The 230,686-nt window shown below is 27.4% G+C and carries 187 protein-coding genes, 3 tRNA genes, 2 rRNA genes and 1 pseudogene (2 of these 193 only partly in view); 98 read left to right on the top strand and 95 right to left on the bottom strand.

Going from position 1 to position 230,686, the window contains the following annotated elements; genetic code table 11:
• Positions 1-179: the 3' portion of a Trp family transcriptional regulator gene (locus BHYOB78_RS10640; RefSeq protein WP_020064513.1), read on the top strand. It extends 121 nt beyond the left edge of the window; only the last 179 of its 300 coding nucleotides appear in the window; its start codon lies off the left edge, out of view; it ends in the stop codon at positions 177-179.
• Here the strand turns inward: BHYOB78_RS10640 and hemW are convergent.
• The 4 genes from hemW to lpxC all read right to left on the bottom strand — a co-directional run bounded on the left by hemW (position 171) and on the right by lpxC (position 4,880).
• The gene (hemW, locus tag BHYOB78_RS10645; RefSeq protein WP_028331332.1) at positions 171-1,307 is read right to left on the bottom strand and encodes a radical SAM family heme chaperone HemW; all 1,137 of its coding nucleotides are present in this window, start codon (positions 1,305-1,307) and stop codon (positions 171-173) included. The two genes, BHYOB78_RS10640 and hemW, sit on opposite strands and share 9 nt — an antisense overlap.
• Positions 1,308-1,312: 5 nt before the next feature.
• Positions 1,313-2,602: a PD-(D/E)XK nuclease family protein gene (locus tag BHYOB78_RS10650; protein WP_020064514.1), complete on the bottom strand. Its 1,290-nt coding sequence runs from the start codon at positions 2,600-2,602 to the stop codon at positions 1,313-1,315.
• 76 nt (positions 2,603-2,678) lie between these two features.
• Positions 2,679-3,533, bottom strand: a complete 855-nt coding sequence (locus BHYOB78_RS10655) for a sigma-70 family RNA polymerase sigma factor (protein ID WP_020064515.1) — start codon at positions 3,531-3,533, stop codon at positions 2,679-2,681.
• Between the two features lie 57 nt (positions 3,534-3,590).
• Positions 3,591-4,880 (bottom strand): UDP-3-O-acyl-N-acetylglucosamine deacetylase, encoded by a 1,290-nt coding sequence (lpxC, locus tag BHYOB78_RS10660; RefSeq protein WP_020064516.1) that lies wholly within the window; start codon positions 4,878-4,880, stop codon positions 3,591-3,593.
• 239 nt (positions 4,881-5,119) lie between these two features.
• On the opposite strand from lpxC, the gene glyS reads away from it, so the two are divergent.
• The 3 genes from glyS (at position 5,120) to BHYOB78_RS10675 (ending at position 10,045) form a co-directional block, all read left to right on the top strand.
• Positions 5,120-7,213: a glycine--tRNA ligase subunit beta gene (glyS, locus tag BHYOB78_RS10665; RefSeq protein WP_012670790.1), complete on the top strand. Its 2,094-nt coding sequence runs from the start codon at positions 5,120-5,122 to the stop codon at positions 7,211-7,213.
• Positions 7,214-7,448: 235 nt separating this feature from the next.
• Positions 7,449-8,210, top strand: coding sequence for a hypothetical protein (locus BHYOB78_RS10670; RefSeq protein WP_012670791.1), 762 nt, complete (start codon positions 7,449-7,451; stop codon positions 8,208-8,210).
• A gap of 242 nt (positions 8,211-8,452) precedes the next feature.
• Positions 8,453-10,045, top strand: coding sequence for an alkaline phosphatase (locus tag BHYOB78_RS10675; RefSeq protein WP_028331333.1), 1,593 nt, complete (start codon positions 8,453-8,455; stop codon positions 10,043-10,045).
• A gap of 407 nt (positions 10,046-10,452) precedes the next feature.
• On the opposite strand, the gene thiD is transcribed toward BHYOB78_RS10675, so the two are convergent.
• On the bottom strand, positions 10,453-11,262 hold the full coding sequence (thiD, locus tag BHYOB78_RS10680; protein ID WP_012670793.1) for a bifunctional hydroxymethylpyrimidine kinase/phosphomethylpyrimidine kinase: 810 nt from the start codon (positions 11,260-11,262) through the stop codon (positions 10,453-10,455).
• 35 nt (positions 11,263-11,297) lie between these two features.
• Positions 11,298-12,005 (bottom strand): PleD family two-component system response regulator, encoded by a 708-nt coding sequence (locus BHYOB78_RS10685; protein ID WP_012670794.1) that lies wholly within the window; start codon positions 12,003-12,005, stop codon positions 11,298-11,300.
• A gap of 234 nt (positions 12,006-12,239) precedes the next feature.
• On the opposite strand from BHYOB78_RS10685, the gene BHYOB78_RS10690 reads away from it, so the two are divergent.
• The 7 genes from BHYOB78_RS10690 to BHYOB78_RS10715 all read left to right on the top strand — a co-directional run bounded on the left by BHYOB78_RS10690 (position 12,240) and on the right by BHYOB78_RS10715 (position 19,562).
• Positions 12,240-13,670 carry an alpha-amylase family glycosyl hydrolase gene (locus BHYOB78_RS10690; protein WP_012670795.1) on the top strand — a complete coding sequence of 477 codons (1,431 nt, stop codon included), beginning with the start codon at positions 12,240-12,242 and terminating at the stop codon, positions 13,668-13,670.
• 42 nt (positions 13,671-13,712) lie between these two features.
• A complete protein-coding gene (locus BHYOB78_RS10695) occupies positions 13,713-16,109 on the top strand; it encodes a sensor histidine kinase (protein WP_012670796.1) in 2,397 nt (798 codons plus the stop codon).
• 38 nt (positions 16,110-16,147) lie between these two features.
• Positions 16,148-16,951, top strand: coding sequence for a TP0443 family flagellar-associated protein (locus BHYOB78_RS10700; RefSeq protein WP_012670797.1), 804 nt, complete (start codon positions 16,148-16,150; stop codon positions 16,949-16,951).
• 47 nt (positions 16,952-16,998) lie between these two features.
• Positions 16,999-18,069: a DUF3810 domain-containing protein gene (locus BHYOB78_RS10705; protein WP_012670798.1), complete on the top strand. Its 1,071-nt coding sequence runs from the start codon at positions 16,999-17,001 to the stop codon at positions 18,067-18,069.
• A 65-nt stretch (positions 18,070-18,134) separates the two neighbouring features.
• Positions 18,135-18,311, top strand: coding sequence for an FmdB family zinc ribbon protein (locus tag BHYOB78_RS13630; protein WP_012670799.1), 177 nt, complete (start codon positions 18,135-18,137; stop codon positions 18,309-18,311).
• 138 nt (positions 18,312-18,449) lie between these two features.
• A complete protein-coding gene (locus BHYOB78_RS10710; protein ID WP_020064517.1) occupies positions 18,450-18,974 on the top strand; it encodes an STM3941 family protein in 525 nt (174 codons plus the stop codon).
• Positions 18,975-18,989: 15 nt separating this feature from the next.
• The gene (locus BHYOB78_RS10715) at positions 18,990-19,562 is read left to right on the top strand and encodes a hypothetical protein (protein WP_020064518.1); all 573 of its coding nucleotides are present in this window, start codon (positions 18,990-18,992) and stop codon (positions 19,560-19,562) included.
• 52 nt (positions 19,563-19,614) lie between these two features.
• Here BHYOB78_RS10715 and BHYOB78_RS10720 read toward each other — a convergent pair whose 3' ends face one another.
• The 5 genes from BHYOB78_RS10720 to BHYOB78_RS10740 all read right to left on the bottom strand — a co-directional run bounded on the left by BHYOB78_RS10720 (position 19,615) and on the right by BHYOB78_RS10740 (position 24,131).
• Positions 19,615-20,082, bottom strand: coding sequence for a hypothetical protein (locus tag BHYOB78_RS10720; RefSeq protein WP_020064519.1), 468 nt, complete (start codon positions 20,080-20,082; stop codon positions 19,615-19,617).
• Positions 20,083-20,203: 121 nt separating this feature from the next.
• Positions 20,204-20,716: a Spy/CpxP family protein refolding chaperone gene (locus BHYOB78_RS10725; RefSeq protein ID WP_020064520.1), complete on the bottom strand. Its 513-nt coding sequence runs from the start codon at positions 20,714-20,716 to the stop codon at positions 20,204-20,206.
• Positions 20,717-20,764: 48 nt separating this feature from the next.
• Positions 20,765-20,956, bottom strand: a complete 192-nt coding sequence (locus BHYOB78_RS10730) for a hypothetical protein (protein WP_020064521.1) — start codon at positions 20,954-20,956, stop codon at positions 20,765-20,767.
• A 144-nt stretch (positions 20,957-21,100) separates the two neighbouring features.
• Entirely contained in the window at positions 21,101-21,955 is an 855-nt protein-coding gene (locus tag BHYOB78_RS10735; RefSeq protein ID WP_012670805.1) for a DUF4349 domain-containing protein, read from the bottom strand.
• Between the two features lie 334 nt (positions 21,956-22,289).
• Positions 22,290-24,131 carry a methyl-accepting chemotaxis protein gene (locus BHYOB78_RS10740; protein WP_020064522.1) on the bottom strand — a complete coding sequence of 614 codons (1,842 nt, stop codon included), beginning with the start codon at positions 24,129-24,131 and terminating at the stop codon, positions 22,290-22,292.
• A 224-nt stretch (positions 24,132-24,355) separates the two neighbouring features.
• Here BHYOB78_RS10740 and BHYOB78_RS10745 point away from each other — a divergent pair, with 224 nt between their 5' ends.
• The 8 genes from BHYOB78_RS10745 (at position 24,356) to BHYOB78_RS10775 (ending at position 33,660) form a co-directional block, all read left to right on the top strand.
• The gene (locus BHYOB78_RS10745; protein ID WP_012670807.1) at positions 24,356-24,760 is read left to right on the top strand and encodes a hypothetical protein; all 405 of its coding nucleotides are present in this window, start codon (positions 24,356-24,358) and stop codon (positions 24,758-24,760) included.
• A 117-nt stretch (positions 24,761-24,877) separates the two neighbouring features.
• Positions 24,878-26,719 (top strand): methyl-accepting chemotaxis protein, encoded by a 1,842-nt coding sequence (locus tag BHYOB78_RS10750; protein ID WP_020064523.1) that lies wholly within the window; start codon positions 24,878-24,880, stop codon positions 26,717-26,719.
• A 285-nt stretch (positions 26,720-27,004) separates the two neighbouring features.
• Positions 27,005-27,133 carry a hypothetical protein gene (locus BHYOB78_RS13855; RefSeq protein WP_260846938.1) on the top strand — a complete coding sequence of 43 codons (129 nt, stop codon included), beginning with the start codon at positions 27,005-27,007 and terminating at the stop codon, positions 27,131-27,133.
• 101 nt (positions 27,134-27,234) lie between these two features.
• The gene (locus BHYOB78_RS10755) at positions 27,235-28,851 is read left to right on the top strand and encodes a methyl-accepting chemotaxis protein (RefSeq protein ID WP_496196051.1); all 1,617 of its coding nucleotides are present in this window, start codon (positions 27,235-27,237) and stop codon (positions 28,849-28,851) included.
• Between the two features lie 113 nt (positions 28,852-28,964).
• Positions 28,965-30,083, top strand: a complete 1,119-nt coding sequence (tgt, locus tag BHYOB78_RS10760) for a tRNA guanosine(34) transglycosylase Tgt (protein WP_012670810.1) — start codon at positions 28,965-28,967, stop codon at positions 30,081-30,083.
• 73 nt (positions 30,084-30,156) lie between these two features.
• A complete protein-coding gene (locus BHYOB78_RS10765; RefSeq protein WP_020064524.1) occupies positions 30,157-30,978 on the top strand; it encodes a tetratricopeptide repeat protein in 822 nt (273 codons plus the stop codon).
• Between the two features lie 101 nt (positions 30,979-31,079).
• The gene (locus BHYOB78_RS10770; RefSeq protein WP_012670812.1) at positions 31,080-32,597 is read left to right on the top strand and encodes a DUF5312 family protein; all 1,518 of its coding nucleotides are present in this window, start codon (positions 31,080-31,082) and stop codon (positions 32,595-32,597) included.
• A 28-nt stretch (positions 32,598-32,625) separates the two neighbouring features.
• On the top strand, positions 32,626-33,660 hold the full coding sequence (locus BHYOB78_RS10775; protein ID WP_020064525.1) for a lysylphosphatidylglycerol synthase transmembrane domain-containing protein: 1,035 nt from the start codon (positions 32,626-32,628) through the stop codon (positions 33,658-33,660).
• Position 33,661: 1 nt separating this feature from the next.
• Here the strand turns inward: BHYOB78_RS10775 and rsmG are convergent, their stop codons facing one another.
• From rsmG to ispF, 5 genes are all read right to left on the bottom strand, one after another.
• Positions 33,662-34,276 (bottom strand): 16S rRNA (guanine(527)-N(7))-methyltransferase RsmG, encoded by a 615-nt coding sequence (gene rsmG / locus BHYOB78_RS10780; protein WP_012670814.1) that lies wholly within the window; start codon positions 34,274-34,276, stop codon positions 33,662-33,664.
• Positions 34,277-34,283: 7 nt separating this feature from the next.
• On the bottom strand, positions 34,284-35,003 hold the full coding sequence (locus tag BHYOB78_RS10785; protein WP_012670815.1) for a hypothetical protein: 720 nt from the start codon (positions 35,001-35,003) through the stop codon (positions 34,284-34,286).
• A gap of 49 nt (positions 35,004-35,052) precedes the next feature.
• Positions 35,053-36,990, bottom strand: a complete 1,938-nt coding sequence (locus BHYOB78_RS10790) for a tetratricopeptide repeat protein (protein WP_020064526.1) — start codon at positions 36,988-36,990, stop codon at positions 35,053-35,055.
• A 92-nt stretch (positions 36,991-37,082) separates the two neighbouring features.
• Positions 37,083-38,084, bottom strand: a complete 1,002-nt coding sequence (locus tag BHYOB78_RS10795) for a squalene/phytoene synthase family protein (RefSeq protein WP_020064527.1) — start codon at positions 38,082-38,084, stop codon at positions 37,083-37,085.
• A complete protein-coding gene (ispF, locus tag BHYOB78_RS10800) occupies positions 38,068-38,577 on the bottom strand; it encodes a 2-C-methyl-D-erythritol 2,4-cyclodiphosphate synthase (RefSeq protein ID WP_020064528.1) in 510 nt (169 codons plus the stop codon). The genes BHYOB78_RS10795 and ispF overlap by 17 nt, the downstream gene beginning before the upstream one ends.
• 264 nt (positions 38,578-38,841) lie before the next feature.
• Between ispF and BHYOB78_RS10805 the strand changes: the two genes are divergently transcribed.
• From BHYOB78_RS10805 to BHYOB78_RS10815, 3 genes are all read left to right on the top strand, one after another.
• Positions 38,842-40,023: a cation:dicarboxylate symporter family transporter gene (locus tag BHYOB78_RS10805; protein WP_020064529.1), complete on the top strand. Its 1,182-nt coding sequence runs from the start codon at positions 38,842-38,844 to the stop codon at positions 40,021-40,023.
• 495 nt (positions 40,024-40,518) lie between these two features.
• A complete protein-coding gene (locus BHYOB78_RS10810) occupies positions 40,519-41,850 on the top strand; it encodes a PstS family phosphate ABC transporter substrate-binding protein (RefSeq protein ID WP_020064530.1) in 1,332 nt (443 codons plus the stop codon).
• A gap of 425 nt (positions 41,851-42,275) precedes the next feature.
• Complete coding sequence (locus BHYOB78_RS10815) at positions 42,276-43,247, top strand: leucine-rich repeat domain-containing protein (RefSeq protein ID WP_020064531.1); 972 nt, start codon at positions 42,276-42,278, stop codon at positions 43,245-43,247.
• Positions 43,248-43,331: 84 nt separating this feature from the next.
• Here BHYOB78_RS10815 and purD read toward each other — a convergent pair whose 3' ends face one another.
• Complete coding sequence (gene purD, locus BHYOB78_RS10820) at positions 43,332-44,585, bottom strand: phosphoribosylamine--glycine ligase (protein WP_012670822.1); 1,254 nt, start codon at positions 44,583-44,585, stop codon at positions 43,332-43,334.
• A 47-nt stretch (positions 44,586-44,632) separates the two neighbouring features.
• Complete coding sequence (locus tag BHYOB78_RS10825; RefSeq protein ID WP_020064532.1) at positions 44,633-45,553, bottom strand: Rpn family recombination-promoting nuclease/putative transposase; 921 nt, start codon at positions 45,551-45,553, stop codon at positions 44,633-44,635.
• A 158-nt stretch (positions 45,554-45,711) separates the two neighbouring features.
• Here BHYOB78_RS10825 and BHYOB78_RS10830 point away from each other — a divergent pair, with 158 nt between their 5' ends.
• The 6 genes from BHYOB78_RS10830 to BHYOB78_RS10855 all read left to right on the top strand — a co-directional run bounded on the left by BHYOB78_RS10830 (position 45,712) and on the right by BHYOB78_RS10855 (position 53,570).
• Positions 45,712-46,602: a polyprenyl synthetase family protein gene (locus tag BHYOB78_RS10830; RefSeq protein WP_012670824.1), complete on the top strand. Its 891-nt coding sequence runs from the start codon at positions 45,712-45,714 to the stop codon at positions 46,600-46,602.
• 89 nt (positions 46,603-46,691) lie between these two features.
• Entirely contained in the window at positions 46,692-48,545 is a 1,854-nt protein-coding gene (locus tag BHYOB78_RS10835) for a motility associated factor glycosyltransferase family protein (protein WP_020064533.1), read from the top strand.
• A 200-nt stretch (positions 48,546-48,745) separates the two neighbouring features.
• The gene (locus BHYOB78_RS10840) at positions 48,746-50,149 is read left to right on the top strand and encodes a hypothetical protein (protein WP_012670826.1); all 1,404 of its coding nucleotides are present in this window, start codon (positions 48,746-48,748) and stop codon (positions 50,147-50,149) included.
• 96 nt (positions 50,150-50,245) lie between these two features.
• Positions 50,246-52,072, top strand: a complete 1,827-nt coding sequence (locus BHYOB78_RS10845; protein WP_020064534.1) for a methyl-accepting chemotaxis protein — start codon at positions 50,246-50,248, stop codon at positions 52,070-52,072.
• Between the two features lie 442 nt (positions 52,073-52,514).
• Complete coding sequence (rpmE, locus tag BHYOB78_RS10850; RefSeq protein ID WP_020004042.1) at positions 52,515-52,718, top strand: 50S ribosomal protein L31; 204 nt, start codon at positions 52,515-52,517, stop codon at positions 52,716-52,718.
• Between the two features lie 147 nt (positions 52,719-52,865).
• Complete coding sequence (locus tag BHYOB78_RS10855; RefSeq protein ID WP_020064535.1) at positions 52,866-53,570, top strand: B3/B4 domain-containing protein; 705 nt, start codon at positions 52,866-52,868, stop codon at positions 53,568-53,570.
• Positions 53,571-54,056: 486 nt separating this feature from the next.
• On the opposite strand, the gene BHYOB78_RS10860 is transcribed toward BHYOB78_RS10855, so the two are convergent.
• Both BHYOB78_RS10860 and BHYOB78_RS10865 read right to left on the bottom strand, forming a co-directional pair.
• Positions 54,057-57,182 carry an efflux RND transporter permease subunit gene (locus BHYOB78_RS10860; protein ID WP_020064536.1) on the bottom strand — a complete coding sequence of 1,042 codons (3,126 nt, stop codon included), beginning with the start codon at positions 57,180-57,182 and terminating at the stop codon, positions 54,057-54,059.
• Between the two features lie 507 nt (positions 57,183-57,689).
• Entirely contained in the window at positions 57,690-57,953 is a 264-nt protein-coding gene (locus tag BHYOB78_RS10865; RefSeq protein ID WP_012670831.1) for a hypothetical protein, read from the bottom strand.
• A 123-nt stretch (positions 57,954-58,076) separates the two neighbouring features.
• Here BHYOB78_RS10865 and BHYOB78_RS10870 point away from each other — a divergent pair, with 123 nt between their 5' ends.
• Positions 58,077-58,694 carry an HD domain-containing protein gene (locus tag BHYOB78_RS10870; protein WP_012670832.1) on the top strand — a complete coding sequence of 206 codons (618 nt, stop codon included), beginning with the start codon at positions 58,077-58,079 and terminating at the stop codon, positions 58,692-58,694.
• Here BHYOB78_RS10870 and BHYOB78_RS10875 read toward each other — a convergent pair.
• Positions 58,689-58,865, bottom strand: coding sequence for a type II toxin-antitoxin system HicB family antitoxin (locus tag BHYOB78_RS10875; protein ID WP_012670833.1), 177 nt, complete (start codon positions 58,863-58,865; stop codon positions 58,689-58,691). The two genes, BHYOB78_RS10870 and BHYOB78_RS10875, sit on opposite strands and share 6 nt — an antisense overlap.
• A 458-nt stretch (positions 58,866-59,323) precedes the next feature.
• Here BHYOB78_RS10875 and BHYOB78_RS10880 point away from each other — a divergent pair, with 458 nt between their 5' ends.
• Together BHYOB78_RS10880 and BHYOB78_RS10885 are read left to right on the top strand one after the other, a co-directional pair.
• Complete coding sequence (locus BHYOB78_RS10880; protein ID WP_008722843.1) at positions 59,324-59,578, top strand: DUF4160 domain-containing protein; 255 nt, start codon at positions 59,324-59,326, stop codon at positions 59,576-59,578.
• Between the two features lie 2 nt (positions 59,579-59,580).
• On the top strand, positions 59,581-59,820 hold the full coding sequence (locus tag BHYOB78_RS10885; protein ID WP_020064537.1) for a DUF2442 domain-containing protein: 240 nt from the start codon (positions 59,581-59,583) through the stop codon (positions 59,818-59,820).
• Between the two features lie 822 nt (positions 59,821-60,642).
• Here the strand turns inward: BHYOB78_RS10885 and BHYOB78_RS10890 are convergent.
• The 13 genes and pseudogenes from BHYOB78_RS10890 to ileS all read right to left on the bottom strand — a co-directional run bounded on the left by BHYOB78_RS10890 (position 60,643) and on the right by ileS (position 81,871).
• Positions 60,643-61,950 (bottom strand): hypothetical protein, encoded by a 1,308-nt coding sequence (locus BHYOB78_RS10890; protein ID WP_065203233.1) that lies wholly within the window; start codon positions 61,948-61,950, stop codon positions 60,643-60,645.
• Positions 61,951-62,269: 319 nt separating this feature from the next.
• On the bottom strand, positions 62,270-62,719 hold the full coding sequence (locus BHYOB78_RS10895) for a hypothetical protein (RefSeq protein ID WP_070085562.1): 450 nt from the start codon (positions 62,717-62,719) through the stop codon (positions 62,270-62,272).
• Positions 62,719-63,189: pseudogene (locus BHYOB78_RS10900) on the bottom strand (TaqI-like C-terminal specificity domain-containing protein); the annotation flags it as partial. The gene BHYOB78_RS10895 and the pseudogene BHYOB78_RS10900, both read right to left, overlap by 1 nt.
• A gap of 21 nt (positions 63,190-63,210) precedes the next feature.
• Positions 63,211-64,041: an Eco57I restriction-modification methylase domain-containing protein gene (locus tag BHYOB78_RS10905; protein WP_167541833.1), complete on the bottom strand. Its 831-nt coding sequence runs from the start codon at positions 64,039-64,041 to the stop codon at positions 63,211-63,213.
• Between the two features lie 1,091 nt (positions 64,042-65,132).
• Positions 65,133-65,954, bottom strand: a complete 822-nt coding sequence (locus BHYOB78_RS10910) for a hypothetical protein (protein WP_020064940.1) — start codon at positions 65,952-65,954, stop codon at positions 65,133-65,135.
• Between the two features lie 76 nt (positions 65,955-66,030).
• Positions 66,031-66,987 carry a reverse transcriptase family protein gene (locus BHYOB78_RS10915; protein WP_020064939.1) on the bottom strand — a complete coding sequence of 319 codons (957 nt, stop codon included), beginning with the start codon at positions 66,985-66,987 and terminating at the stop codon, positions 66,031-66,033.
• A gap of 604 nt (positions 66,988-67,591) precedes the next feature.
• Complete coding sequence (locus tag BHYOB78_RS10920) at positions 67,592-68,881, bottom strand: Eco57I restriction-modification methylase domain-containing protein (RefSeq protein ID WP_144157056.1); 1,290 nt, start codon at positions 68,879-68,881, stop codon at positions 67,592-67,594.
• 1,393 nt (positions 68,882-70,274) lie between these two features.
• A complete protein-coding gene (locus BHYOB78_RS10925) occupies positions 70,275-71,231 on the bottom strand; it encodes an LAPAL motif-containing putative phage structural protein (RefSeq protein ID WP_020064937.1) in 957 nt (318 codons plus the stop codon).
• A gap of 41 nt (positions 71,232-71,272) precedes the next feature.
• On the bottom strand, positions 71,273-72,055 hold the full coding sequence (locus tag BHYOB78_RS10930; RefSeq protein ID WP_020064936.1) for an RES family NAD+ phosphorylase: 783 nt from the start codon (positions 72,053-72,055) through the stop codon (positions 71,273-71,275).
• A 441-nt stretch (positions 72,056-72,496) separates the two neighbouring features.
• Positions 72,497-75,511, bottom strand: a complete 3,015-nt coding sequence (locus tag BHYOB78_RS10935) for an Eco57I restriction-modification methylase domain-containing protein (protein ID WP_020064935.1) — start codon at positions 75,509-75,511, stop codon at positions 72,497-72,499.
• 921 nt (positions 75,512-76,432) lie between these two features.
• On the bottom strand, positions 76,433-77,281 hold the full coding sequence (locus BHYOB78_RS10940) for a DNA adenine methylase (RefSeq protein ID WP_020064934.1): 849 nt from the start codon (positions 77,279-77,281) through the stop codon (positions 76,433-76,435).
• Between the two features lie 2 nt (positions 77,282-77,283).
• Positions 77,284-78,969, bottom strand: coding sequence for an AAA family ATPase (locus tag BHYOB78_RS10945; protein ID WP_020064933.1), 1,686 nt, complete (start codon positions 78,967-78,969; stop codon positions 77,284-77,286).
• Between the two features lie 130 nt (positions 78,970-79,099).
• Positions 79,100-81,871, bottom strand: a complete 2,772-nt coding sequence (gene ileS / locus BHYOB78_RS10950) for an isoleucine--tRNA ligase (protein WP_020064932.1) — start codon at positions 81,869-81,871, stop codon at positions 79,100-79,102.
• A 411-nt stretch (positions 81,872-82,282) separates the two neighbouring features.
• Here ileS and BHYOB78_RS10955 point away from each other — a divergent pair, with 411 nt between their 5' ends.
• Entirely contained in the window at positions 82,283-83,374 is a 1,092-nt protein-coding gene (locus BHYOB78_RS10955) for an FkbM family methyltransferase (protein WP_020064600.1), read from the top strand.
• Positions 83,375-83,376: 2 nt separating this feature from the next.
• Here BHYOB78_RS10955 and BHYOB78_RS10960 read toward each other — a convergent pair whose 3' ends face one another.
• From BHYOB78_RS10960 to BHYOB78_RS10990, 9 genes are all read right to left on the bottom strand, one after another.
• Entirely contained in the window at positions 83,377-84,738 is a 1,362-nt protein-coding gene (locus BHYOB78_RS10960) for an MATE family efflux transporter (protein WP_020064601.1), read from the bottom strand.
• A gap of 446 nt (positions 84,739-85,184) precedes the next feature.
• Entirely contained in the window at positions 85,185-87,314 is a 2,130-nt protein-coding gene (locus BHYOB78_RS10965) for a YeeR family protein (protein ID WP_239650863.1), read from the bottom strand.
• 11 nt (positions 87,315-87,325) lie between these two features.
• Positions 87,326-87,493, bottom strand: coding sequence for a hypothetical protein (locus BHYOB78_RS13635; RefSeq protein ID WP_020064603.1), 168 nt, complete (start codon positions 87,491-87,493; stop codon positions 87,326-87,328).
• A gap of 633 nt (positions 87,494-88,126) precedes the next feature.
• The gene (locus tag BHYOB78_RS13640) at positions 88,127-88,282 is read right to left on the bottom strand and encodes a hypothetical protein (protein ID WP_020064605.1); all 156 of its coding nucleotides are present in this window, start codon (positions 88,280-88,282) and stop codon (positions 88,127-88,129) included.
• Between the two features lie 150 nt (positions 88,283-88,432).
• On the bottom strand, positions 88,433-89,167 hold the full coding sequence (locus tag BHYOB78_RS10970; RefSeq protein WP_020064606.1) for a Bax inhibitor-1/YccA family protein: 735 nt from the start codon (positions 89,165-89,167) through the stop codon (positions 88,433-88,435).
• Positions 89,168-89,302: 135 nt separating this feature from the next.
• On the bottom strand, positions 89,303-89,590 hold the full coding sequence (locus BHYOB78_RS10975; RefSeq protein WP_020064607.1) for a hypothetical protein: 288 nt from the start codon (positions 89,588-89,590) through the stop codon (positions 89,303-89,305).
• Between the two features lie 460 nt (positions 89,591-90,050).
• Positions 90,051-90,281 carry a hypothetical protein gene (locus BHYOB78_RS10980; RefSeq protein ID WP_020064608.1) on the bottom strand — a complete coding sequence of 77 codons (231 nt, stop codon included), beginning with the start codon at positions 90,279-90,281 and terminating at the stop codon, positions 90,051-90,053.
• 99 nt (positions 90,282-90,380) lie between these two features.
• Positions 90,381-90,497, bottom strand: a 5S ribosomal RNA gene (gene rrf / locus BHYOB78_RS10985).
• A 112-nt stretch (positions 90,498-90,609) separates the two neighbouring features.
• A 23S ribosomal RNA gene (locus BHYOB78_RS10990) occupies positions 90,610-93,599 on the bottom strand.
• A 660-nt stretch (positions 93,600-94,259) separates the two neighbouring features.
• Between BHYOB78_RS10990 and BHYOB78_RS10995 the strand changes: the two genes are divergently transcribed.
• From BHYOB78_RS10995 to ftsH, 15 genes are all read left to right on the top strand, one after another.
• Positions 94,260-96,767 carry a DUF8509 domain-containing protein gene (locus BHYOB78_RS10995; RefSeq protein ID WP_012670854.1) on the top strand — a complete coding sequence of 836 codons (2,508 nt, stop codon included), beginning with the start codon at positions 94,260-94,262 and terminating at the stop codon, positions 96,765-96,767.
• A 1,587-nt stretch (positions 96,768-98,354) separates the two neighbouring features.
• Positions 98,355-98,822 (top strand): chemotaxis protein CheX, encoded by a 468-nt coding sequence (locus tag BHYOB78_RS11005; protein ID WP_012670855.1) that lies wholly within the window; start codon positions 98,355-98,357, stop codon positions 98,820-98,822.
• A 6-nt stretch (positions 98,823-98,828) separates the two neighbouring features.
• On the top strand, positions 98,829-99,248 hold the full coding sequence (locus BHYOB78_RS11010) for a response regulator (RefSeq protein ID WP_012670856.1): 420 nt from the start codon (positions 98,829-98,831) through the stop codon (positions 99,246-99,248).
• Positions 99,249-99,282: 34 nt separating this feature from the next.
• The gene (locus BHYOB78_RS11015; RefSeq protein ID WP_012670857.1) at positions 99,283-100,098 is read left to right on the top strand and encodes a CheR family methyltransferase; all 816 of its coding nucleotides are present in this window, start codon (positions 99,283-99,285) and stop codon (positions 100,096-100,098) included.
• 11 nt (positions 100,099-100,109) lie between these two features.
• Complete coding sequence (locus tag BHYOB78_RS11020) at positions 100,110-100,520, top strand: bactofilin family protein (RefSeq protein WP_012670858.1); 411 nt, start codon at positions 100,110-100,112, stop codon at positions 100,518-100,520.
• A 24-nt stretch (positions 100,521-100,544) separates the two neighbouring features.
• Entirely contained in the window at positions 100,545-101,486 is a 942-nt protein-coding gene (locus BHYOB78_RS11025; protein WP_012670859.1) for a tetratricopeptide repeat protein, read from the top strand.
• A 3-nt stretch (positions 101,487-101,489) separates the two neighbouring features.
• Complete coding sequence (locus tag BHYOB78_RS11030) at positions 101,490-102,515, top strand: rod shape-determining protein (RefSeq protein WP_008726738.1); 1,026 nt, start codon at positions 101,490-101,492, stop codon at positions 102,513-102,515.
• A 59-nt stretch (positions 102,516-102,574) separates the two neighbouring features.
• The gene (gene mreC / locus BHYOB78_RS11035; RefSeq protein WP_080513333.1) at positions 102,575-103,453 is read left to right on the top strand and encodes a rod shape-determining protein MreC; all 879 of its coding nucleotides are present in this window, start codon (positions 102,575-102,577) and stop codon (positions 103,451-103,453) included.
• Complete coding sequence (gene mreD / locus BHYOB78_RS11040) at positions 103,450-103,989, top strand: rod shape-determining protein MreD (RefSeq protein WP_012670862.1); 540 nt, start codon at positions 103,450-103,452, stop codon at positions 103,987-103,989. Before mreC ends, mreD begins: the two co-directional genes overlap by 4 nt.
• 3 nt (positions 103,990-103,992) lie before the next feature.
• Entirely contained in the window at positions 103,993-104,538 is a 546-nt protein-coding gene (gene cyaB, locus BHYOB78_RS11045; RefSeq protein ID WP_012670863.1) for a class IV adenylate cyclase, read from the top strand.
• 142 nt (positions 104,539-104,680) lie between these two features.
• The gene (locus BHYOB78_RS11050; RefSeq protein ID WP_020064611.1) at positions 104,681-105,697 is read left to right on the top strand and encodes a hypothetical protein; all 1,017 of its coding nucleotides are present in this window, start codon (positions 104,681-104,683) and stop codon (positions 105,695-105,697) included.
• 102 nt (positions 105,698-105,799) lie between these two features.
• Positions 105,800-106,378 (top strand): DUF4390 domain-containing protein, encoded by a 579-nt coding sequence (locus tag BHYOB78_RS11055; protein WP_012670865.1) that lies wholly within the window; start codon positions 105,800-105,802, stop codon positions 106,376-106,378.
• A gap of 106 nt (positions 106,379-106,484) precedes the next feature.
• Positions 106,485-107,081 (top strand): NlpC/P60 family protein, encoded by a 597-nt coding sequence (locus tag BHYOB78_RS11060; RefSeq protein WP_020064612.1) that lies wholly within the window; start codon positions 106,485-106,487, stop codon positions 107,079-107,081.
• Positions 107,082-107,163: 82 nt separating this feature from the next.
• The gene (locus tag BHYOB78_RS11065) at positions 107,164-107,853 is read left to right on the top strand and encodes an NlpC/P60 family protein (RefSeq protein ID WP_020064613.1); all 690 of its coding nucleotides are present in this window, start codon (positions 107,164-107,166) and stop codon (positions 107,851-107,853) included.
• A gap of 71 nt (positions 107,854-107,924) precedes the next feature.
• Entirely contained in the window at positions 107,925-110,021 is a 2,097-nt protein-coding gene (gene ftsH / locus BHYOB78_RS11070) for an ATP-dependent zinc metalloprotease FtsH (protein WP_012670868.1), read from the top strand.
• Positions 110,022-110,214: 193 nt separating this feature from the next.
• Here ftsH and BHYOB78_RS11075 read toward each other — a convergent pair whose 3' ends face one another.
• On the bottom strand, positions 110,215-110,571 hold the full coding sequence (locus tag BHYOB78_RS11075) for a winged helix-turn-helix transcriptional regulator (protein ID WP_020064614.1): 357 nt from the start codon (positions 110,569-110,571) through the stop codon (positions 110,215-110,217).
• A gap of 137 nt (positions 110,572-110,708) precedes the next feature.
• Between BHYOB78_RS11075 and BHYOB78_RS11080 the strand changes: the two genes are divergently transcribed.
• Positions 110,709-111,428 carry an SDR family oxidoreductase gene (locus tag BHYOB78_RS11080; protein WP_012670870.1) on the top strand — a complete coding sequence of 240 codons (720 nt, stop codon included), beginning with the start codon at positions 110,709-110,711 and terminating at the stop codon, positions 111,426-111,428.
• 152 nt (positions 111,429-111,580) lie between these two features.
• On the opposite strand, the gene BHYOB78_RS11085 is transcribed toward BHYOB78_RS11080, so the two are convergent.
• The 4 genes from BHYOB78_RS11085 to BHYOB78_RS11100 form a co-directional block, all read right to left on the bottom strand.
• Complete coding sequence (locus BHYOB78_RS11085) at positions 111,581-112,561, bottom strand: P1 family peptidase (protein WP_020064615.1); 981 nt, start codon at positions 112,559-112,561, stop codon at positions 111,581-111,583.
• Between the two features lie 182 nt (positions 112,562-112,743).
• The gene (locus BHYOB78_RS11090) at positions 112,744-113,505 is read right to left on the bottom strand and encodes a hypothetical protein (RefSeq protein WP_020064616.1); all 762 of its coding nucleotides are present in this window, start codon (positions 113,503-113,505) and stop codon (positions 112,744-112,746) included.
• Positions 113,506-113,619: 114 nt separating this feature from the next.
• Positions 113,620-115,455 (bottom strand): methyl-accepting chemotaxis protein, encoded by a 1,836-nt coding sequence (locus BHYOB78_RS11095; protein WP_012670873.1) that lies wholly within the window; start codon positions 115,453-115,455, stop codon positions 113,620-113,622.
• A 326-nt stretch (positions 115,456-115,781) separates the two neighbouring features.
• Positions 115,782-118,178 carry a sodium-translocating pyrophosphatase gene (locus BHYOB78_RS11100; protein WP_020064617.1) on the bottom strand — a complete coding sequence of 799 codons (2,397 nt, stop codon included), beginning with the start codon at positions 118,176-118,178 and terminating at the stop codon, positions 115,782-115,784.
• Between the two features lie 248 nt (positions 118,179-118,426).
• On the opposite strand from BHYOB78_RS11100, the gene BHYOB78_RS11105 reads away from it, so the two are divergent.
• Positions 118,427-119,011, top strand: a complete 585-nt coding sequence (locus BHYOB78_RS11105) for a histidine phosphatase family protein (protein WP_012670876.1) — start codon at positions 118,427-118,429, stop codon at positions 119,009-119,011.
• 43 nt (positions 119,012-119,054) lie between these two features.
• Complete coding sequence (locus tag BHYOB78_RS11110; protein WP_012670877.1) at positions 119,055-120,029, top strand: cobalamin biosynthesis protein CobD/CbiB; 975 nt, start codon at positions 119,055-119,057, stop codon at positions 120,027-120,029.
• An 81-nt stretch (positions 120,030-120,110) separates the two neighbouring features.
• Here the strand turns inward: BHYOB78_RS11110 and BHYOB78_RS11115 are convergent, their stop codons facing one another.
• On the bottom strand, positions 120,111-121,457 hold the full coding sequence (locus BHYOB78_RS11115) for an MATE family efflux transporter (protein ID WP_020064618.1): 1,347 nt from the start codon (positions 121,455-121,457) through the stop codon (positions 120,111-120,113).
• 171 nt (positions 121,458-121,628) lie between these two features.
• Between BHYOB78_RS11115 and BHYOB78_RS11120 the strand changes: the two genes are divergently transcribed.
• From BHYOB78_RS11120 to BHYOB78_RS11150, 8 genes are all read left to right on the top strand, one after another.
• Complete coding sequence (locus BHYOB78_RS11120; RefSeq protein ID WP_020064619.1) at positions 121,629-122,084, top strand: PepSY-like domain-containing protein; 456 nt, start codon at positions 121,629-121,631, stop codon at positions 122,082-122,084.
• A gap of 142 nt (positions 122,085-122,226) precedes the next feature.
• On the top strand, positions 122,227-122,370 hold the full coding sequence (locus tag BHYOB78_RS13645; RefSeq protein ID WP_012670880.1) for a hypothetical protein: 144 nt from the start codon (positions 122,227-122,229) through the stop codon (positions 122,368-122,370).
• 26 nt (positions 122,371-122,396) lie between these two features.
• Positions 122,397-122,780 (top strand): PepSY-like domain-containing protein, encoded by a 384-nt coding sequence (locus BHYOB78_RS11125; RefSeq protein WP_020064620.1) that lies wholly within the window; start codon positions 122,397-122,399, stop codon positions 122,778-122,780.
• 42 nt (positions 122,781-122,822) lie between these two features.
• A complete protein-coding gene (locus tag BHYOB78_RS11130) occupies positions 122,823-123,578 on the top strand; it encodes a lipocalin/fatty acid-binding family protein (protein WP_012670882.1) in 756 nt (251 codons plus the stop codon).
• Positions 123,579-123,603: 25 nt separating this feature from the next.
• Positions 123,604-124,227 (top strand): MBL fold metallo-hydrolase, encoded by a 624-nt coding sequence (locus BHYOB78_RS11135; protein WP_028331340.1) that lies wholly within the window; start codon positions 123,604-123,606, stop codon positions 124,225-124,227.
• 12 nt (positions 124,228-124,239) lie between these two features.
• Entirely contained in the window at positions 124,240-125,154 is a 915-nt protein-coding gene (locus BHYOB78_RS11140; RefSeq protein WP_020064621.1) for a DUF1848 domain-containing protein, read from the top strand.
• 9 nt (positions 125,155-125,163) lie between these two features.
• Positions 125,164-126,522 (top strand): tRNA lysidine(34) synthetase TilS, encoded by a 1,359-nt coding sequence (tilS, locus tag BHYOB78_RS11145; protein ID WP_020064622.1) that lies wholly within the window; start codon positions 125,164-125,166, stop codon positions 126,520-126,522.
• A gap of 21 nt (positions 126,523-126,543) precedes the next feature.
• The gene (locus BHYOB78_RS11150; protein ID WP_020064623.1) at positions 126,544-127,032 is read left to right on the top strand and encodes an NUDIX domain-containing protein; all 489 of its coding nucleotides are present in this window, start codon (positions 126,544-126,546) and stop codon (positions 127,030-127,032) included.
• Positions 127,033-127,441: 409 nt separating this feature from the next.
• On the opposite strand, the gene BHYOB78_RS11155 is transcribed toward BHYOB78_RS11150, so the two are convergent.
• Positions 127,442-128,374: an alpha/beta fold hydrolase gene (locus BHYOB78_RS11155; RefSeq protein ID WP_012670887.1), complete on the bottom strand. Its 933-nt coding sequence runs from the start codon at positions 128,372-128,374 to the stop codon at positions 127,442-127,444.
• Positions 128,375-128,599: 225 nt separating this feature from the next.
• On the opposite strand from BHYOB78_RS11155, the gene BHYOB78_RS11160 reads away from it, so the two are divergent.
• Together BHYOB78_RS11160 and BHYOB78_RS11165 are read left to right on the top strand one after the other, a co-directional pair.
• Positions 128,600-129,391 (top strand): prohibitin family protein, encoded by a 792-nt coding sequence (locus BHYOB78_RS11160; protein ID WP_012670888.1) that lies wholly within the window; start codon positions 128,600-128,602, stop codon positions 129,389-129,391.
• 11 nt (positions 129,392-129,402) lie between these two features.
• Positions 129,403-130,134, top strand: coding sequence for a ComF family protein (locus BHYOB78_RS11165; RefSeq protein WP_012670889.1), 732 nt, complete (start codon positions 129,403-129,405; stop codon positions 130,132-130,134).
• Here BHYOB78_RS11165 and BHYOB78_RS11170 read toward each other — a convergent pair.
• From BHYOB78_RS11170 to BHYOB78_RS11185, 4 genes are all read right to left on the bottom strand, one after another.
• Positions 130,131-131,171, bottom strand: a complete 1,041-nt coding sequence (locus BHYOB78_RS11170) for a hypothetical protein (protein ID WP_020064624.1) — start codon at positions 131,169-131,171, stop codon at positions 130,131-130,133. The genes BHYOB78_RS11165 and BHYOB78_RS11170 overlap by 4 nt on opposite strands.
• A gap of 87 nt (positions 131,172-131,258) precedes the next feature.
• Positions 131,259-132,062 carry a Cof-type HAD-IIB family hydrolase gene (locus BHYOB78_RS11175; protein ID WP_020064625.1) on the bottom strand — a complete coding sequence of 268 codons (804 nt, stop codon included), beginning with the start codon at positions 132,060-132,062 and terminating at the stop codon, positions 131,259-131,261.
• Positions 132,063-132,099: 37 nt separating this feature from the next.
• Positions 132,100-132,531, bottom strand: coding sequence for a PTS sugar transporter subunit IIA (locus BHYOB78_RS11180; protein ID WP_012670892.1), 432 nt, complete (start codon positions 132,529-132,531; stop codon positions 132,100-132,102).
• 102 nt (positions 132,532-132,633) lie between these two features.
• Positions 132,634-133,068, bottom strand: a complete 435-nt coding sequence (locus tag BHYOB78_RS11185) for a PTS sugar transporter subunit IIA (RefSeq protein ID WP_012670893.1) — start codon at positions 133,066-133,068, stop codon at positions 132,634-132,636.
• Between the two features lie 294 nt (positions 133,069-133,362).
• Here BHYOB78_RS11185 and BHYOB78_RS11190 point away from each other — a divergent pair, with 294 nt between their 5' ends.
• The 6 genes from BHYOB78_RS11190 (at position 133,363) to BHYOB78_RS11215 (ending at position 144,565) form a co-directional block, all read left to right on the top strand.
• Positions 133,363-137,745 (top strand): translocation/assembly module TamB domain-containing protein, encoded by a 4,383-nt coding sequence (locus tag BHYOB78_RS11190; RefSeq protein WP_020064626.1) that lies wholly within the window; start codon positions 133,363-133,365, stop codon positions 137,743-137,745.
• The gene (gene bamA / locus BHYOB78_RS11195; protein ID WP_020064627.1) at positions 137,745-140,381 is read left to right on the top strand and encodes an outer membrane protein assembly factor BamA; all 2,637 of its coding nucleotides are present in this window, start codon (positions 137,745-137,747) and stop codon (positions 140,379-140,381) included. The genes BHYOB78_RS11190 and bamA overlap by 1 nt, the downstream gene beginning before the upstream one ends.
• Before the next feature lie 44 nt (positions 140,382-140,425).
• The gene (locus BHYOB78_RS11200) at positions 140,426-140,851 is read left to right on the top strand and encodes an OmpH family outer membrane protein (protein WP_020064628.1); all 426 of its coding nucleotides are present in this window, start codon (positions 140,426-140,428) and stop codon (positions 140,849-140,851) included.
• Positions 140,852-140,959: 108 nt separating this feature from the next.
• A complete protein-coding gene (lpxD, locus tag BHYOB78_RS11205) occupies positions 140,960-142,000 on the top strand; it encodes a UDP-3-O-(3-hydroxymyristoyl)glucosamine N-acyltransferase (protein ID WP_012670897.1) in 1,041 nt (346 codons plus the stop codon).
• Positions 142,001-142,116: 116 nt separating this feature from the next.
• Positions 142,117-144,081 carry a methyl-accepting chemotaxis protein gene (locus BHYOB78_RS11210; RefSeq protein ID WP_020064629.1) on the top strand — a complete coding sequence of 655 codons (1,965 nt, stop codon included), beginning with the start codon at positions 142,117-142,119 and terminating at the stop codon, positions 144,079-144,081.
• Between the two features lie 190 nt (positions 144,082-144,271).
• Positions 144,272-144,565 carry a DUF6506 family protein gene (locus BHYOB78_RS11215; protein ID WP_020064630.1) on the top strand — a complete coding sequence of 98 codons (294 nt, stop codon included), beginning with the start codon at positions 144,272-144,274 and terminating at the stop codon, positions 144,563-144,565.
• Here the strand turns inward: BHYOB78_RS11215 and BHYOB78_RS11220 are convergent.
• The gene (locus BHYOB78_RS11220) at positions 144,562-144,762 is read right to left on the bottom strand and encodes a hypothetical protein (RefSeq protein WP_020064631.1); all 201 of its coding nucleotides are present in this window, start codon (positions 144,760-144,762) and stop codon (positions 144,562-144,564) included. The genes BHYOB78_RS11215 and BHYOB78_RS11220 overlap by 4 nt on opposite strands.
• A 76-nt stretch (positions 144,763-144,838) precedes the next feature.
• A tRNA-Leu gene (locus BHYOB78_RS11225) sits at positions 144,839-144,923 on the bottom strand.
• 203 nt (positions 144,924-145,126) lie between these two features.
• Here BHYOB78_RS11225 and yajC point away from each other — a divergent pair.
• The 4 genes from yajC (at position 145,127) to BHYOB78_RS11245 (ending at position 150,312) form a co-directional block, all read left to right on the top strand.
• On the top strand, positions 145,127-145,558 hold the full coding sequence (gene yajC / locus BHYOB78_RS11230) for a preprotein translocase subunit YajC (protein WP_012670901.1): 432 nt from the start codon (positions 145,127-145,129) through the stop codon (positions 145,556-145,558).
• A 39-nt stretch (positions 145,559-145,597) separates the two neighbouring features.
• Entirely contained in the window at positions 145,598-147,109 is a 1,512-nt protein-coding gene (gene secD, locus BHYOB78_RS11235; RefSeq protein ID WP_012670902.1) for a protein translocase subunit SecD, read from the top strand.
• 33 nt (positions 147,110-147,142) lie between these two features.
• On the top strand, positions 147,143-148,066 hold the full coding sequence (gene secF, locus BHYOB78_RS11240) for a protein translocase subunit SecF (RefSeq protein WP_012670903.1): 924 nt from the start codon (positions 147,143-147,145) through the stop codon (positions 148,064-148,066).
• Between the two features lie 497 nt (positions 148,067-148,563).
• The gene (locus BHYOB78_RS11245; RefSeq protein ID WP_020064632.1) at positions 148,564-150,312 is read left to right on the top strand and encodes an SWIM zinc finger family protein; all 1,749 of its coding nucleotides are present in this window, start codon (positions 148,564-148,566) and stop codon (positions 150,310-150,312) included.
• Positions 150,313-150,368: 56 nt separating this feature from the next.
• On the opposite strand, the gene BHYOB78_RS11250 is transcribed toward BHYOB78_RS11245, so the two are convergent.
• The 9 genes from BHYOB78_RS11250 to BHYOB78_RS11295 form a co-directional block, all read right to left on the bottom strand.
• A complete protein-coding gene (locus tag BHYOB78_RS11250) occupies positions 150,369-151,502 on the bottom strand; it encodes a pyridoxal phosphate-dependent aminotransferase (RefSeq protein ID WP_020064633.1) in 1,134 nt (377 codons plus the stop codon).
• 270 nt (positions 151,503-151,772) lie between these two features.
• Positions 151,773-152,477 carry a 2,3,4,5-tetrahydropyridine-2,6-dicarboxylate N-acetyltransferase gene (gene dapD / locus BHYOB78_RS11255; RefSeq protein ID WP_020064634.1) on the bottom strand — a complete coding sequence of 235 codons (705 nt, stop codon included), beginning with the start codon at positions 152,475-152,477 and terminating at the stop codon, positions 151,773-151,775.
• A 49-nt stretch (positions 152,478-152,526) separates the two neighbouring features.
• Positions 152,527-153,222 carry a 4-hydroxy-tetrahydrodipicolinate reductase gene (gene dapB, locus BHYOB78_RS11260; RefSeq protein ID WP_012670908.1) on the bottom strand — a complete coding sequence of 232 codons (696 nt, stop codon included), beginning with the start codon at positions 153,220-153,222 and terminating at the stop codon, positions 152,527-152,529.
• Between the two features lie 19 nt (positions 153,223-153,241).
• Positions 153,242-154,123, bottom strand: a complete 882-nt coding sequence (gene dapA / locus BHYOB78_RS11265; protein WP_012670909.1) for a 4-hydroxy-tetrahydrodipicolinate synthase — start codon at positions 154,121-154,123, stop codon at positions 153,242-153,244.
• 66 nt (positions 154,124-154,189) lie between these two features.
• Positions 154,190-155,371: a M20 metallopeptidase family protein gene (locus BHYOB78_RS11270; RefSeq protein WP_020064635.1), complete on the bottom strand. Its 1,182-nt coding sequence runs from the start codon at positions 155,369-155,371 to the stop codon at positions 154,190-154,192.
• A gap of 391 nt (positions 155,372-155,762) precedes the next feature.
• A complete protein-coding gene (gene fliN, locus BHYOB78_RS11280; RefSeq protein WP_020064637.1) occupies positions 155,763-156,077 on the bottom strand; it encodes a flagellar motor switch protein FliN in 315 nt (104 codons plus the stop codon).
• 136 nt (positions 156,078-156,213) lie between these two features.
• Positions 156,214-157,296 (bottom strand): flagellar motor switch protein FliN, encoded by a 1,083-nt coding sequence (fliN, locus tag BHYOB78_RS11285; RefSeq protein ID WP_020064638.1) that lies wholly within the window; start codon positions 157,294-157,296, stop codon positions 156,214-156,216.
• 4 nt (positions 157,297-157,300) lie between these two features.
• A complete protein-coding gene (gene fliM, locus BHYOB78_RS11290) occupies positions 157,301-158,332 on the bottom strand; it encodes a flagellar motor switch protein FliM (protein WP_008722421.1) in 1,032 nt (343 codons plus the stop codon).
• A 46-nt stretch (positions 158,333-158,378) separates the two neighbouring features.
• Positions 158,379-158,924 carry a flagellar basal body-associated FliL family protein gene (locus BHYOB78_RS11295; RefSeq protein ID WP_012670913.1) on the bottom strand — a complete coding sequence of 182 codons (546 nt, stop codon included), beginning with the start codon at positions 158,922-158,924 and terminating at the stop codon, positions 158,379-158,381.
• Between the two features lie 260 nt (positions 158,925-159,184).
• Between BHYOB78_RS11295 and pyrR the strand changes: the two genes are divergently transcribed.
• A complete protein-coding gene (gene pyrR / locus BHYOB78_RS11300) occupies positions 159,185-159,712 on the top strand; it encodes a bifunctional pyr operon transcriptional regulator/uracil phosphoribosyltransferase PyrR (protein ID WP_012670914.1) in 528 nt (175 codons plus the stop codon).
• Between the two features lie 71 nt (positions 159,713-159,783).
• Here pyrR and BHYOB78_RS13540 read toward each other — a convergent pair whose 3' ends face one another.
• Both BHYOB78_RS13540 and BHYOB78_RS11310 read right to left on the bottom strand, forming a co-directional pair.
• Positions 159,784-168,366 (bottom strand): midas domain-containing protein, encoded by an 8,583-nt coding sequence (locus tag BHYOB78_RS13540; protein WP_065203232.1) that lies wholly within the window; start codon positions 168,364-168,366, stop codon positions 159,784-159,786.
• 2 nt (positions 168,367-168,368) lie between these two features.
• On the bottom strand, positions 168,369-168,686 hold the full coding sequence (locus BHYOB78_RS11310; protein WP_012670916.1) for a hypothetical protein: 318 nt from the start codon (positions 168,684-168,686) through the stop codon (positions 168,369-168,371).
• Between the two features lie 203 nt (positions 168,687-168,889).
• On the opposite strand from BHYOB78_RS11310, the gene BHYOB78_RS11315 reads away from it, so the two are divergent.
• Both BHYOB78_RS11315 and BHYOB78_RS11320 read left to right on the top strand, forming a co-directional pair.
• Positions 168,890-169,363, top strand: a complete 474-nt coding sequence (locus BHYOB78_RS11315) for a chemotaxis protein CheX (RefSeq protein WP_012670917.1) — start codon at positions 168,890-168,892, stop codon at positions 169,361-169,363.
• A 4-nt stretch (positions 169,364-169,367) separates the two neighbouring features.
• Positions 169,368-169,700 carry a hypothetical protein gene (locus BHYOB78_RS11320; protein WP_012670918.1) on the top strand — a complete coding sequence of 111 codons (333 nt, stop codon included), beginning with the start codon at positions 169,368-169,370 and terminating at the stop codon, positions 169,698-169,700.
• A gap of 1 nt (position 169,701) precedes the next feature.
• Here BHYOB78_RS11320 and BHYOB78_RS11325 read toward each other — a convergent pair whose 3' ends face one another.
• Together BHYOB78_RS11325 and BHYOB78_RS11330 are read right to left on the bottom strand one after the other, a co-directional pair.
• Positions 169,702-170,841, bottom strand: coding sequence for an HD-GYP domain-containing protein (locus BHYOB78_RS11325; RefSeq protein WP_012670919.1), 1,140 nt, complete (start codon positions 170,839-170,841; stop codon positions 169,702-169,704).
• Positions 170,842-170,957: 116 nt separating this feature from the next.
• A complete protein-coding gene (locus BHYOB78_RS11330; protein ID WP_012670920.1) occupies positions 170,958-171,971 on the bottom strand; it encodes a hypothetical protein in 1,014 nt (337 codons plus the stop codon).
• Positions 171,972-172,140: 169 nt separating this feature from the next.
• Between BHYOB78_RS11330 and BHYOB78_RS11335 the strand changes: the two genes are divergently transcribed.
• Positions 172,141-172,224, top strand: a tRNA-Leu gene (locus tag BHYOB78_RS11335).
• Positions 172,225-172,252: 28 nt separating this feature from the next.
• A complete protein-coding gene (locus BHYOB78_RS11340; RefSeq protein WP_020064972.1) occupies positions 172,253-172,609 on the top strand; it encodes a response regulator in 357 nt (118 codons plus the stop codon).
• Here the strand turns inward: BHYOB78_RS11340 and BHYOB78_RS11345 are convergent.
• Positions 172,604-174,394 (bottom strand): sensor histidine kinase, encoded by a 1,791-nt coding sequence (locus BHYOB78_RS11345; RefSeq protein WP_012670922.1) that lies wholly within the window; start codon positions 174,392-174,394, stop codon positions 172,604-172,606. The genes BHYOB78_RS11340 and BHYOB78_RS11345 overlap by 6 nt on opposite strands.
• 10 nt (positions 174,395-174,404) lie before the next feature.
• Complete coding sequence (locus BHYOB78_RS11350) at positions 174,405-175,007, bottom strand: HAD-IA family hydrolase (RefSeq protein WP_012670923.1); 603 nt, start codon at positions 175,005-175,007, stop codon at positions 174,405-174,407.
• Positions 175,008-175,519: 512 nt separating this feature from the next.
• On the opposite strand from BHYOB78_RS11350, the gene BHYOB78_RS11355 reads away from it, so the two are divergent.
• From BHYOB78_RS11355 to ptsP, 9 genes are all read left to right on the top strand, one after another.
• On the top strand, positions 175,520-177,622 hold the full coding sequence (locus BHYOB78_RS11355; protein WP_020064971.1) for a hypothetical protein: 2,103 nt from the start codon (positions 175,520-175,522) through the stop codon (positions 177,620-177,622).
• Between the two features lie 21 nt (positions 177,623-177,643).
• Positions 177,644-181,084, top strand: a complete 3,441-nt coding sequence (locus BHYOB78_RS11360) for an AAA family ATPase (RefSeq protein ID WP_244269314.1) — start codon at positions 177,644-177,646, stop codon at positions 181,082-181,084.
• Between the two features lie 26 nt (positions 181,085-181,110).
• On the top strand, positions 181,111-181,374 hold the full coding sequence (locus BHYOB78_RS11365) for a hypothetical protein (RefSeq protein ID WP_020064802.1): 264 nt from the start codon (positions 181,111-181,113) through the stop codon (positions 181,372-181,374).
• A gap of 12 nt (positions 181,375-181,386) precedes the next feature.
• A complete protein-coding gene (gene map, locus BHYOB78_RS11370) occupies positions 181,387-182,184 on the top strand; it encodes a type I methionyl aminopeptidase (protein ID WP_012670927.1) in 798 nt (265 codons plus the stop codon).
• A 121-nt stretch (positions 182,185-182,305) separates the two neighbouring features.
• Positions 182,306-183,415 carry a chorismate synthase gene (aroC, locus tag BHYOB78_RS11375; protein ID WP_020064801.1) on the top strand — a complete coding sequence of 370 codons (1,110 nt, stop codon included), beginning with the start codon at positions 182,306-182,308 and terminating at the stop codon, positions 183,413-183,415.
• Positions 183,416-183,499: 84 nt separating this feature from the next.
• A complete protein-coding gene (locus BHYOB78_RS11380; protein WP_012670929.1) occupies positions 183,500-184,894 on the top strand; it encodes a CCA tRNA nucleotidyltransferase in 1,395 nt (464 codons plus the stop codon).
• Positions 184,895-184,896: 2 nt separating this feature from the next.
• On the top strand, positions 184,897-185,679 hold the full coding sequence (locus BHYOB78_RS11385) for a type III pantothenate kinase (protein WP_012670930.1): 783 nt from the start codon (positions 184,897-184,899) through the stop codon (positions 185,677-185,679).
• Positions 185,680-185,870: 191 nt separating this feature from the next.
• On the top strand, positions 185,871-186,137 hold the full coding sequence (locus BHYOB78_RS11390) for an HPr family phosphocarrier protein (RefSeq protein ID WP_020064800.1): 267 nt from the start codon (positions 185,871-185,873) through the stop codon (positions 186,135-186,137).
• A 31-nt stretch (positions 186,138-186,168) separates the two neighbouring features.
• Positions 186,169-187,914: a phosphoenolpyruvate--protein phosphotransferase gene (gene ptsP / locus BHYOB78_RS11395; protein ID WP_012670932.1), complete on the top strand. Its 1,746-nt coding sequence runs from the start codon at positions 186,169-186,171 to the stop codon at positions 187,912-187,914.
• A 67-nt stretch (positions 187,915-187,981) separates the two neighbouring features.
• Here ptsP and BHYOB78_RS11400 read toward each other — a convergent pair whose 3' ends face one another.
• From BHYOB78_RS11400 to flgE, 5 genes are all read right to left on the bottom strand, one after another.
• Positions 187,982-188,854, bottom strand: coding sequence for a class I SAM-dependent methyltransferase (locus BHYOB78_RS11400; protein ID WP_020064799.1), 873 nt, complete (start codon positions 188,852-188,854; stop codon positions 187,982-187,984).
• A gap of 15 nt (positions 188,855-188,869) precedes the next feature.
• Entirely contained in the window at positions 188,870-189,670 is an 801-nt protein-coding gene (locus BHYOB78_RS11405) for a flagellar motor protein MotB (RefSeq protein ID WP_008730641.1), read from the bottom strand.
• Between the two features lie 18 nt (positions 189,671-189,688).
• Positions 189,689-190,480 (bottom strand): motility protein A, encoded by a 792-nt coding sequence (locus BHYOB78_RS11410; protein ID WP_012670934.1) that lies wholly within the window; start codon positions 190,478-190,480, stop codon positions 189,689-189,691.
• Between the two features lie 40 nt (positions 190,481-190,520).
• A complete protein-coding gene (locus BHYOB78_RS11415; protein WP_020064798.1) occupies positions 190,521-190,745 on the bottom strand; it encodes a flagellar FlbD family protein in 225 nt (74 codons plus the stop codon).
• Between the two features lie 66 nt (positions 190,746-190,811).
• Positions 190,812-192,137: a flagellar hook protein FlgE gene (gene flgE / locus BHYOB78_RS11420; RefSeq protein WP_020064797.1), complete on the bottom strand. Its 1,326-nt coding sequence runs from the start codon at positions 192,135-192,137 to the stop codon at positions 190,812-190,814.
• 253 nt (positions 192,138-192,390) lie between these two features.
• Between flgE and BHYOB78_RS11425 the strand changes: the two genes are divergently transcribed.
• The gene (locus BHYOB78_RS11425) at positions 192,391-193,881 is read left to right on the top strand and encodes a tetratricopeptide repeat protein (RefSeq protein ID WP_020064796.1); all 1,491 of its coding nucleotides are present in this window, start codon (positions 192,391-192,393) and stop codon (positions 193,879-193,881) included.
• Between the two features lie 523 nt (positions 193,882-194,404).
• On the opposite strand, the gene pncB is transcribed toward BHYOB78_RS11425, so the two are convergent.
• From pncB to BHYOB78_RS11450, 5 genes are all read right to left on the bottom strand, one after another.
• Entirely contained in the window at positions 194,405-195,604 is a 1,200-nt protein-coding gene (gene pncB / locus BHYOB78_RS11430) for a nicotinate phosphoribosyltransferase (RefSeq protein WP_012670938.1), read from the bottom strand.
• A 13-nt stretch (positions 195,605-195,617) separates the two neighbouring features.
• Positions 195,618-195,842 carry an AtpZ/AtpI family protein gene (locus BHYOB78_RS11435; protein WP_012670939.1) on the bottom strand — a complete coding sequence of 75 codons (225 nt, stop codon included), beginning with the start codon at positions 195,840-195,842 and terminating at the stop codon, positions 195,618-195,620.
• On the bottom strand, positions 195,839-196,738 hold the full coding sequence (locus BHYOB78_RS11440; RefSeq protein WP_012670940.1) for a M23 family metallopeptidase: 900 nt from the start codon (positions 196,736-196,738) through the stop codon (positions 195,839-195,841). Before BHYOB78_RS11440 ends, BHYOB78_RS11435 begins: the two co-directional genes overlap by 4 nt.
• A gap of 79 nt (positions 196,739-196,817) precedes the next feature.
• Positions 196,818-197,762 carry an N-acetylmuramoyl-L-alanine amidase family protein gene (locus BHYOB78_RS11445; RefSeq protein ID WP_020064795.1) on the bottom strand — a complete coding sequence of 315 codons (945 nt, stop codon included), beginning with the start codon at positions 197,760-197,762 and terminating at the stop codon, positions 196,818-196,820.
• 101 nt (positions 197,763-197,863) lie between these two features.
• Positions 197,864-198,553 carry an ankyrin repeat domain-containing protein gene (locus tag BHYOB78_RS11450; RefSeq protein ID WP_012670942.1) on the bottom strand — a complete coding sequence of 230 codons (690 nt, stop codon included), beginning with the start codon at positions 198,551-198,553 and terminating at the stop codon, positions 197,864-197,866.
• 167 nt (positions 198,554-198,720) lie between these two features.
• Here BHYOB78_RS11450 and BHYOB78_RS11455 point away from each other — a divergent pair, with 167 nt between their 5' ends.
• On the top strand, positions 198,721-200,325 hold the full coding sequence (locus BHYOB78_RS11455; protein ID WP_020064794.1) for a peptide ABC transporter substrate-binding protein: 1,605 nt from the start codon (positions 198,721-198,723) through the stop codon (positions 200,323-200,325).
• Positions 200,326-200,454: 129 nt separating this feature from the next.
• Here the strand turns inward: BHYOB78_RS11455 and tlyC are convergent, their stop codons facing one another.
• From tlyC to BHYOB78_RS11475, 4 genes are read right to left on the bottom strand one after another with little or no spacing between them, the layout of a single operon-like run.
• Entirely contained in the window at positions 200,455-201,261 is an 807-nt protein-coding gene (gene tlyC, locus BHYOB78_RS11460; RefSeq protein WP_012670944.1) for a hemolysin C, read from the bottom strand.
• 18 nt (positions 201,262-201,279) lie between these two features.
• On the bottom strand, positions 201,280-201,705 hold the full coding sequence (gene ybeY / locus BHYOB78_RS11465; RefSeq protein ID WP_012670945.1) for an rRNA maturation RNase YbeY: 426 nt from the start codon (positions 201,703-201,705) through the stop codon (positions 201,280-201,282).
• A 6-nt stretch (positions 201,706-201,711) separates the two neighbouring features.
• Complete coding sequence (locus BHYOB78_RS11470) at positions 201,712-204,198, bottom strand: HD family phosphohydrolase (protein WP_020064793.1); 2,487 nt, start codon at positions 204,196-204,198, stop codon at positions 201,712-201,714.
• Between the two features lie 37 nt (positions 204,199-204,235).
• Complete coding sequence (locus tag BHYOB78_RS11475) at positions 204,236-204,856, bottom strand: PhoH family protein (protein WP_239650243.1); 621 nt, start codon at positions 204,854-204,856, stop codon at positions 204,236-204,238.
• 728 nt (positions 204,857-205,584) lie between these two features.
• On the opposite strand from BHYOB78_RS11475, the gene coaBC reads away from it, so the two are divergent.
• From coaBC to BHYOB78_RS11505, 6 genes are all read left to right on the top strand, one after another.
• Positions 205,585-206,793, top strand: a complete 1,209-nt coding sequence (gene coaBC, locus BHYOB78_RS11480) for a bifunctional phosphopantothenoylcysteine decarboxylase/phosphopantothenate--cysteine ligase CoaBC (RefSeq protein WP_020064791.1) — start codon at positions 205,585-205,587, stop codon at positions 206,791-206,793.
• A gap of 3 nt (positions 206,794-206,796) precedes the next feature.
• Complete coding sequence (locus BHYOB78_RS11485; protein ID WP_012670949.1) at positions 206,797-207,504, top strand: ABC transporter ATP-binding protein; 708 nt, start codon at positions 206,797-206,799, stop codon at positions 207,502-207,504.
• A gap of 7 nt (positions 207,505-207,511) precedes the next feature.
• Positions 207,512-209,833 (top strand): ABC transporter permease, encoded by a 2,322-nt coding sequence (locus tag BHYOB78_RS11490; RefSeq protein WP_012670950.1) that lies wholly within the window; start codon positions 207,512-207,514, stop codon positions 209,831-209,833.
• Between the two features lie 78 nt (positions 209,834-209,911).
• A tRNA-Thr gene (locus BHYOB78_RS11495) sits at positions 209,912-209,984 on the top strand.
• A 114-nt stretch (positions 209,985-210,098) separates the two neighbouring features.
• Positions 210,099-211,133: an N-acetylneuraminate synthase family protein gene (locus BHYOB78_RS11500; RefSeq protein WP_020064790.1), complete on the top strand. Its 1,035-nt coding sequence runs from the start codon at positions 210,099-210,101 to the stop codon at positions 211,131-211,133.
• A 301-nt stretch (positions 211,134-211,434) separates the two neighbouring features.
• Entirely contained in the window at positions 211,435-212,625 is a 1,191-nt protein-coding gene (locus BHYOB78_RS11505) for a cation:proton antiporter (protein ID WP_020064789.1), read from the top strand.
• Between the two features lie 375 nt (positions 212,626-213,000).
• Here BHYOB78_RS11505 and BHYOB78_RS11510 read toward each other — a convergent pair whose 3' ends face one another.
• Together BHYOB78_RS11510 and BHYOB78_RS11515 are read right to left on the bottom strand one after the other, a co-directional pair.
• Positions 213,001-216,153, bottom strand: coding sequence for an efflux RND transporter permease subunit (locus tag BHYOB78_RS11510; protein WP_020064788.1), 3,153 nt, complete (start codon positions 216,151-216,153; stop codon positions 213,001-213,003).
• Between the two features lie 113 nt (positions 216,154-216,266).
• The gene (locus tag BHYOB78_RS11515; protein WP_020064787.1) at positions 216,267-217,346 is read right to left on the bottom strand and encodes a hypothetical protein; all 1,080 of its coding nucleotides are present in this window, start codon (positions 217,344-217,346) and stop codon (positions 216,267-216,269) included.
• 148 nt (positions 217,347-217,494) lie between these two features.
• Here BHYOB78_RS11515 and BHYOB78_RS11520 point away from each other — a divergent pair, with 148 nt between their 5' ends.
• The 4 genes from BHYOB78_RS11520 (at position 217,495) to BHYOB78_RS11535 (ending at position 219,517) form a co-directional block, all read left to right on the top strand.
• The gene (locus BHYOB78_RS11520; RefSeq protein WP_012670955.1) at positions 217,495-217,893 is read left to right on the top strand and encodes a hypothetical protein; all 399 of its coding nucleotides are present in this window, start codon (positions 217,495-217,497) and stop codon (positions 217,891-217,893) included.
• Between the two features lie 82 nt (positions 217,894-217,975).
• Positions 217,976-218,434: a Spy/CpxP family protein refolding chaperone gene (locus BHYOB78_RS11525; RefSeq protein WP_012670956.1), complete on the top strand. Its 459-nt coding sequence runs from the start codon at positions 217,976-217,978 to the stop codon at positions 218,432-218,434.
• Positions 218,435-218,453: 19 nt separating this feature from the next.
• Entirely contained in the window at positions 218,454-218,999 is a 546-nt protein-coding gene (locus BHYOB78_RS11530) for an RNA polymerase sigma factor (RefSeq protein ID WP_008727808.1), read from the top strand.
• Positions 218,996-219,517, top strand: coding sequence for a zf-HC2 domain-containing protein (locus BHYOB78_RS11535; RefSeq protein ID WP_020064786.1), 522 nt, complete (start codon positions 218,996-218,998; stop codon positions 219,515-219,517). The genes BHYOB78_RS11530 and BHYOB78_RS11535 overlap by 4 nt, the downstream gene beginning before the upstream one ends.
• A 217-nt stretch (positions 219,518-219,734) precedes the next feature.
• Here BHYOB78_RS11535 and purN read toward each other — a convergent pair whose 3' ends face one another.
• The 5 genes from purN to BHYOB78_RS11560 form a co-directional block, all read right to left on the bottom strand.
• Positions 219,735-220,295 (bottom strand): phosphoribosylglycinamide formyltransferase, encoded by a 561-nt coding sequence (gene purN / locus BHYOB78_RS11540; protein WP_020064785.1) that lies wholly within the window; start codon positions 220,293-220,295, stop codon positions 219,735-219,737.
• Positions 220,283-221,296, bottom strand: a complete 1,014-nt coding sequence (gene purM, locus BHYOB78_RS11545) for a phosphoribosylformylglycinamidine cyclo-ligase (protein WP_012670959.1) — start codon at positions 221,294-221,296, stop codon at positions 220,283-220,285. Before purM ends, purN begins: the two co-directional genes overlap by 13 nt.
• A gap of 237 nt (positions 221,297-221,533) precedes the next feature.
• A complete protein-coding gene (gene infB, locus BHYOB78_RS11550) occupies positions 221,534-223,867 on the bottom strand; it encodes a translation initiation factor IF-2 (protein WP_012670960.1) in 2,334 nt (777 codons plus the stop codon).
• A 28-nt stretch (positions 223,868-223,895) separates the two neighbouring features.
• Positions 223,896-224,666 carry a hypothetical protein gene (locus BHYOB78_RS11555; RefSeq protein ID WP_020064784.1) on the bottom strand — a complete coding sequence of 257 codons (771 nt, stop codon included), beginning with the start codon at positions 224,664-224,666 and terminating at the stop codon, positions 223,896-223,898.
• 133 nt (positions 224,667-224,799) lie between these two features.
• Positions 224,800-226,293 carry a hypothetical protein gene (locus BHYOB78_RS11560; RefSeq protein ID WP_012670962.1) on the bottom strand — a complete coding sequence of 498 codons (1,494 nt, stop codon included), beginning with the start codon at positions 226,291-226,293 and terminating at the stop codon, positions 224,800-224,802.
• A 153-nt stretch (positions 226,294-226,446) separates the two neighbouring features.
• Between BHYOB78_RS11560 and BHYOB78_RS11565 the strand changes: the two genes are divergently transcribed.
• Complete coding sequence (locus tag BHYOB78_RS11565; RefSeq protein WP_012670963.1) at positions 226,447-226,941, top strand: tRNA (cytidine(34)-2'-O)-methyltransferase; 495 nt, start codon at positions 226,447-226,449, stop codon at positions 226,939-226,941.
• Between the two features lie 358 nt (positions 226,942-227,299).
• Here BHYOB78_RS11565 and BHYOB78_RS11570 read toward each other — a convergent pair whose 3' ends face one another.
• The 3 genes from BHYOB78_RS11570 to BHYOB78_RS11580 form a co-directional block, all read right to left on the bottom strand.
• On the bottom strand, positions 227,300-227,830 hold the full coding sequence (locus BHYOB78_RS11570; RefSeq protein WP_012670964.1) for a Fe-S-containing hydro-lyase: 531 nt from the start codon (positions 227,828-227,830) through the stop codon (positions 227,300-227,302).
• A gap of 45 nt (positions 227,831-227,875) precedes the next feature.
• Positions 227,876-228,718, bottom strand: coding sequence for a fumarate hydratase (locus tag BHYOB78_RS11575; RefSeq protein ID WP_012670965.1), 843 nt, complete (start codon positions 228,716-228,718; stop codon positions 227,876-227,878).
• A 103-nt stretch (positions 228,719-228,821) separates the two neighbouring features.
• Positions 228,822-229,658: a flagellin N-terminal helical domain-containing protein gene (locus BHYOB78_RS11580; RefSeq protein ID WP_020064783.1), complete on the bottom strand. Its 837-nt coding sequence runs from the start codon at positions 229,656-229,658 to the stop codon at positions 228,822-228,824.
• A gap of 301 nt (positions 229,659-229,959) precedes the next feature.
• On the opposite strand from BHYOB78_RS11580, the gene BHYOB78_RS11585 reads away from it, so the two are divergent.
• Positions 229,960-230,686, top strand: partial view of a M28 family peptidase gene (locus BHYOB78_RS11585; protein ID WP_020064782.1) — the 5' portion only. 263 nt of this gene lie beyond the right edge of the window; 727 of the gene's 990 nt are visible here — the first part of the coding sequence; it begins with the start codon at positions 229,960-229,962; its stop codon lies off the right edge, out of view.

Below are 230,686 nucleotides of genomic sequence, written 5' to 3' on the forward strand. Positions count from 1 at the left end.
CCTTATTGAGGAAAAAGATGCCACAATATGAAATTGCCAAACATCTAAATGCAAGCCTTTGTTCCATAACAAGAGGTGCGAAGGAATTAAAGAAGGAAGACAGTGCTTTAGCATTAATAGTAGACAAATATCTTATAAACGATAAAAACTTTCAAGAATCATTAAATAAATCAAAATAATAATATACTAATCTCATCAACATAATCAAAATAGGACTTTTTTATAGATAAATAATTATTAGATATATCAAAATATTTATTGTTATTATTTATAATGTTATAATACTTATCATAAAATACTTCATTAAAGTAATTATTGTATTTATCAATATTTATTCCTTTTACTGTTCTTAGTGAAAGGAATATAAATTCTTTTTTTCTAATATCTATATCTAAATATTCATTTTCATATATAGGAAGTTTATTTTTATCAATAAAATCAAAATAATCTCTAATCATTTTTACATTACTGTATCTATTATCATTATAACATCCTACAGCAGATACTCCTATTCCAATATAATCTTTCAAAAGCCAATAATTACTGTTATGAATAGAATTATAGTTAGGCAAAGAATAATTTGAAACTTCATACCTTTTAAAACCAAGCCCTTCCAATGTATCAGAGGCTTTTTTATAATAGATAATAGATTCTTCTTCACTAGGCAAAATATCTTTCCATTTTTTCTGTAATGATTCTGTTAATTCTAAATAATAAAGAGAGAAATGCTTGAGTTTAGGAAGCAAATCATAAGAAAATAATATATCATCTACTATTTGATTTTCACTATTTAAAGGAAGTCCGCATATAAAATCAAGAGATATATTTTCTAAAGATGATTTATTTATTAATTTGAGTGCTTTTATAATATCTTTCTTGTCAATATGTCTGTTTATAACGTATAAACTTTTTTCATTGAATGTCTGTATGCCTAAAGAAAGCCTTATATTTGGTATATTCTCTAAGAATTTAATATATTCATTATTTATATCATTTATATTTGATTCAATGGTTATTTCTTTTATAAAATTTGTATTTAAATCTTTATTATGAATATGTACAATATTTAATATATTATCTAATAAATATTTTAATAAATCAGCACCCAATACAGAAGGAGTACCTCCTCCTAAATATATTGTTTCTATTTCTGATTTATAGTCTGATATTCTTAATTTTAATTCTAATATTAATGCTTCTATATACCTTTTATATATTTCTATTTTATTCATATTAACAATAGAATAAAAATTGCAGTAACTGCATTTATATGTACAAAAGGGTATATGTATATAAAGCCCTGACATAATAATTAGAAATTTTGTGATTGCAAATAATTATAAAGATTAATTATAATGCTGCCTATTTCTTTATAATCATCATTTTTTCCTATTAGAAAATAATAAACATATAAATAATCATCAGGTTCAGGATCATTCTTTCCTTCTCTAAGTTCATACTTTCCAAATATTTTTCTTATTTCATCTTTCATTTTTAATTCATTTAATTTATTTATAATATTACCGCTATTTGAAAATATGCTAAGGTAGCATGTTTTTTTGCTTATAAATAATTTAATTGTAAGATTATTATTTATATTTATAATAATAGGTGTTGAATTTGCATCTTTGTTATTTATAATATTTCCTTTAAATATTTCCTCATCTAAATATCTGCAGTTTTCATTTTGCAAGCCATTATCTTTTAAATATTTGATAGTCTTATTAATAATTTCTATTTGTTCTTTTATAGGAGTTAATTCCAATTTTCTTGATTTAATCAAATAAGCAGCATCTGAAAACAATTTAGAGCATTCTTCAATATCATCTATATTATTAAATGATTCATAAATACCATTTTCATTAAAGAATTTTTCTATTACAGCATTTTTTTCCATATTATTCTCCTCTATTTTATTATTGCTTATACTTTTTTCATTGTCTCTCATTTGAATTAATGCAGAATAAAGAGATATATATTTTTCATATTTTTTTAAAAAATCATACTTATTTAAAATATTATCATCTATAAAAGCGGAAATATCATTATGAGATAAATAACAAATTCTATTATTTTTTTCTAATTCAGATGTTAATTTTTCGCTTAATGAATATGATTCTTTACCATATTTAGTTAAAAATACAATAAATAATTTATTTTCATTTACATATTTTTTTTCAAGTCTGTCATTATAATAATCTTCTAATTGATATTCTAATTCATTTGCATTAATCTTATTTTCCAAAATAATTTCAAAATCATTATTATATATTAGTAAATCAATTCTTCTTCCATTTTTTGTCATTATTTCTGTATCAACATTAATATCATTATTTATACTAATATCATTATGTTTTAATGTATCTTTAATAATGTAATTAGAAAAATCTTTTGCTAAATTAATTTCTATATCATTAAAAATAAAATCAATTTTTAGCATCTCTGCTAATAATTTACTATTATAAACTTCATTGTTAGACCATGGCTCTATAACATTAAATTTAGGTATTCTTTTTTTTCTTTCTTCTTTAAAGTTATTGATTATATTATTTTTTTCTTTTAAAAAAAGATTAAATATATTTAAGAGTTCTGTATTTTCCAAGATAACCTCCGCAAAAACTTTTAATTATAAAGAAAAATTATAATAGATTAATTTATCGGATTTTTATAAAAAAATTCTATTTTAAGAAGTCTTTTAATGAACTGTATTTTTGAGAATGCATCTTTCTTAATGCTTTTTTTTCTATCTGTCTTATACGCTCTTTAGTGAAAGAGAACATCTCCCCTACTTCTTTAAGAGTCTTTCTTTCCTGATCTATTCCATATCTTGCATTAATGATTTGCTTTTCTATATCTGATAAACTTTCGATGGCTGTTTTTAATTCTTCCATAAGTTCTTTATTTATAGCAGTTTCTTCAACATTTTTGGAAGTTTTATCTTCTATCGTATCTATAAGCCTATCTTTCATACCATCATAATTATATTCGCCCTCAAGAGAAATATGTTCTGTACTCATAGACATAATATGAAGTATATCATTAGGGTCTTTATTTAAAATGGTTGCAAGTTCATTAACATCAGGAGTATATCCGCTTTTATAATAGTATTGATGCACGGCTCTTTCTAAATCTACAAAATCCATAGCTTTATTTAAAGGAAGTCTTATAAGTCTTGATTTTTCATTTATAGCCCTAAGAATGCTCTGCCTTATCCAATATACAGCATAGGATATAAAGTGATAGCCTTTATCCGGATCAAATCTGTCAGCTGCTATTATAAGGCCTAAATTTCCCTCACTTATTAAATCTTCTAATAAAAGTCCGCTGTTTTTATACTGTTTTGCTATTGTGATAACAAATCTCAAATTACTTCTAATTAGTTTGGATCTAGCTTCTGCATCCCCTTCTTTTAATCTCTTAGTGAGCTCTATTTCTTCTTCTCTAGTTAAAAGCTTTTCTTTTTTAGCATCTGCAAAATATAATGATATATTGTTCTGTTCTTCCGTATTAGTTCTTAACCTGCTTTCTGACATATTTCTCATACTCTTAAATTAGTTATTAATTATATCATTTTTAATCATTAAATCAAATTATAAATATCTATTTGCAAGATCATGTACAACGGAATGATTGAAAGAATGCGAAGACTTATTAGCGACAACTTTGCCTCTTATAGGTCTGGCTAATATATATAAATCTCCAATTATATCCAAAATTTTATGCCTTACAAACTCATTATCAAAATGTAATTTAGTATTTATTACTTTTCCATCGCAAAGAAGTATATGGCTTCCTATCATACCGCTTCCAGCCATACCCATTTTTTGGGCATAATCAATATTATCTATAGTATTAAATGATCTGGCTCTTCCTACCTCTTCTGTAAACTGATCAAAATTATTAAAATTATATGTATATTCCTGTACGCCTATACTTCCTGAAAAATCTATACGAAGACTTACCTCAAGTCCGTCATAAGGAGAAAGTATTATGTAAGTTTCATTATCATTAACATTTCCATAAGTTAAAGTCTGATCTATTACTATAGGCTCTATATAATCATCCTGCTCTACAAAACCAGCTTCTTTTAAAGCATCGCAGAATACCAAAGCTGAACCATCAACATTAGGTACTTCTCCATCACATTTTACTATTAAATTAGTAATACCCATCATATGAAGTGCTGCTAAAAAATGCTCTGTAGTTTTTATATATCTATTGCCTGATATTAATGCTGTAGAGTTTACTGCACCTGATTTATCTTTAGAAAGTATATTATTATGAGATAATTTTATATGAGTATTTGTATTAATATCTATAAATACTATACCTGTATTAACTTCTGCCGGAAGCAAAGTCAATGCAGTTTTTCTTCCTTCCATTAAAGCAAAGCCGCTTACTACTATACTTTTAGCTATTGTTCTCTGTTTAACTTTATAGCCTGTATTATGATGATGATGTGATTCACTTTCTTTATTTTCTACTAATTCTACTTTATCCGCATCTTCTTTGAATACATCTTCACAGCTTGAAAGAAGTTTTGATATACTAATAGGCTTCTCTAAAAAGTCATAAGCTCCCATTTTAGTAGCTCTTACAGCTGTTTCAACACCAGCATGTCCGCTCATCATTATTACAACAGTATTAGGATGTTTTTCTTTTATATTAGCAAGTATATCAAGCCCATCAACATCCGGAAGCCATACATCTAAAAATACTAAATTTACATTTTTACTATTAAGTATATCTTCAGCTTCTTTATAATTTTTTGCTATATCTACTCCATAGCCTTCATCTTCTAAAATATTCTGACAGGTAGTCAGTATATCTTCTTCATCATCTATTATTAATATATTTTGTTTAGTTGTTACTGTCTGCATATTAAAATCTTCCAATTTATAAATATAGTATATTAATGATATAAAATCAATATCTTATTATAGATTATCGTAAAATAATAATTATTTTCTTTAAATATTCTGATTCTTTATTAATATAACCTTACAAATAAACAAATAGTTAACAAAATTGCAAATTAATATGCAAAAAATATTGTTTTTTTTATACTATAAATGTACAATATAGGACATTAATAATTATTATTTTAAGGAATATTAAAGTGAAAGATTTGCTTATTGAAATATTAGTAGAAGAAATACCTGCAGATTTTGCATATCCTGCCAGCGTAAGTTTTAAAAAAATAATAGAAAATACTTTAAAAAATAATGGTATTAATTTTAGTACTGTTAACTCATACACTACACCAAGAAGATTAGCAGTTTTAGCAGAAAATATAGAAGAAAAATCAAAAGATGAAGTTATAGAATTCAGAGGTCCTTTATTTGAAAGTGCTTTTAAAGACGGTGCTCCTACAAAAGCTGGAGAAGGATTTTTAAAATCTCATAATATAGATGCAAATTCAATAAAAAATATAGATGAAAATGAATCATTTGATAAACCATATATAAAAGAAGTAAATGGAAAAAAATATATATTTGTAAAAAAAGAAAAAAAAGGCATAGAAACTAAAAAACTATTTGAAGAAAAACTAGAAAGTATTGTTTCAAGCATAGATTTCAAAAAGAAAATGAGATGGGGAAATAAAGATTTTGCTTTTGTACGCCCTATAAGAAATGTACTTGCCTTATTTGGAAATGAAATCATTAAAACATCTGTTGCAGGAATAGAAACTAATAATAAAGTAACAGGACACAGACTTCTTTCACCTGAATTTAAAGAAATTAATAATCCTAAAGACTATGAAAAAACATTAGCTGAAAAGCATGTTGTAGTATCAAGAGAAAAAAGATTAGAAAATATTATAAATCAATTAGAAAATATTGAAAAAGAACATGGATATGAGGCTGTTTCAAAGAAAAAAGTATCTGAAATAGTTGTGGATTTGGTAGAAGAGCCTTACTTACTCACTGCTGAATTCGATTCTAAATTCTTAGAAGTACCTAAAGAAGTTTTAACAAGCGAAATGATTGAACATCAAAAATACTTCCCATTATGTAAAAAAGACGGTACTTTAACTAATTTATTTGTAATAACAGCAAATCAGCCTAAAACTCCTCAAATAATAGCAGGAAATATAAGAGTTTTAACTGCAAGACTTTCAGACGGAAGATTCTTATACCAAGAAGATATAAGAAAAGGCATGGACGAGATGAATGAAAGACTTGAAATGCTTATGTTTAGAAAAGAGCTTGGAAGCGTTGCTGATAAAGTAAAAAGACTCGAGAAAAACTCAGAACTTTTAATAAAGCTTTTAGGCTATGAAAAAGATAAAGAAAATATACTAAAAGCTATTAAATATATGAAATCAGATTTAGTAAGTAATATGGTATATAATTTTCCAGAGCTTCAAGGTATAATGGGAGGATATTTTGCTAAATCTATGAATCTTAATGATGATGTTGCTTTAGCTATTAATGAACAATATAGACCTTTATTCGCTGCTGATGAAATACCTTCTAATGATACAGGTAAGGCTATAGCTATACTTGATAAAATGGATAATATAGCAGCAGGTTTCTATGTTGGAGATATACCAACAGGTTCTCAAGACCCTAATGCTCTAAGAAGACAGGCTTTAGGTATTATTAATATACTTACAAAGTCTAAAAAGCATATTAATCTTAAAAAATTAATAGAAGATGCTATCAACTCTATGCCTAAAGATGCTAGAAATAATAAAAGCGAAGATTTAGTAAAAGATATATTCGAGTTCTTTAAATCCCGTTTTGAAAATGATATTGACTTTGCTAAAGATTCTGTTGCTGGAGTTCTTTCTACTGGTATAGATGATATGTATGATGCTTATTTAAAAATAGAAGCTATTGATGCATTTAGAAAGAAAAATGAAGAGCTATTCTCTAATCTTTTATTAGTATTTAAAAGAATTAAGAATATGATTAAATCAGCTAAAGATGTTAATTTAGATGAATCATTATTAAAAGAAGAAGCTGAAAAATCTCTATACAATACATATAAAGAAAAATTGAATGAAGTTAATAAGCTTATGGAAAATAGAGAATATGAAAAAACATTCGCTCTACTTGCAAGTTTATACGAACCATTGGATAAATTCTTCAAAGATATTATGGTAAATGTAGATGATGAGAAAATCAAAAATAATCGTATAGCTTTGCTTTCTTCAGTTGATAAAATCTTCAAGAATATGCTTGATTTCTCTAGTTTGGTAAAATAATAAATTAATAATATTTAATATTTATAAAAGCACTTTCATTTTAATATGAGGGTGCTTTTTTATTATAAAAACTTTTCAAACAGTAATACAAAATGTAAAAAACGTGTTACAAACGAAATATAACTATATTATATACTATGCTATTTATAGAATAATTTCACAAAAACACGAATTACATAATTGTAAAATTTATATAACTTTATATTATATAATTAATACAAAAAAAGGAGAAAAAATGAAAAAAATTATACCTATAGTATTATTTATATCTGTTTTAGTATTTTCATGTAATAAAACAGAAACAACATCAAATCAACAGGGAACATCAAACACTACTACATCCAGTGAAGCAGGAACTATGGACATAGATTTCCAAGCTGTATTTGGTGAAAAAGCTAATGATGATAATAATTTAATGCAAAACTCATATTTAAAAGTTTCAGGAAGTTACGGCAATATTGATGCTAAAGTAGATGCCACTACAGGAGCTTCAACACCAAAAGGAGCTACTAAATCTTGGGACTCATACAGATATGAGAATAATCAATATGCAAACAATAAAATAGAAAGAGGATTAGGTTTCTTTGTACTTTACGGAGTATCTCCTTCTAAAACTTATAATTTTGACGGTATGACAGGAACAGGAACATCTCAAAAAGTATTAAATGGAACTAACGGCCCTATAATCACAGGAACAGGCGTTACTAAAGATGAAACAGGAGTAATCACTATAAGATATGCTCATGCTGGAGGACCTACAGTTTATCCTTGGGTTTATGAATTAAAATCTGATACTAACGGAATATTTAAAATAGGATATGGTTCAGATAATAACAAAGTAAGTACTTCACAAATTTCTAATGATATGAACTTTGCAGATATTCAAATGGCTACAGATAAAGCAAAAGACGGAATACCTTATTGGCAGGGAGATTTACAAGGTACTTTTGAAAATGATACTTTAACTTTGAAAGGTACTTTAAAAGAAGTTAAATAAAAAAAATTAAATATGTTTTATAAGAGGCTTATAATAAAGCCTCTTTTTTTATAAAAAAAATAATTTAAAATTATTGCGGTATTGAATTAAAAAATCATATAGTCTAAAATGGTAATATATAATTTTTTAATAAAAAATATATAAAATATTTTTTTACAGTTAATTTTTATTTTATTATACTATTAGTTTGGAAAAATTTGATATCAGATTTTTACCAAATTATAAAGATTGGAGAAAAATCTATGATTCGATTATTACCTATCCTTCTTTTAGCCGTATTTTTTATCGGATGCGGTCAGCCATCTTACAATAATTCAGAAAATGATATAAAAGCAAAAAATGTTATAATTTTAATTGCTGATGGACAAAGCACTGATGTAATTACATATTCAAGATGGATTAATGGCGGAGAGTCATTAGCCATAGATGAAATGTTAAGCGGAGCAGTTAGAACTCATAATGCTGATTCTCCTATAGCTGATTCTGCACCTGCCGGTACAGCTTTAGCTACTGGATATAAATCATCTTATAAGCAGTTTATAGGTCTTCTTCCAGATGAGGCTATACTTCCTAATTCATCAATACCTACAGAAGCCAGAAGTCCTATAGCAAATGTATTAGAGGCAGCACAACTTCTTGATAAAGCTACAGGAGTTGTTGCTACTGCAGAAATTATGCATGCAACTCCTGCAGCATTTTCTGCTCATGATATCACTAGAAAAGACTATGATGATTTAAGCGAACAGCAAATATTTCAGGATATAGATGTTATACTTGGAGGCGGATATAAGTTTTTTACTAAAGAAGGAAGAAAAGACGGAAAGGATTTGATATCTGAAATTACTAATTTAGGTTATTCTATAATCAGAACTTCTGATGAATTAAATTCTTTCACAGGCGATAAAGTTGTAGGACTTTTTGCAGATGCAGATTTAGCATATGATATAGACAGAAATGAAACATCTCAGCCTTCATTGGCTCAAATGACTTCAAAGGCTATAGAAATACTTTCTAAAAATAAAAATGGATTCTTTTTAATGGTAGAAGCTTCAAAAGTAGATTGGGCTGCTCATGCCAATGATCCGGTAGGATTAGTATCCGATACTTTAGCTTATGATGCTGCTGTAAAAGCTGCATTGGATTTTGCCAAAAAAGATAATAATACTATGGTTATAGCTGTAACAGATCATGGAAACAGTGGTTTTTCTATGGGAAATTATGACACATCTTCAGATTATCAACAAGTACAATTAGCAAGCCTTATAGATCCTATAAAAAAAGCTTCACGTTCTGCTGAATATATAGCTAGAAAAATAGAAGCTGGCGAAGATATAAGAGAAACTATGTCTAAATATTATTCTATTAATGATATGACAGCGGCAGAAGTAAATTCTCTTACAGGAAAAACAGGTGAGGATTTACATTATGCTATAGGTCCAATATTAGCAAAAAGAGCATATTTAGGATTCACTTCTCATGGACATACTGGAGAAGATGTTCCTCTATATACTTATTTACCTAATAATAAAAGAATCACAGGTCTTATAGATAATACTGATATAGCTAAAAATATTGCTAAAGCTATGGGAATAAATTTAGATGAAGCTTCCAAAAAATTATTTATGAGTGAAGATGAAATAAAAAAAGCAGGTGCTGAGCTAACATCTGACGGTCAAATTCTTACTATACGTATGAAAGATAAAACTGCTCAAATGATGAAAAACAGAAATATAATTACTGTAGATGGAGAGAAAAAAACTTTAGCAGGAGTTGTGGTTTATAATGAGTCTAAATGGTATTTCCCTGCTGAGGTATTAGATATATTAAATAAGTAATTTTATTTTTTATATTTATAAGCGGAGCTATTTTTTGCAGCTTCGCTTTTTATTTTTAACAATTTTTATTAAAAGGCATTCTAGTATATACTAAAAATTTTTAAGTTTGTCAATTTTTTGTTGTTCTTTTTCCCGCCGCACATCACAGGCACTTCCTTCAGTCGCAAAAGAAGTGGGGTTGCCGTAGGCACGCACCGCGGAGGCAAAGCCCTGCAAATATTTTAAATTTAAAAAATTTATTTTTGACAAAATGTAGTTGTTTAGGTATATAATTAAATAAATTATATATTTAAATAATTTTAATTATTATAAATAAAAATTGTTAGTAAAATATCCCTGTTAAATAAACTTAACAGATGCTCGCAATTTTTATTTTAAATGCCAAATAATATATCTATAATCATTAATTATATATTTAAATGCTTCCATGCCTCATAAAAATGATGAACAGGGCCATGGCCTTTACCTACACTGTCAACTTTGGCAGCCTGTAATGCATTAAATAAATACTGTTTTCCTAATTTTGAAGCCTCAAGAGGTGTTTTACCATGTGCTATATAACTGCATATTGCGGCAGAAAGCGTACATCCTGTACCATGTGTATTTTTAGTATCTATTCTTAAAGCATCTAAAAACTCTTTGCTTTCTTTATTAATAAATAAATCCCTTGACAATTCACCTTCTAAATGTCCGCCTTTAAGCATAACATTTTTTGCACCCATATTGAGTATATCATTAGCGGCATCTATCATATCATCATCGGTTTTTATTTTTTTTGAAGTTAAATCCTCAGCTTCAGGTATATTCGGAGTTACAACAGTAGAAATAGGAAGTATATATTTTTTTAAACTGTCAACTGCCTCTTCAAGAAGAAGTCTGTCTCCGCTCTTTGCAACCATTACAGGATCAACTATTATAGGTATATTCTTAGCATTATTACTCAAAAAATCGGCAACTAATTTTATTATATCGCTATTAAAAAGCATTCCTATCTTTATAGCATCAGGTATAATATCATCAAATATGCATTCCAACTGTTCTTTTATAGCTTTTAATTCTATTTCATAACAGCTTCTTACACCTTGAGTATTCTGCACAGGTAATGCAGTAAGTACGCACATTCCATAACATCCCAAAGCAGAAAAAGTTTTCAAATCTGCCTGTATGCCGGCACCTCCGGAACCATCAAATCCGGCTATTGTTAAAGCCTTTACCATTATCAAAAACTCCTATAATTTATTATGAATTAAGATTATTTTAATTTTTCTATATATTTATCATATATAAATTTACATATTAATTTAGAATTAAATACTGATAAATCGACAAACTCTCCTATATACTCATTTCCTATTTTTTCAAGTATATTAATAGAAAAACTTATTTTATAAGAACTAATTGACATAGAAGCATTTTTTATAACATGCCCTACTTCTAAACTAGCTTCCTCAGGAGGCATAATAAATTTTAATCCTATAGGAGACATTTCTATTATCATACCATGAAGAATCTGCCTTACACCATCATGTCTAAATACCAATTTAAAATTATCTAAATTATTTATCACTATATGTTTTAATTTCTTAGGCTTAACTCCAGCCTTATCTATTAAAACATTAAATCTATTCAAAAAATCTTTTTCATTGAATGGCTTTAATAAAAATCCTGAAACCCCAATTCTCATCATCTTAGTGAAGAACTCTCTGCTAGGATCAGCAACATGAACTATAACATGAACACCATGATATCTGTCATCTAAATAAATCTTTTCAAGTATACTCTCCATTTCCGTATCATTTTCCTCAACCTCTATAATAGCAATAGAAAAAGGAAGTTTACCAAACATACTTAAAATGTTGTTTTTATCCTTCACAGCCACAACTTCATATCCTGCCGTAATAAGAATACTGATAAAACTGTCCCTTATTTGTAAAGATGAATCATAAACTAATACTCTCATAATATATACCTGAAAATTAATTATATTGTTTTTACATTATATAATAGAAAAAATTAAAATCAATAATATATATAAACTTAATCATAAACTGTAATAGTAAATAATTTTTATAATGTAGTTATTAATATATTACATTTAGTATATTATACATTTAATAAAAATATATTATTATATTTCATTAACAAAAATATAGTAAAAAGTTGTTTTTTTTTATTTATTATATATAATAAAGAGATGAAAACATCTGGATATAATTTATTTCCGCCGCTTCTAGGGCATATAAAAAATTGGTATAGCCATATTGATAGGATTAAAAATATGGGTTTTGAATGGGTGTATATTAATCCTATAACATATCCCGGATTCAGCGGAAGTCTGTACGCTACAAAATATTATTATCAATATAACCCTGCTTTTTTCACTAGCTGTGAACAAGAAATTGCTGAAAAAGAGATTAAGGATTTCATTGCATATTGTAATAATAAAAATATAAAAGTAATGATAGATTTGGTTATTAATCATTCATCAAAGGACTGTAATTTGACTAATGAACATCTTGAATGGTATAAAACCAAAGATGGAGCTTTACAGTCTCCTGGAGCTTGGGATAATGGTAAGTGGATTGAATGGGGTGATTTAGCAATGTTCAATAATAAAAGAGATCCCAATGAAAAAGATGAAGAAGAAAATGCTGATAATCAAAATGACCAAAACAGCAATAAAGAAAATAATCAAAACATAAATAATAATGAAATATTAAATCCTATATGGTATTATTGGAATGATTTAATAAAACATAATATTGATTTAGGATTCAGCGGATTCAGATGCGATGCTGCTTATAAAGTGCCTAAAGAATTATGGAAATATTTGATAGATAATGCTAAACAGATAAATAATGAAGTTATATTCTTTGCAGAAAGTTTAGGCTGCTCTATGGAAGATACTAAAAAACTTATAGATGCCGGTTTTGACTATGTGGCAAGCAGTGCTAAATGGTGGGATTATGATGGAGAATGGTTTATAGAACAGTATGATCTTGCAAGAGAAAAATGCAAACAAATAGCTTTTCCAAGTAATCATGATACTAGAAGACTTATTGAAGAATATGATGGAAACATTTGGAGAGTAAAACAGACTTTCTTTTTTACAGCAATAGTATGCGATATGTGGATGATCACTTTGGGTGATGAGTTCGGATTCTTTAAAAGATGTAATGTTGTAGGCGGAAATGAAAAAGATTATGAAAATATAAATTATGATTTAGGCGAATATATAAAAGATATCACTAATTATATAAAAAATAATCCTATACTTGCTGAATGCGGAAAAATAGTTTCTATAGATATAGAAGAAAAAAAGAAACTAGATGAATTAAAAAAAGAAGCCGATACTCATAACGAGTATCATCAAAATAATGAATATTATGAAAAAGAAAAAATCTATAAGGAAAAAAAAGAAAAAGATCCTTTTAGAAAGTTTTATAAGTATAATTTAGATGGAAGTGATAAACTTTTAATTATAGTTAATATAACTTCCAAAACTCAACAATTAGACACAAAAGAATACGGTATAAAAAAAGATATATCATTTGAAAATAAAATAGAAAATATTACAGAAACTATAGATATATTGCCGTATCAGCTAAAAATATTCACTTTATAGGGAAAAAACGTATTGGTTATAAAATTATAGGAAGTTTATTTTATGGAAGAGAGAAAATCTATAGACAGTTTTTTTTCAGATTTATCTATGGGACTGCTTTTTGCTGAAAACACAAATGAAATAGACAGAGTAGTTGATTTATTCTTAGAAAAAACTTGTCAGTACTACGGTTTTGATTGCGGAGAAGTGTATTTTCCTAAAGGGGATTATCTTATACTTAGAGGAGTATACGGAATAGACAGATATTATGTATGTAAAGTTGATTTTCCAATATCTGCAAATCATTGTAAAGATGTATTGTATGAACAGAAAATTTTTATAGGAGACAATATTAATCATACGAATATGGAAGTATTTTCAAACTATTCATCAATGTTTGTGCTTCCTATATTTTTCTATGCCCATCCTATTGGAGTTGTACTCTTTAGAAACAGAGAAAATAAAACAGAATTCTACAATTCTATAGTTGATGAAATAAAAAATGTTATAGGACACTTTGCTGTATATGCTAATAATGTACTTCAGAGCGTAACATATAAAGAAAGAGATAAACAATTAAAATTGCTTAGAGAATTATATTTGAAATTAAGCGAAGTTGATGATTTTGAAAACAATTTAAATCAATTAGCAAATGATATTGCAAATATTTTCACAGCCAATAAAGCATTTATAAGGCTCAGAAGAGAAAATGGAGAATTATATACAAGATCTAGTTATGGTTTTCCTGACAATTTTGATTATTCAATATTTGAATATAATACATATATAAATGAATTTTGGGATAAAGGCATATTCTATATAAATAATGCAGCAAACAATAAATATTATGAAAGATTCAAAGGCATTATAAATAGATCTGTACTATTCAATAGAATACCTGTGAAAAATGATTGCATAGGCTATATAATGGTTATAGATAAAATACCAGATGCTGTAAATCCGCTTGGAGATTTTGATTTAAATGACCTTAATTTATTCAATCCGCTTTTAGCTAATATAGCGAGTAGAATTTCAGAGCATTACAATATAGTAGAATTAAGCAAGGCAAATGAAAAAAACACAAGGCATATGTCCCGTTTGAATACACTATATGATATAAGTAATATTTTATTAGAACGTTCAAAAACAGAAGACATATTATTTTTACTCTTAACAATTGCTACAATAGGAGATGTATTTGCTTTTAATAGAGCTTTTGCTTTTCTTTATGATAAAGAATTCAATGTATTTAGAGGAAGAATGTGTGTTGCTCCTACAAATGCTCAAGAAGCTGCTATGATATGGAATAATATGCAAAAGCTAGATAAATATGCCCTTAGAGAAAAATTAATGCTTTCCTTTGATAAAAGGAGTATGGAAGATTCTTGGGATTTAAATCAGAAGTTTTTAAACACTGTTATACCAAACAATGAAAATTGTAAATTGTTCTTCGATGTATTTAATAATAAAAACAGCATCAATATAACAAATACAAATACAGAAGAAGTAGAACAAATAAAACAATATACTGATATATTCGGATATTGTCCTTTTGCTATTATACCTATAATGAATGCTACAAATTGTATAGGTATGGTAGTTGTTGATAATTCTTACAATGGAAAACCAATACCGGAAGATGATTTGGATTATTTAAAAATGTTCGGAAGACAGGCCGCTGTTGCTTTGGAATATTCTTATCTTTATAATGAAATAGAAAAAAATAATAATGCATTAAAAGCTGCTGAAAAAAGTTTATTAGATTTAAAAAGCTTGGCTATAATAGGAGAAATGAGTTCTTCTATGGCTCATAATCTTAGGAATTTCATAGTACCTATTGCTGGATTTGCTAACAGGCTTGTAAAGGTAAGTAAAGAGGAAAATATCAAAAACTATGCTCAAATAATAGCTAATGAAGTTGAGAATTTAGAAAATTATTTGAGAAGAAATTTATCATTTGCTAAAAGTATTAATCTGGAAGTGGACAATATAAAAATAGACGATATGATTAAATACCTCACTATTTTAGCAAAAGAATATATTAAAAAAAGCGGCAAAAATATTAAATTCTATGCCATTAAAATCACTAAAGAAGATGTAGTAAAATGGGATTATGATAGAATGAATGAAGTTATATTCAATCTCATAATCAATGCTATAGATGCTATAAATGATGGCGATGAAGATTCAATTATAAGCGTAATATTTGATGATAATGCATACAGAGAATCAATAATAGATATTATAGTAGAAAACACTAATTCATATATAGAACCTGAATTAGCTGAAAAAGTATTTACTCCATTTTTTACTACAAAAAGTCATGGAGTTGGTATAGGACTAGCCATTTCCAAAAGAATAGTAGAAGCTCATGGCGGAAGTATGGTAATAAAAAGTGTTAATAGCCCATCAAAAATAACAACTTTTTTTGTTTCTATACCTGTTAATTTAAATAATTAAAAATCATTTTCCGATAATGAATTTTGGGGAGATGAAATATGGCTAAAATAAGCGAAGCAGCAAAAGCTGATTGTACTAGAATGCAAAATAAATATAAAAATTTGCTTGCAGGAATAGAATCAAAACTAGTAAAAGTAGAAAAAGATTTGCTTACTTTGGAAGATAGTTTTGAAATAGCTGCTAAAAAAATAGAGGCTGCTGTATTATATATTCAGGCATCTTCTTTTATAGCAACTACTTGTTATATAGCTATAGAATTTATAGATGTTCGTTCTGATAATCAGCTTAACGATGGAAGAAGATATATTAACAAAGCAATCATGCTTTTAGAAGAAGTATTCGGAAATCATACTGATGATTCTCTCTCTTTAAATGAAGAAATACATGAATATTTTAAAGGTAAATTATCCGATGAATGGAAATATAAATTTATTTGTTCATTCGGATATATTATAGATTATTTCAAATATTGCTATGGTGAAAACTCCAAATGGCTTCAAAATTTTATAGAAATAGAAGGCAGATTTGCTACAATATGCAAAAATATGATAGACTTCAAAAGCTATATTAAAGAATTAAGTCCTGAACTAGAGGGATATAGATTCAGAGTAAAAATGATGGATCTAGTAAAAAAATTATTAGCTTCTGCCGCTGAACAATATAGAACCAAATATGAACTTCAGGATAAAAGATTAGATGATATGAAAATGGCTTTGAATATCATAGCATCTCTAAGAAGAATACATGTCTATTTAAATGAAAATGAAGAATCCGAAGAGAAAAAGAAAATGTATGATCTTTGGAAAAAGAAAATGGACGCTGATATCAAAAAAATGAAATAAAATCATATCTTTACAATTTTTTACTTTTTAGTATAATAATAATACCTATGAAAATAAAAATTACTTTAATATTATCTCTTATATTTGTTGTTATTATATTAAAAATAGTAACATTTTCTAGAAACTTTGTAGAAAATTATTATTCCAGATTAGTTTATAAAAAAATAGCAGGTACAATAAATAGAATATCTTCGAATTTTAATTTTTCATTAGGAGAACTTCTGCTTTTCTTATTTATAATAGCAGTAATAGTATTTATTGTAATAGCTTTTAAAAAATCTTTATTCAATGCAAATATAAAATCATTAGCAGATAAAACAAGAACAGCTTTAAATTTTTTATATATATTAGTCTGCTCTATGATTGTAATATATATATTATTTCTTTTAGTATGGGGACTAAATTATCATAGAGTACCTTTAATAGAGAATTATCCTCCAAAGGAAATAAATAATGATGATATATATTTATTAGCTGATACTCTTGTAAAAAATATCAATAGTCTAAAAGATGAAATGAAGTATAAAGAAGTGAATACTAATTATCAAGCTTTAAATAGAATGATAGAATCTGAATATAATAAAGTATTTGAAGAATTTGAGTTTTTAAATATGCATTATTCAAAAACAAAACCAATAATGATATCAAAATTATTTTTACATCTTCAAATAACAGGTATATATTCCCCTTTTACTTCTGAGGCAAATGTAAATATACTAATTCCAAGCATATCAATACCTTTTACAATAGCCCATGAAATGGCTCATCAAATAGGAATAGCTTATGAAGATGAGGCTAATTTTATATCATATATAGCCTGCTCAAAACATACAGATCCATTTGTAAGATATTCAGGTAATTTTGAGGCACTTCTTTATGTATTAGGAGAATTAAAAAGAGATGAAAACTATGCACATTTAATGTCTAATTTAAATAGTGATACCAAAGAAGAAATAAAAAAATATTATGAGTTCTGGCAGCAGTATATGGGAAATCTTTCCAAAGTAAGTCAGAAAGTAAATGATACTTATCTTAAAGCAAATAGTCAGGATGATGGAATAAAAAGCTACTCAAGGGTTGTTAAGCTTTTAGTATTATACCATAATATTAACCCTTAATAAAATTTAAACTATTACGATAATAAAATTAACTATAAATTTATAACTATAATAGGATATATTACATGCGTTTAGATGAACCGCCTTATTTTTATCAATGCAAAAAATGCAAAAGAAGATTTACTGTAAGAAGAAAAAAATTTACTATAAATTTATTAATAATAAAACTTAATAAGCAGAAATGTCCTTACTGCAAAAGCTCAAGAACAAGAAATATTGATGATATCGTAAAAGCAATATAATATTTTTTATTGTTTATTTTTAATCTATATATCTTAATTTTTTTATATTTTTACTCTTAATATAATATTATATAAATAATTGCCTATTGAATTATTATAATATTTGATATATAAATCATTATAGGAGGAATTATTTTTATGAATGAAGAATTTAATAATAAAGAATTAAATAACAATGAAACACTAATCAATGATGATAACTCTTTTCCAAAAATTGAAATATATGTCAATAAAATAAAATTATCCATACTCATATTCGTATCTTTAATTTTTGTTTCAATGGGTATATTTATATTTATCAATAAAAAAGAGTTTAAAGAAGAAATTATAAGTATTTTTATATTAATATTTTTTAGCATATGTCTTTTAACTTTTATTTTTCAATGGTTCAAATCTCAAAAACCTTTAATTACATTAGATGAAAACGGCATAGCTTATTATGTTTTATTAAAAAATCAAAATATATTTATTAAATGGTCAGATATCAGAGAAATACTTTTTTCAAAAACATTTATATATATTTATTTGAAAGAAGAAATAACTTTACTTGAGAATAAAAAAAATAATGATGAACCTATTGTTATATATATATCAGAAATAAATATGAAAAGAAATACTTTAATATATCTCATAACATATTATTTTGAAAATAAAAAATCATGAAGGAGATATTTAATTATGAAAGAGGATAATAAATTATATTCAGATAGTAAATTTTCTATTAAAATTTATATCAATAATATAAGATTCTTTGCTGTAATGATGATAGGATTGATTGTTGCCATACTTTTAATAGATGTACTTTTTACAAAAAATCCTGATCAAGACATGAAAGCCGCAATCATATTTGTAGTGTCTTTTTTTATGTTTGGGGTGATTATACTTTCTATCATATTAATAAGAAGTGTAATTTTTAAAAAAGCAAGTTTCATATTAGATGATAAAGGAATATATTATAATAACTTACTTGTAAAAAGTTATATATATGTTCTTTGGAAAGAAATAAAAGATTTAGACATAATAGGAAGCTATCTATTTATATATTTGAAAGATCCTCAAACTTATTATTTTAGAAAATTCAATGGAAGAATTATATCCGAAGATCCGCTATATATATATTTGGGTGATTTGGATATAAGCAATAAATTTATAAATAGTATGTTCAAATTTTTTGATGACAATTATAGAAATATGGCTGATGATAATGATGAAGAGGATGACTATAAAAAATATTATAGAGACTATTATTGATAATATAAAAGGTGCATTAATAAAATGCACCTTTAAAAAATTCAATACTAAATTATTTAAAACTTCTATTTATATCAAGCTCTCTTAAAGTTCTAATCATCTGCATTTCCATCTCTATTCTAAAATTATCATTAACAGCACTATTTATAACATTATTATTAGGATTTCTTTGATATATTTGAGATTTAATAGTTGAATTATTTACTCTCATTTGATTTTCAAGCATTCTGTATCTAGGAGAATATCTGCCGTCTATATCTCTTAATTTTTGTCTATCCCAATAACTCATATAACCGCTTCCGAACTGGTAAAATCTTCCATTTCTGTAATAGCTTTTAGTATATCCAGGATTTGAATATCTTGGCTTTGATAAATCATTTTTATACGGATAAAGAGGTATAGCATTCTTTGCTGTAGATGGTATAAAAGGCCTAACATTCCCCACTCTAGGAGTCGGAGAATAACGATATTGTGAAAAAGCCAAGCTTGCAACAGTTAAAAATATTAAAAATATTTTCATATATACCCTCCTAATTATTTTATATGATTATTATATAACTATTATACAATAAAGCAATATCAAAAAATAATCCCCGCATAATAAATATCATGCGGGGTATAAAGTTGAGCGATTAAAAAAATTATTTATTTTGGTATACTTTGTCTATTTCTAAAAAACACTGACTTCTTAATTTTTGTAAGTCTGCTGAAGCTTTACTTCTAGCATCTATTGCAGCATTAACTGCATTTTGATCTGGAGTTTCTTTTCTCATTTCAGCATTTATGTTTTGTGTTTGATTATATATTTCCATTCTTAAGCTATCCATTTGAGGGAAATATTTATCTTGTATGCTTCTTACTTGATCAATTTGTTCTTGAGTAAGTGCTGCACCATAATATCCGTAACCTCTTCCATATCCTCTTGCATAACCAGCACCATATCCACATGCACCTCTTCCATATCCTCTGCCGTAACCAGCGCCATATCCGCATCCTCTTCCGTAACCTCTGCCATAACCATCACCGTATCCGTATCCTCTTCCGTAACCTGCGCCATATCCTCTGCCGTATTGAGCGAATAATGATACTGAACCTAAAACCATAATTGCTATTGAAATTAATATTACAGCTTTTTTACTTATTTTGTTTTTCATAATGTTTTCTCCTTTTAATTAATATATTTTATTAAATTATTATGCTGATTAATTATAGTAATAACATCCGTTATTATTGCCTCTATTATAATTATTATTATAACCGCAATAATCTCCTCTATTTCTTCCATTTCCATAACCTCTGCCATTACCGTATCCTCTGCCATACTGACCGAATAAAGATACTGAAGCAAAAATCATTATTAATGCTGAAATAAAAATTATAATACCTTTTCTCATATTGTTTTCTCCTGTTTTTTATTTTTTATCATTTTGTTTTCTTATGCCTTATTAGACGACGATAAAAATAAAAAGTTCCCGAAAAAATATAATTTTATTAAAAAAAACGATTTTTTTTATATACTAAGGGCATGTATATGTAATTTACTTGATTTTTTTATATAATTTCTTTATTAATCCTATTTTGCCAAAGCATATATAATAGAATAATGCCAATATTAATACTATAGGAATGGCAACTGCAATAAATCCTATTAAAAAGAATATTATACTTGAGAAAAATTCTTTCAAAAATGAAATCAAATTCAAATATTTATTATATATATTTGTATTACTTTTTATTGCTTCAGGATTTGATATATTTAAAGTTACTCTTGAATAATCAACAGATGACTGCAAATTCTTTAAATTTCCTTTCATACTTTCTATTTCATATGTTAAAGTATTGATTCTGTCTTCTACTTTTAGTATTTCATCAATATTTTTAGCTTCTCTTAAATAATTTCTTAATTTTTCTAAAAGCACTTCCCTATTTTTTATTCTATTTTCTGTATCATAATAAGTCTCTGTAACGTCCTGAGTATTTATATTTTTATTTTCAACTTTTTCATTTTGTTCTATAAAATCTATAAAAGTATAAAGATTTTCTTTAGGTATTCTTATAGTAAGATAATATCTATTTTTAGAAGATTCAACATTATCAAAATATCCATTATATTCTTTTAATTTTTTCTCTATTGATTTATAGCTTTTTTCTACATCTTTTGAATTTACTCTTATATCAACAGATACTATCAATTTTCTTTCTACAGTTTCAGAAGTTGAAGCAGCATAGTCCGATACAGTACTTTCTTCATCCATTCTAGCCTGAGGTACTGGAGGAGGTGCAGGTACTGCTGATGTTGTGGCTAAAAAATTAACATTTTGCTGAGAAGAACCGCCATTGCCACATGATAATAATAATAAAAATATAGATATTATAAATATAAATTTTTTCATACAATTACCCCCAAAAAATCATTAATATAAATGATATTATAACAAATTATTTTTTCAAGCTGTATTTGTATAAAAAGTATATTATTTATAATGTATTTTATATGGTTTTTATAGATAATTAAGATTTAATTCTAATAACTATATTATAATCTTCTATAGTACTTTCATCAAACTTTAAATTATTATGAACAAATATATTTAACTGCAAGCTCTATAAAACTCATTTAGAAAATTATTGATTATATTTGAAGTATATCTATAGAGAGAAAGATTAAATTTTTATTTTGCTAATTTTTTTGTCTATTAAATATTATTATAAATAACAATAATAATATTATGAAATATTAAAGAATTTTATACTTTCTTCTAAAAATTTAGCCTTATCAAATAATCTCTTAGACAATTCACTTGATTCCTCAGCCAAAGCAGCATTCTGAGTAGTAGCACTTTCTATACTGTTTATGGCAATACTTATTTGAGAAACTCCTGCCTGTTGTTCTAATGATGTGGAAGTTATACTTTGCATTAATTCAGAAGTACCGGACACTTTTTCCTGCAATTGAACAAATATTTCCTGAGATTCTCTTGCAGTATTTGTAGCAGTATCTATCTTTTCAGCTGTATTATCAACAAGAGATGTAATATCTTTAACAGATGACTGAGTAGTTTGAGCCAAATTTCTAACTTCGCTTGCTACAACAGCAAAACCTTTACCTTGAGTACCAGCACGTGCCGCCTCTACAGAAGCATTAAGAGCAAGTATATTAGTTTGGAATGCTATATCTTCAATAATCTTTGTAATATCTTTAATCTTATCACTAGCTTGATGTACTTCTTCTATATTAGAAACTGTTTGTGCTATTATATTAGCAGCTCCTTCAATATTTTCCATAGATTGAGACATCATATTTTTACCTGATACAGAATTATCAGCAGATGCTTTAATAGTAGAAACTATTTCCTCCAAACTTGAAGCTGTTTCTTCAAGACTAGATGCCTGAGAATCAGTTCGGCTAGAAAGCTCAACACTGCTTTCCATCATTCTTTGAGAAGCTAAAACTATTTCATTTGAAGCATCATTAACATTGCTTACAACCTCAGCTAATTTCTGACTCATAACATTAAATGCCTTTTCTAATTCACCAAATTCATCTTTTCTATAATTAGTAGAAGATTTTAGTTCGATATTTCCTTCAGATATTCTATTCGCCTTTTTCATTAAAACACTTAAAGGACTCATAGTTTTTGTAATATATGAAACGGAAAATAAATTAACGAATATTACAGATAATATACAAACTATAATTGCTATTCTAATCATACTTATATTTTCAGCATATATAATATTGTCATCAGCAGCCATAGATAATATCCAAGGCATAGTTTTCATTTTTGCATAAACTGCTGTTCTTTTTTCACCACTAGTATCTGAAATATATATTAATGTACCACTATCTTTATTCTCCTTTATAACATTATCATAACTCTGATTTGCTGAAGTGTTTATCTGATTTCTAGTATCAAGAAGAATATTTCTTTGAGCGTCAATTGCAAATACCCTTCCTGTTTCTGGAAGCTGCAATTCACTCAATTTTGTTCCCAAAACATCCCAATTAAGAATCATATATACAGCACCAACCAGAACATTATTTGTTCTTACACCTGATATAATAGCTAAAGTCATATTATCGCTTATAGTAGATTTCAATACTTTTGTATCATAAGCAAAATCATAATTATTTTTTACAAAATTATCCCAAATACCAGGTCTTAAATCTTTTATATTAATTCCTAAATTTATATTTTTAGTATTTTGCAAAGTAATACCATTTATATCAGTTACGCCAATATCCAAAGAATATTTATTTATGGCTTCAAACTGCTTTAATGTATCTATTAATACTGAAGCTTCTTCAGGCGTTTGAGTACCAGACAAATAATTAATAATAGAAGGTGTAATAGAATATGTTTTTATTAAAGTATTATTTTCTTCAAACCATGTATCTAACATAGCTTTATAACCTTCTATAGTATTATTATATCCTGCATAAGTGGATTTCGTTATACCTATGTAAGACTTATATGATAATATTATAATAGTTATGATTAAAAGTATTGTTGTGATTATACTTATAGTTAATGGCATCTTAAATCTTATAGAACTAGTCTTTTTCATAGCATTAGACCCTCTAAAATTTAATATTTATAAAAATAGTTTAACACTTATTAAAGAATTTATATACAAAATTTATCGTTTTTTTAGATAAAAAATTCAATTAACATACAAATTTATTTGCTTTTTAAATAGTATTTATATATTTTCATAATATTCTTCTATTTAATTAAGAATTTATTTAATAAGGCATTTACAATTAGCAAATACTATATTATTATATTTTCATGAAAAAAAAATTAAAAAAATTACTAAGCTTTATACCATTATTCATAATAATAATTTTAATATTATGGTATAAATCTCCAATTAACGGAATAAAATGCTATCCTGAAAGCGTATCAAAAATAGATATAGATTATAATGGGATACCTATAGCCGTAACAAATACTAATGATATAAATTTTATAATAAAAAGTTTAAATAGTATATCTCTAAATAAATCAATATTAAAGATAAATAAATCAAAAACAGGATATATACTAAATATACATTCAACTAATAAAAATATGATTAGCAGTTTAACTATATATTCATCGGAAACTGCCTCTATAGGTAATTTTTATTATACCGATAAAAATATAATGTTACCATATGAATATATAAAAAAGTTACATGCTAATGTAAATTAAATTGCAAATATATGTAAAAGTATGTCAAAAAAAGTATAACACTTTTTTTTAAAATTAGGTATAATTAATATAAATGTATTTAAACAAAATATTTTTTGAATCTGGAGAATATAAGTTATGAAAAAACTTCAAAGTTTAAGGGTAAAGATGCCTCTTATCATTATTTCTATGGTTACTTTCTTTATAGTAGCCTTAATAATTATAACAGAAATAAAAGCATCTGATGCCATAAAAAATGCAACGTATACAGGGTATAATAACACTGTTATGGGATATGCTTCTCTTATAGATACTTGGTTTGATGATCAATTGGCTATAGCAAGTATATATGGAACTTCAGAAGAATTAATAAGATTCTTACAATTAAGAACAGAAGATTTAAGAAATATAGCTTTAAACAATCTTAAAAAATTTAAATCATTAAATGAATATGCAATAAATATAGGTTTATCAGATTCATCTGGAAACATATTAATAGATTCAGATAATCCTGACTTAGTAAATCAAAATGTTTTTAATATACACCCAGATTTAAAAAATAAAGTGAACGGCAACTCTAAAGGAGTATTTGGAGAAAATATAACTCACTCTCTTACTACAGGAGGATGGTCATTAATTCTTTTAGAAAAAGTAACAGATAACAATAATCAGATCATTGGATATTTACATGTTATGCTTGACTGGTCTACTTTAAATAAAAATCATATAGAACCTCTTGTAATAGGTAAAACAGGAAGTATGTATGCCGTTGATAAAGATTCAATAATCAAAATACATAGCCAGACAGCAAATATCAACGAAACTGCCCCTCCTCAATTTAAAGATGCTTTCAATATAGGAAAAGGTATATTAAACTATGTATTCAATAATGAAAAAAGAGTTTCATCAGTTATCACATTAAAATCACAGCCTTGGATATTAGGTATATCTGTAACAGAAGCTGAAATATATGAAGCTAATAGAATGCTTATGATGATAATAATATCACTTATAGCTATAGTTATAATATCAGTATTCATATCAATGTTCATAATGTCTATAACTAAACCATTACATTTATTGGTTGGTGTTGCTAAAGAAATAGCTGAAGGAGATTTAAGAACTACAAAACAAAAAATCAAAAGAAAAGATGAACTTGGAGAATTATCAGATGCATTTGTTGCTATGAGAAAGAAATTAGTAGATACTATAATAACTGTTGAAGAATCTGCAAATAATATCACAATGGCTGCAAAAGAATTATCTGAACAAAATACTGATTTGGCCCATAGAACAGAAAGCCAGGCTGCAAGCATAGAACAAACATCCGCTTCTATGACTGAAATTTCATCAACAATAAGGGATTCTGCTGAACATTCTATAAATGGAAGTAAAATGATATTAGATTCCAAATCATCTGTAGAAAATGCCGGAAATATAATATCTGAAACAACTACAAATATAGAAGAAGTTCATGATGCAAGCAGTAAAATTAAAGATATTACAAAAATAATTGAAGATATAGCATTCCAAACTAATATACTTGCTCTTAATGCTTCAGTAGAGGCAGCACGTGCCGGAGAACAAGGTAAAGGATTCGCTGTTGTAGCTGCTGAAGTAAGAAACTTGGCGCAAACCACTCAAACTTCAGTAAAAAGCATCACAGATTTGATTGAAAATGTTTATGATAAAATAGATAAAGCTACAGGAACAGCTAGAGAATCACAAGAAATATTTATAGAAATACAAAATAAAATAGACGATGCTTCTAAAATTATGGAAGGAATAAGCAATAGTGCCATTGAACAGCAAAATGGAATAGATCAGGTAAAAATTGCAATAGCCGAAATGGATTCTACAACTCAGAAAAATGCTGCTTTAGTAGAAGAAGCAACTGCATCTGCTGAATTATTGTTCGCTCAGTCTAAGGAATTAATGGATGCTATACATTTATTCAAACTTCCTAATGGAACTAAATAAATAAATCATAAGATATAAAAAATACCCAATGCTTTTATTTAGGGCATGGGGTATTTTTATTTTAAATATATTTTAATTAAATATTATCAAAATAAAATATATATTGAAATAAATAATAACAATATATGTGTTATATGTATAATACTATATACTAAAATCCTAAATATTACAATAACTTTACTATTTTTTACTAATTTTTACATAAAAACATAATATAGTTTATTATTCAATCTCATTTGTATAGTTATATAACTAAATAAATTAAAATTATGAGGTTAATATTTTATGAACAAACTCAAAAGCTTGAAAGTGAAAATACCCCTAACAATCATTTCTGTAGTAGTAGTATTTATAGTAGCATTGATAGTAATAACCGATATAAAAGCTTCAGAAAGTCTTAAAAAACAGCATTAGAGGGATATAACAATATTGTATTTGGATATGCTTCTTTAATAGATACTTGGTTTGACGAACAATTAATTATAGCAGAAACTTACGGATCAAATAAAGAATTAATAGATTATTTAAAAAATGGTACTGAAGCAGAAAAAGAAGCAGCTTATAATAGACTAAAAAAAATACAATCAATAAATAAATATGCTCTTAATATAGGATTAACTGATATTGAAGGTAATATAGTATTAGATTCAACTGATGTGAATAATATTAGTAAAAGCATATTTGATTTCAATACTGATTTAAAAAATAAATTAAATTCTGAAAATAATGCTGTATTCTCAGAGGAAATAACAAAATCTCCTATAACAGATAATTGGTCTTTAACTTTAATTGAAAAAGTATTTGATAATGATAATCAATTAATAGGAAATCTTTATATTATTTTCGACTGGGCTAAATTTAATATACAGCATGTAGAACCTTTAGTTGTTGGAAAAACTGGTAATATGTTTATGATAGATAATAATTTAATTTGTAAGATACATAGCAAAACCCAATATATAAATATTTCAGCACCTTCTGAATTAAAAGGAGGATTCGAGTTAGGAAAAGGAATTTTTAATTATGTATGGGAAAATGAAAAAAGAGTATCATCTGTAACTACATTGAAAACTTTACCTTGGGTGCTTGGAATATCTGTAACTGAAAAAGAAATTTATGAACAAAATAAAATACTCCGCATTATAATAATTGTAATATCATCTATAGCTATATTAATATTATCAGCATTCATATTCTTATTTATAAAATCAATAACAAAACCATTAGATATATTGGTTAATGCAGCAAAAGATATAGCAGATGGAGATTTAAGAAACACAAAAGAAGCTATAAACCGTGAAGATGAATTAGGAGAATTATCAAATGCATTTACATATATGAGAAATAAACTAGTTAATACTATAAAAGAAGTGGAATTTTCAGCAAACAACATAAGTACAGTTGCTAAAGGTTTATCTGAACAAAATAATAATTTATCCAATAGAACAGAAAGCCAAGCAGCAAGTATAGAAGAAACTTCAGCTTCTATGAATGAAATAACATCTACTATAAGAGATTCAGCAGATAATTCTATAAATGGAAACAAAATGATATTAGATGCCAAATCTTCCATAGAAAATGCAGGAAATATAATATTAGAAACAACTTCCAACATAGAAGAAGTAAATGAAGCAAGCGGTAAAATAAAAGATATTACAAAAATTATTGAAGATATAGCATTCCAAACTAATATACTTGCTCTTAATGCTTCAGTAGAGGCTGCACGTGCAGGAGAACAGGGAAAAGGCTTTTCTGTGGTGGCAAGCGAAGTAAGAAATCTTGCCCAAACAACACAAACTTCAGTAAAAAGTATATCAGAATTGATTGAAAATGTATACGATAAAATAGATAAAGCCACAGGAACAGCTAGAGAATCACAAAAAATATTCGTAGATGTACAAAAGAAAATAAATAAAGCTTCAAAAATTATGGAAGACATAAGTCAGAATGCAATAGAACAGCAGAATGGTGTCGATCAGGTGAAAATAGCTATTTCTCAAATGGATTCAGCAACTCAGCAAAATGCTTCATTAGTAGAAGATGCAGCATCTTCAGCTAAAACATTGTTTAATCAATCAGAAAAGCTTATGGAAACTGTACATTTATTTAAACTTCCTGTAAATAATGCTTAATATTCAAAAAATATATATTTATAGAATTTTATATATTATTTTTACATATAGAATTTGATATTTATTTGTTTTCGTATAAAATAGCATTGAATATTTTTAATATAAGGTATAATATGTCGTTTACATTTAATGTATTAAAAAACAGTAGTCAAACTTCAGCAAGACTTGGAAAAATAAATATTAATGGAATAGAAATAGATACTCCTGTTTTTATGCCTGTAGGCACCAAAGCAACTGTAAAAGCATTAACTCCTCTTATGATAGAAGAAACTGAAAGCAAAATAATACTAGCCAATACATATCATTTAGTATTAAAACCTGGACTTGAAGTATTAAAAAAGTTTGGCGGAGTTAAAAAGTTTATGAACTGGAAAGGAGCTATGCTTACAGATTCAGGAGGATTTCAGGTATTTTCACTAGCTAAATTAAGGAAAATAAATGATGATGGTGTGGAATTCAGTTCTCATATAGATGGTTCTAAATACTTTTTTACACCTAGAAGCGTAATGGAAGCTGAACATATTATAGGTGCTGACTTTATAATGTGTCTTGATGAATGTTCAAAGCATGATGCATCTTATGATTATGTTAAAGAGGCTATGTTTAGAACACATAAATGGGCTAAAGAATGCAAAGAATATCATGACAGCACTCCAAATAGTGAATATCAGTATCTTGGAGGAATTATACAGGGCGGAATGTTTGATGATTTGAGAAAAGAAAGTGCTGAAACATTAGTAAATATGGATTTCCCTTTCTACTCTATAGGAGGACTTTCTGTAGGAGAAACACCTGAACAAATGCATGAAGTGCTTTCTAAAGTTATGCTATACACTAATAAGCAAAAACCGCGTTATTTAATGGGGGTAAGCGAGCCTAGAGACATACTTAATGCTGTTATGGAAGGAATAGATATGTTTGACTGCGTTATGCCTACAAGAAATGCAAGAAATGGGGAAGCATTCACTATGAATGGTATTGTTAGAATAAGGAATTCTAAGTATAGAATGGATGATACTGTTCTTGAAGAGGATTGCGATTGCTATACTTGTAAGAATTTCTCTAAAGCCTATCTTAATCATTTGGATAAAACACATGAAATACTATTTCCTATACTTATGACTATACATAATGTAAGATTTATGCAAAGATTTATGAAAGATTTAAGAAATTCTATTGAAAATGATGTATTTTCCGATTATAGAAAGGATATGATGAATAAATTTTATTAAAAAATATTTATTAGTTTACATATTTTTTAAAAAGTTGTATTATATAAAACAAAATAATTAAGCGAGTTTATTTATGGCAGGTAAATATGATAAGCAATTAGCTAAATATAACAGTATTTTATCTAAAAAACCAAATGATCCTCATGCTTTAGCAATACTGGCTAGGATAGCAATTAAAGAAAATAAAATTGAGGATGCAGAAAACTATTATACTGCTATTTTACTTAAAAATCCTAATCATCCGGAATCATTATATATGATGGGATTCATAAATATGAAAAGAAATAAATATAATACTGCTATAAATTATTTCAAAAAACTTTTGGAAGAAGGCAAAGAAAATGCTTTTATATATGAATATTTATCTACTATGGATAAGAATAATAGAAGAGAATATTTAGAAAAAGCATTAGAATTATCAAAAAACATAAAAATAAGATCAAAAGATTATAAAAGATGTTCATATATAGCATTTCAATCTTATGCTTGGAAAGAATATGATATATCTTTTGAATATGCCAATTTAGCTTATGAGGCAAAGCCTACAAATGATATTATTAACCTATTAGGATGTATATATCATCATAATGAAGATTATGACAAGGCTCTTTCGCTTTTCCATGAAGTTAATGCCAATTATGAAAGCAAAAATCCTTATGTATTATGTAATATATCTTCCTGCTATAATAAAAAAAATAGTAATAAAATGGCTATAAGATATTTAGAAAAAGCCTTAGAAGTTAATAATAATGATAAAGTAATATATTATACTATAGGTTCCATATATGCTTCAAGTGGAAATAAAAAATTAGCAATTGAAAATTTTGAACAAGCTTTAAAAATTAATAATAATTATGAAGAGGCTAGAAAGGCTTTGGAGGCTATTAGAGAATAATATTTTTTATGTAAAAAAATAAATAAAAAACTTTCAATATTAGTCAATTTAGTATATTATAAATAACTAAAATATATAGTAATGAATGGGGTATTGCAACTGTGAATTTTTTCGATTATATAAAATACAATTTATTTAACATAAGAACTCCTGAACTAGTAGAAAAAATGCGTATGGAGGAGTATTCTGACAGAATATCCAAACATAAATATAATTTTGTAGATTTAAAAACTAAAGCATTAACAGTTACATGTGCAAAATTCATGTTTGAAATGTATAAGGTAATAGGACCTTTACTTAATCCTTTGAAAGAAGAGTTTATAGTTAAAGACGGAAAACAATTTTCATATTATTTAATAGAGGTATCTTTTAATAATGAAATGAAAGAATTGTATTCTACATTAAATAGAGATTATATGATGTCCAAAATAAAGGAAGGTAAAAATCCTAATGCTGTATTTAATGAAGTAAAAAATAACTTCGTAAAATTCAAGAAATTTATAAGCGGAGAAAGCGGAAAAGAAATTAATTTAACTTTCAACTTATTAAAAGATTTTGCACAGCTATCAAATTTTGATTTCTTTTTATTTTTAAGAGCTTTTTGTCCTTCATTTGTAGACGGTGCTTATAATTCTAATCCGCAATTCAAACCTAGTTCAAATATACAGATAGTTGATGATTTGGTAAAATTAGATTATGCTGTTAATTCAATAGTAATAAGAAAGGAATTACTATCTGCTTTAAATGTTTTTCAGCAATATTTAGGAATGCCTCCTATACCTGAAAAAAACATTAAATCATTTTTAGCTAGAGTTAAATATCTTCAAACTCCTGATATAATGCATGATATTATAGTTTATTTGCTCAAAGATTTCACTTATAAATGCAGTATTAATCCATCAAATGTTAATATATTTGTAAATTATATAACAGACTTTACAAATAATTTGAAAAAAGATATGGATAGTATAGTTTCTGAAATTAAGAGCAGTAAAATTGCCGGAATGAGAAATAAAATATTTAACGGCATAGAAATATTAAAAATGTCAAATGTAAATGAAGAAAAAAATGAGCAGCTTGAAAAATTTGACTGTCCTATATTTACATGTGTAGAACCATTACAATATATAAAAACATTCATTATAGAGATGTTTGATATAAATTATAAAGATCCGCTTAATGATATGTTCTTGGGTGCTGAATTTGTAAGTAAAGACAGAAATTCTCAAGGATTAGATGCTTTCTATATCTTGAATGATGTAAGAGAAGCTATACAGAGATTTGATACAATGTTAAGTCCTGAATCTGAAAACTTCAAACGCTTAAAAACTTGGATAATATCAAAAAATAAAGCAAATGCCAATAAAGATTTAATAGAATCTATGGTAAATAAAATAGATTCAGAGGGAAATAAAATAGTTCTAAGTGTTTATAATTCTGTGATAGATTTAACTACTATAGTAAAAAATATATTTGAGGATTGTAAAAACAATACTAAATTAGAAATCAGCAATGCAAACAAAGTGCAGTATTTAGCTAAATTCAATCTTGATATAGCTAAAAAAATGCTTGATGATTTTGATAATTTTATTGCACTTATGAAAAACTTTGTAAGATAAATATATTTAATAATTTGGAAAATTCATAATGAATAAAAATCATAAAACTATTATACAGGTAATAATAGGAGTCGCTGTAAGCATAATTTGTTTATATTTTGCTTTCAGAGGAATTAATATAAAAGAATCTATAGAAATAGTTAAAAATATTAATGTTAAATATTTTTTAATTTCATTAGTATTAAGTATACTAATTATAGCATTAAGAGGCTTAAGATGGGAATGTTTTATTCCTTTAAAAAAGCCTATTAAAAAAAGAACCGTAGTTATGGCAACTTATATAGGATATATGGGAAATAATATACTTCCTGCAAAACTTGGAGAGGTTGCGAGAGCATATATTTTGGGAATGAAAGAGAATGTAAGCAAATCTGCATTGATTGCTTCAGTTGTTACAGAAAGACTTTTCGATGTTATAACAGGTGGCATAATACTAACGATATCAGTAGTATTCATACCTGATTTACCTCAAACTGTTACCTATGCTGCTATTGCTTTATTTGTTTTATCAATAATTGGTTTTTTGGTATTAATGTTTTTAGTATGGCAGAGAGAATTTGCTCATAAAGTTTTTCATAAAATTTTTGGAATACTTCCTAAAAATATAGGTGATAAATTAATTGAGTTTTCATGCAATTTTATAGATGGAATAGGTTTTAAGAATGACCCTAAGCATATATTTTTAATATTTTTCTATACTTTTCTTTATCTTATAGGTCAAGTATGCACTATAGAATTGTTAATGACTTCTTTTAACATAAAAGCTACTCCTATAATAGCATTATTTATGTTTGCTATAGGAGGATTTGGTTTTGCTGTGCCTTCTGCCCCTTCTGGAATAGGACCTTTTGAATGGGCTATAATATTTGGGCTTTCACTTATAGGTGTTGAAAAAAGTATAGCAGCTCCTTATGCTTTAGTATATCATATTATGGGAATTGTACCTATAGTAATAATTGGATTTGTATTTCTATTTATGCTAGGTATAGATTTAAAGACTGCTACTAAAGGTGATAATCAAATAGAAGGCAAAGAAGAAAATGATAATGCCAAAATATCATAAACTATGATATTATAACTATATGACGCTCTTTATCTTTTGATTCAAGTTTTTTTATTTCTATATTATATTTATTTTTTTGAATATTTGCTTCTTTTAATTCTTCTTCTATCTTTTCTATTTTACCTTTATACAAAATCAATTTAGACTTTTTTGTTTTTAATTTGTTAAAGATTTTTAAAAGTGTAGATATATCTGAGAATGCTCTTGATGTTATAGTATCATATTTTTCTTTTATTTCATAAGCATTTATACATTTCACTTCTATATTATCTAATCCCAATTTATCTTTAGCTAATCTTAAAAATTCAGCCTTTTTATTTTTAGATTCGCATAATGTGAATTTCTTATCATTAAATATAATAGCAAGAGGTATAGAAGGAAGTCCTGAACCTGAGCCTATATCTATTATATTATCATAATCATAAAATATATCCAAAGCAAGAAGACAATCAGCAATATGATCATTAAAAAAATCTTCTTCAGTTTTTGCCCCTGTTATATTAACATTTTTATTATAATCTATTACTAAAGAAGCATACTGAATAAGTTTTTCTTTTTTATTTTCATCAATTTTTATTATATTGCTGATATTGTCTAATATAGAATCATAATTCATAAATTATTTACCAGCCCAATTTCTTAGCATCTTGTTTTGCCTTATCTCCAGCTGATACATTTGTAACATTATAGCGAAGTTCTCTTTTATCAGTTTTACTTTTCATTATAAACTCTTTAGGATAAGGTATATTATTAACTGTAGTATAAGAGCCTAATTCTACATTAACAACATTATCCATAAAAGCAGTAGAAAAACTTCTTACTCTATAAGTAGATGCTGAGAAAACTATAGTATCTACCCTATCATTATAGCCTATTTTCAATGTATGCCAATTCTTTCCTAAAGTAATATTACTGCTTATTATTTTTTTAGATAAATCTATAAATTTATAGTCTAATATATCAGCATAAACTTTAGGGAAACGCATAATAGGAGCTTCTAATGCAAATTCATCAAAATTTCTTTTTAAAGGAGTTTCTGCCTCAGGCAAATCTAATGTAAGGCTATTATTATTAACTTTAGCATCAAATATAAGACTGCCTAAAAGTCCATCAACAACATTCATATATTTATTATTGCTGTTTTTATAATAATTAACAAGCATAGGCATCTGATCTAAATCATCTCCGCTGTAAAAAGCGCCGCCTGATGAGTATATACTTGTGAAAGGAGATTTTGAAAATCTATTGAAAGCCTCTTTCATCACTTCGTTTTCATTTTGACTAAATGCCAAACTAGAAATTAATAAAAATATAATAAATATAATAATATTCTTTTTCATCATAATAATTTATAAACCTCTTCAAAAATTAGATATAGAATATAAAACCTATTTATTGTTGCTCTGTTAAACTTTCTATTCTATCTTTTACTCTGTTTTCATCATAATCAAATTCTTTTTTATATGATGATATTGATTTTCTATAATACTTAAGAGCATTTTTATAATCATTTTTTGCATAGTAGGCATCAGCAATATGAGCATATATCTCAGCTTTAGAATCATCATCTACATATAAAGCTGCTTTTAATAATGTTTTTAAAGCATTATCATAATCGCCTTTCTTATAGTAAGCAAAACCTAAAGTATCTATATAATGAGGAGACTCAGGTTCTAATTTAACAGCATTCTTAGAAAGAGATATAGCTTTATCCAAATCACTTCCTAATGAAACTAATGCCCAAGATAAACTATTAATATTTTCAGCAGAACTTGGATCTTGAGAATATTTATAATTAGCATATAGCAATGCTGAGTTTGTATTATTCAATGCTAATGATGTTATATAAGGAATATTTATTCTATAATCATTAGTGTTTGATTTATTATTACTAAAATATTCAAAGTCCTCATCTAAATATTTATTAGCATTAACTTCATCATTATTTATTAATGCAGCATAAGCTTTTAAATAACTGTAAGAATATTTTTCTTTTTCATATTTTTCAATAGCACTTATAGCAAGTTCGCTTTCACCTATATCGCTTGCTGTTAATACTAATGATACTAATTCATTTTCTTTTATACTTTTATTATTCAAAGATAAATACTTATTTAGCATCTCTTTTGATGAATTGAAATCATTTTGATTTTTAAACTCCAAAGCAGCCTGCAAATATAAATTATTAAATTTTCCGCTATTATCATAGCTAATTAAATTATCTATATGTTTAGGTAAGGCATCTATATTTTTAATCATTAAATAAAATGATATTATATCCATCTCTGAATTCATTTTATTTTCTTCATTTCCTACCTCAGAAATCATTTTATAATAAGCCTGTATAATATCCAAATCTATTTCTCTTCTGTCTAAATCAGTTTCAATGATGTTAAGAGCATTGCTGTATCCTGAAGTTTTTGCTTCTGAAATGATAGACAATATCTTAGGAGTATTAGGATTTGAACTGTCTATTTCATTAAATAAACCATCATCATATTTATCAGACATAAAACTTAAATACGCACTCAAAAATAAGCCGTCTTCTATATTTATACTATTAGAATAAGCTTCATTATATTTTTCTAAAGCCTGATAACTTTTTACTATTCCATAAGAAGCTGTATATTTATCTGCCGGAGATAATTGAACATTCTCTAATTTTTTAAATCTATTTACAGCACTAGAAAATCTGCTTAAATAAAATTCACTCATACCATAATAAAAATTATAATAGCTTAAATAATTGTTATTATTACTTGGCTTTTTAGTTTCATCTACTTTAGAAAAATAATGTATAGCTTTATTAAGTTCTTTGCTTTGATAGTATGTATAACCTAATAATATCAAAACTTCATTATTGGAATTATCTATTTCATAAGCAGCTTCTAAATAATATCTTGCTTTATCAATATTATTCATAATAAAAATATTTCTTTCAGCAGCTTTAAACAATATATCAATATCTTCAGGAGAATCAAAAACTAATGAATCATAAATTTTTGAACTCTCATAATATTCTCCCAAAGCCTCATGTGTTTCAGCTAATGTTATATATATCTCTTTATTTTGTACATATTTTACAATTTCCTGAAGTATTACTTTGGCACTTTCCAAATCTTTTACTGTTTGTTCTGTTACAGTTTTACTAGCTAATGCACGTTCTTTATAATATAAAGCCAAGCTATAAGCAGCTTTTGCCTCTTCTTCATTTTTTATATACTGAGAATCCTTAAATACATCTTCATTTTCTTTATTTGACTGCGGAAATAAATTAAAGGCACCGAATATAAAAATTGCTAATACAATACAAATTTTTCTGATAAACATATTAAATACAGCTCCGTACTTTAAAGTTTACATAATTTTAATATATATCAATACAAAAAACAAGACTTTAAATTTGAAATATGATATTTTATTTACTCATTATTTGAAGGAGTTTCAGATTCATTTTGTCCCAGATCTTTTGTAAATGCTTTTTCTAATAAGTCTTCCAATTTCTTATTAGTATAAAAATCAGCCTTCACTTTTGCAACTATTTCTAAAGTATTTTTTCTAGGAATTTTTACAGTTTCACCCATAAATATATTATAATTGCTTTTCATAAGCTTGATAGTTTCATAGCCCATAAGTACAGCAACCAAACAAAAATGTCTGTAGCCTGATGCTTTTTTATCTATATCCATAATATATTCTATAGAATTTCTAAACTCGCTCATTGCTGATTCTACCATTTTTATTAAAATTTCCATAGATTTATCCATATAAGCACCATCTTCAAAATATGGAGCAGGATTTTCATTTTCAAATAAACTTATAGGCCAAAAAACTCTTTTCTCCCCATAATCTAATTTTGCATCTTTAATAATATTGACTTTTTGCAAAAATCTTCCCAAGCTCTTAGCCTTCTCTCTATCCAACTCTATATTATCTAAAATCTTTGCAAGTTCAGTAAGATAAAGTCCTACAGTACCAGCTACATAATAACAATAATCATCTAAATCCTCAAAGGTTGATATAGTATGATCCTGATAATAAATCATACCATAACCCATTTCTCTTAAATATGATATAGATATATTCTTTATTTCTGGTTTGAAGGTGAAAAAAGATTTTACTACAACATCTATATTTTCTATTAAAACCTTATCATTTTCATTTATAGAATGCTGTATAACTACATTTTTAAAATTTTCTAAATTATCAAGATTTTCTGTTTTTAAAATATTTATAAAAGCTGTTATTAATGTATCTTTATCCTCTGCATTATGACTTGAATCTTCTATAGTATCTATTATCCTTGCAAGCAAATACTGAACTTCTACCTTATTTTTTTTATTCTTATCAAGTAATGGTATAGTTAAAGCAAAACTTCTTGAAACTAAATCTAGTAAATATTTCGTATTAATTTTTGTTGCCATATATTTTCCCTAAGTTTTTATTTTGTTTTTTTAGTAAAGATACACAATGAACTGCTATGCCTTCTCCTCTGCCTATAGAATCCATTTTTTCATTAGTTTTAGCTTTTATAGAAACATTTTCTATATCAGTTTTAAGAATTTTGGATAGATTTTCTCTCATAGTGTCTATATAATTTCTTAATTTTGGTTTTTCTAATATAATTGTAATATCAGTATTTGATATTTCATAATTTTTTTCTTCCATAATTGAAACTGTTTTTTCCAACAATACTATAGAAGAAATATCCTTATATTTTGAATCATTATCAGGAAAATGACTTCCTATATCTCCCAATGCTAAAGCTCCTAATATAGAATCTATTAAGGCATGTATAACAGCATCTGCATCTGAATGCCCTTTTAATCCCAATTCATAAGGAATCTCTATTCCTGACAATATCAATTTACGATTCTCAGCAAATGCATGTGAATCGTATCCATAACCTATTCTCATTTAATAATATCCTAAATTATACTATTTAAATTATACTAAAATAGATTAATTTGTCAAATTATTTTATACAGTACTATTATAATACTTATTCATTAAATGTACAGAAATTTTAAATAAATAATAAGTATTATTTGTATAATAAAATATATTCTATACCTATATGTAAAACAAAAAGAATTAAAATTTACATATACTGGTTGAATGAACAGAAAAAATTTATATAATACTATACATAGAAAAATATAAAATATATGGAGAAAGAAAATGAAAAAAATAGGTCTCTTACCCAGAATTATTATAGGTATCATTTTGGGTATATTAGTTGGTATGTTTCTTCCTGCTCCTGTAGTAAGAATTTTTGTAACTATAAGCAGCATATTCAGTTTATTCTTAAATTTCATTATACCGCTTATGATAGTGGCTTTTATTGGTTATGGTATTGCAAATCTAACAGAAGGCGCAACTAAATTAATAGGAATTACAGTTGTTATATCTTACGGATCTACTTTACTCGCTGGAAGTATAGCATTTTTAGTAGCTTCTAATCTTTTCCCTACACTTTTAGGTGCTTCAGCTTTAAGCAGTGTAAAAATTGAATCTGGTTTGGATAGTTATTTCACTATACCACTTAAACCATTATTTGATGTTACATCAGCTGTAGTATTTGCTTTCATTTTGGGTATTGGTATAACAATGTTAAGACCAAAAAAGCAAGGTGAGGAATTATTTTCTATAGTAAGAGACTCTGAAGAAGTTATACAGGCAATTTTAAAAAATATAATAATTCCAATACTTCCTTTACATATTTTAGGTACATTTGCTAATTTAGCTTATGCAGGAAGCATACAGCATATACTTATAATATTTGGTAAAGTATTTGCTGTTGTTATTACTCTTCATATACTTTATATTACTGCTTTATTTATAATATCTGGAGTTATAGCTAAGAAGTCTCCTATAATGCTTATTAAAAATCAGATCCCTCCATACTTTACTGCTGTAGGTACTCAAAGCAGTGCAGCAACTATACCTGTTAGCTTAATAGCTGCTGAAAGAAATGGAGTATCTGAACAAATAAGAAAATTTGTAATACCTCTTTGTGCTACTATACACTTAGCAGGTTCTATGATTACATTAACTTGCTGTTCTACTGCTGTTATATTAATTTTAGGACAAAATCCTACTTACAGCTCTATACTTCCTTTCATACTTATGTTGGGAATAGCTATGGTGGCTGCTCCTGGTGCTCCTGGCGGTGCTGTTATGAGTGCTTTGCCTTTCTTCTATATGATTGGAATAACAGGAGAAGAATTACAAGGTTTAATGATAGCATTATACTTAACTCAAGACTCTTTCGGTACTGCTGCTAATGTATCTGGAGATAATGCTATAGCTGTATTTGTTGATTGGTTCTATCAAACTAGAATAAAAAAAGATGCTGCTTGATTTTATTAAATTAAAATGAGAATATAAAAAAGGATAGTTCTTTATTGAGAAGCTATCCTTTTTTTATGGATTTAATTACATATACCCGCCCTTTTTCTTTACTGCTTAAATATAAATTTTAATTATTATTTTTTCTTATATCTAAATTAGAAATTTTAACACCCGCCCAAGCTTAAATTAAATTTTTAACCTATTCAACGCACGATGAATAAAATTTATTATATAGTTTACATGTTATTATTAATTCATTTATATTTATAACGCCTCTCTGCGTGCGGTTAAAAGACTATAAATCTTAATAAAATTTTGGGTGGGTGCTATAATTACAAATAAAAATAAAAAAGAAATATAATACAAAAATATCAGATGATTTAAAAAAACCTAAAGGGTGGGATTTAAAATAAAACAAAAAAAAAATTATTTTTTATTAATACCCTATTGATGTATAATTTATTTTATAGTATTATTCTCAAAGATTATTATGAGATAAATTTTATGAATATAAAAACATCAATCAATGCACTTGCAATTATCTTTATACCTATTTCTATTTTATTTATTTTGATTTCTTTAATAATGATGATAATTTCAGACTCTTCTATCATTACATTTTATCTTATGATTTTAGCTTCTATAGTTTTGATAATTAATTCTATAATGTTATTCATAAAAAATAATTATAAAATATTTATTATAATATTCTCATTAACATTTGTATTTTCATTAATAATTATATTTAGTAATATTATGTTTATTTATAATAATAGAGATGCAAATTTTAAAGAAGTTAATAATTATGTAATAGCTGATTCATATTATCCTTTTGCTGATATAAGAAACACTAATTCAAAAGTAGTAAAACTCACAAATGAATCAATTTTAATAATAACAAATAATTTTCCAAGACTTGATGGTGAAATTGAATTTTTTCCGATTTATTCAGCATTTGCAGATGCAGTTTATAAAATCACAGTTACAAATAATAAATATACTAATATGTTTTTAAAGCAAGTTCCATTTGAGGAGTATATAATAATTAATGATAATGGAAGAATAGAAACTAATTATGACAGAGCAACAAACAGCAGCCATGATACAGCTTATGTTTTATGCTCAACAATTTATTACAACACTTATGAAAGCTTTTTATATGACAATGCTTATAAAAATCTTATAAATGGTAAAGTTGATATAGTATTTGGAAATGCCCCTTCTAATAAAGATATAGAAATGGCTAAAACTAATAATATAGATTTTATATTAATACCTATAGGAAAAGAAGCATTTGTATTTTTTGTGAACTCCCAAAACAAAGTAGATAATCTTTCAAAATATAATATAAAAGATATATACACAGGAAAAATAAAAAATTGGAGAGAAGTTGGAGGAGATAATATTAAAATAAAAGCTCATCAAATGGATAATATTGGAAAATGGCAAATTACATTTACAAACTTTATGGCTTCAATGAATGCTGAAAATAATATAATAAAGCCCGATACAAAAATAGGATTTGATATTAATTCTGGATTTACAGAAAATGTAAAAGAATACCGTAATAGAAAAAATGCTATAGGATATTCATTTTTATTTAATGTTCATGAAATGATAAACAACAATGAAATAAAAACTCTTTCTATAGATAATATAAAACCAAATAAAGAAAATATACAAAATGGTTCTTATACTTTATCAAGCACATTTTATGCGGCAACAACTAAAAAAGCTTTGGAAGAAAATTCTAATGTGCAGAAATTAATAGATTTTATACTTTCAGAACAAGGTCAGTATTTAGTTGAAAAAGCAGGATACACTCCTATTAAATAAATTTTTATTAATACCCCGCCCTTTTTCCTTACTAATTCAATATAAATTTTAATTATTATTTTTCATTATTGCTAAAACTAGAAATTTCATACCCACCCAAGCTTTTTTTAAATTTAAAATATATTTAACGCACGGTGAACAAAATTTTTTTAGGTAGTTTGTATGTTATTATTAATCCATTTATATTTATAGTCGGTTCTGCGTGCGGTTGAGATATTATAAATCTTAATAAAATTTTTTGTAGTACTATAATACAATTATAAATAAAAAAATATCTTAACTTTATTTACATAAATAATACTTTATTAAAATTTTAATACACATATATTAACAAAGTAAATTTTGTTTATAAACAATGGAATTACATTAAGAATTAAATAATTTTTTATTAACAACAATGATAAATAATTGTTATAATATTTAATATGAAAAAAATTATTTTATTAATATTTATATTATTAAATATATCATGCAGAAATACCATTACAATAGCAGAAAATAAAAAAAATATAGATAATGTAAATAATGTACATATAGAAGAAAATGAATACTTATATGCTCTTGAAATAGATAAAGCCAATCCTCAAAATATGGAAGAAGCATTAAAAAGATATGCAGCAGATCATAATGGAAAATATAAATTAATATTCACAGGTACATCAACAAAAAAATATGATGTTTGGACTTCAATAAGTCAAATGCTTGAAGATATTTCTTTAAAAAACATAAAAATAGAAATATCGATTGTAAATGTAATTTTTCCAAATGGTAAAATACCTGATTTTTTATTTGGAGGAAATGCTGTAAATAAATCAATAGTAAAAATAACATTTCCAAATAGCATAACTGAAATAGGCGAATACAGTATTTTTTGTCCAGAATTAACGGAAATAACACTTCCAAGTAATTTAAGAACAATAGGCAGAAGAGGATTAATAGGATGCGAAAGTTTAAAAATACTGAAACTTCCTAATTCATTAAAAACAATAGGAGAATTATCATTAAATGGATGCGGATTTGCCAGTATTGTAATTCCTGATTCTGTAACTTCTATAGGTAAAAGTGCTTTTGCCGATTGTGAGAATTTAGTAAATATAAAATTACCAAATAATTTAGAAACAATACCTGATAGTATGCTTGAAAGCTGCGGATCCATTAATACAATAACTATACCAGCATCTGTAAAAAAAATAGAAAATTCTGTATTTTTTTACTGCAAAAACTTTGAAAACATTAGATTTTTAAATGGTAATCTTCAATCAATGACAGTAGGAAAAGATATATTTGCAGGCTGTCCTTTAAAAAATGTTTATATACCTAAAAACAGCAGTGCATCAGATGAAGAATGGAGAAATACTTTAGGCATTAAATCAACTGTAAAGATTATAAGAGAATAATAAATTTTAGGTTTATATTAAATATCATATCTCTTAATACAAACCTAAAATTATAATATATAAATTAGCAGTTCTAAAATATATTTATTTTATTAAACCTATATCTTTTCTATAGTATTTATCTTTAAAATCTATCTTTTCAATATCACTGTAGCTAAGTTTTCTTGCCTCTTCTAAACTGTCAGCAATATTAACAACATTGAGCACCCGTCCGCCGTCTGTAATTATATTTCCATTTTCATCTAATTTTGCACCTGCTATGAAACATTGGCCATTTATTTTATCTATGCCTTCTATCTTATATCCTTTATTATAGCTAGCAGGATATCCGCCTGAAGCCATTACAACACAACATGCATGTTTATCTTTCCATTTAATATTTAAATTTGATAATTCTCTTTTCATTGCTGATTCTATAATAGATAAATAATCAGTTTCTAATAGCTGAAGAACCGCTTGAGTTTCAGGATCTCCCATTCTAACATTATACTCAAGTAAATATACGCCTTTTTTTGTTATCATAAGTCCAAAGAATATAATACCCGCAAAAGACATTTTCTCAGCTTTTATACCTTTAAGTGTAGGCTCTAATATATCTTTAATAAATAACTCTTCTACCTCTTTTGTATAATAAGGATTTGGAGAAATTACTCCCATTCCGCCTGTATTATTTCCAGTATCATTATCACCTACTTTTTTATGATCCTTAGCTGATATAAATGGTATTATCACATTGCTGTCAGTTACTGAAAGTATAGAAGCCTCAACACCTTCTAAAAACTCCTCAATTACAACCTCATCTCCAGCATCTTTAAAAATCTTCTTAACCATTATATCTTCTAATGCATTTTTGGCTTCTTGTTTATCCTGACATATTAAAACACCTTTTCCTAAAGCAAGACCGCTAGCCTTTATTACTATAGGATAACCGCATTTATCTAAATATTCATTGGCTTTATTATAATCAGTGAATAATTCATATTCAGCAGTTTTTACTCCGTACTTCTTCATAAAATCTTTAGCATATGCTTTGGAGCCTTCAAGTATTGCAGCCTGCTTATTAGGTCCGAATATTTTAAGTCCATTCTCTTCAAACTTATCAACTATTCCATGCACAAGCATCTCTTCACTTCCTACAATAGTTAAATCAATGCTTTCTTTTTTAGCAAAATTTAAAATCTCATCTATAGTAGAAATTTTTACATTTTCACAATTTTTTTCTCTTGCTGTGCCTGCATTTCCCGGAGCACAATAAACTTTTGAAACTCTTTCATTTTTGAGTAAATTATTACAAATGGCATGCTCTCTGGCACCAGAACCTATAACTAATATTTTCATGTTTTTTTCCTTTTTAATTTATACAAAATTAATATCTATAATTTTTATTATAATTTTTCTACTTCATCTATACTTAAACCTGTATTATCACTAATGAACTTAATATCTAAACCAGATTTTTTAAGACTTTTAGCTATACTTAAAGCTTTATTTTTTTCCCCTTGTTCTATACCTTGTTCTATACCTTGTTCTATACCTTGTTCTATACCTTGTTCTATACCCTCTTTTATACCTTCCTCTCTCTCTTTTTTTAGCATCAAAGTTTGTCCATATAAAAATGCATCTCTAGCATTATAAACTTCCATTTCTTTTTCGCTTGATATAAATCTCTCATATTTATCTATTACTTTAGGCATAATATCATTAACCTCCTTTAATTTTTCTTTAACTTTGTCTAAATCCTTAACTGTAAAAAACTCTATCCAAGATAATATCTTACTTTTCTTGATATCATTTATATTTGAATTATTTAATATCTTTATAAATCTTGGTACTTCTATTATATGCATTTGCATCATATCCAATGAAACATTATGATTTTCAGTATCTATTAATTTAAAACATCTATGAGCTTTACCATCATCATTAAAGTCCATATTAAAATTTACAAAGTTAATGCTTATAACCTGACTAATAATATCATAAGATTCATTTTCATTTAATTCGCTTACTATATTTTTTGATATATAATAATATATTCTTTTAACAAAATCTATATTTCCTGATAATTGTACTTCTATAATAATTTTTTTATTATCTTTAGTAATTGCTTTAACATCAAGAACTGACTCTTTTAAATTAATGTTTTCTGGTAAATTATGAGGATTTATTATTTCTAAATTATGTACTTCTTCAAAACCTGAATCTATGAGAACACAATTAACTATATTTTCAAGTATATCTTCATTTCCAAGAGAACCTAAAAGATAGCGTACAAAGTAATCATTCATTCTGTTAATATTTCTCATGCGAAAATTATAACAAAAAGGTTAATAAAAGTAAATATTTCTAAAATTTAATAAAATATCAGTGAGATAAAACTATATTATTTTTATTCTTTACATTTTTACTTCTTATTATATACTATGCATCAGCAAATAAAAATCATCAAATATAGGATTAAATTATGAATCTTAAAGAATATATGAATATAAGACTTGAAGAAATTAATAAAACTATTGATAATGTATTTGACAAAAGCGATATAGAATTAGAAAATAGTTTTATAGAAATGCTTAAATATCCATTGGATGCGGGCGGAAAGAGATTAAGACCTATACTCACATGTTTGGCATGCGAGCTTTTCAATGGCGATTATAAAAAATCTATAATACCGGCTGTGGCATTAGAGCTTATACATACATATTCTTTAGTTCATGATGATTTGCCTGCTATGGATAATGATGATTTAAGAAGAGGAAAACCTACAACACATGTAAAATACGGCGAAGCTAATGCTATACTTGTAGGAGACGGACTTTTAACTCATGCTTTTCAATTACTTTCAAAAACAGATGTTAAAGACAGCACTTTAAGAAAGCTTTTATTTGAATTGAGTTATGCTGCTGGAATAAATGGAATGGTTATGGGGCAATTTATAGACTTATATTATGAAGAGAAAGAAATTAACTTTGATATGCTTAAAATTCTTCATGCTAAAAAAACAGGTGCTATGATAAGAGGTGCTATAAGACTCGGAGCAATTTCATCAGAAAACATAAACGATAATGATATAGAAAATATAACAAAATACGGAGAAGCTATAGGACTAGCATTCCAAATTCAGGACGATATACTTGATGTTATTTCAGACAATGAAACTTTAGGAAAAACTGTTGGTAAAGATGAAAAAGAAGGTAAACTTACTTATGTTAAACAGTTCGGACTTGAAGGAGCAAAAGAAGAAGCCAAAAAAGTAATTGAAAAATCTATTGAATATCTAAAACCTTATAAAGAAAGCGAAGCTAAAAATATATTAATAGAATTAGCAAATTACATAATAGAAAGAAAATCATAACTATATACATTATTACAAATGGTTAAACTCTTTTTATAACTCGCCGATAACAAAATAAAAAATAAATAATAAGAAATTTATAATATATTATGAATGAAATAAAAAAAATAAATTTAGAAGCAATAAATAAAAATATAAAGGCATATCCATATGATTTCATTAATATGCTTGAAAATGCCAAAGAATCAGATATAACTTTACAGGTAATAGAAACAAAATCTCAAAAACCTTCCGGTAAAGCCACAAAAAACGGAAAACAAATACTTCTTCATAGTGCTTATGACCCAGTAAAAGAGGCTAATACTTTAATAAAAGAAATTGAAAATGATGAAGATTTGGATTTAGTCTTTGTATTTGGAATAGGCGGAGGATATTTAATTAATGCCGTTAGAAAATTGAATGTTTCTGTTGCGGTAATTGAACCTGATATAAATTTTTTTAATACTTTAATAGATAATTTCAAATTAGATAAAATACTTGAAGATAATAAAATAACTTTCTTTATAGGCGGAAATGATGATGAGGATATAGAGAAGTTTATATCATTAACAACAACAAAGAAAGTAAAATTTTTCATTACAAGATCATACTCTACCCTATTTGCTGAAGAAGCTTTGCATTATCAAAGCAAAGTACTTTCAGTAGTTGATAAAAAAATAATAAATATAAACACTATTTCAAGATTTGATAAACTCTGGGCCTATAATATAGCTTCTAATGCAGTTGAAATTGCTACGCATTATGGAGTTAATAGATTTTTTGATAAATACAAAAACATTCCAGCAGTTATAGTATCAGCAGGCCCTTCTCTTGAAAAAAACATAAAAAAATTAAAAGAGATGAAAAATAAAGCTATTATAATAGCGGTTGATACTGCAATGAAGCCATTATCATCGCATGGCATATCTCCTCATTTTGTAATTACAATAGATCCTCAAAAGAAAAACTCTAAATATTTCAGAAATATTCATTTTGAAGATACTGTATTAATATCCGAATCTTCTGTCGATCATGAGGCTGTAGAATCATTTAATGGATCAATATTCTTTATAGATTCTATATTCCCACTTGCAAAATATTTTATGAAGCCTTTAGGACATAGAGGCGATATCACCATGGGAGGAAGCGTCTCCACTGCTGCTTATGATTTTGCTGTAAAAATAGGTGCTAATCCCATAATAATGATTGGTTTGGATTTATCTTTCCCTAATCATCAGACTCATATAAAAGGAAGCTATCATGAAGAGAATTTCTTTACTGAAATAGGAAAGTTAGACTCATATGACAGCAGAATATACAAAGTGCTTGTTTCAGGAAATCTAAGAGAAGAGAAAAACATTTACGGCGAAAGTGTATTCACAGATTCAAGATTCGATATGTACAGAAATTGGTATGAAGCTCAATGTACTAATAACAGAAAAATAAAATTCTACAATGCCACAGAAGGCGGTGTAATAATAAAAGCAATGGAAAATATTACACTTCAGGAACTCATAGATAAATTTGAAGACATAAACATACAAATAGATAAAAATGACAGAAATACAGCAGACAAAACAAAAATACTAGAGAATCTAAATAATGGATTAATAAAAATAGATAAAGAAATTATATCATTAAAGCCTTATGTTGAAGAGGCTATTAATTTATGCTATACGATAAATGACGAATTATCAAGACATAGAAAAGTAGATAAACTTATTGCCAAATTAGATGAATCTGATGCTAAAATACTCACTATAAGCAAAGTTAATGAGTTTTTAGGTATTACAATGCAGAAAACTATCAAAACTATCACAGAAGGTTTTGAGTTTAAAGATGAAACTATGCATAAATCAATAATAAGTTCTTTCAAACTATACGAAGCTATGAAAGACAGTATTGATTTTAACCATTATATAATAGAGCGAGCATTAATAAAAATAAACAAAGAATTAGAATAAAAGTTCTTCATACACACTATTATATAAATTTTCAATATAATAAAAATTAGAAATCAAAATAATATTGTAAATTGAGTAAATAACTGCTATAATATGTATATACATATATAAATAGTATTTGAAAACCATATTTTTTCTTATGGTATTTTATATTTTTTCCGATAAAGATTGATAGTAGTATTTTTTTAAGGTAATTAGTTATGAAATATAGAATATTATTACTTTTATTAATTGTATCAAATCTATCATTCGCAAATGACAATTTTTTGGATACAATTACACTGGATCAAATAAAAAGAATTTATCCTAATGATAATGTAGTTTCCCCTTCAAGCTACACTATAAGTATGAATTTTGATTTAAATAGGTATAGATTAAATGAACCTATAACTATGGAAATAAAAATACATGCTAAAAAGGGAACTATAAGCTTTACAAATTCAGTTAATCCATTTAATAATTACAGCTTTACAGTTTATGATAACTATAATAATCCTGTAGTGTCATCAGATAATTATACTATTTGGAAATATAAAAATGAAAGAACTTTAGATAATTCTCAAGATAGAATAGTAACACTTAATGAGGGTGAAAGTTTTTCATATTATATAGATTTAAATAATTGGTTCCATTTTGATAAAATAGGAAGATATAGAATAGAATGCAGTTTCAACCCTATGCCTGAAATAAGCGATAATTTTTCTATGCATGCTGATACTGCATATTTCCTATTAGAAAATGCTAGAGTATATCAAACTCAAACAAATAGTGCACCTGTTTATATTACTAATAATAACAACAATAGTAATATACCTCAAAATCAGGGTGTATTGTATGATTATGCTCCGTCAAGCATTATATCTAATACTTTATTTTCTATGAAAAATAAAGATTGGACTAATTATTATACTTATATGCATATGCCTTCTATAATTAGCATAAGCCAAAGGTACTATGAAACATATAGAAGTAATTACAGCAATGCATATTTAGAAGATTTTACAGATACAGGTATTCAGCAAAAGGCAAGACAATTAAGTTTTGAGAATTTCTTAAGAACTCAATTCTCAGATACTGTAAGTGCTGAAATGTTGAGAACTAATTTTGGAAATAATTTCTTAAATAATTTAGAAATGGCTTATAAATCAAGTAATATAAGAGAACTTGCTATAAGATTTGATATTCTTTACAGAACTTCTTTACCTGAAGATAGAAAAGTTTTATTTGAAGAGTTTAAAAAATATTTAACTTCTGCTTATGACAGACAGGTAAGAAATACATTTATAGCAGAACTTCAAAGAGATATAATTTCCACTAAAGATGCTAAATTGAGAGGACATTATACTGCTGTACTAGATATGATAAAAAAAGAATATGATCCTGCTGTAACTTATACGCTTTTAAATTACACAATAGACAAAACAACTGTTACTCAGGAATATGGCTTGCAAAAAGCTGAAGTAGAAGCTACACTTTATCATAGATACTTTAATGCCGATACAGGAGATATTTATGATCCTGTTGTAAAAAGAACTTTCGTTTTGAGAAGAATGGGAGAATATTGGTATATAGTTAATTACTATGATACAGTTGTAAACAATTAAAAAATATAAATTATTATAAATAATAATATAAAGTGAGAAAATTATAATTATTTATATTTTCTCACTTTTTTTATACTATATTATTGGAGCACTGATATGTCAAAAAATAAAAAAATACACCTAATGATAAAATTCATTTTACCATTTGCAATATTTTTAACTATTATGTATTTCATAATATTATTTGTTTATAGGAATATTTATATTAATTCTTTTTTTAATAATAAAACATTTAAAGCAATGAGTATACATGATTTAATAGAATCAAAATTAAATAATGTAAATGAGGTTATAGATGTTTTAGACTCTTATCTTAAAATAGATGATCTGCCTTATGAATATTTTGGAGATGCTATAACAAATATATCACAGCTTAGCGATGATTATATGAATATATATTTTGGAGATACTGTGCCGTATCCTACAGGAGGTATTTTTATAAACTCTTTAGAGCCTTTCCCTACCGATTATGATCAAACATCTAGAGGTTGGTATAAATCTGCAGTGGCTAATAATAAGAAAATTTATATAACAGATCCTTATGTTGATTTTGCTACAAAAAAAATATGTATAACTTTTGCTAAGGCAATATATACAAATAATACTCAGTTAAAAGGTGTAGTTGCTATAGACTTTGGTAAGATGGATGATATAGTTCAAAATACTATATACGAAGAAAATGTTAATTTAGTTACTAAAAATGGTATGTTTATTAACAATACAGATAAAAATAAAGTATTAAGTGAAAATTATAAAATATTTAATGATATTAATTTCCCTAACATTCAGCAATATATTATTGATGGTAAAAATTATACAAATACATATAAAGATAATTGGTATATGGTACAAAAATTAGAAACAGTTCCTTGGAGTATAGTATTAAGCGGAAATTTATCTCAGGTACAAAATCAAATCAAAGCACTTATGTTTATATTATTACTAGTTCTTCTAATAATAATTTTATTGGAAAGTATTTTAGTTGTTATAATAGTTAATCCTATAACTGCTTCTTTAGATCAGGCTATAGCAAATATAAAACTTATGAATGATGGTTACTTCAATAGTACTTTCAATGAAAAAATGCTATCTAAAAAAGATCAGACAGCTGAATTATATAAAAATATAAAAAGCATGCAGGACAATATAGGAAGAATTGTTTATAATTTAAAAGAAAACATAAACAATATAAATTCATCTATTGATACAATACAATATGGAAGTAAAAATTTATCAGATAGAACAACATCTCAGGCAGCATCATTGGAAGAATTATCTGCTTCAACAGAAAGTTTATCAAACTCTTTAAGAAATACTTCTGTTAATACGGAACATGCTAAGAATATGAGTTTGGAAGTAGCTAATTCTACATTAACCGGAGTAGAAGCTGTTAATGTTATATCTAATAATATGGCTGAAATATCAGAATCTAGTAAGCAAATATCGGATATAACAAAACTTATTCAGTCAATAGCCTTTCAAACTAATATATTAGCACTTAATGCCTCAGTAGAAGCTGCAAGAGCAGGAGAACAAGGAAGAGGATTTGCTGTAGTAGCAAGCGAGGTTCGTTCTTTGGCACAAACAGTTAATGAAGCGGCTAATAATATTACAAAGATAGTAAATGATACTGTTGCTAAAATAGAACATGGTAATGAGTCAGTAGCACACTCTACAGATATTCTTCAAAAAATTTCATCTTCTGCTAAAGAAGTAGTAGATGTACTAACTGAAATAAGCACAACTGCTATTAATGAACAAAATAGTATAATGCAGATTAATCAAACTATAATATCTTTAAATAGTATTACTCAGGAAAATTCATCAATAGCTGAAGACAGTGCTAATTCAAGCAATGAGGTGAAAAATATGACTGAATATATAGTTAATGATATAAATTACTTCAAATTTAGTGAGAGGTAGTAAATATTTTTAATTAAATTTATTATTTTTTATTATTGCTAATAAAAATTGTTAGCTCTCGCTACGCGTGCCTACGGCAAAGGCCCTGTCAAGTAAACTTGCCAGAGGCTCACAATTTTTATAATTAGCTTTACAACACTAAATTAAATATTATTATGATATAAGTTTTTAAAGCGATAAACGAGCAGCTGATAACTTTAGTTGTCAGCTAGATTTTAGCGAGTTTATCGCTAGCAATAATAAAAAATTATTATTTTCTATTATTGTTATGCTCTCCTACTCCTAAAGGCTTAACTTAATAAATTAAGTTAAGGGCTTCGGCTCGTTTTTATATTTCAATTCCAATATTTAAAAAATTATTATTTTACAGTATTGCAAAAAGAAAGATTTTATAATATAATATATACTTACTTATATTTTACTTTTAATGGGAGAAGCAAAAATGAAAAAAGATATACATCCTCAATATTTTGAAACAGATGTAAACTGTGCTTGCGGTGCTAACTTTAAAATTCACTCAGTACAAAAAAGTTTACACGTAGATATTTGTCATAACTGCCACCCTTTCTTTACAGGAAAACAAAAAATTCTTGATACAGCAGGAAGAGTTGATAAATTTAAAAAACGTTATGGCTTAAAAAAATAATGCATGAAAGTAAATTGTATAAAAAATAATTAGTTTAAGTTATTTATTTACTTAGACTAATTATTTTTTTATTAAGAACATATTATCTTTATTAATCAAATAAAAAATAATCTCAATCTAAATAATAATTAAATATTAGGATTCATCATGAAATTTATAATAGAAGATAGAGTATTCGAAACTCTAAACGATATGTGTGTTGCTGTGATAATTGCAAAAGGAATTAATAACCAAAATAAAATAAATGATATATCAATAATGCTTAAAGAAAGTATTTCAAATGCTGAAAAAGAATTTGAGAATATAAAGGTAAAAGAAAGCGAATATATAAAATGTTATAGAGATGCTTTTCAAAAACTAAATATCAATCCTAATAAATTCATGTGTTCTATAGAAGCATTACTCACAAGAATATCAAAAAAGAAAGGAATGCCTGAAATAAATTCTGTAGTAGATTTAGTTAATGCTGTTTCTATTAAATATAAACTTCCTATGGGTGCTCATGATTTAGATTCTATGAATAATGAAGATTTTTATATTAGATATTCTGTAGATGCTGATACATTCCTTCCATTTGGTGAAACTGAAACAGAAAAAGTTGATAATAATGAATTAGTTTATGCTGTTGCTCATGATATAAGAACTAGAAGATGGATATGGAGACAAAGCGAATATGGAAAAATTACTGAAAACTCTTCAAATATAATATTTCCTATAGATGCTTTTATAGGTATCAATGATGACAAAGCTATCAAGGCTAGAGATGAGCTTGCTGAATTATTAGCAAAATTTTTTAACTGCGATATAAAAACAGGAATTATAGATTCTAAAAATAATTATATAGAATTTTAACTTTATTCTAATACCCGCCCTTTTAAATTTATTGTTTTATTAAAAATAAAAATTTAAATTGGATTTATTGCGTACATTGAAAAAGCACACCCACCCAAGTGTTAATTAGATTTATAATTTTTATTAACGCACGGTGAACTAAATTTATAATATAATAAAAATCTGAATTAAAAACAAATCTATATTTTTTATCTTATTCTGCGTGCGATAAGAATATTACAAATTTAAAAACTTTTGGGTGGGCAGCTAAAATATCAGTTAAATTTAATTAAGAAAAATAGTGTAAAAATTACAGAATAGTATTGTAAGGCTAAAGGGCGGGCAAATATAATTATATTATAATTAAATAGTAATACCACTCATTGAATAAAATACTATGTCTTTTTGCAACTTTGGCGAAGCCCGCAGAACGTGTGTGGCAAAAAAAAGTTGATAATATATTTATAAAATATAGAAATTGACAAAATATAATTGTTTGGGTATATATTAATCTTCACGTATTTTTATATTGAATCTGTTTCTGAAGCTAGAATAAACAGAAGGTATTATTATAAGAGTAAACATCGTAGAAAATATAAGCCCTCCGCAAACTGCTATAGCTAAAGGTCTGTACATTTCGCTTCCGCTTCCTATTTCAAAAATCATGGGTAATAATCCTAATATTGTAGTCAATGATGTCATAAGTACAGGTCTTAATCTTCTTTTGCATGACTCTAATGCTGCATTATCCCACCTTATCTTTCTCTCTATTACAACCCTATTCATATAATCTATTAAAACTATCCCGTTATTAACAACTATTCCTACAAGCATTATAATACCTATTCCGCTGTAAACATTTAAAGTATTTCCTGAAAAGTACAAGAATATTAAAGCACCGAATAATGCAAAAGGAACAGCCAAAGATATAACAAAAGGCGTAATATAAGATTCAAATTGTCCTGCTATTATGGCATATACAAATACTAAAGCCATTATTAAAGATACTATTAATTGAACGAATGCTTCCTGCATATCTTCATAATCTCCTGAAAAATTAACAGAAAATCCGCTTGGTATATATATTTTATTAAGCTCTTTTCTAATATCTGTAATTATTTCATTTATAGGTCTTCCATAAGCACTTGCATTTATCTCTATTATTCTTTTATCATTCTTTCTGTTAATTTCTATAGGTCCTGTAGATTTATGTATATCTACAAGTGATGATATAGGTACTATACCATTTGAAGTTGGTATCATAATTTTTTGAATGCTTGAAATATCATCTCTATTTATATCTTCTAAACGAACTATTATATCAGTATCAACATATATAGAATTATTTAAAGTCATCTTACTTGCTGTTGTACCGCTGAAAGAAGTTCTTATAATATTTGCAATAGTATTAATATTGATACCCATTTTTGATACTAAATCTCTATCCACATCAAAAATAAGCTCATGATTAGAATCATCTTCTTTTATCAAAACATTTCTAACACCCTCAACATTATTAACTGCAGCTATAACATTGCTTGCCACATCATATCCCCTGTCAAGATCATCTCCTACAAGCTCTATAATGATTGCACTGTAATTTTTGGGTTTTCCCATAGCTGTATTTTCAGAATTAAGTTCTATTCTTCCTGGATATCCATCAACTTTATTTCTTATGCTCTCTATATAATGACTAATATCAAATTTCCTTCCATTTTCTCTATCTATTAATTTTACCCTAACCTCTCCATGATGTTCATTTCTTCCGGTTCTTACTCTGGTTTCATAGTACGCCATATTATTACTAACAGCACTTTCTATATCATGCTCCATCTTATTTATAAACATGTCAGTAAACTCTACCCTAGCTCCAACAGGAAGTCTTAATCTCGATATAATAGTGCCTTCATCTGATACAGGATATCCTTCTTTACCTATATTAGTCAATAATAAAAATAATGATAAACTTAGTAAAATAGATATTAAAGCGAATGATTTCTTTTTATTTTTTATCACTACTGCTAATGTGCTTACATAAAATTTTTCTATATTATTATGAAGATTTTTATTAAAAAAATTTTCTAATCTTATTAACAACAAATTCAATTTACTGTCAGGATTTAGCTTATTTAATCTTGAAGCTAATAATGGTACTATAGTCAAAGCCACAAAAAGAGAAGTTAATAATGATATAGAAACAGTAATACATAAATCACTAAACATCTGCCCCATTTGTCCTTTAACAAAGAGAAATGGAAGAAACACACAGACACTTGTTAAAGTTGAAGCTGTTATTGCTATAGATACTTCGCTTGTACCTATTATAGAAGATTTTATATTATTTATTTTAATAGTTCTTTTATCATTTTTATTAATATTATATTTAGAATAATAATTGCTGTAATAAAAAATATTTTCTAACACTACTATAGAATTATCAACCATCATTCCTACACCAAGCACAAGCCCTGAAAGAGATATTACATTAATAGTGATATTGAAAAAATACATCAATATAAAAGTAGTTATTACAGATACAGGTATTGAAATACTTATTATAAATACGCTTCTTATATCCCATAAATATATCATAAGAACTAGCACAGCAAATAAAGCTCCCTGCCACACTGTATTCAAAACATTATGAATAGAATTCTTTATTGTATCCGAGCTATTGAAAAGTATTTGATAATAAACACCTGAAGGTAAATTAATAGTACTGAGCCTTTTCTCTACATCTCTTGCTATCTGTATAATATTTCCTCCGGATTCTTTTGTTACAGCAATAGTTAAAGCTTTTTGTCCGTTTATACGAACGATTTCTGAATCATCTTCATAATCTTCATGTACATAGGCTATATCTCTCACCTTTACAGGATAAACTTGATTTTTAAGCATTATAACTACATCTTCAATATCATTAACTTCTTTGAACTCTCCTGTTGTTCTTATATTATATTTATATACGCCTTCATAAGTTTCACCGCCTGCCACATTCTGATTCTCCAAAGATAATGTATGTACTATATCATTAATATTTATAGAATATGCATTAAGTCTATTTAAATCTATATCAACACAAATTATCTTTTTTAATCCGCCTCTTATTTCTGTCTGGGCTACTCCTTCAACCTGCTCTAATCTAGTAAGTATTTGACTATCAACTAAATCATATAAAGATGCTAAATTATCCGTACCAAAAAAAGCTATATTCATTATAGGTTCTGAATCTGTTGAAAATTTAGATATATTTGGATTATCTGCATCATCAGGCAAAGAAGATCTAATCATATCAATAGCTTCTCTTATATCATCAGCAGCAGTTTGTAAATCCGTTCCCCAATTAAATTCTATTTCAACATTAGATTCCGATTCTTTTGACTTTGATTTAATAGTTTTTACATTATTAACAGATGATACAGCACTTTCAATTACTCTTGTAACAGATTTCTCTACTTCCTCAGCTCCTGCATTATCATAAGTTGTTTTTATACTGATAATAGGAACTTCCATATTTGGAAGATAATTGATACTGAGTCTTGATATACTGATAAATCCAATTATGAACATGGACACCAATGTAACAAATACTGTTGTAGGTCTATTTACTATGAAAGTAATAAATTTTTTCATTTTTTCGTAAATTTAAAACATAAAAATATTACGGAAATATGATATTAAATTCTAAAAAATATTCAATAGTTTTTATAATAAATTTTTATTCCTTTTAAACTAGTAATAAATCATATTTGAAATTTATATTATTCATATAATTGCATAACAAAATATATATTTTTATTCTAATAAAAAACATTATAAAAAGTATATATACCTAAACAAATATATTTTGTCAAAAATAATTTTTTAAAATTTTAAATATATGCAGGGCTTTGCCCACTGCTCTGCGTGCTTACGCAGCACCCCACTTCTTTTGTTGCCACAAAGAAGCAAAAAGGATGCATTTTGACTTTAATTTAATAAATTATCTTATATGTAATACTATTTTAGTATGATTTGGTACTAATTTTATACTTGCACTTTCGCCGCAAGCAGACTTCGTCTGGTTCTTTTTGCGGCGGGAAAAAGAACAACAAAAAATTGACAAACTTAAAAAATTTTTAGTTTTTTATATAAAATTAACTATTCTTTTTTATTGTTTTTATCCTTATTATAAAGCATTTTTACTAGGAAAACTAAGGCAACAATTATTAATATTTTTATTATAATACTAAGTATGCCATGAATACCCAAATGCGGTCCGAACAACATTGGAAAGTCAAAATAATGTCTTGCATGAGGAGGAGGCGGAGCCATATGAAACATTCTGTCAAATGCCGGAGAACATGAACTCAATAAAAAAAGTGATAATATAGATGAAATTATAAAAGTGATTTTTTTTAACATATTAGTTACCCATCGTTTTATTTGCTTTATTAGACGAAAAAATTATAATAAAAGTTCCCAATAAATATTTATTTTTCATAAAAAAGTTGTATTATTATAATTACTATAAAATAGGAAATAATTATGGAAATATTAGATTTAGAAAGAGCCGAATACGAATTAAACAAAGCATACAAATCAAACCCTACTCCTTGGGTAGAACATTCAAGATATGTTGCTAAAGCTGCAAGGATAATAGCTTCTGAATACAATAAAAAATCAACAGATAAAAAATTAGACGAAGACAATTCATATATATTCGGACTTTTGCATGATATAGGAAGATACACAGGAATAAGTGCTGAAAGGCATTTAATAGACGGATATAAATACTGCATTAATTATGGCTGGGAAAAGATGGCTCAAATATGCATCACTCATGCTTTTATGATACAAGATGTAAATACTGCAATAGGAAAATTCGACATGCCTGAAGAAGATTTCAACTTCATAAAAAATTTTGTTGAGAATGCTGTATATGACGATTATGATTTACTTATTCAATTATGCGATTGTCTTGCTTTGCCTTCTGGATTTTGTTTGCTTGAAAAAAGGTTCGTTGATGCTGCATTAAGATATGGAACATTTCCTCAAAGTGCATTGAGATGGAAAAGAGTATTTGAAATAAAAGAATATTTTGAAAGTGTTATAGGCACTTCAATTTACAATTTACTTCCGAACATAAAAGATAATATTTCATGATCTTTTTAATGGTATATTTTTTTCTTCAAAATAAAGTGATATAACATTTTTTATTTCTTTCAAGGCTTCTTCTTCTGTTGCTCCGAAAGCACTTATATTATCTAACTCTTCTGATAAAGCTATATACCCCTCATCTTCTTCACTATAAAAAATTTTAATACTATATTTCATATCATTCCTCCAAATTATATTTATTAACTAGATATAAAAATTGTTTAACTTGATAGGGTTTTACCTCTCCATTAACATTTTGTATATTAATTAACTCAGAAATACCAATTCTAGAATATATTCTATGGCCCCTCTTTGTCTTTTACACACAAAACCAAAAGATTCTACAATACTACAAAAATAAGAATATTTAATATTTTTATTATTATTTGTAAGTTTATTAATAATCTCTTTCTTGTCCATATTTTAATTATAATATTATTCAATATAAAATCAACTACTCGCCTAGCTAACGAATCCATACGGTCGGCACATTCCGCACAGTAACGCTCACCCTTACAGACAGGCAACTATACGTGAACGAAGGAAGGCTGATTAGACAATCATCAAACAAATAAACTAATTGTAAAAACATAATCTACATGTTAAAATTAATAATAAAAAAATAAGGAATAAAAATGCCTGTTATATCAAGATTTTATGGTATCATTATCAAAATGTATTTTCAGCAAAAAGAGCATAATCCTCCGCATTTTCATGCTATATATGGTGAGTATGTTGGTGTTATTGATATCAATGAATTAAAGATGATAGAAGGCGATTTACCTAATAAAGCATGTTCGCTTGTATTGGAATGGGCTAAGAATAATCAAGACGAACTTTTAAATATATGGAATACTCAAAACTTTAAACAATTAGAACCTTTGGAGTAATTATGACTTTCCATAAAATAAAAAACGTTAAAGCTTTGGATAATCTCATTTTAGAAATAATATTTGAAAATGAAGAAATAAAATATTATGATATAAAAAAATTAATCCCTGAACATAAAGAGTTTGAAATTTTGAATGATAGGACTTTATTTAATCTTGTAAAAGTAGATGTCGGCGGATACGGCATTTCTTGGAACGATGATTTGGATATATCATGCAACACTTTATACTACGAGCTGTAGCACCACCCCGCACGGTAACTCTTTACCTTATCAAACGTCCACTATACGTGCGGCTGAATATCCAAACATTACCATAAAAGATTTTTTTAAAATTTTCATTATTACCCACCCAAACCCACCCTTTAAAGTTAAACAGAATTTTTTTAAAGAATAAGCCCGAAAATCTGATTTTTTTTAAAGACTACGAAAAAAAGTGGACTTTCCCAACCCCAACAAGCTAGCCATTTGAACCACTCGCCTAGCTAACACACTACTCGCCGTAGGGGCTTCCCGCACTGTATATCTTAATATTAAGGATAGTACAATGTACGTGCGGCTGATTACCCAACATCAAACAAAAAGAAACCGACTAAAAAGCCAACCCAGAAATAATTTTTTGAAAATTTACCTTATTACCCACCCGAACCCGCCCTTATAGTTAAACAAACATTTTTAACAAAACAAGCCTACAAATTAAATTTTTTTAGAAAAAATTAGAAAAAATATTGTACTTTTTTCATAGGAAAAAAGTACCAAAAAACTACTTCTTTTGTGGCACAGGCGAAGCCCGCCTACGGCGAGAAGCAAAAAGCATTTACATCATGTAGGATAATCCAAACATTCTAACAATATACCCAAAACGCTAACGCGAATTTTTATTAAATATTGAACGCAGGCTAAAGCCTTTCTCTCTGAACTACTCGCCTAGCTTACGCACTCCCTACGGTCGGGGGCTTTCCGCACGGTATAGCTCACCCTTACAGACAGTCAACTGTACGCGACCGAAGGAAGTACCCGAGACAAAGTCCCCTATGGTGAGGGTATGCGGCTGATTACCCAACATTATTTTTGAACAGTTTTATTTGATTTTAAATGATTATATTTTCTTTTACTAACATAACCCTTAATAATATTACCTTCATTATCTTTAGTTTCTACTTCATAATAATATTTAACATCACCAATGATAGTTATATTATTAACTGTAGTTTGATATATAACGTTTGATTTTGAATTATTTTTATCCATTATATTTATAATTAAAGCAGTAAAAATTGCAATCAATAATCCATAAATAATTAATATTATTCTATTATATATAGGATTTTTTTTACTCCATTTTTCCCAATAATCCATCAATTTTAATTGCCAATTATTAGTATTATTAATTGAATATAAATCGTTTTTTAACTCTTCAATCTCATTCTTATCAATAGCTTTTAAATTTAGATTTTCATCTTCTTCTAATTTCAAGAATACTTTATTAATAGAATCAGAAAAACATTTTTTATAATTTAATTCTATAAAATTTGCATAATCTTTTTTTAATAATTCTTGAGAATGTTTTAATGTTTCATATAAACTATTAATTGTAATTGAACCTGCAATATCTACATATTCTTTTTTGCGTAATTCTTCAGCATTCTTAATGGCATCAGATAAAGAATTATTTAAACTTAAATTAGAATGTTTTAATGTTTCATATAAACTATTAATTGTAATTGAACCTGCAATATCTACATATTCTTTTTTACGTAATTCTTCAGCATTCTTAATGGCATCAGATAAAGAATTATTTAAACTTAAATTAGAATGTTTTAAAGCTTCATATAAACTATTAATTGTAATTGAACCTGCAATATCTACATATTCTTTTTTACGTAATTCTTCGGCATTCTTAATGGCATCAGATAAAGAATTATTTAAACTTAAATTAGAATGTTTTAATGTTTCATATAAACTATTAATTGTAATTGAACCTGCAATATCTACATATTCTTTTTTGCGTAATTCTTCAGCATTTTTAATAGCATCAGATAAAAAATTATTTATACTAGAATTAGAAACAATATTTTTATTTTCTTTATTGAATTCTTCAATATCTTTAAAAGTGTTATATAAACTATTAACTGCGAGTTGAGAAGCTTCGTATAAAGTATTGTTAATATCAATTTTTTTTGTATCTATATTAAAACTCTTTTCTTCTTCAAGAATTTTTCTTATACTAGAATGAATATCTAATTCTGGAATACTCCTATTAAATTTATTTTCTTCTTCAACTATTTTTTTTATAGCACTAGAATGAATATCTAAATTTTTTGTACATATATCAAATTTATCAGATAATAAACTTGAAGTAGAATTTTTCATAAATTACTCCAATAAACCAAATTATATTTATAGTATATATTATAGCAGTATATATTTCAATATTTTTTTAATTATCACCATCAAGAATCTTTATCAAACCAAATAAATTAACCAATTAAATTTTTCAAATTATTTAAAATATTTGTAATAAATGGAATTGCATTAATGACTATTGGTGATGTAGTAATAGCTATCTGTAATATTTGTAATAATTTTAAAGTATTATCTATATAATCTTTATAATTATTATTTCGTTCAGAATTCCTTATTTGCTCTATAACATCTAAAATATCATTTTTATTTTCAATAGAATTATCTTCTATATATTTTTTAGTTCATCTAAATTTGAAATATTATTATTATTATTATTATTATTATTATTATTATTGTTATTATTATTTATACTAGGACTAAAATTAATAATATTACTAGGATTAAAATTAATATTTTCTTCTTTTTGCATATTTAAATATCCCTCTAAATATTTATGATGATTATCTATTTCTATTTTTAGTGTATCTCTTTTAGCTTCAGCTCTATTAATGCTTACTTGAATATCCAATAATTTACCTTTTAATATCGTTATTCCATCTTGAAGCTTATATATTTGAGATTCATTAGTTTCTCTACTAATTTGATTTTCTATATATAAAATATCTTTTTCTATTCTAGCTTTTTGACTTTTTATAGCATTTAATTGATTACAAGCTCTAGTATACTCATCTGTTTTTTGATTAATTAATAGTACAATTTTTTGTGCCTTATTCATCACTCTTCCTCTATAATCCTCACTTCCTCATCACTCAAATTATACAACTTATACACCAAAGCATCAATCTGCTTGTCAACAGCATTAATCTGCCTGTTAATCATAGTAACAGCATTCGGATTTTTCTCAACGGCTAACTTTTTGTTTAACGCAATGATACTGTCAACTAAAGCAACAATTTTGTCATGCATTTCCTTGTCTTGTTTATCATCTAAATTTATATTTGGCATAGGAAAAGAATTTAATACATTAATTTTTAATTCAGCAAATAATTTTCCTTTTCTAGGTTGTATAGTTCTATAATACCAAGTAAGAAATTTTGAATTTAAAATACCTAAAAAATACAATAAGCTAATATCTGTAAATTTAGGAATGCATACAAAAACATTATTACTGAAATAATAATTATCATTATCTACATTAGCCAATATAAAATCACCTGTTCTTCTAACAACTAATTTATTATTTTCAAAATATTTAGAATTACCTAATCATGCATACTCCTTATTTTTCTTATCAATAATATTTGGAGAATAATTAACCCATTTACCATTCCAAGTTAAATTATACCTCTTTACTTCATCTCCTCCTAATATAAGTTTCTTACAATAATTATTTAGACATTCATCTATAAATAATTTTTTTCTTATATTACCTGAGTGTATACCTTCATGTGATTCAAAATAATCAGAAAATTTATTATAATTTTTAAATTTATTAAGAATATTAATAATATCATCTGTCAAATATAAATTAAATTTATAACCTGTATTATCATTATAAACCTTTTGAGAAATTCTATTTGATATTATTTTATCTTTATCATGTATAAATATATTAATAATATTATCTTTTACTGTTCTATTATCAATATTTCCTATAATAGTACAGCTATCTAAATTGACCTTTTTAAATGCCATTCCCCAATGAGATATATCACTAATGCATAATTTATCTAAAATTAATTTTCTAGTTGAATCATAATTTTTTAACAATATAATATCAGGCAATACAAGACCAAACAAACCATTATCTTTTATTAAATTAAAAGATTTCTCTATAAAAAATCTAAATAAATCTAATATACCTATTGTAGAGACTGGATATTTTTCTTTAAAATAATATTCTTCTTCTTTTAAGATATTAATTTCTTTTTGACCCCAAGGCGGATTGCCTATCACCACATCGAAACCGCCCCCTTTAAAAATATTTTTAAACTCGTCCTCCCAATCAAAACAATTTATTTTATATTGCGTCTCCTCGTCAAAATCAAGCACCGACTGGCTCTCGTAAAAATCATTGCCTACTACGAGCTGTAGCACCTTCCCGCACGGCAACGCTCACCCTTACAGAAAGTACAATGTACGTGCGGCTGATTACCCAACATCAAACAAAAAACTAACTAAAAAGCTAACCCAGAAATATAAAATCGAACCCACAAACAGATACTAACACAGAAATAATTTTTTTGAAAATTTATCTTATTACCCACCCAAACCCGCCCTTATAGTTAAACAAACATTTTTAACAAAACAAGCCCGAAAATATAAATTTTTTTAAAGACTACGAAAAAAAATCGACTTTCCCCACCCCAACAAGCTAGCCATTTGAACCACTCGCCGTAGCTTCCGCACTACTCGCCGTAGGGGCATTCCGCACGGTAACGCTCACCATTACAGCAAGTACAATGTAAGTGCGGCTGATTACCCAACATCAAACAAAAACAAACTAACTAAAAAGCTAACCCAGAAATATAAAATCGAACCCACAAACAGATACTAACACAGAAATAATTTTTTGAAAATTTACCTTATAAACCACCCCCTAACCGAGCGAAACGAAAAATAAAAGGCTATGAAATTTTTAATTTTTACTTATATAATACCCACCCAAACCCGCCCTTATAGTTAAACAAACATTTTTAACAAAACAAGCCTACAAACAGTAACTTTTTTAGAAAAAACACGAAAAAAATCGACTTTCCCACCCCAACAAGCTAGCCATTTGAACCACTCCCCTAGCTTACGCACTACTCGCCGTAGGGGCTTCCCGCACGGCAACGCTCCCATTACAGATAGTACAATGTAAGTGCGGCTCATTACCCAACATCAAACAAAAAATAAAATAACTAAAAAGCCAACCCAGAAATATAAAATCGAACCCACAAACAGAAACTAACCCAGAAATAATTTTTTGAAAATTTACCTTATAACCCACCCCCTGACTGAGCGTAGCGAGGAAATACCCGGACGAAGTCCACCGGAGGTGAGGGTACGCCCTTATAGTTAAACAAACATTTTTAACAAAACAAGCCTACAAACATAAACTTTTTTGTGCGAGCCGCACCACCACCCCGCACGGCACTGCTCGCTCTTACAGAAAGTACAATGTATGTGCGGTTTATTACTCAATATTATTTTTGAAAAGTTTTATTTGACTTTAATTGATTATATTTTCTTTTACTAACATAACCATTAATAATATTACCTTCATTATCTTTAGTTTCTACTTCATAATAATATTTAACATCATTAATAATAGTTATATTATTAATAATAGTTTTATTTATTATTTGAGAATTAGAACTAGCATCTTTTCTTACAGGCAATAAAAGACCTATATAAAAACTAATAATAGCTGGAACAACTACAGATAATATTAGTGCTATAATAGGATTTTTTTTAGCCCATTTTTTATAAACATCAAATATCTTTTGCTGCCAATTAAGTGATATGACATTTTCTTTGTGTATTTCTTCTAAGTCGTTTTTTAACTCTTCAATCTCATTTTTATCAATATTTTCTAAATTTATATCTTTATTCTCTTCTAATTTTAATAATGCTTCATTAATAGAATTAGAAATAATTTCTTTGTATTGCAACATTGGAATATTAATATTCCTAAATGTAAAAACATTAGTTAGCATTGAAATAGTACGCTGAAATTCATTAGATAATCCTAAAATATTAATATCTCTAAATGTAAGAACATCTACTAATTTTGAAATAGTCGATTGAATTTCATCAGAAAATCTAGGAATTAAAATCTTTTCAAAATTAATTTTATTAAATACATTATCAAAATTTGCTATTGGTAAATTTTTATACGCTTCCAAATATTGTATTTGAGTTTTATGCATATTATTAATAATATCTGGAACAAGTCTAATTTTACTAATTTGTTCTATACGAGAATTTAATAAATTTTCTATTAAAATAAAATCTTTATTTTCCATTTACTACCTCTCAATAATATTTATTACTACTTTATAAAACAATATAATAATACCAAACATTTAATAAAAAATTAAATTACTTAGGTATTAATTTATATAATTTTCTTATTCTATTTCTATTAGCTAAAAAATGATCTTCTTCTATTTGTTTAGTATAATTAAGTAAGCCATTTAATTTTGATATTGTTTTAATAATTTCAATATTATTATTTTCTATCTCTTTTTTAATAATATCATTAGATTTATTTAATAATTTTAAATTTTCAATAATATCTTTTCTTTTTGAATTTTTTATATATAGTTTATTATTTTTTAATATTACTCCTGTTATTTTAGCATAACCTTTATTATATCGCTTAGTTTTTTCAGGTTTTATCTTTAAATTATTTTTTTCAAAAATATCTATTATCTTATTAGGCAATTTATTTGTAAACTTTATATCTGAAGAAAATGTCATATCATCTACATATAAAGAAAATCTTATTCCTTTTTTTAAACATAGATTATAAATATTATCAAAAACATCACTATAACATAAATATGCTAATATTTGACTTGATGGACTTCCTGTAGATAAAAAAGTTTCTTTCCCATTATCATAAACTGTTAATTTTGTAATAAATAATGCTATATCACTATTTAATTTAAACTTATTAAAAAACAAATCATATATTGTATTCCCTTTAATACTATTATAAAAACTTGATATATCCATAGTCAAAAAATATTTTTTTCCTAAATGATATCTAGCATTTTCAATATTATTTTTATTAGTATTTTTTATACTTGGAGCAAATAAATATTTAGGTAATACTTTTGGTAATAAACATTTTAATAATTTTTTTTGAGTTTTTTTAAGAAAAAATATAGGTTTGTGTATTTCTCTACCATTATCATTAATTTCTGTTATATAACATTCTTTTATATTATTATTAATAATGTTATATTTTAATACTTTATTAACACAAAGAAATTCACAAGTTTTTTCTATAGAAGTAAAATTTTTAAATATATCTAAATTGTATTTTATCATCAAAAATAATAAGCTGGTTACCTAAACAGGTAATCCATAATGGAAGATACAACCTTAATAATAAAGTGTATCAACTTATGATATTTTACATAATAAAATATCATATTTAGGAATAGTGATATAATTTTATTTTTGATAAAATTTATCATAATATCTCCTTTATATAGTGCTTTGGATTTCTTACACAATGTAAGAAGCACTATGCCACCCATAAAGGAGTGAAAAAATTATATCCCTGTTTAAGACCATTAGCTCGTAAACGAGCAATAAATTATTGCAATATTCTAACAAATTACTCGCTTTGCGAGTCTATTGTTAGTTAATGCAATATATGATGCTAATAACGAGCGATAAATCATCGCCACCCAAAACATATTTTAAATGAATAAATGAAATACAAACAATAGCAATTCATAATTAATATAAAATACATTTAAGTAAATAGGCAATGAACACAATAATCAAACAATTCAATTAATTGTGAAATTTTTCAAAGAGCAATATTTATTGCTTGGTGGCAATTCATATATAATGATACTATATATTATTTTTTTGTCAATTTAATATAAAATTATTCAATCAATATATAATACCTATTTTCTATTTATTCACCTTCTATAATTCTCACTTCCTCATCGCTCAAATTATATAACTTGTACACCAAAGCATCAATCTGCTTGTTAACAGCATTAATCTGCCTGTTAATCATAGTAACAGCATTAGGATTTTTTTCAACGGCTAACTTTTTGTTTAACGCAATAATGTTGTCAACAAGATTAACTATTTTATCATGCATTTCTTTATGTTGTTTATTTTTTAAATCTAATTGTGGAATAGGAATTTTAGCAGTAACAACTGAATCAAAATGCATAGTCCTTATAGATTTACCAAATATAAAAATATATGTATACCAAGATAACAATTTTGAATTAAGAACTCCAAGTATAAACTTTATATCAAAATCACTTTTATTGTATAATTGATTAACAGTATCCAATATTAAATAATCATTTATATTTTCTAACATACTAGAATGTATAGCTATTATTTTAATATGTGGTACTGGGTTCATTATATGAGCTACTATATTTTGTACTAAAATAGAATTATTATTAATCATTGCTTTATCTTCAATATTATTATCACCTGAAATATATTTAATATAATTATCATTATAAAAATATCTTGAAATATTTTTACCACCCAAAACCTTATAATATTTTTTATTTTCAGGAATTTCATCTATACATATCTTTTGATAACCTGCTCCACGTTTATTAATAATAATATCATTAAAATAAAGATTAGATGATTTCATTTTCACAGCTATATTTAAATCTTCATTAGAAATACCATTTAAATAAAAATCAAATTCATTAAATGTTTTTTTATCAATATTTCCTATCCTTTTAATTTCAGTATCTTCTCGTACAGAAGTTATATAATTATCTTGATTTAAATCTTTTTTAAATAAAGTTATAACTTGTTCTAATTTTACATCTTTCCAAACTTTACCACAATCAACCAATTCAAACAAATGATCAATCATTAATTCTCTTGATACTTGCCAATTTGAAGCATATATAAAAGATTTTGGAATAATATATCCATTTATACCATTTCCTTTTAGTAATTTTTGCAATAAACCTAAAAATAAAGCTGCTGTATTTGTGTTACCCAAACCATATTTTCTCTCTAAATAAATTCTTTCAACATCTAAAAGTTCAGCTCCATATGGCGGATTACCTATCACCACATCGAAACCGCCCCCTTTAAAAATATTTTTAAATTCGTCCTCCCAATCAAAACAATTTATTTTATATTGCGTCTCCTCGTCAAAATCAAGCACCGACTGGCTCTCGTAAAAATCATTGCCTACTACGAGCTGTAGCACCACCCCGCACGGTATCGCTTACCATTACAGATAGTACAATGTAAGTGCGGCTGATTACCCAACATCAAACAAAAACAAACTAACTAAAAAGCTAACCCAGAAATATAAAAACTAACACACAAACGGAAACTAACCCAGAAATAATTTTTTTGAAAATTTACCTTATTACCTACCCCCTGACCGAGCGTAGCGAGGAAATACAGAAAAGCAGAAAAAGAATTTTTTTTTAAATTTTCATTATTACCCACCCAAACCCGCCCTTTAAAGTTAAACAGAATTTTTTTAAACAATAAGCCCGAAAATATAAATTTTTTTAAAGACTACGAAAAAAAATCGACTTTCCCCACCCCAACAAGCTAGCCATTTGAACCACTCGCCGTAGCTTACGCACTCCTTACGGTCTGGGGCATTCCGCACAGCACTGCAACCCCTTACAGACAGTCAACTGTACGCGACCGAAGGAAGTACCCGAAGGGTATGCGGCTGATTACCCAACATCAAAAAACAAACTAACTAAAAAGCTAACCCAGAAATATAAAAGCTAACCCACAAACAGAAACTAACAAAGAAATAATTTTTTTGAAAATTTACCTTATTACCCACACCCCTAACTGAGCGTAGCGAGGAAATACAGAAAAGCAGAAAAAGAAATTTTTTTAAATTTTCATTATTACCCACCCAAACCCGCCCTTTAAAGTTAAACAGAATTTTTTTAAACAATAAGCCCGAAAATATAAATTTTTTTAAAGACTACGAAAAAAGTTGACTTTCCCAACCCCAACAATCTAGCCATTTGAACCACTCACCTAGCTAACGCACTACTCGCCATACGGGCATCCCGCACGGTACTGCAACCCATTACGGATAGACCTCTGTAAGTGCGGCTGATTACCCACTACTCGCCTAGCTAACGCACTCCCTACGGTCGGGGGCTTTCCGCACGGTAACACTCACCATTACAGCAAGTACAATATATGTGCGGTTTATTACCCAACATCAAACAAATAACTAAAAAGCTAACCCAGAAATAATTTTTTTGAAATTTACCTTATTACCTACCCCCTGACCGAGCGTAGCGAGGAAATACAGAAAAGCAGAAAAAGAAATTTTTTTAAATTTTCATTATTACCCACCCAAACCCGCCCTTTAAAGTTAAACAGAATTTTTTTAAACAATAAGCCCGAAAATATAAATTTTTTTAAAGACTACGAAAAAAGTTGACTTTCCCAACCCCAACAATCTAGCCATTTGAACCACTCGCCGTAGCTTCCGCACTACTCGCCGTAGGGGCATTCCGCACGGTAACGCTCACCATTACAGCAAGTACAATGTAAGCGACCGAAGGAAGTACCCGAAGGGTATGCGGCTGATTACCCAACATCAAAAAAATAATTTATAAATCATCAAAAGGTAATAATTTTTCTTTATTCTTTATATGCTTAATAACTTTTTCTATAAAATAAACGGATCTTTCTTTATTATTTTTTGTTACTATCTTTTCTATACGCAATCTTACTTTTAATTGATCTTCTTTTGAAAATTTTTCTATATTACTATCAATATTTTTTAAAAAACTTTCATCTTCAACTTTTATATTAATTGAACCCAATGTATCATTATGTAATTTCCATTTATATTTATTTTCAAATGATAAAGTTTTTATATCAAAAATAGCTTCTATTCTATTATCAGAAATGATATCAATATTAACTTTTGGAGGTGCTTTAAAAAAATCAATATTATTTTTATCTGCTATATCTTTAATAACATTATTATATTCCATTTGTAATGTATCTATACCTTTTCTATTAATAATAGATATCATATTTTCTACATCTTTTCTTATAGAATTATTTGTATATAATTTATATGTTTTTTTTATTTTTGTTTCCTTTTCTTTAGCAGTTTCTATTTTTTCTTCATCATACTCAAACCAGATATTTGAATTTTCTAAATTATTAATACATAACTTTCCATTTTCAAATATAAAATTATCTTCTTGAACTTTTTTTCCTTTTGTATATTTTATAAAATTAAATAAATTTTGTAAAAAAACTATCATATCTTTTGCATTAATAAACGCAGATACAATATCATTATTGAATAAATCAAGAATAATTTTTACAATTATTATAATTTCTATACCAAAACAACCTTTATGAAAATTAGCCTTAATTTTTACATCTACATCGGTATTATCTTCATTTATTTCTGAATTAATTTCTTTAAATAAATTATTTATTGATTTAAGTATTAAAATTAAATCATCAGCTAACATTTCATTATTATTTAATGCTTCACCATCATATATAAGTTTTAAACAACTAGTACTAATATCACTATTATCCATTTTAATCCTCTTCACTATAATATATTAACAATAAAAAATTATTATATTTTTAAATCATTTACAAATTCTTCAATATTACTAGAATATTTTACATCAATATCAGATATAAAATATAATTTAGATTTTATAAACTTACAAGTATCTTGATGATTAAATAAAGTAATATTTATACCTCCTTTATTTAAAGAACTTTCAAATTTAATGCCATCAAATCCAAGATTTTTTAATAATTCTGCAATATATTGAGTTGGTATATAATCAATATCATTTCCATGATTTATAGCTGAAAATCCATAATTAAGAGAAAAAAATTCATTAACTTTTACATTATCATTGTTAGTTGATTTAAAATTTGAAATATCAAATAATGTTAAATCACATAAAGTTTTTATTTCAGCTACACTTACAAAACTGCATATCATTGGTCTAACTTCTTTTATACTTGTATTTATATCTTCAGATGTGTATAAGTAACTAATTTTTTCAGGATTTGCCCTACCTGCTTTTGCTATTTCTGGATTTGGTGCCATAGAATTTTTTTCATCATAACCAACTATTTCATCTCCATTAACTTCTTGTTTACTAAAATCATCTTTGAATATTCTACTACGATATAATTCAGCATCTTTTTTTAAGATAAATTTATAATTTAAAGCTTGTTTTTTGACAACATCTATTATGTTATGTTTTGGAAAAAACCTATTATTATAAATTATTTCTTTTTTAAAATCTTCAAAATCAACTATTCTTTCATATCTAAAATATAATAAAACAATAGCAATTGCCCATATTTCATTAATATTATTTTTATTGTCTTCTTCCATATTTAGATTTAATCCTTTAAAAATCTTTACTTAATTTATATAATTCAAATTATAAATTTATATATAAAATTATCAACCCACTATATATACCCTTAACTTCTAAACAAGGGGCTAACAGCCCGAGCCATAAACTTAATAAAATTTTTTTTGCTTCTTTTGACGAAGTCCGCCTATGGCGTAAGAAAAAAGAAGTATAACTCAATACCAGAAATAAAGAGTTATACCTCAAGATTGTAAATGTTTTTTGTTTCTTTTTCTTATTACAAATAAAAATTGTTCGCTTTGAAGCTCTGTCAAGTAAACTTGCCAGACGCTCACAATTTTTATTAAAAAGAAATGCTTTTTCGCGTAGCGTGTCCGAGCAAAGCGAGGACATAAGGTTCTTTTTTTGAGAAAGCAAAAAAAGAACATGGAAAAAAGTTTGCTTTCTTTTACAAAGAACTAACCCTCAATAATCTTTATCTCCTCATCATTAAGCCCATACAAAGCATACACAATCTTATCAATAGCCTTGTCCACCGCCTGAATACGCGTGTTAAGCATCTCAATAGTGTTAGGGTTCTTCTCGGAGGAAAGTTTTTTGTTTAAGTCAATGATGTTGTCAACGAGCTTAATTAAATTTTCTTCTGTATTTTTATCAATATCTGGAATAGGAAAATCATTTATATATTGAGGTTTAAACCTTGTTGTATTACCTCTTAATATAGTACCTGTTTTCTTAACATAATAAGTAAATAACTTACTATTAAAAATTCCCATATAAACATTGATGTTATATATAGCCTTTTCATTAAATACAATACTGTAAATTGTAGTTGTATGATATAAATTTTTATCATCAATCACAGCCTGCATTCTCATATTAATATCAGGAAAAGAAATTTTTTTATGCTCAAATTCATTTAAACTTTTCGGGTATATATAAGCATAAAATTTATCATTTTTCATTCTTCCCCTTTCTCTATTTTCTAATTCTTTTCTATTTTCTTGCAAATATTCCCAAGCCTTTGGAAACTGCTCTTTTATTTCTTTTTGAGAATATAATACAGCAGGATTTAAATTTATATTATACGGAAAAATTACCCAACGAATTGGTTGTACATCAGTATACCTTTTTAAATCTTTACCCAATAGAAATGGTTTTATAAATCCTCTTTCTATTTCAATTTCTTTATCTAATGACTTTGAATAAGTTTTTACAATTCCATTATTTTCTTCCCCGCCTTGTAAAACATAAATATCGTCTGCACTTGTAGCTATACCTTGAAATATTTTTTTTGTTATATCTTTTAAAACTATTTTATAATTTTTTAATTTCTCTATTATAGACAAAGTATCATTATCATAAAAATTCCAATTATCTTTTGTTATTATACTAATAGGAAAAGTTTCAAAAGTAGATTCAAACAATTTTTCTTTTATATCTACATTTTCATCAAATCTTAATAATTTAAAATCATTTTGTTCTTCATTAGATAAAAATAATAAACAAGTATATGTAGTAGCATTATTAAATATTTGATTCTCACCAAAATACACAACTTTTTTTAATGCCTTTCTATTAGATATTATTTCTCTTAAATTCTCTCCCATATCTACTTTAAAAAACTTATGAGGTAAAATATATCCCATTTCACCTGTAGGCTTTAATAACTGAAAAGCTTTTTCAACAAAACATAAATAAATATCTATATTACCACTGTTTGCACTTTTATAAGTTTGTTTTAATGCATCTACAGTTAATGGGCTTGATTCTGCCATTGTCTGAATTTTTACATAAGGAGGGTTTCCAATTACTACATCAAAGCCCCCTGCTTTCATTATATCCCTAAACTTAGAATTCCAATCGAAACAGTTAATTTTATATAAAGTGTCATCATCCAAATCGAGATGGCTCTCGTAAAAATCATTGCCTATTAAACTATTACCGCATTTGATATTGTCCTCCAATGACGGTAAAGCTCGCTCATTAAATAAATCCTGATTGTTCTGTATTGACGCTGGACTCTCCCCCTCCAAACATTTCATAAGTAATGATAATTTCGTTACCTCTACCGCATTGCTGTCTATGTCCACTCCAAATATATTGTTGCGTAATATCTGCTTCTTTATCCAAATTGTTAAATCCCCATTCTCTTTTATTACATCTTCTTTTGATCCCTTAAACTTCGCCCTGTCCTTTATCTTGTTGTAATATTCAATATGATAATTAAGTAAATATTTATACGCCCCAAGTAAAAAACTTCCGCTGCCGCAAGCTGGATCCAATATTTTTATATTCGCTATCTCCTCAGGCTTCTTCCCCTTTATAGCCTCCCCAACTGTATTCGCTACTATATAATCAACTATATACTCAGGTGTATAATAAACCCCTCCTGCCTTACGCACCTCTGGTTTTAATTCTATCTTCGCACTATGATTCTTCCCTATAGTGATAGTCTTACCCAAAAACTGCTCATAAGCATTCCCTATTATCTCAACCGATATCACAGAAAACTCATAAGGACTCAAAGGATAATAAAGCTCATTAATAATCTCTTTTATTACTTTATTATCAATCTCAATACTGCTGCTAATACTGTCTTTAGAAAAATCAAACAGCCCCGAATTATACCTGCCGTCAGCTTTCTCAAAAATTTTTAAAAGATTACCATAAAAACTCTCATCCTTATTTTCACAAGTCTTTTTTAAATCCCCATACTCCTCAATGCCTCTGTCTTCAGCCGCCCTCAAAAATATAATCCTGTCAATAATCTGCTGAACCGCATAATTCAAATCGCGTACAGATAAATTTTTATTAAGCTTCGCAATATTAGATGCAAGCTTAGTCCTTAAACTATCAAGTGAATTAAGAAAATCAATATCAACACTTTCAGTACCTTTTTTGTTTGAAGTACCTGCAATATATTTTTCAAGCGAACCCTGTTCAATTCTCTCTTTATTAAGTATCTCATAAAGAAAATCAAATCTATTAAGATAATCCTCAAAATGAATATACTCAATCCTAGCAGTAGAAGCCTTATCATTAACATTTGGCTTTCTAGTGCAGTCATAAACAGCAAGCTCCTCAAAATCAGTAAGAAAACTTATACCAAGCTTGGCACTCCAACCATACCTCCTAAGCTGAAAAGCAGGCAAACTGTCCTCTTTAAGATTAACACCGGGCTTTTTCGCCTCCACAAAGAAAACCCTATTCCCCCCAATACGAAATGCATAATCAGGAGCTTTAGTTTCCTTTCCAACTTTCACCTTATCTTCATGAATTACATCACGATAAGTCTGCGATTTACCTGCCCTATTAGAAACGTCCCAACCGAACGCCTCAAAGAACGGATCCAAAAAATCCCTTCTAGTCTCCGTTTCATTATAATTTTTATTTGTATACTGATCCTTGTTATTCCTAAACTTAATAACTAACTCTTCAACTTTTTTATAAACTTCTTCTTTACTATACATAATGTCCCCCATTACTTTTAATAATTTTATTTATAAATTTACTTTTATTATATAATTTTTAATCCATATAAACCAACAAAACCATATAATAAAACCTTCATATTTTTATATATACCTAAACAATTATATTTTATCAACTTATGCACTTTATATAAATGTTATCTACTTTTTTGTTGCACACGCTCTGCGGACTTCGTCAAAGTAGCAAAAAACGCAAATACTACAGTTTAATATTTTAAAAATATGCATTAAATGTGGGTAATACCCTAGTTTTAACTTCAAAATGCAATATTTCTCCGTAGGCGGACAGTGGACACTACAAAGGCAGATAGCATCCAGCCACCACCACTTTTAATAATTTTATTTTTGTAACGTTCAAATATAAAAAATAAACTTTAAACGCAATACTCTCATTAAACTATAAAATAAATATACACTTTTATATAGTATACAAAATTTTACTTAAATATTCAATGAAAGATACCATTTTTTATAGCACAACATTTGAGAAATATAATTGATTAACTATCGACTTTTATAATATAAAATACCTACATTATAACTTTATACTGCAATACACCCAAACCACACATTTTGCAACTAAATATAAGTAGAAAATCAACCCCAACATCAAATAAACTACTAGCTTTACCATACGGGTACACTTTGTGCCCCCCGCACTACTAGCCTAGCTAACGCACTCCCTACAGTCGGCACCATTCCCGCATGGCACTGCAACTCCTTACAAACAGTCAATTATACGCAACCGAAGGAAGTACCGTCAGGTATGCGGCTGATTACACAACATCAAACAATAAAACTAACTAAAAAGCTAACCCATAAATAATTTTTTAAATTTACTTTATTAACCACTAGAAATACAGATTTTACAACTAGATACAAGTAAGAAATATATTGACGTTAAATTAATGTAATATTATCTGGTAAATATAAATTGTCACTAAAAAAAATATATTCTTTTGATTTAACTTTTTTATTTATATTATAGAATAAATCTAAATAACTTTTTCTATATTTATTATATAATGAAAATATAAAATCAGATACATCATAAGTGACTATCCATTTATAATTTATAGAATCTATGACATTATTTAAATTAATATGATCCTTATCTTTATAAAAATTTTTATATAATTCTTTACCTTTCAAAAAATATGGCGGATCAAAATTAATAAAAATATTTTTATATCTTTTTATATTTCTATTTTTTAATAAATCTATAGCATCCAAATTATATAATATAATTCTATTCTTTTCTTTTGATATATTCTGTATTTTATCAATAAGTTTATCTTTATTAAATCTAGAATCAATTTTATAATTACCAAGTTGTTTTTTACCTCCAATAATTCCTGCCTTAATAATTCCAGAAACATTAGTTCTATTCAAAAAAAATGTTGCAAATCCTAAGTCAAATAAATTATTAGCATTCTGATTATTATAAATTTCTTTTTGCTTATTCCATTCTTTAATATCAATTTTAGTATGATAAATTTTATCACACATAGCATCTGAATAATTAATAACGCTATACCAAAAAGCATATATAGATATATCAAAATCATTAATAATAATTTTTTCAACATCATTATTTAGTAAAAGTTTTAAAGCAATTCCAGCTCCACCTGCAAAAGGTTCTAAATAAGTTTTTCCTATTAAATTATTATGTAATATAAGTTTTTTTACATAATCATAAAAAAAACTTTTTCCACCTGGATATCTTAAAGGAGATACTATTTCTGGCATAATTAATCTCCTTTATTATCTTCTATATTCCACTCATTTCTATCTATACCAAAAAAATGAGCAACTTTTTTAAATAATACATTTAATTCTTTATAAAATTTATTAACTTCTTCTTCGTTTTCTTTTATCCATAACTCAAAAAAATATTTATAATGTTTTTCATATCTATTAAAATGTTTTTTTAATTCTTCTCTCTCTACACCTTTAGATGAATTATTTTTAGATTTTTCTTCTACTTTTTTTAATTGTATATTTTTATATGAATTAAAAATTTCTTTTAAATCATCTTTAGAATATTCTTGTGATATATTACACTTTGTACTATATGATTCATAATTATTTATTATCACTTCAATATATTCAAAAAATAGTTTTTCAGGAGATTTACCACCTGGCAAACATAATATACAATTTCCACGCTTATCTTTTATATCATTTTCTTGATCACCATCAAGTATGCATATACCCAAATAATGTTCATTTTGAAAATTTTCTTTATTAAAAAGTTTTGCTAGATTACTTGAACCTATTGACATTTCTAATAAAAAAAATTTATCTCTTATATAGGAAAATGAATCTCCGTATTTTTTCTCAAAAAAATCAAATAAAATATTTAAAAATATTCTAGCTTCTTCATCTTCAGTAAAAATATTAATTCTAACATTTTCAAACATTTTCTTTCTACCAATATTCAAAAGATGCTGTTTCATTTTATAAATATTTGAATTATCTAATTTATCAACTTTATTATTTTTATCTTGTAGATAAATTATATTAATTTGTTCTTTTTTATCTAAAGAATATTCTATTAATGATAAACTATGAGTAGTAAATATTACTTTAATTTTATATTTCTTAGAATATTCCTCTAATTTATCTAATAATTTATTCTGATAATTTGGGTGTAATGTTGCATCTAGTTCGTCTATCAAAAATATAGATACAAATTCTTCTTTATCTATATAATCTTTATTTAAACTATCATAGTAATACTCAAATGATACTAAAGACTGAAGTACTATAAATAAATTATCTTCTCCAGCAGATATTGTATTAGAATCAATACCTTCAATATTTGTATAAAAATCTCCTCTATTTTTTATATTAGAAACGACTTCATTATATTGATAATCTATATCAAAATTTGTAAATTCTTTATATAATTCTTTTATAGAATTTTTATATTTTTCTGGTAAATCAACATTAATTTTACTTATTAAACTATCATCATAGTATTCACCATAAGGTAATAACCTAGATAAACCAAGATAAATTATAAATTTATATTCTAAGGATTCCTTATTTTTTATTTTATAATATGGCTTTACTGCATATCTATTTGCTTTTTTAGAATTATGTTTTCTAAATCCTAATTTATTATTAGATATAATATTGTATAAAATACCTTTTGTATTTTTAGCAGGATCATTATAATATTTAGAATTTTTAACTAGCTTTTCTAATTTAGGGTTTATCTCTTTAGTAATTTTATTTGTTATTGTAATAAATTGTTTATCTTTTAAATATTCAAAATTTTTATCTATTTTTTTAAATGAATTACTAATAACATATAATAATGATGATTTGCAGGTTCCATTAACACCAGCTATTATATTTATGTTTTTATTAAATTCAAAAGTTATATTTTCAAATTTTCGATATTTTATAAATTCTAATTTTAGCCCCATAATCTATACCTACTAAAAATATATTCAATATTATATACTTTCAAAATACAGTTGTCAATAAAACAAAAAAGGCAGCCATTATTCATAGCTGCCCTTTTGTAATATTTAAATATTAATTATTTTTGTATTTTTATCTCACTGCCTCAGCACATCTAGTACATAACTCTTTATGCTCGCTGTCTGTTCCTACACTGTCATAATGTCCCCAACAGCGTACGCATTTTTCATGACTAGCTTTCTCTGTCTTAACGAAAGAAACGCCGCCCTCTATAAATGTATCGTCCTTGCTGTCAGAAAGTGTTACTTTACTTACAATGAATATCTCGTTTAAATATTTTTCATATTTAGTAAGCAATTCTTTAGTTGCTGGCTCTTTAGTGCATATTGTTACATAAGCCTCTAAAGATTTACCTATTGTGCTATTATCTCTAGCTCTTTCAAGTGATAATAATACATCATCGCGTACTTTAAGAATTGAAGCCCATTCTTTTTCTAACTCTAAATCAATTAAATTGTCATCAGCTTTAGGATATAACTCTAAATGTACAGAAGAAGCATTTTCTCCTTTGTAGTATCCCCAAACCTCATCAGTTGTAAAAGGAAGTACTGGAGCTATTATTTTTACTAATACATCTAATATTTCAACAAGTACAGTCTGAGCACTTCTTCTTGAAATAGAATCTTTTCTATCACAGTATAATCTGTCTTTGATAATGTCAAAATAAGTAGCAGAAAGCTCAACAACACAGTAATTTATAAGTCTTTGATAGAATAAATGGAACTCATAACCATCGCAAGCCTTCTCAGCAACTTTTATAAAACTATGAAGTCTTGATAAAGCATATCTGTCTACAGGAAGTAAATCTTTAACTTCAATCTTTTCTTTAGTGAAATCAAAATCAGAAATATTTCCTAACAAATACCTGAAAGTGTTTCTTATTTTTCTATAATTGTCAGCAATAGCCTTCATCATGTTATCGCCAACACGTGCATTGTGAGTGAAGTCCTCACTTATACACCAAAGTCTTAATATATCAGCACCATATTTGTCAATAACTTCTAAAGGTGAAACAACATTGCCTGCACTCTTATGCATAGCTCTGCCCTGTTCGTCTAAAGTCCAACCATGAGTTACAAGCTCTTTGTATGGAGGTATTCCTCTTATAGCCATAGAAGGCCAAATTGCAGCTTGGAACCAACCTCTGTATTGGTCGCCTCCCTCTAAATATATATCAACAGGGAAAACTCCGTCTAAATCTTTATTAGTTTTCTGTGCAGCAAAAGATGATACACCAGAATCGAACCAAACGTCCAAAATATCTTGCTCTTTATCAAAATCACAGCTTCCGCATTCACATTTAGTGCCTTCAGGAAGTAAGTCTTTAGCCTCTAATTCAAACCAAACATCCATTCCTTTAGTTTTTACTATTTCAGCAAAATGTCTTGTAGATTCAGCAGTTAATAAAGTTTTTCCGCAGTTCTTACAATAGAATGCAGGTATAGGAACTCCCCAAGAACGCTGTCTTGATAAACACCAGTCAGGACGATTTTCAAGCATTTTCTGCATTCTATCATGTCCCCAAGTTGGATACCATTTAATATTATCTAAAGCTTTAACTGTTCTTTTATCTATATTATCATGTGTCATATTCATAAACCACTGAGAAGTAGCTCTGAATATCAATGGATTTTTACATCTCCAACAAATAGGATAACTGTGAGTAACTTTTTCTTTATGGTATAATGAACCATTATTTTCAAGTATCTCTACTACTTTAGGATTTGCATCTCTTACTTTCATTCCCTGCATTTCTGGGAAATCGCTTGTATATCTTCCAGCTTTATCTACAGGACAATATATTTCAAGTCCGTAATTCATACCAGTTTGATAGTCTTCCATACCATGACCAGGTGCTGTGTGAACAATACCAGTACCTGCAGTAGCCTCAACATAATCAGCAAATACAACAGCAGATTTTCTATCTTTTATGAATGGGTGAGCTATTTCAAGTTTTTCAATTTCTTCCATAGATACAGGAATCATTTCTCTGCCTTCTGCTTTCATGTCTTTTTTAGATAGAACAGTATCAACTAAAGAAGTTGTCATTATTGCATATCTTCCGTCTATTTCAACAGCAACATATTCTAAGTCTCTATTGAAAGCACAAGCCATATTTGAAGGCAATGTCCAAGGAGTAGTAGTCCATATCATAACATCAACATTACCATCTAATTTATCATTGATTTTATTTAATACAGGGAATCTTACATAAACGCTTGTAGAAGTATGATTGTCGTCATATTCTATTTCAGCAGCAGCCAATGCAGTTTCACAATCCATACACCAGTGAATAGTTCTTAAGCCTTTATATATGTAACCCTTCTCTACTAATTGTGCAAATACTTCAACTATTTCAGATTCATATTCAGGAGACATAGTAAGATAAGGATTTTCCCAATCTCCCATTACACCAAGTCTTTTAAACTCTTTTCTTTGAATATCAATATATTTCTGAGCATAAGCACGGCATTTTTTTCTCATTATAAATTTAGAAGTTTCTTTATATTTATCTCCTAAACTCTCCTGCACCTTTAATTCTATAGGCATACCATGACAATCCCAACCAGGAACATAAGGAGAATCAAAACCTTTAGCAGATTTATATCTTACAATAATATCTTTAATAATTTTATTCAATGATGTTCCAATATGAATGTCTCCATTCGCATAAGGCGGTCCATCATGTAAAATACATTTAGGAGCACCTTTTCTTAATTCTCTAAGTTGTTGATAAAGTTTTTCTTCTTCCCATTTTTTTATTATTTTGGGCTCTTTTTCCTTTAAACCAGCTTTCATAGGAAAAGCAGTTTTAGGCAAATTGATAGTAGAACTATAATCCATCTTATTTTTGCTCCATTTTTAATTTTTATAAAGATATTCAATTCTATACTATAAGTAGGAATTTTACAAGTTGTTATTATGCAAAAATATTTAAACTATTTCTAATTAATAAAATATTGACATAAAAATACAATAGTGATAATATTAATTATATGAGAAATATAAAATTCACACAGCTCACAGCTCACAGCTCACAGCTCACAGCTCACAGCTCACAGCTCACAGCTCACAGCTCACAGCTCACAGCTCACAGCTCACAGCTCACAGCTCACAGCTCACAGCTCACAGCTCACAGCTCACAGCTCACAGCTCACATACTTTCTTAAGTATTCTATATATCAATATATTTTTTCTATTAAAAAATATCTTTTACCTAAAAAGATGATACAAATTTATTTAGGATATTAATATATGAGTGACAAACCATTTTATAAAATATTAAAATATATTCCATATAAAAAAATGAGAAATTACGCTATAGAAATTATAGATTTCATAGAAACACCAAATATATATAAAGACATTAATAAAATAAAAGATACTGTAAACAAATTAGTTTGGTATATTCCATTCAGAAATCTTAGAGATGCTATAAGGGAAATTATTTTATACATACTAGAAACAAAAAAAAGATATACTGATAACTATTTCATAAACCATTTCGATTTTAAAAATATATATGATAAATTAACAAATGGATTGAATAATGACGATATAAAATTAATAGATAATTTAATTTATAAATCTTTTTATAATAAAACTTATATTGATGAAGAAGAATTTAATAAACTAACCAAAGTAGAAAATGAACATAATAAAAAAATAAAATCTATGGATAATGATAAATATATTTATGATGATAAATACATATTAATAGGATCAAAGTTTTTTGAAATTATTAATTTCTATGATAGAATGTTCATAGATACTCTAAAAAACCATACTTATTTTAAAAGTAAGGCAATAATAGATGCTGGAGCTTGGATTGGAGATACAGCATTAGTATTATCTGAATATACCAATGATAAGGTTTATGCGTTTGAACCTGTTATAGAAAATATTAATATAATGAATGAAGTCATAAAAATTAATAAAAAAGATAATATAGTACCTGTATGTTTAGCTTTAGGAGATGAAAATAAATCTGTAATGGCTTCTATATCTGGAACTTATTCCTTCTTTAATGACAAAATACTGGATAATGATAATAAATTAGAATTTGATATGGTTACATTGGATAAATTTGTTGAAGATAATAATATAGAAGTTGGATTAATAAAAACTGATTTAGAAGGATTTGAGCAGCCTTTTTTAAAAGGTGCAATTAATACCATAAAAAAACAAAAACCCACATTAATTATTAGTATTTATCATAGCTATGAAGATTTCTTTGAAATAAAACCTATGATAGAAAGTTGGAATTTGGGATATAAATTTTCAATAAAAAAAGGAAGCGAATTCCATTCCATTACTGGAACACTACTTATAGCTGAAGTTATATAATCTTATAAAGTAATATTAGCATTTTTCTGCCATTTGTTGGATTTTAAATAAAACATACTGAAGAAAGTATTTATTATATAGCATATACCCATAGAAAGCCAGATACCTATAAGCTCAAAATGAGGAGATAATGCATAAGCTAAAATAGTTCTTAAAATTAAAGTTGTTGATGTTGCAAAAGCCATAATAACTATAGTCTTGCCTGCTCCGTTTATAACTCCGTTACATACAAACATCATAGAATAAAAAATAAATATAGGCATTATAGTATAAATATAGCTTCTTGCATATTCAAAAACCTGAGTATCTTTTGTAAACATTCTTATAAGAAGATAAGGATTAGTTATTGAAAATATACTCATAATAGAAGAAATTATAATTCCTATAACGATTCCGCTTTTTAGAATTTCTTTTACCCTTTCTAATTTTTTAGCCCCGATATTCTGTGCCGACATTGTCATAACAGCATTTCCCAAAGCACCCATAGGCATTATAAAAAGCGACTCTACCCTATTAACAATAGCCACAGTTGCACTTGCAGCTTCTCCGAAACTGCTTATTAATCTTGTAATTACTAACCATCCGAAAGCTACTATAAACTGATTGAATGAAATTGGTATTCCCAATTTAAGTATTTTTTTAGTCATATTCAAATCGAATGTAAATATAAAAGGATTGATTCTTATAAAACTGTTTTTTATTCTAAGATATGTTGTGCTTATCAATACAGAAGTAAATTGAGAAATTACCGTAGCAATAGCTGCCCCTTGAAGTCCCATTGCCGGTATTATCCAAAAACCTTTTATAAGTATAGGATCTAATATTATATTAATTATAGATGATACAATCAAAAATATTAATGGCCTTACAGTATCACCTACAGCTCTTAATATAGAAGAAATAAAAAAGTAAGTATAGGCAAATGGCATGCCTAAAATAGATATCCTTAAATATATTAATGCCATATCCATAGCATTCTCTGGAGTTTTCATCATTACAAGTATAGTTCTTGAGAATATGAGCATTAAAGCTCCAACAGTAACTAATATTATAACTCCCAAAGTAGTAGATACTTTTATAACATGGCTTACAGTATCATAATCTTTAGCTCCGTAATACTGCGAAACTATAACACCATTAGCCATATTAACACCGAAAGCAAAAGAACCCATTATAAGCATTATTGGAAAGCTTACTGCAACTGCTGAAAGTCCAAGAGGTCCTATAATATTACCTATCCAAATACTATCTACTATATTATATACAACATTAAGCATATTAGAAAGCAATATTGGTATAAGCAGTTTTAATAATGTTGGAACAACTTTTGCTTCTGTGAGATCTGTTCCTATATGATTAGCCATTTATATTTTTAACACCTATTATTTAATTAAACTTATCATCATATTATAAACCAAATAACAATTAATTGAATAGTAAAAACAAAATTATTTTTTATATTAACTTACATATTTATAAAATTAAACGCACGGTAAATAGATTTCTTATTTAATGTAAATTATATTATTCAATAATCTTATATAAAAAATGCACTCATCGTGCGGTATAAATATTAAAAATTTAAATAACTCTTGGGTGGGCGTTATAATCGCAGTCTAAATAAAAAGAAAATTAATACAAAAGTGACAAATGAGATTAAAAAATATAAAGGGCGGGCAAATGTAATTAAATTTTAAAACTTTATTACATACCCAGCCATTTATTATTTTTTATTTTGAAAATATAATTCTTATTATTTTACAATACCGTTATGAAAGTAAAGTACTACCAAATTTTTATTAAATTAATATTATGATATTGCTTCTACAATATTATCTATTTTTAATACTTCATAAGGTATTTTTTCTCTATTTTTTATTATATTAACAACTATAGGCTTTAACTTACAATTTATAACCGCTCTTTTATTAGTATTTTCAAATACATCTTCTAAAAATTCCTGATCACTGCTTATTTGATTATCAACTATAGATGTTAATTCTTGCATTTCATCATCAGACAATAAAAAATTTATAGCTAAATATTCTAAATGTTTATTAACCATTTCCATAATTTTTACGCTATCATCCTCAATAAAGCTATCTACTGTTTTTCCTACAATTTTATCAGCTACCACTCCTCCAACTACAGAGCCTGCAACAGTTCCTACAGGACCAAAAACTGCTGTGCCTATAGCTCCTCCTATAAGTGCTCCTGTAGCATTTCCTGCTGTTTTTATTATATTCTTAGTACATTGCATCTTAGATATTCTTCCTCTTGACATCTTCATCAGCGATACAGTAGAAGTTATAGCAGCTGTTATTGAAGCAGTAACAACTTTATTAGAAAATACAGATTTTTGTGTTATTTTTGATAACCCTATTAAAGCCAAATTTGTAGCATTTTTAGTTAATGCTTCTGATTGTAATTGAGAATCCACAGTTTTATTTATAAATGTTTCTATTTTATCCTCATTTTCTTTACTTAATAAAGATGTAGGCATGTTAGAATTACTGCCGTATTCATTTATACTAATAATAGCAGATGATTGTATTGATAAGTTAATATCATTAGTTCTCCAATATGTCATAGCTGTATTAACAGCAAAATATGTACCTGCTGAAGAAACTGATAAAACTTCCTGCTTATCATTATTGTATAATACACTTTCTATATTTCCAAATTTAACTGTATTTATAATTTGATTTCTAGTCAAATGGCTTTTTACTATAATATTTTTTGCTTCTTCTGGATTATTAATATTATTTATAGAACCATTTAGTATTTTTTCTTTCATTTTTTCTATAGAAGCTTCATAAAAATCCTTTGGGACTTCAAAACTTAATGCTTTACCTTCTTCATCATAATATTTATATTGTTCTTTTCCTATTTCTTCATCTATTATAAACATACTATTAATAGTTTCTTCTACATTTTTATATATTTTATTTTTTATAGGTACATATTTTTCCAATTCCAAGAAAATATTATCATTTTCTAATACAGCATCATTATTTGGATCAATCTTATTAATTAAAAATTCTGTTTTATTTTTATTATAATTATAATTTTCATTAAATATCAATTGGTTTCCATCTGAATCTACTACAATATCAGGTTCTGTATAATTGTTAGGGAAATCTTTTTGACTTGCTATTTTGTAGCATTTATCCTCAGTACTTACACATATAAGAGAGCAGAACCATTCTTCATTTGGATTATAATTTTCTAATGAGCTTATTAATCCAGCTTTTCCGCATGAAGCACATATTACTATTTTATCATTATTTATGTTATGTACAAAAAACTCACCGTCATCAAATTCTAATAAATTTATATCATCATTTTTAACTATAAAAAAATCATATAAACATTCATCAGATAATGGTAAAGTTTCTTTTAATGAAGAAACAGCAAATTCTTTATCTACCCTTGTATCTAATTTAATTATTTCATTTGCTTTATCTGAACATTTATTAAAGAAGTTTATATTGAAATAATAATCTTTATCAAATAAATATATCTTTTTTATTTTTCCTTTTACTTCAAAATCTTCTAATATGGCATCCAATATATCAAATAAACCAAAATCTTCATTATCTGAATGAGAACCTATATTTACTTCTGATGATAATTGATTATAATTTATACAATTGATACTGCCTAGTTTTCTTACCACATTATTTGCAAAATATGCAATATCAAATGATACTTTTACTGTAAATATTACAGGTATCATCACTATAATTTTCATAAATATTGTATCTAATATTTCATTTGATTGTGCTGCTTCATAATTAAAAAATAAGAAAAATAAAAGTAAATTTGTAAAGTATAATCTTTTATAATATCTTCCATTTGAATATTCTGCACCCTCTAATCTTACAAGATTTTTTTTAGTAAAATATTGTATTGCTCTTATAATTAAACTTATTTGCAAAATAGCAAGCACTATAATATAAAAAAATGATCATATTTAGATATAACATAAAAATTATAATATAATGCCAAAAAACCAACAAATAATCTTATTTTTATAAATGAAAATAATTTATTTGCTATTATTGATATTAATATAAATACTCCTAAAAGACATATAAAAAATAAGATTACTCCCATATACAACTCCAACTAATATATATTTTAACATTTTATTATAAATATAAAATACTAATTTGTCAATATTTATTAAATATTTAAGTAATAATAAATATTAATAATATATTTTTATTATTAATATTTATTATAAAATAGTATTAATTAATATTATTATTATTCATTTTATAATAAAGATATATAACTACTAGAATATGTATAAAAAATATTCCAAAACAAGTTAAATAAATTTATAACTTAATGATATTATATATAAATTAATTAAAATACATTTTGAATACAAAAGATATTAAATTTCACAACTCTGTTACATATTACACTCTATATTTTTTATGTTTACTTCTTAATAATAATTTAAATACATCAATGGTTAATTATAAAATAAATTACTCACCCAAAATTTAATTAGACTTAAAATTTTATCTAACGCATGATTAATCTTTTATAATTTTATAGATTGAATAAAAATAGCATTTAACTTTATTTTTTAGTTTTACTTACCATGCGTTTTAATAAAAAAATTAATCTCTAGCATTAGGAGCATGCCTTAGTATACCATTTACAGTATAAAAATTTTTATATAGTAATAGTTCACTTATGTAAAGAGAGGATTTTTCATATCTAAAAGTAGATGTTTTAAATATTATAAGATTTATCAAAATTGTCAGCACTTAATATTGAATGTATTGAAAATTCAGAAGATTTAATTTCAAATATATGTTTTGACGGTATTTCACTCTCAATATCCAAATATTCTAAATATAATATTATTGATAAAGTTACCCTATCCATGCAAGTATTTATTGAACCCAAAACTTTTATCTGAGTTTCATATAATAAAGCTACATGTTTAATTGAGATAAAAATTATAATGCAAATAAAAAGGCATACATAAATTAATATGCATGCCTTTAATTTATTTAATTATATACTATATAATTTTTAATCTCTGCTTCTTATTTTAGATAAAAGTTTTAATATCTCTAAATAAAGCCATACCAAAGTAACAAGAAGTCCGAAAGCAGCATACCATTCAAAGTATTTAGGCATATTATACTGCTCGCCTTTTTCCATAAAGTCAAAATCCAAAAGTAAATTAAATGAAGCAACAAGAACTATTACAATACTTATTCCAATACTTAAAGGGCTTGAACCATATAAGAAAGGAATTCTAGCACCAAAGAATGACATTACAAAATTAACCAAATATACAAGACCTATACATAATGTAGATACAGTTACCACACTTCTAAATTTTTCAGTTACTCTTATTATTCTAAATTTGTATAATAATAACATTATAAATAAATCTAAAAAAGTAAGAAATACTGCTTGTACAACTATACCGTCATAAGCAGCATTAAAAATGTAAGAAACAGCACCTATAGCAACACCTTCAAGTATGGCATAAAGTATAGAAAATACTTGAGACAATTCTTTTTTGAAAATCATTATTAAAGCTAAAACAAAAGCAGCCATAGATGAAACTAAAGCAGCCGGATAAAGAAGACCAGGATTAGCAGCTAAAACAAAAAATACACTTACCATAGCTGAAAGTATTAATACTAATGTAAGTATTATTGATTTGTTAATTGCCCCATTAACAGTCATTGTGTTATCATTTTCATAACTTGATGCATAATTAAATGCTTTATTTGATAAAACAGGATTTGCCATAATTTTAAACCTCCAAAATTCTTTTTATTTAGTTATTTATTATATATTACTTAAACAAAAATACTAGTGTAAAGTATAACTAATAATTTTAAATAAAGTAATATTATTATTTTAATTGATATATGTGCATAAAAATTAAATTCGTTTATTTTCTTCATCTTCTGCTATTTTTTTTACAACAGCTACACCAATTAAAGTTAAAACAAGCAATATAAGCTTATGAATAATTGCAGTTATTAACTGAGTTATTATAAATGCTATTAAAAAAGATACTGCATATTTAGAAAAAGTATTAGGAAGGAAAGAAGCATTTTCTAATTTAAAATTATAAATAATAAAAGTAAGTGGTATAGCAATTATAATAGTAAATATAGAAACTGATATTATAGAAGCCGACATAATTTTTTTATTTTCTTTTTCCATTTTTCAAAAACCTCATAAATTATTTTTATTTAATTATTATCGTATTTTAATTTTAATAAAATACCTATATAAAGTATATATAACTAATTATTTTAAATAAAGTAATATTTGTAATGATATAATGGAATATAATACTAAATTGCTTCTAAGCTAAAAAATAAAATCTTTTGAAAACTATATATTATTTATTAGAAAAAATACTCTCTCATTTCTTCCAATAAGTTTTTTGTTAATTGATAACTATAATAGTTTTGTATAACAGAATCAATGCCTCAGTATGAATAAATAGCAGTTAAATCATTTTCATCTTTAATACAATCAGTTATAAGTTTAGTATTAAAAATACTTATGAATAAAAACAGCCGCAAATATTTTCTTTAATTAATAATTCTTTATGTTAGAAAATAATTTATGTATTTTTAATAGTTCTTCAACTGTCATTTTTTTATTAAATAAATTGTCAATCTTTCATTTTTTTACTTATAACTTTTATTAAAACAACACATACTAATATAGCAATAATAAAAGGCACTGCGAAAATAAAAGAAATACTAGCAGGAGCTGAAGCACCGTCAAATTTAATAGCATAATACATATAACCATAATTGAAAGCAACTACAGTAACCATCATATAAGAAAATAAATAGGCTATGATTTTAATAGTTTTTATAATTCTTTGTTTATTATTCATTTATAAATCTCTTTTATTTATCTTTTAAATAAAGAATAAAAATTTAAATATAAAAAATCCCAACAGAAATCAATCTATTGGGATAAATATATAATATATACCCGGCAACGTTCTACTCTCCCGTAAAGCTACCCTTACAGTACCATCGACGATGAAAGGCTTAACTGCCGTGTTCGGAATGGGAACGGGTGTATCACTTTCTCTATGGTCACCGAAATAATATTAGCAAATTAAAAGAACAATTTTTAGTATCTTTGCCAGATATATAAGAGCGTAGATGTCTCATTCTTTTATTATAATTTCCTTATTTTAAGAAGAAAACGATAATATGGTCAAGTCATTGGTCTGATTAGTGCTGCTCAGCTGAACAGGTATTTCTTCCCTGCTTACACTTGCAGTCTATCAACGTCGTAGTCTCCAACGAAACTCATAGGGAAAGTTAATCTTGAAGGAGGCTTCCCACTTAGATGCTTTCAGCGGTTATCCCGTCCGCACATAGCTACTCTGCGATGCTCTTGGCAGAACAACAGATACACCAGCGGTGCGTTCATTCCGGTCCTCTCGTACTAAGAATGACTCTTCTCAACTTTCCAACGCCCACAACGGATAGGGACCAAACTGTCTCACGACGTTCTGAACCCAGCTCGCGTACCGCTTTAATTGGCGAACAGCCAAACCCTTGGGACCTGCTCCAGCCCCAGGATGCGATGAGCCGACATCGAGGTGCCAAACCTCCCCGTCGATATGAACTCTTGGGGGAGATAAGCCTGTTATCCCCGGAGTACCTTTTGTCCGTTTAGCGATGGCCCTTCCACTCGGGACCACCGGATCACTAAAACCTACTTTCGTACCTGCTCGAGATGTCTCTCTCGCAGTCAAGCCACCTTATGCCTTTATACTCTACTACCGATTTCTATTCGGTTTGAGGTGACCTTTGCACGCCTCCGTTACTCTTTAGGAGGCGACCGCCCCAGTCAAACTACCCGCCTGACAATGTCCGACTGCCGGATAACGGCTAATCGTTAGAATCCCATTTTGCGAAGGATGGTATTTCAACGATGGCTCCATGAAAGCTGGCGCTCCCACTTCAAAGCCTCCCATCTATCCTACACATCACAAAACAAAACTCAATGTCAAGTTATAGTAAAGGTTCACGGGGTCTTTCCGTCCTGTTGCGGGTAATCAGCATCTTCACTGATAATTCAATTTCACCGAGTTCTTCCCCGAGACAGTGCCCGGATCGTTACACCATTCGTGCAGGTCGGAACTTACCCGACAAGGAATTTCGCTACCTTAGGACCGTCATAGTTACGGCCGCCGTTTACTGGGGCTTCAATTCGAAGCTTCGCTTACGCTAACCTCTCCTTTTAACCTTCCAGCACTGGGCAGGTGTCAATCCCTATACATCCATTTACATGTTTGCAGAGATCTGTGTTTTTGTTAAACAGTCGGCCAGGCCTTTTCACTGCGACTCTCCTCTCAATATTGCTACCAAGATTCAAGCGTCTCTTTTTCCGAAGTTACAAGACTAATTTGCAGAGTTCCTTAGGGAAGATTATCTCGAGCGCCTTAGAATACTCATCTCACCCACCTGTGTCGGTTTGCGGTACGATTATGACATGCCTAACCTTAGAAATTATTTCTCGACAGCCTAGCTCATGCAACTTCCTGAACCCGAAAGCCCAGTCACTATCCAGCCTCAACCTTAAAGAAGCAAGCATTTGACTCACCTCAAGTCTAAACTGTTTGACGTTATCTACCAATCTAACGCGTACATAAACAATCTGTGTCATTCCATCGAAACATATCATAGTACAGGAATATTTACCTGTTTCCCATCGACTACGCTTTTCAGCCTCATCTTAGGGGTCGACTAACCCTAGGCAGATTAGCTTTACCTAGGAAACCTTGGGTTTGCGGCGAACGGGTTTCTCACCCGTTTTCTCGTTACTCATGCCTGCATCCTCACTTCTTATACCTCCAGCCCACCTCACGATGAACCTTCGACGGCTTAAAGAACGCTCTCCTACCAATTATAGATTAACTCTATAATTCCCTAGCTTCGGTACTATGTTTGAGCCCCGTTACATTTTCGGCGCAAGAACACTCGACCAGTGAGCTGTTACGCACTCTTTAAAGGAATGGCTGCTTCTAAGCCAACCTCCTGGCTGTTTAAGTATTCTCACATCCTTTCCCACTTAACATAGATTTTGGGACCTTAGCTGAGGATCTGGGCTGTTTCCCTTTTGACAATGACGCTTATCCGCCGCTGTCTAACTGCCATGTTCTTAACTTACGGTATTCGGAGTTTAGTTGGGTTTGGTACTCGGTTAGGAGCCCTAGTCCATTTAGTGCTCTACCCCCGCAAGTAAACACATAACGCTGCCCCTAAAGACATTTCGGAGAGAACCAGCTATCTCCAAGTTTGATTAGCCTTTCACTCCTACCCACAAGTCATCCAAAGCCTTTTCACGGCCACTGGTTCGCACCTCCATTCGATGTTACTCGAGTTTCGCGCTGCTCATAGGTAGATCACTTGGCTTCGGGTCGTATAGCATGCAACTAATTTCGCCCTATTAAGGCTCGCTTTCACTACGACTACAAGGCTATTACCTCTTAATCTTGCTACATACTATAAGTCGCAGGCTCATTCTACAAAAGGCACGCCATCAGGCCATCTACTATTGCTAGCAGGGTACCCTCTGACTACTTGTAAGCTTAAGGTTTCAGGTTCTATTTAATAACCCTCAACGGGAGACTTTTCACCTTTCCCTCACGGTACTCTACACTATTGGTCACTGGTTAGTATTTTGCCTTGGATAGTGGTCTACCCAGATTCAAACAGGGTTTCACGTGCCCCGCCCTACTCAGGAACGATAAAACCTTGTCTATATGATTTCGTGTACAGGACTATCACCCACTATGGTCTGCTTTTCCAAAACAGTTCCACTATCATATAAAGCAAAGTCGATGCATGCAAGTACATCGCTTACCGCCCTACAACACCATAATAACAACGCCTTGCAGCTTGACATTATTAAGGTTTAGGCTCTTCCCCTTTCGCTCGCCACTACTTAGGGAATCTCAATTTTGATTACTCTTCCTCCAGGTACTTAGATGTTTCAGTTCCCTGGGTGTCGCCTCATACACCTATGGATTCAGTGTATGATATAGAAGGTTTACTTCTATAGGTTTTCCCATTCGGTGATCTACGGATCATAGAATATTTGCTTCTCCCCGTAGCTTATCGCAGCTTGTCACGACCTTCATCGCCTTCCAGTGCCTAGGCATCCACCTTAAGCCCTTACTTACTTGACCATATTATCCTTTTCTTCTTTTATATAGAAGCAAAAGCTAATATATCAAATTGAATGAGACTTTTAGCTAATTAAAGCTGTTTCTTATCTAATTCTTTAGTAACGCTCCGCTTAATTGTTTCTACTCTAAGACACACAATCTAATTGTGTTTTCTTTATCTAGTGAAGATTTTTATAATCGCTGATTTCCGTTTTATGTTGGAAAAAACTTTCTAAAAATCTACGCTCTCATATATCTGTCAAAGAACCTTAAGTTTCCAGCTGATGTTTCGTTTCTTTCGTTTTGTTTTTTGTTTCTCATCAACTGTTTTATTATTATAGCATACAGTCAAAAAAACGCAATACTTAAAAACCTTTATTTCACCTAAAAAAAGCAAATATTTTTAAAATATTTAGTTATATAATACATTTTATACAAAAAATAGCCTTGAAAAAATCAAAAGCCATAAAAAGCCTTTTTTGATACCTGATTTTTTTCAAAAATTCTGGAATTATATTGAAATTCTGACTGAAATTTGGAAATTTTTTATTAAAAAAAAGAAATTCTGTATGAATTTGTGAATTTCTTTATTAAAAATCCAAAAAACTAGCATATTTTAAAAAAATAATATATAATTTTTTTTAAAGTTACTAATAAACATTTGAAAAGAGAGTTATTAATATGAGTGTAAACATTGAAGAAAATGGAAATTTAAAATTAAGTGCAGGAAATATTGTTTTTTATGAAGGAGAAAATGTAAAAAACATATCAATAGTTACAAAAGGAGAAATAGATGTTTATATTTCTTCTAAGGAAATTCTAGGTATAGAAGATGAAAATGAAGTTATGAGATATAGCTGCAGATTATTTTCAATTCCTAAAAATATTATGCTTGGTATTGGAAGTTATAAATCAAATTCTAAATATATGTTTTCTTTTAAATCAAAAGATAATACTGAAATATATGCTGTAAAAACACCAAATCAAGAATATGTAAAAAGCTTTTTTAAAGTTAATAAACCATATCTTACAAGCATGTATCATTCTATTGCATATTTAATACTTAAATCTTATGAAGAATATATTAAAATTAAAAAAATAAATTCTGATATAAAAATAATATCTTCAAATCTTGCTGTTATATATTTTAATTTGCAGCAAAATAAATCAAAAAATATAAAATCAGAAATTTTTAAAGGATATAAAGAAATTTATGATGATTCTATAAACTCTGGTTTTAATTTTCCTGCTTCTTTTGATGTTGACTTCATAAGAGCAGACCATTCTGAAATATATATGCATAATAAAAATCAGCTAATAGAAAATACAGAAAAATTAGATTTTGAAATTGACTATGTAAGAAGATTTTTAACTATGCCTAAAGAAATAAAAAATCAATTCTTCACTTATGATGAAAATATGAGTTTAGATGCATCTCATATGTTATATGAAAATTTAAGAAAGATATCATCATTACTAAAAAATGAAATAGTTGAGGCTATAGAAAACATACTATTCTTATCTTCTAATGAAGATGAATCTTTATTTGGAGAGTATACTAAAACTGCTCTTGATTTAGATAAGCAAGGAAAAGATAATGAAGTATGGGTTAAATACATAAGATTTATGTCTAGTATAATAAAAGACATTTACAATAAAATTAAAACAGAATATGATTATGATCTTCATATAGACATCGATGAAATAGATTCAATAATCAGAAGAATATCTGCAAACTCTGCAAATCCATCTGAAGATAATATAGCTGCCGGAATAGATGATATTGATAATGTTAAAGTTACATTAGGATTTGAAGAATTACCTGAAGAAGTAAAAAATCCTACTAAAAAATTAATAGAAATGTCTGGAATAGATGAAAATAAAGCTAAAAACTTCATGAAATCTTTACAGGCATTTAGAAAATTAAGAGATAAATTCAGTACAGACGATGATGTAAGAAAAATAAGAAGAGGTGTTTCAAGCGTATTCTTTGAAATATACAGAGAAATTGCTAAAAGATCAATAATAAACGGAGATAACAGCAGACTTATAAAAATGTTTTTAAACTTCGGATATATGGATGATCAGCTTCTTACTCCTAATCAAATAATGGATCTTTATGAAATAAAAGACAAAAGTAAAACTAAAAGAATTAATGTATTTTATATAGATGAATGGCTACAAAAAATTTATGATAAAGATGAGCCTCCTTCTGTTAATGGATTCGGTCAGGATTATAGAGAAGCTTTGAGAGAATTGAAAAAACGCGGTACTATAAGTGATAAAGAATTAGAAGATCATTGGGAAAGTTCATCAAAAAGACTTGAATATGAAGTTGATAACATGATTGAAACTACTCATAGATTATGTTATGGTCAGGTTAGTGTATATTTCCCTATACTTCATAAAGATATGATAACCAAAGATTTTGAAAAAGCATTAATCAGAAGAGATGTAATGGAAAAATCTATAAAAGATATAACTGATATAGATTTCTCAGCATTCTACAGAGAGGTATTATATAAAAATAAAGAATTAAACATAGAAAAAGAATTAGTTATGCAGGAAGTTTTGCCTAATATAATACTTATGCCTACATTCGGTTCAAGAGCAATAATGTGGGAAGAACTTTCAAGCAGACAAAAAAATAGTACAGGAAGATTCTTATTCCCAATATTTACTTCTGAAGAAATAGATTCTTTATTAATACCTACTATAGGAGCATTTAGATGGGAATTATGTAAAACTATGCTCGGACCTGCTTGGAATGATATTACCCAAATGTCAATTACTTCTGAGTACAGCGATTATGTTCAGTTCTATAAGAAAAATAGAGGACTTTCTGATGAAGCTAAAGAAAAATTAAAAGTACAAATTAAAAAATGCAGAAACAATCTAAGAGAAGTATTTGTAACTGACTATAATCTATGGATAAGATATGAAAGTAAAGGTATTATGAGACTTAACAGAGTAGCAAGAGGTATATTATATAGACAAGTACCATTTGCTAAAGATATAAGAGTTGAACTTGAAAAACAGCCTATGTATACAGAAATAGCAAACAGATTCAAAAACATAAGAAACAAAAAAGCTACTGAGTTAGAAAACAGATACTTTAAATTCACAAAATCAGGAAATCCTTTACCTGATGAATTACAGCATCATATAGATTTCTACAAAAATATGTAAAAATTCAGACTGTAAAAAATATTACTAAAAAATAAAGGGCTTGAATAAATAATTTTCAAAGCCCTTTTTTATTTTTAATATCCTTAAGCAGCTAATAAATATAAATTATACAAATCTTTAGTAGGATTATCTATTATTTCAGGTTCTGCATTAATTTCTAAAACATAAACTATCGTCTAATATTTTAAATTGTACCAAAACAGACTCTTAGGAAACTGTTCATGTTATTTCAGATAATGAATATATAAGCTTTTCTGTAAAATTTATTTTTTACATCACTAATGCATTTGATTTGTATTTGATTCATTTATTTTTTATTTTTGAATCATTTTATTTAGCATTATCATCATAAATTTAATTTTATTAATTTATGCTAATGACTCTATTTTGCCACGAAATTAGTACTAACATAATTAAACTCATTCATCAAATTACTTTTGTATAATTATTTTTATTTATAATATAAAATTTATATACCTATGATACCTATACAAGACAAAACTCTATTATACTATATAACGGTATATATATTTTCATTTAATAAGATCAAAAATTCCACATTTTACAACAATAACTATTTTTGAAGTAAAAATTACAAGAATAAAATCATCTCAGAAAACATCAAAAGCTAAAATATATTCATCATATTTAATTATTTAAGAAAGTTTATTTATATTATCATTTGACAATAATGTATATGCATGATTTTTATATAATAAATTTGCAATTTAATTTTTATAAAATTATCAGAATATATAAAAAATTTTATCTTCATTTTTTGAAGAAACATTTTTAATTAAACCTACTCAATTAAAACAAAATTTCACATTATATCATTTCCACTGACGCAATTATGACAAAACATAATTAAACTCCAAGTTAAGCATTATTTTTGATTCAAATGTTTTGCCCTCAATATGAAGATATAAATTTTTGATAATAATCTAATGTATATAAACTGCCTTCTTGAAACAAACATACCATTATATAAAAATATGATTATAGTATTATTATTACTTTATTAAACCGCATGTGAAATACAATACATCTTCATAATAAAGTTTGGAAGTTCATCTAATTCTTTATTTGTAAACCAAGTATCTGTCTTTTATAGCCTATAACTGCTTTCTTACTCTTTCAATATATTTATAATGTGATTGATCATTTTTCTTAGCATTATTACTATTTTCTAAAGCAGCATTAATAGTACTTTCTCAATTAGGATAAAATTTTATATTATCATAATTTTTAGTGCCGTAATTTTGGAAAACATAATTAAACTTCTTGTTTATATAAATAATCATTATACTAAGATAATAATTTATGCCTATTACATTTTTTATCGTAGTAATTATTTTTATGATTTTTTTACAAAAAAGTGATTTTTTAGGAGAATATATAGTAAATAAATATAAGATACAAAAATATATTATGAAAAATATAATTTATATTTTAAAATATTTTCAAGCAAATTATTTTTTTTTCGATATTTATGGAAGCATAATGCTATATTTTACAACTATACTTGCAATAAAATTCATATATTGTTAAAATAAGCGTAAGTATTAGTATGTAAAGAGTGTTATAATGAGATTAGACTATATAAGACCATTTACAGATGCGTCCAATGAAATATTACAAAATTATATTAAAGATGGAATAAAAATTGGAGATATAACTTTAAAAGGTGATTTTGTAAATGCTTCTGGTATTATAGCTATAGTAGCATTATCAAATGATATAGTCGGTCATTTTATAATAGATATGAAATTAGAAACTGCTAAAAAAATAGTTTCTATAATGAATGACAGAGAAATAAAAGATATTGATAAATTATCATTATCTACACTGCAAGAACTTGTTAATTTAATAGCAGGACTTGCTGTAACAAAATTAGAAACAGACGGATATGATGTTGATATATCACCGCCTGTTATTATGAAAAGCAAAAATTTGGAAGTTTCGATAAGCGATTCGGAATTTCTGCATATAAAATTAGATACCTCTATTGGCGATTTTAATATATTAGTTGCCGTAGAATCAGAAAAGGAGTAAAGAAATATGTCTGACATTAATACAAAAGAAGCTGATGGTATAAATGAATTTGGAAAACCATACAAAGTTCTAATCGTAGATGACTCTGCATTTGTTGTTAAACAATTACAGCAAATCTTTGTATCTGAACAATACAACGTAGTCGGCACTGCAGAAAACGGAGAAGAAGGCGTCCTTATGTATAAAGAATACAAGCCAGACTTAGTAACTATGGATATTACAATGCCTAAAATGGATGGTATTACTGCATTGACTAAAATAATAGAATACGATAAAAATGCTAAAGTTGTTATGGTTAGTGCTTTAGGTAAAGAAGATATGGTAAAAAAAGCACTTCTAGCTGGTGCTAAAAACTATATTACTAAACCTTTGGACAGAAAAAAAGTTCTTGAACGTATAAAAATGGTTCTTACAAAAAAACAATAATAATTTATTGCCTATTTGCTTGGAATAATTTATTTTGAATGAGCTAAAATTAACCGACAAACAATTTGATCTGTTTAAAGATTTTGTATATAGAGAAAGCGGTATATGTTTTAATGTTATCAATAAAATTATTTTAGAATCAAGAATAGCTTCTTCTATGAAAGATAGAAATCTTGATGTAGTGGAAGATTACTATAAACTTGTTTCTTCTGACAAAGAAGAATTAAAAAAATTTTTAGATAACATTACTACAAATCTTACTAAATTTTTTAGGAATGAGCCGAACTTTAAATTGTTAAAAAATTATGTTCTGCCAAAAATAATGACATATAAAAAACCTGGAGAACAAATAAGAATTTGGAGTGCCGGCTGTTCTACAGGTGAAGAGCCCTACTCTATAGCAATAACTTGTTTGGAAACACCTGGTATAAAAGACAAAGATATTAAGATATTTGCTAGTGATTTGTCTCTTAACTCCTTGGTAGCTGCCAAGGAAGGAAGATATGAAGGGCATAAAGTTGAAAATGTGCCAAAAGAATATTTAAATAAATATTTTGATAAATTATCTTCCGGAGAATATTCTATAAAAAATGATATAAAAAAATTAATAACTTTTGATTATCATAATTTAAGACATAGAGGCAGCCAGTCAAATATGGATGTCATTTTTTGCAGGAATGTTCTCATATACTTTGATAATGAGTCTGTTAAACTTACAGTTAATAGATTTTATGATATACTAAATGAACATGGATTTTTATTTATAGGACATAGCGAATCACTATTCGGACTCGATACTAAATTTAAATTTAATAATATAGATAATTCCATAGTATATACTAAAAATTAGGAGTTTTATTAATGTTTTCAAAAAGAAATGATAATACAGAATCTAATTCTATTATAGGTGAAGGATCTTTCTTCAAAGGTGAATTTACATTAAACGGTACATTGAGAATAGACGGATGTTATGAAGGCGAAAAATTAGAAGTAGATAATGTTTTTGTAGGCGCCACAGGAAAAGTGAAATCAAATATAAAAGCTGTTTCTGCAGTTATAGAAGGTATAATCATCGGAAATATAGAGGCAAAGAACAGAGTGATGCTTATGCCTACAAGCAGAGTACTTGGGGAAATAAGAACTCCTGAATTAATAATACAAAATGGAGTTATATTAGAAGGATTATGTATAGTATCCCAAGATCCGCTTACTAATCCTAAAGAAACAATTTTAGAATTATATAATAATGGTAATACAGATAATCAAAATTAATTTATTGGATTATATTAAATAATAATGCCTTACCTATATAACGTTGAAAAAAAGATTAGCATACATATCATAGTAATAACTTTAATTGCTGCAATAACTGTAATAGGAACTGCATATTTATTCACTTCTAACTATATAGAAAAGAAAAGATTAAAATCCATATATAATTATATGGAATCAGAAGATTATAATAATGCTTCATTCCTATTCAATGATCTTTACAGTAAAAGACCTTTAAATAAAAATATATTAATAACAGGAATAGATTTATACTATGATATTCTTATAAGATCTGATAAAAAAGAAATAATAGTAAATGCAAGTGAAAATATTATAAGATATGCTAATCAGCTATTATTATCTTTTAAATTTATAAAAAATAAAAATATCATACATCAAAGATTGGCTTATAGTTATCAAAGATTGGGGCAAGCATATTATATTGATTCATATAATTCATATATAGATGCAATAAATGAAGGAGATAATAGAACTTCAACAGCTATAGAGTTATCTAAAATTTGCTATGAAATAGGATTATTTAAAGATGCTGTAAAATATTTAGAAAATGCTATTGACAGAGAATTAAGAATAAATACTGATAAATTTATAAATATGGAATTATATTATGAACTTGCAAATGCCTATGAGGGTGATAAAGATTATACAAAAGCTATACAAATATTATCTTCTATGGACGGTAAATTTAATAATAATATCATCTTAGAATCAAAAACTTATTTCAAATTAGGAAATTTATATTACAGACAAGGATTATATAAAGAAAGTGAATTTTTTTACAAAAAGGCATTAGAGATAGATGAAAAAAATCCTGATTTATATTATAGTATAGGAACATTATATTTAGAAACTAAAAGAAGAAATGAAGCTGTAAAAATGTTTAGAGAAGCTATAAAAATAGATAATTCGTATAAGCCCGCTAGGGATACTTTAAGGAGATTGTAATAAATGTTTAACTGGTTATACAATATGTTCTCAAGTGATATGGGAATAGACTTAGGTACTGCTAATACTCTTGTATATGTTAAAGGAGAAGGAATTGTTTTGGCTGAACCTTCAGTGGTAGCTATAGAAAAAAGTACAGGAAATGTAATAGCAGTTGGAAATGAAGCTAAGCAAATGTTGGGTAAAGTACCTAACTCTATAGCAGCAATAAGACCTATGAGAGATGGAGTTATTGCTGACTTTGAAACTGTTGAAAAGATGATAAGATACTTTATCAATAAAGTACATAATAAAAGAACTTTGGTAAAGCCTAGAATAGCTATAGGTATACCTACAGGAATTACTGAGGTAGAAAGAAGAGCTGTAAGAGAAAGCTGCGAACAGGCTGGAGCTAGAACTATATTCTTAATAGAACAGGCAAGAGCTGCTGCTATTGGAGCTGATATGCCTATAAATGAACCTCATGGAAACATGATCATAGAGATAGGCGGAGGTACTACTGAAGTTGCTGTTCTTTCACTTGGAAGTATGGTAAGAAGTGCTTCTATAAGGGTTGGAGGAGATGAGCTTGATGATGCTATTATCAAATACATGCAAAGAACTCATAACCTATATATCGGTGAAAAAACTGCTGAAGAAATTAAAATCAATATAGGACATGCTTATAAAGGCGATATATCAAAAACTATGGATATTAGAGGAAGAGATTCCGTATCAGGACTTCCTAAAACTCTTACTATAAATAGTGCAGAAATTAAAGATGCTATAGCTGATATATTAATAGAAATATTAGAAGCTGTAAAATCTGTACTTAATCAAACACCTCCTGAAATTTCTGCAGATATTGTAGAAAGAGGTATAGTTATGAGCGGCGGTACTTCCCTACTTCCTGGTTTTACTGATTTAATTTCTATGGAAACAGGAGTACCTGTAATTCTTGCTGAGAGTCCTCTTACTTGCGTTGCTATAGGATGCGGTAAATTTATAGAGGAAACTAAGAATTTAAAGAATTATAGAAGATACTCATAACCGGAAAAATTATAAAAGTTTTATTAATATAGCCGATATTCATATACGTGAAACTTTTTATAAAACATAAATTATTAACTTTATATATACTGCTAAACCTTGTAGCAGGAATGCTGATGGTACTGAATAGAAGTAATTTCGTATTTAATTTACAGTCTATTTATGCACTTGGTGTATACCCTATTCAAAGTGCAACAAAAAGTGTATCAAGAGCTTTTGTATATCTCTATACCAGCATAACAGATATATTTACACTTCAAAGTCAAGTGCAGATATTAAGAGACAGAATAGCTGAATTAAGCGGTGCTGCTTTAGAATATGAACAGTTAAGTGCTGAAAATGAAAGACTTAGAGGATTATTAAATGAAGCTCCTACAGATGAATATCCTTTGGAATATGCTGAAATAGTTTCTAAAGACCCTCAGAACTTCTACACTACAATAGTTATAAATAAAGGCAGTGCTCATGGAATAGTAGTAGGAATGCCTGTTATATCTTATCAAAACGGATATAAAGGTTTAGTAGGAAAAGTTGTTGAGGTTAGAAGATACAACAGTAGAATATTATCTTTAGTTGACCAAAGATCACAAATATCTGTAATGCTTGAAAGCTCAAGAACTACAGGTATAATGGTAGGACAAAGCCCTAAATCCACTCAAACACATTTGCAGTATATAGATTTACAAATGGATGTTGAAGAAGGTGAAAGAGTTGTTACTAGCGGTATGGGCGGAGTATTTCCAAAAGGTATATTAGTAGGTACTATATTTAAAGTTGAAAAGAAAAATTACGGACTTTTCCATGATCTTTATGTTGAGCCTGCTGTCAATTTCTCTACTTTAGAAAATGTTTATGTTATAAAGAAAATTCCAGATCAGGAAATTATTATGCTTGCCAATGAAGAAGATACAGAAGCAAATGGAGATGCAGTAAAATGAAAAGAATAATAACTGTAATCATTACTACTCTGATTTTACTTCTTATACAATCATCTCCTGCTTATGATTTGATAAGAGTAGCACTTGGAGCTAAACCTGATTTACTTCTAATTTTTTTAACATTCATAGCATTCCGATATGGACCTTTTGACGGAATAATATACGGATTTATAATAGGACTTTTACAAGATATCGTATCAAGCGGTACATTCGGTTCTTATGCCATAATATTTCTTAATATTGGTTTCTTTGTAGGATTCTTTAACACAAGAATATTCATCAAGCAAATAGCAGCAGGAATATTCGTAACTTTAGTAGGTTATTTAATAAAAATTATTGCATTATTTTTAGTAACTTCTATATATTCAGATCTTTCAAATGTTGCTGTCTTAATAAGATCAGAACTTCTTGTAGGACTTCCTCTCACAGTTATATTATCCTCTCCTGCATTTATCTTATTTGAAAAAGTTGCTCCTCTAATATATGATAAGCAGAAAATACATGTTGATGACAGTACTAAGGAATATACAGAATAAAACATGGCAAACTCTGAAATTGAAATAAAAGCATATATAAGAGATTTTGACTCTGTTCTAAATTTTCTAAAAAGCAATGCAAAATTCAAAAAAAAATATTTCAAAAAAGATATTTACTATGCCAAAGAAGGAAGTATTAAAACAGGAAATATAAAAACAAGCGACTGCATAAGACTTAGAATAGAGCATGGAGGATATACTTTCTGCACAAAAGAAAGAACATTGATTGATGGTGTAGAAGTCAATGAAGAAATAGAAGTAAAAGTAAGTAAGAGAAAAGCAAAATTCATTATTAACTTTTTATCAAAACTGCAGAAATATAAAGAATATGTAAAAAAAGAAAAAAAAGGTTATGCTTTTATATATAAAAATGCTTTAGTAGAAATATCAAAAATAAAAAATTTAGATGACTTTATAGAAATAGAATTTTTAAACTCAGATGAAACTATAGAAAATCAAATACTTCAATTAAAATCTATATTAAATGAAATAGGTATTGAAGAAAAAGATATAGAAACCAAACCTTATATTGTTCTACTTTCAAAATAAAATATACAACAAAAAAACATAATATTTTTCAACATTTACACTCAATTTACATAAAAAATATTGAAAACTTCATTATTTTCAGTATAATAATGATATAAAACAATAATTTACTAAAAAATAAATAAAACATATTAGGTAAAAAATGAATAAAACACACTATAGTATACTTTTTATAATTTTATTATCAGCTTTATTATATAGTCAAAATACTAATGATAATTCATTAGAAAATAAAATGAATAAATACAAAGAAAAAGTAAGTGTACAATGGAAATATAATCCTCTTAGGATATATGAAACCGATAAATATTTTTCTCCATGGCTTGATCCGGATAACTATAATACAAGTTTTTGGTTCGGAGATGTTTTAAATGCAAATCATTTATATCCTAATAAAAATTTTAATGTAGATAATATCGTAATGTTTTTTAGTCCGAAATTGGCTGTAGATTTGGCACCAATTGCATTTAATATAAATGGAGATAAACATAGATTCAGAATAGGCGTAGGATATTTATTAAAATTATTCTTCAGCAGCTATAAAAAAGGAGAAGATCAATTATATGGTGCTACTTTTTTGTACGGAAATTATATGCAGGTAGAAGCTTATTTTGAATATATATTTGATAATAAATTGAAAGTGAGATTCGCTCCTTTAAGACATATATGTATTCATATGGGAGGAGATATACTTGGAGATGAAACATTATATGATAAAAGCAAGGAAGAATTCAGAGATGTTGGTTTTGAACAGATGCATTTATCAGCGAATTATAGATGGGGATGGTTTTCATTCTATGGAGGAACATCGTTTGCCATATCTAGCTTTGATATATCTAATTTAGTTAATTTATTTAATATTTATGGCGGTGCTGATGTAAGAATACCGTTATGGGGTGAAATAAGTTTAATTACGGGAATTCATCTAGGAGCATATTTAGATAGAATCAATTTAATAAATAGGACTGCTGGAAGAGGACAAGGATATCCTATTATTGGCAGATATGAAGAATGGACGCCTTCTATAGCTACTGGTGTAGGTTTTGAAGTATACAGATTTGTAATAGGCGTAAAATATGAATATGCAAGATCAAAACAATTATACGCTTATAAAAAAATGGAAAGCAGAATAGGTTTAGATGCTAGTTTATTCTTCTAATTATATTTTAATTAGAAATTAATTTATATAATAATTATTCAGCATATATACTTTATTTTATAATATTTACTTTTAATAAAAACAATATAAAATATATATATTATGAAACATATTTTTATTATACTATTATTAATAATATCTATATCAGAAATATCATACTCTTATGAATTAAGATTAAATTTTTCAAGAAGTTATATATATGATGATAAATTATATGTAGATGTTAAAACTTTTTATGAGGATCAAATTTATCAAAATATAAAAAAATATATAGATAATGGAATCGTAGTATTTATTAATTATAGAGTAGATTTAATAAAAAAGAATTTACTATTTGATGATAATATAAGAGAAATATATTTATACAGAAAATTATATTATGATTTTTTTACTAAGGAATATGTAGTTTTAAACTCAGAAACTATGAGAGAAATAAGAAATACAGACTTAGAAATTTTAATTAAAAATATTTATCAAATAAATAGAATAGAAGTAATAAATGTAAATAAACTAAATAAAAACAATAAGTATCTATTCAAAACTAGATTGTCAATACAATTTCAAAATGCATATCCATATTTATCAGTATTTTTCAATATAATAACCCCTATACAATATAGAATAAAATGGTTAAAATCTAATGAATTCAGTATTAAAGAGTTATATTATAATAACATGTAACTATTATTTATAATGAAAAATCCGATTTATAAATATAAAAAATCGTTTTAGGAAAAAAACAATAAAACAATTTTTTTAAAATATTTAAATATTACCAGAGGATAATATGCGTTTTTATATTAATATTTTAATTATCTCATTATTATTTACTATGCAGGCATTTAATCAGGAAAATACAAGACTTGAAATAGTAAAATGGGCTAATTTTTATATGAATAAAAAATATAAATATAATCAAAGCGATACTATAACAAATCCTTTTTCAAAAGAAAAGAAGAAAGTAAATTTTGACTGCTCTGGATTTGTTAACGCTGTATATTGGACTGCCATTGAAAATCCTACTATCAAACTTCAAGGATCAACAGAAAATATACATTTTATTCTATCCAAAGAAAATAAAATATATAAAAATGTTAAGCCTAATATAGGAGATATAATATTTTTTGATGGAACTACAAATCCTAATAAAAAACTTACACATTCAGGAATTGTTGTAAATATAGATGAAGATGAAACTATAACTTATATTCATTCATCTACAAGTAAAGGACCTATTTTGGGATATATTAATTTAAAATATCCTGACTTAGCAAGAAAAGACGGAAAACAAATAAACAGCTATCTTAGAAGAGGTGATGCACCTTATTCATTAGCTTCGCATTGTTTTAACAGTTATGGCACTGTATTAGAAAAACCAAATTAATCTAAAATATAATAATATTGTAAATTGCCTTGACTTTTTACTAATATTTTATAAAATAATTTACTATGTATAAGAGTGTATTATGCGTTTTTATATTGTTATACTATCATTATTTATGATATTGTTTAATTCAGTATCATTTACTCAAACTTACGGATATGATAAGGAATATCAAAAGAAGTTAGAAGAAAGCGGAGTTGAAATAAATGATACGCAAAAGCAAAAAGTTAGAAATGATATAAACAAATGGGCTAACTTTTATTTAGATAAGCATTATCAATATAATGAAAAAGCTACATTAACACACCCTACTTCTAAAGAGAAGAAAACATTTAGATTTGACTGTTCGGGATATGTAGCTGCAGTTTATTGGGCTTCTAATATAGCGGTATTTGAAAAACAAGCGATTTTAGATTCTGGCGGAGTAAAGACTATATATGCTACTTTGTCAAAATATAAAAAAATTTATAAAGATGTTTTGCCTAATGTTGGTGATATAATAATGTTTGACAAAACTACTTCTAATGATAAAAAGCTTACACATGCCGGTATAGTAATAGAAGTTGATAAAGAGGATGAAACTGTAACATATATTCATGCTTCTACAAGCAAAGGACTTATTATTGGATATATGAATTTGAAATACCCTGATTTAGCAAGAAAAGATGGGAAAATAATAAACAGTGCTCTTAAGAGAGGCGGAGGAGTAGATTCTTTAGCATCTCATTGCTTTAATAGCTATGGTACTATCTTGGATATACCTGAAGAATAATAATTTGTAAATATTTGATATTTTATTAATATTTATTTATATATAAAAGTTAAAATAAGTTTGGAGAATACATGAGTAGTAAAAAAAATAATAGAAGACAATCTATGCCGCAATCCGGAGGGGGCGGAAATCAAATTATAATCATACTTCTTCTCACAATGGTTGTAGTAATGGCTATAATGTACTTTCAAAAAACACCGCAGGTAAAAGCTCAGGAATGGGATTATTCTACTGTGGTACAAAAAGTCAAAGAAGGAGTTGTTAAAGAAGTTACTATAGTAGATCAGAACATCAGAAATGGTAAAGCTATAGAAACAGTTAATGGAAAAATTACTGAGATAAACTTTTACTCTTATATACCATTTACTGCAAGCGGATTCGTTAACTTACTTATAGATAATAATGTTAAAGTTAGAGGAGAAGCTGAAAAACCTAGTTATTTAAGTCTTATACTTGTAAACTTACTTCCTATACTCTTAATAGGATTTCTGCTTTGGTTCTTTATGTTCAGGCAGGTTCAGGGTTCTAATAACAGAGCTATGAGCTTCGGTAAAAGCAGAGCAAGACTTCTCACTAAAGAAGATGTAAAAGTAACTTTTAAAGATGTTGAAGGATGTAAAGAGGCTAAAGAGGAATTACAGGAAGTTGTACAATTCTTAAAAGATGCAAGCAAATTTACAAAACTTGGTGCTAAAATACCTAAAGGAGTACTATTAGTAGGCCCTCCTGGTACTGGTAAAACTTTACTTGCAAAAGCTGTTGCAGGAGAAGCTAATGTACCTTTCTTTAGTATGTCTGGTTCTGAATTTGTTGAGATGTTTGTAGGTGTTGGTGCTTCAAGAGTTAGAGATTTATTTGAACAGGGAAAAAGATCTGCTCCTTGTATAATATTTATAGATGAGCTTGATGCTGTAGGTAGAACTAGAGGTGCTGGATACGGCGGCGGTCATGATGAAAGAGAACAAACATTAAACCAAATGCTTGTTGAAATGGACGGTTTTAATACTGATACTAGAATCATAATATTTGCTGCTACTAACAGACCTGATGTACTTGACCCTGCTTTGCTTCGTCCTGGAAGATTTGACAGACAGGTTGTTGTTGATTTGCCTGACGTTAAAGGAAGAGAGGGAATATTTAAAGTGCATGTTGCTAAAATACAGCATGATCCTTCTATAGATTTGTATCATTTAGCTAGAGCAACTCCTGGTTTTTCAGGTGCTGATATTGCTAATATGGTTAATGAAGCTGCATTAATAGCTGCTAGAAATGATAAACCAAGAGTAGAACTTTCTGACTTTGAAGAAGCCCGCGATAAAGTTATGATGGGTCCTGAAAGAAGAAGCATATTAATAAGCGAAAAAGAAAAATTAAATACTGCTTATCATGAGGCAGGACACACTTTAATGGCTGTACTTCTTCAAAATACAGATGCTTTGCATAAAGTTACTATTGTTCCTAGAGGAAGAAGTTTAGGTGCTACTTGGACTTTACCTGCTGATGGAAGATATACACTTCAAAGAAAAAAGGCTATTGATGAAATGTCTTTACTTCTTGGAGGACGTGTTGCTGAAGAGTTCAAATTCGGTGAAGATTCTGTAACTACAGGTGCTTCTAATGATATAGAGAGAGTTACTGAACTTGCTAGAAGAATGGTATGCGAATGGGGTATGAGCAGACTTGGTCCTATATCATTCGGACAAAAAGAACAGCCTATTTTCTTAGGAAAAGAGATTGCAAGACATAAAGATTATAGTGAAGAAACAGCTCAGAAAATAGATGAAGAAGTTCATAAATTTGTAATGAGAGCTTATGAAAGAACTAAAAAATTAATAGCTGAAAATGCTGATAAATTTGAATCTTTATCCAGAGAGTTATTTGAAAAAGAATCTCTTGATATAGAAGATATAGAAAGAATATGCGAAGTAAAATTAGACAGAGTTAAAGATAAGCTAGTTTATGCTGGTAAAGATCCAAAAAGAGGTACTGATGAGCTTGAAGATCCTTCAGCATATCAGGAAGGTGAAGTAAAAAGCGTAAAGGAAGAAGTTTTTAATACTCCTATAAAACCTCTTAAAAAATCTGATAAAGAAGAAGTAAAATCTATAAAAAAATCAAGTGTGAAAAAAGTTTCTTCTTCTACTAAAAAGAAAAAAACAGAAGAATAAAAAAATGTTTTTCTGATAATATCATAAATGCCGTTAGTATATTTATTATGCTGCGGCATTTTTATTTATTAACTTATTTTATAATAAAATCAATAAACCTAATAAAAACTTGGGTTGCTTTTTCAAATTCAAACAAAAAACAAAAAAAATTGTATTTAAACATAAATTTTAAATGCTGGTGTATAAAAAGTTATTAATCATCTTCTAAACATTGAGGATTAGTAATTTCAAATCTCTCATCAATATTTTTCTCTCCCCATTCGCACATAGCTTCTAATATTTTATATAATGATTTGCCTTTCTTAGTAATTGAATATTCTACCTTTGGAGGAACTTCTGGATATATTTTTCTGCTTATGAGTCCATCTTCTTCCAACTCTCTAAGCTGATTAGTTAATGTTCTTTGAGATATAGGCTTCATATAACGCATCATCTCATTAAATCTTTTTGTTTTATTTTCTATAAGATAATTAAGTATTATTGGCTTATATTTACCGCCTATCATATAAAGTGTAACACCTATCTCTGATGATACTTTAATCTTTTTCATAAATACTATTTCCTTTAATAAAAATTAATAATGCAGTGAAATTCATGTTACTTAATAACAAATATTTCCGTTCTTGTTTTACTCTATCTATACTGTATTATAAATCATAAATTATTTTTATAAAGGAGTTTTTTACAATGAAAAAATTAGTTGTAATTACAGGAGCAAGCTCAGGTATAGGAATGGAAACTGCTAAAAAATTTTCTGAAAATGGATATCCTACTCTATTAATATCAAGAAGAAAAGAAATAATGGAAAAATTAAATTTAAAAAATTCTATAAGTGTTTCTGCTGATGTTACAAATTTAGAAGAAATAAAAAATGCAGTAAAAATAGCTGAAGAAAAATATGGAAAAACAGATTTGCTTATAAATTGTGCAGGAGTTATGCTTTTAGGAAATATTGATAAACAAAGTTATGAAGAATGGAAAAACATGATTAATGTAAATGTTAATGGCATACTTACAACTACAAATGTTATACTTCCTGATATGATAAAAAGAAATGAAGGAACTATTATTAATATAAGTTCAATAGCTGGAAAAAAAACTTTCACAAATCATGGAATATACTGCGGAAGTAAATTTGCTGTACATGCTATTACAGAAAGTATAAGAGAAGAAGTTGCTGATAAAAATGTAAGGATAATAGTTATAGCTCCCGGAGTAGTAGAAACTAATCTTTTAAGCCATACTACAGATGAAAATATAAAATCTGATTATATTGAATGGAAAAGAAGTATAGGAAATGGACTTAATGCTTCTGATATTGTTAATTGTATAGAGTTTGCCTATAATATGCCTCAGGATATATGTGTAAGAGAAATTGTAATAGCAAAAACTAAACAAGTAGATTAATTTATATATTCTTAAAAAATAAAATCATTTAAATTTTTTATTAATTTATTAACCCTACCAACACAAAAATATATTCTTTTATAAAAAACTAGAAGTACATATTTAATCAGTACTTCTAGTTTATTTTTATAAAAACAATATTTTAATAATAATTAATTTTTCATTATGTCATTTAAGCATTTAAAACCATGAGAAGTTTCAGCATTTCTAACAGCATTATTTATAGCCTTACCCATTACAATAGCTGCAATTGTACCTACAGCATCCAAATTTGCATTAACTTCTCCCACACTCATAGCATAAATACTGTCTCCGTCTAATGTGGTATGAACAGGTTTTATAGTTCTTGCAAATCCATTATGTGCCATTGAAGCTATTTTTCCCATTTGTGATTTTGTGAATTTAGCATTCGTTATAATAGCACCTATTGTTGTATTCTCTTTAGTGTTTGAAGTAAAAGATAAATTATTATTCTGTGTGATTTTTATTAACTCTTCTTCTGAACTTCTAAATCCATTTTTATTTTCATTAAGAAGACCTGCAATCATTTTACCGCTGTCATAATCATATACATCACCAAAAGCATTCACAGAAACTACAGCCCCAATCTTAACATCATCAACTTGTACAGCGTAAAAACCAAGACCTGACTTCATAGCATAATCAGCACCTAGTATCTTTCCTACACTTGCACCTGTTCCAGCTCCATAATTACCCATTTTAGGATTATTATTTTGAGCATTAACACAAGCATCATAGCCCATGTTAATATCAGGACGAACTTTATAATCTCCAATTCTCAAATCAAATATACAAGACTGACATACTAAAGGCACCTTTGTAATGCCAACATCAAAACCAATATTTCTCTCCTCTAAATATTTCATAACTCCGCCTGAAGCATCTAATCCGAATGCACTTCCACCGCTAAGAAGAACAGCATGAACTACATCAGTAGAAGCCTGTGCCTTTGTTAGTTCACTTTCTCTTGAAGCTGGTCCCCCTCCCCTAACATCTAAACCTATAACTGCTCCCCTTTCGCATATTATAACTGTACAGCCTGTTGCCGCCTCTTTGTTCTCAGCATTTCCTATTTTTATATTTTCTATATCTGTTATTTTTATCTCTTTCATAATCTTATCCTAATTTATTTATTTGTTTGCATATTATATTTATAAAACAAAATAAAAAGAAATGCAAACTATTTTTTATAATACACATATTAGAAAATAAGGTTTGTGTGGTCAGGATTAAGTAAATTAATTTATGATAATTTTTATATGTAAATAATTATATTTTTAATAATAATTATATATTAATTATATCCATCACTTCTTCCTAAAGATATACCTAAAACTAAACCTATAGATAAATCAGAAAAATTATATTTTTTATATATATCATTACCTAAATTATTATTAACAACATCAGTTTTGTACTGCATACCGAAATTATACATCATATATCCTCCTACGCTAATAGCAAAATTAGGAACTAAATATATAAATCCTTCAACAGTAAGTTTTATATAAGGCATTATAGGAGCTTTAAATAGATTTCTCATATCATTAACATTCCAATTATTTAAATTAGGTGCTGACATAAGTCCTATATACCTACTTGATGCTACCATAGCATATACAGGTGCTAATATTCCTGTACCAAATCCTATAGACATTTTACTGAAATTTAATTTAACTGTAGCTCCAACCATAATAGAATAAAATGCCATAAGTTCTGTATATTTTTTATTGTTTTCTTTATAATCAGACATCAAAGCATTAACGCTAAAACCAATATCTCCAAATAAACTTACTCCTTTAACAATACTTGTATAATCATCTTCAAATAACTTAAAATAATTTCCAATTTGGAAAAATAACAGACCCTCAAAACCTAAAGTACCGTCAACACTGTCATAAATAGTATTTTTATATTTATCATTTACTTTTATAGAATTAAATGGAAAAGCAATTCCATAATGTCCATTGAAATTTATCTCTAAACTAGCAAATGCACTATATGTAATAGTTATAATTAAAATGTTTACAAATAAAAAATATTTAACTATTTTCATAGTATAACCTCTAATATTTAATAATTTATATTATATAAATTATTTAAAATAAAAAAAGCTGTCTAACTAAAATTAAGTAAGACAGCTAATATTTATTATATATGAAAAAATCAATTATCTATTATGCGAAATCTTAAAAAACTCAATACTTCTTTCCAAAAACTCTGCTTTTTCAACTAAATTTCTTGAAATTTCATTTGAATTTTCAGCTAAAGCAGCATTCTGAGTTGTAGCAGTTTCCATATTATTCACTTCTATACTTATTTGATTAGTACCTGATTCCTGCTCTAAGGCATTTGAAGTGATTGTCTCCATTAATTTTGAAGTATCTGATACTTTATTCTGTAAGTCCACAAATATTTCCTGAGATTGTTTTGCTGTTTGAGTGGCTGTATCTATTTTTTGAGAAGTATTATCTACCAATTCTGTTATATCTTTAACTGAAGCCTGGGTAGTTTGAGCAAGATTTCTTACCTCAGAAGCAACAACAGCAAATCCCTTTCCCTGATCTCCGGCACGTGCTGCCTCTACTGAAGCATTAAGAGCCAATATATTAGTTTGAAAAGCAATATCCTCAATAATCTTTGTAATATCTTTTATTTTCTCGCTAGCCTGATAAACTTCTTCTATATTTGAGGCTGTTTGTGCAATTATGCTTGCAGCATTTTCTATATACTGCATAGATTCTGACATCATATCCTTTCCAAGTAAAGATTTTTCAGTAGAAGTTTTTATATTAGAAACCATTTCCTCTATACTAGCAGCTGTTTCCTCTAGACTAGATGACTGCGAATCAGTTCTTACAGATAATTCATTACTGCTTTCCATCATACTTTGTGCTGCTGTCATTATCTCCCTTGAAGCATTATTAACATTAGAAACAACTTCAGCTAATCTGCTGCTCATAACATCAAATACTTTTTCCAATTGTCCAAATTCATCTTTTCCATAATTATCTTTAATATAAGCATTTATATTTCCTTCTGATATACTAGTAGCATGCTGCATTAAAACTTTAAGAGGATGAGTAACTTTTTTAATATAAAGAAAAGCAAATACATTAATAAAAATGATAGATAAAATACATATTATAATAGATATTATTATAGAGTCATTATTAGCCTTATAAATAACTTTATCATCCATAGCCATAATTAAATACCAATCTAAATTCTCAAGTCTGCTGTAAACTGCTGTTCTAGGATCATGACTTACAGAAGATATATAATTCATAACACCAGAAGACATACCTCCTTTTATTATTGAACCGTATGCATCATTAGCCTTGGTATTAATCTCATTTTTTGTATCTAATACAACGGTATTATCATCATCAATAGCAAATATTCTAGTTCTTTCAGGCAATTTCAATTCCTGAAGTTTAGCAGCCAAATCCTCCCAATCCATGATCATATATACATTTCCAACATATTCCCCATTATATTTTACTCCACAAATAACTGCTAATGACCATTTTTTATCAGCACTTGATTTTTGTATACTGTCATCAAAAGATGCTTCATTATTGTTCTTCTTTAGAATATTTAAAATATTAGGTCTTACTGTTGTTATATTTTCACCTATTTTTACACTATTAACATTGTCTAAAATTATACCATTAGTATCTGTTATGCCTATATCAAGTACATATTCATTAATTGCTTCAAATTCAGTAAGTGTACTTCTTATATCAATCTCTCTGTTTACTAAATAATTTCTTACTATAGGAGATACAGCATAAGTTTTTATTAAATTCCTGCTGTCATCAAGCCAAACATCAAGCATATCTTTGTAACCATTAACTGTATTATCAAAACCAGATAATGTTGAATTTTTCACTATTGCATGCGATCTGTATGATAATATCGCCACTATCAAGACTAAAAAAATTGTACTTAAAATGCTTATGGCTATAGGCATTTTAACCCTTATAGAATGTATTTTTCTCATATATTTTCCTTTTATAAAACTATTTTATATAAATATATAATATTGATAATAAAAAAATTTTTAACAAAGGTTATAATTAGTAAAAATGCAGTATCTGCTATTATAATAGTTTCATTATTAAAACAAAAAATTGATATATTTAAACTCTTGAATAAAAGATGATTATAAATTAAAAACTGATAAAGTCAATAAAAATCTAAAATATTTTTTTACTTTTACACATTTTTCTAAAAATTTTTTTTACAACAAATATTATAAAAAATAAAAAAGCTGCCCAACTTTTTATTGAAGTCAGACAGCTTATAATTTATATTAAATAAAATTGATTACTTAATAATTTGATCAGCAATACCTAATATTGCTTGAATTTTTGGTGAGAAAGCAACTATAGCACCAGCAAATACAACACTTATCAAGCTCATTAATTTGATAAGGATGTTGATTGAAGGTCCAGAAGTATCTTTGAATGGGTCACCAACTGTATCACCTATAACAGCAGCAGCATGGTTAGGGTTAGTAATTTTTTCACCTGTTTTTTCATCGATGATTTTTTTACCGCCTAAATTACCAGCTTCGATGTATTTTTTAGCATTATCCCAAGCACCGCCGGCATTAGACATCATAACAGCCATAGCAAATCCAGCAGTTAATCCTCCTACTAACATACCTATAACAGCAGGTACTCCGAATAAGAAACCAACTACAACAGGTACGATAATAGCTAATACAGAAGGAACAATCATTTCTTTCTGAGCAGATTTAGTACAGATTTGAACAGCTTTTTCATAATCAGCTTTTACGCCTTTTTCACCAGCTAATAAACCTTTAATCTCTCTGAATTGTCTTCTAACTTCTTCTACAACACCTGCAGCAGCACGTCCAACAGCTTTCATAGTTAAAGCACAGAAGAAGAATACTAACATAGCACCAATAAATATACCTATTAATACTTTAGGGTTCATTAAGTGAATATTGAAAGCATTCATAAACTCATTCATACCTAAACTATAAACAACTTTGTCATATAATTCTTTAGCACTGTTAGCAGTATATTGAACAGTACCTATATCTATAGAAGTAAGATTACCAGTATTTATCATTCTTCCTAAAGAAGTTTTAATTTCCTCAATATAAGCAGCAATCAAAGCCATAGCAGTTAAAGCAGCAGAACAAATAGCGAAACCTTTACCAGTAGCAGCAGTAGTGTTACCTAAAGAGTCTAAAGCATCAGTTCTTTCTCTAACGCTTTCAGGAAGTCCAGACATTTCAGCGTTACCACCAGCATTGTCAGCTATAGGACCATAAGCATCTGTAGCTAATGTGATACCTAAAGTAGATAACATACCAACAGAAGCCAAAGCAATACCATATAAACCTTGAGAGAATGCAGAAGCTTCAGCACCGAAACCGCCTGCGAAACCGAATGCTAATATTATAGATATAACTACTGTAACAACAGGTATTAAAGTAGATTGCATACCTACAGCAAGTCCGCCGATTATAACTGTAGCAGGACCTGTTTTAGATTGTTCAGCTACCCATTGAGTAGGTCTGTATTCAGCAGCAGTATAATATTCAGTGAAGAAACCAACTACGTTACCAGCTATAAGTCCTACAATTATAGAAACGAATAATCCTAAATTGTTTGGAAGTAAAGCTTTTACAAGTAAGAAAGCAACTACAATGATTATAGCACTGCTCACATAAACACCAACTCTTAAAGACTTTAATAATTCTCCCATAGTAGCACCTTCTTTAGTTTTAACGAAGAATACTCCTATAATAGAAGAAAGAGTACCAATAGCAGCAAGTATCATAGGAAGAGATACAGCAAATATTGGACTTACATCAGGATTAATATATCCAAAAGCAGCAGAACCTAAACTCATAGCAGCAAGTATAGAACCTGCATAAGATTCATAAAGGTCAGCACCCATACCAGCAACGTCACCTACGTTATCACCTACGTTGTCAGCTATAACAGCAGGGTTTCTTGGGTCATCTTCAGGTATTCCAGCTTCAACTTTACCTACTAAGTCAGCACCAACGTCAGCAGCTTTAGTAAATATACCGCCTCCAACACGAGCAAATAAAGCTTGGAAAGAAGCACCTACACCAAAGCTAAGCATTGTAGTAGTTACAAAGTGCATTTTAGCAGCAGTATATTCGGCAGTACCTTTAGCTATGCCTGTAGCAGCTAAATTAAGGAAGTCTGTACCAAATAAACTATTATCAAGCCATACATTTAATACTATAAACCATAATGAAATGTCAAATAAAGCAAGACCTACAACAGTAAGTCCCATAACAGCACCAGAACGGAAAGCTATTGTTAAACCTTCATTTAAAGACTTGCTAGCAGCATTTGCAGTTCTAGCAGATGCATAAGTAGCAGTTTTCATACCTAAGAAACCAGACAAAGTAGAGAAGAAACCGCCTGTTAAGAAACCTATAGGAATGAAAGGGTTTTGCACTTTTAATGCATAAGAAAGAATAGCAAAAATAATGAAAGCTCCAGCAAAGAAGAAAGCTATAACTTTATACTGTTGTTTAAGATAAGCTATAGCACCTGAGCGTACATGTGAAGCTATTTCTTTCATAGTTTCATTACCTTCATCTTGTTTACGCATCCATTTATAGAAATAGAAGGCAAACGCTAGTGTCAAAATTGCCGCTGATATTGTAAAAAAGCGGGCGTTTTCAGCTAATATTTCATAATTCATACACATACCCTATTTTTTTGAATTTTGTTAGATTTTGTACAGTTATTGATTATAACCCAAATTGTATAAATTGTCAATTGATTTTTACGGTATTTTTAATACATACTAGACCTATATTGTATTTTTTTCACACTATTAATTTATACATTATATACTAAAAAATTACATTATATTATTGAAAAAAAATAAACTATTATTATAATGTTAACATTATCTAATAAAATAAAATATTATATTCGGAGTATCATATGAAAATATTGTTCATACGCCATGGTCAAACTCAATTAAATGCTGAAGGAAGATGGCTTGGTTCTACCGATGCTCCATTATCTGAAGCTGGTAAAGAAGTATTAATTAATAAAAAAAATATAATAGAAAAATATAAGCCTGTTCAAAAACTATATTGTAGCCCTATGAAAAGATGCCTAGAAACAGCTGATATATATTTTAATGATATGGATAAAAAAGTTATAGACGATTTGAGAGAAAGATGTTTCGGGGATTTTGAGGGCAAAAACCATGATGAATTAAAAAATAATCCTTACTATAAAGAATTTTTCAGAACTAATTGGAAAAGCAATGTACCAAATGGTGAAACTTCTGAAAATTTCTTTAATAGAACAGAAAATGCTTACTTCTATATAATAGAAGATATGAAAAAAAATAATTTAGATTATACCGCTATTGTAACCCATGGTGGTGTTATTATGTCTATATTCAGCAGATATGATAATCAAAAATTAAATTTTTATGATTATCTTTTACAAAATGGAAGCGGATATTATGCAGAAATAGATGATAAAAATAATATAAATATTATAGAAAAGTTATAATTTTACGATGATTATTAGTAATAACTTTTTTGGAATAAACAACATGAAAATATTATTAATACTTCCTATATCTTTTCTTTTAAATATATTTATAAAAAACATTAAATTTGATCCTTTTGTTTTTATATCAAGGCTTCATTTTATAGCTGAAGATTTATTCAGAAAAAAAGGAAATGCTGAAAATAAAATATTAGCTTCTATAATAGGAATATTATCATCTTTGATACTCATAGCAATATGTTTTTTAATTCCTTTCTTTCTTTTAATGCTTTTATACAAAGTACATTTTATATTAGGATTAATAATAGAACTTGCACTATGTTATATAACATTAGGTATTAGAAAGCCTTTGGAAATAAGTTCATATATATATCATAGTTTAATAATAGGCGATATAAAAAAAGCTAAGTCTCTTTTGAAAGAAAATGCTGAAGTGGATGCTGATGATATTGAAGATGAACAAATGATAAAAAATACAATAGAATATACTATAATAAGCATTGCTGAAGATTATATATACCCTGCTATATTTTTACTATTAGGAGGAGCTCCTTTATGTATAGCATATAAAGTTATTTATGTGCTTTCTGAAAGTTCTTCTGATACTATATATTTAGATGAAAATAAAACTGATGATATATTTGGAATATTTAATATTAAATTATGCTATATATTAAATATAATACCCTCATTCTTTACTGCTTTAATTTGTATTATCACATCTATATTCTTCAAATATGAATATAAAAATGCAATTTCTGTTTTGAAAAAAGACGGTAAAACTAATAAGGCAAGATTAGAAGCAGGAATTGCGGGACCTATGAATATAGAACTTGGAGGTGAATATATAAAAGATGGGGAAATATTCGACAGACCATTGGTTGGTGAATATTTAGAAGATTTAAATCCTAATCATATAGAAAAAGCTAATAAATTTATATTAACTTCTGCTATATTTGCTTTAGCAGCATTGATAATCATCAAGCTTATTTCTATGCTCATATCTTCAATATTTTAAAATGATAAATAAAAAATATAATTATAGGCTTTAAATAATATAATATTGATTATTATTTAAAGCCTATATTTTTTATACTAACTATTCATTTTGATAAACTGCTTTACTTACTAAATTATCATTCTTTAAATTCGTATTATAAAATATAAATAAAAACAAAATAGCTAATATTAACTGTGATGCAGGTACAGCAAACCAAACACCATTAAGTTTCAAGAATAAAGGAAGTATCAATATACATAAAGGACTTACAAGAAAAGGATCTATATATGTTAAAAGCGTAGAATATATGCTTTCTCCTGATGAATAAAAATATGCAGTTCCAAGTCTTACTATAGGCTGAAATATAAAACCTGATGATATTATAGGAAGCCCCAAACTTATTATAGCATTAGTTTCTATAGATGCCCCAAATAATATTCCAAGTTTATTTCTAAAAATCAATACTATTATTATAAGAAAAGCTCCAAGTATAATATCAAATAATATACCTTTTTTAAATACTTTTCTCATAAGATCATTTCTGCATGCACCTTTAAAATAACTTATCATAGGCTGACAGCCCTCTGCAACTCCCTCAAATAAATGCAAAATAGAGCCGTATATATAATTCATTACAGAGTATGCAGTAGTTCCTAAATATCCGCCGTATTTGATGCATTGAAGATTATTAAATATCACTATAAGAGAAGGAGCCATAACCAAACCAAATGGAGATAATCCTATTTGCAAAGCTCTCTTTGTCATAGATAAATCAAAATCTGATAATCTTATTTTTGTTCTGTTTTTCTTTCTTATAAATAAATAATAAACAGCTATCAAAGCAACTAATCCTTGAGCTATTATTGTAGCTAAAGCAGCACCAAACATTTCTAATCTAAACACCATTAAAAATAAATAATCAAGAATAATATTTGTTATAAGTCCAACTCCCATAAAACTCATGGCATGAATAGTTTTTCCTGAATTTCTTATTATAGGCATGCTTCCAAATGATATTATTTGAAAACTGCCTCCTAAAATTATAGTAGTAATATATGAATCAGCCTGTTTAAATACCTCATCTCTTGCACCAAGTAAATATATAAGACTGTTTTTTAATAAAAGAAGAACAATAGTTAATATTATACTAGCTAATATTAAAGAAATAAAAGTATTTACTTTAGCCCTATTAAATCCTTCTATATTACCCTCTCCAAGATATGTTGACATTATAACAGAGCCTCCCATACCAAGCATAATAGCTACTGCCATAAGCAAAGTACCTATAGGATAAACTAAATTAATCGCAGTAAGCCCAATATCTCCCATAGAATTGCCAACGAAAAAACCGTCTACAACTATATAAAATCCTCCAAGCATAGTTGATACTATAGCAGGTAAAACATATTTGAAAAAAGACTTATCCATTTTTTGAATATTCATCATAATAAACTCCTTTAAAATATAGTCTTATTTCGTACTATTAGTAATAGAGTATTATATACATGTTTATTTGTTTGTCAATAGAAAAAGTACGATTTTTTACTTTTTTATTAATATTGAAATATTTAACTTTTAATATATATTTAAAATTATTAATATAAAGAGGAAAGAATTATGACTAAATATAATATAAAATTTTACTTTCTAATATTAATATTATATATAGTATCTTCTTCTTTCATATTTTTTGATGATGGAGGAAATATAAAATTTATACCATATACTTCACTGCCAGATAATATTCAGGAATTTGTAAATACATACTTTAGCGAATATGAAGTACATAGTGCTGCTGTTTCATCTCATTATATAGTTATTTTCAAAGGCGGTTCATCAATAAATTTTAATATAAAAGGCGAATGGACTTCAATAATAGGAAATAGAAAAATTATACCAATTAATATAGCTTCAAAATTTATTGATGCTAAAATAATGAATATTATAAAAAATAAATATACAACTATAAATAATATAAATAAAAAAAGTAAAGGATATGAATTCAAAGTAGATGATGCATATTATATTTATATAGATTATGAAGGAAATATTTTAAAAACCAAGAAAGCCTAAAATAATCAATTAATAAAAATTATAGTTTTCAATTTATTTATACACAGCATAACTGATAACTTATGGATTGACATACTCTAAATAATATTATATTGTTTAACCCAAAAAATTATTACTTTAATTATTAAAGGAGTTTATATATATGAAAACAAAAGAAGAATTAGTGGAATTTCTAAATAGAAAAATTGAAAATAATCAAAATCTCGATGATGCTCATAATTATATCTTTTTAAAGGCATACTTAGAAGATATGATAGAAAAAGAAAAGAATGAAGAACATAAATAATTTCTATAGCTGCAATAAGGATAATTATGGATATTCTTTCATTAAAAAGCCTGCCTCAAAAAGCAAGAGAATTTATAGAGACATACTTTTCTGATTATTATGTATTTAAAGTAACATTTAATTCATCATATAGTGCAGTATTTAAAGGCGGTTCATCAATAAATTTTAATACAAAAGGAGAATGGATTTCTGTAATAGGAAACGGAAATGAAATACCATTTAATATAATAGAAAAACTTTCTGAAGATAATAATATAGAAAAAGAAATAATAAAAACTATAAAAAATAAATATACAGATTTTAATATATACAGAATCATTAAAAGAAAAAATAAATATGAAATAGAAATCAACAGCAATATAATCATAATAGATATTGAAGGGAATATATTAAAAATAAAAAATGTATGAAATATATATTGAAATTTGTATTTTTAAGGTTATTATATTGAAATGAAAAACATATTGATAATTTTTTTTATATTAAATTCATTTTTATTTGCACAATATTATTCTTATACTAATATTCCATCTTTTCAAAAAAATGAGTATTTTGTTCATAAAGGAGTATCAGGAAAGAAAAATAATGCTGTAATAATATATACAGAAACATCTATAGATAATAACGGATACTGGAATATTAAAGAAACATCTATAAAAGGTTATGTAACAAATAAATTAAAAGATCCGTTCTTACTTGAAGAAAGTATGATGACGAATATTAGAAAGTCAGAAATGTATTCTAAAATAGATCTTGTAAATATGAGAACTGTTTATAATAAAACTATAGATTATTATGATTTCGGTACTATGGAGCATACATTCGATATAAGAGGCAAGGTAAATTATACAAATGCAGAAGGTTCTTTGGCCATATTCTCTATGTACGGAGCCTATCAAATAGCTAGAACTTTCCCTCTTGAGGCAACAAATGAAATGAATATTATTATGCCTATGACTTCTAAAGATAATAAAATAAGAGTGTCCATACTTAATAACGGAATAAAAAAAATAAAAATACAAAATGAAGAAAAAGAATGCTATGAAATGGAAATAAAAATAGAAGGAATTCCATTCTCAATATTTCTTCCTAAAATAGCAGCCTATATTGAAAAAGATGATAAAACAAGAAAAATAATCAAATATAATACTATGTCTGGAATGCTTGATACTATGGATATTTTCCTTACAGAGACAGAAAAAAAATAATTTACAAAATACAGGAGAAATAATAATGAGCGAATTACAAATATATTGCATAAATAATAATATGTACGGTATGAATTCTTATGTAGTAATAGCTGATGATGAAGCTATGATTATAGATGCAGCACAATTAAATAATTATAATGCTTATAAAAAAATATTAGAAGGAAAAAAGCTAGTAAGAGTAATATATACTCATGGACATTTTGACCATATATCTGGTGCAGATGACATAAGAAACGAATTTCCAGATGTTCCTCATTGCGTACACAGTATGGATTATGATTTCTTTCAGGACGGAGGATTAAATGTAAGTTCATATTTGGGAAGCGTAATAAAATGCCAAAGCCCTGAAATACAATTCAATGACGGCGATACTTTCAAATTAAAAGATATAGAGTTCAAAGTTATACATACTCCAGGACATACAAGAGGAGGCGTATGCTTTTATACTAAAGGACATTTATTCTGCGGCGATACAATATTTGCTTACGGAATAGGAAGAACAGATTTTCCTACAGGCGATTTTCCTACATTAGAAGAAAGCATATCCAAAAAAGTATTTGCTTTAGATGATGATACTCTATTATATCCTGGACATGATGCTTATGGAGTAAAATTATCCCAAAGAAAGAAAATGGGTGTCTTTTAATCTAAATACAAAATGATAATAAGTGCAAGCAGAAGAACCGATATACCTTCTTTACATACTAAATGGTTTTTGAATAGATTAAAAGAAGAATATGTTATTACACAAAATCCTATAAGCAAAAATAATTTCTACAAAATACCATTAAATAAAAATATAGTTGATATAATAGTATTTTGGTCAAAGAATCCTAATATAGATTTTTTAAAAGAAGTTAGAGATTTAGGGTACGAGTTCTATCTGCATTTCACTATCACACCTTATGACAAGAATATAGAAATAAATATACCTGATAAAAATTTATTAATAAAAAACTTTCAAACTATAAGCAAATTATTCGGTAAAGAAAAAATTATATGGAGATATGATCCTATTATTTTGAATGATGATTTTGATACTCATTATCATATAAATAATTTCAAAAACTTTGCTGATAGTTTAAATGGTTATACAGATGAATGCATATTCAGTTTTGTGCAAATATATTCAAAGATAAAAAATAATATTAAAAATATAAATGATAATGATAAACTTTTATTAATAGAAAATATGAAAGAAATATCTGAAAAAAATAATATAAAATTAAAATCCTGCTCTCAAGATTTTGATAATATAACAAATATAAGAGTGGAAAAATCAGCCTGCATAGATAAAGAAAGAATACAAAAAATATTAGGATATTCTATAAAAGAAAAAAAGGATAAATCTCAAAGAAAATTATGCAATTGTATAGAAAGTATTGATATAGGAATGTATAATACATGTACTAACGGATGTATATACTGCTATGCCAATTCAAAAAATATATTAAAAGATTATGATGCAAACAATGAAATATTATCAGATAAAAATTTAATTGATAATAAAAATATAAATATACAAGAAAGAAAAATAATAATTAATGAAAAAAATGCCGTATTTAAACTTTAGGATATTTTTATGTTAAAAGAAACTTATAATTTTCTGATTTCAAATATAGATGATATAAAAAATAAAACTTTAGCCGTAGCATATTCAGGCGGAATAGATTCTCAAGTTTTGCTTAATATTGCGTACAGATTAAAAGATGAGTTATCATTCAATTTAATAATAATACATGTTAATTATAATCTTAGAGGAGAAGATTCTACAAATGATGAATTATTCGCAAGAGATATGGCCAAGAAATATAATATAGAAATATATGTCAAAGAAATAAAACCTAACAGCTATAACGGAAAAAATATTCAGCTTGAAGCTAGAAATGACAGATATAATTTTTTTGAAGAACTTCATAATAAAAAAATATACGACTATTTATTAATAGCACATAATAAAGATGATTTAGCTGAAACTATAATTTACAGAATGATTAAAGGGGCTGGAACTAATGTCTATAAAAGTTTAAGAGATAAAAAAGGATACATCTTAAGACCTATTTTAAATTTCTATAGAAAAGATATTGAAGCGTATGCTAGAAATAATAATCTTGAACATAGAGAAGATGTTTCAAATAAAAAAAATTATTATTCTAGAAACAAGATAAGAAATTTGATAATACCAATGCTTGAAGAAATAAATACAAATGCTAAAAACAATATTATAAGATTTGCAAAAAGAAGCTATGAAGAAACATATATATTAAGAAAAAAAATTAATAAATTATACAAAAAAAATATATATAAAAAAAATACTAAACTTAATATAGAAAAAATAAAAAATACTAATGAACTTTTTATAAAAAAAATCATAGTTAAATTTTTAGCCAAAAATAATATAGAGATAACGGAGAAAAGAGTTTCAGAAATATTAAAAGTGATAAAATCAGATAAACCGAATATAAAATTAAGACTAGATAATTTTTATTTGATAAAAGAATATAATTATATTAATATAAAAGCTATAGAAAAAAAACTTGATAATACGAAAACAAATAATTTTATAAGAATTGAAAAAGATGGAATATATAATTTTTTAAATAAAAAAATAGAAATAAAAACTGTATTAAATAAAAATATTAATTATAAGGATAATATGTATATAAAAGCAGATTATCCATTAATAATAAGAAATAAAAAAGAATCTGACTTTATAAATGCTTATCCTAATGGAAATAAAAAATATTTAAGAAAAATTTTCATAGATTTAAAAATACCTTTGTATGAGAGAGAATTAATACCAATAATAACTTCAGAAAATGATGATATACTAGCATTATATTTAGAGCCTTACGGATTAAATAGAATATCAAAAAATGCTGCTGTAAATAAAGATGATGAATATATATTAGAAATAAATGTTTATTATGATAAAGAATGATTAATTAAAAAGGAATAATAAATGGCATTTTCGGATAATGAAAGAATGATATTTGGAAAAGGCGTTGGCTGTGTAGTAATAAAGGACGGTAAAGTTCTTCTAGGACGTCATAATTACGGCAGAGGAAAAGGACTTCTTATAATACCGGGAGGATTCATAAATGAAAGAGAACTGCCTGCTGAAGCTGCTGAGCGTGAAGTACTAGAAGAAACAAATGTAAAAGTAAAGGCAAAAGAAATAGTATCAATGCGTTTTACTGAAAATGATTGGTATTTAGTTTTCAGAGCAGAATATATTTCAGGAGAGGCAAAAGTTAATGACAGTGAAAATAGCGAAGTAATTTGGCTTGATGTAGAAGAAGCTTTAAATAAAAAAGATGTCCCTCCGCTTTCAAAAGAAGCAATAAAATCATGTTTAAAATTTATTAACTCAGAAAATAAATATGCCATGAGTATAAAAGAGGATTATGATGCATCAAGAGAATTAGGTTCTTATGCCTATTATGATTAAATTTATACCTAAACAATTACATTTTGTCAATTTTTATATTTTGTAAATGTATTATCAACTTTTTTGTCGCTCAAAAAAGTTGCTGCCACAGGCACGCTTCGCGAAAACGCATATACTACAGCTTAATATTTTAAGAATATGTGTTAAATGTAATATAATACTGTAATTTTATGTCAAAAATGCAGTCTTTCGCGAAGCGTATCCGAGTCTGTCGAGGATATAGGTTCTTTGTGTCAACAAAAGAACTTGGGGTTCGGCACGTCTGTGTACTTCGTAGGGCTAGCCCCTGAAAATAATAACAATATAAAAACTAATTTTGACAAAGTTAAAAATTTTTAATATATACTATTAAAAAAGCATAAGTATAAATAATTATACCTATGCTTTATAAAAATATCATATAGTAATACTATGCTATATGAGCATTAAGCCAAGCAATTATCTCTTTAGCTACATCATCTCTTTGAACATCATTAAGTATTTCATGTCTTCCATTTTCATAAAGACTTATAGTAACATCTTTGAATCCTAATGATTCATACATTTCATGAACCCATTTAACGCCCTTTCCCATATCTCCTACAGGGTCTTTCGCTCCTGATATTAAAAGTATAGGGAAATTTTTATCCATAGAAGAGTAATTATCCTTATCTGAAATTTTATCAATAAGTTCAAATAATTGTATATATGTTTCTATACTTGCAGGTTTATTTGCAAAGTATTCATCTTCCTGGGCTTTTTTAATTTCTTCTTTATCCGAAGTAAGCCATGCCAAATCTGAATTATCTTTAGGGAAGAATTTTTTACCGTATCCGCCTACTGATAATTTGTCGAGTAAATAAGCTCTTTTTCTTCCCCCGAATAATGACTTCTGAATATTAGCTATAGTTTTTCCTAAGTTCTCTATTCCCTTAGGTTTTCCTCTAGTACCCATTATTATAGCGCCATTTAAATCTTTATGATATTTAATTAAAAAACCTCTAGTAAGAAAAGAACCCATACTATGCCCCATCATAAAATAAGGAAGATTAGGATAATCAGCTTTAGTATTTACCATTAAATGCCTCATATCTTCTATAATAAGTTCATGTCCGTTTTTATCGCCCATATGCCCTATTTGATCTTTACTTACAGTGCTTCTTCCGAATCCTCTATGATCATCGGCACAAACTAAAAATCCTTCTTTATTGAGTTTTTCAGCAATCTCTTTATATCTTCCGGCATGCTCTCCAAGTCCATGAACTATCTGAACTATTGCTTTTGGTTTGGAATCAGGCTTAAAAATATATGTATACATTCTATGACCATCATCTGATATTAAAACTCTATTAAGCATTTCCATAAAAAGACTCCGATAATAAAAAATTACTATTTTAGACTATTATTCAATTTGACATAATTAATACAGCTATTATTTGTAAATAGTAGGATAAATTATATAGTATTTTTTTTCTTAATGCAATTAATATTTTATATATATTTCAGTGTAATATATAATACCCCAATAGGATATACTTGCAAAAAAATTATTTATATTTTAATATTTTAATACATTAAGGAGGGACATATGAGAATAATAAATGTAAATTCAAATAGGCTGCATTCTATACTTTTTATAGCATTGCCTGTGGTTTTAATTGTGGGATTTTTAATATTTTCCAGCGTTACAATAGTATCAACAGGAGAAGTGGGAATAAGAAGCAGATTGGGTAAAGCAATATCAGAGGAAGATCCTGGACTTCATTTTAGAATACCTTTTATAGATACAATAAAAACTATGGAAGTAAGAGAGCAGACTGTAGAAAAAACTTATGCTGTATCATCAAAGGATATGCAGACAATATCTATGACTTTGAATGTTCAGTACTCTATAACAGGTGATGCTTTGGATTTATTTAGAAAATTCGGAACAGATTATAAAAACAAACTAGTTAATCCTAGAATATCAGAGAGTTTGAATGCTGTTTCTGCAAGATATACTATAGAAGAATTCATAACAAAAAGAAATGAAATGGCTGGAGAACTTTTAAAAGAAGTTATGAGCGATTTTCAGGATTACGGCATCACAGTTGCTGCATGTTCTATCATAGAGCATGATTTTTCTGATGAATTTGATCAGGCAATAGAAAGAAAATTGATAGCTTCTCAAGATGCTTTAACAGCACAAAATGCATTAGAAAAAGTAAGATATGAAGCTGAAGCTGAAATAACAAAAGCTAAAGGTATAGCAGAAGCTAATAGAATAATGCAGGAATCTTTAACTCCTCTTTTAATACAGAGAATGTATATAGAGAAATGGGATGGTAAAATGCCTCAAGTTTCAGGTTCAGGCGTTACACCTATGATACAAGTAAAATAATTAAATGATAAATGAAATTTTACAAGCATATTATAAATAATATATTATCTTTAATATTTCCTAATCACTGTATAATATGCGGAGAGTTAATGCAAAGTAATAATATGAATTATGTTTGTATTGACTGCATAAATAAAAATTTGGATTATATACATAAAGATGAATATATAAGATGCCCTAAATGCGGTAAAGTTTTAGAAAGTGAAAAATCAATATGCATTTGCAAAGATGAAGAACTTTATTTTGATGAATGCAAATCTATGCTTTATTATAATAATCATACAATAGATTTGATTCACAAAATGAAGTTCTCTCATAGATATTTAATTTGTAAAGACTTTGCTGCTATGCTTAGTTATTATTATAAAGATTATATTAAAAGTTATGATGCCGTTACTTTTGTGCCTCTTGGTAAAAATAGATTCTTGGAAAGAGGATACAATCAAAGCGAAATCATAGCAGAAACAATATCTAAAATTCTAAATATAAAATTAATAGATGATATAATATTCAGACAAAAAGAAACTAAAGCATTAAGTTCTTTAAACAGTAAAACTGAAAGATTAAACATGATAAAAAATGCTTTTGTGATAAATACCGACTACAGCGATCATAATAAAATAAATCTTCTTATAATAGATGATGTACTTACCACGGGAAGCACTTTAAATGAAATTTCTAAAGAGATTAAGAAACTAGAATGCATTAACAAAATAGGTTTGCTTACCGTAGCCCGTGCTTAGTTTTTCATCTCTTTTTCAACTTTCTCTTTTAATTCAGCATCATTCATTTTATCACATGCTTTTAAGAAATCATCATATAGAGTTTTTGTATAAGGAGCATGCTCATTAACAAAAGCTATTTTTATAAAATCCCATAATAAATTTATATTATCATTATTTTCTTTATTAATTAGAATTTTTAATGCACTATCTACTATTGATATGCCGGCATGAACTTTATAAAAAGCATTATTATTAATAGATTTTATATCATCAATATTTAATAAAATAATATTCAAAGCCTCATCATAATTTGAAAGCCTTATTAAATTCTCTGAATAATTACTTAAATATGAAACTAAATAAAATAAATACTTCTTTGATAATGCCTGATTTTGTTTATTTTTATCATAATCGTTTTTTACAATCTCATAAAGTTTTTTATTAGCATCTAATTCCCCTTCTTTATTTCCTATTTCAATTTCAAAATCTCTAAGTCTCTCTAAATTAATTCTATCCCAATTTTTAATGCTTGATTTCCATACATCTATTAATTCATAATATAAATCTTTAAATCCCAACTCTAAAGCATAATGCATACAATACTGAATAGTTAATTTTTCTATATCAGTTTCAAATCTCACATTGCTGTCATAACCAATGGCACAATCAGTATTTATCTTTTTTGCTTTTTCAAATAAATCTTTATTATCTTTATTGTATTTACTTAGAAGAAATGTTAAAGATTCTAATGCTATTCCTATACCTTTATATTTTGATGTTTCTCTGTCTTTTAATTCTTCATTAAATAAATGAATGATTATATTTTTCAAAGCTTCTTTATTTAAAGCTTGTACATTTTTATAATATATAATAGAAAATGAAAGTCTTGCTCTTAATAAATAATTTTTATCAACATCATCTTCCATTTCGCATGAATATTTACTTATTAAATTATTGTATTTCTCTTTATCATCAAAAAAACTTCCTATAATATTATCAAAATCGTTTTGATACATTTCTAAAGCTTTTAATAATTTTTCTTGAAATATTTGCATGATTAAACTCCTAACTAACTTAAAAAATATATCAATAAAATGTAAATTTGTCAAAGGCGTTTCTATTGAAGTTTTTATTATTTAAAATTATATATTTAAATTAAGCATATCATTAATGAATATACCTACCCCATTTTCTTCATTGCTTTTAGCGGTATACAAAGACTTTAATTTCACTATATCCTCAGCATTTTCAACAGCAACAGAAATACCCACAAATTCAAGCATTTCCAAATCATTATTATTATCCCCAAAAGCCATTATATTATCAGAATTGATATTGTATTTATCAGCTAAATATTTTAATGCATTAGCCTTTGAAGCATTAGGACTATGAACTTCTAAATAAACAGGTCTTGAAAATGCATAATATATACTGTTTCCAAAAGTACGATTTAATTCTTCAGCTATATTTTTTAATATATGATTTTCTCCTATAAACATAAACTTACTGAAAGAAAAATCTTCTATATTGTCAAATCCTATAATATAATTATCTATTTGAGCTATTGATATATAAAAATTAGTCCATTTATTATCAAAAAAACCAATATTCCATCTATCACCTAAAAAGCCTTGATGATATATATTATATTTTTTAGCTATATTTATAAGCTCTATACCTATTTTAGGATTTAAATTTTCTTGGTATATAATATTAGAATTTTTATCTGTTATCATAGCACCATTAAATGATATAAGCTCAGTATCAATATCTAAATCATATAAAAATTTAATTGCTGCTGAAGTGGGTCTTCCTGTAGATAATATTGTTTTTATTCCTTTTTTAGAGGCTGCTTTTATTATATTTTTATTATACTCACTTATTTGATGATTATTATTTAATAATGTGCCGTCTAAATCAGTAGCTATAAGCTGAATATTATTCAAAAAACATCTCCGAAAATGTTAATATAAAAAATTAATTCTACAATAATGATAAAATTTCTTCTTCATTTAAATCTTCTTTTATCATTTTTTTAACTTTATCATCATTACCTAAAAATTCGGCTAATTCAGATATAGCCTCTTGATGTCCATCAGAATCTTCTGCTGCTAATACAAAGAATAGATACACTTTTTCATCTGTTTTATAAAAATCAACTCCGTCCTTTACTTTTAAAAAGCTCATTCCTCTTTTAAATACACCATTTTCAGGTCTTGAATGGGGCATTGCCACACCATCTATAAGAACAATATAAGGACCGTATTTATATACATCATCTATTATAGCCTGAACATATCTTTCTTCTATATTTTTATTATCTATTAAAGATTTTGCAGCTATTTTTAATGCTTCTTCCCAATTCGAAACATTTTGCACAATTTTTATATTACCTTCTAAAAACTCTTTTAACATAAAAACTCCAAAATTATTTTATTTATATAATAAAACAATTTTTGAATTTGTAAATTATATTATGGAAAATAATATTTTTATTATAAAAGGTTTTAATTAAAATTACTGTAATATAATATCGTATATTTCTAAATCAGTTAATTCATCATACATTATTCTTTTAATTTTTTCGCTTTCATTTAATAAATCAGCAATTTCTTCCATTAATTCTTGATGATTATCATTATTTTCGGCAGCCAAAGTAAATAATAAGAATATTTTATTATTTTCATCAAAGTCTACACCATTTTTTATTTTTAAAAGAGTAATACCATTGCTTATAACGCCATCCTCAGGTCTGGCATGAGACATAGCCATTCCATCACCAAGTACGATATAAGGTCCGCTTTCTTTAATATTATTTATAATACAGTCTACATATCTAGGCTCTATACATTTATTCTCAATAAGAAGTTCAGCTCCTTTTTTTATAGCATCTTCCCAATTATCCATACTATCAACTATATCTATTTTGTTTCTTATAAGTTCTTTTAGCATAAAAACTCCAAAAATAATAAACTTTTATTTATTATAATATTATACTTTTATTTTTATTATTTGTCAATTATTATTTATTATGTACGAAAAAGTTTCAAAATACTAAACTTATGTTGCATTTAATATATAAAAATAGAAATTACGATAATAAATTATTAAAATATAACAAATTTTGTATAAATAGGTTATAATACTATATAATGAAAAATATATTTACAAATTGGAAGTTAATTGAAACAAAAAAATAGATATTCTAGATTTAGGATGTATGTGGCTACAACCTTGTTAGCTTTTATGATACCTGCTTTATTTAGCATATCAATGGTATTATCAAATAAGCAAAAATATTTGGATAATGTTATAGAGTATATAAATAAGGTAAGTCCAATAGATATATACATATCAGATATAAGCATATCCTATAAATTAGAATTAGTTTTGGATAATGTAAAATTATACTCTAAAAATAACTCAGAAGCTTTCTTTGAAATGGACAGGGCTTCATTAAGATTTAACTTTTTTAGAATATTTATTAAAAGAGATCCTTTATATCTTTTAAGCGATATAAATATTAATGATGCTGAGTTCTATCCTGTATTAATGGATATGTCTATATTTCAGAGTGATAATACAAACAAAACTTCATTAGAGGATATAAGAGAAATAGTTAATAATATAAGTCCTATATTTATGGATAAAAATATTAACATTAATAACTTCTCAGCTAAAATAGCAGATAATAATAATATCACAGAAGTATCACTTAATTCTTTAAATGGTAATTTCAGAAATTATGGTTATTTTCTTTCATATAAAATAAACTTACCTGATAAAACATTAGTACATTTTTCATTAGAAAGTAAAACTAATCTATCAGAAATCAATACAAAAATATACGGTGAAGATGAAAACGGAGATTTATTTGATTATACATTATTTTTAACAAATGAATACAATATATTAGCGGCAAATTTACAAAATGAAAATCAAAATAATTTTATCAACTTTAAGTATAATTTTGATAATAAAGATATGGATTTCTCCGTTACAAATTTAAAAATAAAAAAAGATAATATATACAAGATTATGAATATAGCGTTGGATACGCCTATAATTTATAAATTTGTAAAATTAGATAATAAAACTATAAGCAGTATAAGCAATTATATAAATACATTCAGAGATGCAGAAATAGAGGCATACGGATATTATTCATTTGAAGAAAAAGAAAAATCACATGTTAATTTTGATTTAAATGTAAGAGATAAATTATTTAATGTAATGGTAAATGCTGAATTAACAAATAACAGTATAATGTTATCAAATGCATATATTAATATTCTAGAAGGAAATATTATAGCAAGCGGTATAGTACCTTTGAATGATCCTATATCAAGCATACTTTCTTTAAACGTTAATAATATAAAAGCAGGAGCAAATTATTTATCAACAAAAGTAAATTTAAAGCCTGTAAATGTAAATGATGATGAAATAAAATCAAGATTTACAATATCATCTCTTAGTTATGCTAATAGTATGCCGCGACCTATGACATTTGAATTTTTGTATAAAAAACCTGAAAAAGAAATATCTCTCAGATTAATACCAAATGAATACTATCAGCCTCTATATGCTAGTTATTCTTTAGATAATAATAATCCTGTAATAGTTTCTGCTAAAGGTGTAATACCTCAGGATATATTCGTAGTATTATTAGGACAAAATATAATAGACAACTTATCATCTCTAAATGTAGAATATACTATGAGTAATGCCATGTACACAGGAGGAAAAGGAAATGTACATGTATTACAGGCTTCGTCCAGAAAAATATATACAGAAGAATATTTGATAAGAATAGGAGCATCTGCATATAAAAATATTATAGATATTAATGATATTTATTACAGACTTTCTGAAGACGGCGGAATAAATGCCAATGCCAAAATAGAATATGATAATAATTTTAATGTTAAAATAAATGGTAATTTTAATACACCTGCTGGTAATTATGGTTTGAGCGGATTCAGCACAACTTCTACTAATAGAAGTAAAATAATATATGCCTCTACTGATAACTCAGAAATAATAGCAAGCGGAGTTATATCCACAAACGGCATATTAGATTTAAATATCAAAACTCCTAAAACATTAAGTATAAAAGATATTGATTTAAATGTGGATGTTAATATAAATAATTATATGCAGCAGCCTCTGTATTTATATGGAAATGTAAAAGCTAATAAAAACCTTGCTCCAATATTCGCTTTAAATACTCAATTTGAATTATCAAATCAAAGTATAATGTTTACAAATATTATTTTAAATTATGGTGAAAATAGAGTAACTGGAGATGGAATATTAAGTTCTACAGATGGTATAACAAAATTTACTGCCTTATTAAAAGATTTAGAAAATAATGGAATATTTGCAGTAGATACATCTATCAATAAAAATAATATGTATGGTAAAATAACAGTCAATCAGCTGCCTTTCGATATCAGCGGACAGGCTTATGGAGTATTAACTGCCAATGCCACTATAATAGGATTAATGAATAATCCTGTAATTTACCTTGAAAAATTTGATATAAAAGATTTTCAAATACCTGGAATGCAGTTTGATGTTTCTTTAAATGGTTATTATAGAGAAAATGAATTGGAAATAAAAAATGTATTGATAACCAAAACAGGAGATTTCGGAACTCTTACAGCAAAACCATTTGCTAAAAAACAGCAGATAAAAATACCTTACGCCTATTTTTCAAAAGAACTTCAAAATATGACTGTAGAAGTTAATAATATGACATTTATGAGTTCATTCTCAGGTACAATAAATTATAATATGAGAAAACTGCCTGACGGTAAAGAAGAATACAGACTTCAAACAGGGATTATCACTATAAATAAAAGAAAATTGCCGGAATTCGGAACTACAATTATTAAAGATAAAAATGATATATTACTAACAAATACAAAAAATCATGGTATACAAGGTTCTATATTAGAAGAAGATGGAAATAAAAGAACTGATTTAATTTATGTATATGATAATGATAATATGCTTAATATAGACGGAGTTATAAAAAATACTCAAAAAGATCAAGTTGATTTATTGGTTACATCTGACATAATCAATGTAGAAATTTTTGAAATATTTCATGTATTATTTACAGAAATAAATTCATCTCCTACTAATTTTATGGTAGACGGCAAACCTTATACATTATATGCACGCATACATGGTGATGCTGATAATGTAGCAATAGACGGAAGATTTTTAGGACATGGAAAAAAAGTAAAAATAGCTTATTTCAATGATATATTTGATGATACTATAGTAGACTTCAACTTTGACGGACATATGTTTAATGTTAATAACCTAACATTTACATCCAAAAATAATAAAAGTTTAACTGTAACAGGCGAAGCAGAAATATTCAAAAACAATATAAATTATATGGCATTTGACTTACTGTCATCAGATGAACAGCTTGGACTTTTAGACGGTAATCTAAATTTAGGTATAGCTAAAGTAAGAGGACCTGTGCATGTTGACCTTACAGTAGGAGGAAATATAGCTGCCCCTAGAATAGGCGGAATACTTACTCTTATGAAAAGTGATGTTCAGTTATCTACTTTGCCTTCAGGAACTACATATAAAGAAAGAGTTTATGGAATACTCAGTAAAATATATTGGGATTTTACTATAGAGGCTTGGCGTCAGGTTAGAGTTGCACATAACTTAGTAGGAGATGTATATTTAGAGGAAGGTTCCAAAATGAGAGTTTATAACACTCTTATTGATGGAATAGAACTTGCAGGAACTATTAATGTAGAGAGAGGAAGTATATACTATTTGCAAAATGTATATCAACTAGAAAGAGGTTCTGTAACTTTCCCTCCTGTAAACAGTGCTGATCCTATAATAGAGGCTACAGCTTACACATATAAAAAATACTATCCTTCAACAGGAAATACATCTTCTCAGTCTTTTGAAAATGAATTAGCAGGTGAAAGTGTAACTTTATATATGGAAATGGATGCAAGATTGTCTCAATTAATATCTTCTCAGGACGGAGCATTGAGACCTGTGAGATTCTATACAATACCAGCTTTAGGACAGTATCAGGTTAATCAGCTTGCCGGAATACCTCAGGGAAGTTTTGGAAGCAGAGAAGATCAAATGTTTGCTGACAGTACAGCAAATAGAAGCAGTATAAACAGCGATCAATTACAGCAGCTTACAATGAATTACAGCGATTTACTATTAAGAAGTACAGTATTAAGACCTGTAGAAAGATGGTTTAGACAATTTTTAGGTATTGATTATATCAACTTAAGCCCTACAGTAGTAAATAATTTATTATTCGTTACAAACAATAATAATTTAAGTCCTACATCTGTATGGGATAATACAAGTGTTGGTATAGGTAAATATGTATCTAAATATTTATATTTAAAATACGATGTTACATATAGAGTTAATGATACAACAAGGCCTAGTGTTAATGGTAAAAATGTAGACCCTTACTATTTTGACCATCAATTTGGTTTTGAAGTGTCTTTATTAAAAAATTATAAACTTGCAAATTTTGTGTTTGAGTATAAAATAAATCCTTTCGATATAAGAGGAAAAGGACAAGATTTTAATATTGTTACTCGGTGGAGATTTTAGTGAATTTTATTAAGAAAAATTGTATTATTTTATTTTCATTTCTTTTACTTGCTGCAGCTTTATTAATATCTGCAGAAAGCGACTTTGAAAATTTACAAACAGCAAGAAATATAGCTGTATATGAAGGGCTTACAATAAACCGTATAGATGTTACAGGTGAAGTAAGGCTTACAAAGGAACAAATAATAAACAATTTTCCTATAAAAGCCGGCAGTAAATTTCAAAGAACAGAAATAAATGCAGCCATAAAAAAACTATTTGATACGCAGTTATTCGATAGAGTGGCAATAGATGCAAACAGAGAAGATGACGGAGTAGTTTTAAATATTGTAGTAGCTGAAAGATTCATAATAAAAGATATAGAATATATAGGAAATAAAAGATTAAGCAGAACAGCACTTAATGATGCCGTAAAACCAATTATGAAAGCAGGTGATCCTTATATACCTCAGAAATTAAATGATGCTGTTAATGCTATAATAACAAATTATCAAGATAAAGGATATTTGAAAGCTTATGTTGAGCCTAAAGTAATAGAAAATAAAGATACTTCTGATGTTTTAGTACAAATGAACATAGTAGAAGGTAATGAAGTTAAGGTTGCTAATATAAGATTCCATGGTAATACACATTTTACTGATAATGAACTTAAAAGACAGATGTCAACAAAAGAAAATGGATTTATGACTCTTGGAAAATTTAATGAGTTTACATTTGATGGAGACAAAGATAAAATTGTTAAATACTATGCAGATAGAGGTTACTATAGAGCCAAAGTTGATAATGTAAAGTTCACATATCAATGGAGAAATCCTGAAATAAAAAATGAACAGGATTTAATAATAGATATATATGTTACAGAGGGAGATAAATATTATTTCGGAGATATAGGATTTAAAGGAAACTTTATAATACCTTCTGAAAATATACAAAAAGATATAAAATCAAAAAAAGGTGCTTTATATAATTACACATATCATATGGCAGACTATCAGGGTATACAAAATAAATATTCTGAAAGAGGTTATATATTCAGACAAGTTATACCTGTAATTACAGTAAATGAAGAAAATAAAATAGTAAATATAATGTATGATATTGTTGAAAATGATAAAGTGCATATAGAAAATATTACTATAGCAGGAAATACAAAAACTAAAGATTTTGTTATAGAAAGATATATAGATATAAAACCCGGAGAAGTATTCAATACTGCAAAAATACAAAGAGTTCAAGAGAGATTATATAATACTCAATTCTTTGATAATATTAATTTAGGAGTAAAACCTGGTTCTGCTGAAGGACTTATGGAATTAAATTTAAGTGTAACTGAAGGAAGAACAGCTATGGTATCAGGAGGAGGCGGTTTCTCCACTGGTTCCGGATTTAAGGTATTTGCTTCTATTAGAGAAAATAACTTCTTAGGAAGAGGATTGCAGTTAGGATTAAGCGGAGAATTTGGAGAGCAGCAGAAACGTATAGCTGTTAACTTTGCTGAGCCTTATTTACTTAATCTGCCTATATATTTGGGTGTGGATTTATCATACTTCAATGAAGGTGTAAACACTGGTTATCAAATAGGAACCGATGGTAATTTTGGTATACCTAAATACTCATACTATACTAGACATGGTTTTGAAGGTATAGTAAGACTAGGTTATTACTTTGCTGATTATTATTCTACATTCATAACATTTGATACCATAGTACAGCAGTATCAGCAATGGCATGACCAAGGAGCTACTGCTGCCGGTCCTAATTATGTTCTTAGTGATATAAAAAAATATTTAACTCATAGAGTTAATAAAAAAGATGGATCATTCCAAAGATGGGAAAGTGATTGGTTTACAACATTCATTGTTTCATATTCTTTACTTAGAGATAGCAGAAACGATTATTTGAACCCTACTAGAGGAAGTTTCTTGAGAGGTATGGTAGATTTCTATTTTGGACACACCCAGCTTACAAGATTGAGTGCTACAGGATTCTTGGCTGTACCTGCTACAGAATGGCTGTCATTTGCATTCTATGGAGAATTAGGACAAATAATTGCTACTCCTGGACTTGCTTTGCAAAATGATGCTGATGTACTCTATTATCTTAACCCATTTGAAGATGTAAGGGGATGGGATACTTCCAAATATACTATATTTAAGAAGAACAGAGGATTATCAACTTATGATATGTTAGGAGCCAACGGTTCAGACGGTAAACCTACTACTGACTCTTGGAGTTACGGTAGAGCAAAAGTAAGATTCTTTGCTGAACTTCGTATACCTATAATACCTAAAACTCTTGGATTCGTTACTTTCCTTGATGCAGGACAATTATGGATGCCATACAGTACAGGTTGGAATCAGGACGGAGATGCTCATTCATATCCTTCTCAATTTATGAATATTAAAGATATATTTGATCCTTCTCAATATATATATTCTGTAGGAATAGGATTCAGACTTACAATACCTATATTCAATATAAGATTCTATATTGCTAAAAGATTCGTTTACAATAAAGAAGATGTTGGATTTGGTAAAGGATTTCAAGATTTTGAAGGAGATACTTTCACTCCTCTTGGTGCTTGGTTCGGAAGAGGATGGGGAATTGCATTTACTATGAACCACCCATTCTATTAAAAATATATAAAAATAATTTTTATTAAAATTATAAGGAGATAAAAATGAAAAAGTATTATATTATGAGTTTATTATTTGTAGCAGTACTTATAGTATCCATTGTTAGCCCTAGAGTATTTACTCAATCTTACAGGCTTACAAAAGTTGGATATATTGATCTTGAGAGAGTAATAAAAGAATTAACTAGCGATGATGAATTTGTTGAAAAATTAAAAATGAAATTAGAAGAATATAAACAAAAAGATGCTATGCAGACAAATATGGAAGATACTTCTATAGCACAAAATAGAGATTATTCTTTGAGAGGAGAGGTAAAAAGACAAGTTGCAAACTCTCTTATGTCTATAGTAAAAAAAGAAGGTTATACTCTAATACTAGAAAGAACAGAACATGCCATTCTTTATGCTGATAGAAATTTTGATATAACAGAAGCCGTTATAGCAAATGTTAAAGCATCTTTGCAAAAATAATAAACATAAAATAATTTAATAATGACTTTTATAATAACTAAAATGCATTTAAACAAAATTGATGCATTTTAGTTTTTTATATATAAAATAAAAACGGAGAAATTTATCATGAAAGTAAAAGATATAAGCAATTTTATTCAGGCAAAAAAAATAATAGGAGATGAAAATAAAGAAATATCTACTCTCTCCCCTATTAATGAAATCATAGAAAATTCAATAGTATGTATAGATAATAATAAATATCTTGAAACAGCATTAAACAGTAATGCAAATGCATTGATATTAAGAGAAGATGCTGCAAATGAAATAAAAGATTTCAAAAATAAAACTGCCTTAATACATAATAACCCAAAAGAAGCATTTATAAAATTACTTTACTTTTTATTTGAAGATAAAAAATATCCGCTTGGCACCATAGAATCTACAGCTATAATAAAAGAAAAAGCTAATATATCTGACAATACTTATATAGGTGATAATGTACATATTGGAAAAAATACGGTAGTTGGAAAGGGAACCGTTATAGAAGCTAATGTATTTTTAGGAGATAATGTAGTTATTGGAGAGAACTGCACTATATATGCAAATGTTACTATTCATGACAGATGTGTAGTAAAAGACAGAGTTATAATAGGTTCTTCTACTGTTATAGGAAATGACGGATTCGGATTCTTCGAAGTTAATGGAAAGCAAATGAAAATACCTCAAAGAGGAAATGTTGTAATAGAAAATGATGTTGAGCTTGGAGCAAATGTTTGTATAGACAGAGCAACATTGGGTTCTACCATAATAAGAGAAGGTGTAAAAATAGATAATTTAGTACAAATAGCACATAACTGCGATATAGGAGAACATTCTATTATAGTATCTCAAGTAGGAATAGCAGGAAGTTCTAAAATAGGAAATCATTGTATATTAGGCGGACAGGCAGCATTGGCAGATCATGTTACTGTAGGCGACAGAGTAATATTCGGAGGAAGATCTGCTGTGATGTCAAATGTAAAAATACCTTCTAATTCTATTATGCTTGGAGCTCCTGCCCAAAACATAGAAAGAGAAAAATTAAAAATGATAGCAGAACAAAAATTACCTGAATTAATTAATTTAGTAGAAGAACGTTTTGAAGTGAAAATAAAAAGAGTAAAATAACTTTATTTTAATTAAATTGTAAAAATAATATAAAAATATCAAATATTTTTTTTACAAAATTTAAAACTATTGTATATTTAAATATAATTAATCTTTTACATTAATAGGATTATTCTATGAAAAATAAAAAACCTCTTGGACTTCAGTTTAAAATATTTGTATTACTCACTGTATCTATATTAATAATGGTTATAACTATTATTTCATATATGGTAACGCATAATATTTCCACTTCAAAAAAAAAGGGATATGCTTCTACAGAATATATGATTACAACCTACGCCAAAGATATAGAAATAGAAATGCTCACTTACATATCAATACTAAGAACATTATCATCATCTCTTAAAAACGATATAGCAAATGGTACAATTACGAGAGAATCACATGCAGAAATTTTAGGAGATATGCTTCAAAATAATAAAAATTTGTTCTCAATATATGAAATGTGGGAAAAAAATGCCTTTGACGGAAAAGATAATGAATTTATAGATACTGATTATGGATCTGAAGTTGATGGAAGGTATGGCCCTTCTTATTTTTATGATAACAATGTAGTTAGTTATGATAAAGTTTATCAAGAAGAATTCGATGCTAATCCAAATTATTATACTATACCTAAAAATACAAAGCAATTATATATAAGCGATGTAGAAAAAGATGATACTTATGCAGAGGCAGGAACTGTATTGACTGTTAGTGTAGTTGAGCCTATATTAAATGATTCAGGAAATTTTTTAGGTACTATAGGTGTTGACTTCTCTGCAGACAATTTAGTTGAAATTGTATCTGATATATCTACAAATAATGGTATGGTTGGATATTTAATTAATCAAAATGGAACTATACTTGCAGCAACCAATACACAGAACATAGGAAAACAAATATCAGATATATATAAAAATAATTCAAAAGAAATAATAGATTATATAAATAATAATATTAAATATTCTTTTGTAAATGAAATTGATGATCAAAAAACATTTAATATTTTGATACCATTGGATTCATTAAAAGATAACAATAATTCATTAGCTTTATTAGTAAATGTGCCTGAAATTATCATAGTAAAAGAAAATATTATAAATGCTATTGTAACTTCTGTATTAGCTCTCATTATTATTATAATATTTTTATTTATTATAAATATCTTAATAAAGAAAAGTATAATAGATCCTATATTAAAAGTTATGCATATATCTGAAAAATTAAGCAGCGGAAATTTAACTTCTGATCAAAATCAATCTTTAAGCAATAGAAAAGATGAAATAGGAATGATATTTAATTCTATTCAAAATACTCAAAATAAATTATCAAATATAATAAAACAGATATTAGCCTCTACCAATGCTATGGAAAATGCAAGTAAGAATGTAAGTGCAGGTACAATGGATTTATCAAACAGAACTGAAAAACAAAGAGATGATTTAAAAATTATAAATGAAACTATGAGTAATACATTAAAAGTTATAGATAAAACAAGCAATGACATAGTACTAACTAATGATAAAATACAAGTGCTTACAAATTCAAGTGAACATTGTTATAATCTATCAAAAGAATCTATGGCTCTTATGGAAGATATAACAAAAGCTACATCTGAAATATCGAATATAACAAAAATTATAGATGATATAGCTATGCAAACTAATATACTTGCTCTTAATGCATCAGTAGAAGCAGCACGTGCCGGAGAACAAGGAAAAGGGTTTGCTGTTGTAGCTGCTGAAGTAAGAAATTTGGCACAAACTTCTCAGGAATCTGTAAAAAATATTACTAATATAGTTAATACCAGCATAGAGAAAATACAAGATGGAAACAAAAAAATAAAAGAAACTATGGATGCATTAGAAGATATAACTAATAAAGCTAGAGAAAGCAGTTATATAGTAAGCCAAATGGTTGAATCTTCTACTGAGCAAGATGCTTCTGCAAGAGAAGTTCAGAGTGCAGTTAATAGTGTTGATATTAGTGCTGAGCAGAATACAAATTTGGTAAAGACAAATGCTGATATAGTTATTGATATGGAAAAAGAAACAGAAAAACTTGCTGATTTAATGAAATTTTTCAGCTTAAAATGATATTATAGTAATTCCTATATTTAAACTCTTTTATAGTTTAATTCTTTAATGATATGCTTTTATAAAAAACTAATTTTTAATAAAAGCATATCTATTTTTTTATAAATTTACTCTGCCCGCCCACCCGCCCCTATTTATATTTTTTACGATTATATTTATAATAAAATAAATATTTTTTTGGAGAATAAAAATGAAATTCGCTTATTTAATAATGGATAAAATTTTCGATAGCAAAAAAGATAAAGCATCTATACATAATGGAGTTTCACAAATAATAGGAGTTTCAAATATAGAAGAAGCTTGCAAAATAGCTAAAGAATTGAAGGCAGAAGGTATTGATTGTATAGAGTTATGCGGAGGATTCAGAGAAGAAGGAGCTAGAAAAATAATAGAAGCAACAGAAAATAAGGTAGCTGTTGGATTTGTAGTGCATTTAGAAGAGCAGAATGATATTTATAAAAAATTATTTGGAAATGAAAATTAAGAATTAGATTTATATAAGAAACCAGCAACTATAGTTATAATACCCACAAGCATAGTAAAAGGTGCTAGAAATCCCATAAAACCTTCAGGGTGCTGTCCTACCATTGCTATAAATAGAAAACTAATAGCAAATATTAGAATCCCTATTGCTAAAATAATAATATTTTGTTTAGAAAGTTTATCATGATTATTTATCATATTCAGTATACAAAAAAAGTTTATAGGTATTACACTACAAACTCTATTCACTCCGTTTCATAAATTGATTATCATTTGCTCGGGGCCGGAATCGAACCGGCACGGTCACAAGGACCAGCAGATTTTAAATCTGCTATGTCTACCAATTCCATCACCCGAGCTGGTAGTTGCCTAAAATATTAACATATAATAAAAAAAATCAAGTTCTATTTTAGATTTTTTTTTATTTTATAATACTATCAAGTTTAAATGTATTATCTTCATATTTGAAATATATTAGAAAAAATATTGACATAAGTATAAATTATTGATAATATGATATAATATCAAAAAAAATTTAAAAAATTCAAGAGGTAATTAAAGAATGTTCACAGCTACATTATATGCACAAGGAGCTCAAGCACAGGCAGGAGGAAGCCCATTAGTATCTATAGGTATGATGGTTGTAATCTTTGCTATATTTTATTTTTTGTTGATAAGACCGCAAAAACAGCAGCAAAAAAAATTAGCACAAAGTATAGCTGAATTAAAAAAAGGAGACAAAGTAATAATCGCAGGCGGAATAATTGCTGAATATGTTTCTGATAAAGAAGGCGGAAGAATTGCAATAGTAAAAGTAGGCGAAAATACTAAAATGGAAATAATTAAATCTTCAATATCAGCAGTAGTTACAGAAGAAATGCTAAACCCTCCTAAAAAAGAAGAAAAGAAAAAAGAGGATAAAAAAGCTATAGAAGATAAAAATCAATTAAAAGAAGATTTGGAAAAAGCTCAGGCAGAAGATAAAAAAGAATAATAAATAATAATTAAAAATATAATAATAGGATAGTATAATATGAGTCATAATTTAAGACTAGCATTCATCATTATAGGACTTGGTGTAATGGCTTGGTTTATTACTCCTACAGTAAGATGGTATTTTTTCACATCTGATGATAAGAAAGAAGAAAGTAATATGTCTTTAGATGAAATGATAGCTAAAGGATATACTAAAGAACAAATAGATAATGTTCAATCACTTAAAAGATTAAGAAGTGAATCTGTAAATATGGGTTTGGACTTACAAGGCGGTATAAGAATAGTACTTCAGGCTGATTTTGAAGAGTATGCAAATAGATTAGATAGAACAGCAGCATCTCTTACAGCTGAAGAGAAAAATGATGCTATGGAAAGACTTATATCAAGACTTAGAGGAAGAATAGACCAATTCGGAGTAAGTGAAGTGGGTATAAGAAAACAAGGCGAGGACAGAGTGGTTGTTGAACTTCCTGGAGCAAGAGACCCAGACAGAATAAAAAGTGTAGTATTAAGTCAGGGAGCTTTAACTTTCAATTTGGTTGATGAACAAGCTACAGCTACTTTAACTACTAATGATATGCTTATGGGTGTATTCACTAATACAGCTAAAGTTCCAGAATATGGAAAACAGCTTTATTTCTATAGTGAGAAAGATGATTTCGGAAGAAGAGTAAGAGGAGCTCCTGTTATAGTTAATAAAGAACCTTCATTGGAGGGAAGTGCTTTAATCAATGCTCAGGTAGGCGGAGGTCAATTCGGTGAGGTTACTGTAGAGTTTGAACTTAATGCAGAAGGATCTACTCAATTCGCTGAAGTTACTGCACAAAATAAAAATAGAATGCTTGCTATAGTATTAGATGATAAAGTTATAAGTGCTCCTAATATTAATGATGAGATAAGAGGCGGAAGAGGCGTTATCACTGGAAGATTTACTTTAGAAGAGGCTCAAGACTTAGCTAGAATATTAAAAGAAGGTGCTTTACCTATTAATGTAAGTATTGTAGAAGAAGAAGTTGTAGGACAGTCTATAGGTGCTGACTCAGTTAAAGCCGGAGCTACTGCTTTACTTATGGCTGCTGTTTTAGTTGCTGTATTTATGATAGCTGTATACAGAGTATCCGGAGTTTTATCAACTATTGCAATGCTTGTGAATGTTGTACTTATAATCGCTGTATTATCACCTTTAAGATTTACTTTAACATTGCCTGGTATAGCCGGACTTATTCTTACTATAGGTATGGCTGTTGATGCCAATGTTATTATATTTGAGCGTATAAAAGATGAGTTAAAAGTAAAATCTAGTGTTGCTGATGCTATTATATCTGGTTATGACAGAGCTTTTGCAACAATATTTGACTCTAACATCACTACTATAATTGTAGCTTTAATACTTTGGATATTCGGAAGCGGTCCTGTACAAGGTTTTGCTATTACTTTGTTCTTTGGTATTTTAATAAACCTATTCACAGCTGTATTCATTACTAGATATATCTATGAAGAGATTATAAGAACTAAAATAGTAAAGAAAGCAGGATTCTTCTTTATTTAATATAACTTCTTAAAAATAAATAGGATTTCGTAAATGAGTGAAGAAATAAAAAAAGAAAATAATGATTTGACAAAAAATAAGATACCGTTTGTTAAAATTATGCCTATAGCTGCTGTGGTGTCATCTATATTGTTTATAGCTTCTATAGCATTGTTTGTTAATAAACTTACTACAAATAGCTTCAATATGGGTATTGACTTTGCTGGCGGTGTTGAATTAAAAGTACAGATAGATAATCCTGAAGTAATTAATATTGCTGAAATAAGAGCTTTATATAATAATTTCGGAACAGAGACTGTTAATATACAGGAACTTGAAGGTGCTGATAATGTAAATGCTTTCCTTTTAAGATTCAGAGGATCTAATGAAGAATCTGACAGAGCTATGCAGGTGCTTTATGATAAATATACTCAGGAAAAAGTTAATCTAATAGGAAGCAATATTATAAGCGGTGTAGTATCTGCTGATAACTTAAAACTAGCTTTCATATTAATAATTGTATCTTGGATTATCATAATGATATACATTACTATAAGATTCAATTACAGATATGCTTTCCCTGCAATAATAACTTTAATACATAATGTTGTTATAGTATTCGGTATACTTCTTTTCTTGAATAAAGAGTTTTCTGTATTAGTTCTTTCTTCAATGCTTACTTTGATAGGTTATACAATCAACGACATCATAGTAGTATTTGATAGAATAAGAGAAAATGCTAATTCTAAAAAACCTTTCAAAGAGATTGTTAATATAAGTTTGAATAATGTTGTAGGAAGAACAATTATTACTAGTATTTCTACCCTACTTGCTGCACTTGCTATAATGATATGGGGCGGATTCATACTTTATGACTTCGCATTTACATTCTTCTGCGGTGTTGTTATAGGTACTTATGCTAGTAACTTCATAGCAAGCGGACTTTTAATACTATTTATGAAAACTAAAAAAGCATAAAAATTATTAATATAAAAATAAAAAAGGGTATGCATTTATAATGTATACTCTTTTTTATTTGCAATGATAGAAGTTTTATAACAAAATAAAAATCATTTTTTAAAAAGTTAAAAATTTTCAGTATATACCTAAACAACTATATTTTGTCAAAAATAAAATTATATTTTCTTTTTAATATATGGAGCTTTGCCCCATACCCCAGTTCTTTTATTGATATAAAAGAACCAAAAGAACTGCATTTTTTACCTAAAATCAGAGTATTATACCATATTTGATACATATTCTTAAAATATAAAATTATAGCAATTGCGTTTTTTGCTACTTTTTTGTGCGGCAAAAAAGTAGATAATATCTATATAAAGTGCATCAGTTGACAAAGTCAAAAATTTTTAGTATATACAAAATATAATTATTAATTTCATAATGATATTATTATCTATATTTTGACAATATATTGATTTTAGTATATCATATCACAAAATTGCTTATGGTTTATAATGACAGAAAAAATTAATAACTTAAAACAATATATCAATGAGAACTTTCTCCTTACATTAACAAATAAAGGCATATATAATCGCTCTGTAAAAGACATTGATAATATTATAAATAATAGCCCTGAAAAAATACATATTGAAGAAGCTGAAGATAAAATAAAAGTTACTATAGATACAGGCGAAAAAATAGAAGTAATTCTTAATGATGAAGATCTAAAATCAAGCAAATGCTCTTGTCCTTCAAAAGATATTTGTAAGCATATTATAATGTCGCTTTTGTATATAGAACATTTAGATACTGAAAATAAAGAAAATGAAAGCAATACTGATACAGCAGAAAATAATACAGAAATTGAGATAAAAGAAGAAAACAATACATTTGATGAAGTAAAAAATATTAGTTATGATGAAATAAAAAAATTAAGCACTAAAAAGAATTTTGAATATGCTTTAGATAGACTTGATGATAATATTGAAGCTGATATAGAAGAAAAAGCAATGCTTGAAATAAATATACCTGAAGAAAATGTAATTATTTATTTTCCAAAAAAAGACAGTATAAAAAAAGCTGTATGTTCATGTAAAGATTCATCTCTTTGTGCTCATAAAATAATAGCAATACTTAAATACAAACAAATGTACAATTCACTTGAAGAAATTAAGGAAGATGATAAAGAAATAGATGAAAATATTTTAAAATTTTCAAAAGAGTTTATAGAAAATATTTTTGAAAAAGGACTTTATTCATGCAGTGAAAAAGACTTTGATATAGCAGAGCAATTAAGCGTAAAACTTCAAGTAAAAGAAATGCCTGAATTAGCAAAAATGTTTAGAAGTATTTCTGAAAGTATTGACTCTATGATTAATAAACATGCTTCATTTAATAAACTATTCACTTTTGCAATACTATCAAGGCTATACAATACTATTAAAGTAATAGAAAAAGCAAAACAAGATAATGATAATAAAACTGTAAAACTTCTAACAGGAGAAATAAGAAGTAAATATATAAATAGAAAAAGTGCTGAATTAGTAGGACTAGGTTCTTATCCTTGGATTTCTTCTACAGGATATTTGGGAGCAAGTGCCTATTTATATAATTTAAATACTAAAAAATTATCATTCTTTTCTTATGTAATACCTACATTTTATGATAATTCAAAAATCTCTTATGATGATGTAAGAAGCAACTATAGAAAGAAAATACATTTTGAAAATAATATATCTATAGAAGAAATTTCAAAATATAAGCTTAAATTTATAAATTACAAAGTTAATAATGAAGAGAGAATATCATCTAGTAAATTTACGTCAGTTATTTTAAATGATAGAATGGATTATAAATTATTAGAAGAAATAAAAAATTCCAAAAATAATGAAGAACTATTTGCAGAAAACTATGATGATATAAAAAATATAGATTTCAAATATGATTATTTTAATAAAAATGACAGATCAAAAATAATAATAGCAAAATTCCAGATAATAGAAAATCAAGAGTTCAATAAAATAGAACAAATACTTTATTTCGATATTGTAAATCACTATGAAGAAGATGATGAAGAAAGATTAACTTTGAATGTAAAATACACATCAATTCATTCAAATGGAATAAAATATATAATGAACTATAAAAACTCAAATATTGATAAAGATAGATTTATTGTATTAGAAAAAACAAAATATTATATAAGACCTATAAGTATAATAAATGCAAATGCTGTTATAAATATATTTTTTGATAATTAATCATTAATTTAACAGCAAGAAGTTTTTCTTCCTGCCGTCAAATATAAATTTATGATCTACTTATGTACGAATTCTCTAATTTTTTTAGCTGCCTCTTTTAATATAGGTATATCCTGAGTCAAAGCTATTCTAAAGTAATTTTCACTTCCGAAAGCAATTCCAGGAACTACAGCAACGCCTGTTTCATCTAACAGCCTCATAGCAAAATCAAGCGAAGGCTCTTTTGAAAATTTCTCATATCCTACAAATAAGTAAAATGCCCCTCTAGGCTCTATAACATCGAATCCTAAATCTGTTAATTCCTTAGCCAAAAAGAAAGCACGCTCTTTATAAATATCTCTGAAGCTCTCTATAACAGGATATTTTTCCAAAGCATATTCAGCAATAGCACATGAAAGAGTTACCATACTTCCTACATTATTGAAGCTTGCATTAACCAAACATTTTCTAACATATTCAGGAGTTATACTATACCCTATTCTCCAACCTGTCATAGAATGTGATTTAGAAAAACCATTAAGAACTATAACTTTATCTTTTATAGAAGGATAAGAAGTAAATGAAGTAAAAGGATAAAATGATATAGCAGAATATATTTCATCAGCTATTATAAATATATCTTTTTTCTCAAAATATTTAACAAGCTCATCCATTTCTTCTTTTTTAAGCATATATCCGGAAGGGTTTCCAGGATTGCTGAAAAGTATAGCCTTAGTTTTATTTGTTATCACTTTTTCTATAGCTTCAGGCTTGATTACAAGATGATCAGGTCTTGTATCTACAAACACACATTTACCATAAGAAAGATTTACAGCCTGTTCATAAGGAGAGAAAAAAGGTGTAGGTATTATAACTTCATCATCTATATTTAAAATAGTCCTAAATATAGAAGAAATACCTTCCATAGAACCAATATGCATAGTTACATTGTCAGCTTTAATATCAGAATTATAATATTTATTATAATGATTAGCTACCAATGTTCTTATATGTTCGCTTCCGCCTGATTGAGTATATCCTAAAGTGTGAGTTTTAGCATACTCACATCCGTATTCAATTAATTCTTTAGGAGGCAGTAAATCAGGTTCACCTATTGTAAGCATTATAGCATTTTCTTTTTTCTGTGCTTTTTCTGTAAGTTCTCTTATAAGCGAATATGGCACTTGAACTATGTTTTTATTGAGTTCCATAACGATTCTCCATAGATGTTTTTTTAATTAATACATTCAAATATAATATTATATACAATAATATTATATATAATAATCCATATATTTTACCAAAAATATATAATTTGTCAATTTCTATTATAAAAAAGTAGAATATTTTTTATAAAAAAATATATAATTAGCTATATAAATTAAATTTAATGAAAGCAAATAAAAATTAATTAAAATTTTTTAATAAAAAAGCCTCCGTATATACAGAGGCTTTAAAATTATTTTTTATAAAAAATTATTTTATTTTCTTAAATCATCTACCAATTTAGTTTTGTCAGCAGTTTTTTCATCTTTAGTTTTTACTACTTTGGCAGGATTTCCAGCAACAACCTGATTTTCTTCAACATCTTCTATAACAACAGCACCAGCACCTATAACAGCATTCTTTCCAATATGAACACCCTCTATGATAACAGCATTAGCTCCTATTACAACATTATCCTCTACAATAACAGGTTTAGCAGAAGGAGGCTCAATAACACCAGCAAGTACAGCACCAGCACCAACATGGCAATTTTTTCCTACAATAGCACGTCCGCCTAAAACAGCACCCATATCTATCATAGTACCCTCTCCTACTTCAGCACCTATATTTATAATAGCTCCCATCATAATAACAGCATTATCACCAATTGTAACTTTATCTCTGATAACAGCACCAGGCTCGATTCTTGCATTAACATTAAAATAATCTAAAGTAGGTACACCTGAATTTCTTCTGTCATTTTCTAAATAATAATCTTCTATGGAGTCTTTATATTCTTCTAATATAGCTTTTATATCTTCATAATCTCCAACTACAAAATGAAAATTTCCTGAAGAAAATACCTTAGCATTAGTTTTTATTTCAGCTAAATTTCCTTTTATATAGATTTTAACAGGTGTTTTCTTTTTAGAATTTTTAATATATGCAATAATATCCTCTGACTTTTCTAACATATCCATTTCCGTATTCTCCTATAATAATTTAACAGCATTATCAAGTAATTTTTTATTAAGCTAAAACCTCTTTCATTCTATAAAGACCAGGTTTTTTACCTACAAGGAATTTAGCAGCTTTTATAGCACCATTAGCAAAAATTCTTCTAGAAGTAGAAGAGTGCTTAATCTCTATAATCTCATCATCTCCATAGAAAATAACACTATGATCTCCTACAACAGATCCTCCTCTTACAGAATGCATACCTATTTCTTTTTTATCTCTTACATGAAGACCGTTTCTTCCGCTTACTAAGAACATTTCATTATCTAAAGCATCATTAATAACATTGAATAAACTTTTAGCTGTTCCGCTTGGAGAGTCAACTTTTCTATTATGATGTGTTTCAATGATTTCAATATCAAAATTCCTAAGCTGAGGAGCTATTTTAGATACTATCTCATTCATAAGATTTATTCCTATACAAGTATTAGATGATAATACTATAGGTACATGTGTAGAAGCTTCAACAATCTTAGCAAGCATAGTTTCATCATAACCTGTAGTACATATAACCATAGGTATATTATTTTTAATACTGTAATCTATCATAGCAGGAAGTCTTGAAAAATGAGAGAAATCTATAATCATATCTCCCTTTTCATTTGTAAAATCATCAGCAAAACCTGATATTTCTAATTCTCCTTCTTTTTCTATAACTTCTTTTAAAATTGAGCTCATAACTCCTGTTCCATGTATTAATACTTTCATATTTTTCTCCTTTTAATTTTTATTTTTTTAATCCATATTTATTTATAATATTTTTTACATGCTCTCTATTTTTTTCGCTCAAAGGACCTAATGGAGAACGGCATTCGCCTACATTAAATCCCATAATATTCATAGCCTCTTTTATAGGAGCAGGATTAGTTTCTATAAACATAGCCCTTACAAAATCTATATATTTAATTTGTGTTTTAATAGCTTCATTTACATTTCCATTAAGAAAATTCATAACCATATCATGATTTTCTTTAGGAATAATATTACTTGTAACAGATATAACACCCTTAGCACCTAAAGCCATCATAGGAGTTACCATATCATCATTTCCTGAATATAAATCCAATTTAGGCGCTACATTAACAATATCCGCAACATAACTAATATCTCCGCTTGCCTCCTTAATACCCTGAATATTAGAAATCTCAGATAATGTTTTAATAACATTAAGAGATAATTTAACACCAGTTCTTGAAGGAACACTATACATAATCACAGGACATTTAACACTATTTGCTATTTGTGTATAATAATCAATAAGTCCGCTTTCATTACCTTTATTATAATACGGAGTAACTGCCATCACCATATCAGCACCGTACTCATAAGATTTTTTACTGAACTCTACCGCAGATGCTGTATTATTAGTACCTGTACCAGCTATTACTATAGTTCTTTTTTTTGTACGCTCTATACAAAATTTAATAACCTGCATTCTTTCTTCAGGTGTAAGAGTTGCACTTTCTGCTGTTGTACCTGCTGCAATTATAGCATCTGTTTTATTTGCTATCTGAAATTCTATTAACTCTTCTAATTTTTCATAATTAATTTGATTATCTTCCGTAAATGGTGTTATTAAAGCTACACCTGCTCCTTCAAATAATGACATATTAATCTCCTTGTAATTATATAATGTATTTCTTTTTTTTTCTATAGTAAAAACAAAATAATAATATTACTTTATAAACTTATCCTTATTTTTATATGTATTATAAACATTTAATACCTGAGCCTTAACTCCTATATTTATGGCATTTTCATCTATATCAAATAAACCATTATGAATAGGAGCATTTATTTTTTCATTTGATACACCCAAACTAAAGAAAGCTCCTTTTACCCTTTGAACATAATAACTAAAATCTTCAGCTGTCATATTAGCATTTTCAAGTAGGCAATTTTCCTTACCCAAAAAAGATTCAGCAGAATTTTTTACAATATTAACAGCATCATCATTATTAATTAAAGCAGGATAGGAAGGAATATTAACAAACTCAGCATCAGCATTAAAACTTTTTGACGTATTTTTAATAATATTTTCTATCATATTTAATCTTTTATTTCTAGTATCATCATCGCATAACATTCTAATGATACCTTCCATCTTAACATTATCAGCTACTACATTATTAGCACTTCCGCCATTTATAGTACCTATATGAAGCCTCATACTTCCATCTGTAAATGCTGAAGTAAAACTATGAAGCTGAGTTATAATATGAGCAGCAATTACTATAGCATCTATACCATTATATGACTTAGCACCATGAGCAGATTTTCCATGTATATACACTTCAAACATATTAGAACTAGCATACATAGCACCATAAGTAATGCTTATTTGTCCCACATTTATTTCAGGACGAACATGAAGCCCGTAAATAACATTAACACTATCTAAAGCCTGCTCATTTATCATAGGCAAAGCACCGCCTGTAGTTTCCTCTGCAGGCTGATATATAAGTCTAATATTACAAGGAGGCTTTATTTCAGAAAAATATTTCGCTATTCCTGTAAGCACTGCAGTATGAACATCATGCCCGCAAGAATGACATTTACCCTTATTCTGCGATGAATAAGAGCAATTTTTTTTATCTTCCATAGGCAAAGCATCCATATCAGCCCTAAAAGCTATAGTAAAATCTTTATCCTCCCCTTCTATATCCGCTATTATTCCTGTTTCAGCAACTTTATTTCTATATTTTATATTCAATGAATCAAGTATAGAAGAAATTTTCTCTGAAGTCCTAAACTCTTGAAATCCAAGTTCAGGATGGGCATGCAAATCTCTCCTTAAATCTATTAAAAAGTCTTTCATAGATGAAAGAACATTTTCTGATACTATATTATCCTGCATATTATTTAAACACCTCAATAAAAAGAACAATTATACCGTACAGATATAAAACATTATTATATATATAATTTTTATTAACTTTAGAATTATTAAAAAGATTACTTCTTAGATTTTGAAAGAATACGTTTTGAAGATTTATAGAATTTAGAAAATTGAAAGCAGATATTTGAATGATTGAATAAACGGCCTGCATTACAGGTGAATGAAATATACATTTCTAAACTCCTTGAATTTATTTGTAGTAGTATTATTATATGTAATAATATCGCAAAAGTCAAGAAAAATCATATTATTTTTTAATAAAAAAGAGTCTAATTGAATATATGCTAAATACATATTATATTTATAAAAAATTATATAATGAAAAAAGGATTAAATGAAAAAATACAGATTATTTATTTTTATCAGTATCGGCAGAAACAGTATTATATACAGAATCAACAATATCAGTAACACGAACACCAAAACATTCATCTATAACTACAACTTCGCCTTTAGCTATTAATTTACCATTAACAAGTAAATCCACAGGCTCACCGGCTAATTTCTGAAGCTCTATGATAGAACCCTCTCCTAGTCCTAATATTTCTCTAATACTTAAACGTGCCCTTCCCAATTCTACAGTTACATTTATAGTAACATCCATCAATAGGCCGATGTTATTAGAGGGAATATTATTAGAATTCTTATTTTCTACATTACTCATAATTTAACTTCTGTATTATATGATTGATTATATTATATATATTTATTCAATAATTTCAATTATATTATTATTAAAAAAATAATAAAAAAGCGGGAATTAATCCCGCTTTCATTATATTGGTAATTATTTTAACTTATTATCTAGGTTTATTAGTAAGTCTATCCATAGGGTTAATAATATCAGTAACACGAACACCGAAGTTTTCATCTATTACTACAACCTCCCCTTTAGCTATTAACTTACCATTAACAAGCAAATCTACAGGCTCACCAGCTAACTTTTGAAGCTCTATAATAGAACCTTCACCAAGTCCTAATATATCTCTAATAGTCATAGTAGCTCTTCCAAGCTCTACAGTCATATTCATGGTTACATCCATTAATAGACCGATATTTCCTGTTCCTTGTACATCAGAAGCAGGCATTAGAGAGTTAAACTCAGCATGCTGTACACCCAATTGAGGACCTGAATCAAAGGCTTGATTATCTACAAGTCCTGCCATAGAATTATTAGCAGAAGCTCCGGCATTTGCAGTATTTCCTCCAGCAGCAGGTGCAGCAGCATTATTAGATGCAGAACCTATAAGGCTTTGTAATAATGGAAGCTCCAAAGCAAATACATAAGGAGCATTTTCTACTTCACCTTCAATAGAAAGAGAACCGCTTACTATAGCTAAAGGACCTGGTATATTAATACTGAAAGCATCCTCTAATATAGAAGTCTCTATAGGAGAGTTAGTAAAACTTCCTCCAAACCTTGAAGATAAAGCACTGTCAGAAACTCCTACCATTTGAGAGAAAGCTTCTTTTAATACTTGTGATACCATATCATTCAAAGCTGCTTCTTTCTGCCCCATCATAAGAGAAGCAACTACTAAAGCCTCATTTTCTCCCATGAAGTAATAAACATTTCCATTGATAGAACCAGTATATCCTACTTTAGCCTCTACCATTTTGCCGGAAAGCATTTGATGCAAATTATTTACATCTCCGACTGTAGTTGTAATATTAGTGATAGATACGGTTTTTGTAGAAATAGATGATAATGAGAAAGCCTGATTCTCAGCTATCATTTTTGCAGCTTCATTAAATAGCTGTTTATCTACATTTCCGCCTCCGTTACTTGATGCTTTAGGAGCAGTGTCTCCTCCAAAAGCTTCATCGGCACCTTTTAACAAAGCTTCTATTTCGTCTTGAGATAATGCACCGTCACTCATCATAACCTTAATCCTCCTCTTTTAATAAATCGTCTTCGGTTATATCAGCCTCTCCATCCATAACACCTGTAAGCTGTACAGCCATTCTGCTGCCTGATATACCAGGACGACATAAGAATTTCTTTCTGTTTCCTATCTTGAATATGACAGGATCTGTAATCTTAGTATCTGTAAACTTAACAACATCACCTTTCTGAAGATTGAGAATGTCTGATAGCGGTAATTGCATAGATCCAAGTTCCGCCGAAGTTTCAACAAATATATTTTGTAATTTTTCTTTAATAATTTTTAAATTCTCGCTAGTGCTTCCTCTTCTAATAGATGCATACCAATATTGAGCTGAGAACTTAGATAATATAGGCTCAATAGTAATATATGGTATACAAAAGTTCATCATACCTTCAACATCAGCTACTTTAGTTTCCAAAGTAATTAAAACAACCATGTCATTAGGACTAACCATCTGAGCAAACTGCGGGTTAGTTTCTATAGAACCCAAACGAGGTCTTAAATCTATTACCTGTGACCAAGCCTCTCTTAAGTTACCTAGTATTCTTACTATAATACCTTCCATAACGGATAACTCAATATCTGTAAGCTCTCTGTTTAAGTTCTTAGGACTTTCACCGGGTCCGCCAAACAATCTATCAATAATAGTAAATGTGATAGATGGGTCAATCTCTAATATGGAGCTTCCTTTCAAAGGATCCATACTTACAATAGCCAAAGTAGAAGGATTGCTGACACTTCTTATAAACTCTTCATAAGTAAGCTGATCTACACTTGCTACGTGAATACCTACTAAAGTTCTTAACTGTGCAGATAATGAAGTTGTGGTAACACGAGCAAAGTTTTCATGCATCATCTGAAGCGTTCTAATTTGGTCTTTTGAAAACTTATCGGGACGTTTAAAGTCGTATATCTTTATCTTTCTATGCTCTACTTCTACACGTTTAGTATCAATATTATCTAAACTTTCACCAGATGATATAGCACTTAATAACGCATCTATTTCGCTTTGTGACAATACTTCTGTCATACGAATATCCTTCTCTTATAAATTTTTTCAATAGCATTCATTAGCATTAGCTTAACAAGAAGTTATCAAATAATATACCATCTATTTGACCATTTCTAAGCATACTATTAATTTCCCGCTTAATATCAGCTTTTAACTGCTCTCTGCCCTCATTAGTCCTCAACTGATCATAAGTATAAGAACTAAGTATAGTTGTAATTCTATCTCTTATCATATAGAATCTTTCTGGAAGTTCTACTGCAAGCTGTTTAGTATTAGTAGTATAAGTTAATATAATACTTACTTTTACATATCTTGCTACATCCATATCTGCAGTGTTAACATTAAACTCAGGATCTATACGATAGATTGATGGTGGTGGCTGTTTTACCATATCATCAACAACGCCGCCCTGTACGCCTGCAGCTTTTCCTACACTTTTAGATACAAAAAATGCTATAAGCCCGGATATTAAAGCCACAACTAAAATGGCAGCAATTCCCATAAGTATTTTTACAATCATAGGGCTTAAACCAAATTTTTTCTTTGGTGCAGCTTCGGCTTGTTCTTCCTCTTCGCCTTCTTCCAAATCTAAATTTTCTTCGTCTGCCATATAATTTCCTCACTTAAATTAATATGTTTATTTTACAATTATATAACAGTAAAATAAAATTAGCAACTCTTATGTTAACTTTAACTTTTTTTACTGTCCTTATATATAATATCGGTAAACTACAAAAACACTTAACATATTTTTTATGCAAAAGTAAAAAAATATTATGTTGATTTTTTTTCCTTTAATCGTTATAATTTTTATAGATGCTTAATTGAAATTTGAATAGGCAAATATCTAAAATATCAAAGGAGTATAAAATGAGAGTTTTACTAAAAGCTGAAGAATATGAAAAAGTTCTCCCTAGACTTGCTGCTGAAATCATTGAAAAAGAAGATATGGACAAATTAGCTATTGTCGGCATAAGAAGAAGAGGCGATTATTTAGGTATAAGATTAAAAAAACTTTTAGAAGAAAAAGTTAAAAAAGAAGTACCAATTGGAGCAATAGATATTAATCTTTATAGAGATGATTTGTCTACTCTCTCTGAATTTCCAGAAATTAAAGAAACTGATATACCTTTTGATATTACAGGTAAAACAATATTGCTTGTTGATGATGTTCTTTATACAGGAAGAACTATTAGAGCGGCTCTAAATGCTTTATTTGATTATGGAAGACCAAAAAAAGTATCTTTACTAGTTTTAGTTGATAGATTTGGAAGAGAACTTCCTGTATCTGCTAATTATGTTGGACTTGCTCTTAATGTACCTCAAGATCAATATGTATCTGTTAGAGTAAAGGAATTGGAAGGAGAAGATTTAGTTCTTTTAAAAGATAAAAATTAAAAAATATAATATTTTAATAATAAAAAAAGGGACTTATTAAGGTCCCTTTTTTTATTCGAGAAAAATTAATTTTAATCACCAAATTTTCTAAATAGAGATGAATACATATCGTAGAATTCTGTTTTTGAAAAATCATTTAAATCTTCAGGAGACATTTTTTCCACAATATTCTTGAAATAGCCAAAAAGTTTTTTAAACTTATTAATTTCATTTTCTGATAATAGTATATCCTGTTTAGAACTATACTCATTAGTATTTACATTAGACTCTTCAGATTCAAATAGCTTAATAGCATAATCTAAATCAGACTGAGTAATTTCTCCGTCAAAATCCTCTTCATCATCTTCTGTATGCTTTTCATCTTCCATTAGTATAGGCTCATTATCATCACCTAAACTAAATTCTTCTTCAACTGCCACATTTTCATCTAAATTTTCTTTTTCAATAGTTTCTAATTCTTTTTCTTCAGACATATTAGTCTCCTTATTTAAAAGCTCTTCCATAGAATCAAAATTTTCTAAAGATTTAGCTTTGGTATTATCTTCTTGAGTATTATTATTCTCATTTATTTTATCGTCTATTCTTATGAGTTCTACACCGTCTTCATCATTGCCTTTAATAATATTTTCAAGCATATTCAAATCAGAATCTCTTATTTCATCTATTTGAACATTATTTATATATACTAGATCTTCTAATTCCTCATCGCTTACTTCTTCTTTCAATTCATTATTATAATCTTCTTCTTCATCTGTTTCTTCAGCAGAAGTAGATAAATAATTCTGATATAATTCTTTTTCTTCATCTGTTAAATCTTCTGAAGAAGCATCTACTTTATCTAGATAACCTTCTATCATTGATTTATCTTCTTCTGTCAAATCATCTTCATTATTGATTATCTCTTCTTCTAACTCTTCAGTAGATTCTGGTTCAGAAGCTGATTCTTCTTCTTTTACTTCTTCTTGATTTTCAGCAGAAGTAGATAAATAATTTTGATATAATTCTTTTTCTTCATCTGTTAAATCTTCTGAAGAAGCATCTACTTTATCTAGATAACCTTCTATCATTGATTTATCTTCTTCTGTCAGATCATCTTCATTATTAATTATCTCTTCTTCTAACTCTTCAGTAGACTCTGATTCAGAAGTTGTTGATTCTTCTTCTTTTACTTCCTCTGATGATTCTGATATATCTTCTTTTACTTCTTCTTGATTTTCAGCAGAAGTAGATAAATAATTTTGATATAATTCTTTTTCTTCATCTGTTAAATCTTCTGAAGAAGCATCTACTTTATCTAGATAGCCTTCTATCATTGATTTATCTTCTTCTGTCAAATCATCTTCATTATTAATTATTTCTTCTTCTAACTCTTCAGTAGATTCTGATTCTGAAGTTGATTCTTCTTTTACTTCCTCTGATGATTCTGATATATCTTCTTTTATCTCTTCAGTGATAGGTTCTTCATCTTTTGTTTCTTCTGCTTTTATTTCTGTTTCTTCTACTAGTTCAGAAGATTCTTCTTTATTTTCTGATTCTTCAGCTTCTGCATTAGATAAATAACTTTGATATAATTCCTTTTCTTCATCTGTTAAATCTTCTGAAGAAGCATCTACTTTATCTAGATAGCCCTCTATCATTGATTTATCTTCTTCTGTCAAATCATCTTCATTATTAATTATCTCTTCTTCTAATTCTTCAGTAGATTCTGATTCGGAAGTTGATTCTTCTTCTTTTACTTCCTCTGAGGATTCTGATATATCATCTTTTGTTTCTTCTATTGATTCTGATATTTCTTCCGATTTTATTTCTGTTTCTTCTACTAGTTCAGAAGATTCTTCTTTATTTTCTGATTCTTCAGCTTCTGCATTAGATAAATAACTTTGATATAATTCCTTTTCTTCATCTGTTAAATCTTCTGAAGAAGCATCTACTTTATCTAGATAGCCCTCTATCATTGATTTATCTTCTTCTGTCAAATCATCTTCATTATTAATTATCTCTTCTTCTAATTCTTCAGTAGATTCTGATTCGGAAGTTGATTCTTCTTCTTTTACTTCCTCTGAGGATTCTGATATATCATCTTTTGTTTCTTCTATTGATTCTGATATTTCTTCTGCTTTTATTTCTGTTTCTTCTACTAGTTCAGAAGATTCTTCTTTATTTTCTGATTCTTCAGCTTCTGCATTAGATAAATAACTTTGATATAATTCCTTTTCTTCATCTGTTAAATCTTCTGAAGAAGCATCTACTTTATCTAGATAGCCTTCTATCATTGATTTATCTTCTTCTGTCAAATCATCTTCATTATTAATTATCTCTTCTTCTAATTCTTCAGTAGATTCTGATTCGGAAGTTGATTCTTCTTCTTTTACTTCCTCTGAGGATTCTGATATATCATCTTTTGTTTCTTCTATTGATTCTGATATTTCTTCTGCTTTTATTTCTGTTTCTTCTACTAGTTCAGAAGATTCTTCTTTATTTTCTGATTCTTCAGGTATATTTGATAAATAGCTCTTATATAATTCTTTTTCCTCATCTGTCAAATCTTCATCATTATTTACTATTTTTTCTTCTTTTGATTCTCCTACCTCAGATGATGTTTCTTCTTTAGATTCTTCTTCTTTTTTAGTACTTTCTACATATTCCTCATTCATCTTTTTGAATTTGGATATATAGTCATCATTTGATGGTTCTTGATTATTATTCAATTCCTGATTATGTAAATATTCATCATGAAGTTTAGATATATAATCATTAGTTAATTCTGGTTTTTCTTCTTTTGATTCTTCTACCTCAGATGATGTTTCCTCTTTAGGTTCTTCTTCTTTTTTAGTACTTTCTACATATTCCTCATTCATCTTTTTGAATTTAGATATATAGTCATCATTTGATGGTTCTTGATTATTATTCAATTCCTGATTATGTAAATATTCATCATGAAGTTTAGATATATAATCATTAGTTAATTCTGGTTTTTCTTCTTTTGATTCTTCTACCTCAGATGATGTTTCCTCTTTAGGTTCTTCTTCTTTTTTAGTACTTTCTACATATTCCTCATTCATCTTTTTGAATTTAGATATATAGTCATCATTTGATGGTTCTTGATTATTATTCAATTCCTGATTATGTAAATATTCATCATGAAGTTTAGATATATAATCATTAGTTAATTCTGGTTTTTCTTCTTTTGATTCTTCTACCTCAGATGATGTTTCTTCTTTAGGTTCTTCTTCTTTTTTAGTACTTTCTACATATTCCTCATTCATCTTTTTGAATTTAGATATATAGTCATCATTTGATGGTTCTTGATTATTATTCAATTCCTGATTATGTAAATATTCATCATGAAGTTTAGATATATAATCATTAGTTAATTCTGGTTTTTCTTCTTTTGATTCTTCTACCTCAGATGATGTTTCTTCTTTAGGTTCTTCTTCTTTTTTAGTACTTTCTACATATTCCTCATTCATCTTTTTGAATTTAGATATATAGTCATCATTTGATGGTTCTTGATTATTATTCAATTCCTGATTATGTAAATATTCATCATGAAGTTTAGATATATAATCATTAGTTAATTCTGGTTTTTCTTCTTTTGATTCTTCTGCCTCAGATGATGTTTCCTCTTTATGTTCTTCAGTTATAGGTTCTGAAGATGATTCTTCTGATTTATTTTCTAATTCTTGAGTATCAGTTGTATTAGATAAATAACTTTTATATAGTTCTTTTTCTTCATCTGTTAAATCTTCATCTTTTATTTCTTCTTTAGGTTCTTCTTCTTTTTTAGTACTTTCTACATATTCCTCATTCATCTTTTTGAATTTGGATATATAGTCATCATCATTTGATGGTTCTTGATTATTATTCAATTCCTGATTATGTAAATATTCGTCATGAAGCTTAGATATATAATCATTAGTTAATTCTGGTTTCTCTTCTTTTGGTTCTTCTACCTGAGATGATGCTTCTTCTTTATGTTCTTCAGTTATAGGTTCTGAAGATGATTCTTCTGATTTATTTTCTAATTCTTGAATATCAGTTGTATTAGATAAATAACTTTTATATAGTTCTTTTTCTTCATCTGTTAAATCTTCATCTTTTATTTCTTCTTTAGGTTCTTCTTCTTTTTTAGTACTTTCTACATATTCCTCATTCATCTTTTTGAATTTAGATATATAGTCATCATTTGATGATTCTTGATTATTATTCAATTCCTGATTATGTAAATATTCATCATGAAGTTTAGATATATAATCATTAGTTAATTCTGGTTTTTCTTCTTTTAGTTCTTCTGATTTTGGTTCTTCTAATTCTTCTTTTATCTCTTCAGTAATAGGTTCTGAAGTTAATTCTTCATCTTTTGTTTCTTCTATTGGTTCTGATATTTCTTCTTCTTTTATTTCTGTATCTTCTATTAATTCAGAAGACTCCTCATGAGATTCTGACTCTTCTGATTTTGGTTCTTCTAATTCTTCTGATACAGTATCTTCTTTCGATGATTCTGATAATTCTTCTACTTTTATTTCTGTAGCTTCTATTAATTCAGAAGAGTATTCCTGAGATTCTGACTCTTCTGGTTTTGATTCTTCTAATTGTTCTGATACTTCTTCTACCTTTATTTCTGTAGCTTCTATCAATTCAGAAGAGTATTCCTGAGATTCTGACTCTTCTGGTTTTGATTCTTCTAATTGTTCTAATGCATTCTCTTCTTTTGATTCTTCTGCTTCTGTTAATTCTTCTTTTATCTCTTCTAAATCTCCATCAGATATTTCTGACATAGCATAATTATTTTCTCGGTAATCATCTGTAATATCTTCTTCATTCTCATTAATATAGCCGTCATCTATTTCTTCTAAATCTCCATCAGATATTTCTGACATAGTATAATTATTTTCTCTATAATCATCTATAATATCTTCTTCATTCTCATTAATATAACCGTCATCTATTTCTTCTAAATCTCCATCAGATATTTCTGACATAGTATAATTATTTTCTCTATAATCATCTATAATATCTTCTTCATTCTCATTAATATAACCGTCATCTATTTCTTCTAAATCTCCATCAGATATTTCTGACATAGTATAATTATTTTCTCTATAATCATCTATAATATCTTCTTCATTCTCATTAATATAACCGTCATCTATTTCTTCTAAATCTCCATCAGATATTTCTGACATAGTATAGTTATCTTCTCTGTAATCATCTGTAATATCTTCTTCTTTTGGAGATTCTATATTATTAATTTCAAAATCTTTAGTTATCAAATCAAGTTCATTACCAGATAATTGTATTACATCATCATCATTATCTATTTCATTTATATAGTTTGATTCATCTATATAATCAACATTATCTATATCAGGAACAACAACATTTCTATCATTATATTGTATATTTATTTCATCTTCTTTTAGATTATCTTCTTTTATTAAATCTACTTCTTTTGGTTCTTCATCATCTATTTCAGGCAATTCTAAATCTTCATTTATTGCCAAAGAATCATCATTATCAATAACTACGGAATTATCATCATATAAATCTGGTACTTCTATTTCTTCTTCATTATCATTTATATTATTATCAACTGGCTGATTATTGAAAAGACTGCTCAAATCAAATTCTTCAACACAATCAATGGATTCTAACTCTTCTTCTGTGAGAGCATCTTTTTCAGACACTTCTTTCATAAGAATATCTTGCTCTTCAGAATATATGTGCTGAACAACATAGTTTTGCTCATCAGAAAATACAGCATCTTCTACATCTATATTATCTTTTGCATAAGATGTTCTTTTTACTTTTGTTCCATCTTCTAATTCTATTAATGTGTATTTATCTAATGATAATTCATTATTATCTTCAGTAGGTGTTTTTTCTATATTTTCTTCTAAAGGTTCAGATTCTAATTCATTCAAAGATGATTCTGTTAAACTTATAGTTTCATCATCTGATTTTTCTTCTTCTAAATTTTCTTCAATTGCTTCTTCTGCATTCTCAAGCTCTTCTAAAGCTGATAAACTTTCATCAATATTTTTTTCATCATATTCACTAACTTCTTCTGATAATGGCTCTGATTCCTCTTCTAATTTTTCTTTAATAGCTTCTTCTATATTCTCAAGCTCTTCTAAAGCTGATAAACTTTCATCAATATTTTTTTCATCATATTCACTAACTTCTTCTGATAATGGTTCTGATTCTTCTAATTTTTCTTCAATGGCTTCTTCTGAATTCTCAAGCTCTTCTAAAGCTGATAAGCCTTCATCAATGTTTTTTTCATCATCTTCACTAACTTCTTCTGATAATGGTTCTGATTCTTCTAATTTTTCTTCAATGGCTTCTTCTATATTTTCAAGCTCTTCTAAAGCTGATAAACCTTCATCAATGTTTTTTTCATCATCTTCACTAACTTCTTCTGATAATGGTTCTGATTCTTCTAATTTTTCTTCAATGGCTTCTTCTGCATTCTCAAGCTCTTCTAAAGCTGATAAACTTTCATCAATGTTTTTTTCATCATCTTGAATAACTTCTTCTTCTGGAGAACTTTCATCATCTTCTATATGATTAATATCAAGAAGTTCTTCATCAGTATATTCTTTCATTTCCAAACCAGATTCTTCTGTTGCAGTATCTGATTCTTCTGGATTTTCATCAATAGATTCTTCTATATTTTCAAGCTCTTCTAAAGCTGATAAATCTTCATCAGGAGTTTTTTCATCATCTTGAATAACTTCTTCTTCTGGAGAACTTTCATCATCTTCTATATGATTAATATCAAGAAGCTCTTCATCAGTATATTCTTTCATTTCCAAACCAGATTCTTCTGTTGCAGTATCTGATTCTTCTGGATTTTCATCAATAGATTCTTCTATATTTTCAAGCTCTTCTAAAGCTGATGAATCTTCATCAGGAGTTTTTTCATCATCTTCTCTAGCTTCTTCTTCTGGAGAACTCTCATCATCTTCTATATGATTAATATCAAGAAGTTCTTCATCAGTATATTCTTTCATTTCCAAACCAGATTCTTCTGCTGAAGTATCTGATTCTTCTGGATTCTCATCAATAGATTCTTCTATATTTTCAAGCTCTTCTAAAGCTGATGAATCTTCATCAGGAGTTTTTTCATCATCTTCTCTAGCTTCTTCTTCTGGAGAACTTTCATCATCTTCTATATGATTAATATCAAGAAGCTCTTCATCGGTATATTCTTTCATTTCCAAACCAGATTCTTCTGCTGAAGTATCTGATTCTTCTGGATTCTCATTAATAGATTCTTCTATATTCTCAAGCTCTTCTAAAGCTGATAAATCTTCATCAGGAGTTTTTTCATCATCTTGAATAACTTCTTCTTCTGGAGAACTTTCATCATCTTCTATATGATTAATATCAAGAAGTTCTTCATCGGTATATTCTTTCATTTCCAAACCAGATTCTTCTGTTGTAGAATCTGATTCTTCTGGATTCTCATCAATAGATTCTTCTATATTTTCAAGCTCTTCTAAAGCCGATGAATTTTCTTCATTACTTTGAGCAGATTCTTCTGGAACCTTATTATTAGATTCTATTTCTTCATCATCTAATATATTATTAATATCAAGAAGTTCTTCATCTGTATATTCTCTCAACTCTAAACCAGATTCTTCTTCTGAAGTATCATCATCATCGTATTCTTCTTCATATTCTATATTTTCTCCTATAAGATCTTCTATATTAATATCTTTAGGAGCAGCATTTTCAACATTGTTATTTGCATCATTTGGTAAATCTTTTAGCGTATCTTCTAAATTATTTAAATCTGATTCACCTAGACGTATACTTTCATCTTTAATGTTTTCTACGTTTAGAGTATTTTCTTCACCAATTAAATCTTCTATATCAATATCTTCTATTGATTTATTATCGCCTTTTATATCATCTGATAGTTCTTTTAAATTATCTTCTAAACTATTTAAATCTGATTCATCTGAAGTAATATCATCATTTTCTGCAGAATTTAAATCTGAATCTTTTTCCTCTTCTTCATAATATGTTGGAGAATCATCTTTTTTAAAGCTATCATCTAAATTGAAATCTTCAACAGTTTCAATATTACTTAATTCATAACCTTCCAAAGATTCATCTTCAGATTGCTTATGTATATTACTTTCTTCTTTGGAATATATATTATTTATTATTTCAGATTGTTCTTCTGTTAATTCTGATGTTTTTTCTGGTTCTTCTTCTTGAACTTCAGTTTCTTCTTTATCTAAATTATTTGAATTATCTGAATTAGGAAATAGTCTTGACATATCTATTTCAGAATCAACTATTTCACCTGCCACTTCTATATCGCTTTCTGACAAGCTTAAAGTTTCTTGAAGGTTTTTATAATTTTTTGTCTCTTCTTCAGAATAAGCATTATTGCTTACATCTAATCCTTCTTTATCTTCTGAATAATTATTAACGACTTTATTATCTTTTTCCTCATATTCTTTAGTAGTTATTTTACCATGTATCTTTGGAGTTTCTTTATCAGAATTACCTATAGCTATTACAGGAAATTCATTTTCATTGATTTCTATAGATTTTTCTAGAAGTTTATTTATTTCATATTCATCAAGGGAGATGTCTTTATTACTTTCAAAAATACTAGCGAACTCTTTTTCCACTATCAATTCTCTTCATAATTTTTTCTTATAGTTGAATATCTTTTTTGTATATTAATCGTAGTATCATTAGTTATCGGCATATTATAATCAAATCCTATCGGTAAAAAACCTAATTCTGTCATTCCTCCGCAAATTTCTAAAACCTCATTTACTGAAATGCCATATTTACAAAAATATACTCCCTGATTAACAACCGCTCCTTTTACTGTAATACTAATTAATTTATCATTTGCATTTTTAGTTTTATAAAATAGATTTATAAACATACCAAATACAAATATCAATAATGTAAAAGATAAACAAAGTATTCTATCTCTCATAATATTATCGGTTACTATTTTATATAACTATATAAATTTATTTAATGATATCATTCTTTTTATTTGTAGTCAAGATTTCTATTAATTAATATGTAATAATTATATTTTTTACTTGAATATTTACATAATGGTTGTATACTATTAAAAATATTATATTTATTTCCGATTATTATTAGTAAAAATAAATTATATGGTGTTATTATATGTTTGATTTAGATGTAGTAAATGCTTTCAGCAAAGGTACAGTTATTATATTAAAAAGTTATTTCAATTCTAAAGTTGGAAAAGGTGATGTAAGAATATACAGAAATGCAAATCATGTAGGCGGTGTTATAGTATTTGTTGGTATTACAGGCGATTTAAGCGGAAGACTTATGTTTAATATGAGTAAAGCAACTGCTTTTAAACTAGCTTCAGCTCTTAATATGGAATCTATAACTTCAATAGACGATATTTTTATTGCAACTATTAAAGAATTTGTTAACATGGTTGCTGGAAGTGCTATCAATGATCTATCAACAAAACATATAGATTTAGATATGACTCCTCCTGCTATACTTATGAGCGAACAAATGTCTATGCTTGAAAAAGAAAATGATAAAATATTATCTATAAATTATAAAACAGAATTAGGTGAAATTTTTATGAACTTAATTCTATTTAATCAAACTAATTGATAAAATGCCCAAAATAGTACAATATTCTCTAATATTATTTATTATAGTTTTAACTATAAAAATAATTATTGATAATATTTGTATAAAAATAAAATCAGATAAATTTTTAAATAAATATTTTAAAGATGAAGAAAAACTATACTCTTTAGAAGAAGTTTCATCGGCTTTTAGATTAGAAAAAGAACATTTTTTACAGCTTTTATCCACATTGGAAAAATATAATTATTTTTCTTTTTTTAATAAAAAAGGCGTTACTATGGTAAAAGATTACTATTCAAGATATGAATTAAAATATTTAGTACGTATTTTATCTAAAAAGCAAAAATTGAAATATTAAATTATATTATTTCCTTTATAAATAAGTCATTAGATGTAGATAAATCAACAACTTCTAACCCATCACTAACTGTACCATCAAGATGTTTAACAATGGAAAGTACAGGTCTTAAAGGAAGATTAGGATTTTGCTCTATTACTCTTGCTATAGAACCGTTTGAAAGTTTTACCCTTGTATTATTAGGATAAAATCCTACAGCTTTTTGAAATGCTTTTACAACATCACTGTCAAAATCTTTTTTAGCTAAAGATATTATAATTTTCACAGCCTTATCAGGAGTACAAGGTACGCCATGTTCTCCTTTGGTTAGTAAATTATTAAAAGTATTACAAATAGATACTATTTTACTGTATAAACTTATATCTTTATTATCTTTTTGAAAAGGATATCCGCTTCCATCATATTTTTCATGATGCTCCAACACAATATCTGCTATATTATCATCTAAATTATCTCTTTTTACTAATTTATAACCTTGAGTTGGATGTTTTTTTAATATACTTTCCTCTTCTTTTGTGAGATTAACCTTTGAAAGAAGACTCTCTTGTATAAGTACTTTTCCTATATCATGTACCAAAGCTCCAAGCATAATATTAGCCATATCCACTTTAGTAAGATTCAATTCTCCTGCTGTAATAGCTGCTAATGTTGCAACATCTACTGCATGTTTATACATAGTTTCATCTTTTCTTTTCAGCATAGAAAGATAGGAATGGGCATCTTTATTTTCTACAATAGAAGAAAGCATGTTATTTACTTCCTTCTTCATAGAATCAAAATCTATTCCGCCGCCTTTTTTTGCTATTTCATATAATGACTTTGTTTTTTCTATAGTAGCTTCCTGTCTTTTAACAACTTCCTGACTATCTATCTTCAATATTTTCTTTCCTTCTTCTTCCATTATGCCTCTTAATACAGGTTTTTTGCCGTCTCCAGAAGTATTAACAGTATTTTCTTTTTTTAAATCTAAAAGCTCCATTACACTAACTGTAGTAATAGAATTCCTTTTTAAAGTTTCTATAATATCTTTTGTAACAATAGTTCCAATATCTACAATTCTTTTTTCATCACTATTATATATATTGCTGGCTATCTTCATTCCTTCTTTTACTTCATTTAATGGTATAACAATCTTTGGCATTTAGTTCCTCACTATAAATAAATCATTATATTAAAGAATATAATATCATATAGTTGTATATTATCAAGTAAAATTATGTTAATTTCTATATATAAAATTTTGTACTGCTTATGAAATTATGTATTTTTTCCAAATCTTATAGATGTCACATTGTACTTATTAAGCCTTAATATAAACATAGCCACTATTACAGCAAAAAATAATGCTGCCACTATAAAATAATTAGCTATAGATGCTGTAGTTTTATTCTGTATGATATTAAGTCTTTCTGATTTGGAATTTATGCTTTCATCTATTGCATTGGCTTCTGATATATTGCCGCTTTCCATCAAAGAACCTTTTCTCATTCTAAGATTATCTATTTCTTGTATTATAGTATCGGCTTCCCTATCTTTTTTTATATTATTGTAAAGATTATATCCCCAAGTACCTATACCTATAAGCGACAAAATAGAAGTTATTATAATCAATACTAATATAGCAAATCTTCTTTTTTTTATGCTTAAATTTGATATATTTAAAGATTTTGACTTTATTTCTTCAATATGATCTATAAGCTCTTTAGAATCCGGATAAGTCAATTTTGCTTCTTCTATACATGACAAAAGATTAAGCATAGATTTGTATCTTTCAGACCTTTGAAATCCTAAATAATATTTATCTATCTCTTTTATTTTATCTTCTACTGTATGTTTAACTATTTTTGGTTTTAAAAAATATGATTTTTTTTTCTTTTTTTTCTTATTATCTTCATCCGAACCATCATTTATTTCTTCATCGTTATCTTTATCTATAAGATCAATATTACTTTCATTACTGCCATCAAGAAATCCCTTATCTAATTTCCTAATTCCTCCTAATGTGCTTTCCTGACTTACTGTATTTCCATTCTTATCTTTTACCTGAACTCTGATTCCAAATGTATTTCTAAACATAGCTTCTGCACTTTCTACACTTGTATCTTTATTGATGACTATAAAAGCTTTTTGATTTTTTCTAGGATCAGATATTTCAAATAGTTTAATATTATCTGATTTGTGAGCACCTTTATATATTCCTAAAGATACCCCAAATTCTCTATCAAAAGCATCAAGTAATTTTGATATTGACATATCTAATGTTATCTTCATAATAAACAACCTTCACAATATGCTATTTTACCATATTTTACAATAAATAAAACATATAACTATAAAAAAAGAAAAAATATAGAATATCATACTTGATTTTTACTCAGTATAATTTATAATCTAAGCATTAAAAAAATTTTAAATTTGTATGTTTTTATTATAACATATTGCCGAGATGGCGAAATTGGTAGACGCAGCAGACTCAAAATCTGCCTGAGGCAACTCAGTGAGGGTTCGAGTCCCTCTCTCGGCACAGTAAATTACTATAAATGAGTGTGCCTATGAATTACTCAGCTATAATAATAGATGATGATAATAATAGATTGAACAAAGTTAAAGCTACTTTAGAAAGTTCATCTATAAAGGTATTCATAGCTGAAAATTTATATGAACTTATAAGCAAAATATATAAATACAGTGTGAAAATTTTAGTATTCAATCCTAATCTTGTATGGATAAATGTTATAGAATTTATAACAGAACTCAAAAAACTTCCAAATTATGATGAGTTTACAATATTCTTTTTATATGAAGATATAGATATAGACTTGGAAAGAGAAGCAAAAAAACATAATATAATATGTATGAAATATCCGCTTCATATAAATAAATTGATAACGAAAATAGAATCTTTATGACTCTATCATAAATTTTATAAAGAAAGTAGTTCCTTCACCCGGTATTGATTCTACATCTATTGTACCATTATGTTCTGATATTATTTTTTCAACTGTAGAAAGCCCTATTCCTGTACCCTTCTCTTTTGATGTAAAATACGGTTCAAATATTTTATGCAAATTATTATTTTCAATTCCAATACCTGTATCTGTAATACTAATAATAAAAAATTCATTTAAATCTATAATTTCATGGTATGATGATATATATATAACCGATCTTGAAGACTTTTCCATAGCTTCTATAGCATTTTTAATCAAATTTCTAAAAGCCATTATCAACTTTTCTTTATCCATGTTAATAAAATAATCATGCTTACTTAATACCACACTGAATTTAATAGTGTTTATGTTCTTAAAAGACTCTAAAACCTCTATTAAAGCACTATTTATAGACTGTTTTTCATCAGAAAGTCTAATGGCAAATGAAAACTCAGAAAAAGATCTCACCAAATTAGAAATTACATTAGCATTTTTTATTATAATATTTGATGATTTTTTAGCCTTTTCAACATCTTTATCTGTCATATTCGTAGATATTTTTCTTTCTATAAGTTCTGCATTCATTATTATAGGCATAAGAGGATTTTTTATCTCATGAGCCACTTTAATAGCAGCCTCTCTCCAAGTTTCAAGTCTAGCCCTTGTATTCTCTCTGTCTCTATGATATTTTAATGCCCTTGCCATTACATTGAATCTATGTATCAAATTTCTCATATCATGAACGCCGCCAAGCTTCATATCTATATTAAAATCAGCATTTGTAATAGAATTTGTAGCATTAAGTATTAAACTTATAGGTCTTGTTATGAGCCTAGATAGAGCTATTCCAAATATTATAGAAAAAAATGCGGATATACCAAGAACAAATATATACAAAAGACTAAGTATCATAGAAAATTCATTTGTAAACATATTTACAGAGTTATATATCCTAAAAGTCTCCAAAGCATTATTTCTAACTTCTATATAATTTTTAGGCATAGATTCAGACCATATAACATAGTTGTTTTTGTATGATAATGGTATAATAGCATTAACATAAAAAGAACCATTATATTCGCTATTAATAAATAATATATTTGTGTTAGTTAATTTATAGTTGATATCAAGCGGTATATAATTAGCAGAATTAAAAAAAATTATATTATTCAAATTATATGAATTTGATAGAAACACTATATTATTAAAATATTCTGAAGATTTTATTATTTTACTTATATCTTCATATTTTATATGTCCAATTTCTAAATTATAATATAAATTATTGAAATACCTTATACCAACACTATCAATAACATTTGACATGAATATCTGTTTATCTATTATTTCTTGATTTGAAATATCTATTACATATTCTACAGAACTGCTAATTTTTTGATCCAAAAATAGATTTAAATTTGTTTTGATAATATATGTAGATATTTTGCTTATAAACAAACTTGGAACAACAGTCATAAGCCCCATAATCAATACTATTACCAATTTTAGATGAGAACCTTCCTTTTTCATTATAGCATCAACAATAAATTTAATTATAACTATAACACCTATTAAAATACTTGTTAAAGGGAAAAACATTACAGAAAACATATAAAACTGATTTGTAATGTTAGGTTCATATATAAAGCTGCTTATCCACAAAGCAGCTATAAAATTTAATATAATAAAAAAACATATAATACTTGGAAATAATATTCCATATCTAGTTTTTATTTTCGATATTGTTTTTTTAATAAAATTCATAATATAATTATTATTTAAGCATATTTTGTAATATATCTTTCATATCATCTATTTTTTTTAATTGTACTGCTTTAATACCAATATCTAAAGCAGCATTAACATTATTAATATTATCATCTATAAATAGGCATTCATCAGCTTTTAAATCAAATTTATTTAAAAAATATTCATAAATATCTTTATTAGGCTTTATCATTTTTATATGAGCAGAAACAACACCTCCAATGCATGTATCATCAAAAAAATCTGTTTCTTTTCTTAATGCTTCAAATGTTTCAGAAGGCATATTGGAAAGATAATATATATCATATCCTTTATTTTTATATTCTTTAAGTAAAGAAATATTATTATGATTTTTATTTAAACATAGAGTAAGTGAAGTATCAAATAATTCATCTATAATTTTTTGATATTTAGGATTCATATCTATAAATAATTTTCTTGCATCATTAAAGTCAAGATCTCCTTTATCCATAAGATGCCAATTTTTATTTGAAAAAGAATTTTGAAAAAATTTTTCTCTGTCTTCTTCATCTATATATTTATTCATAAATTCATTTACATTAAATTCATATAATACATTTCCAATATCTGATACAATATTTTTAATCATAAAGATAGCCTTTTTAAAAAAGAAATTTAGTAATATTATATTTTCTATAAAAATGTTTGTCAAGTATATAGATAATATATTATAATTATATAAAAATAATTTTTTTAATCATAATTTTATCTAATATTATGTTAATTTTAATACTGCAGTCTTGACAAATAATTAAAAAGAATTTATATTGTATTCAACTCTGCTGTTCTCGTTAAACGATAGTACATTCTTGCGCCAGTATAAATTAATGCATTAGGGATCTGGAGCGAAGCATTAATGATAGGCTCGCCGTTATCGCGATACGGTTTTGAGAAATCAAGGTCATGTTTCTGAGGAACCCACCTGACAAGAAAAGTCAGGCGCATTTATGTCGTATACGGCTCAGCGGAGCTTTTTAATAACATATCAAATTAAATAAACATATCAAGAAAACATTTCAAGTAAAATTTGCTTTAGCCGATAACTAATATAGTTTTTTATATCTTTATTATAAGATAACTATTATATAAAGGCTGAATATTATGAATGAAAATAAAAAGCAGAAAATAATGAAAACAGTTTTAAGTTTAATGATATCTTTTCTTATCATTTTTATAGTTGCTATGTTCGCACGTGCTGCAAGTAATACTGTACTTCCAGAAAACAATGGTATAGCGGTATTTATCAATGACTATTTAGATATGATGATGCAAAGAGTAGATAAAATAGCAGTAAAAATGAAAATAAAAAGAAATAGTGTATCTGAGTACCAAGTTAATTTAATAACTCAATCAATATCCGATTATGTAGGATATAGTATGTATCAAACATCAGATTCACTAAAAGATTTTAATCCTAATAATACACCTTCAAAAGCTCAAATAGATAAATACAAAAATAATTATTATAAAATGACTGTTGAAAATCCATATTTGAGAGGAATGACTGTTTTCAGCACAGAAGGAAAAATGCTTCTTAATTTATATTTATCAAGAAATAAATCTTGGCCTTTAGAACTTCAGGACAATTTAATAAATGAAATTAAAAATAAAGGATCATTAGTATTAAATGCTACAAATGAAAATGCATTTTATATAATGGAATATATAAAAAATCCTTATGGAGAAATAATCGTTACTACTAGAAATGATTATGCTTATGTATCTGATATAGCTATGTATTATCAAGTAGCTGACAAAAGACTTTATGTAAGCGATGCAAGAAACTCTGTTTACAATGTAAGAGAAGCTGTAGGAGATAACAATATAGAAAAAGTTTCATCTGTTATAAATAGATATGCATACTATAAAAAACAGCCTAGTTTCATGGTTAATGATTCTCTTTCTGTTTCTATGATAGGAAAAGAATATCCTAACTACTTTGAACTTATAGTACTTGCTATAACAGCATTACTCATACTTGTTTGTCAGTTATTTATCAAAGCGGTAGTATATTTCTTTAAATACATTATGCAGATAAAAAGCAATAAAGATTATGTTGAAAGCATAAGAGGAAATGATGAGCTTATAAATAACAATATAGTTAACTCACAATTACCTAAATCAAATGCTATTGAAGAAATGCCTCCTATGATTCAAAAAGTACATTACAAAGTACCTGATGAATATCTAAAAGAAAATAATAATTCAAAAGATGAGGATAAATTCAACATAGGAAAAGATATATTAAATATAGTATCTAATATAAAAGATGAAATAAATGCATGCAAAAATAAATTTACTGTTTCAAAAGAGGACTTAGAAGATAAAAAAGAAAATTCAGAAAATCAATTAGAAGAAAGTACAACAGAAGAAGAAACTATAGAAGAAATAAACGAAATAAATACTGAAATAGATATAGAAACTGCATTTGCTAATATAAAAAAGGATTTACAAGAAGAATATGATAGAGCTATAGAAGAGAATTTCTTAGAAGATAGTCTTTATGATATGAGCAGTGAAGAAGAAGTTTATGAAGACATTAATATATCAGAAAATGATGATATGTCTATAAACGAATACGAAATTAAAGAAGAAAAAGAAGAAGAAAATAATGATACTGTTATAAATGATTATGAGATAAAAGAAGAGCAATATGCTGAAAATAATGATGATGATAAAGAATTCATGTCTATATCTAATGAAGAATTAAATATTAAATCATCAGATTCAGATATTGACAATAATTTTATAGCTGAAAGTTTATCTTTAGATGAAAATATATTAAAAAATAATGTATTAAATAATTCTGAAGAGAAAGAAGAAGAAAATGCTTACAAAATCGATAATGAATTTAATAAAAAAATAATAAAAAATGATTTATTATCAAGCTATAAAGAAAAAGAAGAAGAAAAAAATAAAGAATATGTAAGAAATTTATTCAATAGTAAGAAAACAGAGAACCATATAAATAATGATTCTCATGATATTAGTATGGATATATTAAATTCATATAATAAAGCTATCGATAATATAAAAAATAAAAGCGAAAAAGAAGAGGATTCTAAAGAAGATGTAAAAGCATCTAACTTGGATAATGAGTCTAATTCAAGAACAGATGATGTGTTTGCCGCTTTCGATAAAATGTTATCCTCTATAATAAGCAAAGCAGAGGAAGATGCGAGAAAAAGCATAACAAAAAAATAATAGTTATTTAGAGGTGTTAATATGTCTGACAAAAATAAGATATCTATCTTTGTGTATGTATCTATACTTATAAATTTGATAGTTCTTGCTTTATTTATTACGTTTGTATTCGGACTGAAAAAAGATGCTTTTGATGTTGATACAAAGAAACTTGATAGAAATGCTTTGATATGTCAGAATAGTATAGTAAATTTGGTGAAAGATTATGATGAAAGACTTAACAAAATAGTTGATAGCTATCCTTTTATTAATCTTTTACAGCAGGTTATATTAAATGGAATAGATACTGCAGAAAGAGATAGAATTATATCAATATTCAGAAGCGGTAATTATCCTTTTGATACAGTAGCATTATACTTAGCAGATGGAAAATCAGTATTTTCTTCTCCTGTAAAAACTAAACCTGTAGATTTAGAAAGCTACAAAAATTCTAAAGCTGTGGCATTTTTTGATAAAGATTATGACGGCGTATATTTTGTTAAGCCAATAAAAAATGACAGAGGAATAGAAGTAGGATATATAGTAGCAAGCGTATTTAAGAAAATATTTGAAAATACATCATATAATTTAAACTTCGTAGTACTTTCTAATGGTGTTGTCTATTATAACCCTTCTATAGATATTAACAGCATATCAATAGACAGTTTAACTCAATATATGAATAAAGATATAGGAAGTTCTGGTACTATAGATGCTGATAATAATACATTTGCTTTTTATTCAGGTAAAGTTAAAGATATAGATAATTTTAGTATAGGTATATTAGAACTTAATGTACCTATAGTTCAAAAGTATTTAAAATATATAATATTAGCACTTTTATCTTTATCTTTTATATTCTTGCTTACAACTTCTCTAGTAGAAAGATTCAAACCTGCTGCTAATAATAATATAACAGAAGAATCTGAAGAAGATGATATATATGATGAAAGCGAACCTCCTATAAATAATTATGATAATGCTAATATTGTAAATGATGAAGAGTTTAATATTGATGATTATGATAATGATATAGAAGGCTTAGATGATGAAAGTATTAAATATCTAAATAAAGTAGATAAAATAACAAAAAATAGTAAACTTGATCTTCCTAATATAGATGAAATAGAAGATATAAAAGTTGAAGATAATGATACAAGATTGAATGATGTAATGGATTATGAAGATAATGATGATGAAATAATCAAATTAGATGATGTACTAGAAGACGGCGGAGAAACAATTCAAGATGATAATGATGAAGATGAAGAAATAAAAATAGAAGATTTATCATCTTTAGATAAAGTATTAGAAAATGAAGATAATGATGAAGATGAGAGTATTAAATTAGAAAATATAGAAAATTTGGATGATGTGCTAGATGAACAGCAAGATGAATTAGAAGATGTTCCTAATATAGACGATGTACTTGATGAACAGAAAGATGAATTAGAAGATATACCTAGTTTGGACGATATAGTTGATGAAGATAATGAAGAAAATAATACAGAGGATGTACCTAGTTTAGACGATGTACTCAATGATGATAATACAGAAGATGTTCCTAATTTAGATGATGTACTAGATGAACAAGAAGATGAATTAGAAGATGTTCCTAATTTAGACGATGTACTCGATGAAGAAGAGAAAGAAAATAATACAGAAGACAATAGTAATGAAAGTATGCCTGAAATGAAAGAGTATTCTGATGAGGAGCTTTTAGATTCTAATCTTTTATTGGATGATGATGAAGACAATAATATAGATGATACTGTAGGCGATTTGAACGATATACCTGATCTACATGATGAAATAAAAGAACCTGAAGAAGATAAAGAAGATAATAAAGACATGCTTGAAATGAAAGAGTATTCTGATGAGGAGCTTTTAGATTCTAATCATTTATTGGACGATGATGAAGATAATAACGAAGAAGACAATAATATAGATGATACTGTAGGTGATTTAGATGATATACCTGATTTGGATGATGTAATAGATAATATTACAGAAGAGAATGATAATACAGAAAATAGTAATGAAGAAAATGAAGAATCTGATGAAAATATTCCTGAAATGAAAGAGTATTCTGATGAGGAGCTTTTAGATTCTAATCATTTATTGGACGATGATGAAGATAATAACGAAGAAGACAATAATATAGATGATACTGTAGGCGATTTAGATGATATACCTGATTTAGACGATGTAATAGACGATATTACAGAAGAAAATGATAATACAGAAAATAGTAATGAAGAAAATGAAGAATCTGATGAAAATATTCCTGAAATGAAAGAGTATTCTGATGAAGAGCTTTTAGATTCTAATCATTTATTAGACGATGATGAAGATAATAACGAAGAAGACAATAATATAGATGATACTGTAGGCGATTTGGATGATATACCTGATTTAGACGATGTAATAGACGATATTACAGAAGAAAATGATAATACAGAAAATAGTAATGAAGAAAATGAAGAATCTGATGAAAACATGCCTGAAATGAGAGAGTATTCTGATGAAGAGCTTTTGGATTCTGATCATTTAGTAGATGATGATAATGAAGAAGATTTAAATGATATACCTGATACAAACGATGAAGTTAAAGAATCTGAAGAAGCTGATAATGAAGAGCTAGAAGAAACTATTGATGATAATAATAACTCATCAGATAATGATATTATAAAAGGAATTGATGATATTATAGATGATAATGATGACAATAAAGAGGGGGATATTTTGATAAGTCATGGATCTATTTTAGAAGATGAAATAGTAAAAAAAGAAGAGGAATACTTTTCTTCAAGCGATGCTTTCAATTTTTCGCTTAACAGAGATTTTTTGCTAGGAGATTATGATGATGAAGAAAATGACAGCAATAATAATGGAAGCTCTAATATATCACCTAATTTCAATGAAGAATATGATGACGGAGAAGTAATTAAACCTGCAAGTGAAAAAGATAGTTTCGATACAGAAGATTTAATAGATAAAGATTTATATGACCCTGAAGAAGTTCCTAAAGTTCCAGATGACTTTTATAGAGAAGCAGAAGAAAAAGTAAAAGAAAATATGACTTCTAATTGGAAGAAAGTTTTAAAAGCTCTTAGAGGTAAAAAATTTGTCAATAAAAATATGAGCGAAATGCTAGAATGGGTAAAAGAACAATCTGGACTTGATATAATACATGCAGCTATGCTTACAAGACAAGATAATGGAAGTTATGATATAGCAGAATCTCAAAATATTTCTGATAATACAAAAAATAAATTGAATATTAGCGAGAATGAAGCTTTATTCAAAAAGATTCTGTCTCATAAAAAAACATTATATGTATCTGATCCATTCGCTTCAGATTCTATAAAAAGTAAATTTGATTCTGAAGATAGAAAAGATATTTCCCATATGATATTTGTACCAATAGAAAATGATGAAGGAGGATTAAAATCATTTTTTATAGGACTTTCATCTAACTAGTAAAATAAAAGAGGTTATATAAACAAATGGAATATATTATAGTAGTATCGGCGTTTATTGTTATAGGAATCATTGTTAGTTTAGTATTCGGTAAAATACTTAAAATAAAAGTATTTGGCGGTTGGGTTATGATGTTTCTTATAGCAACTGTCGGTGCTCTGCTTGGATCATACTATTTACCTAGATTAAGCAATATACAATATATAAAAATAAATTTATCATCTGCGATATTAGGATCTTTTATATTGGTGATTCTTTTATATATATTTACTCCTAAATCTTTAAAATAAGGATATAAATACATGTTCATAAAAGAAGTAAGAGAAATAGTAAAACCTAGTATAAAAGATGAAGATGCTATAGAAAATATAAGAAAAGCAGCTGAAATAGCACAAAATTCTATTGACTTGGCATTTAAACTTTGTATGTCAGGAGTAAGAGCCTCTAAAGTAGATAAGGAAGTAGAAAAATATATAAAATCACAAAATGCCTACCCTGCCAATTTTGAAGTTCCTGATTACGGATTTGCTACAAGCATATCAAGCGGAAATGAAATAGCACATGGAAGACCTACAAATAATAAAATACTTGTTCATGGTGAGCCTGTATGCGTTGATGTAGGAGTTAAATATAATGGATATTATGCTGATTGTGCTAGAACTATAGTTATAGAAGGCGGTATGGGTTCTGTAAATCATAGAGCTTATAAACTTATAGATGCTTGCAAAAAATCTTTAGAATATGGTATTTATAAATTAAGACCTAATGTGCTTTTAAGCGAATATGGAAGAACTGTTGAAAATAAAGTTCATGAATACGGATTCAGCGTAATAAAATCGCTTACAGGACATGGCGTAGGCTATGAATATCATGAAGCTCCTTATATATTTAATTTTTATCATCCTAATAATGATGTTGCATTAGAACCTAATATGGTGCTTGCATTAGAGCTTATGATAACAAATGGTACAGATAAATACGAAAAAGAAAAAGACGGCTGGACTTTATCAACTCCTGATTATTCTTTAGCTGTTCATTTTGAGCATACTGTTTTAATCACTCAAACTGGTGTAGAAATTCTCGGTATAAAAAAACAATAAAAAATAATTATTATTCTTTTAATAAAATCTCAATTTAATTCTTTACTAATAATTCAATAATATAGAAAGTTTATCAAAAATAATATATACTAGTACAAATTAAATTTTAGGAATATATATAATGGGAAGCGTATTTGGAAATAATATTAAATTAAGTTTATTCGGAGAATCTCATGGAGAAGCTATAGGCTGTGTTATAGACGGATTTCCTTACGGAATTAATATAGATAATGATTTTATAGACAGTGAAATGGACAGAAGAAGAGCTAAAAATGCAAAGCTCACAACAGCAAGAAATGAAGCCGATAAAGCAGAAATATTATCAGGAATACTTGAAGGTAAAAGTACAGGTATGCCGATAGCCGCAATCATAAGAAATGAAAACAAAAGAAGCGGAGATTATTCTAATTTAAAAACACTTCCTAGACCTTCGCATAGTGATTATACTGCAATGCTAAGATATGACGGATTCAATGATATAAGAGGCGGCGGACATTTCTCAGGAAGACTTACTGCTCCTTTAGTATTTGCAGGTGCTTTGGCAAAATTGGCATTGAAAGAAAAATTTGATATTAATATAGCAGCTCATATAAAACAAATATACAATATAAAAGATAAATATCCTAATAATGTTTTTCCAACTTATGAAGAGTTTACTCATAATTATAATAAAGAATTAAGTGTATTTGATAATGAAGCTATGGATAAAATGATAAAAACTATTGAAGAAGCCAAAATGAATATGGACTCAGTAGGAGGTATTATAACTGCTGCCGTATTTAATATGCCTGCAGGATTCGGAGATCCTTTTTATTCATCTATAGAAAGCAGAATAGCTCAGTCTATATTTGCTGTGCCTGCTGTAAAGGGAATAGACTTCGGACTTGGATTTGACTTTGTTAATTATAAAGCAAGCGAATGTAATGATGCTTACACTATAAAAAATGATAATAATATAAAAAGAGTTGAAACAAAAACTAATAATAATGGCGGTATATTAGGCGGTATATCAAATGGAATGCCTATAGTAGTTAATGTAGTTATAAAGCCTACCCCATCAATATCAAAAGAACAATTAACTTTGAATATAGAAACAAAAGAAGAAGAAACTCTTGTAATTAAAGGACGTCATGATCCATGCATAGCTGTAAGGGCTGTAGCTGTTATAGAATCTGCCATTGCTGTTTCAATACTTGATTTATGTTTGGATATGAAAGGAAAATTGATTTAATAGCATATTTATACAGTATTAAAAATTTGTAATTAATGAAAAATTGTATATACTATATAAAATAAAAACATTATAGGATATTAAGTGAAGAAAATATTTACAGATATACCTCATCCGATAAAAGAAATAGCAAGAATATTATATGTTGAAGGCTTTCAGTGTTTTTTAGTAGGCGGTGCAGTTAGAGATTCTATAATGGGCATCACTCCGCATGAATATGATATAACTACAGATGCAAGACCAGAGGACGTACAAAGAATATTTAAATATACTATCCCAACAGGCATCAAGCATGGAACTATACTTGTAATTATAGAAGATATGCATGTGGAAATAACAACTTTTAGAAGCGATGGAAATTACAGTGACGGAAGACATCCAGATCATGTAGAATATGCTACTAGTATAGAAGAAGATTTACCTAGGAGAGATTTAACAATAAATGCTATGGCATATAACATTTTAGACGGAAGTCTAATAGATATGTTTGACGGCATGAAAGATATAAAAAAAAAGATAGTAAAATCTGTAGGAAATCCTTATGAAAGATTCAGCGAAGACGGACTTAGAATAATGCGTGCTATAAGATTCGCTACAAAATTAGATTTCGATATAGAAAAAGAAACATTTGATGCTATAACTCACTCTACAGGTATGCTTGCATCAATTGCAGCGGAAAGAATAAGAGAAGAGTTTAATGGCATACTACTATCCAAAAATCCTTTCAGGGGATTAGAATTACTTAGAAAAACAGGCGTATTATCTCTAATATTGCCAGAACTTATGCAGGGTTTTGGAGTAAATCAAAATAAATTCCATAAGTATGATGTTTATTATCATATTCTTCATACCATACAGTCAGTAGAGCCTTTAGAAACTGAAGAATTAACATTATTAGTAAGGCTGGCAGCACTATTTCATGATATAGCTAAACCTATGGTTCAAAAAAAGGTATCAAAACAAGATGATCCTGTTTATTATAATCATGAGGTTGTAGGAGCTAATATCGCCAAAAAAATAATGAAAAGATTAAAATATTCAAATTCTGAAATAGATTTTGTAACATTATTAGTAAGACAGCATATGTTCTATTATCAAGATGAATGGACTGACGGTGCAGTTAGAAGATTTATGCGTGCTATTGGTGTTGAAAATATAAGACCTCTTTTAAGATTAAGAGAAGCTGACAGACTTGGAAGCGGAAACAGAAAGGATAAAGAAAGCAAAGCTATACCTAAATTATTGGCTAGAATCGACAAAATAATCGAAGAAGAAAATGCTATTACTGTTAAAGATCTCAAAATAGACGGAAATGATTTAATCAATGAATTTAATTTAAATCCGGGACCTTTAATAGGCAAAATACTAAATTATTTACTAGATTTAATATTAGATGAACCTGAATTAAATAATAGAGAATTCCTTATGGAAAAAACAAAAAACTTTTTAGAGAGTAATAATATAAAAGATGGGGTATAAAAATGTATTTGCTTTCAGATATAGGAAACACTAGAGCTAAGTTAGCAATTTTTGAAGAAAAAAATTGCAAACCTTTATATTATAAAGCTATAGAACATAGCAATGCTTTAGATTTAGTAAGTGCATTAAATGAAATAAAAAATAATCATACAGATATAAAACAGGTATTTTACAGCAGTGTTTCACTGAAAGTAAATGATTTATTTGAAGGCAGCGTGGAAGATTGTTTCAATATGAAGCCTTACAGAGTTACCCATAATGATATTGAATTAAAAGGTAATTCTTATGAGCCTAAAGATTCTGTAGGTATAGACAGAATATTATCTACTTATGCATCTATATGTCTTGAAAAAATCAGTAATAGTAATGAAGAGAAATACGCTTCAGTTGTTATAGATATGGGTACAGCTACAACAGTAAGCATTATGATTTCAGATTTTACATTTCTAGGCGGTATGATAATAGCAGGTACAAAAACAAGCTATCAGGCATTATCAAATGTTACTTCTTTACCTTATTATGAAATAGGTCCTATAGAATCAATACCAAATCCTATAAACAATAATGTGAAAGATGCCATAATGTCAGGTGCTATATATAATACAATAGGTACTGTTAATTATGCAGTATCGGAAACCAAAAAGTATATAAAATCTAAATATAATATTAAATGCAAAATCTTTTTAACAGGCGGAATATCCAATTTAAAATTATTGAAATGTAAAGTTTATCCGTTTCTAGTTTTACAGGGTATTTACTTTAATATGATAGCTAAAAATAAATAACTTTTTAATGCTGTCAGTAATATGTTTCAATTCAAAACTATTATAATATATATATTTTTTATAAAAAAAATTCACTAAAAAGTATGCACTTAGTATAATAAAATATATCATTTAGTACATATATATTTGACAAATGAGAAAAAACTGATATACTTTAAACTATATATAAGAAAAGAATGGAGGATTTGCCAATGACTACAGGTAAAGTAACTATACAAAATGATACAGGACTTCATGCCAGACCTGGTAATGAATTTGTAACATTTATTAAATCATTAACAGGATGTAAAATAGAAATAGAAAATGAAGCTGGTAAAAGAGTTAATGCTTCATCTCTTTTAAAAGTTTTATCATTAGGTGTAAAAAAAGGTTCTGTACTCACTGTTTATTGTGATGGAGAAAATGAAGCAGAAAATCTAAAAAAAATAGAAGAATTTATGGCTAATTTAAAAGACTAATTAAATTTAATTTTATTTATGGAATTATAATATGGAAAAAAGAATTACTGGAATAGGGGTTTCTCCCGGTATAGCTATAGGTAAGGTTTATCTCTTTTTAAAAAAAGACATAGTAATTTCTAAATGCCCATGTAAAGAGGTAGAGTCTGAAAAGGCAAAATTGTTAGAAGCTAGAAATAAAACAAAAGAACAGCTTCTTAAGATAAGAGAATCTACAGCTAAAAAAGTTTCTGAAGAAAAAGCAGCAATATTTGATGCTCATATTACTTTGCTTGAAGATGAAGATTTACTTGAAGAAGTTAATAATATCATAACTGATGATAAAGTATGTGCTGAATATGCTTTATCTCAAGGTATAGAAATTTATACTAAAATGTTAAGCGAAGTTGAAGATGAGTATTTGAGAGAGAGAGCTGGAGATTTACTTGATATTTCTGACAGATGGATAAGAAATATTCAAGGAGAAGATATAGTTGATGTATCTAATCTTCCTAAAGATTCTATAGTAATTGCAAGAGATTTAACACCTTCTGATACTGCTAATTTAGATTTGGATAATACTCTTGCATTTGTTACAGAAATAGGAGGAAGAACTTCTCATACATCTATTATGGCTAGATCTTTAGAGCTTCCTGCTGTTGTAGGTGTTGGTGATAGTTTGAGTGATATAGAAAATGATCAAATTATAATCATTAATGGAAATACAGGTTCTGTTATAGTAAATCCTACAAAAGAATCTATAGATGAATGTTTGAAGCTTAAAGAAGAATTTGATAAGAAAAGAGCTTTATTAAAAGAGTATGCCCATAAAGATGCTATATCAAAAGATGGTACAAAAATAAGAGTATATGCTAATATAGGTTCTCCTGCTGATTTAGGCGGAGTTTTGAAAAATGGGGCTGATGGTATAGGACTTTATAGAACAGAGTTTCTTTTTATGGAAAATACTGATTTCCCTACAGAAGATGAACAATTTAAAGCATATAAAGAAGTAGCTGTTGCTATGAGCGGTCATACTGTTACTATAAGAACTATGGATATAGGCGGTGATAAATATCTGCCTTATTTAGAGATGCCTAAAGAAGAAAATCCGGCACTTGGGTGGAGAGCTTTAAGAATATGTTTGGACAAAACTTCTATTATTAGAACTCAATTTAGGGCTTTACTTAGAGCATCTGCTTTTGGTAAAATAAAAGTAATGCTTCCTATGATAGTATCTATAGAAGAACTTCGTAAAGCTAAATCTATATTCAATGAATGTAAATTAGAACTAATGAAAGAAAATATTCCTTTTAATGAAGCTTTAGAATTGGGTATGATGATAGAAACACCTTCTGTTGTATTCAGAGCAGAAGCTTTCGCAAGAGAATCTGATTTCTTCTCTATCGGTACTAATGACTTAACACAATATACATTAGCTTCAGACAGAGGAAATGAAAAAATAGCAGCTATATGTGATCCTTATAACCCTTCTGTACTTATAGCTATAAAAATGGCTATAGAAGGAGCACATGCAAGCGGAATTATTATTTCTATGTGCGGTGAGCTTGCTGGAGATTTACTTGCTGTACCACTACTTTTCGGTCTTGGGCTTGATGTATTCTCTATGTCAGCAATATCAATACCTGAAGTTAAAAAAATGATAATCTCTTTAGATAAGTCTGAATGTCAGATGTTAGCAAAAAGAGTACTTTCACTTGATACTGCTGAAGAGGTTAAAGCTGAATTGTTAAGATTCATAGAAGTACATGAAAGAGGCGGTACTATAAGCTATTAAAAAATATTAATTATAAAAATAAAAAGGAGTCAAGAAATTGACTCCTTTTTATTTTAATTTTTTTTATTTAAGAATAAAACCTTGCATATATACCGCAAGGAAGAATAATATCAGAGTTTTCTATAGGAAGCCCTATTTCACCGCTTTCAAAAGTACCTTTATGTTTGATAGAAGTTGATAAAATATTTTTTAATGATATATTAGAAAAACTTGCTGTATAACAGTTTATTAGAAAAAGAATAGGTTCATCAGATAGAAGTTTAATACATTCTTCTACTAATCTTTTTAAACTAGTCTCTATTTGCCAAAGCTCTCCATTAGGACCTCTTCCGTATACAGGAGGATCCATTATTATAACATCATATTTCCTTTCACGTCTTATTTCTCTTAATACAAATTTTATAACATCTTCTATAATGAATCTTACTTTTTTATTTTGTAAATTGTTGATTTCTATATTTTTCTGAGCATGCCCCACTATTTTTTTTGAAGCATCAACATGCACAACTTCATCACAATCAGCATAAGCACAAGCTACTGTTGCACCGCCTGTATATGCAAATAGATTTAATGCTTTTATTTCCTTATTTTTATGACTAGAAGATTTTTTTTCTTTTATTTTATCAATAATAAACTGCCAATTAACGGCCTGTTCCGGAAAAATACCTATATGTTTGAAATTAGTAAATTCTATTTTGAAAGATAAATCTTGATATTTTATGATAAAATTATCTTTAGGCTTGTTTATATACTGCCAATAACCTCCGCCCTTATCAGAACGATGATATATAGCATCTAAATTATTCCATTTCTTTAACTGTTTAGACCAAATAACTTGAGAATCCGGACGAGATACTAAAAATCCGCCTATATTCTCAAGTTTTTCGCCTTCACCACAATCTATAATTTTATAGTCTTTCCATTTATCAGCTAAGAGCATTTTATTTTTTACGCTTTACCTTTGATTATAATAAGTAACATCATTTCTTACTACAACAATATCAACCCTTCTATTTAAAGCTCTACCATCTGGTAAATCATTAGATGCCACCGGTCTTGTATCAGCATATCCTGCTATTGAATATTTATTTCTATCCAATTTTCCAGCCTGATCATTTTCAAATATTTTTTCTAAAATAACCATAGCCCTTGCAGAAGAAAGTCCCCAATTATTTCCAAATTTCTGTTCTGTAATACTTCCAGGAATAATAGAACCTGAATCTGTATGACCTTCTATCCTTACATCATTCGGCAAACCGCTAAGTACAGAAGCTAATTTGATAAAAGTTTCAACATTATTCTGATTATCAACCAAATTAGTAGAAGCAGATTCAAAATACTGATCTGCACCAAGACTTATGATAAAACCTCTCTCATCTTCCTCTATTCTTACTTTTCTGCTTTTAATTTCTGATTCTAAAACAGAAGTTGCCTTGTCAATACTTCTTCCAACAGAATATCCTCTATCAGTAGAAGGCAAATTATCAACTGTAGCACCTCCATAAATAAGTCTGCTTTGTGATAATGTAGTACCGCCAGGCATAACACCAAATGATCCTTGGAATGCCGTAGCAATAAGCTGTATAGAAGAATCACTTACTGATGTAGACATTGTAGATAGTAACAATACGAAGAATGTTAATACCAAAGTTACGAAGTCTCCGTAAGTTTGAAGCCATAAAGGAGCTGATGGGCCTGGAACTTGAGCTTTATCACCAACTTTTTTAGCTTTTTTACCAAATTTAATAGTAGCCATTTATTTACCTCTGAATTATTATCTGTCTCCAACTTGTTCATTAACTTTCTGACGCTGTGAAGGAGGCAAGAAAGATATTAATTTATCCTTTACTATTCTAGGGTTATCACCAGCCTGTATAGACAAAATTCCTTCAACCATAATACTTTGAACTGTAGCCTCTGATGAGTGTCTAGCTGCAAGTCTACCTGCTATAGGCAAAGCAAAACCGTTAGCTATAACAGATCCGTAATATGTAGTAATAAGAGCTACAGCCATACCAGAACCGATGGCTTCAACACCACCACCACCACCTAAACTTCTAAGCATGATTACAAGTCCGATTAATGTACCAATCATACCCCAAGCAGGATACAATGAAGCAGCATCTTCAAAAACTTTTCTTACTGTATCGTGTCTTGCTTCTACGTTATCTATTTCAGTATTCAAAATATTTTTTACAAGTTCAGGGTCTGTTCCGTCAACTACAAGCTGCATGCCTTTTTTAAGCAATGGATCTGAAATTTCCTGTATATCATCTTCCAATACTAACAAACCTTCTCTTCTTGCTTTCTCTGAAAAACTTAAAAGAGTTATGATTATTTGTGCTTCATCATAATCTGGTTTATTCAAAAGCATTTTAAGAGCTTTTGGAACACCTAATATAGTTCCTAAGTCATTGGCAACTAAAAGGGAAGTAGTTCCACCTAAACCTGTTACAACTGCAGATGCAATGTCCACCATGTGTCCGACATTACCACCCCCTGAAATAATACCAAATAAATTGATACCTATTACCAAAAAAACACCTAAAGGTACAATTATATCCATATTTTACTCTCTACCTAAAATTTTATTTTTTATTTATTTTTTATTCTTCATTACCATAGAATGATGGCTTTCCTATAGTTTTTTCATCAACTATTCTAGTTCTGTACTCTATTATTCTTCCAAGTACTGTTTCAAAACTATCCTTAGTTACAACCTTCCTTCCAGATAACATTGTTATTACCAAATCAGGAGTCTCCTCCATGAATTCTATTTGATGCGGATTCACATACAATATACTTCCATCAAATCTTGTTATATGTATCATTATCAGAAACTCCTAACTCTATTATACTATAAAATTATAAAAAGTCTATTTTAATAATATTATTTATTATCTTTTAAGAGCTATAACTTCCTGAAGCATTTGATCTGCTGTAGTAATAGTTCTAGCATTAGATTGGAATCCTCTTTGAGTTACTATCATATCTGTAAACTGCTCACTCAAATCAACGTTAGACATCTCTAAAGTTCCAGCTTTAATAGAACCTCTGCCTTCTGCAGCAGCTGTACCGATATTAGCAGCTCCTGAGTTATTGCTTTGTACAAATAAAGTATCTCCTGCTTTCTCTAAACCGCCTGCATTATTGAATTTAGCTAATGCAACCTGACCTAAAGTTTTTCTGTTTCCATTAGTAAATACACCTGTTATTTGACCGCTATCATCAAAGCTGAAACCTTCTAGCATACCCATAGTATAACCATCTTGTTCTATAGCTTTAGTTGTTGATGGTGATTCAAATTGTGTAATACCATTAAATAAACCAACTTCACCTAAAGTAAGGTTAATAGTCTGATTTACTTCACCTTCTGTTCCTTGATAAGTGAAAGATACATTAGGCATTAATACTCCTTCTGTCTGAGTATTAGTACCATCACTTACTGAAATTAAAGAACCAGCATCATTGAATACTAATTGGAAAGTATTATTTCCGCCGCCTTCTACTGGATCACCTGCAGAAACACTTACACTTCCTTCTGTAGCATCTGGTATATCTATTACCATATCCCATCTGTTAACATCTGTTCTAGTGAAAGTTGCTCTTAATTGACGAGGTATTCCTGTAGAATCATAGATTGTTAAATCTGACTGATGTGTTTCTCCTGTTTTCTGTAAGTTACAGAAATATTTTGTATTAGCTGTAGCTCTTGCTGGGTCTTTTGAACCTACTGGTATAATAACATCTTCTACACCAGCTGAAGTATTTAATTCCATTTCGCCTGTTTCAGGATTAAGTACAGCATTCCAACCTTGTACCTTATAACCATTAGAAGGATTTACTAAATATCCGTCTTTATCTAAAGAAAAAGCACCATTTCTAGTATAATAAGAATTATTTCCTCTTTTTTCAATAAAGAAACCTTCTCCCTGAATAGCTAAATCAGTGTTTACACCTGTAACTTGTAAAGCACCTTGAGTATGTATAGTGTCTATAGTTGCAACCATCATACCTAAGCCTACTTGTTGAGGATTGATACCGCCTCTATCCTCTTGCGGCTTAGCTGCTCCGCTTAAAGATTGGCTTATCATATCCTTGAAAGTAACTCTTCCTCTTTTAAATCCGTAAGTATTAACGTTAGCTATGTTATTTCCAACCACATCCATTCGAGTTTGATGATTTTGCAAACCAGACACGCCGGCAAATAATGAACGCATCATAAGGCGTATTCCTCCAAAATTTTAATATTTCTTATAAAATATTTTCGGTATAATTAAAATTTGTTTAATACTTTTTTATTGTTTACAATACTATATATATATTATTTATATAATAATAATTGAAATAAACATAAAAATATGTTAGAATTACTATATAATTGATTATATACATTTTCTTAAGCAATGTTAAAGTATGAAGTTGTTCTCTATTAGTAGTTTTATATAAATAATTTATATACAATAGGGGGATAAAATGAGTTCACATAACATGGAATATTATACTTTAGAAAGAATTGAAGAAATACTCAATGATAATGAATTCTATGGTGATGATGATTCCGAAAATGATGAAAAAGAATTCATATATAATAAAGAATATTCCAATATTATAAATATATTACAAGAATATTTAAAAAATGATGATAAAAATATAAAAAAATTATTCCTGTTGGCAAAAGCATACTATCTAAATTTTGATTCCAAAAACAGCATAGAAATACTAAAAAAAATAATAGAATTAGACAGCAAAAATGACAGAGCATTATATTGGCTCGCATGCGTGTACTATTCTTGTAATGTTATTAATGATGCTTTAAAAAACATAAAAAATGCAATAGAAATAAATGATAAGGACTCTGAATACTGGTATTTGATTGGGGAAATATACGATAACATAGGAAATTATACCGATGCCTCAATTGCATATAGAAAAGCTTACGAAATAAACAATACATCAGAAATTAATAATAATAAACAATATTATGCTTTTACTTTGGCTAAAGAATATTTAAAAACTGAAAATTTTGAAGAGGCTGTAAAATATCTTAAAAAATCTTTAGAAAACCTAAAAAATGATAATAACAATGAGATTATGCATTATTTAGCATTAGCCTATGATAAAAATAAACAGTATAATGAAGCAATAGAAACATATCAAAAATTATTGAAAATGGATTATCATAGTGAATTAGAGGATTTTTCTTCTATAGCAATAGATTCGCTTGCTAAAATATACATAAAAATTGGAAAGAATGAAGAAGCTTCAAATATATATAAAAAGTATATAGAAATTAATCCTTCTCTATGGAGCATAATAACAAAATTCTATGATAAAGACGATGGTATTGATCAATATAAAGAAATTATAAATGCATATAATGATGTAATGAAAGAAAATCCTTCAAATAATCAGTATTACTATTATTTATCCGAATTGTATAAGGATATTAAAGAATATAATAAAGCTATAGAATTATACAATAAAGCTATAGAAATAAATCCTAATGATTTTAATTACTATATTTCAATAGCTGCATTATATGAAGATATAAAAGAATATAATAAATCTATAGAAATGTTAAAAAAGGCAATAGAGAAAGATCCAAATAATATTGATGCCTACATTACATTAGGAGATTTATACGAAAAATTAGATAAGGTAGATGATAGAAACATTATATACAATAAAGCAATAGAAATATACAGCAATGAAAATGATGCTTACAGCTTTGAAAATATTGGAAATCTATATGAAAAGTTAGGAGATATAGAACAAAGAAATAATGCATATAAAAAAGCAATAGAGATATATAATGAAACACCTGATATATATCATTTAGAAAAACAAGCTGATTTATATATAAAACTTAATGATAAAAATAATGCCATTAATTCATATAAAAAATTATTAGAAATAGATCCTTATAACAATAAAGCATTAGAAAAAATAGAAGAATTACAATAATTCTTAATGATATTAAAAGATTAATTATATTTGATAATTATATAATAAATACAAATCTATAAAAATTAAAATATATTTTCACACGCACGCAGAATAATTTTTTAATATATGTTTATTAAAAATTTTTATGCAGATAATATATTAAAATTTATTTACCGTGCGTTAAAAGAATTGCTAATACAATAAAATTTAGGGCGGGTGTGCTTTAATAAATAAAGCTAAAAAAATTAATTTTTTTTAATTATAAGTGAAGCTAAAAAATATAGAGGGCGGGGTATGTAATTAAGTTTTAAAACTTATCTTCACTCCCCACCCCATAAATTTTTTAATTTAATTTGAATTTTTTATTATTTATTTCTCTATTGTCTAATTAGAATTTTAACTCCCCTCCCAAGATTTTTTAAATTTAGTATGCATACACCGCGCGCAGAATAATTTTTTAATATATGTTTATTAAAAATTTAATTTAAATAATATATAGTAATTAATTTACCGCGCGTCAGATTAATAATAATATTAAAAATTACTCTTTTGCAACTATTTTCAAATAATTTAAGAATGCATCATCTTCGCATATAGTCTTACCTTCATCATCTGATATTTTAGCAACAGGCTTACCATTAACACTTTGAAGTTTCATAACTATATTTAAAGGTTTTGCTATAGGTTCAAAATCATTTGTGATATAAGTACCTATACCAAATGCTACATTAGTTTCATCTTTGAATTCTTTGTATATATTATATGCCTTATCAAAATTAAGACTATCGCTAAAAAGCAATGTCTTAGTTCTTGGATCAACTCTCAGTTTTTTATAGTGATTTATAACTTTATGCCCCCAAACAAAAGGATCTCCTGAATCATGTCTTATTCCATCATAAAGTTTTGCAAAATATAAATCAAAATCTTTTAAAAATTTATCAGTACCTAATGTATCCGATAAAGCTATTCCTAAATCTCCTCTATATTCATTAACCCAAGACTGAAGCATAAATTTCTGACTTTCTGCAAGTCTCACTTTATCTAATGCCTGCCCTATCTGATAATATTCATGAGCATTAGTACCAACCGCAAGTAAATCATAAGTTTTAGCAAAATATACATTGCTCGTTCCAACCAAACATGCGGCTGGTAGCTTTTCTTTTAATATAGAAATAACTTTCTTCTGCCAATCGAATGAAAATCTTCTCCTAGTCCCAAAATCTGAAAATCTAAATCCATTATCTGATTTATGTATGGGAAGTAATTTCTCATCTATTTTTTTTATTAAATTAGTTTTAGCCTGTTCATAAGCTTTTTTACCATTATCATCTTTACAAGTAGTATAGGCATAATAAATCTCACTAATCATAGCAAGAATAGGTATCTCCCAAAGAATAGTTTGATACCAAGGGCCTTCTATTTCTACAGTTAATTTATCATCATCAAATAAAGCTCTTATATGTTCTCCTAAAGGCTTATATAATTTAAGAAACTCTATATAATCTTTTTTTATGAATCTTAAAGAAGCCAAATATTCCAATTCATCTTTTCTGAAAGTTAAATCACAGAAATATTTTATCTGTTTCAAAAATTCCCTATGCATATCTTCAGTCCATTCCAAAATATTCCTGCTTCTAAATACATAACGAACCCAAACATCAGAAAACTGTCTTAAAGCACATTGCTGCATAGTGAATTTATATAAATCAGTGTCTAGTAAACTATTTATTATAGGTTTCATTTTTTATCCTTATCTATTTTTTTATTTTATCAAAAGTTTTGGATATCTTATAAAGCCTATAAATTCCCGAGACAAAACCTACAAATATACCTATTATTGTAAATAAAGGCTTACTGTTAAAATGTTTATCTGCATAATATCCTACAAAAGTCAACCCTAATACCATGCTTCCAAACTCAACACCAAGTGCGGCATATTTTATTCCATTTTGTAGTTTTTTATTATCCGTTATATTCATTGATATTCCACTGTTGTAAATATTAATGGATTAACATATTCAGTAGCTATTCTCAATTCATACTCAAAAACACCCGTTTTGGCATTTCCCAATATTTCACCTTTCTTCACATCCATTTTTTCTGATACCAAAGAAGTAGCAAGTCCGCTGTATCTAGTAATAATACCAAATCTATGATAAATTGTAATTGTAAACCCTGTATCCTTATCGTAAGTTATATCATTAACAGTACCGGAAGCAGTAGCCCTAATCAAAGTTCCTGCAATAGTCTCAAAACCTATTCCTCTTGATATAATAGAGCCATCCTGATATGGTCTGGATATAACAGCATATCTTGAATCTATAGGCAGTATTGAAGGTATAGGCTCTAATGCATTATTCTTTGAAGTTATATTAGCCTTTAATTCATCTAAATACACCTTTAATTTTTCCAATTCTTCTGCTCTTAGATTCATAAGAAGGATATTATCCATATAATTGCTGGAAAAATTTATATTATTTGTATCTACTTTCAAAATAGATGCAATATTTGACATATCGCTTCTATAATAATCATTAGAAACTACAGAACTGAATATATTTTCAAGAGAATTTATCTCGGTTAATTTATCCTTATAACTTCCACTTAATACCTCAGTTTTACTAGCTAAAACAGTATTTTTTGTAAGGAAAGAAAAAGTTGTAAGAAGTGATAATGAAATTATCAATACTATTATTATAATAGAATATATTGGAAGTGATAATGTTTTAGTTTTCTTTTTAGAATGCGGTATAAACATAAAGTAAATTCTGTGAGTAAGAAATTTACCTATTTTATGAAAAAATAAATGAAAAAAATTTTCTTTTTTATTTATATATTTATTATTATTTTTCTTTTTCTTAGGTTTTATATACATAATTCTACTACTGCCTATTTTAGAGTTATTTTAACAAAATATTGATTTTTAATCAACAATATAATAACAGTTAAATAGTTTATTTTGTAGTATATATATCAACTAAAGCCAAATACATCTGATTAGCCAATTCTTTTACAGCCTTATTGCTTCCAAACTGCCATTCATGTATAAAAGCAGATTCTATAAGTACAGAAGGAACATCTTTTTTAATTTCCTGCTTATTATATGCATTTTCAAAAGCATCGCCTATAACTATTAAACCTCTTAAAGATATAGCATTATTTATAAGTTCTTCTCTATCATAGAATTTCCAAACAGAATTAGGAAGAACTCTGTCATGTCCTATTATTGGAGATATTTTATATTTTTCCTGCATTCTTTCAGATAATTTATATGCAACCTGCATAGAAGCTGGAAATTCCCTATTATAAGGACTAACTATAACATGAAAGCCTGAAGTTTTATTTCTTCTGCTTATATAAGGCATATAATCAAAATGTATGCTTAAAAGTAAATCAAAATTATTATCTATAGCATAATGTCTTATAGCATATAATTCTAAAGTCTGGTATCTAGTTAAATTTCCGGTTCTTTCTTCTCCTTTTACTTTAGTATTATATATACCTAGAAGCTCTTCATAATTGTTAGTCATATACTCTTTTATAGGTCTGCTGTAATATGCCCCTTCTCTGCTTAAGAAATACTCGAATCTATTATCTTCTGAAAGTATTTTTGCTAATTCCCTTGCTACTCTCAAATTCATATAATATTCATAACCCAAATATCCTAATGCACCTTTAGTAGCTGCATTATGACCAGGATCTATAAGTATTCTTACCTTTCTATTTTCTATTATATCATTAAATTTTCTGCTCGGATTTTCGGCATTATTCAATTCACCTTCTCTTACTATAGTTTCAGAAACTTTAGTATTAGCAGTAACTATAAGAGATGAAAAAGATACTATTATCAAAACGATAATAACTGTAGAAAATATAATAAAACGGTTCTTGTTATTCATAGTAATTTAATTATCGTAAATAATTTTATTAAATTAATAAGCGTATATATAAAAATAGGGCTTTTATAAGCCCCATTATAATATTTACTTATTATTAATTATTATTGACAAGAAGCTTTTCCAGTACGTACATTTATTCCGCCGGCATCGGATATCATCTTGATAATATTCTGATTTCTTGATTCACATGCATAAGTATAAGCAGATTTATTCAATTGTTTGCTTACTATATTAACATCAACTTTTTTATCTAATAAAAATTTTACAGCTTTTTCTCTGCTGTTTCCAGCAGCAACCATAAGCATTGTTTCTCCGTCTCTTTTATCCTGCTCATTAAGATCTAATTTTCCATTATATAGAGGATATAAATATTCTATAACATCAATATTTCCTCCAAGTATAGCAGATTTAAAAGCACTTGTAACATCAGCAGTATCTCCTGCATAAAGATTGGCTCCTTTAGATATTAAATACTGAACAACATCTAAATACCCTATAAAAGCAGCCCATCCTAAAGCAGTTTGCTTCAGACTGTATGTATCCTGAACCTCTATATCCTGACCTGCTTCAACCATTCTTTTTATTTCATCAAGATTTCCTTCTTTAACAGCATCAAACCATTTAGCATTAGGACCTTGAGAACCTTTTGTATAAAATATTCTGTGTGAAAGTCTTCTAGGGTTGGCAAGATTGGTTAATTGCTCTGGTGTAAGCCTTTTAAATCTTGAAGTTTGAGAATAAAGAGGAATAGATAAAATTAAAATAAATAAAATACTGGCTAACTTTTTCATGTAATCTCTCCAATTTAGTTTTTGTTTTAAAACAAAAATTACTATGATTAGTAAAATAATTTTACTAATTTTAATTAAAAATAAATTACTATTATCACTAAAAATAATTGCATTATATAAATTATTATAGTATTATGATAACCAATAATAAATTAAAGGAAAAAGTTATGTTCAAAAAAATACTAATTATTTCACTAACATTGATTATGATATTTGCAGTATCATGCTCATCATCCAAAACAAGAAACAATAAAGAATTATTCATTAATGCAGGAGAAGAACCCAAAACAATAGACCCTACATTATCCGGAAATGATTTTGTATATCCAAGACATGTATTTGAAACTTTGATAACAAAGGATATATCAGGAAATTTACAGGCCGGAGCTTGTGAAAGCTTAAATATTTCTGATAATGGTCTTGTATATACTTTCAATTTAAGAACAAATGCCAAATGGTCTGACGGAAAAAATGTTATTGCTGATGATTTTGTATATGCATTACAAAGAGCAGCAAATCCTCTAAGCGGTGCTGAATATACATCTTTTATAGAATATATAAAAAATGCTGCTAAAATATTATCAAGAGAACTTCCTGTTGAGCAGCTTGGAGTAAAAGCTATTAATGATTACACTTTAGAAATAACTTTAGAAGCTCCTATAGGTTATTTCTTGGATATTTTAACTTATCCTATATTTGCCCCTGTTAGAAAAGATATAATAGAACAGTATGGAGATCAATGGTCATTAAAACCTGAAAGTTATATAGGTAACGGTGCGTTTATAATGACTGAAAGAAAGCTTGATGAAAAAATAGTTGTTGTAAAAAATACTAACTATTGGAATAAAAATAATATAGTACCTGAAAAAATTACTTTTGTTATGATGAAAGATGCTAATTTGGCATTAGCAGGAATAAAAGACGGTTCATTAGATTTTTCTGTTTATATTATAGAACAGGATTTAGAAAAATTAAAATCTGAAGGCATAGTTAATATTGCTCCATATTTTTCTACAGTTGCATTCGGTATAAATGCTACCAATGAAGTATTAAAAGATACAAGAATAAGAAAGGCTTTATCTTTAGCTATAGACAGAAACTATATAGTAGAAAATGTTGTTCCTACAGCTAAATCTCCTACAAGTGCTTGGGTGCCTGTTGGTGCTTATGATGTAGAGGGAGATTTCAGAGAAAATGGAGGAGAATATATAGATTTATCAAAAGAAGCTTACTCTAATAATGTAGAAATGGCTAAGCAATTAATGGCTGAAGCTGGATATCCTAATGGAGAAGGATTTCCTGTACTTGAATATAAAACTACTGCAGATTTAGTATATATACAAGTAGCAGAGGCAGTTCAGCAGATGTGGAAAGAAAATTTAGGTGTTGATTTACAAATATCATCTATGGAATGGGCAGCTTATCAGCAAATGAGAAGCGAAAAAAATTATCAGCTTATAAGAACTTTATGGATTGGTGATTACAGCGATCCTATGACTTTCTTAGAAAATTATTTAAGCTATAGAAGCCAAAATACATCAGGATACAGCAATAAACAATTTGATAATTATATAGAATCTGCTAGAAATTCTGTTAAGCAAGAAATAAGAATGAAAGCTATGCATGAAGCTGAAAAAATATTAATAGCAGAAGATAATTTATTAATACCAATATACAATCCTTCAAATCCTGTTTTAGTAAGTAAAAGATTGAAAGATTATGTTCTAACACCATTAATGGAATATCATTTCCATTATGCATATTTGGAATAAAATATAAAATTACGAATGCCTGCTATTTGTAAAAATAGATAAACAATTTTTATTAGCAATAATAAAAAATTAAAGCCTCGCCTAAAAATAGACGAGGCTTTTTATATACTCATTTCTATAATAAAAAAATTAATCTTTATTTTTTGCTGTATTATCTTTTTTTAATTTTTCTATTCTTATTTTAGTAACAATATTTCCGCTTTTACCAACTACAGTAAATGAATATCCATTATATTCTATATCCTCATTTCTTTTAGGAAGCCTGCCCAAATATGAAAATAAAAATCCTCCAACTGTATCTGCCTCATCATCCGGTATAGGCGGAAGTATCTCATATTTATTAAAATCATCTATTCTAGTTCTTGCATCAACTAAATATGTTCCATCATCATTGCTCTTTATTTCTTCGTCTTCTTCATCGTATTCATCTCTAATATCACCTATAATCTGCTCAAGCACATCTTCCATGGAAACAATACCAGAAAATCCGCCGTATTCATCAACAACCATAGCAATATGAATTTGCTTTTCTCTGAAATTTTTTAATAATTCCATTAATGAAATTGATATTGGTACGAATAAAGGTTTATGTAGAATTTTTTTAAGTGAGAAATTTTTTTCTTCTGCATCAATCAAATCTTTTACATACAAAACCCCTACTATATCATCTATGCCGTCTTTGTATACAGGAATTCTGGAATTTCTATCTCTATTAAAAGCCTTTATAACCTTATCATAAGAAGATTCCATAGGTATCATAACAACATCAACCCTAGGCACCATTATTTCTCTTACGCTCTTTGATTTCAATTCTATAGTATTAGTTATAATTTCTCTTTCTGCTTCTGTTAATGCGGATAAATTTATATAATTATTTTTTTCAGTATCACTATCTTTTTTTTTCACTATCTTAGATATTAATTTTTTTATTGGCATTTTATATATATCCTTAAATTATGATTTATTTTCTTTTATTGTTTTTATCACTTTTTTGTATAATTCCTTCATTTTCTTATTATTTTCCATTAATGATTTTCTAGTATAATTATGATGTATCCCTTTTAAATGAAGTATTGAATGAATGATTAATTTTAATACTGTCTTTTTTATTTTTTCATCACTATATCGAGTTACTACCCATTCATAAGAAATAACTATATCTCCGCCTTCATTAATATCGCCCATAGGAAATGTAAGTACATCGGTAGCTTTATCTTTATTTCTAAACTGTCTATTAAGATTTTTTATATATTCATCATCACAAAAAAGTAAATTAACCTCGCCGTCAATATCAGCAGTTTTTGAGGAGTAATATAAAAAATATTTATAATATTTTATATTTATATCATAATCAGTTTCATTAAAAACATTTACTTTCATAATATATTATTTTTTAATAGTTTCTTTACTTTCCTTAGTTTCCTTAGTATCTTTACTATATTTTAATTCTTTTGCATCTTTTTCACCTTTATGTTTCAAAGGTAATTTTTTAGCTATTTTATCTTTTATATTTTCTTTAATCTTTTCTACCTTTTTAGATTTTTTCTCATCTTTAATATCTTTGGCTATTTGTTTTTTAGAATCTTTTTCTTCTTTTTTATCTTCTTTCTTATCCTTTGTATCTTCTTTCTTTTCTTTTTCTTCTTTTTTACTTGATTCTTCTTCATTATCATTATTTAATTCAGGGTATTTAATTCTTTCATGCAATGATGCTATTATCTGCTGGAATGATATCTTTTTAATTATCTCTATATCTTTTAAAGTAAGTCCGCTGTCGTTTAACTCTCCATTAGCCATTTTATCATCTACAATATGCTCTATAAGCATTTCTAAATCTTCTCTTCTAGGAGAATCTAAAGATCTGCTTGCTGCTTCTATAGAATCTAATATCATTAATATAGCAGTAATTTTTGACTGAGGTCTAGGTCCAGGATATGTGAATAAATTAACATCAACATCAGGATTTTCTTTTAAAGCTTCAACATAAAAATATTTTATTAAGCTTGTTCCATGATGTTCTTTAATTGCCGCAATAACCTCTTTTGGAAGTCTGTATTTTTTAGCTATTTCAACACCCAAACGAACATGAGCTTTTACTATTGAAGCAGAAAGAGTAGGCTTTAATTTATTATGTCTATTTTCTGTTTTATTTGTATTTTCTATATAATAGAGAGGATTCTCCATTTTTCCTATATCATGATAATATGCTGATACGCAGGCAAGTCTTGCATCTTCCCCTATCTCTTCAGCTATAGTTTCTACCAAATTTGCCATACTTATAGAATGGTGATATGTACCAGGAGCATTCATTTGAAGTTTTCTAAGCAAAGGATTATTCAAATCTGATAATTCCTGAAGTCTGAATATAGTTGCTGTTTCAAGTACATATTCTATAATAGGTAAAAATATCATAACAAGTATAGACTGAGTAAATCCGCTTATGAAGGCAAATATAAAAGTCAAATAATTTATTTTTATATTATCATTTAATAATACACTTATCAAACACATTATGCTCAAATATGCCCCTATAAACAATCCGATGAAAATAATAGAATATCTATTATGTATTTTCTTTGATAATATAGATGCAAGTACAGATATAACAAATAATGCTGATATTTCAAATAATCCTGCCTGTGCCACATTAGCAGCAAGTAAAGTTATACATAATGTAATCATAGAAGATATTCCTCTTTTAGCCCCAAGCAAAGAGTTTATTATACTAAACATAGGAATGAATGTATATACATAAAAAGGAATATAAATATCTAATAAGCTATAAGAAATATGATTATAAAATATATAAGTAATGCCAATTATTACAGCATACTCTATAGAAAACAGTATAAAATTTTTAAAACTTATATAAAAAGGTATCTTATATCTTAACATTATAAATCCAATAAATGAAAAAAGAAGCAGAATAAATAAAGCCTGACCTATAAATATAGTTATATTATATCCACCAAAATTACTTCCGAATAGATTTCTAATTAATTCAGCTTTTTCTTCTGTTACTCTTTCTCCTACTGTTAAAATAGGAAAACCTTTTTTTATTAAATTATAAACAGGATTTACATTATATTTTATAGTATTTATTTTTTCTCTAGTTTTTGAAGAGTTATATATTAAATTATCTCTTAAAAATGCATTTGCAATAGATGATATAGAATTTATATGATTAATATTAAGATTTCTATATTTAGTACCTATCATTGAAGGCAGTTCTACTCTTAAATCTTCCAAAAAGAAAACTCTGTTTCTAGGAAGCAATTTCTCTTCAATTATGTAATTATCATAACTATATACGAATATACCATTATCCAATATCAAGCTCAATGTATCAGAACTTAAATTTCCTCTTGATATAATACCTACTCCGAATAATTCTTTAACTGTTTCTATTACTTTAGCTTCATATCCTATATTAAGATCATTAACTACAGCATTTGAAAATACAGATTTATTTATAGGCTCATCATAAATAAGTAAAAATTGATTATACATCTCATCAATAGAAATATTATTATCATGAGATATTCTCATAAAAGAAAACATATTGCTTATTTTAGATAAAGCTTCATATTCTATATTTTTAGGCATATCAAATACCGGAGATATAGTAGCTTCTGTATAATATAAAAGTTTTTCAGTTTCTTCTTTATTTTCATATCTTACATTCTGCTTTACTATAAAAGGCTCTGTAACTATATCGCCTACATTAGGGATATTAACCTTTTGCATATAAGTTGGGAAAACCAAAAATAGAGTAAAACAGTATAATAATATAGCTATACTTAATTGAAAAAATCTTTCTATATTTGGTGTTTTATTCAAAACAGATTTTACTATTTTTTTATTCGTATTCATAATTAATTAATACCTTTCAAAAAAATAAATTTTTTTATTAATAATCAGCATTATCATAAGCCTCTAATATCTTAGAAACTAAATGATGCCTTATAACATCTTTCTTTTCAAAATGATGAAAACTAATGCCGTTTATATTGCTTAATATTTTCAAAGCATGTTCTAATCCTGACTGAGCATTTTTAGGCAAATCGCTTTGAGATATATCTCCTGTAACAACAACTTTAGATTTCTCACCTATTCTGCTTAAAAACATTTTCATCTGAGATATAGTAGTATTTTGTGCCTCATCTAATATAATAAAAGATCTGCTTAAAGTTCTTCCCCTCATATATGCAAGAGGAGCTACTTCTATTTTACCCTCTTCAGTATATCTTGATATCATATCAGCAGATATTATGCTATATAAAGCATCATAAACAGGACGCATATAAGGAGATATTTTTTCTTTAAAATCACCAGGCAAATATCCTAAACTCTCACCTGCCTCTACAACAGGTCTTGTTATAATAAGGCGTTCTATTTTTCCTTCGGCAAGTAAATTTATAGCATAAGCAACGGAAAGAAAAGTTTTACCAGTACCGGCAGCACCTGTAGAAAATATTATATCGCTTTTTTGCATCTTATAAAGGTATTCACCTTGTGATACAGTTTTCATTTCTATATTTCTGCCTAAATAAGGCAATTTTATTTTCATCGATATAAATTTATTTTCTTTGTCATTATGAATACTGTCGGCTATATTAATAACTTTTTGTTCTGTTATTTCTGCAGATGAATTGTATAAATCTTTTAAAGTATATAAAACTTTTAAGGTGTCTTCTATTCTTACTAGATCACCTTTTATAGTTAATTCATTCCCTTTAGGATATATGGAAACATTAAATTTATTTTCTAATATTTCAAGATGCTTATCTTCTATTCCGCATATAGATATAAAAGAATCAGTATCTTTGAATTTTACCTTATTATCTAAAATTTTGTTATTAATTATATTAAGTCCTTTATATAATTTAAAATACTTTACTTTTATAATATACTAAAATCATATCTATTGTCAACATTAACTAAAAAAAATATAATATTTTTTATAATATAATTTAGACAAAAACAGCATATACTTACATATATATATTAAAAATCATATATCATAAAATATTATTGTACATTATTTTTATACACAATAATATTTCTTTATTCATATAATCTAGTTTAATATCACTAAAAAATAAAATAATTTTAAATATAAAGTATAATACCATTGTAAATAAAAAATAAAAAAAATTATAAAAATATATAGACTATTTTTTTTATTTATAGTAGTATATACTAGTTTAGTATATAGTTTAATTAAAGGATATAAAGTTATACTTTGATTTTAATATTATGAGAATTTTACTTGCAATAACAAGCTCAATATCTGCATACAAAACTCCATTTCTTGTTAGTCATCTAAGGAAACAAGGACATAATGTCATTTGTGCAGTTACAAAAAATGCACAAAATATGGTTGGCGTCAAAGCATTAGAAACTATGAGCGGCAATAAAGTGATAACAGATTTATGGCAGGAAGATGATATACTCAGACATATTCATATTAACGAAGAAACAGATGTATTATTAATAGCCCCTGCCGATGTAAATATTATAGGAAAAATAGCAAATGGAATATGCGATGATGCAATAAGCACAATAGCATGTGCATATACAAAAAAGAAATATTTTGCTCCTGCTATGAATCCTCATATGTGGTCTAATAAAGCAAATCAAAAAAATGTTAAATATCTAATAGAAGAATTAAATTATGAATTAATACCGCCTGAAAGCGGAAATATGGCATGCAATGATGAAGGTGTTGGAAGGCTTGCCGATCTTGATACTATAATAAAAATAGTAACTTCAAATAATGAATCACTAAAATATAATAATATCAGATTCACTATTACATCAGGAGCTACAATAGAATGGATAGATCCTATAAGATATATCACCAATAATTCAAGCGGCAAGATGGGAGCTTCTATATATGAAGAAATATCTTCAAACGGAGGAATCTCTACATATATAGAGGGAAGTGTTAATGATAATTTAACTATAAAAAATAATGATAAAAAAATTAAAATAAATACCACTAAAGAATTGCAGGATAATGTATTAAATGAACTTGATAATACAGATATACTTATTATGGCTGCTGCTCCTTTAGATTTCAGACCTGCACAGGTTTTTGATAAAAAGGTAAAAAAGCACAATATAAATAGTATAGAATTAATAGAAAATGATGATATACTTGCATCTTCAAAAAATAAAAAGAAAAATGGAACATTAATAGTATCTTTTGCCGCAGAAACTGCTGAAAATGATGAGGAACTAAAAAATTATGCTGTAGATAAGATGAAAAGAAAAGATGCTGATATGATAGTGGCAAATAAAATAAAAGATGCTATAGGAAAAGATACTAATAAAATTACAATATTTTTTAAAGACGGAAGATTTAAATCATTTCCTCTTTTAAGTAAAAAAGAATGTGCTAAAGAAATAGTTTCTGAAGCTGTTTCAGAATGGAAGAAAAAAAATAACATTACGGGATTTTAAATAATGAGCTACCTTTATGAAATAAAAGAAATTAGTAAGATATATGGTCATGGCGGAGGTGCTACACAGGCATTAAAATCTGTTAACCTTACAATAGAAGAAGGAAAACTTACTGCTATATTAGGACCTAGCGGTTCAGGAAAAAGTACTTTGCTTAATATATTAGGTGCTTTGGATAAGCCTACAAGCGGACAGGTATTATTCTTGGGTGAGGATATTTCTCATTATAGTAATAAAAGATTAGCTAAATTCAGAAGAGAAAATATAGGATTCGTATTTCAAAGCTATAACTTACTTCCTAACCTAACAGCTATAGAGAATGTTGAATTTTCTACTGAAATTACAGGACTTTCAAGAAGTAATGCAGAAGAAGCTTTAAAATTATTAGGACTTGAAAACAGAGTAAAACATTATCCTACAGAATTATCCGGAGGAGAACAGCAAAGAGTAAGTATAGCACGTGCCATAGCTAAAAAGCCTAAAGTAGTATTATGCGATGAGCCTACAGGAGCTTTAGATAATAAAACAGGAGTTATGGCTTTAAAAATACTTAGAGATCTAAACAGAAATTTAGGAACAAGCATCATACTTATTACACATAGTAAAGAAATAGCTAAAATGGCTGATACTGTTGTAAAAATTTTAAGCGGTGAAGTATTAGATAAATATGATGTGGCAAATCCTTTGAATCCTGAAGATATAGAGTGGTAAAATAATAATGATAAATATAAAAACTAAACTATTATTTAGAAAAATAAATAAGCAGCTTGCTATATTTATGTCTGCTGTATTCATAGTAACATTGGCTGTACTTTTCTTCGTTGCTGTAAAAACAGTGTATAGAGATTTTAAACTATCAGCTGAAAATTATTTTGAAGAAAATACATTAGATGATTTAGTATTATTCGGTATGTTTGATACCAATGATATAGAAACTCTTGAAGAAATGAAGGGCATTGATAAAGTTGTTGCTAAGCATAGATTTCAAGGAAAAATAGACAATATTGATGCTATAATTTACGGTACTGATAATTCTGAAGATAAGATAAATAAGCCTTATGTATATGAAGGAAAATCTGAATTAAAGACTAATGAAATAGCAATCAATAAAAATTTTGCAGAAGCTAATTCTTTAAAATTAGGCGATACTGTAGAAGTAGTATTTAATGATAAAACTAATTCATTTGTTATAGCAGCTTTAGTATCTTATCCTAATTATGTATTTTTATTTAAAGACGGAGCAAGTACTGCATCTGAAGCTAAAGATTTTGCGGTTATAGAAGTTCATGAGGATCATTTTAATTATATACCTTATAATTCAATATATATAAAATATACTGAAGATGCTAATAAAGAAAATATTGAAAATTTAATAAGAATAAAATTAAAACAAAAAATATTCTTGTTTACAGACAGAGTTCAGTCAGTTAACTATGTGAACTATGAACAGACATTGCTTCAAATTGACTCTTTCTCATATATATGTCCTTCTATACTTCTTCTTATGGCAATACTTTTACTTTATATTATACAAAGAAGAAATGTTGCTGTAGAAAGAAAACAAATAGGTATAATGAAAGCTATAGGACTTACAGATTTTTCTATAATGTTTATGTATATCAAATATTCATTTTTAGTATCATTTTTTGGAATACTTTTAGCTTTTATTGCAAGCAATTTACTTTTGCCGCCGATATTTAATGCATTAGGAAATATATTTGATATGCCTAATTTTAATCATCATACTTATGTTGATTTATGGATAATAGCTTCTTTGATTATATTATTCGTATGTATATTTTCTAATCTTTTGGCTGCAGTATCTATATTGAAATTAAATCCTGCTCAGTCTATGAGAGGAGAGCCTCCTAAAGGATCAGGTAAAAGTTTTGTAGAAAAATTACCAATTTGGAATAAATTTTCTTTTAATACAAGATATGCTATAAAAAATGCATCAAGGAGCAAAACAAGATATTTAGCCTCTCTTTGGGGAATGTTTGCTGCTATAAGTATGACTATATTTGCTCAAGGGTTTAATAATTCATTTGACTATTTCTTATATAACTTATATGAAAAATTTGCTTTATACGATGTTGTTGCTAATATAAATCCTACAAAATGGGAAGATAATTCTGATATATTTACTAATGAAGGCATTAAATATTATGATAAAGCAGCTATTTATCAAGCAAGATTATATCCTGCATTTGAGGATAATGCTGAAAGTTTATATATACCTGCTTTAATATACAAAGACAGTTTTTCTTCTATGGAAATACCTAATAATAATGAAAAAGAAGATTCTGTAATGATTCCTAAATATTTAGCTGAAAAATTAAATATTAAAGAAAATGATTATATTGGAATAGAGTTATATACTTTAGGAAACAGTATTTCAAGAAGAGTTAAAGTAAGTAAATTTGTTGATCAGCAAGGTATGTTCTATGTATATATAGATAAAAAATTTGCTGAGGAAACATTTAAAATAAAGGATGTTTATAACAGCATATTTATATCCACTAAAGATGATTTCACTAAAGAAGATATGAAAGATATATTGGATAAAAGTAAAGAGGTTTCATATTACAGTTTCAGAAATGATGAATATGAGGCTTATAAAAATCAGATAGCTACTATATATTTATTAGTTCAAATACTTATATTCATAGCCTTCTTACTGGGTGCTACTTCTCTTTATGGTGTAGGAGTTATAACGCTTGCAACTAGAAGATATGAATTCACTCTTCTTAAAGTTATGGGATATACTACAAAGGAAATTATGATAGCATCTTTAAAAGAAACTATCACTCAGATAATAGTTGCCATACCATTAGGAATAGCAGCAGGATATGGAATATTATATTTGGTAAAAAAACCTTTCTCAAGCAAATTATTTTCATTCGTTCCATATGTATATCAATCAAGCTATATACTTGCTATAGCATTGCTTATAACTGTAATATTCCTTGTATCTATAATGAGTGCTTATTATATAAACAGATTGGATATGGTTGAAGGATTAAAGGATAGAGAAGAATAATTAACAAATAAAATTATACAAATTTTTTATTCAAACACTTGACTTTTTTTTTGATTATTGTATAATAATAATCACTTCGCTGGTGTAGCTCAATTGGTAGAGCAGCTGATTTGTAATCAGCCGGTTGCGGGTTCGAGTCCCATCACCAGCTCATTTTTTTTTAACGTATTCATTTTTCAATAATTTCTCAATACTAAAAATATTTAATAATTAAATGATTCTATTTCGATAATATATTGCAAACTAATAGTTAGGATATGATTGTATGTTAAAATTAAAAGATCTTATAAATAAAAAAGGTTATTTTATAATAGCTGAAGCCGGATGCAACCATGAAGGCGATTTAAATACGGCAATAAAACTTATTCAGGAAGCAGCCAAATCCGGTGCTGATGCTGTGAAATTTCAAAGCTTTACACAAAAAACTTTATTTGCAGCTAAAGAATATACTAAGGCTTTAAAATTAAAAGATGATGCCTTAGAAAATGTTGATAATATCATATTAAAAAAAGAATGGTATGAACCTCTAATAAAAGAAGCTAAAAAAAATAAAATCATATTTATAACAACTCCTTTTTCTATAGATTCTGTAAATGACATTGTTTCATATGATATACCTATAATAAAAATAGCATCATGCGATATAGACAATATACCTTTGCTTGAAGCTGTTGCTAAAACTCAAAAACCTGTAATACTTTCAACAGGACTTGCTTTAAATAAAGATATTAAAGAAGCCTTAAAAATATTAAAAAAGAATGAAGTAGCATTATTACATTGCTCTGTAGAATACCCTACTCCATTGGAAAATGCAAGACTTAATAGAATATCTGTAATGAATAAGCTATTCAAAAATAATATAATAGGATATTCAGATCATACAATAGGTATTGAGGCTCCTATTATAGCTATTTCTTTAGGTGCTAAAATAATAGAAAAACATTTCACTGTAACACCTGAAAAAGAAACAGGAGATCATATCATAAGTTTAGAAACAAATGCTATGTCTGAAATGATAAAATCTATTGATAAAACATTAACTATGCTTGGAGGAAGTACTGCAAGTAAAAAAGAACATGTATTAAGCAAACAAGAGAAAAAAGAGCTTGTATATGCTAAAAGAGGTATTTATTTAAGTCATGCTATGCTTAAAGGAGAGATAATCACAGAAAAAGATTTAATTGCTCTAAGACCTTGTGTGGGAATACCTGCTAAATATTATAATAAGGTTTTAGGTATGAAATTAAAAGTTGATAAAAAATCAAATACTGCTTTAAGTTTTAAAGATTTAAAAAAATAACTTGAAATAAAAAATATTTTATGATAAAGTTTATATCGAAATAAGGAATGAGGTCTCCTTAAATTATTTAATTAATTTATTAAATAATTAAACCGCTTATATTTATTTTTTTATATAAAAGCTGATGACTTCTGCAAATTTTTATGATTTTTTATGATTATTAAAGAATAAATAAAAATCTTTAATAATTAATATATGGATTTGCAGATTCAGTTTTTATATTTTTTTTTCAACTAATAATAATCTAATAATTCATATACTCATAAAAAATCAAATACTAATAAAAAAGGATTATATATTTATGCTTCTCAGTTTAGCTTTGATATTTTTATGCGGAATGATACTCGGAAAAATATTCTCAACTTTAAAACTTCCTTCTCTTTTAGGACTTATAATCACAGGTATAATACTAGGTCCATACTGCTTTAATTTGCTTGATAATTCAATACTTTCAATATCAGCAGATTTAAGAGAATTAGCACTAATAATAATATTAACACGTGCCGGACTTAATCTTGATATAGAAGATTTAAAAAAGGTAGGTAGACCTGCAATACTTATGTGCTTTGTTCCTGCAACATTTGAAATAATAGGAATGATTTTAGTGGCTCCAAAACTTTTTGATATAAGTTTATTGGATGCTGCTTTAATGGGTTCTGTTGTTGCTGCTGTATCCCCTGCTGTGCTTGTACCTAAGATGCTTAAACTCATAGATGAAAAATACGGTACTAATAAAAGCATACCTCAATTACTAATGGCAGGAGCTTCCGTTGATGATATATTTGTAATAGTATTATTTACATCTTTTACTTCTCTTGTAAAAGGAGGAAGTATATCCTATCTTGATTTTATAAAAATACCTACTTCAATTATATTTGGGCTTTTGTTGGGAATTATTATTGGTTTTATATTATCTAAATTCTTTACTAGATTTCATATAAGAGACAGTGCTAAAGTAGTGATAATACTAAGCATATCATTTATACTTATAAGCATAGAAAATTCAATATCAAATTTATTCGGCGGTATTATAGGAATATCAGGACTTTTAGCCGTTATGAGTATAGGAGTATATCTAAAAAAATCAAAAGAAGAATTATCAAAAAGACTTTCTTTAAAATATTCTAAACTTTGGGTAGCTGCTGAAATTATGCTTTTCGTACTTGTAGGTGCTGCTGTAAATATTAATTATGCTATGAAAGCAGGTGCATTAGGAATTATATTGATATTTGCTGTTTTGATATTCAGAATGTTTGGGGTGCTTGTATCATTAATAAAAACTAAACTAAATAAAAAAGAGAGAATATTTAGTATGATAGCATATTGTCCTAAAGCAACAGTTCAGGCTGCAATAGGTTCAATTCCTTTATCATTAGGTTTTGCTTCAGGAGAGATTATACTTGTTATAGCAGTTCTTGCCATACTTATAACAGCCCCATTAGGAGCTTTTGCCATAGATGCTGCCTATAAAAAATTATTAGTGCATGAATAAATTAATAATATATACTAAAAAATTTTTAAGTTTGTCAATTTTTTTATTCAACTTTTTCTCGCCGCAAAAAATTGCTGCCGCAGGCACGCTTCGCGAAAGTGCAAGTATAAAATTAGTACTAAATAATACTAATTTTTTCTTACATGTAAGATAAAATATTAAATTTAAGATAAAATATAGCCTTTTTGCTTCTCGCCGCAGGCGGGCTTCGCCTGTGGCAACAAAAGAAGTGGGGTGCGGGGCAAAGCCTTGCAAATATTTTAAATTTAAAAAATTTATTTTTGACAAAATGTAGTTATTTAGGTATATACTAAAAAATAATTAAGGGTTTGCATTTTAATAAAAAATCAAACCCTTAACATATATTATAAAAAACTATTTTCCTGTAACATTTATAGTATCATAATTAGAGAAATCATTTTTACTTTCTAAATCTTTTTTCTCATAATCTTTTAGAGGTATTTTATTTCTTATAGCAGCATAAACAGTAGGCACTATTATAAGAGTAAATGCTGTTGAAACTAAAAGCCCACCTAGTATAGCAATAGATAAAGGCTGATACATCTCATTTCCGCTTCCTCCAGATAATGCCATAGGTAAAAGTCCTAATATAGTTGTAAGCGTTGTCATAAGTACAGGTCTTAATCTCCTAGGTCCTGATTCTAATGCTGCTTCATCTCCATTAATATTTTTTTCATGCATAAGCTGATTCATATAATCTATAAGTACAATACCATTATTTACTACAATACCAATCAAAACAATAAATCCTATTCCGCTGTATACGCTTAAAGTTTGTCTTCCTATAAATAATGCTAATAAAGAACCGGCGAAACCAAATGGTATTGCTAATGCTATAACGAAAGGAGCAATAAAAGATTCAAACTGGCTTGCCATTATCGCATAAACTAAAACTAATGCTAATATAAAAGCTTGAATAAGCTGTAAAAATGCTTCTTTCATATCCTCAAAATCTCCGGCATAATTAATAGTAAATCCTGAAGGAAGAAATACTTTTGATGAAATATTTTCCTGAACATCCTGCATTATTTCGCTTAATGCTCTATTATAAGCTGATGCTTTTATAGTTGTTATTCTTGTACTGTCTTTTCTTTCTATTTCTGTAGGTCCATAGCTTTTCTCTACAGTTGCTATTGATGATATAGGTACTATTCCTGCTGTTGTAGGTATCATAAGTCTTGATATATCATCTATTTTTAATCTGTCGGGCTCACCTAACTGAACATTAACATCTATATCTGTAACATCCGAATTAGCAGGAGTCATAGTTGTAGCTGTTGTACCTGCAAAACTTGTTTTAATGATATTTGCTATAGTATTTACATTAATACCCATTTTAGCTGCTATCTCTCTATTAACATATATTTTAAGTTCAGGATTAGAATCATCTCTTGTAAGTCTTGGCTCTCTTATGCCTTCTATACTTGATATTGCATTTATTATATTATTTGCTATCTCTGTAGACTTATCTAAATCATCTCCTACAAGTTCAATTTCTATTTCCTGTCCTCCTGTTCCTCCATCTCTTCCGCCGCCGCCTATAGCAGAAGTAGTTATTGCTGATATATTAATTTGAGCCGGATATGATACTAATGCATTTCTTGTTATCTCTATATATTCATCAACAGATAGTTTTCTTCCTTCACTTTTTTCTCTAAGCTGCACTCTTATTTCTGCGGCATTCTCTTCAGAACCTGATTTTACTCTAGACTGCATTCTGTCAAAATCCTCTCCTATAGCATCCTGTATATTGCCTTCCATTCTTGTAATGAAAGCCTGTGTTTGTTCTGATTTAGTACCTACGGGCATTTTTACTTCTATTTTAAATTGTCCTTCATCCGAAGTAGGAAATCCTTCTTTACCTATAAAAATTAAACCTAATATTATTATTACAAATACTACTGATAATGAAGAGATAAATACTTTCTTTTTATTTTTTATAGAATAGCTTAATAAATTAGAATATAAGTTATTAATTTTGCTATGGAATTTATCATTAACAAAATTTTCTATAGGTATTAAAAATTTAGTTTTCTTATTTGTTACAAGTCTAGCACCAAGCATAGGAACTATTGTAAGAGCAACGAATAAAGAACCTATCATTGAAACTGTAACTGTAATACATAAATCTCTAAATAATTGTCCTGTTTGTCCTTCAACGAAAAGGAAAGGTAAGAATACCGCTATAGTTGTAAGAGTAGAAGCAGATATTGCAAGAGCCACTGTAGAAGTACCATTTATAGCTGATGAATATTTACCATATCCATTATTTCGATAATAAAATATATTTTCCAAAACTACAATGGAGTTATCAACCATCATACCAATACCTAAAACAAGCCCTGATAATGATATGATATTCAAAGTTATTCCCATAAAATACATCAATGTAAATGTAATGATAATAGATATAGGAATTGAAACTGCTATTATAGAAACTGTTTTTACATTCCATAAATAAAGCATTAATATTATAACAGCAAATAATCCTCCCTGCCAAGCTGTATCTAATACTCCGTTTATAGCTTCATTTACATTATCAGCACTATTAAATAATATTTCATATTCTACGCCTTCAGGAAGATTAAGATTAGCTAATTGTCTTTTTACTGCTTTTGATACATTAACAGAATTTCCGCCTGATTCTTTATTAACTGATACTGATATTGCAGGCATTCCATTGATTTTTACTATCTCAGAGTCATCGCTGTAGCCCTGATAAACTCTTCCTATATCTTTTAATTTTATAGGAGTATCATTTGTTTTTAAAGCCACAACAGTATTTTCAATATCTTCCGGAGTGGTAAACTCTCCCATAGTTCTTAGAGTATATTTATAAACTCCTTCATAAGTATCACCGCCTGATAGATTCTGATTTTCTGATGATAAAAGAGAAACTATACTGTTAATATCTATTCCATAAGCATGAAGTCTATTTAAAACTAAATCGACTTTCATCTCAGTTTTAAGTCCGCCTCTTATTTCTGCCCTTGCTACTCCTGAAGCCTGTTCTATTTTATTTAATATCTGATTATCTATTAATGTATATAATGCTCCTAAATTATCTGTACCGAAAAAGGCTATTTCCATAATAGGAGTCATATCTGTAGAAAACTTAAGTACTGTAGGGCTGTCAGCATCATCTGGAAGCGAATTTTTTATTCCGTCTATAGCCTCTCTTACATCTGCTGTAGCAACTGCTAAATCTGTACCCCAATTAAATTCTATAAATACGCTTGACTTACCTTCCTCTGAAGTGGAAGTTATTGTATTAATATCGCTTACTGTGGCAACTGCATTTTCAACTATTCTTGTAACTGATTTTTCTACTTCTTCAGGTCCTGCATTCTCATACTCTGTACTTACTGTTATATAGGGAAGCTCCATATCCGGTAAAAAATCAACTGCTAATTTACTTAAACTTACAAACCCTAATATCAATACTGCTATCATACACATAAAAACCGCTACGGGTCTTTTTACTACTAATTCTATAAAATTTCTCATTCTCTTCACCCTGCCTTTTATATAGCATACTATATATATTAAACTCTTTATTTTAGACGAATAATTCTAAAAAAAGTTTCAATATAAACTATTTTTTTATCAATATAATTATTTTATTTTTCAAAAGATTCTAATTCATTACATAATTTTATAAAATCTTCATAAACTTTTATAGACTGCAAATATCTTAAATCTATCATATATCCTGAATCAATATGCTTAAAAAACTCAGCATCCCAAAGTTCTGTTTCAATAAAACCTTTTTTATAATCATATTTATAAGGTTCAAATTTAAACATGTAGGTTCTAAAATATTTAACTTTAGCAAAACATAATTTATATATTCTGAATAATATACCTATAGAATCATTCCTATTCAAAAATTTGTCAGTAAATATTAATGTTTTATGAGAGTTTTCTTTTTCCTGATACCAAGAATCTCCCTCTTTGATAAGATCATATTTTTTTATTATATTTTCTTTGTCAGCGGTATAGAGAGAAGTAAAATCATAATCATATACTACTTCTTTATGAATGAAATCTATACAATCGCATGCTATATAAAAATAACTGTTCATATCATCTGCTTTAATTTTTATCATTATAGAATATTTACCGTTAATAACATTTTTATATTTTTTAATTACTTCTTCAATTTCATCATTACTGCATAAATGAAATATATCATATTCATTTGGACATGCATTAAAATACTTTGAGCATTGCACAAAAGATGCATTTTTAAAAATAATCTCAACAATATGACTGCAGCTTAAATCATTTCCGCCTACTATATGCAAGTTTTCATTATAATTAGAAATCATAAAATCAAGCCACATATTATTTTTTATTGATTTATTTATATTTTCTATCTTCTCTTTTGCTGTCAATATATTAATTTCATCTATATAATTTTGAAATTCTTTTTCCATATATTTAAAATTTGTAAAAGCTACCTTATCATCATGCATAAGTACTTTTATACATATAGCATCATTATATGATATATAAAATAAATATTTTTTTTCATCGTTAAATAATAAAAAACCTTCATCTGATTGCTCTATTTTAGCATTTATTTTTGATTTTATATGTTTCATAAGTGAAAACATTGCATTTTCATCATTACTTTTATTATCATAAAGAAGTTTTATTGTTTTTGATTTACTGTCTAAAAAAACTATTTTATACATCATTATACCCTATTATATAAAAATACATTAATTTCATTATAATATAAATATTTTATTTTTTAAAGTGTGAAAAGATAAAATCATTTTAGGAACTTTTTAATAATTCATTCGTCTAAAAGAGAAATAATCAAATTAAGAGGTTCATATTATGAAAAAAATAATGATTATTGCAATATTAATTTTTAATATATATAATTTATATGCCGATGAACATTTTATAATAAATGATTCTTCTATAAAAGTATTAACTGATGCCGGAGTAGATATAAGCTTAGAAAAAAAATACACTATAAATTCAATCACAAAAAAATACTTAAAAGATGCTAGAAAGATTTTATCTGAAATAAACGAAATCAATATAAAAATAAATGATGAGTTTAAAAAAGAAAATGTGGATTTAGGCAGTGTAAAACAGTTAATATTTGAAAAAAAGGCTAAGGAAGCTGACTTTGATTATACTATAATGTCATGCGACTTGGACATATTGTCATTATTTTCAGATAATGAGATAAAAAAGATAAAATATTATATTATTTTTAAAAAATAGCGGGAACTTTTTATATAGTAATTTCGTCTAATAAGGAAAAGATAATATAATATTGAAAGTTATGGAGTGATAAGGAGAGTTTATGAATAAAATATTTTATACTGTATCTTTGATATTATTATTATCTTTTTCAATTTTTGCACAGCCTGGTCCTAAAGGTCCTGGTCCTCATGGCCCTGGATATGGAAGAAATAGAAGAGGCGGAGAATTTGATAAAAGATTAGGACATGATCCTTTACAGTTTTTTAGAAAAATTGGTATAACTCTAACTGATGAACAGGCTGAAAGAATGTATGATATAGCCATAAAATTCATTACAGAAGAAGAACCTATCAGATTAGAAATAGAAAGAATAGAAAACAGCATAAGATTGGAGTTAATGAAAGACAATACTGATAGAAATGCTATTAAAGAGCTGATAAAGCAGAAAAAAGAACAAGAGGCTTTGAGAGATTATTTAAGGATAGTTAGAGATTTGGATATTATAGCCGTTCTTACTCCAGAGCAAAAAGCTCAGCTAAATAGTTGTATGATGAGATAGGAATTTTATAAGGATAAATATGAGCAGTGCTATGGCTTATGAAGATAATATAGATGCATTCAAAACAGGTAATGAGGAAGCTTACAAAGAGCTTATAGAAATGTATAAAAAACCATTATTCAATTTGGTTTATTCTATCATTTCTAATAAAGATGAAGCTGAAGAGATTGTGCAGGATGTTTTTGTAAGTTTTTATATAAAAAGAGAAAGTTTTGAAGGAAGAAGTAAAATATATACTTGGCTTTACAGAGTTTCTTTTAACAGGGCTGTTGATCATATAAGAAAAAAAGAAAGAGAAAAAAAATACAGATTAAAAGAATATAGAAATTCTGAAGTACAGGAATCAGGAAATGATGACAGCATACATAAAATAATATTAGCCGAAGCTTTGGAAAAATTGGAAGATGATTTCAGAATTCCGCTTATGATGGCTGAATATGAAAATTATTCTTACAATGAAATATCTGAAAAATTAGATCTGCCGGTTAATACTGTCAGAACTAGGATATTCAGAGCTAGAAAAAAACTTCTATCTATTATGAAAAAAATGGGGGTGAGCTTATGAAAAATAATCATGAATATTATGAAATGCTTATCAGCAGACATAAGGACAATGATTTAGATGCTAATGAAATTTTTGAAATGGAAAAACATTTAGCTTCTTGTAAATCATGTCAGAAATTCAGAGATGAAATCAATTCTATGTCATCTATACTTTTAGGTATGTCAAATATCAAAGTAAATAAAAAGCCTGCAAGTATTTTCAACAAAAAGAGAGTCATAGCATCTATAAGTTCAATAGCTGCTGCTTTATTAATATTTGGTGCGGTAAGTACAATATATAATAGTAATAATATTTCAAGCGATTCATACAATGATGCAAAATTAATGGTTGCTGATTTGAATGATTCTATAATAACAACAAGTATAGATGATTATGATACATATACAGAAGAATATGCTCCTTTATCAAGTTATTTTAGTTACAGCGATCTTGATCCTGAAACAGATGCATCATCTGATGATAATAATAATGAGGAAATATCTCTAATGTCTGCATATATTTACTATATGGGTAAATAACGCATGCTAAATAGGCAAAAAATATAAAATAATTATAATTCATAGTAATACTATATATTAAAAATAACTAGGCATGCGTTTAATAAAGTTATAAATCTAATACCAGCTTGGGTGGGCAATGCTTTTTCTTATGAAAATAAAAAAACAATAACAATTATATTTATAATAACGTAATAAATATAAAGGGCGGGGAATTAGAGTAAATTCCAAATTTATATCAAATTTTAGAAAGTTTCTTCACAGTAGCAGGAAGTAATTTATGTTCTTCTACTAATACACGTTTTTGCAAAACTTCAGGAGTATCATCTTCTTTTACCTCAACCTTAGTCTGCATTATAATATCTCCTCCATCTATAGTATCAGTAACATAATGAACAGTACATCCGGATTCTTTTTCTCTATTTTCAATTACAGCCTCATGAACATGAATACCATACATTCCCTTACCGCCATATTTAGGCAGAAGAGACGGATGAATATTTATAATTTTTCCTTCCCATTTTTTTATGAAATCACTGTCTACTATTGATAAAAATCCTGCCAATACAACCAAATCTATATTAGAAATCTCTTCATCTATTTTTTTGAATAAATCTTTTTTATATATTTTTCTATCTAATAATACAGCTTTTATTCCAGCATTTTCAGCAATATTAAGTCCGCCGCAATCTCTATCAGCAATAACTATATCTATTTTATAATAATCATTATCCTGTGAATCTATCAAAGATTTTAAATTACTTCCGCCTCCGGAAATTAAAACAGCTACTCTAAGCATATATCACTCTTATCCTCATTATCATTCTTAGCAATATACCCTATTTCATAAGCAGATTCATTTTGCTCTTTCAAATCATTTATAATATTATCTTTATCTTCTTTTGAAGCTATTATAACGAATCCTATACCCATATTGAAAGTATTATACATCTCTTCTTCTTTTATATTACCCAAATACTGAATATAATTAAATATTTTAGGTGTTTGGAAACTATCTTTTTTAATTACAGCCTTATATCCCTTAGCAACAGAACGCGGAACATTTTCTATTAAACCGCCTCCTGTAATATGAGCCATACCTTTAATATTATATTTTTCTAATAAAGGAAGTACTTTCTTCACATATATTTTAGTAGGTGTTAAAAGAGTCTCTCCTATTTTTTCACCTTCATATACAGCATTATAATCCCTTACAAGTTTTCTTATAAGTGAATATCCATTACTATGAAAACCAGAAGAAGCTATACCTATAATAGCATCTCCTTCGCTAACTTTAGAACCGTCAATTATTTTATCTTTCTCTACAACTCCAACACAAAAACCAGCTATATCATAATCTCCGTCTTTATAAAAACCAGGCATTTCGGCAGTTTCTCCGCCAATTAAAGCAGCACCAGCCTCATAACATCCGTCAGCAATACCTTTAACTATTAAAGCAGCAGTTTCTCCATTTAACCTTCCGCATGCTAGATAATCCAAAAAGAAAATAGGCTTAGCACCATGACAAAGTACATCATTAACACACATAGCAACAGCATCTATTCCAACAGTATCATACTTCTTCATAGAAAATGCTATTTCTAATTTAGTGCCTACTCCGTCAGTTCCTGATACAAGTACAGGATTATTATATTTACCAAGTTCATACAAAGCACCGAAACTTCCTATATTATTAAGTACATTTGTATGCATAGTTTTAGCTACAACTTCTTTCATCAGAGATACAGCTTTATATCCCTCTTCTCTGCTGACTCCGCTGTCTTTATAAGAAACTCCCATAAATAATTCCCTTAATTTAATAATTTAAAAAATTAGAAAAAATGTCTATTAAGTATACCAATATTTTATATATTTACAAGAAATTTTTTTTATATTTATAAGAATCAATATAAAATAATATCATAAATAGTTTATTATTATTGAAATAATAAATACTGCATTCAATAATTAAGAATACTAATAAAAAAGGCAATACATTATAAAATGCATTGCCTATTATTTCATTAAAAATTAATATTATAAATCTTGAGCTATTTCTTCAATTTTGAATATCTCTAATACATCGCCCTTTTTAATGTCATTAAAGTTTTCTATAGAAGCACCGCATTCATAACCGCTGGCAACCTCTTTAACATCATCTTTAATTCTTCTTAAACTAGAAATCTTGCTTGTATAAATAAGAACATTATCTCTCATCACTCTTACACCAGCATTTCTTTCTATTTTACCATTAGTTACATAACATCCGGCAATAGTACCAACTTTAGGTACATGGAATACATCTCTAACCTCAACAGTACCAATATCAACTTCTTTCTTAAGTCTTTCAAGAGAACCTTTCATAGCATTTTGAATAGCCTCTATTGCCTCATAAATAATATCATATCTTTCTATAGGTATTCCAAGTTTTTCAGCTAATTCTCTAGCCTTTCCGGAAGGACGAACTCTATAAGCTATAATAATCGCATTAGATGCATGGGCTAAGTTTACATCACTTTCAGTAACCGCACCTGATGCACTATATATTGAAACGAATCTTATTTTATCACTTTGTATTTTATTTAAAGCATCTCTTAAAGCTTCAGCACTGCCCTGAACATCAGCTTTAATTATTACTTTGAACTCTTTCATAGATTCGGAAGCTATTTTCTCATAAAGGTTTTCTAATGTAACTTTAACATTAGCCTTTAAAGCTTCCTGCTGTTTTAATTGAACTCTCTTATCAGCTATAGCCTTAGCTTCTTTTTCATCAAGCATAACATTGAATGATTCTCCAGCTTCAGGTGTCTTTTCAAAACCCAAAACCTCAACAGGAGTAGAAGGCAAAGCTTTTGTAACTCTCTGTCCTAAATCATTAACCATAGCACGTACTTTACCAACTGAAAGTCCGCATACAAAATAATCGCCTATTTTTAAAGTACCATTTTGTACAAGTACAGTACCTACAGGACCTCTTCCTGGATCAAGTGAAGCCTCTAATACTATACCTATTGCCTCTCTATTAGGATTAGCTTTTAATTCGAGCATTTCAGCCTGTAATATAATAGCCTCTAATAAATCATTAATACCTTGTTTTGTCAAAGCACTTACGCCTATATACTGAGTATCTCCTCCCCATTCTTCAGGAGTAAGACCATACTCTGATAATGCTGCTTTTACCTTATCCATAGTAGCATTAGGCAAATCCATCTTATTAACAGCAACTATTATAGGTACATTAGCCTCTTTAGCATGATTCAAAGCTTCAACTGTCTGAGGCATAACTCCGTCATCTGAAGCAACAACAAGTATTACTATATCAGTACTTTTAGCTCCTCTTGCTCTCATCATAGTAAATGCAGCGTGTCCAGGAGTATCAATAAAAGCTATTTCTCCGCTAGGTATTTTTACTTTATAAGCACCGATATTTTGAGTGATTCCGCCGCTTTCTTTAGAAGTTATATTACTATGTCTTATAGCATCAAGAAGAGAAGTTTTACCATGGTCAACGTGTCCCATTATTGTTACAACAGGAGGACGAGGTCTTAAATCTTCTTCTCTATCTTCTTTTATTTCGATAGTTGCTTCTTCCTGTAAAGATATAACATTAACTTTACATCCGAAATCATCTGCTATAATTGTGGCAGTATCTGAATCTATTATATCATTAACTCTAGCCATAGTACCCATACCCATAAGTTTGGATATTATGTCAGAAGCTCTTAAATTCATCTTTTTAGCTAAGTCGCCAACAGTAATAGTCTCCATTATACTAATTTCTTTTTCAACACTTGCAAGTCTTTGCTCCTGCTGACGTTTTTTAGCCTGAAGTTTATTGAATATTTTATTCTCCTGTCTTTGAGCTGCCTCTGCTTTAGAATCTTTTTGAGATGATTTTTTATCATACTCTTTATCTTTTTTATCGTAATCTCTTTTCTTATTATCTTTTTTATTGTCTTTCTTGAAAGAAGATACATCTTCAACAGGAGTTTCCATAGGAGAAGAATCTTTGTATGATTTATTTTCTTTAAAATCTCTATTTTCTCTATTATGAGAATAATTTTTATTCTTCGATTCTTTATTATCTCTGGTATCTCTATTTTCTTTTGATATATTATTTTTTTCAGGAATATTATTATTGTTATTATTATCCTGTTTCTGACTATCAGGCTTATCCGATTTATTATGTATTATTATTTTCTTTTTTACTATAACTTTTTTTACTTTCTTAACAGCTGCTGCAGCTTGATTATCATCATTATTATTGTTATTAGATGCATTATTTTTCTTGATAATAACTTTTGGTTTATTATCAGCTGCAGAGCTTTCCTGATTTAAATTTTTTTCATTATTCTCATTTTTTTGAGACATTCTTTTCCTTTCCCATTAATATTAAATTTTAATTATTTGTTCTTGGTAATAAATTATCACCTTGCTGAGGTAAAGCTGTTGGGTTATTTGTACCTTGAGGTATAGCTGTAGCATTAGTATCTCCTATTTGAGGAGGAAGTATGCTTGCTTCACCTAATACAGCTGTATTTCTTTCTATTACTGCTTTATCTTTCAAATCTTGTATATCTCTTTCTACTAATTGCTGTGCATAAGCATTTTTATATAATTGAGCAATATAAGGAGCTGTTTCTGTATTATATGCTGTGATTCCATACATTTGAGTTAATTGCTGTTTAGCTTGTTCAAAGAATGCCTGAGCCTGTTCTGGTGTAGGATCAGGTATATTTTTAGAAGCATCTGCCATAAGTTTTGTTACATAATATTGAAACTTTATATTTCTGATTGAAAGATTAATAAAATCTTTAGCTTCTTCTGTTTCAAAGAATTTTTCTTCTTCTGCTTTATTTATTAATAAAATTGAATTTATCAATTGATCAGCATATATTTGTTTAGTAGTAGCATCATTAGCGTACATAGCTATTTGCTCAGGTGTAGCACCTTGAAGTATTAAAGAAGCTTCTAAATCTTTAGTAAAATTAGTTTGATTAATAGTAAAATTATCTACTTTTAATACCCATTCACCTGCTCCGCCATTTAAATAAGCTAGAGAATCTGATGAAGTTTTTGATCCGCTTCCGCCTCCCTGACCTTGAGAGCAAGCTATTATAGAAAATGAAGATATTATCAATATTAATTTCTTAAGGTTTTTTAAACTCATACATACTCCTCAAAATAAAAAAACAATTTAATAATAGTATAGTGTATCATATATAAATATTTCTGCAAGTAAAAAACATATAAAATTTACATCTATAAACTTAACAGAAATAATTAATTCTTAAACAAAAATATTATTTTTTTCCTGAATACATATTAATTACTAAATTAGGAAGCTCTTTTTCCAATATTCCATACCATATTGACTTTCTTCTCTTTAATGTTTTACTGCTCATAGCAATATTCATTAATTTATTATATGTTTCATTAGCTTTTTGAACATTCTGAAATATTGGTATATGATTAGCAGGGAAAATCTCAGATATATTAGCCTCTATATCTTTTTTTATAACAACATCGTATACAGGCAAAACCTTTTCATATCCAGCACAAATACTTTCTGCATATTCCAAAACCATCTTATCAAAATCTGGAATAGTTTTCAATAATTTAATAATCAAAGCAAAAGTATCTATAGCCTCTTTATAATTTTCCTTAACTACATAAGCTCCATTAGCTTTATCGCATAAATCGCATATAGTACTATTAGTATAACCTGATATATATTCATTAACCTGCTCATCTATTTGGAAAGGAGGCATAGATTTAGCAACTTTTGATATTAAATCCAAAATGGAAGTGAACATTCTCTGCTTCCATAAATTACCCTTAACACTCTTTACAAGCTCTTCCATCTCGGTAAAGAAATGCTCTTTATATTTTTCATCGGGATTGAATATTGCTTCTACTATAGGTATTTCAGTACCTTTAAATGATATCATACCATTATCATAAAAAGATATTATGTCTTTTTCAAATATCTCACTTTTAACTTTGCTGTTTTCTTTCAAAAAGTTAAACTGTAAATTCTTAGTTACTATTACTTTATTTTCTTTTGGGGCTAAAGTATTTGCTCTTGCCTGCATTCTAGCTGCATTATTGATTAAAAATCCAGATAAATCTCCGTCTTCTGTAATTATCAAAGAGCTATTAGTATTACCGCCGGATATTCCAGCACTAATTTTAAACTCAGGCAAACCGCTTGTATCTACACTTGGGTATTCATTTAATAATCTTTTCTTACTTAATACTCCTATTACAGCAATAGTAGCACTCAAGGCATCTGTTGCTGTAGGGCATACCATAATTATTTCATCGCCCTGTTTCCTATGTGATATAACATTATAAAATTTAGTAACTTCGCTTACTTTGTTTTGCATCAAATCATCTAAGGCATGCATTTTGGAAAGATTATTTTTATTTTCTTCACAGAACTTTGTATAACCATGTATATCAAGCATTGCTATGTAAATATCAGCTATTGAAAGACTTAATTTTAAATCACCAGCAAAATTGTATTTTTGATTTTCTGTAACAAACATATTCCATAATTTAGGATATGATTCTTTATCCAAATTATTAAAAAATCCCCAATTAATTTTTCGTATAAGTTCAAACAATCCCTTTAATATATTTTTATGATCATGTACTTTTTCAAAATTAACATTTTTGGCATAAGTAAAAATTTCTGAAAATGTTTTTATTTCGCCTGATACTATTTTCTCGCTTAAATGAGTATATAATTCATATTTGGAAGTGGATTGGTTAAATTCTTCTATTTTGTTCACTTTCTTCCCTTACCTTAATTTTATATAAATAACCATGTTATTACTTTAACTTATAAACAAAAAAAATCAATAGATATAATAAAACATATTGAAAAAAATCTAATCTATACTAGAATAAAATAAAAATAAATTTATTAAATTTAATATAAAATTATGGCTCAAAAAAAAATAAATGATAATTTTAATATAATTATAGCATTATATCGTCCGGAAATACCTGCAAATACAGGAAATATTGGAAGATTATGTGTAGGACTTAATATACCTTTACATATAGTTTCAAAACCTTCTTTTATAATAAGCTCTAAAGAAGTTAAACGTGCTGGACTTGATTATTGGGAACATCTTCAATTAGTAAAGCATGAAAATGAAAATACCTTTTTGGAATACTGCAATAGCAATAATAAAAGAATAGTGCCTATTACTAAATTTGGAAAGCATAGATACGATGAGTTTCAATATTCTAATAATGATATACTTTTATTCGGAAGAGAGTCAACAGGACTTAGAGAATCATTATGGGAAAATGATTTAGAAAACTCTGTATACATTCCAATGAGTGATAATATACGTTCCATAAATGTATCAAATACTGCAGCTATAGTCGCTTATGAAGCATATAGGCATATTATTTTAGTAAACAATTAATTCATCGCACGTTTAGTAAAACCTTTTATATAATAAATTGCTTTTATTAATAAAATACATATATAAATTATATTCATTCGTGCGGTAAATAAAATTACAAACCTAAATAAATTTTTGGGTGGGCTTTATAATTACAAAGTTAACTATAAAAAATAAAATAATTATAAATACCAAAATAAATAATGAGTATATAGGGTGGGATTCAAATAAATCAGAAAAACAAAATATAACTTATTTTTTTGATTTATTTACATACCCCGCCCTCTATATTTTTTAATCTGTTTTAAAATTATAATTTTCATTAGCCTTATTGCTAAACTATAAAATACAACACCCGCCCAAGCTTTATTTAAATTTATTACGCAGTTAAGGCATTGTTTCCCTTAGAATCTATAGCTACAATCAAAGGCATATCTTCAACATAAAGCTCTCTAATAGCTTCAGTACCTAAATCTTCAAATGCTATAATTTTAGCAGACTTAACACAATTAGACATGTAAGCAGCAGCTCCGCCAATAGCAGCAAAATAAACTCCGCCGTATCTTACTATAGCATCTATCACTTCCTTATTTCTTTTACCCTTCCCTATCATAGATAAAAGCCCAATCTCTAAAAGTTTTGGAGAATAAGCATCCATTCTATAGCTGGTAGTTGGCCCTATACTTCCCATAACTTCATTTGGTTTAGCAGGCGAAGGACCGGCATAAAAAATTGTTTGATTCTCTATATTGAAAGGAAGTTTCTCATTGTTGTTTAACATATCAATTAATCTCTTATGAGCAGCATCTCTTGCAGTATAAATAGTACCTGTTAGAGCCACCATATCACCAGCATTCAAAACAGATAATTTTTCTTTTGTCAAAGGTGTATTTATTTTTTTTATTTCCATTTTTTATTGCTCCTAGTTTTTATTGCCACTATAATGATACTATTTTTATAGAATAATTTCTTTATGTCTTGTTACATGACATCCTGTACAAACACATACAGGAAGAGAAGTTATATGTGCAGAATACATGTTTATATGAACTGCTAAAGCAGTTGTTTTTCCTCCGAATCCTGAAGGCCCTATATTCATTTTATTAATATTATCAAGTAATTCTTCTTCTAATTTTTGCAAACGAATATCTTCATTTTTTGTGCCTACTTCTCTAAGCAAAGCCCTTTTAGCAATATCCGCACATTTCTCCATACTTCCTCCCAAACCTATTCCTATAATCATAGGAGGACAAGCATTAGAAGCAGCTGTTTTTATTGTTTCGTATACAAACTCTTTTACACCCTCTATTCCAGCAGAAGGGGGAAGCATTTTTATTTTACTCATATTCTCACTTCCGAAACCTTTAGGTGCAGCTGTAATTTTTACTTTATCTCCATCCACTATATTATAATGTATTATTGCGGGGGTATTATCATTAGTATTTTTTCTGTCTATAGGATCATTTAATACAGACTTTCTTAAATAGCCTTTTGTATAACCCAATGCTACGCCTTTATTAATAGCATCTGTTAAATTACCGCCTGTAAAATGAACATCCATTCCTATATCCATATATATAATTGCCATGCCTGTATCCTGACATATAGGCTTTAATTCTTTAGAAGCTATATCAGCATTTTCTACTAATACATTTAAAATATTTTTTGCTATTTTGTTTTCTTCTTTTTTTGCATTTTCAATAAGAGCATTTTTAATATCATCATTTAAATAAATATTAGCATCTATACATAATTGAGCTACTGTTTCTGTTATAAGATTTACATCTATCTCACGCATAATATCCTCTAAAATTTTTATAAAATTAACAAAAATAAAAGCCCACTAATATTTCTATTAATGGGCTTTATATCTACATTTGTAATAAGTCGCTTAAATCAAATTATCCAATGATTCTCATTATAGATTGGTTTTTCATATTAGCATTAGCTAACATAGCAGCTCCTGTTTGTTGTAAGATTTGCTCACGAGTATAAGCAACCATAGCAGAAGCCATATCAGCATCACGGATAACACTTTCAGAAGCGATAGTGTTTTCAGTAGCGATCATTAAGCTTTTTACCATAGATTCCATTCTGTTTTGAACAGCACCTAATTCAGCTCTTTGAGATACTACCATTTGTATACCTTCATCGATTCTTCCTAAAGCTTGGTTAGCAGTTTCAACAGAAGAAATAGATATAGGAGTGTCTCCTCCAACTTGTAAGTTAGCAGCAGTCATAGAACCTATATTTATAGATACTCTTTGATCCATATTAGCACCGATGTGGAAAGTCATAGGAGTTTGACCATCAGCTGCGAAACGTCCTGTTAACATGTTCATTTTGTTGAATTCAGCTTGAGAAGCGATTCTGTCAACTTCAGCTACTAATTGATTAACTTCTACTTGAATTAAAGCTCTGTCGCTGTCAGAGTATATACCGTTAGCAGACTGTATAGCTAATTCTCTCATTCTTTGCATAATGTTAGTAGTTTCATTTAAATAACCTTCAGTTGTTTGAATGAAAGATATACCGTTTTGAGCGTTTCTAGTAGCTTGTTGTAAACCACGGTATTGTGAACGCATTTTTTCAGATACTGCTAATCCAGAAGCATCGTCTCCAGCAGTGTTGATTCTCATACCGCTAGAAAGCTGTGCTATAGTTTTAGTCATTGAATTTCCAGTTAAATTCAATTGTCTGTTTGCATTTAATGCAGAAATATTATTGTTGATAATCATACTACCCTCCATGAATAGTGCTTAAAATATTTTGTAATTTTTATTTTCTAAAGCTATTCATATTATGCCTTAACACTGTTTAGTCATCCCCTACAAAACAGTAACATAATATTAACTTCACGTACACCATATTATAATATCTTTTAAAAAAAAGTAAAGACTAAATTTTTATAAAAAAATTCCGATAGGGCCATTTAACTGTATTATTGTACAATAGAATATAACATTTATTGACTTTTTGGCATTATTAAATTAAAATTAATAAACATAATATATAATAAAAATACTTGGTTGCAAAAATATGAAATATATTACAATGCTTTTTATAGTAATGACAATACTATTATCATCATGCAGCAATGCAAAAGCAAATACATATCAAAAAAATAATGATCAGAAAATAAATGAAAAATTTTATTTCAATGCTGATAATGCATATAATTACATAAAAAAGCAGACAGATTTAGGACCTCGTAATTACGGAAGCGAAGCACATAAAAAAGTAAGAGAATTTTTTAAACAGGAAATTTCTAATATTGGATATGAAGTTTATAGTCATAATTTTGAAGCTCCTTACATAAAAGAAAGGAATGGAGAAAATATATATGCTTTTTTAAAAGGAAAAACTGATGATTATGTAATTATTACAAGTCATTTTGACAGCCGCTCTGTTGCTGAAAAAGATCCGGTGCAATTTAATAGAGATAAACCTATAAGCGGTGCCAATGACGGAGCAAGCAGCAGTGGTGTTTTATTAGAACTTATGAAAGCTTTAAAAAATTATGATGATTTGCCTTATAGTGTATGCTTTGTATTATTTGATTTAGAAGATGATGGAAACTTATTCGATGTAGAAGGATATTCATTGACAGAAACTGATTGGATACAAGGAAGCATTGCTTTTGTGAATGAAATTATCATAAGAGATAAATTGATAGATAAACAAAAAATAAAATTTGGAATACTTCTTGATATGGTTGGAAGTAAAACGGCAAAATTTAAATATGAAAGTTTCGCTCATACTTACT

Source organism: Brachyspira hyodysenteriae ATCC 27164 (assembly GCF_001676785.2).
GTDB lineage: Bacteria > Spirochaetota > Brachyspiria > Brachyspirales > Brachyspiraceae > Brachyspira > Brachyspira hyodysenteriae.

Bases quoted from the DNA above. Each gene is read 5' to 3' on its own strand.
- hemW (WP_028331332.1), bottom strand. From the start codon at position 1,307: ATGTCAGGGCTTTATATACATATACCCTTTTGTACATATAAATGCAGT.
- BHYOB78_RS10655 (WP_020064515.1), bottom strand. From the start codon at position 3,533: ATGTCAGAAAGCAGGTTAAGAACTAATACGGAAGAACAGAACAATATA.
- lpxC (WP_020064516.1), bottom strand. From the start codon at position 4,880: ATGCAGACAGTAACAACTAAACAAAATATATTAATAATAGATGATGAA.
- BHYOB78_RS10670 (WP_012670791.1), top strand. From the start codon at position 7,449: ATGAAAAAAATTATACCTATAGTATTATTTATATCTGTTTTAGTATTT.
- BHYOB78_RS10675 (WP_028331333.1), top strand. From the start codon at position 8,453: ATGATTCGATTATTACCTATCCTTCTTTTAGCCGTATTTTTTATCGGA.
- thiD (WP_012670793.1), bottom strand. From the start codon at position 11,262: ATGGTAAAGGCTTTAACAATAGCCGGATTTGATGGTTCCGGAGGTGCC.
- BHYOB78_RS10685 (WP_012670794.1), bottom strand. From the start codon at position 12,005: ATGAGAGTATTAGTTTATGATTCATCTTTACAAATAAGGGACAGTTTT.
- BHYOB78_RS10690 (WP_012670795.1), top strand. From the start codon at position 12,240: ATGAAAACATCTGGATATAATTTATTTCCGCCGCTTCTAGGGCATATA.
- BHYOB78_RS10695 (WP_012670796.1), top strand. From the start codon at position 13,713: ATGGAAGAGAGAAAATCTATAGACAGTTTTTTTTCAGATTTATCTATG.
- BHYOB78_RS10700 (WP_012670797.1), top strand. From the start codon at position 16,148: ATGGCTAAAATAAGCGAAGCAGCAAAAGCTGATTGTACTAGAATGCAA.
- BHYOB78_RS10705 (WP_012670798.1), top strand. From the start codon at position 16,999: ATGAAAATAAAAATTACTTTAATATTATCTCTTATATTTGTTGTTATT.
- BHYOB78_RS13630 (WP_012670799.1), top strand. From the start codon at position 18,135: ATGCGTTTAGATGAACCGCCTTATTTTTATCAATGCAAAAAATGCAAA.
- BHYOB78_RS10710 (WP_020064517.1), top strand. From the start codon at position 18,450: ATGAATGAAGAATTTAATAATAAAGAATTAAATAACAATGAAACACTA.
- BHYOB78_RS10715 (WP_020064518.1), top strand. From the start codon at position 18,990: ATGAAAGAGGATAATAAATTATATTCAGATAGTAAATTTTCTATTAAA.
- BHYOB78_RS10720 (WP_020064519.1), bottom strand. From the start codon at position 20,082: ATGAAAATATTTTTAATATTTTTAACTGTTGCAAGCTTGGCTTTTTCA.
- BHYOB78_RS10725 (WP_020064520.1), bottom strand. From the start codon at position 20,716: ATGAAAAACAAAATAAGTAAAAAAGCTGTAATATTAATTTCAATAGCA.
- BHYOB78_RS10730 (WP_020064521.1), bottom strand. From the start codon at position 20,956: ATGAGAAAAGGTATTATAATTTTTATTTCAGCATTAATAATGATTTTT.
- BHYOB78_RS10735 (WP_012670805.1), bottom strand. From the start codon at position 21,955: ATGAAAAAATTTATATTTATAATATCTATATTTTTATTATTATTATCA.
- BHYOB78_RS10740 (WP_020064522.1), bottom strand. From the start codon at position 24,131: ATGAAAAAGACTAGTTCTATAAGATTTAAGATGCCATTAACTATAAGT.
- BHYOB78_RS10745 (WP_012670807.1), top strand. From the start codon at position 24,356: ATGAAAAAAAAATTAAAAAAATTACTAAGCTTTATACCATTATTCATA.
- BHYOB78_RS10750 (WP_020064523.1), top strand. From the start codon at position 24,878: ATGAAAAAACTTCAAAGTTTAAGGGTAAAGATGCCTCTTATCATTATT.
- BHYOB78_RS13855 (WP_260846938.1), top strand. From the start codon at position 27,005: ATGAACAAACTCAAAAGCTTGAAAGTGAAAATACCCCTAACAATCATT.
- tgt (WP_012670810.1), top strand. From the start codon at position 28,965: ATGTCGTTTACATTTAATGTATTAAAAAACAGTAGTCAAACTTCAGCA.
- BHYOB78_RS10765 (WP_020064524.1), top strand. From the start codon at position 30,157: ATGGCAGGTAAATATGATAAGCAATTAGCTAAATATAACAGTATTTTA.
- BHYOB78_RS10775 (WP_020064525.1), top strand. From the start codon at position 32,626: ATGAATAAAAATCATAAAACTATTATACAGGTAATAATAGGAGTCGCT.
- rsmG (WP_012670814.1), bottom strand. From the start codon at position 34,276: ATGAATTATGATTCTATATTAGACAATATCAGCAATATAATAAAAATT.
- BHYOB78_RS10785 (WP_012670815.1), bottom strand. From the start codon at position 35,003: ATGATGAAAAAGAATATTATTATATTTATTATATTTTTATTAATTTCT.
- BHYOB78_RS10790 (WP_020064526.1), bottom strand. From the start codon at position 36,990: ATGTTTATCAGAAAAATTTGTATTGTATTAGCAATTTTTATATTCGGT.
- BHYOB78_RS10795 (WP_020064527.1), bottom strand. From the start codon at position 38,084: ATGGCAACAAAAATTAATACGAAATATTTACTAGATTTAGTTTCAAGA.
- ispF (WP_020064528.1), bottom strand. From the start codon at position 38,577: ATGAGAATAGGTTATGGATACGATTCACATGCATTTGCTGAGAATCGT.
- BHYOB78_RS10805 (WP_020064529.1), top strand. From the start codon at position 38,842: ATGAAAAAAATAGGTCTCTTACCCAGAATTATTATAGGTATCATTTTG.
- BHYOB78_RS10810 (WP_020064530.1), top strand. From the start codon at position 40,519: ATGAATATAAAAACATCAATCAATGCACTTGCAATTATCTTTATACCT.
- BHYOB78_RS10815 (WP_020064531.1), top strand. From the start codon at position 42,276: ATGAAAAAAATTATTTTATTAATATTTATATTATTAAATATATCATGC.
- purD (WP_012670822.1), bottom strand. From the start codon at position 44,585: ATGAAAATATTAGTTATAGGTTCTGGTGCCAGAGAGCATGCCATTTGT.
- BHYOB78_RS10825 (WP_020064532.1), bottom strand. From the start codon at position 45,553: ATGAGAAATATTAACAGAATGAATGATTACTTTGTACGCTATCTTTTA.
- BHYOB78_RS10830 (WP_012670824.1), top strand. From the start codon at position 45,712: ATGAATCTTAAAGAATATATGAATATAAGACTTGAAGAAATTAATAAA.
- BHYOB78_RS10835 (WP_020064533.1), top strand. From the start codon at position 46,692: ATGAATGAAATAAAAAAAATAAATTTAGAAGCAATAAATAAAAATATA.
- BHYOB78_RS10840 (WP_012670826.1), top strand. From the start codon at position 48,746: ATGAAATATAGAATATTATTACTTTTATTAATTGTATCAAATCTATCA.
- BHYOB78_RS10845 (WP_020064534.1), top strand. From the start codon at position 50,246: ATGTCAAAAAATAAAAAAATACACCTAATGATAAAATTCATTTTACCA.
- rpmE (WP_020004042.1), top strand. From the start codon at position 52,515: ATGAAAAAAGATATACATCCTCAATATTTTGAAACAGATGTAAACTGT.
- BHYOB78_RS10855 (WP_020064535.1), top strand. From the start codon at position 52,866: ATGAAATTTATAATAGAAGATAGAGTATTCGAAACTCTAAACGATATG.
- BHYOB78_RS10860 (WP_020064536.1), bottom strand. From the start codon at position 57,182: ATGAAAAAATTTATTACTTTCATAGTAAATAGACCTACAACAGTATTT.
- BHYOB78_RS10865 (WP_012670831.1), bottom strand. From the start codon at position 57,953: ATGTTAAAAAAAATCACTTTTATAATTTCATCTATATTATCACTTTTT.
- BHYOB78_RS10870 (WP_012670832.1), top strand. From the start codon at position 58,077: ATGGAAATATTAGATTTAGAAAGAGCCGAATACGAATTAAACAAAGCA.
- BHYOB78_RS10875 (WP_012670833.1), bottom strand. From the start codon at position 58,865: ATGAAATATAGTATTAAAATTTTTTATAGTGAAGAAGATGAGGGGTAT.
- BHYOB78_RS10880 (WP_008722843.1), top strand. From the start codon at position 59,324: ATGCCTGTTATATCAAGATTTTATGGTATCATTATCAAAATGTATTTT.
- BHYOB78_RS10885 (WP_020064537.1), top strand. From the start codon at position 59,581: ATGACTTTCCATAAAATAAAAAACGTTAAAGCTTTGGATAATCTCATT.
- BHYOB78_RS10890 (WP_065203233.1), bottom strand. From the start codon at position 61,950: ATGAAAAATTCTACTTCAAGTTTATTATCTGATAAATTTGATATATGT.
- BHYOB78_RS10895 (WP_070085562.1), bottom strand. From the start codon at position 62,719: ATGAATAAGGCACAAAAAATTGTACTATTAATTAATCAAAAAACAGAT.
- BHYOB78_RS10910 (WP_020064940.1), bottom strand. From the start codon at position 65,954: ATGGAAAATAAAGATTTTATTTTAATAGAAAATTTATTAAATTCTCGT.
- BHYOB78_RS10915 (WP_020064939.1), bottom strand. From the start codon at position 66,987: ATGATAAAATACAATTTAGATATATTTAAAAATTTTACTTCTATAGAA.
- BHYOB78_RS10925 (WP_020064937.1), bottom strand. From the start codon at position 71,231: ATGGATAATAGTGATATTAGTACTAGTTGTTTAAAACTTATATATGAT.
- BHYOB78_RS10930 (WP_020064936.1), bottom strand. From the start codon at position 72,055: ATGGAAGAAGACAATAAAAATAATATTAATGAAATATGGGCAATTGCT.
- BHYOB78_RS10935 (WP_020064935.1), bottom strand. From the start codon at position 75,511: ATGTATAGTAAAGAAGAAGTTTATAAAAAAGTTGAAGAGTTAGTTATT.
- BHYOB78_RS10940 (WP_020064934.1), bottom strand. From the start codon at position 77,281: ATGCCAGAAATAGTATCTCCTTTAAGATATCCAGGTGGAAAAAGTTTT.
- BHYOB78_RS10945 (WP_020064933.1), bottom strand. From the start codon at position 78,969: ATGGGGCTAAAATTAGAATTTATAAAATATCGAAAATTTGAAAATATA.
- ileS (WP_020064932.1), bottom strand. From the start codon at position 81,871: ATGGATTATAGTTCTACTATCAATTTGCCTAAAACTGCTTTTCCTATG.
- BHYOB78_RS10955 (WP_020064600.1), top strand. From the start codon at position 82,283: ATGAGTGACAAACCATTTTATAAAATATTAAAATATATTCCATATAAA.
- BHYOB78_RS10960 (WP_020064601.1), bottom strand. From the start codon at position 84,738: ATGGCTAATCATATAGGAACAGATCTCACAGAAGCAAAAGTTGTTCCA.
- BHYOB78_RS13635 (WP_020064603.1), bottom strand. From the start codon at position 87,493: ATGGGAGTAATCTTATTTTTTATATGTCTTTTAGGAGTATTTATATTA.
- BHYOB78_RS13640 (WP_020064605.1), bottom strand. From the start codon at position 88,282: ATGGATAGGGTAACTTTATCAATAATATTATATTTAGAATATTTGGAT.
- BHYOB78_RS10970 (WP_020064606.1), bottom strand. From the start codon at position 89,167: ATGGCAAATCCTGTTTTATCAAATAAAGCATTTAATTATGCATCAAGT.
- BHYOB78_RS10975 (WP_020064607.1), bottom strand. From the start codon at position 89,590: ATGGAAAAAGAAAATAAAAAAATTATGTCGGCTTCTATAATATCAGTT.
- BHYOB78_RS10980 (WP_020064608.1), bottom strand. From the start codon at position 90,281: ATGAATAATAAACAAAGAATTATAAAAACTATTAAAATCATAGCCTAT.
- BHYOB78_RS10995 (WP_012670854.1), top strand. From the start codon at position 94,260: ATGAGTGTAAACATTGAAGAAAATGGAAATTTAAAATTAAGTGCAGGA.
- BHYOB78_RS11005 (WP_012670855.1), top strand. From the start codon at position 98,355: ATGAGATTAGACTATATAAGACCATTTACAGATGCGTCCAATGAAATA.
- BHYOB78_RS11010 (WP_012670856.1), top strand. From the start codon at position 98,829: ATGTCTGACATTAATACAAAAGAAGCTGATGGTATAAATGAATTTGGA.
- BHYOB78_RS11020 (WP_012670858.1), top strand. From the start codon at position 100,110: ATGTTTTCAAAAAGAAATGATAATACAGAATCTAATTCTATTATAGGT.
- BHYOB78_RS11025 (WP_012670859.1), top strand. From the start codon at position 100,545: ATGCCTTACCTATATAACGTTGAAAAAAAGATTAGCATACATATCATA.
- BHYOB78_RS11030 (WP_008726738.1), top strand. From the start codon at position 101,490: ATGTTTAACTGGTTATACAATATGTTCTCAAGTGATATGGGAATAGAC.
- mreD (WP_012670862.1), top strand. From the start codon at position 103,450: ATGAAAAGAATAATAACTGTAATCATTACTACTCTGATTTTACTTCTT.
- cyaB (WP_012670863.1), top strand. From the start codon at position 103,993: ATGGCAAACTCTGAAATTGAAATAAAAGCATATATAAGAGATTTTGAC.
- BHYOB78_RS11050 (WP_020064611.1), top strand. From the start codon at position 104,681: ATGAATAAAACACACTATAGTATACTTTTTATAATTTTATTATCAGCT.
- BHYOB78_RS11055 (WP_012670865.1), top strand. From the start codon at position 105,800: ATGAAACATATTTTTATTATACTATTATTAATAATATCTATATCAGAA.
- BHYOB78_RS11060 (WP_020064612.1), top strand. From the start codon at position 106,485: ATGCGTTTTTATATTAATATTTTAATTATCTCATTATTATTTACTATG.
- BHYOB78_RS11065 (WP_020064613.1), top strand. From the start codon at position 107,164: ATGCGTTTTTATATTGTTATACTATCATTATTTATGATATTGTTTAAT.
- ftsH (WP_012670868.1), top strand. From the start codon at position 107,925: ATGAGTAGTAAAAAAAATAATAGAAGACAATCTATGCCGCAATCCGGA.
- BHYOB78_RS11075 (WP_020064614.1), bottom strand. From the start codon at position 110,571: ATGAAAAAGATTAAAGTATCATCAGAGATAGGTGTTACACTTTATATG.
- BHYOB78_RS11080 (WP_012670870.1), top strand. From the start codon at position 110,709: ATGAAAAAATTAGTTGTAATTACAGGAGCAAGCTCAGGTATAGGAATG.
- BHYOB78_RS11085 (WP_020064615.1), bottom strand. From the start codon at position 112,561: ATGAAAGAGATAAAAATAACAGATATAGAAAATATAAAAATAGGAAAT.
- BHYOB78_RS11090 (WP_020064616.1), bottom strand. From the start codon at position 113,505: ATGAAAATAGTTAAATATTTTTTATTTGTAAACATTTTAATTATAACT.
- BHYOB78_RS11095 (WP_012670873.1), bottom strand. From the start codon at position 115,455: ATGAGAAAAATACATTCTATAAGGGTTAAAATGCCTATAGCCATAAGC.
- BHYOB78_RS11100 (WP_020064617.1), bottom strand. From the start codon at position 118,178: ATGAATTATGAAATATTAGCTGAAAACGCCCGCTTTTTTACAATATCA.
- BHYOB78_RS11105 (WP_012670876.1), top strand. From the start codon at position 118,427: ATGAAAATATTGTTCATACGCCATGGTCAAACTCAATTAAATGCTGAA.
- BHYOB78_RS11110 (WP_012670877.1), top strand. From the start codon at position 119,055: ATGAAAATATTATTAATACTTCCTATATCTTTTCTTTTAAATATATTT.
- BHYOB78_RS11115 (WP_020064618.1), bottom strand. From the start codon at position 121,457: ATGATGAATATTCAAAAAATGGATAAGTCTTTTTTCAAATATGTTTTA.
- BHYOB78_RS11120 (WP_020064619.1), top strand. From the start codon at position 121,629: ATGACTAAATATAATATAAAATTTTACTTTCTAATATTAATATTATAT.
- BHYOB78_RS13645 (WP_012670880.1), top strand. From the start codon at position 122,227: ATGAAAACAAAAGAAGAATTAGTGGAATTTCTAAATAGAAAAATTGAA.
- BHYOB78_RS11125 (WP_020064620.1), top strand. From the start codon at position 122,397: ATGGATATTCTTTCATTAAAAAGCCTGCCTCAAAAAGCAAGAGAATTT.
- BHYOB78_RS11130 (WP_012670882.1), top strand. From the start codon at position 122,823: ATGAAAAACATATTGATAATTTTTTTTATATTAAATTCATTTTTATTT.
- BHYOB78_RS11135 (WP_028331340.1), top strand. From the start codon at position 123,604: ATGAGCGAATTACAAATATATTGCATAAATAATAATATGTACGGTATG.
- BHYOB78_RS11140 (WP_020064621.1), top strand. From the start codon at position 124,240: ATGATAATAAGTGCAAGCAGAAGAACCGATATACCTTCTTTACATACT.
- tilS (WP_020064622.1), top strand. From the start codon at position 125,164: ATGTTAAAAGAAACTTATAATTTTCTGATTTCAAATATAGATGATATA.
- BHYOB78_RS11150 (WP_020064623.1), top strand. From the start codon at position 126,544: ATGGCATTTTCGGATAATGAAAGAATGATATTTGGAAAAGGCGTTGGC.
- BHYOB78_RS11155 (WP_012670887.1), bottom strand. From the start codon at position 128,374: ATGGAAATGCTTAATAGAGTTTTAATATCAGATGATGGTCATAGAATG.
- BHYOB78_RS11160 (WP_012670888.1), top strand. From the start codon at position 128,600: ATGAGAATAATAAATGTAAATTCAAATAGGCTGCATTCTATACTTTTT.
- BHYOB78_RS11165 (WP_012670889.1), top strand. From the start codon at position 129,403: ATGAAATTTTACAAGCATATTATAAATAATATATTATCTTTAATATTT.
- BHYOB78_RS11170 (WP_020064624.1), bottom strand. From the start codon at position 131,171: ATGCAAATATTTCAAGAAAAATTATTAAAAGCTTTAGAAATGTATCAA.
- BHYOB78_RS11180 (WP_012670892.1), bottom strand. From the start codon at position 132,531: ATGTTAAAAGAGTTTTTAGAAGGTAATATAAAAATTGTGCAAAATGTT.
- BHYOB78_RS11185 (WP_012670893.1), bottom strand. From the start codon at position 133,068: ATGCTAAAAGAACTTATAAGAAACAAAATAGATATAGTTGATAGTATG.
- BHYOB78_RS11190 (WP_020064626.1), top strand. From the start codon at position 133,363: ATGATACCTGCTTTATTTAGCATATCAATGGTATTATCAAATAAGCAA.
- BHYOB78_RS11200 (WP_020064628.1), top strand. From the start codon at position 140,426: ATGAAAAAGTATTATATTATGAGTTTATTATTTGTAGCAGTACTTATA.
- lpxD (WP_012670897.1), top strand. From the start codon at position 140,960: ATGAAAGTAAAAGATATAAGCAATTTTATTCAGGCAAAAAAAATAATA.
- BHYOB78_RS11210 (WP_020064629.1), top strand. From the start codon at position 142,117: ATGAAAAATAAAAAACCTCTTGGACTTCAGTTTAAAATATTTGTATTA.
- BHYOB78_RS11215 (WP_020064630.1), top strand. From the start codon at position 144,272: ATGAAATTCGCTTATTTAATAATGGATAAAATTTTCGATAGCAAAAAA.
- BHYOB78_RS11220 (WP_020064631.1), bottom strand. From the start codon at position 144,762: ATGATAAATAATCATGATAAACTTTCTAAACAAAATATTATTATTTTA.
- yajC (WP_012670901.1), top strand. From the start codon at position 145,127: ATGTTCACAGCTACATTATATGCACAAGGAGCTCAAGCACAGGCAGGA.
- secD (WP_012670902.1), top strand. From the start codon at position 145,598: ATGAGTCATAATTTAAGACTAGCATTCATCATTATAGGACTTGGTGTA.
- secF (WP_012670903.1), top strand. From the start codon at position 147,143: ATGAGTGAAGAAATAAAAAAAGAAAATAATGATTTGACAAAAAATAAG.
- BHYOB78_RS11245 (WP_020064632.1), top strand. From the start codon at position 148,564: ATGACAGAAAAAATTAATAACTTAAAACAATATATCAATGAGAACTTT.
- BHYOB78_RS11250 (WP_020064633.1), bottom strand. From the start codon at position 151,502: ATGGAACTCAATAAAAACATAGTTCAAGTGCCATATTCGCTTATAAGA.
- dapD (WP_020064634.1), bottom strand. From the start codon at position 152,477: ATGGATATGTTAGAAAAGTCAGAGGATATTATTGCATATATTAAAAAT.
- dapB (WP_012670908.1), bottom strand. From the start codon at position 153,222: ATGAAAGTATTAATACATGGAACAGGAGTTATGAGCTCAATTTTAAAA.
- dapA (WP_012670909.1), bottom strand. From the start codon at position 154,123: ATGTCATTATTTGAAGGAGCAGGTGTAGCTTTAATAACACCATTTACG.
- BHYOB78_RS11270 (WP_020064635.1), bottom strand. From the start codon at position 155,371: ATGCAGGATAATATAGTATCAGAAAATGTTCTTTCATCTATGAAAGAC.
- fliN (WP_020064637.1), bottom strand. From the start codon at position 156,077: ATGAGTAATGTAGAAAATAAGAATTCTAATAATATTCCCTCTAATAAC.
- fliN (WP_020064638.1), bottom strand. From the start codon at position 157,296: ATGATGAGTGACGGTGCATTATCTCAAGACGAAATAGAAGCTTTGTTA.
- fliM (WP_008722421.1), bottom strand. From the start codon at position 158,332: ATGACAGAAGTATTGTCACAAAGCGAAATAGATGCGTTATTAAGTGCT.
- BHYOB78_RS11295 (WP_012670913.1), bottom strand. From the start codon at position 158,924: ATGGCAGACGAAGAAAATTTAGATTTGGAAGAAGGCGAAGAGGAAGAA.
- pyrR (WP_012670914.1), top strand. From the start codon at position 159,185: ATGAGAGTTTTACTAAAAGCTGAAGAATATGAAAAAGTTCTCCCTAGA.
- BHYOB78_RS11310 (WP_012670916.1), bottom strand. From the start codon at position 168,686: ATGAGAGATAGAATACTTTGTTTATCTTTTACATTATTGATATTTGTA.
- BHYOB78_RS11315 (WP_012670917.1), top strand. From the start codon at position 168,890: ATGTTTGATTTAGATGTAGTAAATGCTTTCAGCAAAGGTACAGTTATT.
- BHYOB78_RS11320 (WP_012670918.1), top strand. From the start codon at position 169,368: ATGCCCAAAATAGTACAATATTCTCTAATATTATTTATTATAGTTTTA.
- BHYOB78_RS11325 (WP_012670919.1), bottom strand. From the start codon at position 170,841: ATGCCAAAGATTGTTATACCATTAAATGAAGTAAAAGAAGGAATGAAG.
- BHYOB78_RS11330 (WP_012670920.1), bottom strand. From the start codon at position 171,971: ATGAAGATAACATTAGATATGTCAATATCAAAATTACTTGATGCTTTT.
- BHYOB78_RS11340 (WP_020064972.1), top strand. From the start codon at position 172,253: ATGAATTACTCAGCTATAATAATAGATGATGATAATAATAGATTGAAC.
- BHYOB78_RS11345 (WP_012670922.1), bottom strand. From the start codon at position 174,394: ATGAATTTTATTAAAAAAACAATATCGAAAATAAAAACTAGATATGGA.
- BHYOB78_RS11350 (WP_012670923.1), bottom strand. From the start codon at position 175,007: ATGATTAAAAATATTGTATCAGATATTGGAAATGTATTATATGAATTT.
- BHYOB78_RS11355 (WP_020064971.1), top strand. From the start codon at position 175,520: ATGAATGAAAATAAAAAGCAGAAAATAATGAAAACAGTTTTAAGTTTA.
- BHYOB78_RS11360 (WP_244269314.1), top strand. From the start codon at position 177,644: ATGTCTGACAAAAATAAGATATCTATCTTTGTGTATGTATCTATACTT.
- BHYOB78_RS11365 (WP_020064802.1), top strand. From the start codon at position 181,111: ATGGAATATATTATAGTAGTATCGGCGTTTATTGTTATAGGAATCATT.
- map (WP_012670927.1), top strand. From the start codon at position 181,387: ATGTTCATAAAAGAAGTAAGAGAAATAGTAAAACCTAGTATAAAAGAT.
- aroC (WP_020064801.1), top strand. From the start codon at position 182,306: ATGGGAAGCGTATTTGGAAATAATATTAAATTAAGTTTATTCGGAGAA.
- BHYOB78_RS11385 (WP_012670930.1), top strand. From the start codon at position 184,897: ATGTATTTGCTTTCAGATATAGGAAACACTAGAGCTAAGTTAGCAATT.
- BHYOB78_RS11390 (WP_020064800.1), top strand. From the start codon at position 185,871: ATGACTACAGGTAAAGTAACTATACAAAATGATACAGGACTTCATGCC.
- ptsP (WP_012670932.1), top strand. From the start codon at position 186,169: ATGGAAAAAAGAATTACTGGAATAGGGGTTTCTCCCGGTATAGCTATA.
- BHYOB78_RS11400 (WP_020064799.1), bottom strand. From the start codon at position 188,854: ATGCTCTTAGCTGATAAATGGAAAGACTATAAAATTATAGATTGTGGT.
- BHYOB78_RS11405 (WP_008730641.1), bottom strand. From the start codon at position 189,670: ATGGCTACTATTAAATTTGGTAAAAAAGCTAAAAAAGTTGGTGATAAA.
- BHYOB78_RS11410 (WP_012670934.1), bottom strand. From the start codon at position 190,480: ATGGATATAATTGTACCTTTAGGTGTTTTTTTGGTAATAGGTATCAAT.
- BHYOB78_RS11415 (WP_020064798.1), bottom strand. From the start codon at position 190,745: ATGATACATATAACAAGATTTGATGGAAGTATATTGTATGTGAATCCG.
- flgE (WP_020064797.1), bottom strand. From the start codon at position 192,137: ATGATGCGTTCATTATTTGCCGGCGTGTCTGGTTTGCAAAATCATCAA.
- BHYOB78_RS11425 (WP_020064796.1), top strand. From the start codon at position 192,391: ATGAGTTCACATAACATGGAATATTATACTTTAGAAAGAATTGAAGAA.
- pncB (WP_012670938.1), bottom strand. From the start codon at position 195,604: ATGAAACCTATAATAAATAGTTTACTAGACACTGATTTATATAAATTC.
- BHYOB78_RS11435 (WP_012670939.1), bottom strand. From the start codon at position 195,842: ATGAATATAACGGATAATAAAAAACTACAAAATGGAATAAAATATGCC.
- BHYOB78_RS11440 (WP_012670940.1), bottom strand. From the start codon at position 196,738: ATGTATATAAAACCTAAGAAAAAGAAAAATAATAATAAATATATAAAT.
- BHYOB78_RS11445 (WP_020064795.1), bottom strand. From the start codon at position 197,762: ATGAATAACAAGAACCGTTTTATTATATTTTCTACAGTTATTATCGTT.
- BHYOB78_RS11450 (WP_012670942.1), bottom strand. From the start codon at position 198,553: ATGAAAAAGTTAGCCAGTATTTTATTTATTTTAATTTTATCTATTCCT.
- BHYOB78_RS11455 (WP_020064794.1), top strand. From the start codon at position 198,721: ATGTTCAAAAAAATACTAATTATTTCACTAACATTGATTATGATATTT.
- tlyC (WP_012670944.1), bottom strand. From the start codon at position 201,261: ATGCCAATAAAAAAATTAATATCTAAGATAGTGAAAAAAAAAGATAGT.
- ybeY (WP_012670945.1), bottom strand. From the start codon at position 201,705: ATGAAAGTAAATGTTTTTAATGAAACTGATTATGATATAAATATAAAA.
- BHYOB78_RS11470 (WP_020064793.1), bottom strand. From the start codon at position 204,198: ATGAATACGAATAAAAAAATAGTAAAATCTGTTTTGAATAAAACACCA.
- BHYOB78_RS11475 (WP_239650243.1), bottom strand. From the start codon at position 204,856: ATGAAAACTGTATCACAAGGTGAATACCTTTATAAGATGCAAAAAAGC.
- coaBC (WP_020064791.1), top strand. From the start codon at position 205,585: ATGAGAATTTTACTTGCAATAACAAGCTCAATATCTGCATACAAAACT.
- BHYOB78_RS11485 (WP_012670949.1), top strand. From the start codon at position 206,797: ATGAGCTACCTTTATGAAATAAAAGAAATTAGTAAGATATATGGTCAT.
- BHYOB78_RS11490 (WP_012670950.1), top strand. From the start codon at position 207,512: ATGATAAATATAAAAACTAAACTATTATTTAGAAAAATAAATAAGCAG.
- BHYOB78_RS11500 (WP_020064790.1), top strand. From the start codon at position 210,099: ATGTTAAAATTAAAAGATCTTATAAATAAAAAAGGTTATTTTATAATA.
- BHYOB78_RS11505 (WP_020064789.1), top strand. From the start codon at position 211,435: ATGCTTCTCAGTTTAGCTTTGATATTTTTATGCGGAATGATACTCGGA.
- BHYOB78_RS11510 (WP_020064788.1), bottom strand. From the start codon at position 216,153: ATGAGAAATTTTATAGAATTAGTAGTAAAAAGACCCGTAGCGGTTTTT.
- BHYOB78_RS11515 (WP_020064787.1), bottom strand. From the start codon at position 217,346: ATGTATAAAATAGTTTTTTTAGACAGTAAATCAAAAACAATAAAACTT.
- BHYOB78_RS11520 (WP_012670955.1), top strand. From the start codon at position 217,495: ATGAAAAAAATAATGATTATTGCAATATTAATTTTTAATATATATAAT.
- BHYOB78_RS11525 (WP_012670956.1), top strand. From the start codon at position 217,976: ATGAATAAAATATTTTATACTGTATCTTTGATATTATTATTATCTTTT.
- BHYOB78_RS11530 (WP_008727808.1), top strand. From the start codon at position 218,454: ATGAGCAGTGCTATGGCTTATGAAGATAATATAGATGCATTCAAAACA.
- BHYOB78_RS11535 (WP_020064786.1), top strand. From the start codon at position 218,996: ATGAAAAATAATCATGAATATTATGAAATGCTTATCAGCAGACATAAG.
- purN (WP_020064785.1), bottom strand. From the start codon at position 220,295: ATGCTTAGAGTAGCTGTTTTAATTTCCGGAGGCGGAAGTAATTTAAAA.
- purM (WP_012670959.1), bottom strand. From the start codon at position 221,296: ATGGGAGTTTCTTATAAAGACAGCGGAGTCAGCAGAGAAGAGGGATAT.
- infB (WP_012670960.1), bottom strand. From the start codon at position 223,867: ATGTCTCAAAAAAATGAGAATAATGAAAAAAATTTAAATCAGGAAAGC.
- BHYOB78_RS11555 (WP_020064784.1), bottom strand. From the start codon at position 224,666: ATGAGTTTAAAAAACCTTAAGAAATTAATATTGATAATATCTTCATTT.
- BHYOB78_RS11565 (WP_012670963.1), top strand. From the start codon at position 226,447: ATGGCTCAAAAAAAAATAAATGATAATTTTAATATAATTATAGCATTA.
- BHYOB78_RS11570 (WP_012670964.1), bottom strand. From the start codon at position 227,830: ATGGAAATAAAAAAAATAAATACACCTTTGACAAAAGAAAAATTATCT.
- BHYOB78_RS11575 (WP_012670965.1), bottom strand. From the start codon at position 228,718: ATGCGTGAGATAGATGTAAATCTTATAACAGAAACAGTAGCTCAATTA.
- BHYOB78_RS11580 (WP_020064783.1), bottom strand. From the start codon at position 229,658: ATGATTATCAACAATAATATTTCTGCATTAAATGCAAACAGACAATTG.